General features: G+C 40.9%; 218 protein-coding genes, 10 tRNA genes and 1 other RNA gene (1 of these 229 only partly in view). 175 read left to right on the top strand and 54 right to left on the bottom strand.

Annotated features, from left to right (window positions below; all coding sequences use genetic code 11):
• Positions 1 to 302: 302 nt before the first annotated feature.
• From JOC36_RS02535 to JOC36_RS02520, 4 genes are all read right to left on the bottom strand, one after another.
• Complete coding sequence (locus JOC36_RS02535; RefSeq protein WP_205144922.1) at positions 303 to 1262, bottom strand: IpaB/EvcA family protein; 960 nt, start codon at positions 1260 to 1262, stop codon at positions 303 to 305.
• A gap of 1 nt (position 1263) precedes the next feature.
• Positions 1264 to 2529 carry a hydroxymethylglutaryl-CoA reductase, degradative gene (locus JOC36_RS02530; protein WP_205144921.1) on the bottom strand — a complete coding sequence of 422 codons (1266 nt, stop codon included), beginning with the start codon at positions 2527 to 2529 and terminating at the stop codon, positions 1264 to 1266.
• On the bottom strand, positions 2530 to 2982 hold the full coding sequence (locus tag JOC36_RS02525) for a MerR family transcriptional regulator (protein ID WP_205144920.1): 453 nt from the start codon (positions 2980 to 2982) through the stop codon (positions 2530 to 2532). It abuts the gene before it with no gap.
• Between the two features lie 121 nt (positions 2983 to 3103).
• Positions 3104 to 5275 (bottom strand): LTA synthase family protein, encoded by a 2172-nt coding sequence (locus JOC36_RS02520; RefSeq protein WP_239517499.1) that lies wholly within the window; start codon positions 5273 to 5275, stop codon positions 3104 to 3106.
• Between the two features lie 131 nt (positions 5276 to 5406).
• Here JOC36_RS02520 and JOC36_RS02515 point away from each other — a divergent pair, with 131 nt between their 5' ends.
• Positions 5407 to 5856 carry a GNAT family N-acetyltransferase gene (locus JOC36_RS02515; protein WP_205144919.1) on the top strand — a complete coding sequence of 150 codons (450 nt, stop codon included), beginning with the start codon at positions 5407 to 5409 and terminating at the stop codon, positions 5854 to 5856.
• 43 nt (positions 5857 to 5899) lie between these two features.
• Here JOC36_RS02515 and gyrA read toward each other — a convergent pair whose 3' ends face one another.
• The 6 genes from gyrA to dnaA form a co-directional block, all read right to left on the bottom strand.
• On the bottom strand, positions 5900 to 8509 hold the full coding sequence (gene gyrA, locus JOC36_RS02510) for a DNA gyrase subunit A (RefSeq protein ID WP_205144918.1): 2610 nt from the start codon (positions 8507 to 8509) through the stop codon (positions 5900 to 5902).
• Positions 8510 to 8550: 41 nt separating this feature from the next.
• The gene (gene gyrB / locus JOC36_RS02505) at positions 8551 to 10494 is read right to left on the bottom strand and encodes a DNA topoisomerase (ATP-hydrolyzing) subunit B (protein ID WP_205144917.1); all 1944 of its coding nucleotides are present in this window, start codon (positions 10492 to 10494) and stop codon (positions 8551 to 8553) included.
• Positions 10495 to 10506: 12 nt separating this feature from the next.
• Positions 10507 to 11631, bottom strand: coding sequence for a DNA replication/repair protein RecF (gene recF / locus JOC36_RS02500; RefSeq protein ID WP_205144916.1), 1125 nt, complete (start codon positions 11629 to 11631; stop codon positions 10507 to 10509).
• Positions 11631 to 11861, bottom strand: coding sequence for a S4 domain-containing protein YaaA (gene yaaA, locus JOC36_RS02495; protein ID WP_205144915.1), 231 nt, complete (start codon positions 11859 to 11861; stop codon positions 11631 to 11633). Before yaaA ends, recF begins: the two co-directional genes overlap by 1 nt.
• A 184-nt stretch (positions 11862 to 12045) precedes the next feature.
• A complete protein-coding gene (gene dnaN / locus JOC36_RS02490; RefSeq protein WP_205144914.1) occupies positions 12046 to 13176 on the bottom strand; it encodes a DNA polymerase III subunit beta in 1131 nt (376 codons plus the stop codon).
• Between the two features lie 197 nt (positions 13177 to 13373).
• On the bottom strand, positions 13374 to 14783 hold the full coding sequence (dnaA, locus tag JOC36_RS02485) for a chromosomal replication initiator protein DnaA (protein WP_205144913.1): 1410 nt from the start codon (positions 14781 to 14783) through the stop codon (positions 13374 to 13376).
• Between the two features lie 695 nt (positions 14784 to 15478).
• Here dnaA and rpmH point away from each other — a divergent pair.
• The 5 genes from rpmH (at position 15479) to JOC36_RS02460 (ending at position 19096) form a co-directional block, all read left to right on the top strand.
• The gene (gene rpmH / locus JOC36_RS02480) at positions 15479 to 15613 is read left to right on the top strand and encodes a 50S ribosomal protein L34 (RefSeq protein ID WP_057744688.1); all 135 of its coding nucleotides are present in this window, start codon (positions 15479 to 15481) and stop codon (positions 15611 to 15613) included.
• Between the two features lie 108 nt (positions 15614 to 15721).
• Positions 15722 to 16105, top strand: coding sequence for a ribonuclease P protein component (gene rnpA / locus JOC36_RS02475; RefSeq protein WP_205144912.1), 384 nt, complete (start codon positions 15722 to 15724; stop codon positions 16103 to 16105).
• A gap of 3 nt (positions 16106 to 16108) precedes the next feature.
• Positions 16109 to 16957, top strand: a complete 849-nt coding sequence (gene yidC / locus JOC36_RS02470; protein ID WP_205144911.1) for a membrane protein insertase YidC — start codon at positions 16109 to 16111, stop codon at positions 16955 to 16957.
• Between the two features lie 120 nt (positions 16958 to 17077).
• Entirely contained in the window at positions 17078 to 17698 is a 621-nt protein-coding gene (gene lepB / locus JOC36_RS02465; protein ID WP_205144910.1) for a signal peptidase I, read from the top strand.
• 267 nt (positions 17699 to 17965) lie between these two features.
• Entirely contained in the window at positions 17966 to 19096 is a 1131-nt protein-coding gene (locus JOC36_RS02460; protein ID WP_205144909.1) for a hypothetical protein, read from the top strand.
• Between the two features lie 62 nt (positions 19097 to 19158).
• Here the strand turns inward: JOC36_RS02460 and JOC36_RS02455 are convergent, their stop codons facing one another.
• The 6 genes from JOC36_RS02455 to JOC36_RS02430 form a co-directional block, all read right to left on the bottom strand.
• Entirely contained in the window at positions 19159 to 19845 is a 687-nt protein-coding gene (locus tag JOC36_RS02455) for an ABC transporter ATP-binding protein (RefSeq protein ID WP_205144908.1), read from the bottom strand.
• Positions 19838 to 20776, bottom strand: coding sequence for a FecCD family ABC transporter permease (locus JOC36_RS02450; RefSeq protein ID WP_205144907.1), 939 nt, complete (start codon positions 20774 to 20776; stop codon positions 19838 to 19840). Before JOC36_RS02450 ends, JOC36_RS02455 begins: the two co-directional genes overlap by 8 nt.
• Before the next feature lie 21 nt (positions 20777 to 20797).
• A complete protein-coding gene (locus JOC36_RS02445; protein ID WP_205144906.1) occupies positions 20798 to 21682 on the bottom strand; it encodes an ABC transporter substrate-binding protein in 885 nt (294 codons plus the stop codon).
• A gap of 6 nt (positions 21683 to 21688) precedes the next feature.
• Positions 21689 to 22459 (bottom strand): NEAT domain-containing protein, encoded by a 771-nt coding sequence (locus JOC36_RS02440; RefSeq protein WP_205144905.1) that lies wholly within the window; start codon positions 22457 to 22459, stop codon positions 21689 to 21691.
• A gap of 8 nt (positions 22460 to 22467) precedes the next feature.
• A complete protein-coding gene (locus JOC36_RS02435) occupies positions 22468 to 24390 on the bottom strand; it encodes an NEAT domain-containing protein (RefSeq protein WP_205144904.1) in 1923 nt (640 codons plus the stop codon).
• Between the two features lie 74 nt (positions 24391 to 24464).
• Positions 24465 to 25391 (bottom strand): NEAT domain-containing protein, encoded by a 927-nt coding sequence (locus JOC36_RS02430; protein ID WP_205144903.1) that lies wholly within the window; start codon positions 25389 to 25391, stop codon positions 24465 to 24467.
• Between the two features lie 254 nt (positions 25392 to 25645).
• On the opposite strand from JOC36_RS02430, the gene JOC36_RS02425 reads away from it, so the two are divergent.
• Positions 25646 to 26314: a potassium channel family protein gene (locus JOC36_RS02425; RefSeq protein WP_205144902.1), complete on the top strand. Its 669-nt coding sequence runs from the start codon at positions 25646 to 25648 to the stop codon at positions 26312 to 26314.
• Positions 26315 to 26600: 286 nt separating this feature from the next.
• Complete coding sequence (locus tag JOC36_RS02420; RefSeq protein ID WP_205144901.1) at positions 26601 to 27959, top strand: amino acid permease; 1359 nt, start codon at positions 26601 to 26603, stop codon at positions 27957 to 27959.
• 36 nt (positions 27960 to 27995) lie between these two features.
• Here JOC36_RS02420 and rlmH read toward each other — a convergent pair whose 3' ends face one another.
• Positions 27996 to 28475 (bottom strand): 23S rRNA (pseudouridine(1915)-N(3))-methyltransferase RlmH, encoded by a 480-nt coding sequence (gene rlmH, locus JOC36_RS02415; RefSeq protein WP_205144900.1) that lies wholly within the window; start codon positions 28473 to 28475, stop codon positions 27996 to 27998.
• A gap of 733 nt (positions 28476 to 29208) precedes the next feature.
• Here rlmH and JOC36_RS02410 point away from each other — a divergent pair.
• On the top strand, positions 29209 to 30552 hold the full coding sequence (locus JOC36_RS02410; RefSeq protein ID WP_205144899.1) for a TrkH family potassium uptake protein: 1344 nt from the start codon (positions 29209 to 29211) through the stop codon (positions 30550 to 30552).
• Positions 30553 to 30748: 196 nt separating this feature from the next.
• Here the strand turns inward: JOC36_RS02410 and JOC36_RS02405 are convergent, their stop codons facing one another.
• Together JOC36_RS02405 and JOC36_RS02400 are read right to left on the bottom strand one after the other, a co-directional pair.
• On the bottom strand, positions 30749 to 31435 hold the full coding sequence (locus JOC36_RS02405; RefSeq protein WP_205144898.1) for a ribonuclease H family protein: 687 nt from the start codon (positions 31433 to 31435) through the stop codon (positions 30749 to 30751).
• A gap of 65 nt (positions 31436 to 31500) precedes the next feature.
• Entirely contained in the window at positions 31501 to 32175 is a 675-nt protein-coding gene (locus JOC36_RS02400) for a DUF6198 family protein (protein ID WP_205144897.1), read from the bottom strand.
• 154 nt (positions 32176 to 32329) lie between these two features.
• Here JOC36_RS02400 and JOC36_RS02395 point away from each other — a divergent pair, with 154 nt between their 5' ends.
• From JOC36_RS02395 to JOC36_RS02385, 3 genes are all read left to right on the top strand, one after another.
• Positions 32330 to 32923 carry a TVP38/TMEM64 family protein gene (locus tag JOC36_RS02395; protein ID WP_205144896.1) on the top strand — a complete coding sequence of 198 codons (594 nt, stop codon included), beginning with the start codon at positions 32330 to 32332 and terminating at the stop codon, positions 32921 to 32923.
• Positions 32924 to 32954: 31 nt separating this feature from the next.
• Positions 32955 to 33482, top strand: a complete 528-nt coding sequence (locus JOC36_RS02390) for a GNAT family N-acetyltransferase (protein ID WP_205144895.1) — start codon at positions 32955 to 32957, stop codon at positions 33480 to 33482.
• Positions 33483 to 34302: 820 nt separating this feature from the next.
• A complete protein-coding gene (locus JOC36_RS02385; RefSeq protein ID WP_205144894.1) occupies positions 34303 to 34542 on the top strand; it encodes a hypothetical protein in 240 nt (79 codons plus the stop codon).
• 542 nt (positions 34543 to 35084) lie between these two features.
• Here JOC36_RS02385 and JOC36_RS02380 read toward each other — a convergent pair.
• Both JOC36_RS02380 and JOC36_RS02375 read right to left on the bottom strand, forming a co-directional pair.
• Positions 35085 to 36191, bottom strand: a complete 1107-nt coding sequence (locus tag JOC36_RS02380; RefSeq protein ID WP_205144893.1) for an HlyD family efflux transporter periplasmic adaptor subunit — start codon at positions 36189 to 36191, stop codon at positions 35085 to 35087.
• Positions 36192 to 36205: 14 nt separating this feature from the next.
• Positions 36206 to 38374, bottom strand: coding sequence for a peptide cleavage/export ABC transporter (locus JOC36_RS02375; protein WP_205144892.1), 2169 nt, complete (start codon positions 38372 to 38374; stop codon positions 36206 to 36208).
• A gap of 130 nt (positions 38375 to 38504) precedes the next feature.
• Here JOC36_RS02375 and JOC36_RS02370 point away from each other — a divergent pair, with 130 nt between their 5' ends.
• Together JOC36_RS02370 and JOC36_RS02365 are read left to right on the top strand one after the other, a co-directional pair.
• The gene (locus JOC36_RS02370) at positions 38505 to 38726 is read left to right on the top strand and encodes a helix-turn-helix domain-containing protein (protein WP_205144891.1); all 222 of its coding nucleotides are present in this window, start codon (positions 38505 to 38507) and stop codon (positions 38724 to 38726) included.
• Positions 38727 to 38836: 110 nt separating this feature from the next.
• Positions 38837 to 39064: a bacteriocin gene (locus JOC36_RS02365; protein ID WP_205144890.1), complete on the top strand. Its 228-nt coding sequence runs from the start codon at positions 38837 to 38839 to the stop codon at positions 39062 to 39064.
• Between the two features lie 287 nt (positions 39065 to 39351).
• On the opposite strand, the gene guaA is transcribed toward JOC36_RS02365, so the two are convergent.
• Positions 39352 to 40905, bottom strand: a complete 1554-nt coding sequence (gene guaA / locus JOC36_RS02360; protein ID WP_205144889.1) for a glutamine-hydrolyzing GMP synthase — start codon at positions 40903 to 40905, stop codon at positions 39352 to 39354.
• A 122-nt stretch (positions 40906 to 41027) separates the two neighbouring features.
• Positions 41028 to 41771, bottom strand: a complete 744-nt coding sequence (locus tag JOC36_RS02355; protein WP_205144888.1) for a transglycosylase domain-containing protein — start codon at positions 41769 to 41771, stop codon at positions 41028 to 41030.
• Between the two features lie 137 nt (positions 41772 to 41908).
• Between JOC36_RS02355 and rlmD the strand changes: the two genes are divergently transcribed.
• Complete coding sequence (gene rlmD, locus JOC36_RS02350) at positions 41909 to 43339, top strand: 23S rRNA (uracil(1939)-C(5))-methyltransferase RlmD (protein ID WP_205144887.1); 1431 nt, start codon at positions 41909 to 41911, stop codon at positions 43337 to 43339.
• 52 nt (positions 43340 to 43391) lie between these two features.
• Here rlmD and JOC36_RS02345 read toward each other — a convergent pair whose 3' ends face one another.
• Entirely contained in the window at positions 43392 to 44087 is a 696-nt protein-coding gene (locus JOC36_RS02345; protein ID WP_205144886.1) for a Sir2 family NAD-dependent protein deacetylase, read from the bottom strand.
• 346 nt (positions 44088 to 44433) lie between these two features.
• Here JOC36_RS02345 and JOC36_RS02340 point away from each other — a divergent pair, with 346 nt between their 5' ends.
• The 5 genes from JOC36_RS02340 to JOC36_RS02320 all read left to right on the top strand — a co-directional run bounded on the left by JOC36_RS02340 (position 44434) and on the right by JOC36_RS02320 (position 49570).
• Complete coding sequence (locus JOC36_RS02340; protein WP_205144885.1) at positions 44434 to 45009, top strand: TetR/AcrR family transcriptional regulator; 576 nt, start codon at positions 44434 to 44436, stop codon at positions 45007 to 45009.
• A 137-nt stretch (positions 45010 to 45146) separates the two neighbouring features.
• Positions 45147 to 45740 carry a 5' nucleotidase, NT5C type gene (locus JOC36_RS02335; RefSeq protein WP_205144884.1) on the top strand — a complete coding sequence of 198 codons (594 nt, stop codon included), beginning with the start codon at positions 45147 to 45149 and terminating at the stop codon, positions 45738 to 45740.
• Positions 45741 to 45884: 144 nt separating this feature from the next.
• Complete coding sequence (locus JOC36_RS02330; RefSeq protein WP_205144883.1) at positions 45885 to 46658, top strand: DeoR/GlpR family DNA-binding transcription regulator; 774 nt, start codon at positions 45885 to 45887, stop codon at positions 46656 to 46658.
• On the top strand, positions 46655 to 47569 hold the full coding sequence (pfkB, locus tag JOC36_RS02325; protein ID WP_205144882.1) for a 1-phosphofructokinase: 915 nt from the start codon (positions 46655 to 46657) through the stop codon (positions 47567 to 47569). The genes JOC36_RS02330 and pfkB overlap by 4 nt, the downstream gene beginning before the upstream one ends.
• A 12-nt stretch (positions 47570 to 47581) precedes the next feature.
• Positions 47582 to 49570, top strand: coding sequence for a PTS fructose transporter subunit IIABC (locus JOC36_RS02320; RefSeq protein ID WP_205144881.1), 1989 nt, complete (start codon positions 47582 to 47584; stop codon positions 49568 to 49570).
• A 61-nt stretch (positions 49571 to 49631) separates the two neighbouring features.
• Here the strand turns inward: JOC36_RS02320 and JOC36_RS02315 are convergent, their stop codons facing one another.
• Entirely contained in the window at positions 49632 to 51500 is a 1869-nt protein-coding gene (locus JOC36_RS02315) for a heavy metal translocating P-type ATPase (protein ID WP_205144880.1), read from the bottom strand.
• 153 nt (positions 51501 to 51653) lie between these two features.
• Between JOC36_RS02315 and JOC36_RS02310 the strand changes: the two genes are divergently transcribed.
• Positions 51654 to 51986: an ArsR/SmtB family transcription factor gene (locus tag JOC36_RS02310; protein ID WP_205144879.1), complete on the top strand. Its 333-nt coding sequence runs from the start codon at positions 51654 to 51656 to the stop codon at positions 51984 to 51986.
• A 69-nt stretch (positions 51987 to 52055) separates the two neighbouring features.
• Here JOC36_RS02310 and JOC36_RS02305 read toward each other — a convergent pair whose 3' ends face one another.
• Together JOC36_RS02305 and JOC36_RS02300 are read right to left on the bottom strand one after the other, a co-directional pair.
• Complete coding sequence (locus JOC36_RS02305; protein WP_205144878.1) at positions 52056 to 52877, bottom strand: amino acid ABC transporter ATP-binding protein; 822 nt, start codon at positions 52875 to 52877, stop codon at positions 52056 to 52058.
• Complete coding sequence (locus tag JOC36_RS02300) at positions 52804 to 53496, bottom strand: amino acid ABC transporter permease (protein WP_205144877.1); 693 nt, start codon at positions 53494 to 53496, stop codon at positions 52804 to 52806. Before JOC36_RS02300 ends, JOC36_RS02305 begins: the two co-directional genes overlap by 74 nt.
• 500 nt (positions 53497 to 53996) lie before the next feature.
• Here JOC36_RS02300 and JOC36_RS02295 point away from each other — a divergent pair, with 500 nt between their 5' ends.
• From JOC36_RS02295 to JOC36_RS02265, 7 genes are all read left to right on the top strand, one after another.
• The gene (locus JOC36_RS02295; RefSeq protein ID WP_205144876.1) at positions 53997 to 54821 is read left to right on the top strand and encodes a transporter substrate-binding domain-containing protein; all 825 of its coding nucleotides are present in this window, start codon (positions 53997 to 53999) and stop codon (positions 54819 to 54821) included.
• Positions 54822 to 54977: 156 nt separating this feature from the next.
• Positions 54978 to 55865 carry a UbiA family prenyltransferase gene (locus tag JOC36_RS02290; RefSeq protein WP_205144875.1) on the top strand — a complete coding sequence of 296 codons (888 nt, stop codon included), beginning with the start codon at positions 54978 to 54980 and terminating at the stop codon, positions 55863 to 55865.
• A 57-nt stretch (positions 55866 to 55922) separates the two neighbouring features.
• Positions 55923 to 57059, top strand: coding sequence for an AI-2E family transporter (locus JOC36_RS02285; protein WP_205144874.1), 1137 nt, complete (start codon positions 55923 to 55925; stop codon positions 57057 to 57059).
• A 198-nt stretch (positions 57060 to 57257) separates the two neighbouring features.
• Positions 57258 to 58610, top strand: coding sequence for an amino acid permease (locus JOC36_RS02280; RefSeq protein WP_205144873.1), 1353 nt, complete (start codon positions 57258 to 57260; stop codon positions 58608 to 58610).
• Between the two features lie 108 nt (positions 58611 to 58718).
• Positions 58719 to 59621, top strand: a complete 903-nt coding sequence (locus tag JOC36_RS02275; RefSeq protein WP_205144872.1) for an alpha/beta hydrolase — start codon at positions 58719 to 58721, stop codon at positions 59619 to 59621.
• A gap of 1 nt (position 59622) precedes the next feature.
• The gene (locus JOC36_RS02270; RefSeq protein ID WP_205144871.1) at positions 59623 to 59853 is read left to right on the top strand and encodes a hypothetical protein; all 231 of its coding nucleotides are present in this window, start codon (positions 59623 to 59625) and stop codon (positions 59851 to 59853) included.
• 29 nt (positions 59854 to 59882) lie between these two features.
• Positions 59883 to 60737, top strand: coding sequence for a YihY/virulence factor BrkB family protein (locus JOC36_RS02265; protein WP_205144870.1), 855 nt, complete (start codon positions 59883 to 59885; stop codon positions 60735 to 60737).
• A gap of 38 nt (positions 60738 to 60775) precedes the next feature.
• On the opposite strand, the gene JOC36_RS02260 is transcribed toward JOC36_RS02265, so the two are convergent.
• Complete coding sequence (locus JOC36_RS02260) at positions 60776 to 61822, bottom strand: tRNA dihydrouridine synthase (RefSeq protein WP_205144869.1); 1047 nt, start codon at positions 61820 to 61822, stop codon at positions 60776 to 60778.
• A gap of 429 nt (positions 61823 to 62251) precedes the next feature.
• Between JOC36_RS02260 and JOC36_RS02255 the strand changes: the two genes are divergently transcribed.
• On the top strand, positions 62252 to 63655 hold the full coding sequence (locus JOC36_RS02255) for an APC family permease (RefSeq protein ID WP_205144868.1): 1404 nt from the start codon (positions 62252 to 62254) through the stop codon (positions 63653 to 63655).
• Between the two features lie 226 nt (positions 63656 to 63881).
• Here JOC36_RS02255 and JOC36_RS02250 read toward each other — a convergent pair whose 3' ends face one another.
• Complete coding sequence (locus JOC36_RS02250; RefSeq protein WP_205144867.1) at positions 63882 to 64001, bottom strand: enterocin L50 family leaderless bacteriocin; 120 nt, start codon at positions 63999 to 64001, stop codon at positions 63882 to 63884.
• A 654-nt stretch (positions 64002 to 64655) separates the two neighbouring features.
• Here JOC36_RS02250 and JOC36_RS02245 point away from each other — a divergent pair.
• The 3 genes from JOC36_RS02245 to JOC36_RS02235 all read left to right on the top strand — a co-directional run bounded on the left by JOC36_RS02245 (position 64656) and on the right by JOC36_RS02235 (position 67191).
• Entirely contained in the window at positions 64656 to 65186 is a 531-nt protein-coding gene (locus JOC36_RS02245) for a PH domain-containing protein (RefSeq protein ID WP_205144866.1), read from the top strand.
• Positions 65183 to 66487, top strand: coding sequence for a PH domain-containing protein (locus JOC36_RS02240; RefSeq protein ID WP_205144865.1), 1305 nt, complete (start codon positions 65183 to 65185; stop codon positions 66485 to 66487). The genes JOC36_RS02245 and JOC36_RS02240 overlap by 4 nt, the downstream gene beginning before the upstream one ends.
• Positions 66488 to 66819: 332 nt before the next feature.
• Positions 66820 to 67191 (top strand): hypothetical protein, encoded by a 372-nt coding sequence (locus JOC36_RS02235; RefSeq protein WP_205144864.1) that lies wholly within the window; start codon positions 66820 to 66822, stop codon positions 67189 to 67191.
• A gap of 149 nt (positions 67192 to 67340) precedes the next feature.
• Here the strand turns inward: JOC36_RS02235 and JOC36_RS02230 are convergent, their stop codons facing one another.
• Complete coding sequence (locus JOC36_RS02230) at positions 67341 to 69176, bottom strand: FAD/NAD(P)-binding protein (protein WP_205144863.1); 1836 nt, start codon at positions 69174 to 69176, stop codon at positions 67341 to 67343.
• A gap of 7 nt (positions 69177 to 69183) precedes the next feature.
• Positions 69184 to 69849 (bottom strand): NAD(P)H-hydrate epimerase, encoded by a 666-nt coding sequence (locus JOC36_RS02225; protein ID WP_205144862.1) that lies wholly within the window; start codon positions 69847 to 69849, stop codon positions 69184 to 69186.
• A gap of 135 nt (positions 69850 to 69984) precedes the next feature.
• Here JOC36_RS02225 and JOC36_RS02220 point away from each other — a divergent pair, with 135 nt between their 5' ends.
• The 3 genes from JOC36_RS02220 (at position 69985) to JOC36_RS02210 (ending at position 71819) form a co-directional block, all read left to right on the top strand.
• Positions 69985 to 70320, top strand: coding sequence for a hypothetical protein (locus JOC36_RS02220; RefSeq protein ID WP_205144861.1), 336 nt, complete (start codon positions 69985 to 69987; stop codon positions 70318 to 70320).
• Between the two features lie 89 nt (positions 70321 to 70409).
• A complete protein-coding gene (locus JOC36_RS02215) occupies positions 70410 to 71108 on the top strand; it encodes an MIP/aquaporin family protein (protein WP_205144860.1) in 699 nt (232 codons plus the stop codon).
• A 42-nt stretch (positions 71109 to 71150) separates the two neighbouring features.
• Entirely contained in the window at positions 71151 to 71819 is a 669-nt protein-coding gene (locus JOC36_RS02210) for a hypothetical protein (protein ID WP_205144859.1), read from the top strand.
• Positions 71820 to 71864: 45 nt separating this feature from the next.
• Here the strand turns inward: JOC36_RS02210 and JOC36_RS02205 are convergent, their stop codons facing one another.
• Complete coding sequence (locus tag JOC36_RS02205) at positions 71865 to 72434, bottom strand: TetR/AcrR family transcriptional regulator (RefSeq protein ID WP_205144858.1); 570 nt, start codon at positions 72432 to 72434, stop codon at positions 71865 to 71867.
• A gap of 116 nt (positions 72435 to 72550) precedes the next feature.
• On the opposite strand from JOC36_RS02205, the gene JOC36_RS02200 reads away from it, so the two are divergent.
• Positions 72551 to 73471 carry an SDR family oxidoreductase gene (locus JOC36_RS02200; RefSeq protein ID WP_239517498.1) on the top strand — a complete coding sequence of 307 codons (921 nt, stop codon included), beginning with the start codon at positions 72551 to 72553 and terminating at the stop codon, positions 73469 to 73471.
• 37 nt (positions 73472 to 73508) lie between these two features.
• Here JOC36_RS02200 and JOC36_RS02195 read toward each other — a convergent pair whose 3' ends face one another.
• Together JOC36_RS02195 and JOC36_RS02190 are read right to left on the bottom strand one after the other, a co-directional pair.
• The gene (locus tag JOC36_RS02195) at positions 73509 to 73997 is read right to left on the bottom strand and encodes a phosphatidylglycerophosphatase A family protein (protein WP_205144857.1); all 489 of its coding nucleotides are present in this window, start codon (positions 73995 to 73997) and stop codon (positions 73509 to 73511) included.
• Between the two features lie 18 nt (positions 73998 to 74015).
• Positions 74016 to 74933, bottom strand: a complete 918-nt coding sequence (locus tag JOC36_RS02190; protein WP_205144856.1) for an NADP-dependent oxidoreductase — start codon at positions 74931 to 74933, stop codon at positions 74016 to 74018.
• Between the two features lie 382 nt (positions 74934 to 75315).
• Here JOC36_RS02190 and JOC36_RS02185 point away from each other — a divergent pair, with 382 nt between their 5' ends.
• The 5 genes from JOC36_RS02185 to JOC36_RS02165 all read left to right on the top strand — a co-directional run bounded on the left by JOC36_RS02185 (position 75316) and on the right by JOC36_RS02165 (position 80415).
• On the top strand, positions 75316 to 76656 hold the full coding sequence (locus JOC36_RS02185) for an APC family permease (RefSeq protein ID WP_205144855.1): 1341 nt from the start codon (positions 75316 to 75318) through the stop codon (positions 76654 to 76656).
• Positions 76649 to 78082 (top strand): APC family permease, encoded by a 1434-nt coding sequence (locus JOC36_RS02180; protein WP_205144854.1) that lies wholly within the window; start codon positions 76649 to 76651, stop codon positions 78080 to 78082. The genes JOC36_RS02185 and JOC36_RS02180 overlap by 8 nt, the downstream gene beginning before the upstream one ends.
• A gap of 101 nt (positions 78083 to 78183) precedes the next feature.
• Positions 78184 to 79173 (top strand): asparaginase, encoded by a 990-nt coding sequence (locus JOC36_RS02175; protein ID WP_205144853.1) that lies wholly within the window; start codon positions 78184 to 78186, stop codon positions 79171 to 79173.
• Positions 79174 to 79190: 17 nt separating this feature from the next.
• Complete coding sequence (locus JOC36_RS02170) at positions 79191 to 79514, top strand: YdbC family protein (RefSeq protein ID WP_205144852.1); 324 nt, start codon at positions 79191 to 79193, stop codon at positions 79512 to 79514.
• 241 nt (positions 79515 to 79755) lie between these two features.
• On the top strand, positions 79756 to 80415 hold the full coding sequence (locus JOC36_RS02165; RefSeq protein WP_205144851.1) for a hypothetical protein: 660 nt from the start codon (positions 79756 to 79758) through the stop codon (positions 80413 to 80415).
• A 42-nt stretch (positions 80416 to 80457) separates the two neighbouring features.
• On the opposite strand, the gene JOC36_RS02160 is transcribed toward JOC36_RS02165, so the two are convergent.
• Both JOC36_RS02160 and JOC36_RS02155 read right to left on the bottom strand, forming a co-directional pair.
• Positions 80458 to 81009 (bottom strand): cysteine hydrolase family protein, encoded by a 552-nt coding sequence (locus JOC36_RS02160; protein WP_205144850.1) that lies wholly within the window; start codon positions 81007 to 81009, stop codon positions 80458 to 80460.
• Between the two features lie 5 nt (positions 81010 to 81014).
• Positions 81015 to 81392 carry a PaaI family thioesterase gene (locus JOC36_RS02155; RefSeq protein ID WP_205144849.1) on the bottom strand — a complete coding sequence of 126 codons (378 nt, stop codon included), beginning with the start codon at positions 81390 to 81392 and terminating at the stop codon, positions 81015 to 81017.
• 160 nt (positions 81393 to 81552) lie between these two features.
• Between JOC36_RS02155 and menB the strand changes: the two genes are divergently transcribed.
• The 14 genes from menB to JOC36_RS02085 all read left to right on the top strand — a co-directional run bounded on the left by menB (position 81553) and on the right by JOC36_RS02085 (position 95165).
• Positions 81553 to 82374 carry a 1,4-dihydroxy-2-naphthoyl-CoA synthase gene (menB, locus tag JOC36_RS02150; protein WP_205144848.1) on the top strand — a complete coding sequence of 274 codons (822 nt, stop codon included), beginning with the start codon at positions 81553 to 81555 and terminating at the stop codon, positions 82372 to 82374.
• Positions 82375 to 82441: 67 nt separating this feature from the next.
• Complete coding sequence (locus JOC36_RS02145; protein ID WP_205144847.1) at positions 82442 to 83893, top strand: o-succinylbenzoate--CoA ligase; 1452 nt, start codon at positions 82442 to 82444, stop codon at positions 83891 to 83893.
• A 304-nt stretch (positions 83894 to 84197) separates the two neighbouring features.
• On the top strand, positions 84198 to 84893 hold the full coding sequence (locus JOC36_RS02140; RefSeq protein ID WP_205144846.1) for a response regulator transcription factor: 696 nt from the start codon (positions 84198 to 84200) through the stop codon (positions 84891 to 84893).
• Positions 84894 to 84901: 8 nt separating this feature from the next.
• A complete protein-coding gene (locus JOC36_RS02135) occupies positions 84902 to 86158 on the top strand; it encodes a sensor histidine kinase (protein ID WP_239517497.1) in 1257 nt (418 codons plus the stop codon).
• Positions 86159 to 86204: 46 nt separating this feature from the next.
• Entirely contained in the window at positions 86205 to 87308 is a 1104-nt protein-coding gene (gene mutY / locus JOC36_RS02130; protein ID WP_205144845.1) for an A/G-specific adenine glycosylase, read from the top strand.
• 107 nt (positions 87309 to 87415) lie between these two features.
• Positions 87416 to 88135: a 16S rRNA (guanine(527)-N(7))-methyltransferase RsmG gene (gene rsmG, locus JOC36_RS02125; protein WP_205144844.1), complete on the top strand. Its 720-nt coding sequence runs from the start codon at positions 87416 to 87418 to the stop codon at positions 88133 to 88135.
• Positions 88136 to 88156: 21 nt separating this feature from the next.
• Positions 88157 to 88927: a ParA family protein gene (locus JOC36_RS02120; RefSeq protein WP_205144843.1), complete on the top strand. Its 771-nt coding sequence runs from the start codon at positions 88157 to 88159 to the stop codon at positions 88925 to 88927.
• Complete coding sequence (locus JOC36_RS02115; RefSeq protein WP_205144842.1) at positions 88914 to 89804, top strand: ParB/RepB/Spo0J family partition protein; 891 nt, start codon at positions 88914 to 88916, stop codon at positions 89802 to 89804. Before JOC36_RS02120 ends, JOC36_RS02115 begins: the two co-directional genes overlap by 14 nt.
• A gap of 16 nt (positions 89805 to 89820) precedes the next feature.
• Positions 89821 to 90018 carry a DUF951 domain-containing protein gene (locus JOC36_RS02110; RefSeq protein ID WP_205144841.1) on the top strand — a complete coding sequence of 66 codons (198 nt, stop codon included), beginning with the start codon at positions 89821 to 89823 and terminating at the stop codon, positions 90016 to 90018.
• A 24-nt stretch (positions 90019 to 90042) separates the two neighbouring features.
• Positions 90043 to 91146 (top strand): redox-regulated ATPase YchF, encoded by a 1104-nt coding sequence (ychF, locus tag JOC36_RS02105; protein WP_205144840.1) that lies wholly within the window; start codon positions 90043 to 90045, stop codon positions 91144 to 91146.
• Between the two features lie 16 nt (positions 91147 to 91162).
• Positions 91163 to 91912, top strand: coding sequence for a DUF1129 family protein (locus JOC36_RS02100; RefSeq protein WP_205144839.1), 750 nt, complete (start codon positions 91163 to 91165; stop codon positions 91910 to 91912).
• Positions 91913 to 91958: 46 nt separating this feature from the next.
• Positions 91959 to 92651 (top strand): response regulator transcription factor, encoded by a 693-nt coding sequence (locus JOC36_RS02095; RefSeq protein ID WP_205144838.1) that lies wholly within the window; start codon positions 91959 to 91961, stop codon positions 92649 to 92651.
• An 18-nt stretch (positions 92652 to 92669) separates the two neighbouring features.
• Positions 92670 to 93800, top strand: coding sequence for a sensor histidine kinase (locus tag JOC36_RS02090; protein WP_205144837.1), 1131 nt, complete (start codon positions 92670 to 92672; stop codon positions 93798 to 93800).
• A gap of 111 nt (positions 93801 to 93911) precedes the next feature.
• The gene (locus tag JOC36_RS02085) at positions 93912 to 95165 is read left to right on the top strand and encodes an MDR family MFS transporter (protein ID WP_205144836.1); all 1254 of its coding nucleotides are present in this window, start codon (positions 93912 to 93914) and stop codon (positions 95163 to 95165) included.
• Positions 95166 to 95189: 24 nt separating this feature from the next.
• Here the strand turns inward: JOC36_RS02085 and JOC36_RS02080 are convergent, their stop codons facing one another.
• Positions 95190 to 96692, bottom strand: a complete 1503-nt coding sequence (locus JOC36_RS02080) for a peptide MFS transporter (RefSeq protein ID WP_205144835.1) — start codon at positions 96690 to 96692, stop codon at positions 95190 to 95192.
• Positions 96693 to 96836: 144 nt separating this feature from the next.
• On the opposite strand from JOC36_RS02080, the gene JOC36_RS02075 reads away from it, so the two are divergent.
• The 23 genes from JOC36_RS02075 to JOC36_RS01965 all read left to right on the top strand — a co-directional run bounded on the left by JOC36_RS02075 (position 96837) and on the right by JOC36_RS01965 (position 118230).
• Positions 96837 to 97655 carry a metallophosphoesterase gene (locus tag JOC36_RS02075; RefSeq protein WP_205144834.1) on the top strand — a complete coding sequence of 273 codons (819 nt, stop codon included), beginning with the start codon at positions 96837 to 96839 and terminating at the stop codon, positions 97653 to 97655.
• Between the two features lie 66 nt (positions 97656 to 97721).
• Positions 97722 to 97804, top strand: a tRNA-Tyr gene (locus JOC36_RS02070).
• A 5-nt stretch (positions 97805 to 97809) separates the two neighbouring features.
• Positions 97810 to 97881: transfer RNA gene (locus JOC36_RS02065), tRNA-Gln, on the top strand.
• Between the two features lie 97 nt (positions 97882 to 97978).
• Positions 97979 to 99532: an MFS transporter gene (locus tag JOC36_RS02060; protein WP_205144833.1), complete on the top strand. Its 1554-nt coding sequence runs from the start codon at positions 97979 to 97981 to the stop codon at positions 99530 to 99532.
• 54 nt (positions 99533 to 99586) lie between these two features.
• Positions 99587 to 99669: transfer RNA gene (locus JOC36_RS02055), tRNA-Tyr, on the top strand.
• Positions 99670 to 99674: 5 nt separating this feature from the next.
• A tRNA-Gln gene (locus JOC36_RS02050) sits at positions 99675 to 99746 on the top strand.
• Between the two features lie 72 nt (positions 99747 to 99818).
• Positions 99819 to 100565, top strand: a complete 747-nt coding sequence (locus tag JOC36_RS08820) for a DUF975 family protein (RefSeq protein WP_205144832.1) — start codon at positions 99819 to 99821, stop codon at positions 100563 to 100565.
• Positions 100566 to 100611: 46 nt separating this feature from the next.
• Positions 100612 to 101412: a hypothetical protein gene (locus tag JOC36_RS02040; RefSeq protein ID WP_205144831.1), complete on the top strand. Its 801-nt coding sequence runs from the start codon at positions 100612 to 100614 to the stop codon at positions 101410 to 101412.
• Complete coding sequence (locus JOC36_RS02035) at positions 101405 to 101842, top strand: SprT family protein (RefSeq protein WP_205144830.1); 438 nt, start codon at positions 101405 to 101407, stop codon at positions 101840 to 101842. The genes JOC36_RS02040 and JOC36_RS02035 overlap by 8 nt, the downstream gene beginning before the upstream one ends.
• Before the next feature lie 67 nt (positions 101843 to 101909).
• Positions 101910 to 102383: a MarR family winged helix-turn-helix transcriptional regulator gene (locus JOC36_RS02030; protein WP_205144829.1), complete on the top strand. Its 474-nt coding sequence runs from the start codon at positions 101910 to 101912 to the stop codon at positions 102381 to 102383.
• On the top strand, positions 102373 to 103281 hold the full coding sequence (locus JOC36_RS02025; RefSeq protein WP_205144828.1) for a metal ABC transporter solute-binding protein, Zn/Mn family: 909 nt from the start codon (positions 102373 to 102375) through the stop codon (positions 103279 to 103281). The genes JOC36_RS02030 and JOC36_RS02025 overlap by 11 nt, the downstream gene beginning before the upstream one ends.
• Entirely contained in the window at positions 103278 to 103967 is a 690-nt protein-coding gene (locus JOC36_RS02020; protein WP_205144827.1) for a metal ABC transporter ATP-binding protein, read from the top strand. The genes JOC36_RS02025 and JOC36_RS02020 overlap by 4 nt, the downstream gene beginning before the upstream one ends.
• A complete protein-coding gene (locus JOC36_RS02015; protein ID WP_205144826.1) occupies positions 103960 to 104745 on the top strand; it encodes a metal ABC transporter permease in 786 nt (261 codons plus the stop codon). Before JOC36_RS02020 ends, JOC36_RS02015 begins: the two co-directional genes overlap by 8 nt.
• A 108-nt stretch (positions 104746 to 104853) precedes the next feature.
• Positions 104854 to 106485 carry an ABC-F family ATP-binding cassette domain-containing protein gene (locus JOC36_RS02010; RefSeq protein ID WP_205144825.1) on the top strand — a complete coding sequence of 544 codons (1632 nt, stop codon included), beginning with the start codon at positions 104854 to 104856 and terminating at the stop codon, positions 106483 to 106485.
• A 100-nt stretch (positions 106486 to 106585) separates the two neighbouring features.
• Positions 106586 to 107077 (top strand): aminoacyl-tRNA deacylase, encoded by a 492-nt coding sequence (locus JOC36_RS02005; RefSeq protein WP_205144824.1) that lies wholly within the window; start codon positions 106586 to 106588, stop codon positions 107075 to 107077.
• Complete coding sequence (locus JOC36_RS02000; RefSeq protein WP_205144823.1) at positions 107077 to 107793, top strand: hypothetical protein; 717 nt, start codon at positions 107077 to 107079, stop codon at positions 107791 to 107793. Before JOC36_RS02005 ends, JOC36_RS02000 begins: the two co-directional genes overlap by 1 nt.
• 3 nt (positions 107794 to 107796) lie before the next feature.
• The gene (locus JOC36_RS01995) at positions 107797 to 108468 is read left to right on the top strand and encodes an HD domain-containing protein (RefSeq protein WP_205144822.1); all 672 of its coding nucleotides are present in this window, start codon (positions 107797 to 107799) and stop codon (positions 108466 to 108468) included.
• Between the two features lie 81 nt (positions 108469 to 108549).
• Positions 108550 to 109281, top strand: coding sequence for a GntR family transcriptional regulator (locus tag JOC36_RS01990; protein ID WP_205144821.1), 732 nt, complete (start codon positions 108550 to 108552; stop codon positions 109279 to 109281).
• A gap of 169 nt (positions 109282 to 109450) precedes the next feature.
• Positions 109451 to 111904 (top strand): phosphoketolase family protein, encoded by a 2454-nt coding sequence (locus JOC36_RS01985; RefSeq protein WP_205144820.1) that lies wholly within the window; start codon positions 109451 to 109453, stop codon positions 111902 to 111904.
• 167 nt (positions 111905 to 112071) lie between these two features.
• Entirely contained in the window at positions 112072 to 112791 is a 720-nt protein-coding gene (locus JOC36_RS01980) for a DUF4811 domain-containing protein (protein ID WP_205144819.1), read from the top strand.
• Positions 112792 to 112910: 119 nt separating this feature from the next.
• The gene (locus JOC36_RS01975) at positions 112911 to 114809 is read left to right on the top strand and encodes a M13 family metallopeptidase (RefSeq protein ID WP_205144818.1); all 1899 of its coding nucleotides are present in this window, start codon (positions 112911 to 112913) and stop codon (positions 114807 to 114809) included.
• A 227-nt stretch (positions 114810 to 115036) separates the two neighbouring features.
• On the top strand, positions 115037 to 117727 hold the full coding sequence (adhE, locus tag JOC36_RS01970; protein WP_205144817.1) for a bifunctional acetaldehyde-CoA/alcohol dehydrogenase: 2691 nt from the start codon (positions 115037 to 115039) through the stop codon (positions 117725 to 117727).
• A gap of 188 nt (positions 117728 to 117915) precedes the next feature.
• Positions 117916 to 118230 (top strand): MazG-like family protein, encoded by a 315-nt coding sequence (locus JOC36_RS01965; RefSeq protein WP_239517496.1) that lies wholly within the window; start codon positions 117916 to 117918, stop codon positions 118228 to 118230.
• A gap of 154 nt (positions 118231 to 118384) precedes the next feature.
• Here JOC36_RS01965 and JOC36_RS01960 read toward each other — a convergent pair whose 3' ends face one another.
• The 3 genes from JOC36_RS01960 to JOC36_RS01950 form a co-directional block, all read right to left on the bottom strand.
• Entirely contained in the window at positions 118385 to 119218 is an 834-nt protein-coding gene (locus JOC36_RS01960; RefSeq protein WP_205144816.1) for an exodeoxyribonuclease III, read from the bottom strand.
• Between the two features lie 75 nt (positions 119219 to 119293).
• Positions 119294 to 119365 (bottom strand) — tRNA-Glu (locus JOC36_RS01955).
• Between the two features lie 29 nt (positions 119366 to 119394).
• Positions 119395 to 119466: transfer RNA gene (locus tag JOC36_RS01950), tRNA-Glu, on the bottom strand.
• A gap of 152 nt (positions 119467 to 119618) precedes the next feature.
• Here JOC36_RS01950 and JOC36_RS01945 point away from each other — a divergent pair.
• From JOC36_RS01945 to JOC36_RS01930, 4 genes are all read left to right on the top strand, one after another.
• Entirely contained in the window at positions 119619 to 120299 is a 681-nt protein-coding gene (locus tag JOC36_RS01945) for a histidine phosphatase family protein (RefSeq protein WP_205144815.1), read from the top strand.
• Positions 120300 to 120312: 13 nt separating this feature from the next.
• Complete coding sequence (hflX, locus tag JOC36_RS01940; RefSeq protein ID WP_205144814.1) at positions 120313 to 121596, top strand: GTPase HflX; 1284 nt, start codon at positions 120313 to 120315, stop codon at positions 121594 to 121596.
• Between the two features lie 120 nt (positions 121597 to 121716).
• Positions 121717 to 123438 carry an ABC transporter ATP-binding protein gene (locus JOC36_RS01935; RefSeq protein WP_250780437.1) on the top strand — a complete coding sequence of 574 codons (1722 nt, stop codon included), beginning with the start codon at positions 121717 to 121719 and terminating at the stop codon, positions 123436 to 123438.
• The gene (locus tag JOC36_RS01930) at positions 123438 to 125219 is read left to right on the top strand and encodes an ABC transporter ATP-binding protein (protein ID WP_205144812.1); all 1782 of its coding nucleotides are present in this window, start codon (positions 123438 to 123440) and stop codon (positions 125217 to 125219) included. Before JOC36_RS01935 ends, JOC36_RS01930 begins: the two co-directional genes overlap by 1 nt.
• Positions 125220 to 125276: 57 nt before the next feature.
• On the opposite strand, the gene JOC36_RS01925 is transcribed toward JOC36_RS01930, so the two are convergent.
• The 5 genes from JOC36_RS01925 to JOC36_RS01905 form a co-directional block, all read right to left on the bottom strand.
• A complete protein-coding gene (locus JOC36_RS01925; RefSeq protein ID WP_205144811.1) occupies positions 125277 to 125462 on the bottom strand; it encodes a hypothetical protein in 186 nt (61 codons plus the stop codon).
• A 4-nt stretch (positions 125463 to 125466) separates the two neighbouring features.
• Positions 125467 to 125811, bottom strand: a complete 345-nt coding sequence (locus tag JOC36_RS01920) for a hypothetical protein (RefSeq protein WP_205144810.1) — start codon at positions 125809 to 125811, stop codon at positions 125467 to 125469.
• Between the two features lie 110 nt (positions 125812 to 125921).
• Positions 125922 to 126866: a nucleoside hydrolase gene (locus JOC36_RS01915; RefSeq protein WP_205144809.1), complete on the bottom strand. Its 945-nt coding sequence runs from the start codon at positions 126864 to 126866 to the stop codon at positions 125922 to 125924.
• A 15-nt stretch (positions 126867 to 126881) separates the two neighbouring features.
• A complete protein-coding gene (rihC, locus tag JOC36_RS01910) occupies positions 126882 to 127799 on the bottom strand; it encodes a ribonucleoside hydrolase RihC (RefSeq protein WP_205144808.1) in 918 nt (305 codons plus the stop codon).
• Between the two features lie 28 nt (positions 127800 to 127827).
• Positions 127828 to 129054, bottom strand: a complete 1227-nt coding sequence (locus JOC36_RS01905; RefSeq protein WP_205144807.1) for a NupC/NupG family nucleoside CNT transporter — start codon at positions 129052 to 129054, stop codon at positions 127828 to 127830.
• Positions 129055 to 129593: 539 nt separating this feature from the next.
• Here JOC36_RS01905 and JOC36_RS01900 point away from each other — a divergent pair.
• Genes JOC36_RS01900 through JOC36_RS01885 form a run of 4 tightly spaced genes read left to right on the top strand, consistent with a single transcriptional unit; the run spans position 129594 to position 133080 of the window.
• Positions 129594 to 130790 carry an ABC transporter ATP-binding protein gene (locus tag JOC36_RS01900; RefSeq protein WP_205144806.1) on the top strand — a complete coding sequence of 399 codons (1197 nt, stop codon included), beginning with the start codon at positions 129594 to 129596 and terminating at the stop codon, positions 130788 to 130790.
• 3 nt (positions 130791 to 130793) lie between these two features.
• Positions 130794 to 131480 (top strand): ABC transporter permease, encoded by a 687-nt coding sequence (locus JOC36_RS01895; protein ID WP_205144805.1) that lies wholly within the window; start codon positions 130794 to 130796, stop codon positions 131478 to 131480.
• Entirely contained in the window at positions 131477 to 132397 is a 921-nt protein-coding gene (locus JOC36_RS01890) for an osmoprotectant ABC transporter substrate-binding protein (protein ID WP_250780439.1), read from the top strand. Before JOC36_RS01895 ends, JOC36_RS01890 begins: the two co-directional genes overlap by 4 nt.
• 5 nt (positions 132398 to 132402) lie before the next feature.
• Positions 132403 to 133080, top strand: a complete 678-nt coding sequence (locus tag JOC36_RS01885; RefSeq protein WP_275585721.1) for an ABC transporter permease — start codon at positions 132403 to 132405, stop codon at positions 133078 to 133080.
• A gap of 48 nt (positions 133081 to 133128) precedes the next feature.
• Here JOC36_RS01885 and JOC36_RS01880 read toward each other — a convergent pair whose 3' ends face one another.
• Entirely contained in the window at positions 133129 to 133662 is a 534-nt protein-coding gene (locus JOC36_RS01880) for a GNAT family N-acetyltransferase (RefSeq protein WP_205144803.1), read from the bottom strand.
• Positions 133663 to 133811: 149 nt separating this feature from the next.
• On the opposite strand from JOC36_RS01880, the gene JOC36_RS01875 reads away from it, so the two are divergent.
• From JOC36_RS01875 to JOC36_RS01715, 33 genes are all read left to right on the top strand, one after another.
• Positions 133812 to 134528, top strand: a complete 717-nt coding sequence (locus JOC36_RS01875) for a MucBP domain-containing protein (protein WP_205144802.1) — start codon at positions 133812 to 133814, stop codon at positions 134526 to 134528.
• Between the two features lie 15 nt (positions 134529 to 134543).
• On the top strand, positions 134544 to 135509 hold the full coding sequence (gene manA / locus JOC36_RS01870; RefSeq protein WP_205144801.1) for a mannose-6-phosphate isomerase, class I: 966 nt from the start codon (positions 134544 to 134546) through the stop codon (positions 135507 to 135509).
• Positions 135510 to 135637: 128 nt separating this feature from the next.
• A complete protein-coding gene (locus JOC36_RS01865; protein ID WP_205144800.1) occupies positions 135638 to 136996 on the top strand; it encodes a Mur ligase family protein in 1359 nt (452 codons plus the stop codon).
• 2 nt (positions 136997 to 136998) lie between these two features.
• The gene (locus JOC36_RS01860; protein WP_205144799.1) at positions 136999 to 137706 is read left to right on the top strand and encodes a type 1 glutamine amidotransferase; all 708 of its coding nucleotides are present in this window, start codon (positions 136999 to 137001) and stop codon (positions 137704 to 137706) included.
• Positions 137707 to 137866: 160 nt separating this feature from the next.
• Complete coding sequence (locus JOC36_RS01855; protein WP_205144798.1) at positions 137867 to 138490, top strand: thymidine kinase; 624 nt, start codon at positions 137867 to 137869, stop codon at positions 138488 to 138490.
• A 10-nt stretch (positions 138491 to 138500) separates the two neighbouring features.
• Entirely contained in the window at positions 138501 to 139583 is a 1083-nt protein-coding gene (gene prfA / locus JOC36_RS01850) for a peptide chain release factor 1 (RefSeq protein WP_205144797.1), read from the top strand.
• Positions 139584 to 139587: 4 nt separating this feature from the next.
• Positions 139588 to 140475, top strand: coding sequence for a peptide chain release factor N(5)-glutamine methyltransferase (gene prmC / locus JOC36_RS01845; RefSeq protein ID WP_205144796.1), 888 nt, complete (start codon positions 139588 to 139590; stop codon positions 140473 to 140475).
• Positions 140450 to 141475, top strand: a complete 1026-nt coding sequence (locus JOC36_RS01840; protein ID WP_205144795.1) for an L-threonylcarbamoyladenylate synthase — start codon at positions 140450 to 140452, stop codon at positions 141473 to 141475. The genes prmC and JOC36_RS01840 overlap by 26 nt, the downstream gene beginning before the upstream one ends.
• Before the next feature lie 94 nt (positions 141476 to 141569).
• Positions 141570 to 142820, top strand: a complete 1251-nt coding sequence (glyA, locus tag JOC36_RS01835; RefSeq protein ID WP_205144794.1) for a serine hydroxymethyltransferase — start codon at positions 141570 to 141572, stop codon at positions 142818 to 142820.
• A 38-nt stretch (positions 142821 to 142858) separates the two neighbouring features.
• On the top strand, positions 142859 to 143488 hold the full coding sequence (gene upp, locus JOC36_RS01830; RefSeq protein WP_205144793.1) for a uracil phosphoribosyltransferase: 630 nt from the start codon (positions 142859 to 142861) through the stop codon (positions 143486 to 143488).
• Positions 143489 to 143604: 116 nt separating this feature from the next.
• Positions 143605 to 144018 (top strand): pyridoxamine 5'-phosphate oxidase family protein, encoded by a 414-nt coding sequence (locus tag JOC36_RS01825; protein ID WP_205144792.1) that lies wholly within the window; start codon positions 143605 to 143607, stop codon positions 144016 to 144018.
• A gap of 192 nt (positions 144019 to 144210) precedes the next feature.
• Positions 144211 to 145506, top strand: coding sequence for a solute carrier family 23 protein (locus JOC36_RS01820; protein WP_205144791.1), 1296 nt, complete (start codon positions 144211 to 144213; stop codon positions 145504 to 145506).
• A 243-nt stretch (positions 145507 to 145749) separates the two neighbouring features.
• Positions 145750 to 146457: a F0F1 ATP synthase subunit A gene (gene atpB, locus JOC36_RS01815; protein ID WP_205144790.1), complete on the top strand. Its 708-nt coding sequence runs from the start codon at positions 145750 to 145752 to the stop codon at positions 146455 to 146457.
• A gap of 36 nt (positions 146458 to 146493) precedes the next feature.
• Complete coding sequence (gene atpE, locus JOC36_RS01810; protein ID WP_239517495.1) at positions 146494 to 146718, top strand: F0F1 ATP synthase subunit C; 225 nt, start codon at positions 146494 to 146496, stop codon at positions 146716 to 146718.
• A gap of 29 nt (positions 146719 to 146747) precedes the next feature.
• Entirely contained in the window at positions 146748 to 147263 is a 516-nt protein-coding gene (atpF, locus tag JOC36_RS01805) for a F0F1 ATP synthase subunit B (RefSeq protein WP_205144789.1), read from the top strand.
• A complete protein-coding gene (atpH, locus tag JOC36_RS01800; protein ID WP_205144788.1) occupies positions 147263 to 147808 on the top strand; it encodes an ATP synthase F1 subunit delta in 546 nt (181 codons plus the stop codon). The genes atpF and atpH overlap by 1 nt, the downstream gene beginning before the upstream one ends.
• A 47-nt stretch (positions 147809 to 147855) precedes the next feature.
• On the top strand, positions 147856 to 149373 hold the full coding sequence (gene atpA, locus JOC36_RS01795) for a F0F1 ATP synthase subunit alpha (protein ID WP_205144787.1): 1518 nt from the start codon (positions 147856 to 147858) through the stop codon (positions 149371 to 149373).
• Positions 149374 to 149385: 12 nt separating this feature from the next.
• Positions 149386 to 150261, top strand: coding sequence for a F0F1 ATP synthase subunit gamma (locus tag JOC36_RS01790; protein WP_205144786.1), 876 nt, complete (start codon positions 149386 to 149388; stop codon positions 150259 to 150261).
• Positions 150262 to 150299: 38 nt separating this feature from the next.
• Positions 150300 to 151703, top strand: a complete 1404-nt coding sequence (gene atpD / locus JOC36_RS01785) for a F0F1 ATP synthase subunit beta (RefSeq protein WP_205144785.1) — start codon at positions 150300 to 150302, stop codon at positions 151701 to 151703.
• A gap of 20 nt (positions 151704 to 151723) precedes the next feature.
• Positions 151724 to 152143, top strand: a complete 420-nt coding sequence (locus JOC36_RS01780; RefSeq protein ID WP_205144784.1) for a F0F1 ATP synthase subunit epsilon — start codon at positions 151724 to 151726, stop codon at positions 152141 to 152143.
• Between the two features lie 87 nt (positions 152144 to 152230).
• Positions 152231 to 152974 (top strand): M15 family metallopeptidase, encoded by a 744-nt coding sequence (locus JOC36_RS01775; protein ID WP_205144783.1) that lies wholly within the window; start codon positions 152231 to 152233, stop codon positions 152972 to 152974.
• Between the two features lie 78 nt (positions 152975 to 153052).
• Positions 153053 to 153700, top strand: coding sequence for a deoxynucleoside kinase (locus tag JOC36_RS01770; protein ID WP_205144782.1), 648 nt, complete (start codon positions 153053 to 153055; stop codon positions 153698 to 153700).
• A gap of 21 nt (positions 153701 to 153721) precedes the next feature.
• Positions 153722 to 155011, top strand: a complete 1290-nt coding sequence (gene serS, locus JOC36_RS01765) for a serine--tRNA ligase (RefSeq protein WP_205144781.1) — start codon at positions 153722 to 153724, stop codon at positions 155009 to 155011.
• 123 nt (positions 155012 to 155134) lie between these two features.
• A tRNA-Leu gene (locus JOC36_RS01760) sits at positions 155135 to 155216 on the top strand.
• 5 nt (positions 155217 to 155221) lie between these two features.
• A tRNA-Thr gene (locus JOC36_RS01755) sits at positions 155222 to 155294 on the top strand.
• A gap of 29 nt (positions 155295 to 155323) precedes the next feature.
• Positions 155324 to 155397, top strand: a tRNA-Arg gene (locus JOC36_RS01750).
• 37 nt (positions 155398 to 155434) lie between these two features.
• Positions 155435 to 155508, top strand: a tRNA-Arg gene (locus JOC36_RS01745).
• Positions 155509 to 155644: 136 nt separating this feature from the next.
• Positions 155645 to 156127, top strand: a complete 483-nt coding sequence (locus tag JOC36_RS01740; protein ID WP_205144780.1) for a CtsR family transcriptional regulator — start codon at positions 155645 to 155647, stop codon at positions 156125 to 156127.
• A complete protein-coding gene (locus tag JOC36_RS01735) occupies positions 156127 to 158640 on the top strand; it encodes an ATP-dependent Clp protease ATP-binding subunit (RefSeq protein ID WP_205144779.1) in 2514 nt (837 codons plus the stop codon). The genes JOC36_RS01740 and JOC36_RS01735 overlap by 1 nt, the downstream gene beginning before the upstream one ends.
• A 260-nt stretch (positions 158641 to 158900) precedes the next feature.
• Complete coding sequence (rpoB, locus tag JOC36_RS01730) at positions 158901 to 162509, top strand: DNA-directed RNA polymerase subunit beta (protein ID WP_205144778.1); 3609 nt, start codon at positions 158901 to 158903, stop codon at positions 162507 to 162509.
• Positions 162510 to 162640: 131 nt separating this feature from the next.
• Positions 162641 to 166312 (top strand): DNA-directed RNA polymerase subunit beta', encoded by a 3672-nt coding sequence (gene rpoC / locus JOC36_RS01725; RefSeq protein ID WP_205144937.1) that lies wholly within the window; start codon positions 162641 to 162643, stop codon positions 166310 to 166312.
• Positions 166313 to 166435: 123 nt separating this feature from the next.
• Positions 166436 to 167623: an iron-containing alcohol dehydrogenase gene (locus JOC36_RS01720; protein ID WP_205144777.1), complete on the top strand. Its 1188-nt coding sequence runs from the start codon at positions 166436 to 166438 to the stop codon at positions 167621 to 167623.
• Positions 167624 to 167716: 93 nt separating this feature from the next.
• Positions 167717 to 168565: a methyltransferase domain-containing protein gene (locus tag JOC36_RS01715; protein ID WP_205144776.1), complete on the top strand. Its 849-nt coding sequence runs from the start codon at positions 167717 to 167719 to the stop codon at positions 168563 to 168565.
• A 79-nt stretch (positions 168566 to 168644) separates the two neighbouring features.
• On the opposite strand, the gene JOC36_RS01710 is transcribed toward JOC36_RS01715, so the two are convergent.
• Positions 168645 to 169883, bottom strand: coding sequence for an MFS transporter (locus JOC36_RS01710; protein ID WP_205144775.1), 1239 nt, complete (start codon positions 169881 to 169883; stop codon positions 168645 to 168647).
• A gap of 421 nt (positions 169884 to 170304) precedes the next feature.
• On the opposite strand from JOC36_RS01710, the gene JOC36_RS01705 reads away from it, so the two are divergent.
• The 5 genes from JOC36_RS01705 to JOC36_RS08665 all read left to right on the top strand — a co-directional run bounded on the left by JOC36_RS01705 (position 170305) and on the right by JOC36_RS08665 (position 174855).
• On the top strand, positions 170305 to 170706 hold the full coding sequence (locus tag JOC36_RS01705; protein ID WP_205144774.1) for a helix-turn-helix domain-containing protein: 402 nt from the start codon (positions 170305 to 170307) through the stop codon (positions 170704 to 170706).
• Between the two features lie 13 nt (positions 170707 to 170719).
• Positions 170720 to 171550 carry an SAM-dependent methyltransferase gene (locus tag JOC36_RS01700; RefSeq protein ID WP_205144773.1) on the top strand — a complete coding sequence of 277 codons (831 nt, stop codon included), beginning with the start codon at positions 170720 to 170722 and terminating at the stop codon, positions 171548 to 171550.
• 150 nt (positions 171551 to 171700) lie between these two features.
• Positions 171701 to 172210 carry a TetR/AcrR family transcriptional regulator gene (locus JOC36_RS01695; RefSeq protein ID WP_205144772.1) on the top strand — a complete coding sequence of 170 codons (510 nt, stop codon included), beginning with the start codon at positions 171701 to 171703 and terminating at the stop codon, positions 172208 to 172210.
• A gap of 89 nt (positions 172211 to 172299) precedes the next feature.
• Entirely contained in the window at positions 172300 to 173946 is a 1647-nt protein-coding gene (locus JOC36_RS08670) for an MMPL family transporter (protein ID WP_239517493.1), read from the top strand.
• Between the two features lie 27 nt (positions 173947 to 173973).
• Positions 173974 to 174855 carry an MMPL family transporter gene (locus JOC36_RS08665; protein WP_239517492.1) on the top strand — a complete coding sequence of 294 codons (882 nt, stop codon included), beginning with the start codon at positions 173974 to 173976 and terminating at the stop codon, positions 174853 to 174855.
• 156 nt (positions 174856 to 175011) lie between these two features.
• On the opposite strand, the gene JOC36_RS01685 is transcribed toward JOC36_RS08665, so the two are convergent.
• Positions 175012 to 176817, bottom strand: coding sequence for a M3 family oligoendopeptidase (locus JOC36_RS01685; protein WP_205144771.1), 1806 nt, complete (start codon positions 176815 to 176817; stop codon positions 175012 to 175014).
• Between the two features lie 197 nt (positions 176818 to 177014).
• On the opposite strand from JOC36_RS01685, the gene JOC36_RS01680 reads away from it, so the two are divergent.
• The 18 genes from JOC36_RS01680 to tsaD all read left to right on the top strand — a co-directional run bounded on the left by JOC36_RS01680 (position 177015) and on the right by tsaD (position 190102).
• The gene (locus JOC36_RS01680; protein WP_239517491.1) at positions 177015 to 177944 is read left to right on the top strand and encodes an alpha/beta hydrolase; all 930 of its coding nucleotides are present in this window, start codon (positions 177015 to 177017) and stop codon (positions 177942 to 177944) included.
• A 78-nt stretch (positions 177945 to 178022) separates the two neighbouring features.
• A complete protein-coding gene (locus JOC36_RS01675) occupies positions 178023 to 178631 on the top strand; it encodes a class I SAM-dependent methyltransferase (RefSeq protein WP_205144770.1) in 609 nt (202 codons plus the stop codon).
• Positions 178621 to 179142 carry a tRNA adenosine(34) deaminase TadA gene (gene tadA / locus JOC36_RS01670; protein WP_205144769.1) on the top strand — a complete coding sequence of 174 codons (522 nt, stop codon included), beginning with the start codon at positions 178621 to 178623 and terminating at the stop codon, positions 179140 to 179142. Before JOC36_RS01675 ends, tadA begins: the two co-directional genes overlap by 11 nt.
• Positions 179143 to 179159: 17 nt before the next feature.
• An RNA gene (gene ffs, locus JOC36_RS01665) (signal recognition particle sRNA small type) lies at positions 179160 to 179247 on the top strand.
• A 103-nt stretch (positions 179248 to 179350) separates the two neighbouring features.
• Entirely contained in the window at positions 179351 to 181201 is a 1851-nt protein-coding gene (gene dnaX, locus JOC36_RS01660; protein ID WP_205144768.1) for a DNA polymerase III subunit gamma/tau, read from the top strand.
• Positions 181202 to 181236: 35 nt separating this feature from the next.
• Positions 181237 to 181548 carry a YbaB/EbfC family nucleoid-associated protein gene (locus tag JOC36_RS01655; protein ID WP_205144767.1) on the top strand — a complete coding sequence of 104 codons (312 nt, stop codon included), beginning with the start codon at positions 181237 to 181239 and terminating at the stop codon, positions 181546 to 181548.
• Positions 181549 to 181575: 27 nt separating this feature from the next.
• Positions 181576 to 182175 carry a recombination mediator RecR gene (recR, locus tag JOC36_RS01650; RefSeq protein WP_205144766.1) on the top strand — a complete coding sequence of 200 codons (600 nt, stop codon included), beginning with the start codon at positions 181576 to 181578 and terminating at the stop codon, positions 182173 to 182175.
• On the top strand, positions 182175 to 182435 hold the full coding sequence (locus JOC36_RS01645) for a YaaL family protein (RefSeq protein WP_205144765.1): 261 nt from the start codon (positions 182175 to 182177) through the stop codon (positions 182433 to 182435). Before recR ends, JOC36_RS01645 begins: the two co-directional genes overlap by 1 nt.
• A 92-nt stretch (positions 182436 to 182527) precedes the next feature.
• Positions 182528 to 183175, top strand: a complete 648-nt coding sequence (gene tmk / locus JOC36_RS01640; RefSeq protein ID WP_205144764.1) for a dTMP kinase — start codon at positions 182528 to 182530, stop codon at positions 183173 to 183175.
• Between the two features lie 13 nt (positions 183176 to 183188).
• Positions 183189 to 183515: a cyclic-di-AMP receptor gene (locus JOC36_RS01635; protein ID WP_205144763.1), complete on the top strand. Its 327-nt coding sequence runs from the start codon at positions 183189 to 183191 to the stop codon at positions 183513 to 183515.
• Between the two features lie 26 nt (positions 183516 to 183541).
• A complete protein-coding gene (holB, locus tag JOC36_RS01630; RefSeq protein ID WP_205144762.1) occupies positions 183542 to 184558 on the top strand; it encodes a DNA polymerase III subunit delta' in 1017 nt (338 codons plus the stop codon).
• Positions 184559 to 184560: 2 nt separating this feature from the next.
• Positions 184561 to 185439, top strand: coding sequence for a 16S rRNA (cytidine(1402)-2'-O)-methyltransferase (gene rsmI, locus JOC36_RS01625; RefSeq protein WP_205144761.1), 879 nt, complete (start codon positions 184561 to 184563; stop codon positions 185437 to 185439).
• Positions 185439 to 186191: an acyl-[acyl-carrier-protein] thioesterase gene (locus JOC36_RS01620; protein WP_205144760.1), complete on the top strand. Its 753-nt coding sequence runs from the start codon at positions 185439 to 185441 to the stop codon at positions 186189 to 186191. The genes rsmI and JOC36_RS01620 overlap by 1 nt, the downstream gene beginning before the upstream one ends.
• Before the next feature lie 43 nt (positions 186192 to 186234).
• Positions 186235 to 187227, top strand: a complete 993-nt coding sequence (gene galE / locus JOC36_RS01615; protein ID WP_205144759.1) for a UDP-glucose 4-epimerase GalE — start codon at positions 186235 to 186237, stop codon at positions 187225 to 187227.
• A 116-nt stretch (positions 187228 to 187343) separates the two neighbouring features.
• Positions 187344 to 188072, top strand: a complete 729-nt coding sequence (gene tsaB / locus JOC36_RS01610; RefSeq protein WP_205144758.1) for a tRNA (adenosine(37)-N6)-threonylcarbamoyltransferase complex dimerization subunit type 1 TsaB — start codon at positions 187344 to 187346, stop codon at positions 188070 to 188072.
• The gene (gene rimI, locus JOC36_RS01605) at positions 188056 to 188637 is read left to right on the top strand and encodes a ribosomal protein S18-alanine N-acetyltransferase (protein ID WP_205144757.1); all 582 of its coding nucleotides are present in this window, start codon (positions 188056 to 188058) and stop codon (positions 188635 to 188637) included. Before tsaB ends, rimI (JOC36_RS01605) begins: the two co-directional genes overlap by 17 nt.
• Positions 188637 to 189062, top strand: a complete 426-nt coding sequence (gene rimI / locus JOC36_RS01600; protein WP_205144756.1) for a ribosomal protein S18-alanine N-acetyltransferase — start codon at positions 188637 to 188639, stop codon at positions 189060 to 189062. Before rimI (JOC36_RS01605) ends, rimI (JOC36_RS01600) begins: the two co-directional genes overlap by 1 nt.
• A 14-nt stretch (positions 189063 to 189076) precedes the next feature.
• Positions 189077 to 190102: a tRNA (adenosine(37)-N6)-threonylcarbamoyltransferase complex transferase subunit TsaD gene (gene tsaD / locus JOC36_RS01595; protein ID WP_205144755.1), complete on the top strand. Its 1026-nt coding sequence runs from the start codon at positions 189077 to 189079 to the stop codon at positions 190100 to 190102.
• Between the two features lie 39 nt (positions 190103 to 190141).
• On the opposite strand, the gene JOC36_RS01590 is transcribed toward tsaD, so the two are convergent.
• Complete coding sequence (locus tag JOC36_RS01590; protein ID WP_205144754.1) at positions 190142 to 191143, bottom strand: polyprenyl synthetase family protein; 1002 nt, start codon at positions 191141 to 191143, stop codon at positions 190142 to 190144.
• Between the two features lie 459 nt (positions 191144 to 191602).
• Between JOC36_RS01590 and rpsJ the strand changes: the two genes are divergently transcribed.
• From rpsJ to rplQ, 28 genes are all read left to right on the top strand, one after another.
• Positions 191603 to 191911, top strand: a complete 309-nt coding sequence (rpsJ, locus tag JOC36_RS01585) for a 30S ribosomal protein S10 (RefSeq protein WP_205144753.1) — start codon at positions 191603 to 191605, stop codon at positions 191909 to 191911.
• A gap of 80 nt (positions 191912 to 191991) precedes the next feature.
• Positions 191992 to 192618 carry a 50S ribosomal protein L3 gene (gene rplC / locus JOC36_RS01580; RefSeq protein WP_205144752.1) on the top strand — a complete coding sequence of 209 codons (627 nt, stop codon included), beginning with the start codon at positions 191992 to 191994 and terminating at the stop codon, positions 192616 to 192618.
• 24 nt (positions 192619 to 192642) lie between these two features.
• Positions 192643 to 193266: a 50S ribosomal protein L4 gene (rplD, locus tag JOC36_RS01575; RefSeq protein ID WP_205144751.1), complete on the top strand. Its 624-nt coding sequence runs from the start codon at positions 192643 to 192645 to the stop codon at positions 193264 to 193266.
• The gene (gene rplW / locus JOC36_RS01570; protein ID WP_205144750.1) at positions 193266 to 193553 is read left to right on the top strand and encodes a 50S ribosomal protein L23; all 288 of its coding nucleotides are present in this window, start codon (positions 193266 to 193268) and stop codon (positions 193551 to 193553) included. Before rplD ends, rplW begins: the two co-directional genes overlap by 1 nt.
• Positions 193554 to 193569: 16 nt before the next feature.
• Complete coding sequence (rplB, locus tag JOC36_RS01565) at positions 193570 to 194403, top strand: 50S ribosomal protein L2 (RefSeq protein WP_205144749.1); 834 nt, start codon at positions 193570 to 193572, stop codon at positions 194401 to 194403.
• A 54-nt stretch (positions 194404 to 194457) separates the two neighbouring features.
• The gene (gene rpsS, locus JOC36_RS01560; RefSeq protein ID WP_205144748.1) at positions 194458 to 194739 is read left to right on the top strand and encodes a 30S ribosomal protein S19; all 282 of its coding nucleotides are present in this window, start codon (positions 194458 to 194460) and stop codon (positions 194737 to 194739) included.
• Positions 194740 to 194755: 16 nt separating this feature from the next.
• Entirely contained in the window at positions 194756 to 195103 is a 348-nt protein-coding gene (rplV, locus tag JOC36_RS01555) for a 50S ribosomal protein L22 (protein WP_205144747.1), read from the top strand.
• Positions 195104 to 195116: 13 nt separating this feature from the next.
• Positions 195117 to 195782 carry a 30S ribosomal protein S3 gene (gene rpsC, locus JOC36_RS01550; protein ID WP_205144746.1) on the top strand — a complete coding sequence of 222 codons (666 nt, stop codon included), beginning with the start codon at positions 195117 to 195119 and terminating at the stop codon, positions 195780 to 195782.
• Between the two features lie 3 nt (positions 195783 to 195785).
• Positions 195786 to 196205 (top strand): 50S ribosomal protein L16, encoded by a 420-nt coding sequence (gene rplP / locus JOC36_RS01545; protein WP_205144745.1) that lies wholly within the window; start codon positions 195786 to 195788, stop codon positions 196203 to 196205.
• On the top strand, positions 196205 to 196411 hold the full coding sequence (rpmC, locus tag JOC36_RS01540; RefSeq protein ID WP_205144744.1) for a 50S ribosomal protein L29: 207 nt from the start codon (positions 196205 to 196207) through the stop codon (positions 196409 to 196411). The genes rplP and rpmC overlap by 1 nt, the downstream gene beginning before the upstream one ends.
• Before the next feature lie 19 nt (positions 196412 to 196430).
• Positions 196431 to 196697, top strand: a complete 267-nt coding sequence (gene rpsQ, locus JOC36_RS01535) for a 30S ribosomal protein S17 (protein ID WP_057745184.1) — start codon at positions 196431 to 196433, stop codon at positions 196695 to 196697.
• 44 nt (positions 196698 to 196741) lie between these two features.
• Positions 196742 to 197110 carry a 50S ribosomal protein L14 gene (gene rplN / locus JOC36_RS01530; protein ID WP_205144743.1) on the top strand — a complete coding sequence of 123 codons (369 nt, stop codon included), beginning with the start codon at positions 196742 to 196744 and terminating at the stop codon, positions 197108 to 197110.
• A gap of 33 nt (positions 197111 to 197143) precedes the next feature.
• On the top strand, positions 197144 to 197452 hold the full coding sequence (gene rplX / locus JOC36_RS01525; RefSeq protein ID WP_205144742.1) for a 50S ribosomal protein L24: 309 nt from the start codon (positions 197144 to 197146) through the stop codon (positions 197450 to 197452).
• Positions 197453 to 197481: 29 nt separating this feature from the next.
• The gene (rplE, locus tag JOC36_RS01520; protein WP_205144741.1) at positions 197482 to 198024 is read left to right on the top strand and encodes a 50S ribosomal protein L5; all 543 of its coding nucleotides are present in this window, start codon (positions 197482 to 197484) and stop codon (positions 198022 to 198024) included.
• 44 nt (positions 198025 to 198068) lie between these two features.
• Positions 198069 to 198467, top strand: a complete 399-nt coding sequence (gene rpsH / locus JOC36_RS01515; protein ID WP_205144740.1) for a 30S ribosomal protein S8 — start codon at positions 198069 to 198071, stop codon at positions 198465 to 198467.
• 31 nt (positions 198468 to 198498) lie between these two features.
• Entirely contained in the window at positions 198499 to 199035 is a 537-nt protein-coding gene (rplF, locus tag JOC36_RS01510; RefSeq protein WP_205144739.1) for a 50S ribosomal protein L6, read from the top strand.
• Positions 199036 to 199126: 91 nt separating this feature from the next.
• The gene (rplR, locus tag JOC36_RS01505; RefSeq protein WP_205144738.1) at positions 199127 to 199483 is read left to right on the top strand and encodes a 50S ribosomal protein L18; all 357 of its coding nucleotides are present in this window, start codon (positions 199127 to 199129) and stop codon (positions 199481 to 199483) included.
• A 16-nt stretch (positions 199484 to 199499) separates the two neighbouring features.
• On the top strand, positions 199500 to 200003 hold the full coding sequence (rpsE, locus tag JOC36_RS01500) for a 30S ribosomal protein S5 (protein ID WP_205144737.1): 504 nt from the start codon (positions 199500 to 199502) through the stop codon (positions 200001 to 200003).
• 11 nt (positions 200004 to 200014) lie between these two features.
• Positions 200015 to 200200, top strand: a complete 186-nt coding sequence (gene rpmD, locus JOC36_RS01495; RefSeq protein ID WP_022791519.1) for a 50S ribosomal protein L30 — start codon at positions 200015 to 200017, stop codon at positions 200198 to 200200.
• Between the two features lie 33 nt (positions 200201 to 200233).
• A complete protein-coding gene (gene rplO, locus JOC36_RS01490) occupies positions 200234 to 200668 on the top strand; it encodes a 50S ribosomal protein L15 (protein WP_205144736.1) in 435 nt (144 codons plus the stop codon).
• Positions 200668 to 201975 carry a preprotein translocase subunit SecY gene (gene secY / locus JOC36_RS01485; protein ID WP_205144735.1) on the top strand — a complete coding sequence of 436 codons (1308 nt, stop codon included), beginning with the start codon at positions 200668 to 200670 and terminating at the stop codon, positions 201973 to 201975. Before rplO ends, secY begins: the two co-directional genes overlap by 1 nt.
• A complete protein-coding gene (locus JOC36_RS01480; RefSeq protein ID WP_205144734.1) occupies positions 201972 to 202538 on the top strand; it encodes an adenylate kinase in 567 nt (188 codons plus the stop codon). The genes secY and JOC36_RS01480 overlap by 4 nt, the downstream gene beginning before the upstream one ends.
• Positions 202539 to 202625: 87 nt before the next feature.
• On the top strand, positions 202626 to 202844 hold the full coding sequence (gene infA / locus JOC36_RS01475; RefSeq protein WP_057745217.1) for a translation initiation factor IF-1: 219 nt from the start codon (positions 202626 to 202628) through the stop codon (positions 202842 to 202844).
• Positions 202845 to 202877: 33 nt separating this feature from the next.
• Positions 202878 to 202997, top strand: coding sequence for a 50S ribosomal protein L36 (gene rpmJ / locus JOC36_RS01470; protein ID WP_205144733.1), 120 nt, complete (start codon positions 202878 to 202880; stop codon positions 202995 to 202997).
• A 42-nt stretch (positions 202998 to 203039) separates the two neighbouring features.
• On the top strand, positions 203040 to 203405 hold the full coding sequence (rpsM, locus tag JOC36_RS01465) for a 30S ribosomal protein S13 (protein WP_205144732.1): 366 nt from the start codon (positions 203040 to 203042) through the stop codon (positions 203403 to 203405).
• Between the two features lie 31 nt (positions 203406 to 203436).
• Positions 203437 to 203823 (top strand): 30S ribosomal protein S11, encoded by a 387-nt coding sequence (gene rpsK / locus JOC36_RS01460; RefSeq protein ID WP_205144731.1) that lies wholly within the window; start codon positions 203437 to 203439, stop codon positions 203821 to 203823.
• Between the two features lie 52 nt (positions 203824 to 203875).
• A complete protein-coding gene (locus JOC36_RS01455) occupies positions 203876 to 204820 on the top strand; it encodes a DNA-directed RNA polymerase subunit alpha (protein WP_205144730.1) in 945 nt (314 codons plus the stop codon).
• A 39-nt stretch (positions 204821 to 204859) separates the two neighbouring features.
• Positions 204860 to 205246, top strand: coding sequence for a 50S ribosomal protein L17 (gene rplQ / locus JOC36_RS01450; RefSeq protein WP_205144729.1), 387 nt, complete (start codon positions 204860 to 204862; stop codon positions 205244 to 205246).
• A 460-nt stretch (positions 205247 to 205706) separates the two neighbouring features.
• On the opposite strand, the gene JOC36_RS01445 is transcribed toward rplQ, so the two are convergent.
• From JOC36_RS01445 to JOC36_RS01435, 3 genes are read right to left on the bottom strand one after another with little or no spacing between them, the layout of a single operon-like run.
• Entirely contained in the window at positions 205707 to 206402 is a 696-nt protein-coding gene (locus JOC36_RS01445; protein WP_205144728.1) for a methionine ABC transporter permease, read from the bottom strand.
• Between the two features lies 1 nt (position 206403).
• Positions 206404 to 207453: a methionine ABC transporter ATP-binding protein gene (locus JOC36_RS01440; RefSeq protein ID WP_205144727.1), complete on the bottom strand. Its 1050-nt coding sequence runs from the start codon at positions 207451 to 207453 to the stop codon at positions 206404 to 206406.
• Positions 207454 to 207512: 59 nt separating this feature from the next.
• Complete coding sequence (locus tag JOC36_RS01435) at positions 207513 to 208358, bottom strand: MetQ/NlpA family ABC transporter substrate-binding protein (RefSeq protein ID WP_205144726.1); 846 nt, start codon at positions 208356 to 208358, stop codon at positions 207513 to 207515.
• 582 nt (positions 208359 to 208940) lie between these two features.
• On the opposite strand from JOC36_RS01435, the gene JOC36_RS01430 reads away from it, so the two are divergent.
• From JOC36_RS01430 to rlmB, 5 genes are all read left to right on the top strand, one after another.
• Complete coding sequence (locus JOC36_RS01430; RefSeq protein WP_205144725.1) at positions 208941 to 210434, top strand: nicotinate phosphoribosyltransferase; 1494 nt, start codon at positions 208941 to 208943, stop codon at positions 210432 to 210434.
• Positions 210435 to 210603: 169 nt separating this feature from the next.
• Positions 210604 to 211431 carry an ammonia-dependent NAD(+) synthetase gene (gene nadE / locus JOC36_RS01425; protein WP_205144724.1) on the top strand — a complete coding sequence of 276 codons (828 nt, stop codon included), beginning with the start codon at positions 210604 to 210606 and terminating at the stop codon, positions 211429 to 211431.
• 73 nt (positions 211432 to 211504) lie between these two features.
• A complete protein-coding gene (gene cysS / locus JOC36_RS01420; protein ID WP_205144723.1) occupies positions 211505 to 212917 on the top strand; it encodes a cysteine--tRNA ligase in 1413 nt (470 codons plus the stop codon).
• A gap of 17 nt (positions 212918 to 212934) precedes the next feature.
• On the top strand, positions 212935 to 213366 hold the full coding sequence (locus JOC36_RS01415; protein ID WP_205144722.1) for a Mini-ribonuclease 3: 432 nt from the start codon (positions 212935 to 212937) through the stop codon (positions 213364 to 213366).
• Positions 213347 to 214177: a 23S rRNA (guanosine(2251)-2'-O)-methyltransferase RlmB gene (gene rlmB, locus JOC36_RS01410; protein ID WP_205144721.1), complete on the top strand. Its 831-nt coding sequence runs from the start codon at positions 213347 to 213349 to the stop codon at positions 214175 to 214177. Before JOC36_RS01415 ends, rlmB begins: the two co-directional genes overlap by 20 nt.
• 44 nt (positions 214178 to 214221) lie before the next feature.
• On the opposite strand, the gene JOC36_RS01405 is transcribed toward rlmB, so the two are convergent.
• The gene (locus JOC36_RS01405; protein ID WP_205144720.1) at positions 214222 to 214893 is read right to left on the bottom strand and encodes an ABC transporter ATP-binding protein; all 672 of its coding nucleotides are present in this window, start codon (positions 214891 to 214893) and stop codon (positions 214222 to 214224) included.
• Between the two features lie 2 nt (positions 214894 to 214895).
• Positions 214896 to 215714, bottom strand: partial view of an ABC transporter permease gene (locus JOC36_RS01400; RefSeq protein ID WP_205144719.1) — the 3' portion only. It continues 237 nt past the right edge of the window; the window shows 819 of its 1056 coding nt (coding positions 238-1056); its start codon lies off the right edge, out of view — the gene reads right to left on this strand; it ends in the stop codon at positions 214896 to 214898.

Here is a 215714-nt window from a genome sequence, read left to right as displayed (position 1 = left end):
AGCGAATTGACTTCGCAAATGTTTTGCACCAACTATGTTGGTGACCCTACACATTTGTTAATATCGAAACGATATTCAGTTTTCAATGATCTACTTGTTAGACGAGCGACATCTGCCTCTCACGACCCAACTTGATTAATTATACTCGCTTGAGTACCAAAGTCAACAACTTGTTTCATTATTTTCATAACCAAATTTGTTGTGCTTCAAGAAAGGAACTCAAACTATATTACAGACCTGGACCCTACTTGTCAATAAAAAAAGACAAACAAAATAATTTGTTTGTCTAATCACTGATTTAATTAACTACGAAGCGTAAACGGCTGTTTAATTTGTTCAAATAATTCAGAAACTGAAAGTTGATAGAGTTCTTTGAAAAACTCAACCCGCTTTTGTTCATCTTCCGGTGCTGACAGTACAAAACTATTTTGTTCATCTTGCTTACTGATTCCAATATAAGCTGGTTGCATTGTTTGCTCATCTAATAATTCAACATGTTTAATATTGAAAACTTGGTTAACCGTCAAACGCATTTGTCGCTCAGAAAGGACCGGAGTTAGCGTAGCAAATTCTTTTGCATTAAGGAGTGGCAATCCATGTTTACTCATTTCAGTATCAAAAGTTGTAAAGGCAGCCACTACTGCTCGATGTAATGTAAATGCATCTGTAATCTTATCAATATTCATGGCCTCATAAATATTGTTTGCTGAGGCATCCGCTTGAGGATAAAGTTCAGCTAATTCTGCTTGATACTTTGTATCATCAACAACTGATAAGAAAACTTTAGCGTCTAATAAGAGCATAATCCGCAAAGCCATTTGATCATTATCGTTATCACCTGTTTCCGGCGTTAATTCTTGTTGAACACCTTTTACATAAGCTGACACTACCGCATCAGTTAACAATCCATGCTTCAATTGTTCGCGATAAATAATGGCGTGAATAGCTGGACGATACAAATATGTCGCCATAACAATCATTTGTTCTGTCAATGCATCGTCATCTGGTACTTTCAATTGGAAAAACAATTGTGGATAGCCATTAAGTGCTAATAACATATGCAATAACTCATGGGTTGCCGTAAAATCTGGCGCAGTCGTATCTTCAACCTCAATTGCCATCCGACTACCTAAAACTTCTGAACTAACTTGGTCATGATTAATAACACCACTTGCGTCCCCATTTGCCCGTAACAAAACAGTCCCAGGGTAAATAGTATTAACTTGGTCTAATAAACGTAAAGTATCTTGAGAAAATTGCATCTTATTTGTCCTTTTCATTTCGAATCTGATCTAATAGAGCTTTAGCTGTTTGCTGATTCATTTGATCAGCCGTCTGTAAAGCATCAACTAATTTTGGTACTTCATCAAGTTCTGCGCCTACTTGCAACGCCAAAGACTTTGCTTGCAGACTCATATGTCCAGCTTGAATTCCCGTTGAAACAAGCGCCCGCAATGCAGCCAGATTTTGAGCCAACGCAACCCCTGCCACAATTGCACTTAACTGTTTAGCCGTTGGATTATCCATCAATGCTTGGTTAATTTTCACAGCCGGAACAATACCAATTGAACCCCCGACAACCCCAACCATAATTGGGAAACTAATCTGTCCAATTAACTGGGTATTTTCTGAATCTAATTGCCAATTTGCTAAACCACGGTATTGACCATGCGCACTAGCATACGCATGCATACTAGCATTAATCGCTCGGGTATCATTCCCGCTAGCTAAGACCACCGCTTCGACACCATTCATAATTCCTTTATTTGCAGTGACTGCACGATACGGGCTCAAATTTTCAATCTGACTAGCTTGCGCAATCGCCTTAGCAACAGACAAACCAGCTTGACCTTGCTTGGTCTTGAGCTGGTCAACTGGAATAGCCACTTTTGCAGAAATTACAGCTTCCGTAGCATAATTCGATAAAATTCCCATCAAAACATGGTAACCGCGCTGTGAAAATGATTTTGCAACCGCTTCTGCCATTGTATTCACCACGTTAGCTCCCATGGCTTCACTTGGATCAACTAACAAATCTACTGCAACAGTTGTTGCATCTAAGCTTTCAAATTCAAGCTTTTTAGCACCTGCACCACGAGCCAACATTGAAGGATAAGCGTCATTAGCAAGCTTTAAGATTGCTTGCGTTTGCTCTTTAACGTCATCAATAAAAACTGTTGGATTCTCTAAGTCGGTTACGACAATTTGTCCCCGCACCAACCGCTCAGGAAAATTTGTCTGCACACCCGTACCAGTATTCATCATACGGGCGCCATTATTGGCCGCCGCAATCACACTAGGTTCTTCTGTCGTCATTGGGACAGTGTAATGATGACCATCAATTAAAATATCCGTTAAGATACCCGTTGGCACTCCAAAATTGTACAAATAGTTTTCAACTTGTTGATCACCAATTGCATCATAATGTGCCTGCATATAGGCCACTTGTTGATCATCAAGCAAGCCTGCCACACGTAATTTTTCAATCCGTTCCGGCCAATCTAATTTATAAAAGCCCGACCAATTCATCTATCTATCCTCGCTTCTTACATGATAATGGACTTGTTCTTGATCATCAATTGAGGCCCATAAATGACTACCATCTTGTTGGTTGAATTCACCTAAATCCAACATCGTTTGTCCGTCGATTTCTGAAATACCACTAACAGCGTGACTCATAATGGCGTATGTCGTCTTCATCACCTCAAGCAAATTATTTGTCTTTTCAGTGGCGCGTTTTAAAGTATACCCCTCATCAAGGAAATATTTGATGGCTTTCACCCGATGGAAAGTCTCGTAATCATAAATACGGGCATCATGGGTTCCCTCACGTTGTAATGAATTAACGATTCCTTTTGATTCCCAATAACGCAATTGTCGCGTTGAGACGCCAGTCATTTTGGATAATTCACCAATTCTAAACTTCAGCACATCCGGCTTAAAAACATTATTCAACGTTTCTTTTCGATCTAAATATGACATTCCGGTACCTATTAAATTCTATCTACTGACATGTATGTCAACCTGTTTAACATCTATGTTCAATCTTACAAGATACTAGCAAAAAAACCAACTAATAAAAATTAGCTGGTTTTTTTAGCTGTTATGGATTTGGCTTATCATCACTTTCTGATGTATCGCCTTGGTCCGGATTAACTTGTTGAATCCGCGAAGTATTTGATCTTGGCTTATTTTGTTCCGGTGCATCTGTCTTGTACAACGACTGTGTCGATTTATCACCGTTGATAGTATACAAATCACGAGAATTCTTTCCACGATCTTTTTCAAGCTTCTTCAATTTATTCAACCCATTAGAATAGTTATAATCTTTTGCATCAACTGGCTTAAAGCCCTTTGGTGTATAGAAACGTAGTAAGTCTTTTTGCGTCACAGAATCTGAAATGCTGAGTTGCTCTTTGGCCTTATCACGCGCCTTATCCATATAGTCTTGTAATGACTGTGATGGACTCTCGACTGGCTTATCCGTTTTATTATCATAAATAACCGAATTAACGTAACTATACTTTGGTGTAATCACATCTCCATCACGGGTGGCAACAACCTGCGAACGTTTTGGATTTAACAAATCTTGTCCAAGTTGAACATATTTCTCTGTATTTTCAACACCCAATAAATGCAAAAGTGTTGGCATCACATCGATTTCGCCCCCATAGGTATGATCAATAAATCCCTTATTATAACCCGGGATATTAATCATAAATGGTACTCGCTGTAACTGCGCATTATCATTTGCATTCCAATCATCTGCATTTTTACCTAATAGCGGTGCGAGATACTTATTCTCTGAGTTGGAGATACCGTAGTGGTCACCATACAGCACGATAATGGAATTATCGTATAAGCCCGACTTCTTTAAGTAACGGAAGAATTCTTCAACTGATTGGTCCATATAGTGGTTTGTCTCAAAATAACCATCAACCACAGAAGACCCACTATTCGTCGTATGGAAATTAGGATCTTTGTCTTCTTGATCGAGACTATATGGGAAGTGATTCGTTACCGTAATATACTTGGCATAGAAAGGCTGTTGCAATCGTTCAAGGTATGGAATTGAGTCTTTAAAGAGTAATTTATCCTTCAACCCATAGCCAGTGGCCTTATCACCAGAAGTATCAAAATAACTAGCATCAAAGAAATATTGATAACCCATATTCTTGTACACATTATTTCGATTCCAGAAACTAGCATTGTTTCCATGGAAAACGGCTGATGAATATCCCAAAGTTTGCTTTAAAATACTAGGCATCGCTTGGAAAGTGTGATCGCTACCTTGGGTTGCAAAAAGTGACCCTTGTGGCAAACCAAAGGTTGAAGTTTCTAACAAATTCTCGGCATCAGAAGTTTTTCCTTGGCCGACTTGATTAAAGAAATTATCAAAAGCAATCGTATCCTTTGAGTGATAGATGCTATTCAAAAATGGCGTTACCGCTTGACCATCAATTTTATGATCAATTGAGAACTGTTGTGTCGATTCGAGATGAATAACGAAAACATTGCGTCCCTTTGCAATTCCAGCATATTTCGCATTTGCTGGTACATTATGTTTTTTAATATATTGCCGAACTTTATCAATATCCGAAGTCTTCGCACTACTCTTAAGTTCTGACACATTGCGCGCTCGAATAGCATCAAAAACCGTATAAGTATCTAACCCCAGATATTTAACTAACATCTTGCTATCAAACTGTCTCGTAATCAGCTGTGGTCGTTCCATTTCACTGACCATTAGTACCAACATGGATGCTAACATAGCAAAAGAAGTTACACTAAAGGCCTTAAAAGTTGCCACCGTCTGGGCATTAAGTCTTACTTTTTTGAAAATAACCAAAATTAATAAGACAACGATATCAAGCCAAAAGAAGATATCATGAAACGAACTCAAAGCAAGTCCTGAAGCACCAAGGCCTTGATTCACCTTATCGTAACCCAACATCACGGAGACTGACATGAAATCAGTGAATTCGCGATAATAAATAACATTGAGTTGAATTAAAACAACGTTCACAATATAGATTAACAGCGATATTGGATAGAATAATTTCGATGATTTAAAATACAGCGCAATACTCAATAACAAAAAGGCGATTGGAATTGGATTTATTAGCAATGTTAGCCATTGCACAATAGAAGCGCCTTCGTAAAGACGGAAATCCATTATGTTGGCCATTTGCGTCTTGGCCCACAACAGAGCAACCAAGATAGTAATAAAACCAATTCTTGATTTCAACCAATCTGAAATATGTCTCTGTTTCATAAAGCACTTTCCCTTTTAAATTTTTATATCATATCTATTTCATTATACGCTAAAATAGCTTCGTTGTATTTATGAATATAACCAATCTATCATAGCGAATGAATGTTAAACGACCCATAAAGGAGGCCCTTATGCCAGCAACAGATCTCGTCATTAAACACCATGTCGGCGCATCTTCCATTCAGACTGATGCGCAGTCGATCAGGCAAACCGTTTTTGTTAAAGAACAAGGTATCTCACAAGCATTAGAATTTGACCAGCTTGATGCACAGGCGATGCATTGGGTTGGATATTTAAATAACATCCCCGTTACCACCTGTCGGGTCTTACTTTTTCCAGAAAAACGCGTCGCAAAATTGCAACGCGTTGCAACTCTACCGCCCTATCGATCACAGCATTTCGGTACAACTTTACTATTGTCCATCATTGCGTTTTTCCAGCAACATCCTAAAATTAATACCTTAGTGCTAGACGCCCAACTACCGGCCCAAACTTTTTATCAACATTTAGATTTTCAGCCTCAAGGCGAACCATTTGAGGAAGCTGGCATCTCTCATGTGAAAATGGTTAGACACCTCTAACAAAAAAACTGTCGATGAATCAAATCCATCGACAGTTTATTTGTTATTCTTGATTATCAGAATCGTCTGCCACTGAATCGTCCTCTGCACGATCAAGTAAAGCTGCTACTTGTTCTGCTTTGTGTTCATCATCAGTAACTGGCGTTTCCTCATCACCTGAATCACTCGTCTCAAGACTTTCAGCTGGTTCAAGACCCTCAGCTTCTTCAACTTCTGGATCAACCGTTGTGAATGTTGCTACCTTTGATTCACCATCAAGACGAATCAAACGTACTCCTTGAGTTGAACGACCAGTTTCAGAAACATCCTCAACTCTAAAGCGAATCATCACACCCATATTTGTCGTTAGCATGACATCTTCATCGTTTCTAACAACGGCAATACCGGCAACAGGACCATTCTTTTCGGTGATTTGGGCTGTTTTAATTCCCTTACCACCACGACCCTTAATTGGGTATTCTGAAACAGGTGTCTTCTTTCCATAACCATTTTCAGTGATTACTAAGACGTATTGGTCATCACGTAATGGTTGTGCTCCAATCACATAATCATCGTCACGTAAGTTAATACCGCGCACTCCAGCAGCAGTTCGACCCATTGATCGAACTGCAGTTGAGTTGAATGACACCGCATAACCAGCGTGCGTTCCAATTAAGATATTACTCTCACCATCTGCAACCAAAACATTAATCAATTCATCATTATCATGGAGATTGATTGCTCGCAAACCATTTGTTCGAATATTACCGAACTCTGCTACTGGCGTTCGCTTTACTACTCCTTGACGAGTCGTAAAGAAGAGGTAATCTTCACTTTCTGAAGCATCCCCTTGCACACTAATAACAGTTTGAATTGATTCATCTTCAGCCAATCCCAGCAAATTAACCACTGGAATTCCCTTGGCGGTCCGGCTATATTCAGGAACTTCATAGCCCTTCAAACGGTAAACGCGTCCGGCATTTGTAAAGAAGAGCAATGTATCATGAGTTGATGATGAAACCATTTGATCAATAAAGTCATCATCATGCACACCCATTCCTTGAACACCACGGCCACCACGGTTTTGCGCACGGAATTCACTTTGTGGCATCCGCTTAATGTAACCACCACGCGTTAATGATACTAGGACGTCCTCTTCTTCAATCAAATCTTCATCTTCGATTGAAGTTACATCACCTACTTGTAGTTCCGTCCGACGTTCATCGCCAAAGCGTTCTTGAATATCCAATAACTCTTCATAAATAATGGCGTCGATTCGTTCAGGCTTAGCCAAAATATCCTTAAAGTCAGCAATCTTTGCCACTAACTCTTGGTATTCATCCTCAACCTTCTCACGTTCCAATCCAGTCAAACGCACCAAACGCATATCCAAAATAGCTTGCGCTTGCTTATCTGACAAAGCGTAATCTTTAATCAACTGCGTCTTAGCAATTTCGGCTGTCTTTGAACCACGAATAATGTTAATAATCGCATCAATATGATCCAACGCAATCCGTAATCCTTCAAGGATATGGGCTCGCGCTTCTGCCTTCTTTAAATCAAATTCAGTTCGACGACGAATGACTTCTTGTTGGTGCTCAAGGTAAGCCACCAAAATTTCTTTCAAACTAAAGAGCTTTGGAGCACCATTTTGAACTGCCAACATGTTGAAACTAAAGTTAGTTTGCAAAAGGGTATCCTTGTACAAATTATTTAGAACAACAGAAGCTGAAACATCACGACGAACATCAATAGTAATTCGATATCCTTCTTTGTCTGATTCATCATTAACAGCTGTAATACCGTCAATTCGCTTATCACGACCTAGGTCAGCAATCCGTTCAATCAAACGGGCCTTGTTGACCATATAAGGTAACTCAGTTACGACGATTCGTTCATGCCCTGACTTCTTGTCAGTTTCAATATCAACCTTCGCCCGCACCGTAATATGACCTTTTCCAGTCTCATACGCCTTTCGAATGCCGGCCTTGCCCATGACGATTCCACCAGTTGGAAAATCTGGTCCAGGGACCGCTTCCATCAATTCAGCCGTTGTCACGTCAGGATTATCCATCAACATATGGATAGCCGAAATCACTTCACCTAAATTATGTGGTGGAATATTTGTTGCCATTCCAACCGCAATACCATTTGTTCCATTAACTAATAAATTAGGGAAACGAGCTGGTAATACTTCTGGTTCATGATCAGTTCCATCATAGTTATCGATGAAATTAACGGTATCCTTATTAATATCGCGGAGCATCTCCACAGAAATTTTACTTAAACGCGCCTCGGTATAACGCATCGCCGCCGCAGAATCTCCGTCAATTGATCCGAAGTTACCGTGTCCATCAACCAACATGTAACGGTAACTAAAGTCCTGAGCCATCCGCACCATTGATTCATAAATCGCTGAGTCTCCATGGGGGTGGTACTTACCCATGACATCTCCAACAATACGGGCTGACTTTTTATGCGGCTTATCTGGCGTCACACCCAATTCATTCATACCGTAAAGAATACGACGATGAACAGGCTTTAACCCATCACGTACATCTGGCAAAGCACGTGCGACAATAACTGACATCGCATAGTCCAAAAAGGACGTTTTCATCTGCTCGCCCAGATTGGCGCTTGAGATGCGACTGTCTTGTTGCTTTTCTTCAGCCATTCTTAACCCTTTCTTTTCTTACTCAAAAAGTGTCCAATACATTAAATATCTAATTCTGCGTATTGTGCATTTTCTTCAATAAATTCACGACGTGGTTCAACATTGTCACCCATTAACATTGAGAAAATACGATCTGCTTCAACACCATCATCCAATTCAACTCGCAACAAACGTCGGTTCTCAGGATCCATTGTAGTCTCCCAAAGTTGACTGGCGTCCATTTCTCCAAGTCCCTTATAGCGTTGAATTGATGGCTTTGGCGATGCATTCAAGGTTGGTAACAAAGCATTTAGTTCTTCATCAGAATCTAAGTACTGTACATACTTACCTTGGCGCACTTGGTAAAGAGGTGGTTGTGCAATGTACACATAACCCTTTTCCAAAAGTGGCCGCATATAACGATAAATCAAAGTTAACAGTAGTGTTCGAATATGCGCACCGTCAACGTCGGCATCAGTCATGATAATCAACTTGTGGTACTTAGCCTTAGAGACATCGAATTCTTCACCAAACCCAGTTCCCATAGCCGTAAACAATGACCGAATTTCTTCATTAGCTAAAATTTTATCGATGCTAGCCTTTTCAACGTTCAAAATTTTTCCACGAATTGGCAAGATAGCTTGGGTCAACCGTTCACGACCTTGCTTGGCTGAACCGCCGGCTGAGTCACCCTCAACAATAAATAATTCTGAAATTTCAGGATCTTTTGAGGTATTGTCAGCCAATTTACCTGGAAGGTTTGAAATTTCCAAACCACTCTTCTTACGTGTTGCTTCACGGGCGCGCTTAGCTGCCTTACGGGCCTTGTTAGCGAGCAAACCTTTATCAACAATTTCTTTAGCAACGGATGGGTTTTCCATCATGAAGCGTGAGAATGTATCTGAGAACATCCGATCAACAGCCGTCCGGGCATCTGAGTTTCCAAGCTTAGTCTTAGTTTGTCCTTCAAATTGTGGATCTGGATGTTTGACTGAAACAATCGCAGTTAAACCTTCACGAACATCTTCACCAGAAAGAGCTTCATCGCCTTCCTTAATCAAACCATTCTTACGTGCGTAATCATTAATTACTCGCGTCAAAGCAGACTTAAATCCGGTCTCATGTGTTCCACCTTCGTAAGTATGAATGTTATTAGCAAATGACATCATATTTGAGTGGAAATCGTCTGTATATTGTAAGGCTACTTCGACAGAAATTCCGTTTTCAATGCCTTCAACATAGACTGGATCGTTAAATAAGACATCCTTATTCACATCTAGGTAATCTACATACTCTTTAATTCCACCCTCAAAGTGGAATGATTCCGTAACTGGTTCCTCAGGACGATTATCCGTAATTGAAATCCGCAAGCCTTTATTCAAGAAAGCCAACTCACGGACACGGTTCGTTAATGTCTTAATATCATAAGTTGTTGTTTCTTGGAAAATATCAGGATCTGGCGTGAAATGTACAATTGTTCCACGTGAAACAGCAAGCCCATTGGGATCAACTTCATGCATGGCTGTCTTAACATGACCACGCTCAAAATCCATTGCATAAGCGGCATCATCACGGACAACAACAACGTCTAATTCAGTTGATAAAGCATTAACAACTGAGGCCCCCACTCCGTGTAACCCACCAGACACTTTATATCCGCCACCGCCAAATTTTCCTCCGGCGTGCAAAACAGTGAAAACTGTTTCCAAGGCGGATTTGCCCGTCTTCTTTTGAACATCAATCGGAATACCACGTCCATTATCGGTAACAGTAATTGAGTTATCTTTTTCGACCGTCACTGTAATGTGATCCGCAAAGCCTGCCAAAGCTTCGTCAATTCCATTATCAACAATTTCCCATACGAGATGGTGCAAACCTTGACTTGAGGTTGTTCCAATATACATTCCAGGTCGCTTACGTACGGCTTCCAATCCTTCTAGAACTTGGATTTGGCTCGCATCATAGTCATCGGCTTGTGTATGCATTTGTGTATCTTCTTCAGCCATCTTTATCCCCTTCTAATCATCGTTTTTTTCTTGTAATTGTCCAGCTGACACTTTAAACACCTTTGGATCTGCGATAAGTTGCTTAGCAACATCGCTTAATGATGGTGTTGTAATAAAAGTCTGCACTTTATTTTGCATAGCTTTTAACAAATGGGTTTGGCGACTTGCATCTAATTCAGAAAGAACATCATCCAACAACAAGACTGGATATTCACCGGTTTGTTCTTTCATTAAATCAATTTCAGCCAGCTTCACAGCTAACGCCGTCGTTCTTTGTTGCCCTTGTGAACCAAAGGTTGCCACATCAACACCATTAACCAAAAAACGCAAATCATCGCGATGTGGACCAACTTTTGTCACACCTTCCATTAATTCACGCTTGTTAACTCGCTCAAACTCTTTAACCAGAGCGGCTTTGATTTGTTCTTCATCCATTTGATCAACGTCAGTAATTTGTGAAACGTATTCAATTTCTAATTGTTCTTGCCCTTGCGTGATTTCGGATTGAATTGGCTGTGCCGCTCGATTCAAATCCTTTAATAAAGCTATCCGACGAACAATCAGTTCAGCAGCGAAAATAACCAACCGTTCTGTCAGCACTTCTAAGAAAAGCTGGTCGGATTGTTTATTACTTTGCAACTGCTTGAGGTATTGATTACGTTGTTTCAAACTAGCCCGATATTGATTTGCGACATACAAATATTTTGGACTCATTTGACTAAATTCACGATCAATAAAATTCCGCCGAACTGCCGGCGAACCTTTTACTAAAGCTAAATCTTCGGGCGCAAACAAAATAACATTTAAATTACCAACATAATCTGCCAACTTAGATTGATTTAAATGATTAACTCGCGCCTGCTTACCTTTATTGGTGAAGGTCAAAGATAGTGGTACTGTTCCACTTTGCTTTTCAACAACTCCAGCCACTTTGGCACTTTGTTCCCCCATGCGTATGAGGTCTTTATCTGTATTTGTCCGATGGGAGCGCGTCAAAGCTAAAACATAAATAGCTTCTAATAAATTCGTCTTACCTTGAGCGTTAGCACCCAAAAACACATTTACCCCTGGTGAAAAAGTCACATGTGTATCTTGGTAATTACGAAAATTTTTTAACTTTAACTCCGTTAAAAACATTAATCTTCTGCGCCCATCCCATTAATGACAAAGCGTTCACCGGTTGGTACAGCCACAACATCGCCAGGATATAACTTACGGCCTCGGCGCTCATCAGGTTCTTGATTTACTAACACGGTATTCTCACGTAGATACCATTTTGCTTGACCGCCAGTTGCAATCACACTGGTCTCTTTTAATAACTGACCTAATGTGATGTATGCTGTTTGGATATTGATTTCTTCAGCCAATTGAACCCCTCCTATCGGACTAATCGTCTTTTCGTCTTGTCCCCCATTATACGCCTAAAATAGTGGTTTCACAATCTAAAAAAGCCAGTGTAAGCCACGCTGATAAATTTAAAACAAAAACGACAAAAAAGCCGAAAATAGCTGTTTCATTCTCAAAAGGCTATTTTCGGCTTATATTGCATAATTAATATGTTCGTACTGGCGTAATCAATTGAATAAAGTTTGTTTCATTATTCGTTGGCACCAATGTAAACGGATCAAGTGGCGTTTTGAATCCAATTTGGATTTCTTCATCACCAAATGACTTTAATGCTTCCCGCATGTAATCTGGGTTAAATGAAATCGTTAATTCATCTCCAGAAGTTTGTGCAGCAAAAATCTCTTCTTCAACACGTCCTACTTCGGGTGAGTTTGATGAAATTGTTGAACGCGCATCACTAACTGTAAATTGAATGACATTCGAACGACCTTCATGACTCAACAAAGCAGCACGTTCGATGGTTTGGAGTAAATCACGTGCATTGATGGTCAACGTTGTACGCTTTTCAGTTGGGATTAGGCGTGATGCATCTGGGTAATTACCTTCTAACAAACGAGAATAGAAGACAGTATTATCCCCTAGTTGGAAAATCACTTGATTTTCAGCCACTCGGACATCGACTGTTTCAACTTCATCAAGCATTGCTTGAAGTTGAGTCAATGACGTTCCAGGAATAATGATATCCGCGTTAACATCAGATTCACCAAACGTCACAGTCCGTTGTGCTAAACGGTGACGATCAGTTGCCACTGCAGTTAAGTTTCCACCAGTAATAATAAAGTGAACCCCTGTCAAAATTGGTTGACTAAGTTGCTTTGAAACTGCAATAACAGTTTGACTGATCACTTCTGTTAATGTTTCAGCGGGCAAAATTAAGTGGTTTGTCACTTCAATTTCTGGTAAATGCGGATAACTTTGTGCATCTTGACCATTAATATCAAATTCTGCACTTTCTGAAGTGATTTTTGCTTGTAAACCGTCGTTATTTAATAACGTAAAGGTTTCTCCAGGCAAACGCTTAACAATGTTAGAGAAAAATGCAGCTGGTAAAACAAGTGAGCCTGGTTGTGTATTCTCTAAATGAGCTTGATCATCTGAAAATGGAATCTTTGTTTCAATCGAAATGTCAGTATTAGATCCGGTTAAAGTTAACCCTGTCTCATCTAATTCTAATTTTACACCAGTTAAAATCGGCATTGATGTCCGAGAAGAAATTGCTCGGCTGACATGATTCATGGCTTTAATAAATTCTGAACGATTAATTGTAAATTGCATCTGCTTCTCCTCATGTCCATGCATCAGCGATGCTTATGCATGATTTATTTATAAATATAAAAAATAATAATAGTAATAAGGGGTGTGGAAACTGTGCATAACTGTTATATCCATGATTATACCAATAATTGGTACATGTGGACTAACTTGGGGAAAACTTTTTTTGAAATGATTTGTTTTCCACAGGCCCTTTTTAATTAGTCGCGTAGTTTTTGACGAATTTCTTCGACTTGGCGTTGCAAAGATTCATCTTCAGCAATCTTTTTTTCAATTTTTTCAGTTGAATGCATCACCGTTGTATGATCTTTACCGCCGAAAGTACGCCCAATTTGTGGTAATGAATCTTGCGTTAATTCGCGAGCGAGATACATGGCAATTTGGCGTGGAACTACAATTTCCTTATTTCGTTTTTTACCATTGAGGTCGCTGACAGTCACACCAAAGTAATTAGCAACCGTATCTTGAATAATTGGGACAGTGATAGTCCGTTGGCGCTTAAAACTCATGGTTTCAAGGATAGCTCGGGCAGTTTCAACGGTAATCGGTGCTTTACTAAACCGCATCTTACCAACAACTTGGTTGAAGACTCCTTCTAAATCACGCACATTGGTATCGACTGCAGCAGCAATTTCATCAATGACGTCATTTGGAATGTTCAAATTTTCTTGATCAGATTTATTGCGCAAGATGGCAACACGGGTTGGTAAGTCAGGTTTGGTAATATTGGCAGAGTAACCCTGACCAAAGCGTGTGACCAATCGCATTTCTAAACCAGGAATTTCTTTGGGCAATTTATCAGACGTTAAAACAATTTGATTATTTTCACGGGTAATAGCATTGAACGTATTAAAAAATTCTTCTTGGATTTTTTCTTTACCAGCTAGGAATTGGACATCGTCAACCATTAATAAATCAGTACTACGGTATTCGCGTTTGAAAGCTTCAGTTGCTTTTGGACCACGGCGCAAAGCTTCAGTAAAGTCATTAATGAAATCTTCGGTGGTGATGAATTTGACTTTAGCCTCTGGAGTGCGCGCTAGAACAGCATTTCCAATTGATTGCATCAAGTGGGTTTTGCCCAAACCAACGCCACCGTAAATTAACAAAGGATTCCATTGAGTCCCTGGATTATCTGCAACCGCTTGAGCCACAGAATAAGCTTCACGATTTTCATCAGATGAAACGAAAGTATCAAAACGGAATTCTGAATTTAATGTTGCGTTGGTAATAAAGTTTGATGCAGATGCATTTGAATCACTTTCTTCAACGGTAGGTTCCGCAGTTTGCGATTGAGCATCAAAAGATAGTTGAGTTGGTTGTGGTTCAACATAAGTAACAGACGGCATAACAAAACTGGGCTGACCGTTAAGCGACATGGTTGCCATCATTGCGGATTGGATGAAAGATTCACGGTATGAGCTTGTATCGCCCTGCCATTCTTTTGCAACATCTTCATGGTTACTGGTTAATTGAAGGGTAACGGTATTATTCTCGTTTTCAACCACGGCAACCGGTGTCAGACTATCGATGAAGGTTGCATATGAAAATTCGGATGTTGTCTTTCTCAAATCTTCTTTGATGGCGTTCCAAAGTTGGAATGGATCCATTTTGGACGACCTCCTAAAAAGAATTAACTGGTGAAACTTATTTTTCCACAGGCAAAGCTGTGAATAACACTTATCACAGTCAACAATTGTAACAGGGAAATTCAGAGTTTTCCACAGCCAGAACCGCATAAACTAGGGCGTCAACAACCCTACAAATAACAAATAGAGATATTAACAGCCTGTGGAAAAAGTTATCCCACTTCTCACAGGGGTGTGCTTAAAAAAAAGTGTCTATCTGTGGATGATTGTGGATAACTCGACGAATTTTAAGTTTTCCAGAGGAAATTGTGGATAACTGGAAGCTTTAAGAACAAGCTTTAAGAGAGTTTTACACATATTCACAGGTTACTCACAACGAAACTTTCCACCACTGTGGAGAATGTGGATAAAGTGTGGATATTGTGGAAAAACTACCTAACACACTGTTAGGTGCGCTTGGTTTATCCACGTAACAGAGCGTTAGATTTGGGATAACTTTCTATCTTCAAAGATTTTATTAAGGTCATCTTTTTAAGTTTTATTTTGCTTATTTCTGTTATGATTACTAAATCATCTGAAGTCGTCATGAGTTTTTTTCTATATAATGAGACTTTTACTTGAATTGTCGTATTTGCAATGTTAGTATGGAATATGAATTGTGGTTTGGCCTTGCCAACCGCAGGCCAAATCTAACTACGAATGAGAGGTGTATTCATATGAAGCGTACATATCAACCTAAGAAGCGTCATCGCTCACGTGTACATGGTTTTCGTAAGCGCATGAGCACTAGCAACGGACGTAAGGTATTAGCACGTCGCCGCCAAAAGGGCCGTAAGGCATTGTCAGCCTAAGTAGGACCTACCTTTACTAGGAAACTGATAAATGATTCGCGTGGTGCGGCCAGGAATGGTTGCACTGCGCGTTTTCTTTTTGCCCTTTTATAGGGCTAGGGAGAAAAAATGAGAAAAAGTTATCGTGTTAAATCAGAAGCTGATTTTCAAAAGGTTTTTGATCAACATCATTCGGTTGCCAATAAAATGTTTATTGTTTATACCATGCAACGCGAGCAACCTACCCATTTTCGGTTAGGTATCTCTATTTCTAAAAAAGTCGGACTACGTGGACATGAACGCGTCTGGGTTAAACGGCGCATTCGGCAAAGTGTGTTGGAATTTAAGCCACGTTTGCGGACTGATATGGATATTTTAGTAATTGCTCGCCCAAGTGCGCATGATCAAGATATGGCAACCATCAAGCAAAATTTAGAACATGTATTTAATTTGGCACATCTTTTTGTTGATTCTGATGAACAAATGCGTGCGACAACAACGGAGAATAAATAAATGATGGAGACATTCACAAAGACATTAAAGAAATTTGTGTTCATGCGGTCATTCCCCTTGGCTGTGATTGCATTAATCGTGATGATTGTTGCAGGAATTACCTATTCTGGACCAGTTGGATCTGGATCTGGGCTATGGAGCGGCGTAATCGTTTATGCCTTTTCACGTTCAATCTTAGGTGTATCAGCGTGGCTAGGGAATAATTATGGTTTAGGTATTATTGCTTATACGATTTTGATTCGTTTATTGATTTTGCCTTTGATGGCTAATCAAACTGAATCAACAATTAAAATGCAAGAGATTCAACCAGAATTACAAGCATTGCAAAAGAAGTATTCTTCACGCGATGAAGAATCAATGATGGCGATGCAAGCTGAGCAAAAAGCTTTGTATAAGGCTGCTGGGGTCAACCCATTTGCTAGCTTCATTCCATTGTTGGTGCAATTGCCAATTTTGATGGCTTTGTATTCAGCTATTCAATCAACCCAAGCTTTGCAACATGGAACTTTCTTGTGGGTGCAATTGGGTGAACGTGATCCTTACTTTATTTTGCCCCTACTAGCGGCTGTCTTTACTTTCCTTTCATCATATATTGTGATGGCTGGACAACCTGAAAAAAATGGTATGACTACGGCAATGACTTTCTTAATGCCAATTATGATTTTCATTTTTGCCATTAACGTACCATCAGTTTTGTCACTTTACTGGGTGGTTTCAAATGCGTTCCAAGTGGCTCAAACATGGACGTTGCAAAACCCAATTAAGTTGCGTGAGCAAAGAGAAGCTAAGAAACAAGCTGAACGTGATCGCCAACGGGCAATTCGGAAGGCCAAGCGTTCAAAGAAGCGTTAAAAATCAATACAAATATAAGAAAAAAGGTTAGTTTTTGCTTAAACTAGCCTTTTTTTAAGGTCAAAATTGGCTAGATGGCTTATAGTAGTAGGATAAGAGATTGTGTTAAGGAGTCGATAAATGAAAACAATAAAAAATATCTTATCATGGATCATTCCAGTTGTGATTGGGCTAGTCATTGCAGGACTAGTTACCCATTTCGTGGTTAGTTTTGTTCGGGTCGATGGGACGTCTATGGCTCCTAACCTTTCAAACAATGAACGTGTCGTCCAATTAGTTAATGGTAAGGTGCGTCGTGGTAGCGTCATTGTCTTTAATGCAGAGGGTGAAGATCCTTCAGTAAAGTCGGAGAAGAAGTACGTGAAGCGTGTCATTGCCGTACCTGGTGATACCGTTAGTGCAAATAATGGACAAATTAAGGTTAATGGTAAAGTTGTTAACCAGAATTACATTAGTGAAAGCGAACAGTATGCAACGAATTATCCTGGACCAACCGATATTGGGAACTGGACTAATTTGAAGCAATTGGGAACACGGATGGAGTGGCAAAAGACTCCTTCGGTGAAGGTCCCTAAGGGTAAGTATTTTGTTTTGGGAGACCACCGTTCGGTATCAAACGACTCACGTTACTGGGGCTTTGTTGATAAAAACAAGGTTACTGGGGTTGTCAAAGTGCCATTCTGGGATAACAGTAATAAAAAGGCTAAGATTAATGATCAATGGAAGCACTATTTTGAATAAAAATGGGTTAGCCACAATAAGTTAATATTAAATAGAAAAACTGTCAGCGATATTGTTTATTGTTGGCAGTTTTTTTGTTGATAATTGTAGATTAGATCTGTTTCTATATTCGTCCAATGATATTGATATGGCTAATAATTGGTAAAAACATATGAAAAAATGCACGTAATTATATTTTTTCACCAAATTTTAATTAAAATAATCTTATTTTTTACTATACTACTTTAGTATGATGGATTAAGGCATATATTAAATGGGAGTAGGGTAATGAAGAATATTATTGGGATTTTAGTGGCTGCCGCCGTTTTGGGCGGTGGTGGTTATGCGGCGTATAATGTTTATGAAAATAAACAGGAAGAAAAGGCTGCACAACAGCATTCAGAGCAAAGTAGTAAAAAACAGTCGGAAAAGTCAGAAGTGCATTCAAGCGCAAAGACTGAAAAAGCTGAAAGTTCTTCAGAAAAGACTGAATTTGAGTTGGATACTAAGAATAAAATTATCGCTTTGATGGTTGATTCAAATTTAGATCATCGGACACTGAGCGCGGAACAATTGCAAGCTGGCCAATATGATTATAGAGGACCTGGTAGTGAAAACATGCCTAGCAAATCAGTCTCATTGTTAACGGCTAAACAAGTAGATAATCCAAGTGAATACATTAAAGATTTGCCAGCAGGAGATTTTAAATTATTTGCGTTAGATCCATCAGTTAACAATGCGCAGTCGTTAATTTTAATTGGTGACAAGCAAGCAACTGTATATGGCGCACAAAATGTGTCTACTTATGCTAGTGTGATGAAAGATGGGTTGACATTAACCAATGACGAAATGCAAAATAATTTGCAAAAAAATTCTGATTTAGTATCAAGCATTGAGGACCTCGTAATTGTCCAAGGTGAAGATACAACGGCGACTCGCGCACATCGTGCGTCGGATTCATCAAGTAAATCGCGTTCTTCTGCGAATGCTGAGGACAGTGACTTTGATAGTTTAGATCAACAGACTCAATTAGCACTGTTGCTAGCCTCACCTAGTCGCAATAGTGACGATGCTGATTATGCGTTGACTTTATCTAAAACGCTAGAAGTTTACATGTCAAAGCCTAATGAAATTATTCTTTATACTCCATCTGGTGTGGGTGGTTTTGACAAGCATACTGAGAAATACTATGACAATCATGATGGCACTTATACAAGGTATCGCATTAGTGACACGAATGAAAATGGTGAGCATGGTGCTTCTTCTAACTATGTATGGGAAGAAGCTGGCACAACATCAAAACGTGATATGATGCGTTTGTATAATAAGAACACTGCCACGATTGATAAGATTGCTCAAAATGTTGATTTATCTGATTCAAGTGAAGAGTTCCCATATGAGGATGATGTTGAAAATTAAAAAAGCGTGCAATCTTAAAATTGCACGCTTTTTTGTATGTTTCACATGAAACATTATCGATTTTAAATCGCTGGAATAATGAGTGGATGCCCTGCTGTTTCAACAATGGTCAAAGGTAAATTAAATGTTGCTGACAGTAATTCGGCATCTAAGACTTCATGGCTTGAACCAGTTGTTAATTGGTGATTTTCATTGATCAACCAAATGTTTTGACTGTAATTGAAAGCTTGAGTTAAGTCATGCAAAATCATGAGCACCGTGAATTGACGCTTTTTTTGTAAAGTGGTTAAGGCATTCAAGAAAATTTGTTGGTACTTTAAGTCCAAGTAAGTGGTTGGTTCATCAAGTAAGAGTAATTCTGGTTGTTGATGTAACACATAGCCCAGCCAAACGAGTTGTCGTTGTCCACCCGATAAGACATCAATTGGGCGATCGAGTAAATCCGTTAATTGGAGTAATTCTAGGACTTCTTCATCCAAATCATTGCTTTGGATGGTTAATAATTCACGAACGGTCAAAGGTTCGAACAATTCATTCTTTTGCGCTAATAAAGCAATCTTATTTGGGATATCGGTAATGGTTCCACTTTGCGGTTGAATACTTTGCGTAATTAAATTGAATAAGGTTGATTTTCCAATTCCGTTGGGACCAATTAAACAAGTGATTTCATGATCATGTAAGGTCGCATTCATATCTTCAAAAATGACTTTATCCCCGACTTGGTAATTGATATGTTCAAGTTTAAGCATGACGCCGACCTCCTCGGATAAGCATGAGAATAAATAATGGACCACTGATTGCTAATAAGACGGCACTCGTTGGTAATTCAGTTGGTGCAACAATTGTCCGAGCAATTGTATCAGAATTAATTAATAGCAAGCTCCCCCATAAGCTAGTTGGTAGGAAGAGTGCTTGAGATTTTGTGTTTGGCGCCATTAAACGAGAGATTTGGGGTAATACAGCTCCAAGGAAGAAAATTACACCGAGCAAGCCTGTGACGGCACCTGACCATAGCCCAACGATGGCTAATACGAGATACAAAATTCGATTTTCTGGTACCTTTAGGAGTCGGAGTTGCTCAGATGATAGAGCAAAATATTTCAAATTCGGCCAAACGACGATTAAGAGCATTAGACCAATGATAAAAATAATTAGGAGTTGCCAAGTTTGACTCCAAGTGACCGTGCTAAGTGAAGGTAATGGAACCCCAAAGCCCTCACTGGTTAGTTGGGTTAATGATTGGAAGGTCATCGCGGTTGCGATGCCGACTAAGATTAATTGCATGGTGGTCCGCTGATTAGGCATGATCATCCGCCAAGCAATTAAGAGAATGATACCACATACACTAGCGATGAAAACATTACTCGTGGTTAAGAATGGAAATAAGACAATGACACAGAGCGTCAAGAACTGTGAGCCATTCATAATTCCGAGAATCGATGCATCAACGAGCTGATTGCGTAAGGCTAATTGTAATAGAATTCCGCTTAAGCCAATCATTGCGCCCCCGATGAGACCAACAATAATCCGTGGGAAACGGTAATTGATTGCTAATTGCCAGGCATCAGCATTACCTTGAAGTAAAGCGGTCAATGATAAATGGGTGCTTCCTAACAATAAAGCCGCCCCGATACTGACGATAAGGGCGGCAGTTAGGATGCCATTGTATGCTTTATGCATAACGTAGACTCCTTGTATTGTTTAATTACTTTCAGCCAACCATTTTTGAATCTGCTTGAAAGCCTTAGGGGCATTCATATTCGCAGTCATACTGAAGGTTGGTTCTTTAGCTTGGTACACGTGATGTTCCTTGACAGCCTTAATGTTTTTCCAATTGTTTGACTTGAATTGGGTCTTAAAGCTATCAAAGACACTTTTATCCATAGCGTGAGCCATTGTGATAATCACGTCTGGTTGCTCCTTGGCAATTTGTTCAGTGTTAGGTTGCACATAATCGCTCTTCGCAGAGCTTTTAGTAACAACGCGGCCACCAGCACGTTCAATTAAATCGCCAACGTAGCTGTATTTAGTACCAGCTAAGAATGAACCACCAGGCATCCCCATCAACAAAAGCACCTTGGGATGATGTTTGGTCTTTGAATCCTTCAAGTCTAATTCATGCCGCATTTGAGCCGCCTTAATTGGCTTGTGGTAAGTATTTCCAAGGCTGGTAATGGTGTTTTGTAAATCACTAACGGTTTGTAAATTAAGAATCTCAGTATGAACATTTTCAGCATTCAACTTGTTCTTATAGTCATCGACTAAGGCTTGATCGACATAAACAGCATCAGGCTTTAATGAGACAATTTTTTCAATGTTAGGTTTTACGTGGTTACCAACTTCTGGTAAGCCTTTGTATTGATCTGGGACACTTTGCTTTTCGCCTGGAGTCGCAACACCAACGACTTGTTTAATGCCTAGTTGGGCGAAAACTTGATTTTGGGCATTGGTTGTTGTAACCACACGCTTGAAATCTTTGTTGTTACCACCAGTGGTTTGGCTAAAGGCTAACCATAGCCAGCCGCCAGCTAGAACGAGTAACAAAATAAAACAAAGTGCTAAAAGACGAGTTTGCTTTTTTGACATGTTAGACTACTTCCTTGATTTGAACCAAATTGTTAATCCAGCGGCAATAATTCCAAGGCCTAAACCACCACCAACAATGGCTAAGGCTTTTTTCATGAAGTCAGCGTCGTCAGCACCTTGTTGGGTGACGGTAGCGCTATCGCTATCAGATGAGGCAGCTGGTTGACTGTTGTCGTCTGAGCTATTCTCATCTTGATTGGAATTATTTTTTTCATCCGATTGTTTGTTGTTCGATTGGTTATTGTTTGATTGATTATTATTGGTGTTATTCGCATCTTTGGCATTACTTTGCTTTGTTTGAGCTTGGGCCTTATTCTGCGTTGTTTGTTCATCCTTTGGCAATGAACTTGTATCCATGACCAATCCAACGTTATACACATGATGATAATTCATATTATTAATATCAACTTTAATCACAGCATTATGACGCCGTTTCAAATCATTGGTTTGGAAAGAATACGTAATGGTATCTGAACCAGCATCAGCTGATTTTGTAACATTAACGCCACTACCATCGATGTTAAGCATCTGGACCGGATAACTACCTAACTTCTTACTGGTAGTAACGGTTGAAGTGACGGTATAAACACCGTTGCCATTTGAGGTAACCGTGGCAGAATGTGCAAAGTATGATGCAGCATATGATGTTTGATTAGTTCCAGCCTTTAAAACTTGTAGAGGCACCGTATGACTATCAGCGGCAACAGGTTTTGGAAGACTAAATAAGGTTAATGCGCTCAAAAAAGCAAAGAGCCAAGTTAGTTTATTTAGTTTCATGTGTGCTCCTAGTTCTTAAAGACGTTCCAGCCTAATGTTGTACCTAGATAGCCAAGGAAAGCTGAAATAATCCCACCGATTGAAAGGAAGGTATTTCGTTCGTTACTTTGTTGCTTAGCCTTAGCTTGGGCATTTGGATCTGGATTATTGATATTATCTTGATTCTTATTGTCGCCATTCTTTTGCTTGGCAGCCTTTTTAGCTTGGGCAATTTCATCGGCATTGGCGGCATTTAGGTTTGAGGCAGCCCCCATTGGGAAGGCACCAGCAGCACCAGTTGTATCACCAGTAGCTCCGAATGCTCCACCAGCCATGGCAGCAGCGTCAGCACCACCAGTAGCTTCATCACTAGCGGAGCTATTTGAAGATGGTGTTCCATTGAAACCAGGTGTTAAGCGAAGTGAGAATGGTTGTGACTCATGAATGACACCAGGGACATCCACGTTCACGTGACCCGCAATAATGCTACTCAAAGCTGACTTAGCCAAGGTAACGGTATAACCATTACCTGAACGGCTAGCCGTTTGGCCATTAAGCGATAGGTGTGTAATCATATTCGCTGACTTGGCACTATTAGCAAAGATTGTAACCGTTGCTTGATTACCGTGAATGACCACATGCGCGGCATTCAACATATAACCAGCCATGACAGAAGTTTGACTTGTACCGGCCTTTAAGTATTGGGCTGAATAGTTGTAGTAACTATTCTTTGAGGCACGAACACCTGCGGCACTAGATCCACCGGCTGTGGCAGCCGCAGTCCCAGCTGCTGCTGATCCATTTGAACCTGACTTGGTATTGATATGACCAGTTTTATGAGCGACCTTTGGGCCATTTGTCTTAACGTAATGGGTCTTACCATTGCTCAAGTGGACTGTGTAAGGTTGCTTTTCAGTGAAGCCGATTGATGGCACACTAACTGCAACTTGACCGCTAAGCGTAAGTGACTTCTTACTTTGAAGGTTGCTATGACCTAAATTAAAGTAGAACGCATTACCATGACGAGTACCAACACTGCCATTAAGCGTAATCTTTGTAATCATATTCGCTGACTTAGCGCTATTGGCATTAATGACAACAATTTGATCCTTACCTTGCTTATACATCTTGGCAGAGTGATTCATAAATTGTTGCATGGTTGAAGTTGAACGAGTCCCCTTCTTCCAATAATCAGCACGATAAGTTACTTGGGTATGTTTGACTGATTTGCTTGAGTGCTTTTTAGCAGTGGCCTTTTTCTTGGCATCTGCTTTCTTTTTGGCGTCAGCCTTCTTTTTAGCTTCAGATTTTTTCTTAGCGTCAGCCTTCTTTTTAGACTCGGCCTTCTTCTTTGATGACTCAGCGGCCTTTTGCTTTGAAATTGAAGCAGCCTTCTTTCTTGAAGCTTCGGCTGAACTATTATTAGATGGTGTTTTTGGCTTTGAAGGCGTTGTTGGTTTTGATGGAATTGAGGTAATGTTTGGCTTGATATCAACCGTTTGCTTTTCTGAGAAACTGATTGAAGGAACGTTGACTTCAACATAACCTTTCATAAGCTTACTTAAATCATTAACGGGTAGAGTAACGGTCCAATTTAAACCATTACGGACCGCGACCTTTTTATTAACTGTAAACTTCGTTAGCATGTCAGCTTTTTGCTCGCTTGGTGAAGTAAAGATTACTTTTGCTTCACCGTTTGCGATTGTAACCTTCGCTTGAGAGTTCATAAACTTAGCCATTGTTGAAGTCTCGTTGGTACCTGTTTTAATGAACTTTACGGGAATTTGGTAAGTACCATCTTTAAGTTGACGCGTGGTTGCAGCTGTAGTTGTTGCTTGAGTAGCTGCAGTATTCGCGTGCACTTCTTGGGTGGCTTGGGGAGCTACAAAAGCGAAAGTTACACCGAGCGCAGCACTTGAAAAGAGCAAGGCTGCTTTATTTGTGAGTCGCATGATTTTCTTTTTCTCCTTTATTTTAGTTTTTACATTAGCTTGCTGGGTTAGTTAGCTCGACTCAAAAGATCGGATTAACGTTTCTTAGCAGCAGTTTTTTTGGGTGCATGGTGTTTAGCATTAGCTTTCTTCTTGGCATCAGCTTTTTTCTTAGCGGCGGCCTTCTTTTTGGCTGTTGCTTTCTTTTTAGCATCAGCTTTCTTCTTAGCCTCAGCCTTCTTTTTAGCCTCAGCTTTTTTCTTAGCATCGGCCTTCTTTTTGGCGTCAGCTTTCTGCTTTGAAATAGAAGCGGCCTTCTTCTTTGAAGCTTCAGCAGCTTTTTGTTTTGAAATAGAAGCTGCTTTTTGCTTAGAGATTGAGGCGGCCTTTTGCTTAGAAGCCTCAGCTGCTTTCTTTGATTCAGAAGCCTTCTTTGACTCTTCAATTGATTTTTGTTTAGAAGCTTCAGCTGAATTGTCAGTTGTAGAACTGCTTGAATCGGTTGGTTGACCAGGTTTTACTGGAATAGCAGAAATATTTGGTTGAATATCAACGGTTTGCTTTTCTGTGAAATCAATGGCAGGTACGCTAACTTCAACATACCCCTTCAATAGTTTGCTTAAATCTTTAGTAGGTAAAGTAACGGTCCAATTTAAACCATCACGGGTCGCCACATAGTTGTTAATGGTAAACTTAGTCAACATGTCGGCTTTTTGTTCAGTTGGCGACGTAAAGGTTAGCGTCGCTTCATCGCCCTTGATGATGACAGAGCCCTTAGAATCCATGAAATTAGCCATCGTTGATTCTTCTTTGGTACCTGTTTTTTGGAAGGCAATTGGAATCTCGTATGTGCCATCTTCCAAGGCTTTTGCTGATGTTGTTGTCGCAACACTTGTAGTTGTAGCTGTTGCAGCATGACTTGTAGCAGTATCGGCTTGACTAACTTGTGGTGCTGCAAAGGCAAATGTCGCTCCGAAAACAGCGCTTGAAAATAGCAATGCTACTTTATCTGTGAGTCGCATAATTATATTTTCTACTCCCTTTAAATCATTTTCTATATCCTAATTGCATCATAACTTTCTCTATTATAGGTCATTAAATAGGAAAACAACAGGCTTTCAGGCGAAAACTTTGAACAAATCACTAATAAATGTCATTTTTAAAATTGTAATAGAAAAGCACTTTGTGATTTAATGCGCTTTTATCGTACAGATAGTGCGCTTTTTATTGTGCAGAATGGTAGAATAGAGTGAAATAACATATAAAGGAGACGCTTATGCAACAGACATTTGCCATTATCGGGTTAGGGCGTTTTGGGAGTTCTTTATTGGAAGACTTGATTAATGCAAACCAAGAAGTGTTAGCGATTGATAAAGATCCAGAACGTGTGGAAGATTTAATGGAAGTTGCCACACATGCCGTCATTGCGGATGCTCAAGAAGAAGAAGCCCTTACAGAATTAGATTTAACTAGCTTTGATCATGTGATTGTTTGTATTGGACATAATCAACAAGCGTCAATTTTAACAACAATCTTGTTAAAAGATTTGGGCGTAAGTAATGTCATTGCGAAAGCGGAAAATAAGCTACACGCCCGGGTGCTTGATAAGGTCGGAGCCGATCAAGTTGTACGTCCGGAAACGGAAATGGCGCAACGGTTGGCTGAACAGTTAATGTCACCCAACCTATTAAGCTTCATTAACTTGGGTGATGAGGTGGCAGTTGGTGAAATTAAGATTGCTAATTTGCGTTTTTCAAATCAAACGATTACTGATTTGGATATTCGTAAAAAGTATGGATTAACGATTGTCGCAATCAAGTCACAAAATAAAGTGACGGTATCGCCGGATGCGGATACGGTTGTCCAAATTGGCGATATTATTACAGTGATCGGCACGCATCATGATGTGCAACGTTTTGAAGAAGTTTTGGATTCTGCAAAGTAGCGGATATTGACGCAAGTAATAATTACTGTTAGTATATATTTCCATATTGATAGTTTCGATGAACAAAGAAAAATAATTGTTAGCCTGTTTATAGAGAGCTCGGCCGCTGAAAAAGAGTAACAGAGACAATTGTTTGGTGCTTTGGGAGAGATACGATATTACCTGAATTAAGTTGTTTAGCAGTGATGCTAAAAAATAGGGTGGAACCGCGTTAATTAACGTCCCTATGTCAAATTTATTTGGCATAGGGACGTTTTTTGTGTTCCTATGCCCAGGGAGGTACCAGATGGAAAAACAGGAAAATGAGCGCGAGTTATCGCGTGGCTTAACCTCACGACATGTGCAGATGATTGCCATTGGAGGAGCCATTGGGACAGGGCTCTTCTTAGGATCGGGTGAAGCCATCCATAGTGCTGGGCCAGCTTTGATTTTGGCTTATGCAATTACAGGATTCTTTGCTTACTTAATGATGCGGGCGGTCGGTGAATTATTGCTCTCAAACCCCAAATTACGTTCATTCATTGATTTTGTACGAGTTTACTTGGGCGATCGCTGGGAATTCGCGATTGGCTGGGCTTATTGGTTGAGCTGGGCCAGTTTAGCGATGGCTGATTTAACAGCAACGGGGATTTATATGCGCTATTGGTTCCCACAATTGCCGCAGTGGGTGACACCCCTTATTGTGGTTGCCATTTTAGTCTTAGCGAATTTGATTAATGTCGGATTGTTTGGCGAGTTTGAATCAGGCTTTGCTAGTATCAAAATTTTTGCGATTTTGGCCTTAATTGTCGGTGGTTTATGGATGATTGCGACTGGCTTTCAAACGCATGGCACAACCGCTTCATTTGCTAACTTAGTTAGTCATGGTGGTTTCTTTGCGACCGGTGTATCTGGCTTTATTATGGCCTTCCCGATGGTGATTTTTGCCTTTACGGGAATTGAAATGGTTGGGTTAACAGCTGGTGAAACGAAGAATCCACAAGTTGATTTGCCTAAGGCCATTCATGCCGTACCAGTTCGGATTGCTTTGTTCTATGTTGGATCGATGATTATTATTATGTCAGTGTTCCCTTGGAATCAATTGAATCCGCACCAATCACCTTTTGTGCAGGTCTTTGCTGGTCTTGGATTGCCAGCTGCGGCTGATTTCGTTAATTTTGTTGTTTTGACTTCAGCCATGTCAGCGGCTAACTCAGCCATTTTCTCAACATCGCGAACATTGTATATTCTTGGAAAGAATAAACAAGCGCCAAAGGCTTTTAGTAAGTTATCAAAGCAAGATGTACCAGTTAATGGTATGTTGGCTTCAGCAGCCATTTTCTTGGCAGTGGTTGTTTTGAATTATTATTTCCCATCAAAGGTCTTTGTTTTGATTACTGGTGTGGCAACGATGAGTTTTATCTTTGTTTGGATTATTATTATGTTTGCTCATATCAAATATCGTCGTAGCGCTGAAAGTGCGCAATCGACTTATAAAATGCCTTGGTTCCCAATGGGATCATATGCAACGATTTTATTCTTCTTAGCTGTTTTGGTGGTAATGGTGTTTAATAAGGCCACCCAGCTTTCGGTGATTGCGACAGTCATTTATTTCTTGCTTATGCTGGTTGGTTATACGGTGTGGCAAAAGAAAAAAGCTAAATAAACAAGAAAAAGCTGATTCAATTTGAATCAGCTTTTTTTATTTGTGATAAGGCGAGCCTTCATTAATCATGAAAGCACGATAAATTTGTTCCGTTAATACCAGACGCATTAATTGGTGCGGTAAGGTGAATTTTCCAAAACTAATCTGAGTATCAGCTCGTTTGAGTACGGCTGGGGATAAGCCTAATGATCCACCAATGATGAAAGTTAAATCTGATTGTCCATGTAGCGCTAATTGGTTGATTTCTTGAGCCAATTCTTCACTACTACGTTCTTTACCTAGGATGGCTAGCGCAAAGACATACTCGCGATCTTTAATTTTACTCAAAATTCGTTCGCCTTCTTTAGCCATCACTTGATCCGTTTCAGATTGTGACAGTTGTTCAGGGGCCTTTTCATCTGGGACTTCCACAATTTCGAATTTTCCGAACTTTTGCAAGCGTTTAGCATACTCGGCGATGCCATCTTTCAAATATTTTTCTTTTAATTTCCCGACACACACAATTTTGATGTTCATGGTTCCCTCTTTCTTTATATAAATCTTTAAACTTTTATTTTTAATTTAACTGATGTGGATAACTTGTTAATAATTGTTAAAAATTACAGATTTCCACACGAACATATCGTTTTTTAAAAGCGCTTAAAACGTTGATAAATCAGCACATATTATGTTCGCGTATGGTCATTCAGTTAACTTTTCCACAAAAGTGAATTCACCTGTGGAAAACCAGTGAAAAAGTGATTAAATGGGTACTTATAGCTTACCATAATTTAGAACGCTAGCCGTGATTTTTTGATTTATCCCCAAAAAGTGATCATGTATTTTAGCTAGATTTAAGTTAAGACCATAAATATTGACGATTAATGTGACAAACGTTCGGCTATAGTTTGATAATCGCTAAATTGTTAATAACAAATTAGCGAATGTTTGGTTAAATGACGAACTAAGCCTGCTTTTTTAACCTTGGCACTGAGTTTTCCACCGTTTTAAGTTAGCTTAAAGCTAATTTTGAAAAATAAAGCGGTTAAGACGGGCATTTTGTAAATCACAAGGATTGAAATGATGGTTATCCACAGGAATGTTATCCCCATCTTGGCGTTTTCTTGGGTAAAAATAGCGTATTTATACACAAGTTATCCACAGACGTGGATAAATATCCTCAGTTATCCACAAGAATTATGGAAAAGATGTGTAAATCTTTGTGGAAACTTCTGTATAATGAAGTAGCAAAGTTGGGAGTTAATTAACTATGAAGAAATTTATTGATCGACTAACACCACCACAAATTTTAACCTTCGGATTTTTGATGGTTATTATCTGTGGGGCGACTATTTTACAATTACCAATTGCGCATCAAGCTGGTGTGCATGTTTCCTTTATTGATGCACTATTTACGGCGGTTTCAGCAACAGCGATTACAGGATTAACAACGCTGAATACGGCAACGACCTGGTCTTGGTTTGGCCAAGTTGTGATTTTAATTATGATTGAAATCGGAGCGCTTGGTTTTATGACCTTTACGGTCCTATTATTGACCATTACACGACAAAAAATTGATTTGAAAGCGCGCTTATTGATGCAAGATGCCTTGAATTTACGGAATTTAGCCGATGTTAAGGTCATGTTGTCCTATGTTTTCTCACTATCTGTCATTATTCAAGTCATTGGTGCTATCTTGCTGTCATTTGATTTTGTTCCTCGTTTTGGATGGGCCCATGGTTTGTACTATAGTGTTGCCCACTCTATTTCGGCCTTTGGAAATGCAGGGTTTATTTTCTTCCCTCAGTCAGTAGATAGTTTTCAAAACAGTCCGTATGTCTTAGTGGTTTGGATGTTCTTGATTTTAGCGGGTTCTTTAGGTTTCCTTGTTTGGCGAGACTTGATGTCGCTCTTTAACCATAAGCACCATCGTTTGAGTTTACATACACGGATTGCCTTATCAACCTCAAGTTGGTTGATTTTGTTAGGATTTGTTGGCTTCTTAATTACTGAAAAAGGTTTGCCACATACTGGTGGCAATTTGTTTAATCGTTTGATTGATACATTGTTCTTAGCCATTTCACCACGTACAGCTGGTTTTGCGATTGTACCAATGACGAGTTTGTCAGCTGGAGGACTCATTATTGTTATGTTCCTCATGTTCGTTGGTGGCACGCCAGGATCAACCTCTGGAGGTATTAAAACGACCACTCTCGGGATTTTGTGGCGTCAATCAATTGCTGCGCTACGTGGCCAAGAACGTGTGAATTATGGTGATCGTCAAATTAGTCAAGCAAACATTATTAAAGCGTTGATGTTAACAGTGTTGTCATTAGCCTTTGTTTTGGGAGCATCTTTGATTTTGGCTGTCACAGAAACAATTCCGCATGGATTTGGTGTTGAATATATCACGTTTGAAGTCATTGCTGCTTTTTCAACGGCAGGCTTCTCGTTGGGCTTGACGCCTCATTTGACGCTGATTGGTAAAATTGTGATTATGCTGGTTATGTTTATTGGACGTGTCGGTCTTTATACGGTAATGTTCTCAGTCCTTAACATTCATCAACAAAGTTCACATCATCGTTATCCAACAGAAGAAATTATGATTGGATAGACGCATAAAGATTAGGCTTGCGGGTCTAGTCTTTTTTATTACCCTATATTGTGAATTCCTTAACTTGAAAGGTTACAAATGTTTAAACCACCTTATTTTTTTGTTCGCGTTGTTTGTTTGGAATTTGTTTGGTGATTGAATAACTTGTGAAAAAAGGCGCAAAAAGACACCCCACTTTTGTAGGGTGCTTTCGGTTTTACGAGAGTTGATCCATCGCTTGATTTAATAGCTCATCAACAAGTACATTGCCTTGGCTGGTTGCGTGACCTTTGACCCAGATGAAGTGGAGACGGTCCGCGAGCGTTTGAACCAAATCATAGATTTGTTGCCAGGCCGTTAAGTTGGCAATTTCGCCGGAGCTTTTTTGCCAACCATTGGCTTGCCAGTTGTACATCCAATTGGTAACGCCGTCTAAAACGTACTTTGAGTCGCTAACAATGGTTACAGGTGCATCTGTACGTTGAGCTTGGAGGAGGGCATTAATTAAGCCTAGTAGTTCCATCTCATTGTTGGTACGACCAAAGTAAGCTTTGCTGTCGGTATAAATGGCTTGATTTAGATCAGTTCCAGCATAGATGGCTAACGCCCAAGCAGCTTTGTCGTGGGTGTTAACGTGGCCACCGGCATGATTACCAGTGTTGCGGCTACCACCGTCAGTAAACATATAAAAATGGCTTGGATTAGCTTTAAAATCACCGTTATAAGCTGTTTGGTATTGGCGGGCGGAGCTGTTTTGCGCATTGAACCAAGCTTGCGCCTCTGCTTTGGAATTAAAGCCTTTATATTTAGGGGCTGGTTTAGTTTGTGTAAGAGGTTGGACTTGTGACCATGGGGCCGTGTAGATCCCCTCGTGTTCATTTCCGACAATGGCATATGTTTTCATTTGAATGGCCTCCTAATGACATAAAAAAATCCGAATGTGAGATCGGATTTCCTTGAATTGTTTATTTATAGTGATGAGCGGTGTTTTAGGTGTGGAATTAAGAAATGATCCGCTCGACTGATTACCATGCCTTGGCAGAAGAATGAGAAAAAGGTACCAATGTTAATGGCAACTAACTTGCCGGTTACTAACCAAACTACCAATGAAATCGTCATTGGAATGGCAAAATTCAATGTTTGCGCAACCACGACATTTCCATGGAAGTATTTGAAGCGAGTCACATTTGTTAAATCATCCAAGGGATGGATAAATTTAGCTAAACGTTGTGTGACTGAGATTCCCATCCCGATCATGGTAATTCCGAATATATCTAAGAGCAGACGTAACCAATAGTTTAATTCACCGACGCCGATGGTTTTAAACCCACGGGCCGTGGCACCAATGACGACACTAAAGATGAACACAAATGCCAAGTTTCTAAAGAAACGGCCTGCATCAAAATGGCGTAAGATGATGACAACAGCTAGGGCAGCAAAAAGACCGAAACTGAACAAAAATACATCGATGGGTAAGGTCGTAACGTTTGACAGGTTAGCGGCAGCGGCAGTCCAAGGGGCTGACCCCATGTTAGTCGCAACGGTTAAACCATTACCAATTGCATTGAGCAGCAAGCCAATCATTAAAAAACCAATGACTTCGGCTATTGTGAGCTCACGTTTTTCTCCATCTTTTTCATACATAAGTGTTGTCTCCTGCTAATCAATCTTTAGTAACTATTTTTAATCCTCAAGACCCTAACTATAGCACGAATTGAACTTTTCTAAAAGTTTTACCATACTTTAAGGATGGTACTTTAATATTATAAGTATGTCTGTAGTTAGAAAGGTAACCCTGATGAAACTGGAAACAAAGCGACGAATCGTAAATTATATTTCTTATTTTGGCATCGCAGTGATGATTATTTTAGCCATATGGTTATACCGGATTGGCGCCTTTACAAATACACATGTTTTAGAGCAATTCGTTGAACGAGCTGGTATTTGGGGACCCCTTGTTTTTATTTTAATTCAAATTATTCAAGTGGTGATTCCGATTATTCCTGGCGGTATCTCTTTAGCGGCTGGCGTCGTTATTTTTGGTGCGTGGTGGGGCTTTGTTTATAACTATATTGGAATTATTTTAGGCTCGTTGATTTTGTTTGGCTTGGGCCGCCGTTATGGACATAAGATTATTGATATCTTTGTTTCAGAAAAAACGCTCGATAAATATATGGATAAACTTGATTCAAAAGGTTGGCGTTTTACTTTTGCACTGTTGATATTTTTGCCAGTTGCTCCGGATGACGCGTTAGTCTTATTGACAGCGTTAACCAAAATGAGTTGGAAAGAATTCACCTTGATTATCTTACTCGGGAAGCCGGCTAGCATTGCTGCTTATAGTTTCGCCTTAGTTTATGGTGCTGACTGGTTGGTGAAATTTTTACAATAGAATCGGATAATAAAGCTAAGGAATGAATGGGATGACAGAATATGCAAAGGCCAAATTGGTGCCAGTAACACAACAGGATGTAGTGGCGCTGCAAACCATTAGTGCTCAAACATTTAAAGAAACTTTTTTACCTTTTAATGACACTGAAGACGTTGAACAATACGTGCAACGAGCTTATGCATTAGATCAATTAAGGGACGAATTAAGGGACGAGAATAGTCAGTGGTTTTTTCTCATGGTTGCAGGGGAGCCGGTGGCGTATTTAAAGGTTAATGTCGGGGATGCGCAAACTGAAGAACGCGGGGATGACAGTCTAGAAGTACAACGCATTTATGTATTAGCTGGGGCGCAAAGGCACGGCTATGGTAAGCTTTTGATGGAAGAGGCACTTAAATTAGCGCAAGCGGCCCACAAAAGTAAAGTTTGGCTTGGGGTATGGGAACAAAACACAAAAGCCATCGCATTTTACCAACAATTTGGTTTTGAGCCAGTGGACGATCATGTTTTTATGATGGGAAAGAAGCCGCAACGGGATTTGATTTTAGAGAAGCGATTATAGGTAAAGGCGATAACCATTTTTAATAGCTAATGCCTCATTATTTCTGATTTTTTTGAAATTTATGTTTACTTTGTGCTTGCATTAAACTTACTTTAGGGTGGAACATTGATAATACATGTCATAGAGTTAAAGACGTTTAACTCTAGTAAACGAGAACATATCGCCTATCACAGAAACGAGGTAATTGTATATGTATTCAAATAATCAAAAGCAAAACGTCATAGATTGGAACACAGCTGTATGGACACCATGGGATCCATGGACGCCTTGGCAACCATAGCAAGTTGTGAATCCTGACCTCAAAACTAATTTATAAAAAGCGCACGCTAGTTGGGAAAATCCAGCTAGCGTGTTTTTATCTTTTAAGATAAATGTATTTATAATGCATTGATAGTTTTTGTGGATATTTATGTTTACTTTGTGCTTAGATTAACCTTGGTTTAGGGTGTAACATTGATAATACATGTCATAGAGTTAAAGACGTTTAGCTCTAATAAATAAGAATATATCACCTATCACAGAAACGAGGTAATTGTATATGTATTCAAATAATCAAAAGCAAAACGTCATAGATTGGAACGCAGCCGTATGGACACCATGGGATCCATGGACGCCTTGGCAACCATAGCAAGTTGTGAATTCTGACCTCAAAACTAATTTATAAAAAGCGCACGCTAGTTGGAAAAATCCAGCTAGCGTGTTTTTTGATGTTGTAGATATTTGAAGCGTCTATACCTGGTATAGAGACTAAATGTGTTGGTATAATTAAAAATAAAATAACAAATAGGGTGTTCTAAATAAATGGTTTTAGGAGAAGTCAATGGAATTCATTATTTTTTTGATTGTGGCGACCTTAATATGTGTCATTCAATATGTACTTGGTAAGCATCGCAAAGGTATTCTTGGATCAATTTTGCCAGTGTTTGTCATTATATTTTGGTTTATATTATTGTTTACAGGAAATATTTCATTTAAATCGATTCAAGATGTCTTAATGCCAATGTTATTGTTGTTGTCTCTAATTTCGGTATATTATGAGGGTGAAAAATCAGCAAAATAAGGGTATGCATCATCTTTTGAATAGGATGAAGTGAGTACGAGTAATTAAATTATAAGGCTAAAAAAGCTTGAATAGTTAACTATTCAAGCTTTTTTTAAATCATATCTATTTAGAGTGTTCTTTATAAAGATTAAAAATTATTCGACATGAAAGTATAATCACTAGAATAAGGAAAATGACATTAATTACATGGAGTAACTCAGTTTGATGGGTTATTGATCCGATTAACAAACATGGAATGTATATTCCGCATAATACTAATATGTCTCTTTGCTCTGATTTCATATTTACTAGACCTCTGTAAGTTGATGTACCCCAATTAAGAAACAGCGAATAATAGTAGCTCTTTTCAGCAAACAATCATTTTTCACGATAGCTATATTTAAATATAGTAGTTCTTCATGCTTTTTTGTACATTTACAAAATGTATATACAGCACTTTATTGGAAGAAGAAGTGCTGTATTAAGCCGTCTAATTTTATTATTTAGCCTATTAAGTACTACGAAAGAGGTGAGTACAGAAAACAATTTCGTTTTATTATTTATGCTGATTGGAATATTAGGTCTTTTACATAGTTAAACCATGTTTTTTTACCAGTAATTACTGAGAGATTACCGCTTAGACCATAGTGAATTTGTTTATAATCGGTCTTTTTAGGGTTTAGGGTTGCTGTAACTTGATAGGCGGATCCATCTTTGGTATTTGTTTCCGCACTATCTATTTTTATAATTTTACCTGTTATTAGGAGAGGTTTTGGACCATCTTGATTAGCTTTAAATCTGATTTTTTGTCCGGTTTTAATACCGTTCATTTTATTAGTCGGAATATAAAATGTTGCTGTTAGTTTTGTATGAGAATTAAGATTTGGGTAGATTTCAGCAATTTCAGAACCACTTTGTAAATACTTTGTTTCAGTTTTATTATTTGGCACATGTAGAGTACCAGTGGTTGGAGACAAAAGTTCTTGGTTTAACATGTCTGTATCAATGTTTTTTGATTGTCCAGTTAATTCAACTTTATTATCTTGTAAATTGCTGATTTCATTATTAATATCTGCAAGTGTTTTTGCTTTAAGAGAATTTTCTTTATTGTTAAGAGATTGATTGGCACGGTATAGATTATTATTTTTTGTACGTGTGTTATTATCGCTAGATGAAATATCGGCATTATTTTGAGCTGATGAGTTCTGTAAATCAGCCAATTGAGCTTGATAATCATGAAACTGATCAGCGTAGCCATAATCATCATTACCGTTAAACAAATCTTGATTTGTTTGGACACTTTGTTTGAACGTATTGAGACTAGCTAATTTAGCGTCAGTTTTATTGATTTTAGCATTGTTTACTGTTTCGTCATTCTTAGTATCACGATTATCGAATTCAACAAGGACGTCCCCTTTTTGAACTTGTTTACCCTCTTTGAGATTATTCTTAGTAATGGGGTTGTTACTAGGTGATTGAATTACGGCTAGTGTTTTAGCTGGCTCAATTGAGCCCACGGATTTGACTACAATCTCTTTTTTAGTAAAGCACATAAAAAGTACCAAGAGAATCAGTCCAACAACAATGGGCCAGATTAATTTAGTCGTAAAGGTTCCGTAGCGACGATTATAAAATTCAGAACTTTCAAATTGATTATTATCTAACATAAATTACCTCAATCCTATTTCTGAACTAGGTTAGTGTAGGCAGCGTTGTTTCCAAGTAATTGGTCATGAGCGCCATCAGCAACGATTTTACCATTTTCAAGCATGACTAGACGTGGAACACGTTCAGCAATTGTTAAACGGTGGGCGACAAAGACAATAGTTTTGTCAGAGAGTTCCATTAGATTATCTACGACATTTTTTTCTGTGAGTAGATCCAAGTTACTGGTAGATTCATCTAAAATTAAAATTGGAGAATCTGTTAATAGTGCTCGAGCTAACGAAATACGTTGGCGTTGACCACCAGATAGGCTGCCCGATTCGGAAATTTCTGTCTCAAATCCTTGAGAGAGTTTTTCAATGTCTGTTCTAATTTCAGCAATTTCAGTTGCCTTTAGGACGTCATCAAAGGTAGTTCCAGACTTAGCGCCTAGCAATAGGTTATCAATGACTTTTCCAGTAAAAATATGGGGCTCTTGGGGTACATAGGTAATAATTTCTCGTAGCTTTTGTTTATCAATATTTTGGATATTGGTATTATTTAAAGTTATTTTACCGTTATCATTAGCTAAGTCATAAAAACGTACTAATAGTTTAGCCAGGGTGGATTTACCAGAACCACTAACACCAACTAATGCTAACTTTTCATGATTAGTAATAGTTAAAGAGAGACCATCTAAAACAGGTTTGTTGTATTGATATTCAAAGGAAACGTCAGTAAAAGCTATAGTAATATCAGTATCAACTTTAATAGGTAGTGTTGTTTGTCCATCGTTTTTAAACTCAGATGGTACTTCAAATACTTCATTTAAACGATGCGCGGCAACAATTGCTGATTGGATCTTGCTTTGTAAATCAATAATTGATTGTAGTGGATCTGTAAAATAGCCGAGTAAAGCATTAAAAGCCATGAGCTGACCAACACTTAATTTGTTTTGCATGACTAAATTAGCACCGTACCAAAGGACAAGAACTTCAAAGATTAACTTGAGGCCATCTTTAATTGCCTCTTGAATAGAAGTTAGTCGAGCTGTCTTAAATGATCGCTTTAAGAAGTGTACATAATCTTTATCAACCTTATCATAACTATTCTCTTCAGCACCTAAAGCTTTAATAGTTTCCATGCCATTAAGACTTTCTATAATTGAAGATTCTAGGCTAGCACCTGACTTCATCTCATCCATATTATATTGATGGAATGGCTTAGCAAATAGATACATCACAATAGCATAGATTGGGATCGCAAGGACCGAGATAAGGAACATATCAGCATTATAGGCGAAGAGAACTACTGCCATAATTAGCACGATACCAACATCGAGAAGCATAGACAGAATAGAACTGGCTACAGCCTCAATAATCGTATTAGCGTCATTGAACCGAGAAGTAATTTCTCCAACACGCCGTGTATAGAAGAAATTCATAGGTAATTCAAATAGATGCTTAACATAAGACAAAATCAAATCGATGGATAAACGTTGGCCTAATACAATCAACAAGTATTGTTGTACATAACTCATGATTTGTTGAAATACATAAGCAGTAATCAGTCCCACTGCCATGATACTTAATGTAGTGAACATACCATTTGGAATGTAATCATCAATCAAAATTTGTAAGAAGTACGATCCGGCAATGCTAATTAAAGTTACGATTAATGAAGCTACAACAATATTAGTGACTAAGCCTTTTTGTTTAAAAATGATGGGAAAGAATGATTTAAAACCAGCTTGTTTATCAGTATTTGGTTTAAATTCTGGACTTGGGGCGAAGAATAGAGCAACACCTGTCCACTCTTTAGAAAATTGTTTGTAAGACATTTTTCTCTTTTTGACATCTGGATCAGGATCAGCAATATAAATATAAAGTTTGGTTGCTTTATAAACTACATAGTAGTGTTCAATTAATTCACCATCATCCATTTTTTCAACATGAGCAATAAAGGGATAAGGGATCTCTTTGTAGTCATCAAATAAAGACATATCCGCCTTGATGGCTTTTGTTTCAAATCCAAGTGATTCAGCTGCCTTTTTAATTCCTAGGGCCGTGGAGCCATTTAGATCAGTTTTTTCTAAATCTCTAATTGTTGATATGGAGACATTATGATTGTACGATTTAGTTATCATTGCGAGGCAAGCAGCGCCACAATCTCTTTCATCGACTTGACTAATATATTTAAACTGCATATAATCACCTAAAATTTAGATTGTAATTTACGAATGTGTTTATAAGTTCTACGTATACTATAGGTTATATTTATAGTTATTGAAAGAAAGATATATGTTATTTTTAACTTTTAAATATAGGAGAGAGATTATGTATAAAAATAGTCATTGTCCAAAATTAGGGGAGAAAATAAAGAGAGTGAGATTGTTGAGAGACTTAACAGAAAAGGAGTTGGCAAATGAAATAAACGTTTCAGTAAATACCCTATCTCATTATGAAAATGGGACCAGGAAACCTGATATTGAAATTTTAATTGATATAGAAGTCGCTTTAGGTGTAGATTTACATTTCTTACTAGATGATGAATTGTAAAGTAAATTGTACATTGCGTATACCCAATATGTTTGAATTTGGGACAGACCATTATTTATAATTAAGAGTGTATTCAGAAATATATTAGTTGTCTTGAAAGGTGGTAGACTATGTTTAAACAATTAGATGGTTTTTCTACAATGAACGTTAATGAGTTAGCATCTGTTAAGGGAGGAAAAAAGAAGCGTGCAAAGACACATTACTATGGTAATGGGGTATATACTCGTGGTAAAAAAACATGGATTAATTGGGCACAAGCTTGGCATGGAGTAGGGCATGTTTCAGCTCATGCATGGGGAGAGAGTGCTGGACACGGATTTGGATTTGCTCGTCATTAAAATATAAAAGTGATACGTTGGTTACAATGAGTCATTTTTAATAGTTATGATTCTTTTTTATAAAAAGTAGTGAATTTAGTTTTATTTGATGGATTTAAGTCGTACATTTGAGTAATGAAAAGTTTGAATACAAAAACTAACTCAGGAACCTGATATTTAATTAATGTAAAGGTATAAATAGGTTACGCAAATAATTATTTAGTTCATTTTAATTTTTGAAATTTAATAAATAACGTTTCACGTGAAACAAAAAAACAGCTAACCATTTCTGGTTAGCTGTTTTATTTTTATTCCCACTCAACAGTTGCTGGTGGCTTAGCTGTAATATCGTAGACTACGCGGTTAACGTGGTCGACTTCATTGACGATACGACGTGAAATTTCGTTTAGGACATCCCAAGGGATGCGAGCAAATTCAGCTGTCATACCATCAACAGAAGTGATGGCACGGATCGCAATGGTGTAATCGTAGGTACGAATATCACCCATCACACCAACTGAACGAACGCCAGTTAGCACCGTGAAGTATTGCCAAATTTCATCATCAAGACCATGCTTAGCGATTTCTTCACGTAAGATGACATCTGAATCGCGGACAATCTTGAGCTTGTCTTCAGTAACGTCACCAAGGACACGAATTCCTAGTCCAGGACCAGGGAATGGTTGACGCCAAACTAAGTCATGCGGAATACCAAGCTTTTCACCTAACTCACGAACTTCATCTTTGAAAAGTGTGTTCAAAGGTTCGATAAGTTGGAATTGCATGTCTTCTGGCAAACCACCGACGTTGTGGTGTGACTTAATGGTCTGCGCGGTATCAGTTCCTGATTCGATAACGTCGGTATAAAGGGTACCTTGAGCTAAGAAATCAATGCCATGCAATTTGGTAGCTTCTTCATCGAAGACTTGAATAAATTCATTTCCAATGATTTTACGCTTTTCTTCTGGATCGGTAACACCGGCTAATTTATTAAGGAAGCGATCTTGGGCATCCACTTTGATAATATTAAGACCGAATTTACCACCCAAAGCATCCATGACTTCGTTTGCTTCATTCTTACGTAGCAAACCGTGGTCAACGAAAATTGAGACAAGTTGATCACCAATGGCGCGGTGTAAAAGCACGCCAACAACAGATGAATCAACACCACCAGAAAGGCCTAGCAAAACTTTCTTATCGCCAACCTTTTCACGAATTGCTTCGACTTGTTCGGTAATAAAGTCATCCATTGACCAGTCGCGGTTGGCGTGGACGGCCTTATCGATAAAGTTTTCAAGAATGTGCATACCTTCTTGTGTTTGACGGACTTCCGGGTGGAATTGAACGCCAAAGAAGTTATGTTCACGGTCTTCCATCGCTGCAAATGGTGTTTGATCAGATGTTGCAACGACCTCAAAGCCATCAGGAATTGCTTCGATTTTGTCACCGTGTGACATCAAAACGGTCTGTTCTGCTGGCGTATCCGCAAATAGCAACGTATCTGGGTCAGTAATTTTAATGGTTGTTTCACCATATTCGGCTGTGTTGTCAGCAGCAACAACTTTACCGCCTGGCAACATGTGAGCCATTAATTGCATCCCGTAACAAACGCCAAGAATTGGAAGCCCTAGGTTGAAAATTTCAGGGTCAATCGTGAAGGCATCTTCAGCATAAACTGAATTAGGTCCACCAGAAAAAATAATTCCTTGCGGATTAATCTCTTTGATTTGCTCTGCTGTGAGGGTATGGGGCTTTAGTTCAGAATAAACGCCTAATTCACGAATACGTCGTGCAATCAGTTGGTTGTATTGTGAACCAAAATCCAATACCAAAATGGTGTCGTGTTGTCGCTCGTTCGCCATGGTGGCCTCCTTTTTAATAATTGTTTCCATTATACGGGAATCACGCCAATAAGCAAACGTGATTTTATGATTGTTCGGTCTCTTTACCAAAAAAAGACCGCAGGAATCCTTTGGCCTTTTAATTATTGATTTTTAGCTAAGCCATGGGTGATGGGCGTGTTAACCGCTTGGTTGTATTGCTTTTTTGAAATTTTATTATTGTTGGCCATCGCCGCTAATACAATATTCCGACGCTTTTTAACAGTATCTTGATTGGTGTACAAGTTAAAAGTTGTTGGACTTTGGCCGAGACCCGCTATTGTGGCTTGTTGATCAAGGCTAAGTTGATTTAATGACTTATGATAATAGAATTTGGCAATCGTTTCGGCCCCATAACGGTTGTAACCTTCGAAAATTTTATTAACATAAAATTCAAAAATTTGGTCCTTTGAATAGGCGCGATTGATTTTAAGGGCTAAATAGAGTTCTTGAATTTTACGCTTAGGGGTTGGCTCGGCGTTATTTTGAAAGGCCGTTAATTTTACTAATTGTTGGGTGATTGATGAACCACCACGGCCAACACCATTACCAAATAGTGCTTTAATATTACTTTCAATTAGGGCGCGTAAGCCATCGGTATTGATACCATTATTGGTCTCAAAGGTTGCATCTTCAGTAGATACCACGGCATCACGGTAGCGCTGTGGTATGGCCTTTGCTTTAATATAGGTACGCTGACCTTCAGGATTGGGCTTAGCTTTTAATTGTGCTGTTGTCACTGTTGGTGCATCGTCGATCACGGTCCAAACATAGATACCGGCTCCAACGATTGCAACGATGAATAATAGTAGTAGGCATTTAAATAAATTTTTAAAGAATTTTGACATTGCTTCCCCTTGTTATGGCTAATCGCACGTAAGGATTAATTTACCATCTCATCATAACTTTTTTTAGTCCGGTTTTAAAGTATTAGCTATGTTAAAATGGGGCTATTAATAGATAGAAAGAGACTTTTGTAGAACGAATGGCATACGATAAACAAAAAAATGGTTCCAATAAGCGACCAACACGACCAGTTAAGGACAAGCAAGCAAATGATGTGCAAGTAAACGTTGGTGATAAATTATTAATCACAATCAAGCGTTTAGGGATTAATGGGGAAGGGATTGGCTATTATAAACGCAAGATTACGTTTATTCCCAATGCTTTGCCAGGTGAAGTCGTTGAGGCTGTTGTGACGGCGGTGAATCCAAAATTTATTGAGGCGCAAATTCATAAAATTAAACAAAAATCACCTAATCGAGTTGAACCTCAAGATGATCAAACGGTTGGTGGAGCTGAGTTAGGGCATTTACGTTATGATCAACAATTGGTGTTTAAACAAGATGTGATTCGCCAAGCATTGGAAAAGTATCAGCCACGGGGTTATCGAAATTATGATTTGAAACCAACGATTGGCATGGATGAACCAAGTGGCTACCGTAATAAAGCGCAGTTTCCAATTCGGCAACAAGGTGATCAATTAGCGGTGGGTATGTATAAGCGTCAATCACATGAGCTGGTTGATTTGCCTAAAATTTCAACGCAAAATCCTGAAACCTTGAAAGTTGTGCGAACGGTGCGTGATATTTTGCAAGCGTTGCAAGTTCCCATTTATGACGAAAAAACAAATTCAGGAATCGTGAAAACGTTAATCGCACGTGTTTCTGAGTCGACGGGTGAGGTTCAATTAACGCTTGTGACCAATTCACCCAAATTACCAAAAGCGCATCAATTCATTGAGGCAGTTCAGGAACAATTACCAGAAGTTGTTTCAATTGATCAAAATATTAATAAAGGTAAGACTTCATTGGTCTGGGGAGATGAAACTAAACATCTCTGGGGTCAAGAATATATTACAGAAACAATTAATGGTAAGCATTTCAAATTATCACCACGGGCGTTTTTGCAATTAAATCCTAAGCAAACAGCACGGCTGTATCAAGAAGCAATTGCAGCCTTAGACTTGACCCATGCTGACAAACTGATTGACGCTTACTCAGGTGTTGGTACAATTGGTCTTTCGTTAGCTGATCAAGTTGAAGAAGTACGTGGGATGGACACTGTTCCAGAAGCGATTGCGGACGCCAATATGAATGCACGTGATAATGGGATAACTAATGCGCATTATTATGTTGGTGAAGCTGAGACATTAATTCCGCGTTGGGCAGACGAAGGCTGGATTGCGGATGCGTTGGTTGTTGATCCGCCACGAACTGGCCTTGAAGCACCCTTACGTAAAACAATTTTGGAAACCAAACCAGAAAAGTTTGTCTATATTTCATGTAATGCGTCTACTTTAGCGCGTGATTTGGTGGACCTTACCAAGGTGTACCAAGTTGAGTATATTCAATCAATCGATATGTTCCCACAAACTGCACGCTGGGAAGGTGTCGTAAAATTCAGTTTACGCTAAGCGTTTCACGTGAAACAAAAAAGATGTCAGGAAATCTTTCCCGACACCTTTTTTAGTTAGCAGGCGCTAACCAGTCATTAATCTTGGTTGTAATTTGTTCAACAGGGACTGCTTGAGTTAATAGTGGCATGACCGGTTCATCATTGATGACAATAATTTGTTTAAGTTGGTTTGCAAATGTAGCTAATTGGTTAACTGGTGCGACATTTAAGCGTGAACCAATAACCACTAAATATTTTGCTTGGGCCATTAAAGCCAGTGCGCGATCCATTTCTTTAACGTTTTCGCCATAAAAGACAATGTCGGGGCGGACAAAATTATGATGATTTTGGTGATCTAACCGAACATAATCTGCAGGTGTCATATCCACGGGAGTGCCATTTCGGTCAATAAAGCGATTGAGGGAACCATGAATTTTTAGCAAGTGGTCTAAATTAACGTGGGCTGCTTCTAATAAATCATCGATGTTTTGACTAATGAGTTGGATATTTGGTTGCTGGCTAAGCTTGGCTAACCACTGATGGCCTAGGTTAGGTTTAGCATCTTGTTGCATTAAATAAGTCGCCATAAAATCATGTTGGTCCCAATAATGTTGATAATATCCTTCAGTGCTTAACAGTGTGGTTGTATCAAATTCTTGTTGTAAGCTGGCAAAATCGCGGATACCAGAAGCGGTTGATAAACCAGCGCCCACAATAAAAACAGTGGGTTCATTTTGGATTAAGTTGGTTAATTCAGTTGGTGTCATAGGTTAATCCTCCAATGCTAATTAGGTTAAGCTGTCTTTTTAAATTATAGACACATGATTGGTATATTGAAAAGATGTGATTTAACAGGGGATTGAGCCTTACAAATAAAAATTAAACATGATAGAGTAATAAAGGAACATTGAAATTTATTTCACAATTTTAAAAAAGGAAACTAAATAAACGAATCCAAGGGGTTTTTAGCCGGAAATTAAGTGGAAAATGAATTTTTCTATATTTTTTGTATTTTAATCTTAATGGGTTTACCCTTTTTTAATCTGGTAAAATTGTGCTATATTGTTTTTAGGATTGGAAGTTGCAATTTAATTTAGGTGGGAATTTAATTACATGGTTAAAGTGAATGAAGCGCAAATCTTTGCGGCAGCACGTGAAGTATTAAATGAAGAAGGGTACGATAAGGCCCGATTAGCTGATGTTGCGCGTAAATTGGACATTACCTCTGCAGCTTTATATAAGCATTTCAAAAATAAGGAAGACTTATTTGATGAAACGTTACAAGACTGGATTGATAAAGTTGATCAACCAATTTTTGATGCAAATGAGCGCGCTAAGCCAGATGAGCGTGAAGACCGTTTGCACGATTGGTTGTGGTTATTGGCCTCACAGCGGCAACAACATTTTATTGATGAACCAGAACTAACAAAGCTATTCGCAGAACGCTTACGAGCTAATCATGAGCTGTTAAATCAACGGTTAGTTAGCTTTTCTGAGATTGTTGAAAATATTATGGCTTGGGACACATTCCGGCACCAGCGTGGAGTAACGGTCATGCAAACCTTTGTGATGTTTTACCATCCTTATTTCGTTAACGCGTGGCAGGATCCATTGTTAAAAACACTCTTTGAATCAACCTGGTTGGAAATCAAACCAATTGTGAGTCAAAGTGACGCAAAAAATGACTAAAATTAATTAAAACAGCCACACTTCTGGCTGTTTTTTTGTGAAGATTATTTTTTGGTGGCTTCACCTTATGCCTGAATACCGTTATAATGATTGTGATTTGTCAGTTTGAAATTAAATACGATATGAGGTAGCAGAATATGGCCAAGCCAAAACTGTTTTTAGATATGGATAATACAATTGTTGATACCTTGCCGGTTTTGAATGCGCAAGATATGAGCAAGCAGAGTGTGGCGAAACCAGATCAAATTCCTGGAATCTTTCGTGATTTAAAGCCAATTGCTGGTGCGTTGGAAGCCATTCGAGTTTTGGCGGAAGATTTTGATTTGTATATCCTATCAACAGCGCCTTGGAATAATCCAAGTGCCTGGCAAGATAAAATTTATTGGTTAAAAGCTTATTTTGGTGAGGATGCGTCGAATCCTTTTTATAAGCGTGTCGTGATGGCCCATGATAAGGGCTTGGTGCACCAAGGTGGCGGAATTTTGCTGGACGATCGGCCCTATCATGGCGCTAGTGCCTGGGATGATGAACAGGCTGATAGTTACTGGTTGCAATATGGGATGGATCCTAAATTGGTTTGGACAGAAGATTTAGTGCCATTTTTACAAACGGTTGCCAAGTATTATCGGGAACAACCGGAATTGCGGGCTGCGATTGCAAAGGCAAATGCGGACCAAACCTATCAGTTACATGGGGATAAAGCATCTTTTGAAAAGGCGCATTGGGAATAATAATTAATTGTGGTGGACGATGTTTTGAACATGGTCCACCTTTTTTGCGCACTTTTGGTGCAAATTGCTTGCTAAAACAATCATAAGTGAGTATAGTATAGTTATTCAATAAAGAAAGCGCTTACAAATTAAAGGGGCCAGACGATGATTGCGGAACGTTACGATAAAATTCTAAAGCTGTTAAAGAAGCGTCAGCGCCTTTCGGTCAATGAATTAGCTGACTTATTATTAGTTTCAAAATCGACGTTACGGCGTGATTTAGCACATTTAGAAGCTAATCAACAGGTTCGGCGGATTCATGGTGGGGTTGAATTAGTTAATGATCAACCAGCAGTGGCTGAGCCAACGTTATTAGAAAAGCAAGGGAATAATCGTGTAGCTAAGCAAGCCATTGCACAACAAGCTGTGAAGCTTTTGCAAGGTGGCGAAAATATCTATTTAGATGCTGGTACGACAACAGACGCAATGATTCCATTATTAGCAGATATTAGACCAAGCGTGACGGTTGTGACGAATTCTGTTAATCATGCTGCTAAATTAGCTGATTTGGGGATTGCTGTCTTGATGATTGGTGGACGCTTGAAGTTAACAACGAATGCAATTATTGGGACGGATGCTTTATCCCAAATTCAACAGTTGACCTTTGATGTGAGCTTTTTAGGAATTAATGGCGTGTCTTTACAGCAAGGGTATACCACACCTGATTTAGAAGAAGCTGCGATGAAACGACACGTGATGCAGCGAAGTCGCCAGGCGATTGTGTTAGCGGATACAAGTAAGTTTAAGCGAGATGACTTTAGTAAAGTTGCAGATTTATCGGCGGCAATGTTAATCACTAATCAGGCGACGAAGGGAATGCTTGATATTGATGAAATGGCTCGACAAACTGATTTAATAATTACGGAGGATGAACAATGATTTATACAGTAACTCTAAATCCGTCGATTGATTATATTGTCCAAGTGGACGATTTACAATTAGGCGAAACAAATCGTGCCAAAAGTACGACTTTCTTTCCTGGAGGGAAAGGCATTAATGTTAGTCGCTTGTTGAATCAACAAGGGATTCCTTCAACTATGTGGGGCTTCTTAGGTAATTTTACCGGCGATTTTATTCTAAAAAATTTAGAAAATGAAGCCATGCAAGCTGATTTCACGCCGGTCAGTGCACCGAGTCGCATTAATATCAAAATAAAAGCCGACCAAGAAACCGAAATCAACGGTGGTGGGCCAGAGATTACGGCCGCAGAATTAGCAGATTTTAAAGCCAAGTTTGAGCAATTAACTGATGCCGATGTGGTCATTCTTTCTGGTAGTATTCCCACTGGAGTTGCTCCAGAAATTTATCATGAGCTAATCGATCAAATTCAGGCCCACGGAGCTAATTTTGTCATTGATACGACAGGTGCAGCCTTAGCACAGGCACTACCTAAGCATCCATTATTGGTAAAACCAAATCGGGATGAAATTGCTGAATTGTACCAGACGCCAGTCGATTCATTAGCAACTTTAAAGGCGGCTGGACATCGCTTGCTCGCTGATGGAGCGCAAAATGCAATTATTTCGATGGCTGGGGATGGAGCTTTACTATTTACGCCTGCCGGAGATTATTTTGCACCAGCGATTAAAGGTCAAGTCGTTAATTCTGTCGGAGCTGGTGATTCGATGATTGCCGGATTCGTGGGAGAGTGGTTAAAGCAACGTGATGCGGTGGAAAGTTTTAAGCACGCTGTGGCTAGTGGTAGTGGAACGGCGTTTAGTGCCGACATCGCCAAAAAGGAAATGATTGAGAAAATGTTGACGCAAGTAGAAATCCAAGCCTTGGATTAGAGGAGTTCAATTATGCGAATTAATGATTTGTTATTAGCAGAAACAATGGTGATGGATTTAAAGGCGACGGATAAAACGGGTGCCTTTAAAGAAACGATCGATAAGTTGTATGATGCAGGTCGCATCACTGATCGAGATGAATTTTTAAAAGGTATTTTAGCTCGTGAAGAACAAACGACGACTGGCCTTGGTGACGGGATTGCGATTCCACACGCTAAGAACGCAGCGGTAAAGCGACCAACGATTGTCTTTGCCCGTTCAAAGCCAGGGGTTGATTACCAAGCTATGGATGGCAAACCAGTTCATTTGTTGTTCATGATTGCGGTTCCCGATACGGCGAGTGATACGCATTTGCAAGCGTTGGCGAGTCTATCACGTTATCTATTAAAGGATGGCTTTAGTGATGCCTTAATGGAAGCTCAAACGCCTGAAGACGTTCGCCAGTTATTTGCAGATGAAGGGGAAGCATTATCTGATGAAGATGCCACACAACAAACGGAGCTAGAATCTCCAGATGTACCACTGGTTGTTGCAGTAACCGCATGTACCACTGGGATTGCCCATACTTATATGGCTGAAGAGTCACTTAAGAAACAAGCAACTGAAATGGGTGTGCGGATTCGTGTTGAAACAAATGGGGCTAGTGGCGTTGGCAATCAATTAACCGATGCTGAAATTGCTGAAGCCAAAGGAGTCATTGTGGCCGCTGATAAGAAGGTGGCGATGGATCGTTTTGATGGCAAACACTTGGTTAACCAACCGGTTGCGGAAGGTATCCGTCATCCGGAAGAGTTGATTGATGAAGCTCTTGATGGATCTGCACCGGTTTACCATGCTAAAGATGGTAACGGTGGTGCAACGACCACAAGTTCAAGTCAAGAACATAGTGGTTCAATGACGGGAGCTTCAATTGGGAAAGCCTTTTACCGTCATCTGATGAGTGGTGTATCGAACATGCTACCATTCGTGATTGGTGGTGGAATTGCCATTGCGTTGGCCTTCTTAATTGACCAAACGATGGGGGTTCCCCACAGTCAATTAGCTAACTTAGGAACATATCATCCTGCTGCAGCTTTCTTTAAGCAAATTGGAGCGACTGCCTTTAACTTTATGTTGCCAGTTTTGGCTGGATATATTGCTTATTCAATTGCTGAAAAACCTGGATTAGTAGTTGGTTTCTTAGCAGGTGCTCTAGCTGCAAATGGCTTTAACATTAACAATGTTGGTTTGGATCCAAATAATATGCCGGTGCCATCAGGATTCTTGGGCGCATTAGTTGGTGGATTCGTTGCTGGTGGTGTCGTTTTGCTACTTAAGAAAGCTTTGGCTAAGCTTCCTAAGTCACTTGATGGGATTAAGTCAATTTTGTTCTACCCAGTCTTTGGAGTCTTGATTACTGGATTCTTGATGCTTTTGATTAACATCCCAATGTCAGCTATTAACACTGGTTTGAATAACTTCCTAGATAGCATGAATGGAACGAATGCAATCCTATTAGGGGCATTACTAGGTGGTATGATGGCAATCGATATGGGTGGCCCAATTAACAAGGCGGCTTATGTCTTTGCAACTGGTACATTAGCACAAACCGTTTCAACTGGTGGCTCAAGTGTGATGGCTTCAGTTATGGCTGGTGGAATGGTGCCACCTTTGGCAATCTTTGTGGCGACGATGCTCTTTAAGAATAAGTTTGGTAAGAAGAATCGTGAAGCTGGTATGACTAATATCGTCATGGGCTTGAGCTTTATTACTGAAGGAGCCATCCCATTTGCTGCTGCTGATCCAATTCGTTCAATTCCAAGTTTTGCGATTGGTGCTGCAGTGACTGGTGGTTTGGTTGGTATGTCAGGTATCAAATTACTTGCTCCGCATGGTGGTATCTTCGTGGTTGCTTTAACTAATTCACCATGGATGTACTTGTTGTACATCGCAATTGGTGCTTTGGCTTCCGGAATTATTTACGGGATTGTGAAGGTACCTGATGAAGATGCCGCAGCTTAATTAAACTAAAATAAAAACGACGTTCATTTGAACGTCGCTTTTTTGTTTCATGTGAAACTTTTTAAACTTTATGATGGAGAATCCGCATTGAGTTGAGAACAGCTAAGACTGTAACCCCAACATCAGAGAAGACGGCTTCCCACATGTTGGCCAAACCAAAGGCACCTAGTAATAGGAAAATGGTTTTAACTGCGAGGGCAAATACAATATTTTCAATCACAATGGTACGGGTATACTTTGCAATATTTTGAGTCGTTGGAATCCGACTAGGTTGATCATCCATAATCACCATGTCTGCTGCTTCAACGGCTGCATCTGAACCAAGACTACCCATGGCCATTCCAACATCAGCTTGAATTAAGACGGGGGCATCGTTAATCCCATCTCCAACGAAAGCAACTTTATTCGGTGCGGTACTTTGTTGTAATTTCTTAATTTCGGTCACTTTGTCAGCTGGTAATAGATTCGTGACGACTTGGTCTAGGCCTAGTTCTTTGGCCACACTTTGACCGACGCTTTGATTATCACCAGTTAACATGACAGTTTGAATCCCTTGTGCTTTAAGCGCTTGAATCGTCTTTTTGGCGTCTTGCTTAGGTTCATCGGCAACGACGATACTACCCCAGAAAGTTTGGTCGACGGCAACGAGAACTGTCGTACCAGTGGCATCAAGTTCAATTGCAGCTTGAGGGATGTCGACCATGGCTTTTTCATTACCAACGATAACTTGATGGCCATTAACAGTGGCACTAATACCATGACCAGATGTTTCATGACTATCAGTGACGGTAAACTGACTTAAATCATCAGGACAACTTTGGACAATTGAGCGGGCAATCGGATGGGTTGAATTTTGTTCAACGGCTGCTGCATAATCAAGCAAATCCTTTTGATTGACGCCAGCAACTGGTAGGAGCTTAGTAACAGTAAAACTACCCTGGGTTAAAGTACCCGTTTTGTCAAAGACAACCGTTTTAACGTCATTCAGTTCTTCAAGATAATTGCTTCCCTTAATCAAGACGCCGTTTTTAGACGTTGCACCTAATCCAGCAAAGAATGCGAGGGGAACCGAGAGGACAAGGGCACAGGGACATGAAATGACTAGGAAGACGAGGGCGCGTTGAATCCACATTGACCAGTCACCACCAAAGAAGATGGGTGGAATGATTCCCAATAAGGCAGCGATGCCGACCACGACAGGCGTGTAAATATGAGCAAATTTGGTAATGAACTTTTCAGTTTTAGCCTTATTTGAATCAGAATTTTCAACAAGATCAAGAATTTTTGCAACGGTAGAATCTGCGTAAGCATGTGTGACTTCAATTTGCAGTGTGCCATCTAGATTAATTGAGCCGCTGAGGACGTCTTCACCCGGCTGGGTATTGCGTGGTAGCGATTCACCCGTCAAAGCAGCTGTATTCAAAGTGGAAGTTCCTTGAATAACCACACCATCGACTGGAACTTTTTCGCCGGGCTTAATCATGAGTACATCGCCGACTTGTACTTTTTCAGGGGCAACTTGTTCATAATGATCATCTACTTTAAGATTTGCATATTCGGGTTTGATTGCAATCAAATCTTTGATTGAACGCTTTGAGCGGTCAACGGCTGTTTCTTCAATTAATTCGCCGATTTCAAAGAATAACATGACGGCAATCGCTTCAGGATATTGGCCTAAGATGAGTGCACCGATGGTGGCAATACTCATCAAGGTGTTTTCATCAAAGAAATCACCATGGGCGATATGCTTAATGGCATTTAAGAGGACAGGCCCTCCAGCTAGGAGATAGGCGATTAAATAAAATGTAATCTGCCATGCGTTATGTGGCAATAAATAAGCGACAATCCCAAAAACGACACTTGCAATCAGCACTAGGATTTGTTGCTTTTGCGTTGCACTTAGTCTTAGTGATGTTCCTTTCTTAGTCATAGTTCACCTCGTTTGATTTATATATTATCTTTTGTTCATATGTAAATATTATCATGTGTTTTAGTGCTTTACAAGGGATAAAAGCCTGATATTATGCTAATTATTAGTTAGTGTGTTAAGATATAGAGGATAAAAACACGAGGGGAATGTGTAATGGCAGATGAGGTTCAATTAATTAATCCAGAAGAGTTAGAGGCTGCGCATGATATTTTTAAATTGCTCAGTAATCCAACCCGTTTGCAAATTTTATATATCCTAGAGCAAAAAGCTTTAAATGTCAGTGAAATTGTTGAGTTATTGGATGGGGAACAGTCAGCAATTTCTCATCAGTTAGCGCTATTACGAGAAGGTCATCTGATTAAGATGGAACGTGTGGGTAAGTCAATTTATTATGCCTTGGATGATCCACACGTCTTGGATATCATCAATGAGACCCTTGAACATGCGAGTCACATTAATAAAGGACAGCCTTGGCAACAAAAATAGGATAAAAAAAGGGACTTCGCTTAGCGAAGTCCCTTTTATATTTCTATCTAATCTATTATAGAAGCTTTTTTAAATTTTATAAGCGTTCAAGAAGCGATTAATACGATCGGTTGGATGATTGAAAAATTCATCAGGAGTACCATCAAAGCCAATCGCGCCATCTTCTAAGAAGAGCATTCGATCAGCAGCATTTTTCGCAAATTCCATATTATGAGTCACAATAATGAGTGATTCATGTTCATTTGCTAGCTGCTTAAGAATACGTAAGATTTGTGCTTCAATTTCTGGGTCAAGAGCTGAAGTTGGTTCATCCAACAACAAATAATCCGGATGCATAGCTAAAGCGCGCGCAATCGCAATTCTTTGCGTTTGACCACCAGACAATTGATAGGGGTAACGTTTAGCCGTATCAGCCAAACCAACTTCTTCAAGCAGTTTTGTGGCTTCTTTGCGTGCATCAGCCTTTGATTGTTTCAAAACATGCACTGGGGCTTCAATAATATTGCCAAGAACAGTTAAATGGTCAAACATCCGTGGTTGTTGAAAGACCATGCCAGTTTTACGTCGAACCCATAGCAAGGTTGACTTATCGATGGGTTCATTAAAGTTAATGGTTTGATCATCAATAGTGTAAGTACCGGTTTCAGGCTCTTCTAATAAGTTTAATGATCGCAATAAGGTTGATTTACCAGAGCCAGAGGGCCCAACAATGACGGTCGTTTCGTTGGGGTTAAAGGTCACATTGATGTCTTTAAGGGCTTGATGTTCGGTATAGGTCTTATTAACATTTTCTAGTTTTAACATAATGCGTCCTTTCTTATTTAACAAAGCGATCAGCCCAACGTTGGATGTAACGTTGTGGGATTGAAAGAATTGTGACGAAAATGGCATAAAGCGCAGCTACCAATAGGTACATCTGTAATGGCTCGAACGTTGCAGCAGCCAATTGCTGTGAAAGATAGAACATTTCAACAATCGTCACAGTTGAAGCTAATGAAGTATCCTTGATGAGGGAAATAAATGAATTAGCCAAGGTTGGAATTGAAATTCGAGCTGCTTGTGGCAAAATAATGCGCACAAAGGTTTGGCGATCGGTCATACCAAGTGCAGCAGCAGCTTCTCGTTGCGTATCTGGGATCGACGATATTGCGGCTCGAATAGCTTCACTGGCATAAGCACCAGTGTTAAGTGAAAGAACAGCGACCGCAGCTAGCCAAGCGGAAGGTTGGAGCCAAGCGATGCCTAATTTAGGAAGACCATAGAAGACCACAAAGAGCTGTACTAGCATTGGTGTTGAACGAAACGCCCAAACGTAAACACCTAGCACAGCATCTAAAAGACGCCAAGGCAGGCGCTTAAGGCCGGTTGTTTGAGGATGATAGGAACGTAAGACACCCACTAATCCTGCCAGTACTAAAGCGATGGCAAAGGAAATGAGGGCGAGGGGGATGGTATATTTTAAACCGGCCACAATTAATTGGGGGGCATATGTTTTAATAAAATCTAACATGATGTTGTCCTTTCAAAATTCACTAAGCAAAAGAAAAAGCGCCTAAGATCCTAAATTGGTCCTAGCGCGCTTAATACGTTCTATCGAATGGTTCACCAAAACGACCTAACGCATAACGCGCGTTAGGCAGATGCAGTTTAATGTTTGTGTGTAAGTATGTTGCATCTGTTCGGTCCTCCAACTGCTTTGTATATGTCTTTAATTATATTTAACTTACTAACAAAAAGCAAGAAACCGCCCGGATTTGGTCTAAATAAAATTATTAACTTTTTATTAGTACTCAAAAAACTTGATACGGCAGGCTATCTCCCATCAAGGGATGGACGATAGCTTAAAAAAGCGTTTGACAGTTTAAAAAAACATCGTTATGCTGTGGGCATAATCAAAAGGGAAAAGAGAAATCATCATGATCATGTTAAGCAAACGATGTTGGCTTTCTGAATAAATTTATTGAATTTGTATAGTTGTAATCAAAAATTAATAAAGGATCGGAATTAATCATGAATAAACTAATTAAAACAACTGTTGCTGTTGCTGCTACTGGTGTCTTGGGCTTAGGTTTGTATACTAATACGGCCTCAGCGGATTCTTATAAGTCACAATTAAAGCATAAGGGTGAACTAACGATTGGGTTGGAAGGAACTTACGCTCCATTCTCATATAAGGATAAGTCTGGTAAGTTAGTTGGTTATGATGTTGAAGTAGCCAAAGCAGTTGCCAAGGAAATGGGCCTTAAGCCAGTTTTCGTGCAAACAAAATTTGATTCATTGGTTTCAGGATTGGATTCAAACAAGTATGACGTTGTCTACAATGATATGGGTAAAACCAAGCAACGTGAGAAGCACTACGCCTTTGGTGGTGACTATTTGAAGTCTCAAGCAGTGATTATCGTTAAAAAGGATTCAGATATTCATAAGGTTAGCCAATTAAAGGGTAAGAAGGCGGCTCAAACAACTTCATCAAACTATGGACAAGCAGCCTTAAAGGCGAAGGCAAATATCGTAAGTGCGCCTGGATTTGCTGAATCGCTTGATTTGGTGAACTCTGGTAAGGCTGATGCAACCTTGAACGCTGAAGATGCCTGGGGTGTGTATAAGAAGCAACATCCAAAGACCGATTTGAAGGCAATCCCAACGAAGGATTTGGATAGTTCAAATGCGGCCCCAATGCTAAACAAGGATGACAAGCAATTGGCAAAGCGCATCACGAAGGCACAAGACAAGCTTAAGAAGGATGGTACTTTGACGAAGCTTTCTAAGAAGTACTTTGACAAGGACTTAAGTGGTAGTAAGTCAGTGAAGAAAGATCACGATGACAAGAAATAATCAATACTAAAATATTTAAAGGTCATTTGTTCAACAAATGACCTTTTTATTTTGAAGCGGGGCAAGCATGTCGGCTTCCCTAACTGGGGCTTGTCTGTAAACGCTATCAAGGTGCATAATTTGAGAGATATAAGTTTTTGAAATGAGGAAAATACGGTGAAACAATTTTTGAAATTGGTTGAAATCCAATCATTAGTCGCCAGTGCCCTACCATTATTGTTGGGTTATTTATGGACATTAAATGAATATCATCAATTTAATGGGATGAATGCGGTCATGTTTGCCTTAGTTGCTTTTGCACTACAGATGGGCGTTAATGTTTGGAATAATTTGCAGGACTATCGTTCAGCTAAGAGTGAAGAATGGAAACAAGGTGTTAATAACATTGTTGGTGCTGCTGGCTATACGCAAAAGCAAGTTTGGGTGGTTTTGCTAAGCTTAGTCGCTTTTGCGGGAGTCATCGGTTTATGGCTGGTAACTAGAACGGGTTGGCCCCTCTTAGTGATGGGCTTGATTGGTTTCTTAGTGGCATATTGGTATGCTGGAACGCCGTTGCCCTTATCACGGACGCCATTTGGTGAATTGGCCTCAGGCTTAACGATGGGATATTTGATTTTCCTAGCTGCTGTTTATGTGAATGTAGCGCCATTACTTAATTGGACGTTGGTCTGGCATGCTATGTTAGCTTCGGCGATTGCATGGTTTGCGATTGCGGATATTATGTTGGCTAACAATATTGGTGACTATGAGGAAGATTTGGCTGAAGGTCGGCACACACTTGTGGCTCATTTAGGAAAGCCACGGGCTTTAAAGCTGTTTGGTTACGTCTACGCTGCTGGTTATCTCGTATTGTTAGTGGCGGTGGTACTAAATATTTTGCCTTGGCCTGCTTTATTAGCTCTGATTTCGATTCCAGTGGTTTACAAAAATGTGCAGCGTTTCCAAGCTGATCCACAAAAGAAAAACTTCCCCTTGGCTATCAAAAATGTGGTGGCAATTTCCGTTACTTTGGGAATTGGTTTGATTATTGCATTATTTGTATAGTAGAATTGATTTTTTCGTATTCAAAAATATTATTAACATCAGAAGAGGAGACGATTTATGGAACGTCTGAAACAATCAAAATTGTTATTCTGGACGCTTGAAGTATTGGCAATTGTCGTATTGATTTGGGTTTTGTCGCAGTTACAGTTTTTATTACAACCCATTGGACAGTTTATTGGGGCCGTTTTTGTCCCATTGTTGCTATCAGGATTCTTGTATTATTTGATGAATCCATTGGTCAAATTACTTAACAAGGTAAAGCTTGGTAAATTTCAACTCAGCCGTGGCTTGAGTGTGGCGATTGTGATGATTTTATTCTTAGCAATTATTGCATTAGCGGCTTTGATGTTTATTCCTAGTTTGGTGCAACAACTCACTAAGATTGTGGCTAGCTTGCCAAGTACGATTACTGCGTTACAACATTGGTTAAATAGCCTTAATGATCATGAGATGATTCAACGCTTGAGCCAGGAAATTGATTTTGGAAAAATTCAACGCCAAGTTCAAAAGCATGCTGGTAAGTTTGTCATGGGCACTGCTAACAGTGTTGGTTCATTAGTAGGTACGTTAACCACAGTGGTTGTTACTGCCATTACGGTACCCGTGATGACGATTTATATGCTGTTGGATGGTAATAAGCTTTCTCCATTCTTGCAAAAGTTCTTTGCTCCTAAGAATAAAGAAAAAGTGGCAGATATTTTGCAACGTCTAGATAAAACCATCTCAAACTATATCAGTGGGCAAGCCATCGAAATGTTGTTTGTGGGAGTTTTTACCACTATTGGTTATTTCTTAATTGGTCAAGAGTATGCCCTTTTGTTGGGAGTAGTCGCTGGGTTAACTAATATGATTCCATACGTTGGGCCATATATTGGTTATATACCTGCTGCGATTGTTGCCTTGATGCAAGGTGGCTTAAAGCAATTTATCTTTGTCACAATTATTGTGTTGGTTGTTCAACAAATCGATAGTAATGTCATTTATCCAAAAATTATTGGAAATACATTGCAAATTCATCCACTAACAATTTTGGTCTTGTTGTTAGCAGCTGGAAATATTGCTGGTATTCCAGGGATGATTCTAGCTGTGCCAGCATACGCGATTGTACGGACTTTGGTTGTGTATGCTTGGCAACTCTGGAAGGTGCATAAATCTGATTCAGCGAATGAAACAGCAAAAACGGTTAATGAATAAATTCATGGTAAAAAGAGACGGATTCCGTCTTTTTTTATTGAAAAAAATTGTAAGTAAAGTTGTTTGTTAAAAATTTATCAAAGATACAAATGCTGTTTGGTTAATGTATTGCAAAATAATGTGAGTAATTTATAATGAATAACTAACTAGTACGCCATAAGCGTAAAAAAATGGAATAGAGAAAGTGAGGCTTAAGTTATGTCTACTCAAAATGACGGTCCGTCGCAAGGATTTGAACGCGGACTATCTGGACGACATGTTGAGATGATCGCCTTAGGTGGAACAATCGGAACTGGATTGTTCTTAGGAGCTGGAAAGTCAATCAGTGCGGCTGGACCTTCAATCCTATTAATTTATATCATTACAGGCTTGTTTATGTTCTGGATGATGCGAGCCTTAGGTGAATTATTACTAACGGATACAGACCAACCAACTTTTGTTGGTTTTATTGAGAAATATTTAGGATTACGAACTGGTTTTGTGATTGGCTGGACCTATTGGTTGGGCTGGGTCACGATTGCCATGGCTGAACTAACCGCGATTGGAACTTATATGAAATTCTGGTTCCCAACCATTCCGGTTTGGATCTGGGCATTAGGTTTCTTAGTGGTCTTGTACTTAATTAATATTATTGCGGTGGGTGCCTTTGGTGAAACCGAATATTGGTTCTCAATGATTAAAATTATTGCCATTCTAGCCATGATTCTAACTGGATTTATTATGGTGGTAATGCACACCAAGACGTCTGCTGGTGTGGCAAGCCTTTCAAATCTTTGGAAATATGGATTTGTTGCCCATCATGGACATCAAATTTTGTCAGCGTTCCAAATGGTCTTCTTTGCTTTCCTAGGAATTGAATTCGTTGGAATTACAGCGGCTGAAGCCAAGGATCCTAACAAGGTCATTCCGAAAGCGATTAATTCTATTATCGTGCGGATCTTGATTTTCTATATCGGTGCTTTGATTGCCATTATGAGTATCCAACCTTGGACGAATTACTCAGCAGCACAATCACCATTCGTGCAAGTCTTCTCAGGAATTGGAATCACAGCAGCAGCTGGAATTATTAATTTCGTTGTGTTGACAGCAGCTGCTTCATCTTTGAACAGTGCCTTGTTTACTACCGGTCGGATGTTGTATTCACTAACACCAGAGACATCACGTTTCCATAAGTTGAATAAGAGTAAGTTACCATTTAATGGTATTACGATTTCAACGTTATTGATTGGATTTGCAGCGTTGATTAATTATGTTTCACCAGATGGCGCATTTGAAATTATTACATCAGTTGCCTCTGCAGCGTTCGTTGTTATTTATGCTGTGTTGGTCGTATCGCACTTAGTTTTCCGTAAGAGTGACGATTACGCTAATGGTGAGAAGAAGTTTAAGATGCCTGGGGCACCTTACACTGATTACTTGACGATTGCGTTCTTAATTGGAATTTACATTATCTTGTTGATTACGAAGGAAACACAATTGACGGCGGTATTGGCATTAGTCTGGTTTGCAATTATGACTGTCATTAGTCTACGCTTACCTAAAAAATTATAAGTAAAGTAAATCAGTCGGAATCGACTGATTTTTTTTATGCCAATGTATAAACGGAGTCTGGTTTAGTGGTAGAATGGCTAGTAAACAATTTTTGTGGGGGAAAGCAGGATGGCCGAAAGATTTATTGATCGTAACTACCAACGTTCATATGCAAAAGTCGATGATATTCAGACAAAGTGGTTGGATATTCCATATATGGCGGGAAACCGACATCAATTAGATATTTATTTACCAAACCAAACGGCTACAACTTATCCAGTCATTATTGATATTTTTGGTGGCGGTCTTTATTTTGGTGATAAAAGCTCACATAAGTTAGAACCAGCTTTACGCTTATTACGTCAAGATGGGTTTGCAGTTGTCAGTATGGATTATTCATTATTGCATGATGCGCCTTTCCCAACGCAGATTTATGAAGTTAAAGCGGTGATCCGTTACATCCGGGCGAATGCTGAAAAATATCATTTGAACCCTAATCAGATTGCTTTGATGGGTGAGTCTTCAGGGGCTCAATTAGCCGTGACAACTGCAGCAACGCATGGTGTAAACGCAATGGAAAAGCTCGACTTTGGTCAATATCCAGATGTCTCTGAAGATGTGCAAGCCGTGATTGCGATGTATGGCCCATATGAATTTGATAAATTCAAGGAACAGTTTGCCGAATCAGGCGTGCAATCAAAGTATCCAGAAACGGGGACAGCAATTTCTTTCCAAGGGCAATTATTTGGACAACGAGCCCCTAAAGATGTACCAGAACTAGTTGAGGCGGTAAATCCGGTCACTTATTTTTCACCTGATTTACCACCAATGCTTGCGATGGTGGGCCGAGCAGATCCTGTAGTACCATATCAACAAACGGTAAATATGATGGCAGCTGCGCGTGACCAAATTGGGGCCGATAAAACACCATATTATATTATTGAAGATGGCGTGCATGGTCCTGATGATTATATGGGTGAACACTTAACTCAAGTAAAAGCAGATTTCTTAAAGAAATGGTTAGAGGTATAACATGTTTAATTCAGCACGAGGAACCTTTTTAAGGGCTTCTCCACGACAGCTTTTATATTCATTATTGATTGATATCTTAATGTATATGTTGTTTAGTACCATGTTTAAACCCATGGATGCAACAACAAAATGGATGTATATTATTTTCTTCCCAGGTTTGGACTTCTTTTCATTGGTGGTGAGCTTTTATCACTATGTTAAGGATTATCTAGATGGCCAAAACAATGGGTAAATGTTTCATGTGAAACAAAGGAGTTAGGAATGAAGGAGTGGGTTAACAAACTCAAAAACTTTGCTAACAAGTGGAATCTCCCTCAGTTAGCGATTTATTGGCAGCGTGGTAATGCGACAATGGTTGGTCCAACAATTGCTTATTATACGATTGTGTCATTGGTACCCTTGATTATGACGATTGGGTCAGTGGTTAGTCTGCTTGGCGTTGACAAAGGTCAAATTCATGAAACGATGAAATTGCAAATGCCAACTGGCGTCGCAAATATTGTGATTCCAATTGTTGATTCAGTTTTAAGTGGAGGTGTTGGTACCCTTTCACTTTCAGTAATTGTAGCGATTTGGAGTGCAAGTAGTATTTTGTCGACAATTCGTAAAGCGTTCAATGCGATTTATGGTTCTAATGCAGAAGAGAATGGCATATTAACACGGATTATGAGCTTTCTATGGATGCTGGTTTTGCTATTAGCCTCAATTGCTGTGATTGCGATGAATTCGATTTTACCAACGGTGGTTAAAATGCTACCATCAATTTCAGGATTGGACATTTTGAAGAAGATTGCGTCACAAAGTGGCATCTATACTTTTATTGCGTTGGTTATTTTATTGTCATTGTTTAATTACGTGATTCCAGCAGAAAAAATGCATTGGAAACCAGTGGTTTTAGGATCGTTAATTGAAATTGCGCTAATTTTCATATTAAATTCACTATTTGGTATTTATACATCACATGCGTTAAAGAATGTTAGTTTTTATCAATCTTTGAGTTCATTGTTAGTCTTGTTGATATATCTTAATGTGATTGCGGTGATTATGGTGATTGCTCAGATTATGATTGCATGGATTACATCCTTGCTTGAAGATCGTGACTTTATTAATAAATAAAAAAACGTCTTTGGTTTTACAACCAAAGGCGCTTTTTGTTATTCATTTTTGTTCTGCTTTTTTTCTTGCCATTGCTGATCGAAATCATTTAAGATTTGACGAACTTCATCAGTAGACTTTGTTTCCATAAGTGCAATTCGTAAGTCAGAGGCATATGAAAAGCCACGGACATAAATCTTGAAGAAACGCTTGAGTTTTTGGAAATTAGTAGGTCCGAATTGAGCATCAAACTCATCATGTAAATCTAATTGCATCCGCAAAAGATTTAATGAATCATCTAGTGTATGTTCAACAGGGGTGTCTTCAAAAGCAAAGGGGCTTTCAAAAATTCCACGACCAATCATAATCCCATCAATGCCAGGGTGTGCTTTGGCTAATTCTAATCCTTGTTGACGATCTTTAATATCACCATTGATTTGGATTAAGGTATCAGGAGCAATTTCGTCACGCATTTTTAGAATTTCATCGATAAATTCAAAGTGCGCTGGTACTTTTGACATTTCCTTTCGTGTGCGGAGATGAATTGTGAGCACTTGGATATCTTGCTTAAGTAAGAATGGAATCCATTCACGGAAAGTATCAAGTTTATTGAAACCAAGGCGGGTTTTAACTGAAATAGGTAGGCCAGCTGTCTTGGCCGCTGCAATTAATTCAGCAGCCCGGTCAGGGTCTTTAATTAAGCCAGAGCCCCCACCGTTTTTAATGACAGTAGAATCAGGGCACCCCATGTTGATATCAACGGCTTCAAAACCGCGCGCTTTACAATCAGCAACGCCGAGTTCGAAGTCAATTGGGCGATCACCCCAGAGTTGGGCAATGGGTGTCTGTTCTTCAGGAACAAAAAATAGGCGGCCTTGAACAGTGAATTTAGCTTTAGGATGTGAAATACTACGAGCGTTGGTGAATTCAGTATAGAATGCATCGGGCGCCGCGGCTTTTGCGACAACGCGCCGGAAAACGGTATCAGTGACCGCTTCCATGGGGGCGAGAGTAAAGAAAGGAAGCTTATCTAATCCTTCTACGGCCGGATGCTGTTGTGCAGCATCGACAATATTCTGCCAAAATGCAGATTTTGCTTGTACCATGAGAGAATCCTTTCAAATATTTTATTTAAATTACTAAAAGTAATTGGTTCTATAACAACAAGTACTAATATAACTTACTGAAAAGGGATGTCAATAGACGGACAATTTTATAAAAAATGGTGAAAAAGTTAAATGAGATTATGATTAGAATATTGACACCAATAATTAATTTGTTTAGAATAAGCATTAAATAAGAGGGGGAAAGTTCAATGCAAAAGACAATGATGACACTTGAATCATTTAAAAACTTTACTTTTTTTGGTAAGTATTCCGAAAACTAGGTAAAGTTTCTTTATGTAGGGTTTCGGTGATCAATCCCGAAACTTTACAGCATTGGATTACTCGTGGGGTATGATAGCGTCGGTTAAAGTGTGATGGGTTTGGTCATTAATCCATCGCACTTTTTTTATGATTTTTGAGGAGAAAGATATGCAGTTATTGAAACGGATATTTAAAAAAGAGACGCTGTCAAATTATATGCAGAGTGACCAACATTTTGCGAAAACGTTGGGTGCAAAAGATTTATTGGGCTTAGGAATTGGTGCTGTGATTGGAACTGGTATCTTTATTTTACCTGGGACAGTTGCTGCAACGACTGCTGGGCCAGGGGTCGTCATTAGTTTTATTTTGGCAGCTTTGATTTCAGGGTTAGTTGCCATGGCTTATTCGGAAATGGCTTCGGCTTTACCGGTTGCCGGATCAGCGTATTCCTATGGAAATATTATTTTTGGTGAAATTATTGGTTGGATTTTAGGCTGGGCCCTAATTTTGGAATATTTTTTGGCGGTCGCTGCCGTTGCAACGGGTTGGTCTGCTTATTTTGCTAATTTAGTGCGCCCAATCTTCAAGATGCCCCAAGCGTTAGCTGGTTCATTTAATCCTGGTCAAGGAACGTATGTTGATTTAGTAGCAGTATTAATTGTACTATGTTTGGCCGTTCTATTATCTGGTGGGATGAAGGAATCAAAGCGTTTCCAAAATGTCATGGTGTTAGTAAAAATTGGTATTATAATCCTATTCGTTGTCGTTGGTTTCTTTTATATTAAAGCTAATAATTATCAACCCTTTATTCCAGCCCGTGCACATGGTGCGTACGGTATAAAAGGTATTTTAACAGGGACGGCGATGGTATTCTTCGCTTTCTTAGGCTTTGACGCTTTATCATCTTCAGCGGCCGAGGTAAAAAATCCTAAAAAGAATATGCCAATTGGCATTTTTGGAACGTTAGCGATTGCAGCCTTATTGTATGCTGCTGTGGCTTTTGTGTTAACGGGGATGATGAATTATCGTGATCTTAACGTTGCGGATCCAGTTGCATTAGCCTTGCAAAAGGTTGGCCAAAACGGGGTGGCCCTAATTATTACAATAGGGGCACTAATCGGTATGTTTACGATGATGTATACCATGCTCTATGCTTCATCGCGCTTAGTCTATGCGATTGGTCGTGATGGCCTATTACCTGGTAAATTAGGTCAATTGAACCAAAAAGAAGAACCACGACGTGCGTTGGTGGTCGCAACAGTGATTGTGGCCTTGTTTGCTGGATTTGTACCATTGGATCGCTTGGTTGATTTGGTTAATATGGGGACATTGTTAGCCTTTATGGTTGTGTCGCTTGGGATTATCCCATTACGGAAACGTAAGGATTTGAATCATGATGGTTATAAGATGCCATGGTATCCCATTTTGCCATTGGTGGCAGCTGGCTTTTCTTTCTTTTTGATGACCCAATTACGATTAGATACATTGGTAGCGGCAGCAATTTGGTTTGTCATTGGATTAATCATCTACTTTACTTATGGGATGCGTCATTCGAAACTAAATTCAAATTAATATGATGGCTATAAAAACGCTTTGTTTTAAGGCCTGAGTTAGTCGAAAAATCTTCGGTATGTTGCCACAGATTTTTCGGCTTTTTAGCTAATGAAATTGTAGCTTGTATTTGAATTGTTGATTGTTCAATTAGGCGAAGAATATGTTGATAGTATTTACTAGTTTAATTTAGCGCTACTTTTAGTAGCTAACCGTATAGGCAACAATATTTTGATGCCATCATGATTTAGTGACGGCGTAACCATTTTTCAATTTGATTAATCGTCCATCCTGCCCCTAGTAACTGCATAATTTTCCTATAATACCGTCTGCCATATTTGGCAGACAATCGTAAAGCAATTCCCATTGGTACAATCTCCTCTTATTTCATACTGTCGATACTAATGGCGTCCGCGAAGTTTCTTTTCGATCCAATTTACAGAGTAGCCTTGACCAATCCAACGCATAATGCGCCTGTAGTTTCTCATTCCATATTTAGCAGCTAAACGTAAAGCGATACTCATAAATAAAAATCTCCTTTAATTTACAAACAAGTTTTGAATGAATAACTAGCGGCCAACTAGTGTATAGAGATTACAATCATGTCCGGCATTCTTGTAAAAGAAGTGTGAAGAATTCGTATTAAAAGTGGATATCCCTCTTAATAATGCAATTATATAAGCTTGATTTATTTCGAGAACTATTGACTTTTAAAAATCAAAATAAACCCTGTTGTTATCAGAAAAATTAATTTTTAAGAAATAAAAATATTATAGTAAACAGCAATTTAAATTTGAAAAAAGACTTAAAATAAAAAATTCGGCAGGAATTTATAAAAACAGGAATTAACTTGATTAAAGTACGGATATTGGTATACTACAAGAGTATTTTTGTTGCTTTGTTCGTTTACATAAATGGAGGAGATAGAAAGGTGAGAAACTTTAAATACTAGCTGTTTTGCAAATTGTAAGCATCCGATATTGATGGATCTATTGTATTTGCTATATGCATTCATGTTTTTATGTCGAAGAATGTCTTTTTAGTAGATGAGATTAAAGAAAAGCAGGAAAAATTAATCATGGCGAATTTTGATACCAATAATCAAAAATGGAAACCAAGTTACCGAGTAGTTTATTATTTAAATTTAATCACTTTACTGATTGATGGCAGTATATTAGGTGTTTTGATTGCGATTTTAAATGTATTTAATATAAATGGGTGGTTCCAAATGATGGTTCTGATATTTTTTGTGGCAGGCTACATTTTTGAAGCATTTTTAAATCAGAATTATTATCAAACCGCTCAAATTAAGGAATTAGCAAAGAAGCAGTCTTTTGAGTTAACGCGAGGAAGATTCATTAGCAAGAAAACTTATATCCCTTTTGACAAAATCTATGGTGTCTCTGAAAAAACAAATATTATTCAAAATTTGTTTCATATCTATGATTTAGAAATTCAAACAGCAGCAAAACAGTATGTGTTTCATGGATTAATACGGGAAGATTTGGAAAGAATCATTAATAATTATTATTTGTTGGAAGAAAATGTATGAAAAAAAGACAGTCAGCATTATATTTTGTTATAAAACTAAAGGAGTTAATACAGGATGCAATTATATTAATTCCCATAGTACATTTGTTAAATGCTTGGTTGCATAAGGGTATCATTGTATTCAGCGTGGTTATTGCTTTTTTCAGTTTTAAAATTTTATCGGCTTTGCTAGAATACTGGAATACAACTTACGCTACTCACGATGGGAACTTAACCATAAGTTATGGTAAGTTAGAAAAGCATATTCTAGAAATTAGTCAACAAAAAGGAATTTTAAATTATAGAAAAGAGCAGGATTGGCTGCAAAGGGTTTTAAAGGTAACGGGTATTACAATCTTTTTTAAAAATGGTGAAGAACAAAAAGAAATTAGTTTTTTAGCTTGCTATGATAGTAATCTCCAAGAAATAGAGCAGGGGTTACCAAAAAACACACAAAATTTGGATAGTAGTGGTGATCGTTCTATTCCTGAGGTTAAAATCACACCTAAGAAGATGATTCTAACTGGCCTTTTTTCCGCAAACTATATTTTATTAGTACCTTTTTTATTAGATTTAAATGAATTTAGAGAGGCCCTTAGCAAGTATCTAAGTATTAGTTTGCATATCGACAACATTTTAATTATTTTAATAGTGTTGATGGTACCGGTGTTTACCATCGTTGTTCAGTATTTGAAGTTCTCTCAATTTAATATAATGGATTATTCAAATGAGTTTGTGGTACGCAATGGCTTTATAAATACTGATGAAAATATAATTTTAAAACATGATATTGCTGGCATCCAAATTGATCGAAATATTGGATTGCGTATTTTAGGTTTATGTACGGTATCCGCCATTTTGAATGATGAATCCGAGGGTGAAAATAGTACTAAAAACTATATTTTTCCACTGGTTTCTAATAAGGGAAAAATGAAACTGATTGAAAAATATTTACCAGAATACAAATTTGTTGATGTAGATGTCACACAACAATGGTCGACAACAAAACTTGTCTTGATGATCATTTATTTGATGTTGTGCATTTTTCTCTTGTGTATAGTATATAGTTTGTTTGGATTCATTCCAGTAATTATCCTGATGACATTGATACCTGTCTTTGCTAAACCGATGTTAACAACGATTCGTTTTAATCAAAAACAAAATTTCTTTGAGATAGTAGAAGGCATTGTTAATAAAAAAACATATTATATTCCTCAAGATTTTGTGGGAGTACAAAGTAAGACATCAATGATGAATGTAATGAAATTACGCAGCTTATCGACGGATCGTAATCCGACGAATAAGTTTACGGAAATAGAATGATGGTTATGTTGGTCCGGTTGGGAGCTAATTTTATGATGTTAAGTAAAAGCCTTCATAAATTTTAGACTTGTGAAGGGCACCGGGACAATATATTTTTAATGGTGTTGCTTAGAAAGTTGAGATAATTTTCAGTTGGATTCTTTAGAAAATATAGAAGCCCATCAGTTAGTTTGTTCTAGCTGATGGATTTTTAGTTAAGACATTTATAGTTGATTAGACATAAAGACAACAATTGGTGTAACAAAAGAGCATATGTCGGCCAGAGTTACTGACGGTATGTTATGATAATAATTAATTTATATATACACGTTTACTGAAAGGGAACTTCAACTATGCGACAAACTTTAGTTAAGATTGTATTCTTTATTGATATTTTGAATACAATTTTATTTATGGGTGGCTTTATGGCAAATACGTTTTACAATACTGTACGTGAAATTTCGTGGTTAGATATTTATACATTAGACAGTTTTATGGGCGTAATGTACTGGGCAATCATAGCTATGCTAGTCATCACGGGTGCAGTGTTATCAGTTTTCATCTTGGTAACCAATAAAATGACGAATCAAGAACGAACTGGTTTAGTGGTTAGTTTAGTAGGGTATGGTGCGCTTGTTTTGTTTGTATTTTTCTTGATTGTTCCTGCAACCTTAATGCTCCTTGCAGCAATTTTTATTCGAGTGACTTTATTAGATAAAGGCTAAAAGGCTTACTTGTATGGTAAGTGATAAGCTCCCCTAATTTGGACAGAGACGTGCAATTTAGGGGAGCTTTTTTGAGTATCGATGCGGGGGTTTCATAAAAAAAGGCAACTACAGTCCTGTTGCATCCAGGGCGATAGTTGCCGATAAAGTTAGTTAAAAATTTGTTGTGCCATAATTTCTGCGTCACGCAGATTCTTATCATTAACGTTGGGCCGTGGCGCAAAGGAAGTAAACCAATTCCAATTTTCCGTGGGCGTACCATGGATGAAGAGGTTTTTAACTAATTGACCATTAGCATCAATCGCTTGTAAGGTTTTACGATCATTGTAAGCAGCATCAATCGTGAACGTGGTACCGTCTGCTTTATTAAGCTGTACATCAGTTAATAAGCCGTTATCCTTTAAGTCGTGCATGACCGAGTCGGCTGTATGGGCGACAGTAATCGCTGGAAGACGGGCGTCAACTAATTGTCGGCTTTCAAAACGATGCTTTTGACTATCTGTAGCCACAAAGCCTTCGGTTGTTGTTTGTACCTTGATTCCAGGGGCAGCGATGGTCACAATTCCCGCCTTAATTAAAGCTTGCAATTGTTCAATTCGCAAAACTGGTGGACCGATATTTAAGAGCCGATTAATTGGATTAAATTGTTTGAGGAACTTTTCATATTCGTCAGGCGTTAAGTAATCCTGATTGAGATATTCACGTAAGCGTCCTCGTAAATCTTTTAATAGCTCAAAGGCGCCGGCAAAAGGAGCCAAGTCGTTACCCTTGCGTGCGTCAGTAATATCTACTTGTAGCATGTCCGTGATAAACTTTTGATAGTCAGGGTGTTCACCAGCAACTGGATTTAAAATCGCGTCCCAGTTGATGATTTGTTCTTCAGGAATGCCAAACGCACGCGCAGTGGCATTCAAATCTTGGCTATTTTGTAGACTCGTTAAGAAATCTGCACGGTCAAAGGGCCAAGTGATGGCTGTATCACTCATCAAATTAAAGTAATACTTGTAAGTCATTTCTTTTTGGAACAAATCATAAAAATCGTCATAACTAATATGACCATCAATCATACGGGCTTGAATCTTTTCAGGTGTGAAAAAGAGTGCTTGATATGATTCGGCTTGGGCCTTTTGATTATAGGCTTTTGAACGTGGTAGAGTACCGCTACGAGAGCCAGCGATGAGATGAGGCTCTTGTCCAGAAGGTTGGTAAGTCAGTGTATCATCAGCGGACCGAACAAACTGCCCACCCCGACCGATGGTTAACTCAGCTAAGTAATCAAAAAAGCTTAAGCCTAAACCACGGATAATCACATTTTGGTTGCCTTTGATTTCGGCAAGAGGTGCATCACTCGGGTGCATTGGTGGTAGGTAGACTAACTGATGGGTCTTAGCATGTTGTTTAAACTGTTTTTCTTCATCAGTCGGATCAACGTTGGTATAACCAGGGGTGTAAACGACGACGTCAGCGGTTTGTGTTGAACCATCCGCAAAAGTGATGCTAAAAGTTTCATCAGCTTGTGGGTGCACGTGCGTGACGTATTGTTGCTTAAACTGCAGTTGCGTATTATCTGGTAAATGCTTTTGAAGCGTTTCAAAATAATAATTAGCGTATAAACCAAATAATGCTCTTGAAGCGAAGTGGTTTGGGTTTAAAATCGCTATTTCAGCACGAAAGGCCTGTTCATTTTTAAAATGATGCGTTGTTAGATAATCGCTTGCATCAGTGTGGGCCCATTCGTAAAAATTAGGACCAGTTAAACCAGAAACTTGTTTTTTGACGGAATCGTCTGTAAATAATGTTAATTGTTGACTAATCGTGTTTGCCATGAAACGGGGATTTTGATCCGGGTTCCAAACAGCACCACCAATTGGATATGCATCGGCAATGGTAATGTCATGTAATCCTGCGGTAGCCTTTGCATATGCGATTAGACGTTCAACTAGCACTAAATTGCGCGGACCAGCGCCGATTAATACAATCTTCATTACATTACTAACCTTCCTGTTGTGATTTTAGGAATTCATCGAGATTTTCAGGACGATAGATACCAATATCCTTGACGTAAATATCACCAGAACGTTTGAGGCCTTCATTTTGAAGCAAGCCTGTTTTGGGATAGCCAAAGGTGACGGTTGCATCAGCACGAATTGCTGAGCCCAAAATTTCACCAGTTGTGGCATTTAAACCAGAAGGGACGTCGACAGAAATGACGGGAATGTTTGCGGCGTTAACCCGCTTAATAATTTCACCTAGTTTAACAGGCACGGGCTTAGACAAACCAATCCCGAAGAGGGCATCAATAATGACGCTATAATGTTTGAAATCATGGACGCGATGTTTGGGTTCAATTCCGTAATTGCGTGCAATTTTTAATTGAGTGGCAGTATTAGGAGTAGCGCGCTTTTCATCTCCTAAAATGAGCAAATCGACATTAACTGCTTTTTGACTGAGTAAACGGGAAATGACAATGCCGTCACCACCGTTATTACTAAGTCCTGCAATGACGAGAACTTTTGACAGATCATATTTACCTGAGGCCAGCACTTCAATTACTGATTGGGCTGTGCGCTCCATCAATACCAAGGCAGGCATCCCAATTGTATCGACCGTATAACGATCTAATAGTTGCATTTCTTGTGCGGTTACAGCTTCAACCATGAAATGTAACCTCCTTTATTTTTAATTCAATCAAACCTATTATAAACGGAATGGGGGTTCCTAACAAATCAATTATCTGATTGGTGCTGTGCGTGTTACAATGTGTATTGGCAAAAAAATGATGGAGGTGCTAACATGGCTGAAAAAATTCCGCAGGATATGCAAGAAGTGAATGACCAAGTAACCTTAATGCAAGCACGTGGGTTTGATGTAACACCGGAAGACGTGATTCAAGAAGCATTGAAATTAGGTTTTCAATCAATTGTCGATGACCGTTTAGACGGAAATTACGACACAGTGCGTTGGGATGCTGATTTAAATGCTTTGCAATTGGTTGGGTTTGATGATGAGCTAGAAGGTGAAACCAAACCTGCAGAGGGAGAACCTAGTTTCGTAGAACAGTTTAAAGAGAATCCTAGTCGCTTGTGGTTCAAGCTTGATAACGAAGCTGGACGAATTATTGGTCGATAAGTTGGCCCACGTTGCGGTTAGATTTTAAGGTTCATTAACTTTATACATGATATAAACTAAATATTGTTTTTTATTATTGGAGGTATTTTATGGAAAAGGCTCGGATTTACTTAGCCGAATTTATTGGAACGTTGATGCTGGTTGCAATTGGAACTGGTGTTGTTGTATTTGTTGGCACGCAAGCTGGCCCACTACCAGTTGCTTTGGCCTTTGGTCTTGGTGCTATGGCAGCCATTTACGCTATCGGTGGTGTGTCTGGTGGTCATTTGAATCCAGCGGTATCATTGGCCATGGCGATTAATAATCGCTTAGGTTGGCTTGATTTCTTAGGCTATGTTGTTGCCCAAGTGCTTGGAGCAGTAGCTGGTTCAGCTGTTGTGGCTGGTTTCTTTGCTGCTTTTGGTGCCAAGAAAGAAGCGATTCAACAAATTGGTTTTGGTCAAACAACTTTCCAACAACCAGTTAGCTTCTTAGGGGCAACATTGATTGAATTCTTGTTGACCTTTATGTTGGTCTTGGTTGTTATGATGGTAACTTCAAAGAAGTATGCTGCTGGCAATCTAACGCCAATTGTCGTTGGATTCACTTTGGTTGCTTTGATTTTACTTGGTATTTCAGCAACCGGTGCTTCACTTAATCCTGCTCGTTCATTTGGACCCGCTTTGATGATGCTTATCTACGGTTCATCAACTGCCATGTCACAAATCGGGGTTTACCTACTTGGACCACTTGCTGGGGCTGCATTGGCGGCCTTAGTGGCTAAGTTCCTAGGTTCGGAAGAGGCGTAATGCTTTTAATAGTTCAAACGGTTTGCCGTTTGGACTTTTTTTGTGGAAATCAGTTATAATGATGAAAATAGTTTAGCAATTATGTACAAGGGGGATGGTATGTCTAAATTTGTTAAATGGTTGATTGGTATTATTGTTGCAGCAATCATCGTTGTCGGTGGTGTCGCTTGGTATGGTAATTCTGATCAACATAAAGATTCAAAAACAGAGTCAAGTCATCAAGTGAAGCATAGTAAGCATCATGAAAAGTCATCACAATCAAAATCAAGTGAGACAACTAGTGAGGCGTCAACGGATGATGAGTCATCAAATATTCAAAAGTCTGCTTCAAGTGACAATGCATCAGCTACGGGGGATAGTCAGAGCAGTGATGCTACGAATGCTAGTCAAGGACAAGCAACCCAAACAGAACAACAAAGTAATGGTTCACAAAATCAAGCAGCTACATCAAACAATCGTGGTAACCGTAATCCACAAGGTGCGGTAACGTCTGATCCAAATACGTATGTAACGTCAGAAGGACAAGCGACGTCAGCGGTTGCGGGCTATATTCGGACCAATCAAGGTTTTGATCCAAATCGTTTCAATTTGAGTGCCCATCCAGCTGATAATGGACAGGGTTACACGGTTAATGTTTCATCAAGCCAAGTTAATGGTGTATTGGGCGTTTATCATGTTGATCCATATGGTAACGTTTCACGAGTACAGTAAAAAAACGGGATGATAGATAATCATCCCGTTTTTTATTGTCATTTTTTATACGACTTTAATCGCATCTAAAATCATATTTTCAATTTTTTCCAGGGGATAAGTGTCGCGCGTGTATTGATGATTTTGAATATTGAGACCGTGTTGATGGGCAATGTGAAACACAGTTGCTAACATTAAATTAATTGGGACGGGTTTTAAATAACCTTGTTCAATCCCTTCGTTTAGGAGTGACGTGATTTTTGTTTGACGCTCGGCTACTGATGGTTCAATGGTATCAATTGATTTAATTGCTTCGATGAGGGTTAAACTATCTGGATTAGTGACGGCATAGTGGCAAACAGCATGTACATATGCTTCGATTCGCGTGTTTAAAGCATGTTCAGAAGTGAGTACACTTGCAAAATCATCAAATTGGTCAATCCGGTTTAATTCTCGTTCATATAGGTTAGTTAATAATGTTTGCTTATTTTCAAAGTAGGCATAGACGTTGGATTGGGCGATGCCCACGTTTTTGGCAATTTTAATGGTTGATAAATTAGTGACACCTTGCGTTAAGATAATTTGTGCTGCGGCATCTAAAATTTTTTGTGCTTTTGAGTCATCTTTCTTTTTCATGCCTTTAGTATAAGTGAACCCCGGAGTCATTGCAATTGTTGACAAAGATAGGACTATCTCTTATAATTTAGCTTGTTTAAAGATAATCCTATCTTTTATAAGGAAGCAGGCGTAATATGATGAAAATAACTTTATTAGGTTCAACAGGAAATATTAATCAATATGTTATTCCACAGTTAGTTAATGATGGACATCTAGTGACGGTAGTATCGTCTAATCCTAATCGGGTAGCCCAAATTGAAGCTTTGGGAGCAAAAGCGGCGATTGGTTCAATGCGCGACCGTGACTTTCTAGCACAGGCGTTTAAACAACAAGATGCTGTTTATCTAATGATTTCAGGTAGTCAAGGTACTGATTTGGCTACAGATATGCAAGAACAAGCTACGATTTTTAAGGATGCAATAACGCAGGCTCAAGTTAAGAATGTGGTGCAATTAAGCAGTGTTGGTGCACAAGCAGGACCTGAAGCGGGCGCATTGCATGCTTATGCCGTTTTAGAGCAAATTTTGTCTGAGTTAACGGATGTTAACATTGCTTTTGTTCGGCCGGCTGGTTTTTATAATAATTTATATAATCAAATTGATAGTGTTCAAAAAAAGCATGTGGTAACGGGAAACTTGCCCGAAGATACGATGCAAAAGTTTGCCGACCCCAGTGATATCGCCCAGGTTGTCATTGGTCTGCTTGAAAATACGCCAATTGGCATTACGGGAAGGTATGTTGTGAGTGATACCTTTACAATGCGTGATTTTGTACCAGCTTTGGCAGAAGCCGCTCAGATTCCAGATTTAAAATTTGAGCAATTATCAGATGAGCAAAATCGAGCAGGGATGGCAGCTAACCATGTACCAGAAGCCATTGCAAATGGTTTAATCCAGATGGCTCATTTTCAAATGGATCCGGAGCATGCTTATGCGCCATTAAAGGCTGATAACACAGTTGATGGTCAAGTGAAGATGGCTGATTTTATTCAACGGTTTGTTAAAGCTTTACATGGGGAGCTTGCAACACATGTTTCAATGCTTGAAAAACAATAAAAAAACACGGTTGGTTTTATAAACCAACCGTGTTTTTTTACGTTAATTCGTGGGCGAGTCGCGCTTCTGCAGCTGCAACAATGGCTGCGACAAGGTCGTCAATAAAAGTATTCACACGACCACCATTTTTTTGTGCGTTATTTAATTCACCGATAATCCCTGGTTTAGTTCGATCCAGGAAGCCAAAATTGGTCCATGAAATCGTACCATAGAGTCCAAGAATGGACATGACCAATTGTTCATCGACACCATATGTTCCTGAATCCTCAGCAATGCGAGTTTGCAAGGGTTCAGGAAGCGCTTTTGCTTGGGCTAAATCATCGAGGGCCAGGCCAGTTAAAATGGCATCTTGTGATTCGGTTTTGTGTAAGACGTGCTCTAACGAGTCAATCGCTTCATCGTGAGTGACAGCAAAATGATCACTTTGACCTTCAATCACCATGGGAGCGAGGGTTTCTAAAGTGACACCACGGGCCTTAAGGGCAGCCAGAACATCATCATAATAATCAGGGGTTGGATTAGCCATTGTGAAACTCCTTTTGTTTTAAAATGTCAGAATAATTTTGCCAAGTGGAGACGCATGTCTGAGTTTTTCGTGCGCATTCCGTAAGTTCTCTAGGGTAAAGGCTTGTTTTTTTGCGATTGGTAGGGTGATTTTACCATTAACGACTTGTTGAAGTAGATCAGCTAGTAAAGGTCCCTTGCCAGCTAGATACATGCTTTGTGCATCAATTTGATATTGCTTTGAAAGTTGTTCTAAATTAGGATCGTCACTCAAATTACGTAAACGGGCACCGACTTTTAGAATTTGGGCTGATTTTAAAGCGCTTTGCCCACCAAAGGGGTCTAGGACGGCATCAAAGTCATGCAAATTAAGCTCGTAAGCATCATGGTAATCAATAGGATGGACATCACCAAATTGTTTGAGAAATGCAAAATGGGCCGAACTCGCAGAAGCATAAACTTTGGCGCCACGATTGAGCGCAGCTTGTACGGCCGTTAAACCAACGCTACCTGTGCCACCTTGGATGAAGACCTTTTCACCTGCTTGGACATTTAAATCTTGTGTGACGGCTTGATAACCAGTGGTTGCTCCCAATACAGCGGCGACAGCCGTTGCATCATCAAGTGTATCAGGAACGCGGGCTAGGGCCGATTGTCCAACAGGGACAAACTCAGCATAGGTTTGGTGGTGGCGATTAGCAGCAACCCGATCGCCAGGCTTAAAATCAGTGACTTTATTACCAACAGCAACCACGGTGCCGACCACACTTGAACCTGGGATAAGTGGTAATTTATCAGCTTTGCCCATCTGACCAGCTACAAACTTCACGTCATAAGGATCAAGGGCGACTGCATGGTTTTGAACTAAAACTTGTTTTGGTTTGAGTTCAGGTGTCGGTACCTCGCTTTGCTCTAGCTGGTCGACTGAGCCAAATTGTTTCAGCATAATTGCTTGCATTTGGGCACCTCCTTTTTTACTTTATAGTCCTATTGTAAGGATTTTGGACGTTAAATGCGATTAATTTATCTGTGAAAAATAAAAAAGTTCGGTAAAAAGGGGAATTTTAATCTGAATTGACTTGTTTATATTAAAGTTAAATGATAGAATTTGAATCATTCTTAAATTTGTCGAGTAAATGAGGTGTTACCAATGAATAAGCAGCTATCGCAAGCTTTTGTAAATACATTCACCTTTACCTCAAGTGTCATTACGATGCGTTGAGGATATTTGACTTGATAAAAATTGATAGTATACCTCAACCAATTGATTAGGATTACGGCGCATTTTCCCGTTTTAAATCAGTTGGTTTTTTTATTTTTCTAAAGGAGCGCAAAGCCGCATGCACAAAGACGAAACTTTACAGCGCTCAATGGGCGTTACGGCCGGAATTTCACTTGTCGTTGGAACGGTAATCGGATCCGGTATCTTTTTTAAACAAGCCCAAGTCTTGACCACAGCAGGGGGGACAACCGCAGCTTTAATGGCTTGGATAGTCGGTGGGGTGATTACCTTAGCGGGTGGTCTAACAATTTCAGAAATTGGTGCCAAGATTCCATTAACAGGTGGTTTATATGTTTATATTGAACAAATATATGGAAAAGTTTGGGGATTTTTGACCGGTTGGACCCAGACGGTGCTATATGGGCCAGCAATTGTTGCGTCATTATCAGCTTATTTTGCTATTTTATTTAATAATTTTTTTGGTTTAACCGCAACCTGGAATATCCCAGTGGCAATCGGGGTCATTTTGATGATTACGGCGATTAACTTGCTTGATAATCGGGTTCCGGCCGGCTTTGCTGTTTTGACGACTTCCGTGAAGTTGCTACCAATTTTGGTCGTCATCATCTATGGTTTGTTTTTTGGTCATGTTTCGGCCTTGCATCAGACGGTGGCAACGGCGTCAAACCAGGCTTCTGGTGGTTTTGGGATGGCTGTTTTGGCTACTTTATTCGCTTATGATGGTTGGGCAACTCTGACTAATATGGGTGGTGAATTAAAGAATCCACAAAAGAATTTACCTCGTGCGATTGTGGGGGGAATTCTGATTGTTGTTTTGGCATATGTCGGGATTTCATATGGCATGATGCGGGCGCTTCCAGCAAATGAAATTGTGCGTTTAGGCGACAATGCTACTTTTGGTGTGATTACAAAGGCCTTTGGTAATATTGGCGGGCGCTTGTTAACATTAGCGATTCTGATTTCAATTCTGGGAACGTTGAATGGGAAGTTAATGGCCTTGCCACGGATGACGTTTGCGATGGCTGAACATGGTGTCTTACCAAAATGGTTAGCTAAAATGAATCGTTTCAATGAGCCAATCGGATCAATTTTATTTTTAACTGTCACTGGTATTTTATTACAATTTACGGCTTCAGCTGATTGGCTTTCAAATATTGCTGTGTTCGTCATTTGGATTTTTTATACCGCTGTCTTTGTTGGATTGTTTATTTTACGTTATCGCGAGCAGCATAACAAAAAGAGCACAAATGAGCAGCAGCATAATTTTGTGGTGCCTGGGTATCCAATTGTGCCATTTATTGCAATTGCGGGGGCATTATTTGTGCTAATGAGTTCCTTAATGGATGATTTTGTGTCATCATTGTTATCAATTCTGTTTGTATTATTAGGTTTACCTGTTTATTGGTATTATCAAAAAAAGGGGGATGTAAATGAGTGAAATGAACGTTTTACAGAAAATGGGACGTAAAGAAAATCCCAGTGATTATGCTGACAAGGATGGCGGCTTAAAACCAGTGCTTGGCTTTAAAGATATGATGGCCATGGGGATTGGAACTGTTGTCGGGGCCGGAATTTTTACCATTCCCGGAATTGTTGCAGCTGATTATGCTGGTCCAGCGGTTGTGATTTCATTTATTTTAGCCGCATTAGTGGCTGGTTTATCAGCTTTATCATATTCTGAATTAGCTTCAGCAATGCCATTTGCTGGCTCAATCTATTCATGGGCTAACGTGATTTTTGGGGAATTCATGGGCTGGATTGCTGGTTGGGCAGTGCTTTCTGAATATTTGATTGCCTTAGCTTTTGTGTCATCAGCATGGTCATCGTATTTTCAGGGCTTTGTGAAAAGCTTAGGCGTGCAAATTCCTAGCGTGATTGCCGGATCTTTTAATCCAGCGAAAGGGCAAGTCATTGACTTGTTCGGTGCCTTGGCCTTGTTAGGTGTTGGTCTATTAGTGATTAAAGGCATGAAGGCGGCAGCCATTGTTGAAAATTGGTTGGTTGTTTTGAAAGTTGCTGTGATTGTGATTTTCTTAGTCGTTGGTTTAACAGCGGTTCAAGTGAATAATTGGGTACCATTTATTCCAGCGCATCAAGCAGGAACGGATTTTGGTGGTGGCATTGGAATTTTACATGGTGCGTCACAGGTATTTTTCGCTTATATAGGTTTTGACACGATTGCAGCGAATTCTGCCGAAGTTAAAAACCCACAGAAAACGATGCCACGGGCGATTATGGGGACTTTGTTAGTTGCTACAATTTTGTTTGTGGCCGTGGCAGCGGTTTTGACGGGAATGTTCCCATATCAAAAGTATGCCGGAAATGCAGAACCAGCAGCTTGGGCTTTGCGCCAAGCGGGACATTTCTTTACGGCTAATTTGCTTTCAGTTGTCGCCCTTGTTGGGATGTTTACTGGTTTAATTGCTTTGATGGTTGGTGGTTCACGGTTACTATATGCTTTTGGACGAGATGGTTTAATCCCACGTCAATTTGGAAAATTGGATAAGAATGAATTACCACGGAACGCCACAATTTTGATGTTAGTAGCAGGAATCTTGTTGGGTTCTATTTTCCCAATTGATATCTTATCTAATTTGGTTTCAGCGGGGACGCTTGTGGCCTTTATGATGGCTTCATTGAGTGTACTAGTATTGCGGAAGCGCAAGGATATTCCCAATACGGGTTATAAGGTGCCTGGTTATCCAGTGATACCAGCCCTAGCGGCTTTGTCAGCGGTTGGCTTATTCTTCACTTTGAATAAGGACGCACTGTTCTTAATGGCTGGTTGGTTATTGATTGGGATGATTGTATACTTTATTTACGGGATGCAACATAGTTCCAAAACAAAAACAAAGTCAGAATAATTGAATTAATTTAATTAAAGAAGTTAGGAGGATGACATACCTAACTTCTTTTTTATGTGCGATAATAGTGCTTAGCGAAAAAAGATGTGGAGAGAATGGTCATGCAAAAAATATTAGTTTTAACCACAGGTGGAACAATTGCGTCACATAAAACTGAGAACGGGTTAGCACCTGGAATGGCTGATGATGTGTTATTGAGTTATTTTGATGTGCCAGCCGAGGTACAATTATCAGCTGAAAGCGTCATGAATAAAGACTCAACTAATATGCAGCCAGAAGATTGGGTAACGTTAGCTGACCGGATTCGAAATGATCAAGATGATTATGATGCCTTTATTATTACGCATGGAACAGACACAATGGGTTATACAGCAGCAGGGCTATCGTATCTGTTGAATGGGATTGATTGTCCAGTGGTTTTGACTGGTTCGCAAGTGCCATTGGGGATGGATGAAACTGACGCAGTACGCAATTTAAATGATGCTTTAACTTTTGCAATTAAAACGCCGTTGAATGGCGTCTATGTTGTGTTTAATGGGGTGGTGATTGCCGGGACCCGGGCCATTAAAACTAAAACTAAAAGTTATGATGCTTTTGAAAGTGTGAATTTTCCATACATCGCCCAAGTCCAAGATGGTGAATTGTTTAATCTTTTTGAACCGGATCCTAATGATAAAGTGATGCCAAGTGAGTTAAAGTTAGATACCAATGTCTTTGTATTAAAGGCTTTTCCAGGTTTACAACCAGAAATCATTGATTACTTAGGTGAACACATTGATGGATTGATTATTGAAAGTTTTGGGAATGGTGGGCTGCCTTTTGAAAATCGTAATCTAGTACCTGGGATTGCGCGTTTAACTGATGCTGGGATTCCAGTCATTATCACAACTCAAATTCTTCAAGAAGGGCAAGATATTTATCTTTATGAAGTTGGGCAACAAGTTGCCCAAGCTGGTGGTATTTCAGTGGGTGATATGAATACCGAAGCGGTGGTTGCCAAATTAATGTGGGTATTGGCGCAAACTAAGAATATGGATACGATTAAGGTAATGATGCAAAAGCCAATCGCACATGATTTAGACTTTGTTTAATGAAAGAGGGGCAACATATGGCAGATTTGAAATTTGAGATCATGCAACAATTTGGGACACTTTCAACTAGTAAAAGTGGTTGGAATTTGGAATTGAATTTCGTGCAGTGGGGCGATAATCAACCAAAGTTTGATTTGCGGACGTGGTCCCCTGACCATAAAAAAATGGGTAAGGGTATTACACTGACCCATGCCGAGTTAGTCAAATTAGATCAAGCGTTAGAGACAGTGTTAGCCCCTGAAACGGCACCAGTTGCTCCAACTGAATTGGATGACAGTGAAGATGAGCCACAAGCAGCGACATCAGAAAAACCAGCTTGGGGTAAATTAAATGATTTTTAAAAAGAGCGCAGACAAAGTCTGCGTTCTTTTTATATGCCGGAATTGTTAACCCTGTTAATTATTTAGGGGGGTATGCAATTGAATAAAAGGCTGATACTCAAAAATAATATTTGTTAACCCTATTAACAAATAGCAACTAGGAAGCAAAATTTAGATCAAAAAAGCGTCAACTTTATTGTGCATGCGGACTTAACTGCGTAATATACGTGTTCCAGAAGTAGTAGGAAATGGGGTTGAAGCGATGCGCATGGTGATAGTTGATAAAGGGAATAGTCGAAGTGAACAGCAATATCAACAACTTGCTCAACAAGTTCAGCAAAAGCAAATTGACTTGGTGTTATTTGTTGGTGTTGAGCAACATCAGCAGAGCTTTCGAGCAGGGGTAGCACTTGATCATTATTTATTAGCTGACGGAATTACGCGTCTATACCAAGACAATGGGGCCTATCAATGCCAACGCTTTTTTGAAAAAGCATGGTCAGGAGTATTTTGGACCACGTGTCTTTATGCGCAGTACCATGTTGGACAAGCTTTATTGTGCCGACCAGCAATTGTTCGAATTTGGTATCGTGCTCTTGGACCTCAAGTCAAACTAGTGGTAATTGAGCTGGTCCACCAAGTTTTTGCGATCATTGCCACAGCTAAGCCAGAACAAATGCACCAAAAATATTTAAGAGGAGCCTTAGATTTATTACGAGCACAGGTTAAGCCAGTGATTTTGGTTTATCCAAATCAATTGAGGTTATGTATACCAAATGGTTATTGGCAAATGCTTCGCTTAACTAGTCAGCCGGGGTGGGAACGTGAATTAGCTGTGTTGGTGGATTTTACTAGCAAGGAGCTACGATGGAAGCGTTGGCATGATAGTTGGCCGATAATTTTAATTGAAATTGAGCATTAAAAAACCAACCTAGAGATAGGCTGGTTCATTTGTTTAGATTTTTTAACGATCGACAACATTAGCACCAAGTGAGTTTTGGAAGTGATCCAAAGCCCACTCATGACCTGGGGCAGAGAAACTAGCAACAGCATCGGCATGGACCGTAAGTTGGTAATCTAAATTATAAGCGTCGACAGCTGTATGTAAGACACAGATATCTGTGCAAACACCGGTAAGATGTAATGATTGGATGTGACGTGAGCGTAAGTAGTTATCGAGATTGCTATTGGCAAAACTACTGTAGCGATTCTTGGGATAGATATACACATGCTCGTCATCTTGATGTTTAGCGACCCAATCGGCTAATGGTCCATAAAACTCTCGGCCGGGTGTGTTTGCTAAATTGTGGGGTGGAAAGAGTTTGCTTTCAGGATGATATGGATCGTTTAATTCGTGCAAGTCTGTTGGTAAAATGACGGCATCACCGCGTTGTAAAAATTCGTCAGCCAAGGTAACAATGCGGTCGGCAATTGCTTGGCCAGGCTTGCCACATGTTAAGGCACCATCATCGGCAACAAAGTCGTTGGTATAGTCAATAATTAAAAGGGCTTCCATAATCATTACTCCTTCTTTTGGTGATTCGTAAGGGTGACAGTTGCTGAGGCAATTTGATTGTGTTGCTGTGTTTCATAAATATCAACTTGCCAGGTTTGAATGCGACGACCTGTATGTAAGGGGATGGCGACTGCTTCAAGGGTGCCTTGACTGACACTATTGAGATGATGAATATTTAAATCAACACCGACAGCAAATTGATTGGTGTCGTTTAGCACAGTGTTAGCGCCCATGCTAGCGGCAGTTTCTGCTAGCATGGCACTAATCCCGCCGTGTAACATACCGAAAGGTTGTAAAGTTTGCTCGCTCACGGGCATGCTAAGGACCACTTTACGATAGTCATTGACGATTGTTTGTATATCAAATAATTCGACTGCATTCATGCCGTGCGCCTCCACTTGCTTTAGGTCGGAATTTGTTTAACCATATTGTACGATAAATATTTTTGAAAATACAGCTTAGTGTATAACGTGGTAAAATGTTAGATATTCACTTACACATGTTTACTAAGATTAAATGTGTTAGAAAGACGGGGTGCAAGAAATGAGTGAAACGGCATGGACGCCAGTGAAAGAATATTCAGAAATTTTGTTTGAGCGGTCAGGTAAAGTCGCTAAGTTGACGATCAATCGTCCAGAAAAGCGTAATGCCTTTACGCCAGTAACAATTGAGGAATTAATCGACGCCTTTAATAATTGTCGTGATGATCCGACGATTGGTGTGATTATTTTGACTGGTGCAGGTGATGAAGCCTTTTCATCTGGTGGTGATCAATCAGTTCGTGGAAATGGTGGTTATGTTGGACCTGATCAAGTAGCTCGTCTAAACGTATTGGATCTACAACGTTTGATTCGGATTATTCCAAAGCCGGTGATCGCGATGGTTAAGGGCTGGTCAGTTGGTGGCGGTAATATTTTGCAATTAGTTTGTGATTTAACGGTGGCTGCAGATAATGCTAAATTTGGTCAAACTGGACCAAAGGTTGGCTCATTTGATGCTGGCTATGGTTCAGGTTACCTAGCTCGCGTGATTGGTCATAAACGAGCTAAGGAAGTCTGGTTCTTAAACAAATTCTATACGGCTGAAGAGGCGATGGATATGGGCTGGATTAACCGGGTTGTGCCATTGGCGGAAGTTGAAGATGCCACAATGGAATGGGCAAACGAAATTTTAAAGAAGTCACCAACAGCACTGCGCTTTATTAAGGCAGCGATGAACGCTGATACAGATGGTTTGGCTGGTTTGCAACAATTTGCTGGTGATGCGACAATGCTTTACTATACAACCGATGAAGGAAAAGAAGGGCGTGATGCCTTTTTGGAAAAGCGCGATCCTGATTTTGATCAATTTCCAAAGTTCCCATAAACGGGGTTAGCTCCAATCAGTGATGATTTGGAGCTTTTTATGTTCAAAAAGAGGAGGTTAAGCGGCGATGCAAAATTGGTTGACCAAACGGGTTGATTTAAGTCCACAACAAACGGCACTTGTAGTTGATGACCAGCGTTTAACTTTTGAGGAATTACAAACAGAAGTGCTAAGTCTAGCAGAGCAATTAGCGATGGTCTTAGATGATAATCCACGGGTTGGCTTGTTAACCAATAATAGTAAGGTAGGCTATGAATTGATTTTGGCTTTACAACAATTAGGGCGCCAAGTGGTTTTGTTAAATAACCGTTTATCGTCAGTTGAACTGGCCTATCAGTTACAAGATGCCCGGGTTTCGCAAGTGCTTATGGATGATAATGCATCACAAGTATTGTCAGATGTAACCACGATTACTTTTTCTGAAATTTTATCAGCGGGACATCAAGCGGTTGTACCAATTGATAATTTTGATTTAGATGCTGTGACAACGATTATGTACACGTCAGGAACCACTGGAAAACCTAAGGGTGTTCAGCAAACCTTTGGTAATCACTTTTATTCGGCGATTGGTTCAATGTTGAATTTAGGGTTGAGTGCGGATGATAGTTGGTTGGCAACCGTACCGATTTTTCATATCAGTGGCTTATCGATTATGATGCGTTCGTTGATTTATGGTATTCCAGTTTATTTATTTGAGCGTTTTGATGCTCCTAAAATTCACGCCTGTCTAATGCAAGGAATGGTGACAACGATTTCAGTTGTCCCAACGATGTTAAAGGAATTATTAGCCCAATTATCCACAGGCGAACGGTATCCAGTTCATTTTAAAACGATGCTATTGGGAGGCGGGCCGACCGATTTAAAAACCTTGAAGCAAGCCCAGGCAGCTGGTGTAAATATTGTTCAATCATATGGAATGACTGAGACGGCCTCACAAATTATTGCTTTGGATCCCAAAGATGCAAAACGTAAAGTCGGGTCAGTTGGTAAACCATTGTTTCCGGTTGAACTAAAAATTAAAAATCCAGATGAACATGGGATTGGCCGGGTTCAGGTTAAATCACCAACTTTAACGGTTGGCTATTTAAATCAAGCACAAAAATATGAAGATAGTTTTGATGATGGTTGGTTTGATACTGGCGATATGGGCTATCTTGATGATGAGCAGTTTTTGTTTTTAGCTGGTCGAGAAGGTGACATGATTTCATCCGGTGGGGAGAACATTTTTCCCGATGAAGTTGAAGCTGTTTATCGAGAGTTGCCTGCAGTGAAGGAAATTGCGGTTGTAGGAGTACCGGATGAACGCTGGGGACAGCAACCAGTGGCAATCGTAGAGTTGGCTGATTATCAGCATATTTCTGCTGCAGAGCTGCAAGCGTACGGACGGTCACAGATTGCGCATTACAAGGTGCCACGACATTTTTACCAGTTAGTTGATGATTGGCCTAAAACCGCTAGTGGTAAGATTCAGCGTTTCCAGTTAAGGCAGCAGTTATCACAACTATCCGAATTAGATTAATTTTTGCGATTCATTTAGATGATGTTATAATGTAAGTATTCTAGGAAAGGGGGTGATACGATTTGAATAATGTAGAAATACAACAAATCGTGTCGCCCTTGTAAAGGAAACAAGGGCGACACGGTCTGTTAAATACAGCAGTGTCTGTAATAGGTAACTATTACAGTCCGGATGCGTTGATTATTTTCATAATCAACGCATTTTTTTTAAAGCCTGGATAAAGCTAGTGGCGGTAGGCTAAAGTAACCATATTCAAATTTAAATTAAAATAATGAAATAAACGAAGTAGGAAACGAGGCTAGTGATGGCAGGAAATACAATTAAGTTATTAGTTGTCGAAGATGATTATGCATTAAATGATACTGTGCGTGACACGATTAGTGAACTTGGTGAAGTTACGCAAGTTCATGATGGAGATGAAGGACTTTTTGAAATTCAATCAGGGGTTTATGATGCGGTCATTTTGGACGTCATGTTACCGGGTGAAGATGGCTTTTCAATCTTGAAGAAGGCCAAGGAAGAATTTCCTAATTTGCCAATCTTGATGTTAACGGCCAAAGGTGAGTTAGCCGATAAGATGCAAGGCTTTGACCTGGGGGCTGATGAATACATTACAAAACCATTTTATAAGGAAGAGCTACTAGCTCGTTTAAAGACTTTGTTGCGCCATACTGGTGTTTTGGGGCAAGATGGTGCTTTAGAGGTTGGTAATATTCAAGTGTATGTTGACCAACATAAAGTGTTGATTGATGGCAAAGAAGTTAATTTGCAAGGGCGTGAATTTGGTCTGTTGGTTTATTTGATGCAACATGTCGGCCAAATCGTTACTAAAGATCAAATCTTTGATCGCCTCTGGGGCTTTGATTCAGATACATCATTAACCGTTGTGGAAGTTTATATGAGTAACTTACGTAAAAATCTACGACAAGCGAATGCATCCGTGACAATCAAGACGCTCCGGAATGTCGGATACACGTTATCTCCTGTTGATGAGGACTAGAATATAGCATGGGTAAAAAGAATCAGGCGCATGAAACGGCCTATGCACCGTATCAAGCGCCTAACTATGAAAAATTAAAATTACCAAAGCCACTCCAGCGGATTCGTGAATCGTTAACCCAACAAGAAAAAATGACAATCCTAATGGTCTTGGGGTTTACGATCGTGTTTGCACTGATTAGTATTTTTGCTGTGAGTCAGTTTCGGCAAATTATGTATGATCCGGCTGAGCAACGTGTGGCACAAAGTTTTACGCCACCAGCTGATCCGCGCGATCGTGTTGAGCCAGCACCAATTTTGGATTATACGCCAACGCTAGCAAAGGTGTTGGAGCTTAAGTCGCAAAGCAAAGTCGTGTTGAAACAGTTTAATGGGAAGTGGTTCTTTTTTGAACGCCAAGGGGATAAGTTAGCTTACTTGGACGTTACCAATGAACATGAAATTCTTGAACGCGTCTCTAGACACTTATTGTGGATTTTTGGTTTATCTGAAATTGCGTTGTTACTAATGGCGATGGCATTGACGCGTTCAAATATGCGTCCAATTATGCGCTCATGGAAACAGCAACGGCGCTTCGTAGCCGACGCTGCGCATGAATTTAAGACACCAATGACGGTGATTCAAAGCGATTTGGAACGGATGCTTGAACATCCGCAAGATACAGTCATGGATCAAGTAGAAAATGTGGCAGGGGCTTTAACTGAAGTTCGTCATTTGAATGCATTGGTTGGTGATATGCTGACGCTGGCACAATCGGATGCTGATGTACCAATGTTCAAATTTGACGATTTTGATTTAGCAGATTTGGCCCGTGAAGTTGGCGATATCTATAAATTTAGTGCTGATGAGAAGCAACAACAATTAGTGATTGATGTACCTGAACACCTACCAATGTATGGGGATGCCCAACGGATGCGCCAATTATTAGTTATCTTAGTCGACAATGCTCAAAAATATGCTGGACCAGATAGTGTCGTGACAGTCAAAGCAGAGCCCAAAAACAATTCCATTCGCCTTTCGGTTTCTGATACTGGAGGAGGCGTTACTGATGAACAAAAGAAGCATTTGTTTGATCGTTTTTATCGTGTTGATAAAGCACGTTCTCGTTCGACGGGGGGCCATGGCTTAGGCTTATCGATTGCTAAGTGGATTGTGCAAGGTCATCACGGAACAATCCAGGTGACTGATACTGTTCCACATGGAACAACGTTTAATATAGTGTTACCTAAAATTGCTAAAACAAGAAATGGTACTAAAGAAAAGTAGCGCGAAAAACGCTACTTTTTTATTGATTAAAAAAGGGAGCTTTTCAATGATTGAAATGTGGGATGATGAAAAAATTCATGATTTTCGCCAAACGCTTTTAAGCTGGTATGACGAAGCTGGACGTAATGACTTACCTTGGCGTCAAGATCATAATCCGTACCGTGTTTGGGTATCTGAAATTATGTTACAACAAACACAAGTGAATACAGTGATACCATATTTTGAACGTTTTATGGATATGTTTCCAACCGTGGCAGATCTAGCTGCCGCTCCAGAAGCAGACATTCTAAAAGCGTGGGAAGGTCTTGGCTATTATTCACGGGTGCGCAATATGCAAAAGGCGGCGCAACAAATTGTGAATGATTATGCTGGACAATGGCCAACGACGATGCGAACTCTGCAGAAACTAAAGGGGGTTGGACCGTATACGGCGGCCGCCATTGCCAGCATTGCTTTCAATGAACCAGTGGCGGCGATTGATGGGAATGCCTTTCGTGTTTTTGCGCGCCTATTTGAAATTGATTCCGATATTGCTGCGCCAGCAACACGTAAAGAATTCTTTGACTTGGGAAATCAATTAATTGATCCGGAACGACCAGGTGATTTTAATCAAGCGATTATGGATTTGGGTTCATCATATATGCGTGCTAAAAATAGTGATCCAGCGCATTCACCTGTGAAAGCATTTGATGCAGCTTATCAAGATGGGGTAACAGATCTATATCCGGTAAAATCTAAAGCTAAACCAGCTCAAAAAATGGCGTATGCGGCAATTTATTTGAAATCTGGGCAACAAGTTGTTTGGGAACAGCGGCCTCAAGATGGACTGTTGGCTAATTTCTGGACTTTCCCCTTATTTAAGATAGATGATTTTATGAATGACCCAGATATTGAATGGACAGATGCTGAACTAGAGCGAGCCCTAGAGAAAAGATTGTTTCAAGATTATGGCGTGAAAGCGCATTTAGAAAAGATGCCATTGAAGCCAATTACGCATGTTTATACACATCAAAAATGGGCAGTGACAGTTTTTGCAGGGGAAATGGATGCACCACAGCCTTTACGAAAAGGGATATGGCGCACGATGCAGGATACGGTTAAAGATCCACAGCCTAAAATACAAGAAAAAATATGGCGCGCTTTAGACTAAGCAGAGTGTTTCACATGAAACAATTTTGTTTTACGTGATTGTAAGTGTTGATAACAAAGGCATTTTGCGCTATTCTTTTAATATTGGAATCACTATGGAGAAATTAGATGAACTCAGAAGAATTTGCGGCGGCTTTACGTGAAAATGGGGTGGCCTTAGATGACCACCAACTAGAACAATTTAATACATATTATGAGCGTTTAGTGGCCGTCAATGAGTACATGAATTTAACGGCGATTACGGATCATGATGAAGTTTTTTTGAAGCACTTTTATGATTCATTGACGTTAGCGTTTGCTTATCCTAAGTTGCAAACAGAACCTTTATCAATGATTGATGTGGGAGCTGGGGCTGGCTTTCCATCGTTACCTTTAAAAATTGTCTTTCCACAATTGAAAGTGACGATTATTGATTCATTGAATAAGCGGATTAATTTTTTACAGGAATTGGTCGCTGAATTACAGTTGGATGGTGTTCGGGTGGTCCATGCGCGTGCTGAAGAATTCGGGGGTAAAAAGAGCCCCGAACGTGAGCAATATGATGTAGCAACTGCTCGGGCGCTTGCACGTTTAAATGTGTTAGGTGAATTAACGTTGCCTTTTGTTAAAGAGCAAGGCGTGCTCTTAGCAATGAAAGGTAGTCAAGCTGAAGATGAATTAGCGCAAGCAAAACCTGCTTTGCAAACTTTGGGTGGTGAAGTGAAACAAGAAGTCGATGTGACCTTACCTAATGGTGATCCACGAACGATTATTGTGGTTCAAAAGGTTAAGCCAACACCAAAGAAGTATCCACGTAAACCAGGCGACCCAGTTCGCAAGCCGTTATAATTAAGGAGAAAGGATGATCTGATGGGACATGTTATTGCACTAGCAAATCAAAAAGGTGGTGTTGGTAAAACAACTACCACAGTAAATCTCGGGGCGTCATTGGCGACTCTGGGCAAGAAAGTTTTGCTGATTGATACAGACGCACAAGGAAATGCGACGTCAGGGTCAGGGATCCATAAATCAACAATTGAACGAGATGTTTATGACGTATTAGTGAGTGAAATGCCAATTGAAGAGGCAATTTTACCTACGGCACATCCCGACATGGATATTGTACCGGCGACAATTCGATTAGCTGGGGCTGAACTTGAATTAGCTCCAGTCATGGCTCGTGAATTACGATTGAAGCAAGCTGTAGACCAAGTGCGTGATCAATATGACTATATTTTAATAGATAATCCACCTTCGTTAGGATTGGTAACCATTAACACCTTCTCAGCTGCGGATTCGATTTTAATTCCTGTCCAAGCTGAATATTATGCCTTGGAAGGATTGGGCCAATTGATGAATAATATGCAATTGGTTAAGCAACATTTTAATCCTGATTTGGAAATCGAAGGCGTTTTATTGACGATGGTTGATACACGAACGAATCTAGCCAATGAAGTCGTTGAAAGTGTTCGCGATTATTTTGGTAGCGAAGTTTACCAAACAACCATTCCAAGAAATATTCGCTTATCAGAAGCACCATCACATGGTTTGCCAATTATTGATTATGATGCTAAATCACGTGGAGCTGAGGTCTATTTAGATTTGGCAAAGGAGGTTTTAGCTGCGCATGGTGAAAAGTAAGAAAAAGTCTGTTTTAGGCGATGGCGGCGGATTAGGAGCTTTGTTTGCTGATCAAGGCGTCGATACAAGTGTGGCCAAAGACGATACGGTTCGCGACATTGAAGTCACAGCGATTGTAGCAAACCCCTATCAACCACGGCGAATTTTTGATGAAGCAGCTTTAAATGATTTAGCTGCCTCAATCAAAGAAAACGGGGTTTTGCAACCAATTATCGTGCGGCATGCCCCTAAAGATGGGCAACAATATGAAATTCTGGCTGGTGAGCGGCGTTGGCGTGCGAGTCAATTAGCCGGATTGACTGAAGTGCCAGCGATTGTTCGTAAATTAGATGATGACCAGATGCTACAAGCTTCGATTCTTGAAAATTTGCAACGTGAGGATTTGACTCCGTTAGAAGAAGCTGAAGCTTATAAGCAAATGATGACGGCGATGAACTTGACGCAAGATCAAGTTGCTAAGCGCCTAGGAAAGGCGCGTTCAGCGGTTGCCAATTTGTTGCGACTATTGAATTTGCCAGATGAAGTTAAAACAATGGTCAATGACGGTTCGCTTTCAATGGGACAAGCACGTACTTTGTTAGGTTTGCATAATAAGCGCCGGATTGTTCCAGTAGCGAAGAGAGTTGTGCGCGAAGGTATGACGGTGCGACAAGTTGAACAGTTAGTGAACCAACTTAATGAACAAGCGCAAACAGTTGAAACACCAAAGCCACAATCTGCTTATTTGGAAGAAGCCCAGCATGTCTTGGAAGACAAGTTTGGGACGAAGGTTAATATGACACGGAACCGGAATGGGGCTGGAAAAATTGAAATTTCTTATTTGTCTGATGACGATTTAAATCGAATTCTTGAAGTGCTTGATATTTCAATGGATTAATTGAAGGAGCAGGATAATGTACGATTTACATGATATTGTTCAGATGCGTAAAGGGCATCCATGTGGTGCCAATGAATGGGAGATTGTTCGAATTGGTGCTGATATGAAACTGGTTTGCCAGGGTTGTCAGCATCAAGTGACCATGCCCCGACATGATTTTGATAAGCGTTTTAAAAAAGTTTTGAAACACGCTGATACAGACGAAGAAAATTAATGGAAATGAGAGAGGATAACTAACATGGCTTTAACAGCAGGGATTGTTGGACTACCTAACGTTGGTAAGTCAACTTTATTTAACGCAATCACAAAGGCTGGCGCTGAAATGGCGAACTACCCCTTTGCCACAATCGAACCAAACGTTGGCATGGTCGAAGTGCCAGATGCTCGTTTAGATCGAATTCAAGAATTGGTACCGGCGGACAAAGTCGTACCAACGACATTTGAATTTACTGACATTGCGGGAATTGTTAAGGGCGCTTCACAAGGTGAAGGGCTTGGAAACAAGTTCTTGGAAAATATTCGTCAAGTAAATGCCATTGTGCATGTTGTGCGGGCTTTCGATGATGATGATATTACCCACGTTACTGGAGTGGTTGACCCGATTGCCGATATTGAAACGATTAATACTGAATTGATTTTGGCTGATTTAGAAGCGGTTGATAAGCGTTTTGCTAAGGTTGAAAAGATGGCTAAAACATCTAAGGATAAGCAAGCCATTGCGGAATATGATGTGCTTGAAAAGCTTAAGCCAGCATTGGAAGCTGGTAAGCCCGCACGTTCAATTGATTGGAACGAAGAAGAAGAAGAAATTGTTAAAGGTTTGTTCCTATTAACGGCTAAGCCAGTGCTTTATGTGGCGAATGTGGCGGAAGATGATATGGCTGACCCAACGGCTAGTGAATATTATCAACAAGTCGCTGATTATGCTGAAAAGGATCATGCTCAAGTTATCGGAATTTCAGCGCGAGCAGAAGAAGAAATTGCTGAAATGGATGATGAAGATAAGCAAGAATTCATGGAATTGCAAGGTATCACGGAACCAGGTTTGAATCGTTTGATTCGGACGGCTTATCATTTGTTGGACTTGCGGACGTTCTTTACTGCTGGTGGTAAGGAAACCCGGGCTTGGACTTTTAAGGCTGGTATGAAAGCGCCACAAGCAGCTGGTGTCATTCATTCCGACTTCGAACGTGGCTTTATCCGTGCTGAAACGGTTGCCTATGATGATTTGGACCAATATGGTTCAATGAAGGCGGTCAAGGAAGCTGGTAAGCGCCGTTCTGAAGGTAAAGAATATGTCGTTCAAGATGGCGACATTATGGAATTCCTATTTAACGTATAGTGGAGAGATTGAAATAATGACTGAAGAAAAGAATGAAACCCAAGCAGCCCAAACAGCGCCTAAGTTAAAGACGCACGAAGAATTGGCGCAAAGTGGGCTATCAAAGCGTAACCAAGACTTTATGTGGCAAGTGCAGAGTTTGGCGACTGAAGAACAAATTGCGGCGGGTCTAGTAGCTGAAATTGAAACTGAATTGTTGCATGCTCAAAAGTCTGGCCAAACAGCTAAACAACTCTATGGCACGCCTAACCAAGCCTTAGGGCATGAAGTCCACCATAATGTGGAAACTGGTAAAGAAACTGTGAATTATGCGGCCAATGGTTTTTGGAATATTGCCATTGATAATACTTTCGTCTTCTTTATGATGTTTAGCTTGATGTTTGGAATCATGTTAATGTTTAGTTCAAAATCACTTAGTGGTAGTGGTGAATTAGGATCATTAGGTCTGACTGCCTTAGTTTTGACGTCACTTAGTGGTGGGGTATTGTTCGCTGCTTGGACTATGTTGATGGCACCTAATGCAGCTGGCCAACGAATGAGCTTAGTGATGCGAATTATTGGATCACTATTAATCTTTGGAACATGGTTCTTGCTTTATATGTTATTTGGCTTGATTCCATTGAAGTTTAATCCAATCCTACCAGGCTGGGTTTACTTAGTATTAGCTGGACTAGCCTTTCTTGGCTTCCAATGGTGGCGTCGTCGTACTGGCATGCAAGGTGGCTTCATGGGTGGTACCAGCAACAATGCTGCAAAACGCAAGTAAGCAACTAACCTAATGCAGGTGCACAAGGATAAAGAGGAGGCACACGATGAAAATTTTGATTGTTGATGATGATCATGAAATTTCAGAATTGCTTGAAATATACGTGAAGAACGAAGGCTATGAGCCCATTTCAGCTGATAATGGTAAAGATGCCTTGAAAAAGTTGCGCACAAATCCGGATGTTGGGTTAGTGATTTTAGATATCATGATGCCTGAGATGGATGGGACAGAAGTTGTCAAAGAAATTCGTAAGGATAATTCAATTCCAATTTTGATGTTGTCAGCCAAGTCAGGTGCAATGGATAAAATTCAAGGTTTGATTCAAGGGGCTGATGATTATGTCACCAAGCCATTCAATCCTTTGGAAGTCATGGCTCGTGTTCGTGCGCTTTTGCGTCGCTCACAAAATAATGGCTTGCAACAAGAAGCGCCAGAAATTTTGGACATTGGTGCTTTGACAATTAATAAGGATAGCCATGAAGTTAAGACCGCCGATGGGGTTGAAGTGAATTTAACCGCCTTGGAATTTGGTATTTTGTATCTATTAGCATCACATCCAAATCGGGTCTTCAGCGCGGATGATATTTTCGAACGTGTCTGGCAACAAGAGTCAGTTGTTTCAGCTAAAACCGTGATGGTTCACGTTTCGCACTTGCGGGATAAGCTGGAAGAAGCAACTGGTGGTAACCAAGTGGTCCAAACTGTTTGGGGCGTTGGTTACAAGATTGAAGTCTTATAATAATTAAAGGAATTAGGGATGAAACAAAATACTTTAGAATGGCTAGTGTTAGCAATCAAAAGTGTCGTTTCGGCCCTATTTTTTGTGCTTGCTTATCTAGGTAGTGCCGCGGTATTGCAATTAATCCGCCATCAGGTGGTTGATCAACAGCTTTGGTCTGCTTTTTTCCGTGAACAGCCAGTTTGGGCGTTTGGCTTATTAATTCTGTTTGGCTTGTTTTGGTTAGTATCGGTACGTTATTTTTACACTCAAATGCAATTAACCAACTTGACCCAATCAGTGAATGCACTTGAGGCTCGTTTAAAAGATAAGCACGCTAAAAAAGAGGACGAAACACAAGCATTAGTGACCAAACATATGGGTTATCGTTTGAAGCCGTTGGCTCAAAGTGTCGACGATCTGTATGAGGCGGCACAAAATGCGATGGAAGAAGAACGTGATATTGAGCGTTCTAAGGATGAGATGATAACGAACGTGTCCCATGATTTAAGGACGCCGTTGACGTCGATTCTGGGTTATTTAGGGTTGATTGTAAACGAACAACCTCAAGAATTGACGCCCGAAGAAACCAAACATTATGCTTCGACTGCGTTTAGTAAAGCGCAACAAATGAAGTCATTGGTTGAAGATTTATTTGACTACACACAAGTCAAACAAGTTGACTTCAAGTTACATTGGGCACCGCTCGATTTAGCAGCGCTTTTGCAACAATTATCAGCTTCATACGAATTAGAAGCTAAACAAAAAGAGGTCGTGATTTCTGCGGTTACTAAGCCTGACAGTATTGAAATGATGGGAGATCCTGATCAATTAGCGCGGGTCTTCATGAATTTAATTAGTAATGCGTTGAAGTATGGTAAAGGTGCAACCTTCATTCGTTTGTCAGCTAAGATGATGCCGGAACGTAATTTAGTTGAGGTGCGCGTAACCAATAATGGGGAACCTATTCCAGCTAAATCAATCGATCGTTTGTTTGATCGCTTTTATCGGGTCGAAGGCTCACGTAATACGGGTACTGGTGGTACAGGCTTGGGCTTGGCCATTGTTAGCAGCGTTGTAGAAGCACATGGTGGTGAAGTTAAGGTTGTGTCGGATGATGAATTAACTAGCTTTATCATCACCTTACCATTGCAACCAAATGAATATTAAAAAGCATGAATCGTTGGATTCATGCTTTTTTAGCGGATACCTAGTAATTTTATTTTATTCGGTTATACTGTGAATAACGTCTTTAACATTAAGTAAGTAAAGGAGGGGGAAATGCGAGAATTTATGGACCTGGATCGTAACTTGAAATTACGAGCTTTAACGGTTTTCTTAACTGTTTTAGTTGGTAGTTCAGTTGGCCCCAATATGACAATTTACTATGTTCAGCATTTTGGATCATTTTGGACCGGGATTCTGCTCATGGTTGTATCAATTGCCGGATTGATATTTGGCCTATATGGTGGACACATTTCCGATGTGATTGGTCGAAAACGCACGATTGAATATGGGCAAATTGCGATGTTTATCGGGTATGGCTTAGCGATGGCTAATAATTTGCCACACTATGTCAATCCATATTTAACGTTTGTCGGCTTTCTATTAGCAATGGTTGGGTCTTCTTTAGCCGATCCAGCTGAACAAGCGATGATGATTGATTCATCGACACCGAAGAATCGACGCTTTGTTTTTGCGTTGATTTATTGGATTTTAAACATCGGAGTCATGTTGGGGGCGGCCATTGGGGGATGGTTCTTCCGTGACTATTTGTTTGAATTATTGATATTTATGACGATTGTTCCAATTATTAACTATGCGATTGTGCGTTTTGGAATGTCAGAGACACTGGATCGCGCAGCCCATATGGAACAAACGACCTCAATTGTGAGTGCGTTGAAAGGGTATTGGGAGGTCTTAAAGGATCATCGTTATTTAACCTTTGCCTTGGCATCGGTATTGGCATCGATTGTTTATTTACAACCAGACTATTACCTAGCGGCGCATTTGTCGCAAAGTTTCCATAGTTATACCTTGTTTGGGGCTGATATCTATGGACAACGGATGCTATCAATCATGTTGATTCTGAATACGATTATGATTGTGCTCGTGATGGGCTGGGTAACGCGGCGGACAGAAAAGTGGCGCTTAGTGCCTGCTTTTGCCATTGGGGTCTTACTACAAGGTGGTGGTTTCGCGGCTTCTTTCTTGTTGCAGGATTTCTGGCCCTTGATTGTTATGACTATTATTTTTACCACTGGCGAAATGATTGGGGTACCAGCCAGCCAAACCTTACGTGCGGATATGATGGATCCAGACCGGATTGGCGCGTACTCGGGTGTGTTCTCCGTAACAAAACCAATTGGGGCGGTTTTTGCGAGCGGATTTGTATCATTGTCAGCGATTGTGAACAATATTGGAATTGCCATGCTATTAATGGTAATTGTCTTTGCTTCAATTATTTTGGTCGCACGAGCTGCAGCTATGCCGGCACCATTTGATAACGAAAAAACAGCTAACCACGAATCGTGATTAGCTGTTTTTTTATGTCTTAAGTTAACGAACTCCGGACATTAATTTGTTAATTTTTGGTACTAATAAGACTAATACCACACCAAGTAGTACTGAACAGATTCCAAAGATGGCGAAGTAAGCTACTTCGTTAGCTGGATTGTATAGACGTACTAATTGGGCATTCAAGGCTGAACCAGCAGAAGAAGATAGGAACCACATTGACATCATTTGTGACATGAAGGCATGTGGCGCTAACTTTGTCGTAACTGATAGGCCAACTGGTGAGATGAGCATTTCACCAATAATGACAAGGGCCCATGAGCCAATTAACCAAAGTGGTGAAACCTTAACGGCAGTTCCCCATAAGTGACCGGGGATGGCCATCAATAGGAATGAAACACCGGCAAACATCAAACCAACTGAGAACTTCATTGGTGCAGATGGTTGCTTCTTACCCCATGCTGTCCATAGCCAAGCGAAGAATGGTGTGTACAACATGATGAAGAATGGGTTCATTGATTGGAACATGGCTGGCTTAAACCATGATAACCAATTTGGTAAGTCCGCATAGTTAACACGATCAGCCGCGAATGTAGCCAAAACAATTGATCCTTGTTCTTCAATCGCCCAGAACAAAACGGCGGCTAAGAACAATGGAATATAAGCAAATACTCGTGAACGTTCCAAAGATGTCACTTTAGGACTGGTCGTCATAATGAAGAAATAAGAAATTGGAAGCAAGACAGCGACTACCGTCAACAAGTTGATGTAATCATTGATGCTATTCCAGCCCATTAAGTTCATTAATACAATGACAAGTGCTAATGCAACAATTCCAAAAATGGTCTTGAAGACCAAAGGACGGATTTCTTCACGTTGTAGTGGATCTGGAGCATACAAAGTTTCTTCAGATAAGTCTTTTTGACCAAAATGGAATTGGATTAGTCCAAATAACATTCCGATGGCCGCAAGTGAAAATCCAGCGTGGAACCCAAAACTTTTCTGCGTCCAACCAACTAAGATTGGCGCTAAGAATGAACCAAGATTAATTCCAAAAACAAAAATAGAAAATCCTGAGTCACGGCGTGGATCATCAGCCCCATAAAGGGAACCAACCATTGAAGAAACGTTTGGCTTTAGCAAACCAGTTCCTAGGACCAATAGGGCCATCGCTCCAAACAAGGCTGCTGTAGCACCTGGAAGAGCAAGGACGATATGTCCTAACATGATAAGCACACCACCCCAAAAGACAGTGCGACGCTCACCAAGAACACGGTCGGCCATGAAGCCACCTAGCGCTCCAGCTAGGTAAACCATTGATACGTAAATCGCCATAATTGAGGCAGCCGTAGGTCGGCTAACATTTAGCTGTCCCCCGGCGATTAGGTACCACATATAGAACAATAGGATCGCCTTCATACCGTAGAAGCTAAAACGCTCCCACATTTCGGTCATGAATAGCGTCCGCAGACCACGTGGCTGACCGAAGAACGCAGTATTGCGTTTTTCGTCAGCGGCACTGGCCGTTTTATCAGCAGAATCCATGAATAGAGACCTCTCCAAACTATTAAAATTTATAAAATATGTACTTTTCGCTTAGAATTATACATTCCACAATTTTATAGCAAAAAAGTAGAAAGCTCAAGTAAAAAGTGTTACGTTAAAGTATTAATATTTACAGGGGGCCGAATGGTGATGGTGCGGGTAGCGATAAGTAGTGATAATCATTTAGATATAAATCGCCAAGATATTGCAGATGTTCTGGCGCATCAGGCCCAATTTTTAAGTCAAGCCGACGTTGACGTGTATTTAATCGTTGGCGATTTGTTTAATGATTTTACTAAGACGGTGCAATTTGTTGAGGATTTGCAGGCCCAATTGTCTAAAGTTAGAGTCTATTTTGTGGCCGGGAATCATGATATGGGCCGGCATGTGACCGAAAATGAACTTGAAAATTTTCAACATCCCAATTATCTGCACAATCGCTATGTTGATTTACCCGAAACTAATTGGCGTATTATTGGTTTAAATGGTTGGTATGATTATGGTTTTGCGCCAGCATTGCCAGCAGAAACGGCTGCAGAATTTCATCGGGGTCGTTTCTATGATCGGGTTATTGATCAACATGACTCGGATCAGATTCGTTACGAACGTTCTTATCAACAGTTACAGCAATTGTTACAAGCCGGGACGCAAGCTCAAAAGCAAATGTTGGTGATGACGCATTTTGTGCCAGTTGGTGATGATTTATTGCCCAATGTGAATCAACCACGCCAATTAGTAAATGCAATGATGGGGTCACCTAAAACTGGTCAATTGTTAGCGAGCTATCCAGCGGTGAAGGCAGTGGTTTTTGGTCATGCGCACATGCATGCACCCGTTCGGCACTATGGGCAGGCTGATTTTATGAATGTGAGTGTTGGGATTGGGCGCCGGAATGACTGGTTAACCCCAGATTTTTTAAGCACTTGGGAACTTCGTTTGAAAATTTTGGATTTAAATGGTTGACGTTTAAGCAAATATCCTGTATATTATTAATCTGTTGAGGCGCAATAGTTATTGTAAATCGATTATGGGGGTTTAGCGAAGTCTGGTTAAACGCGGTGGACTGTAAATCCATTCCTTCGGGTTCATAGGTTCGAATCCTATAGCCCCCATTGATTGGGATATGGCCAAGTGGTAAGGCATCGGTTTTTGGTACCGTGTATCGCTGGTTCGAATCCAGCTATCCCAGTTTTCAAAAGGTAAGTACCCATGGTACTTACCTTTTTTTGTGATTAAAAAAGTACCTTGCCCACAACTGAATTTTAAAGAAATGGAGAAATAAGAATATGCAAACGCTAAAAGATGGTAATAATCATAAATGGATTGCGTTAGCAGCCATGTCGATGGGGGTATTTATGGCCCTATTAGACGTGACCGTGGTTAATGTCGCATTGCCAACAATGGCGAAGGACTTTAATACGACATTTAGTAACTTACAATGGGTATTAAATGCTTATACGATTGTATTTGCTTCTATTTTGTTGATTGTCTCTAAATTAGGAGACATGTACGGCCGTAAGAAAATTTTCCTAATCAGTATGGTGATATTTGTTGTGGCCTCAGCGGTTAATGGAATGGCAACGAGCTTGCCAGTCTTAGTGATTGGACGTGCCTTTCAAGCGATTGGTGGGGCTGGCTTAAATTCACTATCAATGGCTTTAGTAGCATCTAATTTTGATGGCCCTTCTCGCGGAACTGGGATGGGGATTTTAGGATCGGTGATTGGATTATCAACGGCTTCAGGCCCCCTCGTTGGTGGCTTTTTGGTTGAAACATTTGGCTGGCCATCGATTTTTTACGTCAACGTACCAGTTGGCTTGATTGCTTTCTATTTATCATGGAAGTATGTTAAAGAAACGCCTAGCTATGGTAAGGGCCAACGTTTGGATCTCTTAGGAATGGCATTATCCGGTGCAGCCTTGTTTACCTTAGTTTATGGTTTGATTGAAAAGGAGCATCATTATGCATGGGCATGGTCAGATGCACGAGTATGGACTTGGTTAGTAGCTGGAGTCGTATTGTTGCTTGCTTTCATTTTGGTCGAATTAAAACAAAGCCATCCGATGATGAATTTGAAATTATTTAAACATGCTAACCTGGTAGGTGCCATTTTCGTTGCTTTTGCTCTTGGAGCTGGAATTTATGCGATTAATGCCTATTTGACGACCATGATGCAAAATTACATGGGTTATTCAGCCTTTAGTACCGGTGTTCATCAATTAGTCATGTCAATTTGGGCCTTGATCCTTGGACCGATTACGGGTCGTCTCGGAAATCGTTACTCAAAACGCTGGATGATTGCTGGATTTTTGGGCTTAGGGGTTGTCGGTTATCTCCTATTAGCCTTATTTATTAGCCCAGACTTAAGTTTCGGTCAATTAGTACCAGGTTTGTTATTAGTTGGAATTTCAAATGCGATGGTTAACCCATTGATTAATAGTGCAGGTTTAGAGGGAATTGAACCTTCTGAAACTGGAATGGCTTCCGGCATTATGAATGTCTTCCGTCAATTCGGTGTGACCGTTGGTATCGTTATGCTTGGCTTAACGCAAGCTAACCACTATGAAGATTATGTTAATTCACATTGGGCTGGTTTGCATTTGCCTAATGGTTTGTCAGCAAGCTTACAACATGCTTTCAACCAGGCCGGGGCCTTTGCGGGGCATAATATTGCCTTTAGTGATCGCTTAGCTAGTTTGCCACAGGTTGGGGCGTTGCAAAATATGATTATGCATGCCTTTAGTCATAGTATGGTGGCAACTTTCTGCGTAGCAGCTTTGATTGGTGCGATTGGTGCGATTGTGGCCGGAACATTGATGCGCGATTCTAACAAAAATTAAAAAAATACTATTGCAAAAATTGAGCCAACTTGTTATTATATAAAAGTTGGTTATGGGGGTTTAGCGAAGTCTGGTTAAACGCGGTGGACTGTAAATCCATTCCTTCGGGTTCATAGGTTCGAATCCTATAGCCCCCATTGATTGGGATATGGCCAAGTGGTAAGGCATCGGTTTTTGGTACCGTGTATCGCTGGTTCGAATCCAGCTATCCCAGTAAAAAGGTCGGTGAGCGATTACGCTTGCCGGCCTTTTATTTTAAGCGCTTATTGCACAGAGGAGGATCGCCGTGAAGAATAATCATGATATTAAAAAAGCCGCGCGACAGCACGTAATCGGGGATGTGGCTTCATTTCAAACCGCGTTGTCATTGAGTATTGGCTTGATTGCTTGGCAACTAATTTTCAGTTTAATTAATTCAATTAGTCCCCAATATAATGATTTGATGCGGTCATCATTTGAAGTGTTAAATGGTAACTCGGCTGCTTCAGCTGTGTTTATGAATAAATTGCAAAATTATGCGCTTGGGCTGGTTGGCAGTAATTTAGTTGATGGCATTATCAGCGGTATTTTGGCCATTGGCGCTAGTTGGACTTTTGTGCTTTGGCGCCAACTTAATACCCGGCCACCAAAGCCAGTTCGTCAAAGCTTACGTTTCTTTAAATGGCGTAATCTAAAAGATGTTGTTGTATTAATGGCAGTCCGATATCTAATCATGCTGGTTGGCTTCTTCTTTTTCATCATTCCAGGAATTTATTTTGCTTTGAGTTTTGCATTGGCTCCTTTCCTTTATGCTTCAGATGTGCAAAATCAGCGTGAAATTAAATCAGTTACAGCTTATCTACGCGCCTCGGCAAATCTCATGCGGGGCTATCGGATGCAGCTTTTATGGTTGAATATTAGCTTTATTGGTTGGTGGTTCTTAGTTAGTGTAACGGAAGGCTTAGCTAGCTTGTATGTTGTGCCATATTATCAATCGACGATGGCTGAATTCTTCATTGCCCGAAGTGATGAATTTGAAAAGAGTTTATCTTAGTATTTAAACCGGTGGGAACATCGGTTTTTTATTTGAGGAAAAAAAGATGCAAAAGAAGCGATACGAAACAACGCCCCGTTTACGAGTTGGCCGGGATGGAGATGCTGGCAGGGCGGCCGAAACAGATTTGCTAGATTTAACGGCGCCAATTGCTCAAAAAATCGAATTAAAAGATCCTGATCAACAAATTAGAATTCCATTTGCGCAACATCAAGAATACGTGCAACGCCAAGTTTGGGTGCACTTTATTGAACAAAATATTGAAAAAATTACTCAGGCAGATATGGCGGTTCGTAGTACAGTGTTAGATGCTAATAATCGGTTGGTATTGGCCTTTGTACATCCAAAGCGACCAATGTTTAATACATTAGTGGTGACGCCACATGCTAGTGATGCCAATACGCTTTGGACCGGATATTTTTCAGGTGGTAAAGCGTTGGTTCATTTTATCCGACGGTATCTTAGTAACCAACGTTATCAAGTTTTTACGCTAGCAATGTATGGTTATTTGCGCATGATTGCAGACCAACAGGCACAATTTAAAGTGGTTCAGCAAAATGGGCTTTATTGGTTAAAAGGGGCCAATCAACCAATTGCGACCGATGAAACAGTCGCGCTTAAGCAACTTGCCCAGCATCAGCTTATTCAAGTCCGACAACATAAAGTCGTGGTGACAGCTTTGGGCATGAGCTTGTTAAATTATTTTGCGCGTTTCTTTGAGCAGCATTTTCTGACTTTATTGGAAACCGGACGTTGGATTGATATGGATGCTGATTTTACAAACGGGATGCCTCAGCAACACCGCAAAAAGATTGATTTACCTGATAAGGTGGTAACAGATGACTGATCAAGAACTCCAGACATTAGTTGAAAAAATTTCAAATGAAGCCTTTCAACGTCCTTTTAAACACCAGGCGTATTTTAATCATCGGTTGCGGACAACTGGGGGACGCTATTTACTTTCAAATCATGCAATAGAAATTAATCCGCGTATGTTGACGGATTTTGGCTTTGATACGCTTGTAGGTGTCATTAAACATGAACTGATTCACTATCACTTACATCTCCAGGGGTTGCCGTATCAGCATCGGGATGCTGAATTTAAACAAGCATTAGCCAAAACAGGTGCTTTACGTTATGCGCCAAGTCAAGATAAGGCGGCTCGCTGGCATTATCAATGTGAGAATGGGCATGATTTATACCGACAGCGCAAAATAAATGTGCAGCGTTATGTATGTGGGAAATGCCAAGGACGTTTGCATTTAGTTACAGATTAATGTTGACTAACTAAATGTTAGCATGATATCCTTTACTGGTTAATTAACCGGTAAAGGAGTTTTTGGCATGACATCAGCAGATCAAGCACAGCAAATTGATGACTTCGTAAATCAATTGTTATTAATGAGTGAAAATCAACGGGAGTTGCTCTTAGGGGGACAACCCAATCCATCAATCACCCTAACCCAAGGCCATCTTTTGATGTTGTTATTACAATGTGGTGATCAAACGAATGGAGAATTAGCACATGCGCTAAATGTTTCGCCAGCAGCAGTGACTAAGGCGATGAAAGGTTTGCAAAAAGAAGCTGAACCTTTTGTGACGGTACGGGCCGATGCTGATGATGGACGTGTTAATCGTTGGGCTTTAACGCCAGCGGGGAAAGCTGTCGCACAAGAGCATGAAAGTGAACATGTGGCGACGCAAGCAGAGTATCGGGCGGTGATGGATCAATTTAGCCCACAAGAACAGCTGGTTATCCAGCATTTCTTGAGTGTGCTCTCACAAACGCTAGCAGGAGGCGGAAAATATGCAGAATAAATGGCGGACGGTTTTATTAACCATTTCAGGAGGCATTGTTCTATTCTTGATTGGTTTAGTGATTTTTACTGGTGTGAAACAAAATCGTAACTTGAGTTTTAATCATCAACCGATACGCGTTGTTAGCTCACTAGATAGTTATGGTGAAATGGCTCAGGCTGTTTTAGGTAAGCAAGGAGAAGTTAAAAGTGTGATGACGGATCCAAATGTTGATCCGCATGATTTTGAGCCAACAGCTAATACCGCTAAGCTATATCAAAATGCCACGGTCACGATTTCAAACGGTGGTGGTTATGACACTTGGAGTGAACGGTTTACCAAAGCGAACCACCAAGCCCATGCGATTAATTTAGCAGACTTATATGACTATCACGATGGTGATAATGAACATTACTGGTATGAGCCAGATGTCGTGACGCGGTTAACGAATCAATTGGTGCAAACATACAGCCGAATTGAACCAAGTCAGCGCCAATATTTTGAAAAAAATGCGCGGGCATACCAGCGAAAGGCTCAAAAAATTGAAACATTACGGGCTGAATTGAAAGCTGAGTTAGCCGGTAAAGGGGTTTTAACAACGGAACCGGTATTTGACCATCAGTTGTCTGGACTAGGCGTTAAAATGCTTGATCCGGCTTTTGCGCAAGCCATTGATGATGGTAATGATCCGACACCAACGGCGATGTCAGATTGGCAAAAAGCAGTTAAGCAACATCAAGCGGTGGTGGTGATTAATAATAAACAAACAAGTAGTCGCCTCGTTAAGCAAGCTTTAAATGAAGCGAAGCAGGCCGGGGTGCCAATCGTGAATGTAACTGAAACGATGCCTAAGGATACGACTTATATTGATTGGCAATATGACCAATTAAAGCAATTGCAAAAGGCGGTGCAATCATGACAGTGTTAACTGGAGAAAATATTGGAATTAAATTTGGTGAACGTTGGCTTTACCAACATGTAAATTTTGAATTGCGTGACCAAAGGGTGCTAGCTGTAATTGGGGATAATGGAGTTGGTAAGACTACTTTAATTCGTAGTATTTTAGGTCAACAAAAGTTGACGACGGGTCAATTAACGTGGACACAGCCGAAGCCAACCGTCCGCTATGTACCACAAGAACGTCCAGATGCCCAAGATTTTCCATTGCGAATTGCTGAGTTTGTGGGGTTAAGTTTTGACCAAGGGATGCGTCCTTGGCGCACACAAAAAGAAAATACGCAGTTACAGCATATTTTGAACGATACTAATTTAGCGCAAATGGCTAACCGACGGATTGACCGCGCCTCTGGTGGTGAACGTCAGCGTGCTTATTTAGCGCAGGCGTTACTGGTTAATCCAGGGGTCTTAATTTTGGATGAGGCAACGGCTAATTTGGATAATATAGCTAAATACGAATTAATGGACGTGGTTCGACATTACCGAGATCATCATCAATTAAGCATCATCATGATTAGTCATGATTTGGAAATTATTCAAGAATATGCTGATGATTATTTGTTGCTCAAGCCACAGGGTAGCGAATTTGGGTTAGTTAAAGACTTAGATATCACACAATTGGAGGCTGGAAATCAAGATCATGCTTAATTATTCATTTATGCAAAATGCATTTGTGGTCGGAACTCTAATTGCCATTGTCAGTGGCTTTATTGGTGTCTTTGTCGTTGCGCGGCATATGTCATTTTTGGCCCATACTTTGAGTGAAATCGGTTTTGCGGGTGCTTCATTTGGACTTTTCATGGGCTGGTCACCATTGATTGGGATGCTAATGTTTACCATTTTAGCTTCAACAACGATTGGTGAACTCGGCATGCGTGAAGGGCGTTCTGAATCTTTGATTTCAGCGGTTAGTGCGGTGGCCATTGGTCTGGGAATTGCATTTTTGGCCTTATCACAGAAAAATGCGAGTGCGGCGACGGGAATTTTATTTGGATCAATTTTCAGTATTAGCCAACAAAATGTGCTCCAGGTAGTGATTTTGGCCGTTATTGTTCTTGCGGTTGGCTTGTTCTTTTATCGTCAATTACGCCACTTTGCCTTTGACTACAATACGGCTATTTATAGTTTGCCCCATGTTCTTTTGATTGAAGTTTTGTTCTTAGTATTGATGGCAATGACGGTGGCCATTTCCTCACAAGTCGTTGGTTCTTTGTTGATTTTCATTTTAATTACGTTGCCTGCTAGTGCTGCCATGCGCTGGGGGCGGACCGTATGGCAAATGATTGGTTTAGCCATTGCCTTTGGAATTTTTGGTGTCTGGTCAGCGTTAGCTTTGTCGTATTGGACGAATGTACCAGTGTCATTTTATATTGCTATTATTGAAGCTGGGATTTACTTTATTTCGTTAATAAATCGGGATGAATAAGTGACAATGACAGAGTTGAAATGATACACTGGGGCGGACACAGTTATCGGAGACAAATATGCTTTTGTCAGACCGGACGTACTAGATATAAAGGATGTAAAAATACAAATGTTAACAGTTTCAGATGTTTCGATTGCTTTTAACGGTAAAAAGCTTTACCAAGACGTTAATTTAAAATTTACGCCAGGGAACACTTACGGCATCATTGGTGCGAATGGAGCGGGTAAGTCAACTTTCTTGAAGATTTTGGAAGGAAAGTTACAACCAACCACGGGAAGTGTAACGATGGATCCGAATGAGCGGATGTCTTCATTGGTACAAGATCACTTTGCTTTTGATGATTACACGGTTATGGATACCGTTTTGCAAGGCTATAAGGAATTATCAGATGTTAAAGCAGAGATGGATGCAATCTATGCCAAGCCTGACTTTTCTGATGAAGATGGTATTCGGGCTGGTGAACTTTCAGCGCAATTCGATGAAATGAATGGTTGGACGGCTGAGTCTGATGCTTCACAATTGCTTCAAAGTGTTGGAATCCCAGAGTCAATGCACCAAACAATGATGAGTGAATTGTCAGAAACTGAAAAGGTGAAGGTGCTTTTGGCCCAAGCTCTCTTTGGTAATCCTGATATTTTGATTTTGGACGAGCCAACCAATGGTTTGGACACTAAGACGATTGCATGGTTGGAAGACTTTTTGGCCGATTATCCTAACATCGTGATTGTGGTTTCCCACGACCGTCACTTCTTGAATGCTGTTTCAACGATGACGTTGGATGTTGATTTTGGAAAGATTACCGAATTCGTTGGAAATTATGATTTCTGGAAGGAATCTTCAGAACTAGCTGCTCGTTTGCAAGCAAATGAAAACGCCAAGAAAGAAGAAAAAATCAAAGAATTGCAAGATTTCGTGGCGCGCTTCTCAGCTAATGCTTCAAAGTCAAAGCAAGCAACGGCGCGTAAGAAGCAATTGGATAAAATTACTTTGGATGATATTCAACCATCAAGCCGTAAGTATCCCTACATTCATTTTGACATTACACGTGAGATTGGAAATGACATGGTACGGGTTGAAAATGTTTCAAAGACCGTTGATGGCGTTAAGCTTTTAGATAATGTTTCATTCACTTTGCGACCAAATGAAAAGACTTTGATTATGGCCGATAATGACGTGGCTGCGACAGCGATGTTGGATATTCTAAATGGTAATCTAGAACCTGACACAGGTTCTGTTACTTGGGGTGTTACGACTTCACGTGATTATTTGTCAAAGGATATGAATGACAATTTCCCTAAGCCAGACATGCCAATTCTCGATTTCTTACGTGATTTCGCTGGCAAGGATGAAGATGATAATACATTCTTGCGAGGCTTGCTCGGTCGGATGCTCTTTAAGGGTGAAGATGTTGAAAAGACATTGGATGTCCTTTCTGGGGGTGAAAAGGTCCGCGTTATGTTGGCAAAGTTGATGTTAACGAAGCCCAATGTTTTGATTATGGATGATCCAACCAATCATTTGGATTTGGAATCAATTACATCTTTGAATGATGGTTTAATCGATTATAAGGGTGGCTTGATTTTCACATCACATGACCATACATTTGCACAAACAATTGCCGACCACATTATCGTGCTTGGTAAAGAAGGCGTGATTGAACGTGCTGATACTGATTTTGATGAATTTATGGCCAATCCAGATGTTCAACAAGCGCTAGAAGCACAAAATATTCAACTATAAATATGAAAAAGGATGGCCTTTGGGGACATCCTTTTTTACTTGTCTTTTTGAACATTTCATTTAAGAATAGGGAAAGAGAATTTTTTACAAGGAGCCAAGTATGTCAAAGAAAAATAAAATTAAAAAAATTTTAGTTGAGCAAATCTTGGATAAGGCCGGCATTCCATATGAAAGCATTGTTTTTCAAGATGGTTTGCATCGACAAGCTACTGAGATGGAACAGTATCAGCTGACTGAGCATGATATCTATAAAACTTTGGCGTTGACGGGCAATGTCAGTGGCCCAGTGATTGGCATTGTGCCAATTGATCAACATCTAGATGAAAAGAAGCTCGCGGTCGCATCAGGTAATAAGAAAGTATCGATGTTGCCGACTAAAGAATTGCAAAAGACAACGGGGTATGTGCATGGCGCGAATAACCCTGTTGGGATTTGGCAAAACAAAAAGTTCCCAATCTACATTGATGAAGCGGCCCAACACGCGGATCAAATTACGGTATCAGCGGGTGAATTGGGACGTTCAATTCGCTTGAATCCTGAAGAATTGTGTCAGTTTGTGCATGGCACATTTGCGGATATTGTCCAAGCATGATGGCATTTGTAGAAGTTTGGATAATGGTTTTGGTCTGTGCGATGGGGTTGCCATTGTTGGGAAGTGCCTTGATTTCTGCTGTGGCCGGCGCAACTGATCAACGGATCGTTAATCGTTTTGGAAATCGGGCGCAATACTATTTTAGTTTTTTGGGTATTATTGTGCATGAATTATCACATGCTTTGATGGCTTTGATTTTTCGGCATAAAATTGATCAAATTCATTTGGTGCAACAAGTTGACGCTGATAATCGATTAGGCTATGTATCGCATGCTTGGAATCCTAAAAGTTGGTATCAACAATTAGGCAATTTTTTTATTGGCATGGGGCCGATGCTTGGAATCGGTCTGACAGTAGTTGGAGTGACTTATTTGGTTTGGCCGCAACTATTTTGGGCCTTGCAAATGGATGATTTTCGCGGAATCTGGCAGGGCGTTGTCTGGTGGCAATATGGTTTGGGCCTATTAGTTGTGATTCAACTTTGTTTAGCGCTCAACTTGAGTCGTGCTGATTGGCAAAACATTCGTAGCGGTATGTTGAGTTACGCAACTTTTTTGAGTGTGCTCGCGATACCATTATATTTTTGGCTAGGGACGGCTAACCCGATTTGGTTGCACTTTGGTCATTACATTATGGTTTATTTTGGCCTTATGTTAGGATTGAGTATCGTTTTAAATGTCATTGGACATTTGGTATTGCGCTTAAAGGAGGGCTAAGTAATGCAGGCAATCGAGCAAGAACAGTTAACAGCGTTAGATGCTTTTATGCGGAAAATTTTGGCAAATGATGAAAGCGGCCATGATACTGGGCATATTGACCGAGTCGTTAAATTAGCGCAGCATATTTTAGAAACGGAACCAACCGCGGATGAGTTTATCACTTTGGCAGCAGCCACTTTGCACGACACATATGACGATAAGTTATTTGATGATGTGGCTGCGGCAAAACAACGCGTGCTTGATGAAATGACACGGCTGGGGGTCTCAGATGAAAAACAGCAAGCCATTATCAAAATCATTGATAATATGTCATGGAGTAAGCAACGTTTCGGCAATCCAGAGCCATTGGGTATTTCCGGGCAAATTGTTCAAGACGCTGATCGGCTTGAAGCGATGGGGATGATTGCGGTGGCGCGTGTGATTCAATATGGCGTCCAAGCCCACCATGTTTTATATGATCCTAATATTCCTCCGCGTGATTTAAAAACAAAGGCTGATTATCGGAATCCAGCTGGTGAAACGATGATTAATCACTTTGATGAAAAGCTGTTTTTGTTGAAAGATTATCTGAATACGACTGAGGGCAAGCGGATTGGTGCAATTCGGGACCAAGCCATGCATACCTTTGTTGACCAGTTCAAAGCTGAGTGGGCTGGCTTAGATTATCAATAAAATTAAAGTGGTCCAACCAATCCTTTTGGTTGGACCACTTTTGTGTTATGATGAACGCAGCTTGTCAGATGGAGAAGAAGCATGGAAAAAGAAGCAATTTACTTGCGTGTCTTAAATGACTTAAAAAAACGTATCAATCAACAAGAATTTCCTAATTTAAAGTTACCCGATGAACGGTCTTTAGCGACAGCTTATGATGTATCGCGTAGTTCAATCAAAAGAGCTTTAAATGTATTAGTGCAACAAGGGATTATCTTTAAAAAACGTGGATCAGGCACATTTGTCAATCCGCTCTATCTAAAAAACCAAACCATGTTCCAATCGATGGGACATAACTTGGGGGTTTCTGATTCTTTTCGAATTGATGGAGAAGTTCCAGCCGTCGAGTTAATTAGTTTTGAGAAGCAAGCCGCTGATGAAGATACTCAATTAGCGTTGTTTTTGGAAGATGGCGAACAGGTTTATCATATTAAGCGTTTGCGTCAGTTGAAAGGTCAGACCTTTATGCGTGAAGATGCGTTGGTGCCGGTTAAACTTTTGCCCGAATTAACGGCTGCTGATCTGCAAGGCTCGTTATTTCAGTATGCTGAGGCAACGACGAAAAAGGCCGTGACCCGCTCATTTTTGACGATTTCAGCTGAACCATCAACTGAATCTGATCAAGAAGTATTAGCTTTAAAGCAGAATGAGCCAGTGGGTGTGATGGCCGGAATTTACTTTTTAGATGATGGCACACCTTTTGAAGTTGGAACAATGCGCATTCATTACAAATACATGAAATATAATAGTTTTGATAGCTTGGATGGCGAATAAAATAAAACAACAATTGAGAGAAGGTCTTTTTAAAAATTGGACCGTCCCAATTGTTGTTTTTTTCTTGTGTGCCGTTTTTAAATCTGTTATGATTAGTGTGTTGACTTAGGAGAATTGTCTCTTATAGTCGTAACTCTATTTTCAGACAACTTATGAAGGAGATATCAAAATGGCAGTAGATTTTGATTCTAAGGAATATCTTAGTAAGGTTGACGCTTGGTGGCGTGCAACCAACTACCTTTCAGCTGGTATGATCTTTTTGAAGAGCAACCCATTGTTCTCAGTTACAGATACACCAATTACTGAAGAAGACGTTAAGGTTAAGCCTATCGGTCACTGGGGAACTATCTCAGGACAAACTTTCCTTTACGCTCACGCAAACCGTTTGATCAACAAGTATGATTTGAACATGTTCTACATCGGTGGCCCAGGTCACGGTGGACAAGTTATGGTTACGAACGCATATCTTGATGGAACTTATACAGAAGACTATCCAGAAATTACCCAAGACATCGACGGTATGACACGTTTGTTCAAGCGTTTCTCATTCCCAGGTGGAATTGGTTCTCACATGACTGCACAAACTCCAGGTTCATTGCATGAAGGTGGAGAATTGGGTTACTCATTGTCACACGCCGTTGGTGCTGTGCTTGATAACCCTGACCAAATCGGATTTACTGTCGTTGGTGACGGTGAAGCCGAAACTGGTCCATCAATGACTGCTTGGAATGGTATCAAGTTCTTGAACCCTAAGACAGACGGTGCGGTTTTGCCTATTTTGGATCTTAACGGATTCAAGATTTCAAATCCAACTTTGTTCTCACGTATGGATGACAAGCACTTGACTGAATTCTTTGAAGGTTTGGGATGGTCACCACGTTTCCTAGAAAACGATGACATTCATGATTACATGGCATACCATGAAAAGGCTGCTAAGATCTTTGATGAAGCTATCGAAGATATCCAAGCCATCCAAAAGGATGCTCGTGAAAACGGTCGTTACCAAGACGGTGAAATTGCAGCATGGCCTGTAATCATCGCTCGCTTGCCAAAGGGTTGGGGTGGTCCTCAATTCGACGCAAAGGGTAACCCAATTGAAAATTCATTCCGTGCGCACCAAGTGCCACTTTCATTGTCAGCCAAGGACATGTCAACTTTGCCTGAATTTGAAGAATGGATGAACTCATACAAGCCTGAAGAATTGTTCAACGCTGATGGAACTTTGAAGGATGAAGTTGCTGAAATCGCCCCTAAGGGTGACAAGCGTATGGCTGCTAACCCAATTGCTAACGGTGGTGCACCTAAGGGTGAATCATCAAAGGATTTGGATTTGCCAAACTGGCGTGATTACACAAATGACATTACTGCTGAAAACCGTGGAACGGAGCTACCAGATAGCAACCGCAACATGGACATGAACGTTTTGTCAGGTTACTTTGCTGAAGTAGCTCGTATGAACCCAACATCATTCCGTGTCTTCGGTCCTGACGAAACAATGTCAAACCGTCTATGGGATATGTTCCAAATGACTAACCGTCAATGGATGTCACCAGTTAAGGAACCAAATGACCAATACGTAGGACCAGAAGGTCGTATTATTGATTCACAACTTTCAGAACACCAAGCTGAAGGTTGGTTGGAAGCTTATACATTGACTGGTCGTGTTGGTGTCTTTGCATCATACGAATCATTCTTGCGTGTTGTAGATTCAATGATTACACAACACTTCAAGTGGTTGCGTCACGCCTCAGAACAACCATGGCGTAACGATTACCCATCATTGAACTTGATTTCAACTTCAACTGTATTCCAACAAGACCACAACGGTTACACACACCAAGACCCAGGTATGTTGACACACTTGGCCGAAAAGAAGTCAAACTTCATTCGCCAATACTTGCCAGCTGATGCTAACACTTTGTTGGCTGTCTTTGACCGTGCCTTCTCAGAACGTCACTTGGTTAACCACATCGTCGCTTCAAAGCAACCACGTCAACAATGGTTCTCAGCTGATGAAGCCGATGTATTGGCTAACGAAGGTTTGGCTGTAATCGACTGGGCTTCTACTGCACCACAAGGTGATGCTGACATTGTCTTTGCATCAGCCGGTGTTGAACCAACTATCGAAACTTTGGCTGCATTGAACCTTGTTAACAAGGCCTTCCCTGAAGTTAAGTTCCGTTACGTTAACGTTGTAGAATTGATGCGTTTGCAATCAAAGAACGGTCCTATGAACGATGATCGTACTTTGTCAGACGAAGAATTCTCAAAGTACTTCGGAGAATCAGGAACACCAGTTATCTTTGGTTTCCACGGTTACGAAGACTTGATTGAATCATTCTTCTACGAGCGTCAACACTTGGGATTGCACCCACATGGTTACCGTGAAGATGGTGACATTACAACAACTTACGACATGCGTGTATACTCACAATTGGACCGTTTCAACCAAGCTAAGGATGCTGTTTCTACTTTGGCTGACAAGGGTGTTATTGATGGTGAAAAGGCCGGTGCCTTCTTGAAGGAGATGGATGACATCTTGGCTAAGCACTTCGACGTAACTCGTAACGAAGGTCGTGACATCGAAGAATTCACTGACTGGACTTGGACTCCATTGGTTTAATTAACATTTTGTTGATTAAAACATTGCGTCAATAAAAAATAAAAGCTAGTAAAACACATATCGTGTTTTGCTAGCTTTTTTTATTGCCTAGTTTAGTGGAGGAAGCACCCCAAATAACGCTAAATCTGATACACTAGTATTTGACTAATGAATTGAGGAGTTTTGCTATGATTGTACTATTAGTACTTGGAATTATATTCTTATTATTCACACTTTTAAAATATGAACAAGATCACCGCGTCCGTTGGATTACTTTGGTAATTGGGGCCGCGTTAGTGATTTTGAATTTGTGGGGGCTCATGTCATCACAGAGTAATCATTTGTTTATGAAGCAGCGCACCCAAGCAACGACTGAAAAAATTAAGCCGGTTGCTGAAATTGGTGATTATAATTTTGTGACGACTGAAGCAGTTGGTAAGCATTTACGCTATACTTACCGCAGTGGTGATAAAACGTATCAAACGCTGGCTGAAAATACCCATATGACGGTTAAAAATGGTAATCCGGCCACTTTGAAAACGCAAGTAACGGATTATGAGCCAGGCAATTTGTTTGATCGCTTTATGTTAATCGGACAAAAGACTAAGGTTGCATCAAATACAGATTATACAATGACAATGCCAAAATCATGGCATGTTGTGTCAAAGGATCAATATCAAAAGTTAGTTAAGCTTGCGGATAAACAAAATGATAAATTAAAAGACCGCGTTTCACGTCAAACCAAAGCGGCCTATCGTCAAAAAGCTGAAGCTGATCCAGATTTTATGAAGGACAAAAAAGCTCAAAAACAGCTCCAAAATAAAATTGTGAACCAAGCAATTAACCAAAATCAAAAGCAGTTAAATCAAGCTATTAAGCAACAATTGAAAGCTTGGCATGTTAAATAAATTAGAAAAGACTAAAGATGGTGCGTTTAATGACGGTCTTTGGTCTTTTTAATTTGGTTTAGCAGGGTGGGTGACTGTGTTAGACTAGAGGCAAAGGTTTTTGAAAAGAGGGCAGTTAGATGCAAAAAGCAAATAAGCAAGATGATTTTTATGCGGCAATTAACGCGGATTGGCAAGCTCAGGCGACTATCCCAGAAGACAAGCCAACGACCGGTGGCTTTAATGATTTAAATGAAGCCATTGAGAAATTGATGCTGGAAACAACCGACCAATGGTTGGCAGGTGAAAATGTTCCAGATGATGCGATTTTACAAAATTTCGTTAAATATCATCGTTTAGCAAGTGATTGGGACACGCGTAACGCGCAAGGTGTACAGCCAGTGCAAGACTTAATTGAGCAGTATCGTCAACTGGATTCTTTTGAAGCGTATAACCAACATTTGGCAGACTTAGAGCTAGCAGCATTGCCAAATGCTTTACCTTTTGGGATTGCACCAGACTTTAAAGATGCGCAAACGAATGTTTTGTGGGCTGATAGTTTAGGCACGATCTTACCAGATACGACGTACTATGCGGATGTTCATCCACAAAAGCAGGAATTATTAGCCAAGTGGCGCGAAGTGCAAACTAAGTTGTTCAAACAATTTGGTTTTTCTGATGAAGAAACGGCTGATATCTTGGATAAAGCATTAGCATTTGATGAACGTGTGGCTAAGCATGTCTTAAGTAATGAGGAAGCTTCTGAAATTACAAACTTATATCATCCATATGCTTGGGATGACTTTGTGAAAATGGCGGCTCCGCTTGACGTAACAAGTCTCGTTAAAGCATGCATTGGCCAAGTGCCTGATCAAATTTTGGTTTCTGAGGAAGCGTTTTGGCAAAATGCCAATGATTATTATTCTGACGAAGCATGGCCTCTGTTGAAGGCGCATTTGCTAGTCAGCATCGTCAATAGCTACACCGGTTACCTATCAGATGATATTCGGGTCTTAGGGGGCGAGTATGGTCGCTTTGTTTCAGGAATTCCTGTGGCTAAGAATCAGCGTAAAGCGGCCTATTCACTAGCTCAAAGTGCTTTTGATCAACCACTTGGTTTGTGGTATGCCCATACTAAGTTCTCACCTGAGGCGAAGGCAGATGTCGAACGAATGGTGCAGACGATGATTGATGTTTATAAGCAACGCTTAACTCAAATTGCTTGGTTAGCAGATGCTACGAAACAAAAAGCCATTGTTAAGCTTAATGCCATCAAGCCCCATATTGGGTACCCTGAACAATTGCCAGAACGTTATGCTAAGCGGGTTGTGAATGATGATGACACATTAGTAACGGCAGCACGTAAGTTCCAAAAACAAGCCGTTAAGGAAGCTTGGAGTCGCTGGAATCAACCGGTTGATCAATCAGAATGGCAAATGCCAGCCAATATGGTCAATGCATACTATGATCCACAACAAAACCAAATCGTGTTCCCAGCTGCAATTTTACAGGCGCCATTTTATGATTTGAAGCAAAGCGCTTCAGAAAACTATGGTGGGATTGGGGCGGTAATTGCTCATGAAATTTCACACGCCTTTGATACGAATGGTTCTTCTTTTGATGAATATGGTAATTTAAATAATTGGTGGACTGATGCGGACTTTGCGGCCTTTAAGGAGCGTACGCAAAAAGTGATTGATCAATTTGATGGTTTGCCAATTGCTGGAACCAAGGTCAATGGGAAGTTGACGGTTTCAGAAAATGTGGCTGATTTGGGTGGCTTGGCTGATGCGCTTCAAGCAGCACAACGCGATGATGATTTTAGTGCGGATGCCTTCTTTACGAACTGGGCCCGGATTTGGCGTGAAAGTTCACGACCTGAGTATGAGAAGATGCTCGCGGCCGTTGATGTTCATGCACCAAATCGTTATCGAACGAACGTACCAGTTTCAAATTTTGATGAGTTTTATGAAACCTATCATGTTGAACCTGGTGATGGGATGTATCGTGCCCCTGAAGAGCGCGTCATGATTTGGTAGCAGACGATAAAGCCAAATCAAATAGGGAAATGATTTCTTAATATTGGCACTATGTGATTATAATCACATTAATTATTATCTTATATAAACGAGCCTGAACGCTATGTTCAGGCTTTTTTGTATTCTTCATGTAAAAACTTTAACAAAGTCGTTGACTTTACCTTGTGAAATGTTACACTAAGTATTGTTAAGAGAAAGCAAGCAATAAATTTAGAGGAGATCTCACAATGGCAGATACATCTAAGAAAAAAGAAATGACCCCTGAAGAAAAAGCACAACGTAAAGCACAAGCTGAGCAAGAAGTACAAACATTGGTTGATAATGCGCAAGCTGCTTTTGAAGAATTTAAAACATATACGCAAGAACAAGTAGATGAGATTGTGGCAGCCATGGCCTTGGCTGGATCAAAGAACTCACTTCGGTTAGCTCATGAAGCTTATGAAGAAACTGGCCGGGGTGTGATTGAAGATAAGGACACTAAAAATAAATTCGCGTCTGAATCTGTTTACAATGCCATTCGAAATGATAAGACAGTTGGTGTGATTGGTGAAGATAAGGTGACGGGACAAGTGAAGGTTGCCGCACCGCTAGGTATTTTGGCCGGAATTGTGCCTACAACCAATCCAACTTCAACGACCATCTTTAAGTCGATGATGGCAGCTAAAACACGTAACGTCATTATTTTTGCTTTTCATCCGCAAGCACAAAAGGCTTCCGTTCATGCAGCCCAAATTGTTTATGAAGCAGCGCTTAAAGCTGGGGCACCTAAGCACTTCATTCAATGGATTGAAAATCCATCAATTGATGCAACGAATGCTTTAATCACGAACCCTAAGATTGCTTCAATCTTGGCCACTGGTGGTCCGGGAATGGTTAACGCGGCCTTGAAATCAGGAAATCCTTCAATGGGTGTGGGAGCTGGGAATGGTGCCGTTTATGTTGATAAGACAGCTGATATTAATCGTGCCGTTGAAGACTTATTGATTTCAAAACGTTTCGATAACAGTATGATTTGTGCGGCTGAAAATTCAGTTGTGGTTGATGCTTCAATCTACGATGAATATATGCAGCAATTACAAGCGCAAGGTGGTTATTTGGTACCAAAGCGTGATTACCAAAAGATTGCGGATTACGCTTTTAAGCCAGGTGCTGATGGTTATGGCGTGGCTGGACCAGTTGCCGGACGTTCAGCGCACTGGATTGCTGATCAAGCTGGTGTAAAGCTTCCAGATGACAAGGACTTGATGTTGTTTGAACTTGATAAGCAGAACATTGGTGAACCACTATCTTCAGAAAAGTTGAGCCCAATGTTGTCAGTTTATAAGGCGGACTCACGTGAAGAAGCGATTGAAATTGTTCGCGCTTTGTTGAACTACCAAGGTGCGGGACACAATGTGGCCATTCAAATCGGTGCCCAAAACGATCCATTTGTTAAGGAATATGCCGATGCCATTGATGCTTCACGGATTTTGGTTAACCAACCTGATACACTTGGCGGAATTGGTGATGTTTATTCAGATGCAATGCGTCCATCATTGACGCTTGGAACAGGTTCATGGGGGAAGAATTCATTGTCACATAATCTATCTACAGACGATTTGTTGAATGTTAAGACGGTTGCTCGTCGCCGTAACCGTCCACAATGGGTCCGCTTGCCAGAGAATATTTACTACGAATCAAATGCTATTTCATATTTGCAAGATGTTGAAAATGTAGAGCGGGCCTTCATCGTGGCGGACCCAGGGATGGTGCAATTTGGCTTTGTTGACCAAGTTTTGGATCAATTGGCTTTGCGTGAGAATCCAGTTAAGACGTCAGTTTACGGTACCGTTAAGCCTGACCCAACGCTCGGTCAAACAATTGACATTGCGCGTCAAATGGCTGAATTTAAGCCTGATAGCATTATCTTGCTTGGTGGTGGTTCTGCTTTGGATGCTGGTAAGGTTGCCCGTTATATTTATGAATACTCACAAAAGCATGTTGGTATTTTGGATGACATGGCTGCCTTGCAAGAATTATTTGGACAATTGCAACAAAAGTTCATGGATATCCGTAAGCGTATCATCAAGTTCGAAGCACAACCATTAACGCAAATGATTGCCATTCCAACCACTTCTGGAACTGGTTCAGAAGTGACACCGTTTGCCGTAATTACTGATGATGAAACGCACGTGAAGTATCCTTTGGCTGATTATGCTTTGACGCCACAAGTTGCCATTGTTGATCCTGAATTTGTGATGACGGTCCCAAAGCGGACAGTGGCTTACTCAGGTATGGATTCACTATCACATGCGCTTGAATCATATGTTTCAGTAATGGCATCTGACTTTACGCGTCCTTGGGCTTTGCAAGCGATTAAGTTGATTTTCGAAAACTTGGAAGCTTCATATCAATATGATCCGCAACATCCAACTAAGGAAGGACAAACAGCCCGTGCCAACATGCATTACGCAGCTACTCTTGCGGGTATGTCATTTGCGAATGCCTTCTTAGGTTTGAATCATGCGATTGCTCACAAGACTGGTGGAGAATTTGATTTGCCACACGGTTTGGCAATTACGATTGCGATGCCACATGTGATTAAGTACAATGCAGTAACCAATAATGTTAAGCGCACGCCATATCCACGTTACGAGACTTATCGTGCTCAAAAGGATTATGCTGATATTGCGCGTTACATTGGTTTGACTGGTAAGGATGATGCAGCCTTAGTAGATGCCTTGCTTGCTAAGATTAAGGAGTTGACGGATGCCTTGGACATTAACCCAACCTTGTCAGGTAATGGGGTGTCAAAGGAAGCCGTTGAAAAGAGCGTTGATGTTCTGGCGGACTTGGTTTACGATGATCAAACGGTTGGGACAAACCCACGTCAACCTTATTTGGCTGACATTCGCCAATTGTTGCTGGATGAAATTTAATTGTTAAAGATAAAAAGCCTGGTAATTTGAAATTATCAAAAATTAAACCCCCATTAGTTGGAGTAATCCACTAGTGGGGGTTTAATATTGTTTGTTAAAGATTTTTGGACTTTCAAGCAATTTTTAATATAGGATTACGATGTGATAACATCAATTTTGATCAGGTAATATGAAAAGGAGGATTAATCATGATTAATGAACATCAGCAGTGGTTATCAAATTTCTATAAATCAAGAGGATGGTTGCAACTAAGTTCCTCAAGAAGGTTGAATTTTTTGACAGAAGAAGTCGGTGAGCTTTCACAAGCGATTCGAAAATATGAATTTGGTCGTGATCATCCAGGTGAAGGGCCGGTTAGCAAGCAGGATGAACGAGATAATTTGGTTGAAGAGCTAGCTGACGTATTAGATGAAGTGTTAATCTTTTGTGAAAAATATGATATCACTGTCGAGGAATTGGTAAATTATAGTGAGAATAAAATCAAAAATAGATTTGACTTGTAATTGAACAACTCAATATTAAAGTGATGAAGCGTTTAGTGTGCAATCGCGCACGGCTTAAAACAAAATTGGTCGGAAAGGCTATCAAAGCATTCCCGACCAATTAATGAATTATAATAAACGTCAATTTTTTGAGTTGTATTTCATATTTTCTGATTTAGTTGAGTTCAAAATTATCTAATGTTAGTTGAATGGGGGCATGATCTTGGCGAGCACCAGTATCAATGACTTCAAAATCAGTTAGATAATCCTGTAGATTTTGTGAGATTAAATAGTAGTCAATTCGCCAACCGGCGTTATTTTTTTTTGATTGTTTGGCAATTTGTGACCACCAAGTGTACACACCGGCTGTATCCGGGTTTAAAGTACGGAATGTATCGATATACCCAGCGTTAAGGAGATTGGTGAAATCAGCACGTTCTTCATCTGTGAAACCGGCACTATGGTGATTCGTCTTAGGATTTTTCAAGTCAATCTCTTGATGAGCAACATTGAAATCGCCTGAGAAAATGACAGGTTTTTGGACCGTCAAGCTTTCAATGTATTGCTGATAAGCTGCATCCCAAGCTTGGCGGTCACTCAAACGGGCGAGTTCGCGACCAGAATTAGGGGTATACACTGTGGAAACGAAAGCATGCTCAAATTCTAAAGTGATAATGCGACCCTCTTGGTCCATCTCACCTGGTGCACCAATTGTCGGATATGTAACAGCAAGCGGTTCAATCCGACTAAGCATCATCGTCCCAGAATAGCCAGCTCGTGCTGTACTATAGTTCAAATAGCGATGATAATCAGGAAATAAATCATCCAAAGCTTGGGCTTGCTTTTTGGTCAAACCAGTTGGGCGTAATTTGGTTTCTTGAATAGCTAAAACATCGGGTGCTAATTCAGCCAGGTGTTCTAGGGTTGCCCAGGTCATTTCACCACGCGCTGACTTGTGTTCAACGGCAGCGTTGATACTATCGATATTCCAAGAGATAAACTTTGGCATAATGTTCCGTCCTTTTTTTCTTAATACTGTCATTGTAAAAGAAAAAGCACACGTTTGCACGTGTGCTTTTTAAGATAGCCCAACAGGGAGTCGAACCCTGGATTCCGCGCTGAGAACGCGACGTCTTGACCACTTGACCATTGGGCCATGATGATAAATTGACTAAGCTAATAAAATAGCCCAACAGGGAGTCGAACCCTGGATTCCGCGCTGAGAACGCGACGTCTTGACCACTTGACCATTGGGCCAAAGTATCATCACAACAATAATTAACTATACCAGAGTCAAAACGCGACTGTCAATCATTTTTTACTGGATTCCTAATTAGAATCTGGGGTTGGAATAATGCTATAATAAGGGGTAGTTTACGCATACAGATTGCAAAGTGAGGACGCATAAAATGGCTTTTACATTATATTTGGTACGACATGGACAAACATATTTGAATAAGTATGGACGCATGCAAGGATGGAGTGATGCCCCTTTAACTGAAAGTGGTATTTCTGATGCACAGGCTGCTGGTCAACGCTTAGCAAATGTGGATTTCCAAGGTGCTTATTCATCTGATCTCAGTCGTGCACGGATGACTGCCGAATTCATTTTGCAACAAAATAAACAAGAGCAGCACCTGGTAAAGCCAGTTGAATTACCAGGCTTCCGGGAAGTTTTCTTTGGAAGCTATGAAGGTTTGCGTGGGGCGGATATCGCACCAGAAATTGCGCATGCTAAGCGGATGCCCCAGGCTGATGAAATTACTGGGTATGGCGAATTGACGCAACATCTAACCATGGATGGCACGATGGATGCTATGCATGAGCTTGATGAATTTGGGGATGCTGAAGATGCAGCCATGTTCTGGAAGCGCTTTGATGCAGCGATGGATGCAGTGCGCCAAAAGCATCAAGATGGCGATAAGGTATTAGTCGTGGCGCATGGAAGTTTGATTCGGAATGTCGTGGCGCGCTATCATGACGAGCAAACAACGCACATTGCGCCAAAAAATGGCATGATTTCGGTTTGGCAAGTCACAGATGATGACATGCAATTGCAGGCCTATAATGATACAACAACAGTTTGGTAAGTTAGGATAATACATGATAGAGAATGAAACAGATCAACGACGTCCAGTTATTTTAGCGGGATTGAACCGTGGTACAGACGACTTTGATTATCAAATGGAAGAATTAGCCAATTTGGTTGAAGCCAATCAACTTGAGCCAGTGGCAACCGTGACCCAAAAACTAGAGCGTCCCAACCCTGGAACTTATTTTGGAAAGGGAAAGGTTGAAGCTTTGAAAGAGGCTGTCGATTATTATGGGGCTGATATGGTGGTAACCAATGATGAGTTATCGCCTTCACAGATTCGTAATTTAGAGGCGGATACTGGTGTTGGGGTTATCGATCGAACGGCCTTAATTTTGGATATTTTTGCTTCACGAGCTAAAACGCGGATTGCAAAACTACAGGTTGAAATTGCCCAATTGCAATACCAATTACCACGTTTGCGCACATCAATGAATGTACGTTTAGATCAACAAACTGGTGGTAATGGTGGTAGCTTTACATCGCGTGGTGCCGGTGAAACAAAACTTGAAATGAATCGACGCCATATTGAGCATCAAATTTCTGATTTACGGAAAGAACTGGCTGAAATTGAAGCTGATGATGTCACCCGTCGTGCGCGCCGTGAAAAAGAAAATATTAAAAATGTTGCTTTAATTGGTTATACGAATGCGGGTAAATCAACCATTATGAACGGTTTAGTACGCCGTTACGGGGAGAATCAAGATAAGACTGTTTTTCAAGCAGATATGCTTTTTGCTACCTTGGAGACTTCGGTACGTAAATTAAATTTGCCTGATAATCAGAGCTTTTTACTTTCTGATACGGTTGGCTTTGTATCTAATTTACCACACGGACTAGTAGCAGCCTTTCGGGCAACTTTAGCTGAAGCGGCCCAGGCTGATTTATTAGTTCAAGTCGTTGATTATTCTGATCCAAATTATCGGGAAATGATGCAAACGACTGAAAAGACGCTTAAGGAAATTGGGGTTGGTGATATTCCAATGGTGGTCGTTTACAATAAGGCTGATCGATGCGAAGATGTGCCATATCCAGAACGGGACGGGGACAACTTAGTGCTATCGGCTAAAGACGATCAATCGTTAGATTTGTTGGTTGAAACGATTCGTCAACATATTTTTGCGGACTTGCAAGAAAAACAAGTTTTAGTACCTTATGATCAAGGCCAAGTTGTGGCGGAATTAAATGAACAGGCAACGGTTGTTGCAACTGAATATGTTGAAACAGGCACATTGTTGACAGTTGTTTTGACGCCAGCGCAAGTTGGTCGCTATGCTCAATACTTTGTTGAATAATAGATAAAAGCGGGTCATTTTGTGATGGCCTGTTTTTTTATTTAGTTGTCATTGTTTGGTTTTAAGAGTGTGGTAGAATAAGCACACTGACTAAAAAATAGTAAAAGGAGGAGCGCAATGATTAAATTCTTACTCTCCTATGTGAAACGCTACAAACGCGATGCCATTTGGGCAACCGTGACCATTGCAATTGCTGCTATCACTAGTTTGTGGCAACCTAAATTGTTACAACAAGTGGTACAAGCGATTGCGGATGATAATTTATCTAAAATGTACCCATTAGGGATTCAATTAATTGTCGTGGCGTTGATTGGTTTGATAGCGGGGGCATTAAATACAATTTTTGCCACCAAGGTTGGTATGGGCACGGCCGCTGACTTAAGAGCGGATGAGTATCAACACGTGCAGCAGTTTTCATTTGCCAATATTGAACGTTTTTCAAGCGGTAGTTTAGTGGTACGGATGACCAATGACATTCAACAAGTTCAAACGATTGTCATGGTGTTCTTCCAATCATTGTTGCGGGTACCGATTTTATTTATTGGTGCTTTGGGCTTGGCCTTAATGACCTTACCTCGCTTATGGTGGGTGATTTTGGTGATGATTGTCCTAGTCGTTGGCATAACGATGATGGTCATGCAACCGATGGGCAAATTGTTTGGAAAGTTCCAAGGTTTGTTAGATAAGACCAACGGCATGGCTAAAGAGAACCTACAAGGGGTTCGCGTGGTTAAGTCATTCAATCAAGAGGGCAATGAAGAAAAGCGATTCAATGCAGCATCAGGTGAGCTAACGGACATTAATATCAAAATTGGATACTTATTTAGTATTTTAATGCCAGCCTTCATGTTGGTTGGAGAAATGGCGATTGCAGTTTCGATTTTATTTGTTGGTCAACATATTATGGCTGATCCACAAATGCTGGGGGCCTTAACTTCTTTCGTGAATTATTTGATGCAAATTATGAATGCAATCGTGATGGCTGGATTTATGTCAATGTTTGCTGCGCGTGGATTTGAGTCAACGCGTCGAATTAAAGAAGTCTTGGATACTGATCCAGAATTGACTTTCAATCCTGAAGCCCCAGCCCAAAACTTATCAGGAGATGTGACATTTGATCATGTATCGTTTACTTATCCTGGGGATGAAGTGCCAGTCTTAAAGGATATTTCTTTTGACGTTAAACAAGGCGAAATGATTGGCATTGTTGGAGCAACCGGGTCGGGTAAATCAACCCTAGCTGAATTGATTCCAAGACTGTATGACCCAACAGAGGGTAAAGTTGCAGTTGGTCACGTCGATTTAAAGCAAGTTAATGAAGGGTCATTGCGACGTGCGGTAGCTTTTGTACAACAAAAAGCGATTTTATTCTCGGGTAAGATTTCAGATAACTTACGCCAAGGTAAGGCAGATGCAACGTATTCTGATATGCAGTCAGCTGCGCAGACAGCACAAGCCGCAGAATTCATTGAACGTTATCCTGATACGTATGATCATGTGGTTGAAGAACGTTCTGCTAACTTTTCGGGCGGTCAAAAGCAACGTTTATCAATTACGCGGGGCGTGATTGGCGATCCGAAAGTGTTGATTTTGGATGATTCAACCTCGGCTTTGGATGCGCGTTCTGAAAAGCTTGTGCAACAGGCTCTGAGTGAACAGTTCGTTGATACGACCAAGTTTGTAATCTCAGAGAAGATTTCATCAGTTATTAACGCCGATCGGATTTTTGTCATGGCCGATGGGCAATTAATTGCGACTGGAACTCATGCTGAATTATTAGCCAGTTCACCAGTATATCGTGAAATTTATGACACCCAAAAAGCACAGGAGGTGATTGACTAATGGCTAGTTTATGGCATGCAATGAAATTTTTTGCGCGATATTTTAAACACTATAAATTAGGTTTGGCAATCATCGTCATCTTTACATTGTTGGCAACGTATTTTCAGGTCAAAGCACCGGTTTACATGGGAAATGCGGTGCAAGAAATTGCAAATTATATGATGTTAAAAGCCAACGCAAAAACGGCCGCTCAAGCCTCGATGACACAGGTGTATCATGCAATCTGGATGTTTGTTTTGTTTATTTTGTTGATGGGGGTTGGGTTATTAATTAATTCAGTGATGCAAGCTTTAATTTCATCTAAGGCAGTTGATGATATGCGAACTGGTTTATTTGGTAAATTACAACGCATGACCGTCAAGTATTTTGATTCGCATCGCGATGGTGAAATTTTATCGCGTTTTACATCTGATTTGGATAATATTTTTAATGCGATGAATGAGGCCATCTTCCAATTGTTTTCACAGATTGCAATTTTAGTTGGCATCTTAGTGATGATGTTTACACAAAATGTTGCCTTGGCTTGGGTGACCATTGCAGCGACACCGATTACGGTATTGATCGCAGTTTTGGTGATTCGACAAGCGCAGCATTATGTTAATTTACAACAAGAAGAAGTTGGGCATTTAAATGGCTATATTAATGAACAGATTAATGGTGAAAAAGTGATTATCACCAATGGTTTGCAAGCAGATTCAGTGGCAGGTTTTACTGAGCATAATGAAAAAGTACGTCAGGCGACTTATCATGGGCAAGTCTGGTCAGGAATTTTAAATCCTTTAATGATGGGGATGAGCTTAGTTAATACGGCCATTGTGATTTTCTTTGGTGGATACTTGGCTTTGAATGGTAGCTTAGATCGGGCAACTGCCTTGGGCTTAATTGTGACCTTTGTTAATTTTTCTCAGCAATACTACCAACCAATTAGTCAAATCACGTCAACGTATAATATGCTGCAACTGGCTGTGACTGGTGCACGTCGTTTGGATGAAGTATTTGATCAACCAGACGAGGTGAATCCCAAAAATGGGGTGAAATTTGATGGACTTCAACAACAAGTCTTGTTAGATGATGTGCATTTTAGTTATAATCCGGGAAATGAAATTCTGCATGGCATTACGATTGAGGCTAATAAGGGTCAAATGGTTGCGTTAGTTGGACCAACCGGATCAGGAAAAACGACGGTGATGAATTTATTGAATCGCTTTTATGATGTTGATAGTGGCGCTGTAAAGTTTGACGGCATTGATGTACGTGACATGGATTTGCAGAGCTTGCGTGATCATGTGGGAATTGTCTTACAAGATTCAGTTATTTTTACTGGGACGATTCGTTACAATATTACGTTTGGCCGTCCGGATGCCACGGATGATGAAATTATAGCAGCAGCTAAGCAAGCTAACATTCATGACTTTATTATGTCGTTACCGCAGCAGTATGATACTGAAGTCACTGATGAGAATTCGGTTTTCTCAACTGGACAGAAACAGTTACTTTCAATTGCCCGTACCATTATTACTAATCCTGATTTGTTAATTTTAGATGAAGCGACTTCAAATGTTGATACAGTTACGGAAGCTAAAATTCAACGTGCAATGGACAATGTGATTGCGGGACGGACGAGCTTTGTGATTGCACATCGACTTAAGACAATTCTCAATGCTGATAAAATTGTTGTGCTAAAAAATGGTCAAATCATTGAAGTGGGCACACATCAAGAGCTATTGGCAGCTGATGGATTTTACGCTGAGTTGTATCGCAATCAAATGGTATTTGATTAATTTTATTCGTGATATAAAAAAGGAGCGCCAGCAATTAATTTGCTGGCGCTCCTTTTTTTAGTATTTATCCATATCATCGTTAGGGTCACGGAGGACACGTTCAAGTAAGTAGAAAACCGCCGCTTCGACTAATGCTAAAATGACGAAGGTCCAACGGGCCCAAGTTTGGGGGAAGATAAAGGCACAACCAAGGGTTGCAAGGGGGAGCAGAATGGTGATGAAACGCCAAGCGATTTTAGCCATAATTTTAAGCGTCCTTTCGTAATTGCGTAAGTAAGGTATCGATTTGTTTTAAAGTGGTATATTTGAGCTGAATTGGGTGCCTTAGGCTCAATAAGGTTTGTGGCTTCAGTCCAAGCTGAGTGCTAATTGGCTGGATAAGCTCAGGTGAAACCTGAAACGTGTGACTGATGCGTTGCTGCAAGTGATCACGACGCTGTTCAAAGGCGGCAAAGAAGAGTAGGCATACCCAAATGGTCACTAGCATCAAGTAAAAACGTGGTTCTAATAAATGTTTCGTATTTTGGAGGATTAAAATCAGGCTAATGATACCAGCATAACAGCTGAACCGGACGTAGTTTTGAGAAAACATGGGTTATACAAATCCTTTATATAGTCTAAGTTGATTGTAGCATAGACTATCTAGAATTGTTTAGTATTAAAAAAGCCAGCAGGTTTATGCCTGCTGGCTTTTTTTTACGCTTACTTTAGAATGTTGTTTGTGTAATTCATGAAGCGTTCAAGATAAGCGGCTGTATCAACTTGAACAGCGGCAAAATCTGTTTTAATTGGATCAAGAGCCCGTTCGGGGTCACCGATTGTACGACCATCATCATGGGTAACCATCATGTTAATTGGTAACAAAGTAACCAACTTAGGGTCAACGGCCACACCAACAGCAAGTGGGTCATGCAAAGCAGCACCATGCTTGTTAATGTCTAGGCGATCATAAGCATCGATATAATAATCGAAGATGTCAGCGAAGACACGGCCTTTTTCAGTGCCTAAATCACGCCATTCCTTGGTCTCACGCTTAGTAAGCAATGTTTGCAAGGTAACATCAAGGCCAACCATAACCAAGTGCTTAGCATGACGATAAACATAATCAGCTGCTTCAGGGTCTTGGTTGATGTTAGCCTCAGTATAAGGTGTCACATTACCAGGAACTGTCAAAGCACCACCCATTAGTGTGATATTACCAATTAAATCAGCAATTGCTGGATCTTTTTGCATGGCCGCAGCCAAGTTGGTAAGGGGACCAGTTGGGACAATGATTAAGTCATCTTGGTATTCATGAGCAGCTTGAATGATGAAATCTTCAGCTGAAGTTGATTCAACCGAACGCGTTGGATCAGGTAACTCAACATTACCAATTCCGTTGTTACCGTGGATGTCCATTGAAATTTGCATTGTTTCAAAATCATCAGTGGTTGATGAATGGCTAAAACCACGATAAACCGGAACATCGGTTGCGCCAAGCAACTCTAATAATTTCAAGCTGTTGGCAGCAGCTGTATCAACTAATGTATTTCCATATGATGCAGCAATCCCAATTAAATCGGCATCTGGAGTGGCTAGGGCATAGGCAATCGCCAATGCGTCATCAACACCAGTGTCCAAATCTAAAATCATTTTCTTTGTAGCCATGATTTGCTCCGTTCTCTATTTATTCATTAAATCAACTTGATCGAGGAACCATTGATTGAAAGCAGCTGCGTCAATGTCAACACCGACATTAGCATTGGTATAACCATCTTCATGCCAACGATGTTGCGTATCAGCAACTGTTGCACCTAAGGCTGGACCTTCAGTAACCACATCAATCGCATATGGTTCAGTTTTAATAACCTCTGGCTTAACTGCGTACAAGATGGTATTTACATCATGCATTGGCTTACCACCATCATGAACATCTTCATACGCAGTGATGATACCGTGTAACATTTCACCAGCCCGGCCTTTATGCGCCAATTCATTAATTGTCTCTGGTGTCAACAAAGCTTTAAGGGTGACATCCAAGCCAATCATGGTAATGGGTAGACCACTGTTAAAGACGATTGCAGCAGCATCAGGATCCGTAAAGACATTAAATTCGGCGACTGAACTTACGTTACCCCCTGAGATTGAACCACCCATTAAAATGAACTCTTTAATGAATTGGGTATCTTCAGGATGAGCCTGTAAAAGCATGGCAATGTTTGTATAGGCCCCTGTTGCGATAATTGTAATTGGTTCAGCACTTGCTTGTAATGTCTCGTGGATGGCACTAACAGCATCCGCGTCAAGCGGTTTTGATGTGACAGTTGGGAAATCATAACCCGACATACCTGATTCGCCATGAATGTATGAAGCGTCTTGGAATTCACGCTTTAGCGGAGCCTTTGCTCCACTAGCGACAGGAATGTCTTTGTCGAAAAATTCGAGCAGCTTTAAGACATTGAGTGTTGTCTTGTCAACACTCACATTTCCGGCGACTGCGGTGATTAATTTAACATCAAGATCGGGACGATTGACGGCAACCGCGATGGCTGCTGCATCATCAATCCCAGGATCCATATCTAAAATAACCGGCTTTGCCATAGGTGATTACCTCCGTGTTGTGGAAAGCTTACCAAACGAATAGTCCAGCTGCGGCAGCTGATAGCATTGAAACTAAGATACCTGAAAGAAGCATCTGTGGAACGTGAGCAGCGATGTAATCGCTCTTTTCCTTTGAAACAAGTCCCTTGAAGGCACCAAGAATCATACCAACAGTACTAAAGTTAGCAAAGCTTGTAAGGAAGACAGTCAAGACAGCCTTGGCGTGTTCGTTAGCAAACAAACCGGTTCCAGCCATAATGTCCTTAGTAACCTTACCCATAACAACGAATTCGTTAGTTACCAACTTTGTACCCATGTATTGGGCGATTTGGAAAGCTTGGTCGGGGTTGAAACCAAGAAGCCAAGCAAATGGGAACAAGATGACACCAAAGATGTTTTCCAATGAAAGCCAGTGCCAACCAGTAAGTGCAAAAATCTTGTCAATCAAACCAGCCAAAGCAACGAAGGCAATAACTGTGGCAGTAATAATCAAAATCAAACGACCAGCGTTCAAGATTGAATCACCCAAGAATGAGAAGAATGGTTCGCGCTTTTCGCCTTCTTTGTGAATTGAAACAATTACATCATCTTCTGGGGCAACTTCAGTAGGGTTAAGCAATGATGAAATGATGATGGCACCCAAAATGTTCAAAGGAACAGCGGCCATAACGTATTGACCAGGCACCATAGCAGTATAGGCACCAAGAATGGCAGCAGTAACACAGCTCATTGACATCAAAGCCAAAGTATAGTTACGACGAGCGCTCATAGCGTTCAATTGTGCTCCTGAAACGGCAAGCACTTCAGTGTTACCTAAGAACATCATTTCAACTGAGAAGAAAGCTTCGAACTTTGGTTGGCCAGTAATAAATGAAAGGGCCCGACCAATCCACTTAACCAACCATGGCAATACACCGATGTAAGTTAAGATGTCAAACAAAGGCACAACAAGCAACATTGGTAGCAAAGCGCTTGTTACGAAGTTTGGTTGACCAGTTGTTGGCTTCAACCAATCAGGAAGGGCAAAGGCAATACCTGTGTTGGCAGCTTGCACGATCCAATTAAAGCCATCAGCAGCACCCTTAACAATTTCTTGTCCAATGCTAAAGCTCATAAAGAACCAAGCTAGAACAAGTTGTAGGGCAACAACGATGAAAATACGTGACCATTTAACAGCTTTATGGTCATTTGAGAATAAGTATGCAATCCCTAAAAAGACAAAGATACTTAGAAAGTTAACAATAATGTAAAACATTAGAAGAAGACCTCTCTATACTCCTGAAATAAAGTGAAATAAAACTACGATGTAAATTATAGCAGACAAGTTTTACATGTAAGCGATTTCTTTACAAAATAAATTATACTGCAAAGGATTCTTAAAAGGAACATAATATTAAAACGATTAACCTTTTTTTATCCACAAGTTATCCACAGCAATGTTCGGCATGAATCAATAATTTTCGTGTTTTGAACGGTTGATTGATGTTTTTCATGGCAAAATCCGCTTATTTTTTGTAAATCGGAACGTTTGATGTAATGAAAAATTTTACATTCAGATTCTCTGGATTATCGTTCGGCTTTCCTTTGCATATTACATATAAATTTATGGCGATAAAACGTTAAACAGGGCTCATTTTCTCATTTTTGTATTATTTTTGTATATAAATGTTGATATAGTAGGTAAATGCTATTAAAAAGTAATTTATTTGTAATTTTGACAACATTGTGCAAAGATGGATAATGTAATAGGAGCTCTAATTCAAAAAATTGAATTTGAAACGAGGTAAAAGTTTTATGAGTGGTTTTATTGAATTCCAAGATGTCTCAAAAATCTACAATGGGAATAAAGTTGCCGTTGAAGATGTTAATTTGAGCTTTGGAAAAGGTGAATTTATTTGTTTTATCGGAACCAGTGGTAGTGGAAAGACGACATTGATGCGAATGATCAATCGGATGAACACGCCTACCGAAGGTAAGGTTTTGATTGATGGGCAAGATGTAGCCAAGCTACAACCAGTTGAATTACGTCGTAAAATTGGGTACGTGATTCAAAGCATCGGTTTGATGCCACATATGACAATCCGTGAAAATATTACTTTGGTGCAACGTTTGATGAAGGTTAGCCAAGTTGAGCGGGATAAGACGGCTAACAAAATGATCGATTTGGTTGAATTGCCACGTGAGATGTTGGATCGTTACCCATTTGAATTGTCAGGTGGACAGCAACAACGAATCGGGGTTGTGCGTGCCTTGGCCGCTGATCAGGATATTATCTTAATGGACGAACCATTTGGAGCGTTGGATCCGATTACCCGTGAATCATTGCAAGACTTAGTTAAGGACTTGCAAGAAAAGTTGGGTAAGACGGTCATTTTCGTGACTCATGATATGGATGAAGCACTTAAATTAGCTAGCCGTTTGGTTGTTATGAGCCATGGTAAGGTTGTGCAATTTGATACACCAGATAATGTTTTGCGTCATCCAGCCAATGAATTCGTTGAAGAATTACTTGGTGAAGAGCGCCTTTTGCAATCAAAGCCAAAGGATACCATGGTCAAAGAAATCATGAGCCCTGGGGCCGTGACGATTCATACGGATCGTTCATTAAACGATGCGATTACTATTATGAAAGAAAAGCGTGTTGATACATTGATTGTTACAGATAATGCTGGAGTCCTTAAAGGGGTTGTCGACGTGCAAAACCTAAATAAGATGCACAGTCGTGCTTCAAGTGTAGGCGACATTATGGTCGATGTACCATTTGTTTATGAAACAGACTATCTAAAGGATACTTTGCAACGTATCTTGAATTTGGGACTTAAGACGGTTCCAGTGGTTGACCAACAAAAGCGAGTTGTTGGTATTTTGACACGTGGATCATTAGTTGACTTGGTTTATGACACAATCTGGGGAGATGCAACTAGCTCAGAAGACAACACAACACAGGACGATTCTGATGTTTCTGCAGAAACCGCCAATCAGGAGGTCTAGCATATGCAAGCCTTTATGTCTGAATATGGTTCGGAAATTCTCAGCAAGAGTGGGCAACATCTTTATATCTCAGCCATTGCTTTGATTTTAGGGATTATCGTTGCCGTACCAGCGGGAATTGCCCTTACACGTGCTGATAAATTGGCAAACCCAATTATCAATATCGTGAGTGCGTTACAAACGATTCCGGCTTTGGCCTTGTTGACTTTAATGTTGCCAATTTTTGGAATTGGTCGTACGCCGGCAATCATTGCCTTGTTTATTTATTCATTGCTACCAATTTTACGTAACACATATCTTGGTATGAGTAACGTAGATGCTGGTTACCGGGATGTAGCCAAGGGAATGGGAATGAGTAATTTACAGTCAATTATGCAGGTTGAATTGCCAATTGCGTTGCCAACAATTATGGCTGGAATTCATTTGTCAGCAATTTATGTTATTTCTTGGGCAACTCTAGCTTCATATATTGGAGCTGGTGGCTTAGGAGACTTGATTTTTAGTGGTCTTTATAACTATCAACCAAGTTTAATTTTTGCCGGTACAATTCCAGTGACGGTGCTGGCCTTACTTGTTGATTTCTTATTGACTAAGTTAGAAAAAGTCTTTACTCCAAAGGCCTTTATTTTAGAAGAACAACAAGAACAAGCACGTCTTGAACAAGAAGAAGCACAACGGAGGGAGAAATAATGTCTAAGAAGATTCGTTATATTGTTCTTGGGATTATTGCCGTAGTTGCGCTAGCAGCCGGTTTGTTCTGGTTAGTACCACCGCAAACCTCAAATAAGCCCATTACCGTAACGGGTGGAATCACTTCGGAAGCACAAACTTTGGGAAGTATTGATGCTGAAATGATTAAACACTATACCGGTCGCCCAACACGGGTTATTAATAATTTGGCGACGGTAACAATTAATCAAAAGGCCATGACAAATGGGGATGCCCAGGTTTCAGCGGCCCGTTATACGGGAACTGACTTGACCACTACCCTTGGTTTTAAGGCTGAAAAAGATCCTAAGAAGACTTTTGATATTGTTCATGATCAATTTGAAAAGAAATTTAATCAAACTTGGTTCCCAAGTTATGGTTTTGAAAACACCTACGTGGTCTTAGTGCGTCAAGATACCGCTAAAAAGTACCATTTGAAAACGGTCAGTGATTTAGAAAAAGTTGCTGATAAGTTGAGCTTAGGTGTCGACACGGCTTGGATGACACGTAAGGGTGACGGTTACGATGGCTTTAAGAAGACGTACTTCCCCTTTAAGTCAATTCACCCTATGCAAATTGGTTTAGTTTACACAGCCGTAGCAAGTAAGAAGATGGACGCCGTGATGGGTTATACCACTGACGGTCGAATTGGTAGTTATAACTTAGTGATGCTAAAGGATGACCGCCGCTTCTTCCCACCTTACGATGCTTGTCCAGTTGTGGACAACAAGACGTTAAATTCAACGCCTGGGTTGCGTGAAGCCATGATGAAGTTGCGTGGTAAGATTACCACTAAACAAATGCAAGAGTTGAATTATCAAGTTGATAACAACTTGAAGGAACCATCAGTGGTTGCACACGAATTCTTAGAGAAACATAATTATTTTGAGGGGGAGTAAGCATTATGCAAAATATGAATATATTTGAACAATTTATTGCATACTTTGCCCAAAATGGCGGTTATGTCTTTGAGCAATTTTTGCGGCATTTCTTAATGGCTGCATATGGTGTGTTGTTTGCTGCAGCGATTGCAATTCCGCTTGGTATTTACATTGCGGAACGGCATAAATTAGCTAAATGGGTGATTCGTTTGGCAAGCATTATTCAAACGGTCCCAACTTTGGCCATGGTGTCAATTTTGATGCTAGCAATGGGCTTGGGGGTTAAGGTTGTCTTGATGTCAACGTTCTTGTATGCCTTACTTCCTATTTTGAGTAATACCTATACTGGATTGAATCAAGTTGATCGAAATGTACTTGATGCTGGTGAAGGAATGGGAATGACTCGCTGGCAACAGTTATATATGGTGAAGTTACCACTATCGGTCTCGGTGATTATGGCTGGTTTGCGAAATGCCCTTGTCTTAGCAATCGGGGTGGTCGCAATCGGAGCCTTCGTTGGTGCTGGTGGTTTAGGAGATATCATTATTCGTGGTACAAATGCTACCAATGGTGGTGCAATTATCTTAGCTGGTGCCTTGCCAACGGCCTTCATGTCAATGATTGCCGATTGGGGGATGGGTAAGATTGAAGTGATGCTTGATCCTGGAACACAAATCCGGCGCAAGCGGGCGCGTGGATAAAAATAAAAAGCTTGGTAATCTGGCTTCATGCCAATTACCAAGCTTTTTTTATGGGTGCATATTTAAGTGTTTTGTGTAGGCTAAACGTTGATCGGTAGTGTCGCCATCGATGGCAATTGTACAAGCATAGGTAAAGCCAACCTTTAAAATAAGCTGTTGCATCGCTTGGTTTTTAGCGTGTGTGTCAATGCGTGCATATTGAAAGCCAAGTTGCTTGATGCGAGTAAATAGCTGATTGAAAAGTTTGATACTTTGATGTTGTCCTTGAAAAGCTTGGCCAATGACAAAACGATGAATGGATACATAAGGTTCACTATCAACTGGCCATGTGCCGGTTAACGGTGTTTTATAGTTTGGCTCAGGTGACTGACGCACAGCAGCATAGCCGATGAATTGTTCTTGTTCATCGACCAAGGCATAGGCCATGTGTTCATTAATATCATTGATTAAAGTCGCCTGGTCGGGATAGCCATCCTGCCATTGTGGAATTCCGTTTGCTTTTAAGGTGGCTTGGCCTTCGTGGATGAGTTGTTGTACCTGGGGCAAGTCGGCCAATGTAACTAAACGTAAGCTTGTTTGCATTTAGCAGACCCTCCTTTATGATTTTATAAGGTTCATTGAATATGATTATACAAAGAATTCGCTTTGCCGTATAATAAACAAGAAAGAAAATGCATTATCATGATGTTTTTTGCATTTTAATGACAAGTAATGAATAACGGGGGTGTGTCATGGCAGAAATTCAATTACAAGGGATGCCGGTTTGGGTATATGCCAAAAATATTGATGATAACCGGCCGGTTGCACCGAGCCGCTTAATTAATGGTGGGGTTGGTGAAAGTTACGCAGTTGAACCAGCTGACTTACCAGGCTATCAGTATGTGAAATCAGAAGGGGCAACGAGTGGTGTCCTCGATGCACAGACACACGTTGTGACATTTTATTATCGCCCTGATAGTTATTTAGAGGCTCAGAACCTTGAAGATAAATATTTACATATTAAAACGGCGGTACCAGTTTATGATGATTTTTCGACTGAACCAACGACAGTGAAATTGTGGCCAGGAATGGTAGTTAAAGTTGTTAAACGTGTGGCAACTAAGGATGGTACTTTTTGGTATCAAATGGCTGACTCGCGCTGGGTGCGTTTTGATATGCATGAGATGGCTTTGACCAATGATGATGGTCAAGCAAAGGATCCTAATGGTGGTTGGCAAATGCAACGTGTTTGGGAGCCAGTTAGTTGGCAAGCCCAAGGGACCATTGACTTTGTACCTGGTCGGACTCTGAACGTTTACGATCAACCATATGGTCAAGTGATTGGGACGATTGAAAATCAGGTACCAGTTCAAATTACTGAGCAAGTCACGGATGATGCTGATAATATCTGGTATCATTTGGATCAAATGGGTTGGGTTGCAAGCATTTATGTTCACATCGGTCAATAATAACGGGAGGCAGTTATGGCAGAACCATTGATTTTAACAGCAGATTTGCATGAAAAAATTTGGGGTGGAACCGCCTTGCGGGATTTGTTTGGTTTTGACATTCCAAGTGATCACACTGGAGAAGCTTGGGTGGTTTCTGGCCATCCGAATGGTCCGACCGTGGTCCAAAATGGCCGTTTTGCTGGGCAAAACCTGGTCGATGTATGGCAAAATCATCCAGAGTTGTTCGGTAATCATCCGGATAATCAACCGTTTCCGCTTTTAGTAAAGATTTTAGATGCCCATACTGATTTATCTGTGCAGGTGCATCCAGCTGATGATTATGCTGCTGCCCATGCTGGTGAGCTAGGTAAGACTGAATCATGGTATATTTTGGCTGCCACGCCAGATGCTGAAATTTATTATGGCCATACAGCACAAACCAAAGCAGAATTTGATCAAGAAGTGGATGCAGCAGATTGGGATCAATTGTTGCAAAAAGTGCCAGTTAAAGCAGGCGACTTTTTCTATGTTCCAGCGGGTACATTGCATGCGCTTGGGGCTGGAGTGGTTGCCCTAGAAATTCAACAATCATCTGATACAACTTATCGTGTCTATGATTTTGATCGTGTTGACCAAGCAACCGGCATTAAGCGACGTCTTGATTTGGAAGATGCTAAAGCGGTCACTCAAGTGCCTTTTGTACCAGAACGACCAACAACGCATGTTAGTCAGTATGATGATGTGAAACAAACGTCATTGGTACAAGCCGATTATTTTAATGTTGATGATTATCAATTAGATGGCAGTGCCACGCTGCATCAGAAAACACCTTATAGTTTAGTAACGATGCTTGAAGGTGCAATGAAAGTAACGATTGACGGTCAGGCGTATGAAATGAAGCCTGGAATGAGTTTTGTTGTGTTAGCTGATGCCCCTGATTGGCAAGTTAATGGAACTGGTCGCTTTGTTGTTGGCACGCCAGGGCCAAAATCGTTGTAGTCAGATTTAAAACTAGCCTAGGCTGACCAAGTGGTGACTTAGTCTAGTTTTTTATTGGGCTAAGCCGGTGAAAATGGTACACTAAAAATATTTGTAAAATACATGCATAATTAAAAGAGGAGTTAAACATGAGTTTAAGAAGTTCATTAGCGACATTTGTCGGCAATAGCTCATATTTCTTGCTGCACAATGTGCTACATCGTGGTGGAACATCACTACCTGGAAAGTTGGCGATGACGGTTGATCCTGATGTCATGACAACTTTAGCTGAAAAGTATGACGTTATTTTGATTACGGGGACCAACGGTAAGACGCTCACGACGGCTTTAACTGCCCGCGTGCTTCGTGAAAAATATGATAATGTGATTACCAACCCTTCTGGATCGAATATGATGCAAGGGATTACTGGTACAATGTTGGCCGCTAAGCCAGCTAAAAATGGTGGCAAGCCAGTTGCTGTTTTGGAAGTTGACGAAGCCAATGTTGAAGAAGTTGCCCGTCAATTGAAGCCAAAGGCCTTTGTTTTGACAAATATTTTCCGTGATCAATTGGATCGTTACGGCGAAATTTATACAACTTATGAAAAAATCCTCAAAGGAATTCGCCTTTTCCCAGAAGCAACGGTGATTGCCAATGCTGATTCACCAATTTTTATGCGGGGTAACTTGCCTAATCCAAAGGTTTACTATGGTTTTAACCATGAACCTGAAACAGGCGATATCCGGGCACCATACAATACTGATGGGGTATTGTCACCAACGGATGATTCAATTTTGCATTATCACTTCTTAACGTTTGGTAATCAAGGCTCTTACTTCAGTACAACTGATGATTTTAAGCGTCCTGAGCTAGATTATGCGGTAACAAAGATCAATGAAATGACGCCACGCTATTCAAACTTTGATATTGATGGCATGACCATGCAAATCGAAATTGGTGGAGAATATAATATCTATAATGCGCTAGCTGCTTATGCAGTGGGTCGCTTTATGGGTGTGACACCTGCACAAATTAAGCATGCCTTCGAATCTAATGCACAAATTTTTGGCCGACAAGAAGCGGTTCAAGTTGAAGATAAAGATGTCACAATCGTTTTGATTAAGAATCCAGTTGGTGCAAACCAAGTGATTCAAATGATGTCAACCGATGATCAACCATTCTCATTAATTGCGCTATTAAATGCTAATTATGCTGATGGTATTGATACTAGCTGGATTTGGGATGCGGATTTTGAAAAATTGGCTGATACAAAGATGCAAGCAATTTCAACTGGTGGACAACGCTATAAGGACTTGTATGTTCGAATTAAAATGGCCGGCTTTGGTGACCAACCTGTCTATCAAGATTTGACTAAGATTGTGGATGCAATTAAAGCGCAACCAACTAATCACGTTTATATTGCCGCCACTTATACGGCGATGTTGCAATTACGTGAACAGTTGAAACAAGCAGGCTATATCAAGAATAAGACGGAAGGGGCAAACTAAGAATGGCTGAATACACTTTGCATACAGCACACCTGTATGGTGATTTGATGAATACCTATGGTGATTATGGGAACATCGTGGCACTGAAGTTCTATGCCAAGCAATTAGGCGTTGCCGTTGACTCAAAAGTGATTTCACTTGATGATGACTTTGATGCTGATAAATACGATTTCGTCCTTTTTGGTGGTGGTCAAGACTATGAACAAATGGTTGTGACCAAGGACTTGCCAAGTAAAGCCCCCGCTATTAAGCAATACATTGAAAATGATGGTGTATTCCTTGGCGTCTGTGGTGGTTTCCAATTGCTTGGTGATTATTTTGTCTTAGCTGATGGGACTCGGGTGGAAGGCATCAAAGCGATGATGCACTATACTTTGAACCAACCACATGGCCGTTTTATTGGTGATGTGACGATCGAAGATCCTACAAATGGCGACGTTTATCATGGATTTGAAAACCATCAAGGACGGACGTTCCTGGATGAAAATGAGCGGCCACTTGGGATGGTTAAGCAAGGTAATGGAAACAATGGTGAAGATGGCGGGGAAGGTCTGGTCTATAAGAATACTTACGGTACCTATTTCCATGGACCAATTTTGACGCGGAATGGAAATCTGACATTGCGGATGTTACAAACGATGCTAGAACGACGCTATCCTGATGTTGATTGGGCGACACAAATTGCCCAAATTACGCCAGAGTCATTCTAGGTGAATTGAAGAATTAAAAAACGGTAACTCATTTGTTGAGGGACCGTTTTTCTTTTGGCTTCGTGAACGATTTATCACTTTTGTTCTATGCATAATTTCGTTATACTGTTTAATGAGTGTTAATCGGCAAAAATAAGCCATAACATCGAAAGGAGTTAGCATGGCACAATTGTTTTTTCGCTATGGTGCAATGGCCAGCGGCAAAAGTATTGAAATTTTAAAGGTGGCTCATAATTATGAAGTCCAACAACGTAAGGTATTGTTGTTGACCAGCGCGCTTGACAATCGCACTGAAGTTGGCGAAATTGCTTCAAGAATTGGACTTACACGTCCAGCACAAGCAATTTCTGATCAAGATGACTTGTATGAGCTGATTGCTGGCGAAAATGATATCGCAGCTGTGTTAATTGATGAAGCGCAATTTATGACCAAGGAACAAGTGATTCAGTTAACGAAAGTCGTCGATGAATTACAGATTCCGGTGTTAACGTTTGGCTTAAAAAACGATGCATTTAATCAGTTATTCCCAGGCTCAGAGGCCTTGCTAATTTATGCCGATAAAATTGAAGAAATGAAGACCCTTTGTTCATTTTGTGGCCATAAAGCAACGATGAATTTGCGTCTGCAAGATGGCCTGCCTGTATATGAAGGTGAACAGGTGCAAATTGGTGGGGATGATACTTATTTGCCTGTTTGTCGGCAACACTATAACCATCCTGATTTAGCTGCGATTGCACGTCGCAGGACCGGAGATGGCTTTCAAGACAATTTAGAATTTAAATAGGAGTCGAACGATGGATGAAATTTTTGAACGGCTACAATCAGTTGTAGACCGCTACGATGAATTAAACGAACTGCTATCTGATCCAGAGACGATTGCAGACACAAACCGTTTTATGGCACTTTCTAAAGAAGAAGGCCAATTACGAGAAACAGTTGAAACTTTCAAGCATTATCAAGATGTCACGAAAGAAATCGCTGACGATCAAGAGCTATTAAGCGAAAAGCTTGATGCTGATATGGAAGAGTTGACTAAGGGTGAATTGAAAGAGTTGGAAAGCGAAAAAGAAACGCTGGAAGACCGCTTGAAGATTCTTTTGCTTCCTAAGGATCCAAACGATGATAAGAATATTATTATGGAAATTCATGGGGCTGCTGGTGGAGACGAAGGGGCTTTGTTTGCAGCTGATTTGTATGATATGTATAGCCGTTATGCTGAACGTCAAGGTTGGCAGGTTGAAGTCATTGATGAAAACAAGACTGAAATTGGTGGCTATAAAGAAATCGTTTTGATGATTACTGGTGAGAACGTCTACTCAAAGCTAAAGTATGAAAACGGGGCTCACCGTGTGCAACGTGTGCCAGAAACTGAATCAGCTGGACGTGTGCATACATCAACGGCGACAGTTGGTGTGATGCCTGAATATGAAGACGTTGACATTGATATTGAAGACAAAGATTTGCGTGTCGATGTATATCGTTCATCAGGTGCCGGTGGTCAGCATATTAACAAGACGTCATCTGCCGTACGAATGACCCACTTGCCAACTGGAATCGTGGTTGCCATGCAAGACCAACGTTCACAACAACAAAATCGGGCGAAAGCGATGGAGATTTTGAAGACGCGTGTTTATGACTATTATGCTTCACAAAACGAAGCTGAATATGCTGAACAACGTAAAACAGCGGTTGGTACTGGTGACCGTTCTGAACGGATTCGAACTTATAATTATCCACAAAACCGGGTTACTGATCACCGCATCGGGTTAACGTTGAACAAATTAGATCGGATTATGAATGGTGAATTAGACGATATTATCGATGCATTAGTTATTGCCGACCAAACGGCTAAACTTGAAGACTTAAAGCAAGGGTAAGCCCATGTTTGATGAACAATGGACGATTCAAGCGGTGCGTGATTGGGGTGATTGGCAATTAGAGCCATACATTCAAGATGACGTTGAGCGGGCAGCCCAGTTAGACTATTTATTAACGGGTTTGATGGACTGGAACTATAACCAGTTAGCTAATAATTTAAATACAATCCTAGAAGATGAAGTTAAAGATCAATTTATTCAAGCGGTTAAAGCAATCAAGCAAGGACAACCGGTTCAATATGCTTTAGGGCATGCGGCCTTTTTTGGACGTGAGTTTAAAGTAGATGGACGTGTTTTAATTCCACGTCAAGAGACTGAAGAATTGGTGGACTGGATTTTGCGTGACCAAGCTAAGCGAAGTGGCTTAAAAGTCTTGGATTTGGGAACTGGTTCTGGGGCAATCGGAGTGACGTTAGGAGCGGAACGCCCTGATTTTGACGTGACGTTAAGTGATATTTCTGCTGAGGCCTTGGAAGTTGCGCAAGAAAATGCGCAAACTTTTGGTGTGCCTGTAAAAACTATTCAAAGCGATTTGTTTGCTAAAATCCCAGGCCAGTATGATGTGATTGTTAGTAATCCGCCATATATTAGTGAAGCTGAACGGCCACAAATGGATGCAAGTGTGCTAGCTTTTGAGCCAGCTCAAGCGCTGTTTGCTGCTGATGAGGGGTTGGCTTTATATAAGGCGATTGCGAATGAATTATTAGTACATTTGACAGTGCACGGTGTTGCTTATTTTGAGCTTGGCTACCAACAGGGTGCTGCTTTGGAAACGCTGTTTAAGGCATTGCCAGATGTCGAGGTGACATTGCGCCAAGACATGAGTGGTCATGATCGGATGCTGCGAGTGGTAAAAGGGGGAGAAGATGGAAACAAAAATATGGAAAGCTGATGAGTTGCCGGCAGCTGTGCGAGCAATTAAGCGAGGTGGTCTCGTCGCCTTTCCTACGGAAACCGTGTATGGATTAGGTGCGGATGCTTTTAATGAGCAAGCGGTTGGCAAAGTGTATGCCGCTAAAGGCCGTCCGTCAGACAACCCGTTGATTGTGCATGTGGCTGATCCTGAACAAGTTGAGCGTTTTGCTAAGAAGAACACATGGTCAGATAAGTTGATGCAGGCTTTTTGGCCCGGACCCTTGACCATGATTTTGCCGGTTCAACCTGGTGCATTATCAGCCACGGTAACGGGTGGTTTGGATACGGTAGCGGTACGCATGCCGGATAATGATTTAACGCGGGCGCTAATTCGTGATGCTGATACGCCATTGGTTGGTCCATCAGCTAATACGTCAGGTCGGCCTTCACCGACAATTGCCCAACACGTTTATCATGATTTACATGGTAAAATTTCTGGTATTTTAGATGGGGGTAGTACCAGAATCGGTGTTGAATCAACGGTGATTGATTTATCAACGGACGTACCGACAGTGCTTCGGCCTGGTAAAATTACGCCAGAAGCGATTGCAGATGTATTAGGTGTGCCAGTTGAAGCTGGACAACATGCCGTTAAGGCCGATGAAGTGCCAAAAGCGCCTGGTATGAAATACCGTCATTATGCGCCTGATAAGGATGTATACATGGTTGAACGTGATGAGTGGACTCAAGCGATTATCTGGGCTCAATCACAATTAGCACCAGTTGGGTTGATGTTGACGAATGATTTGATTTTAGAGCATCAATTGGCGGGCATGGATTTTGTATGGTCACTTGGACCAGATGCGCAAAGTGCAGCTGCTAAGCTTTTTGCTGGTTTACGTTTCTTTGACGAGAAACCAGATGTACAAACTATATTGGTAGCAAAGATGCCTGAAACGTCAGAAAACGCGGCGTATAATAATCGTTTGAATAAAGCTGCGGGTGGACAAGATGTTTCATCTTTAATCGCAGATTAAGCTAAAAATAGTGTATAATGTACGTATATTGATGTCCTTTGATGATTTTATTGCAAAAATGTACGTATATACCGAACTTGGAGGGTTAGGCATAATGACAAATTACCGTAGTTATGATCCAGAATTGTGGGACGCAGTCGACCGTGAAGCGGAGCGTCAAGAGAACAACATTGAATTGATTGCATCAGAAAATATTGCTTCAGCCGGCGTGCGGGCTGCGCAAGGCAGTATTTTGACCAACAAGTATGCCGAAGGGTATCCAGGTAAGCGTTACTATGGTGGAACCGAATATGTTGACCAAGTTGAACAGTTAGCAATTGATCGTGCTAAGGAGCTGTTTGGAGCTGAATATGCCAATGTGCAACCACATTCTGGTTCACAGGCTAATGCAGCCGTTTATGCTGCATTGTTGGAAACTGGTGACGATGTATTAGGGATGAGCTTAGATGCTGGTGGGCATTTGACTCATGGTGCCGCAGTTAACTTCTCTGGTAAGACCTATCATTTCCATGAATATGGTTTAGATGATAACGAATTGTTGGATTATGACCAAGTGCAAGCTTTGGCCGATGAATTCCATCCAAAATTGATTGTTGCAGGAGCATCTGCTTATTCACGGGTCATTGATTTTAATCGTTTCCGTGAAATTGCCGATTCAGTTGGTGCTTACTTGATGGTTGATATGGCACATATTGCAGGCTTAGTGGCTGCTGGTGTCCACCCATCTCCAGTCGGAATTGCTGATGTTGTGACAACCACGACGCATAAGACCTTGCGTGGCCCACGGGGTGGTTTGATTTTAGCCAATGAAAGTTTGGCTAAAAAATTAAACTCGGCTATTTTCCCAGGGACCCAAGGTGGTCCACTTGAACATGTCATTGCCGGTAAAGCAGTGGCCTTTAAGGAAGCTCAGGCGGATAGCTTTAAAGATTATGGAAAGCAGATTATCGCTAATGCACAAGCAATGGCGGATGTGTTTGATGCTTCAGAAAAAATTCGGGTGGTTTCAGGCGGTACTGATAATCATTTGTTTAACTTAGATTTGACGGATACAGGTATTTCAGGAAAGAAAGCCCAAAATCTGTTGGATTCAGTGCACATTACAACTAATAAGGAAGCGATTCCAAATGATCCACGTAGTCCCTTTGTGACCTCTGGTATTCGAATCGGAACACCAGCGATTACGACACGTGGATTTAAAGAAGCCGAGGCGAGCAAGGTTGCTGAACTTGTCGTGCAAGTATTAGAGCATCCTGAAGATGAAGCTGGCTTGGCACAAGTGGCGGATGAAGTATTAACTTTGACGAATCGTTTTCCTTTAAGTAAAATTGAACATGCAGAGTAATTGGCGTGTAGACCTATGAAATTTGGAGAATGAAGATAATGAGTAAATTAACTGTATTTGAACATCCGTTGATTCAACATAAGCTAACCATCATCCGAAACAAAGATGTTGGAACGAAAGAATTCCGTGAGATTGTTGACGAAATTGCATCATTAATGGCTTATGAAGTCACGCGTGATTTGCCAATGACTGAAGTTGAGGTGGAAACACCTGTCGCGACAACGACGCAAAAGACTCTTGCTGGTAAGAAGCTAGCGATTGTGCCAATCTTGCGGGCAGGCTTGGGAATGGTTGATGGAATTATGAAGTTAATTCCAGCGGCTCGAATTGGTCACATTGGAATGTACCGTGATGAAGAAACGCTTGAACCAGTTGAGTATTTCGTCAAGTTGCCTGAAGACATTGATCAACGAGAAGTTTTGTTGGTTGACCCAATGTTGGCAACTGGTGGATCAGCTGATATGGCGATTGATGCGCTTAAGAAGCGTGGGGCCAACAAGATTAAGTTGATTACCCTTGTATCAGCTCCAGAAGGGGTTGAGGCTGTGCAAAAGGCTCATCCTGATGTTGACATTTTTACTGCCAGTGTTGATGATTCTCTTAATGAGGATGGTTACATTGTGCCAGGTCTTGGTGATGCCGGAGACCGTTTGTTTGGTACGCATTAATATTGATAAAAAGCTTAGGGAGACCTAGGCTTTTTTATTTAAGTAAAATGGATACAAACTCATTTTGAACTGTTAAAATAGCATTATATTGATAATAGAAAGTGAGTGTTAAACAGATGGCAGATTTTAAAGAATATGTGGCACAAGCCAAGCAATTGTTAGTCTTAGCAACATCCGTTGATAATCAACCTTCAGCACGTATCGTTGGTTTTGGACAAGATTTAGAACAGCCAAGCCGTTTTTATATTGTATCTAAGCCGGATGCAGCCAAGATTGATCAAATCAAGGCCAATCCAAAGGTTGCCTTCACGACTCTCCCTGGTGAGGGGGGCAAGCGAATGTCTTCAAATCGTGCTACGGCTCGTATTTCTGAACGTACTTGGCCTGAAATTGAAGCGCTTTTTGCTGATAATCCGGGTTGGCATTCAGGACACCCACACCCAGAAACGGAAACAATTATTGAACTCACTTTTGATTCAGTCTTGCTAGATTCATTTGTTGAAGCGCCTGAATCAGTGACCTTTGATTAATTTACCCTTGTATAAGTTAAGATAAACAGCTATACTCAAGTAAGAATAAAAGGTCTTTAATTCAGTCCAGCGAGACTGAAAAGTTCAGTTTTTCGGTGAGTGGCTTTTTGTGTGCAGATCCGAATTGAATTTTTTTAGCTGGTGCTTTTTTAAAGCACCAGCTTTTTTTAGGCCTAAAAAGGAGATTGAGGAATGGCAGAAAATCAAAAAGATGTTGTTTTGGATGTGGATGATAAACCACGTTTTTGGCAGTGGATCGGGTTATCGTTACAACATATGTTCTCAATGTTTGGTTCGACGGTGTTGGTACCATTATTGGTGGGCTTAAACCCAGGGATTGCGTTATTTAGTTCGGGGGTTGGAACGCTACTACACATTTTGATCACAAAACGGCAAATTCCAGCTTACATGGGTTCTAGTTTTGCGTTTATTGTCCCAATGGTTTCGTTAATGAAAACTACTGGTTATCCAGGGGTTGCGGCTGGTGTCATTTCAGTCGGAATTATTTATTTGATTATTGCTGGAATCGTTGCTTTGATTGGTACTAATTGGATTGATCGTTTGTTACCACCAATTGTGGTGGGGCCAATTGTTATGGTGATTGGTTTATCATTAGCGCCTTCAGCCGCACAATCAGCAACTTTGTTGAATGGGAAGTATGACATTCGGGTGTTCATTGTTGCAATGTTGACCTTAGGAATTACGATTTTTTTCAATATGATGTTGCGTGGTTTCTTAGGATTGATTCCAATTTTATTGGGAATCGTAGCAGGTTACTTGATGGCAGTTGTCGCAGGATTGGTTGATTTCACGCCCGTTATGCACGCAAAATGGTTTGCTTTGCCCGCCTTTGATATTCCATTTGTTAACTATCAACCTCATTTTTATTGGAATGCCATTTTGATTATGGCACCATTGGCTTTGGTAACGATTACTGAACACATGGGACATTTGATGGTGCTCGATGATTTGACTGGGCGAGATTACATGCGTGAACCAGGTTTGCAACGGACATTGGCTGGTGATGGAGCGGCCTCAATCTTTGCTGGTCTAGTTGGTGGTCCATCAGTGACATCCTACGGGGAAAATATTGGAGTGATGGCCATTACTAAGGTTCATTCCGTGTACGTCTTGATTGGAGCAGCCTTGTTTGCAATCTTGTTCTCGTTTGTTGGTAAGTTGTCAGCATTGATTCAATCAATTCCCGGAGCAGTAACTGGTGGTATTTCATTCTTACTATTTGGTGTGATTGCTGCATCAGGATTAAGAATTTTGGTTGATAACCACGTTGATTTTAATTTGAAACGTAATTTGATGATCTCATCTGCTGTGTTAGTTATCGGAATTGGTAACGCATATTTGCAAATTGGTAGTGGAAATGAAATTATTCAATTTTCTGGAGTAGCAATTGCAACTTTGTTAGGTATTGTACTAAATTTGGTCTTGCCACAAGAGGCAGCATCTGAAAAAAAATACGCGAAAGACTAGCGTTATCGTGTTTTGAAAGGGCTTTCATAAAAGAAAGTCTTTTTTTTTGTGAAAAAAGTTTGTGAAAAAAATCTCTAAATCGATTGATTTTAACCGATTTGAGATGTTGCACTCTTTTTTTGCATTTTTGGTCATTGAATTACTTGTGAAAACGGACTAATATAATGGTGTATTGCAGATGTGCGGGGCTTTTTAATCCTTATGACATCGGTGATGAGCTTGGAGAAAAGGGGGTAGCGTTCAGTGAACGAAAAAACCGCATCATTTGTTATTGCGGGGCTTAAATTTGATTGGCCAACGGTCATTTCAATTACCGTGGCGATGGCGATTGTCTTTATTGTCTTTACATGGATGGCAAGACGATTAACCATGAAGCCAACTGGTAAGCAGAATGTGTTGGAAATGATCATTGAATTCACCAATGGTATCGTGGATGATAACTTATCAAATCGAACGGGTGATAACCTAAAGTTCTTTGCTTTTGTGTTATTCTCATTCATTTTTGTTACCAACCAGCTGGGCCTAATCGTACACGTTAATTATGACGGGGTTACGTATTTGCGAAGTGCCACAGCCGATCCATTGGTACCGTTAATTTTGGCCTTGGTGTCAATCGGGTTGTCTCATTACCTGAGTGTTGAGAAACTAGGCTTCAAGAAATACGTCAAGAACGTGTACTTCAGTCCTTATGCCTTCTTGTTGCCCATCAATATCATCGACCAATTTACCAGTTACATGACCCTAGGGTTGCGTTTGTTTGGTAACATCTTTGCCGGTGAAATTGTGCTCGGTTTGATTTGGGATTTGGCAAAATCGATTGGCATTTTGACGATGGTACCCGGATTGCTCTTGGCGGTCTTATGGATTGCCTTTTCAATCTTTATTGGGGCCATTCAAGCATATGTTTTCGTTGTTTTGACGATGGTTTATACCGGTGAGAAACTCGAATAGTTAAGTTGTTTATATATTAATCAGGAGGATGTTTTCATGTCAGGAAGTATTGCAATGATCGGTGTCGGCTTAGCCGCAGCCGGAGCTGCCATTGGTGGTGGTATTGGTAATGGTCTTATCATCTCAAAGATGCTAGAAGGAATGGCTCGCCAACCTGAATTGGAAGGTAAGTTGCGTTCAAACATGTTCGTTGGGGTTGCCTTGGTTGAAGCGGTGCCAATTATTACAATTGCCATTGCATTCATGTTGTTTAGTAAGTAGTCAAAATGGAGCATGGAGGCCAACTAATTATGTTAAATCAAGTCTTTTTCGCTGGTGCGAGCGAAGGGTTGGCTTTGGGAAATATGCTATTTTTGCTAATTGCCTTTGCAATTCTCATGCTATTGCTAAAAAAGTTTGCATGGGGTCCGGTAGTTAAGATGATGGAAGACCGTGCGAAGAAGGTTGCTGATGACTTAGATTCAGCACAAGAAGCACGGCAATCAGCGGAAGCTTTAGCTAAAGAACGACAAGAACATTTGACGAACGCACGTGCTGACGCCAATGCAATTGTCAAGGACGCTAAGCAAGCAGCTAATAAAGAAGGGCAACAAATTGTGTCTGAAGCACAAGCTAATGCACAAGCCTTACAAGAACGAGCTGCGACGCAAATCGAACAAGACCGCAATGAGGCCATGGCATCTGTAAAGGATGACGTTGCTGATTTGTCAGTTACTATCGCGCAAAAGATTATGCAAAAAGAGTTGAACTTAGATGATCAAAAGGCATTGATTGATGCCTACATTGATGGATTAGGAGAAAAATAATGGCCAAATTAACCAGCACGGCTGTTGGTAAGCGTTATGCGAGGGCATTATTTGAACTAACTCATCCTGATCATACTGATGATAGCGTCTTGGCCGATTTACAAGCGATTCAAACGGTATTATCAGATAATCCAGACCTTTTAGAAGCGCTAACGTCAGTTAACATTGCTAAGTCAGATAAAAAGCAAATGTTAAAGACCTTAACGCAAGATGCCGCACCATTGGTGCAACATCTCGTGGATATGGTATTTGAAAATGGGCGTATCACTGATTTGCCAATGATTATCAAGCAATATCAACATTTAGTTGATGAAGCAGAAAAGCGTGTGACAGTGCATGTCACAACGGCGATTGCTTTAGATGATCAGCAACGTGAACGCTTACGTCAAAAGTTGATGCATATCTTAGATGCAAATACAATTGTGCTCGATGAGCAGATTGATCCTAGCATCATTGGTGGTGTCAAAATTGAAACACATAATCGTGTCTTGGATGGTTCACTTGCAACAAAGTTAGCACAAATTCGCCAAAGCATTATGAGCTAAACACGGTCAGTGTAGCGATGAATTAAGTAGAAAGAGGAACTGTTGAAATGAGCATTAAAGCCGAAGAAATCAGTTCTCTCATCAAAGAGCAATTAGCCAATTACGAAGATAAATTAGAGGTCAAAGAAACGGGAACTGTTACCTACGTTGGTGACGGGGTTGCCCGGGTTGATGGTCTTGAAAACGCCATTGCTGGCGAATTGATTACCTTCGAAAATGGTACGTACGGAATGGCCCAAAACTTGGAATCAGATGATGTTGGTATCATCATTCTAGGTCGCTATGATGATATTCATGAAGGCGATACGGTTACACGTACAGGCCAGGTTATGGAAGTGCCCGTTGGTGAAGAACTAATTGGAAGAGTTGTGAATACATTGGGACAACCTGTCGACGGGATGGGCCCAATTAATACCACAAAGACCCGACCAGTTGAGGTGAAAGCACCTGGGGTTATGGAACGTCAAGCTGTTTCTGAACCTTTGCAAACTGGAATTAAGTCAATTGATGCGCTAGTCCCAATTGGTCGTGGACAACGTGAGTTGATTATCGGAGATCGTAAGACTGGTAAGACATCAATCGCGATTGATACAATTTTGAATCAAAAGGACCAAGATGTCATTGCGATTTATGTTGCGATTGGTCAAAAGGATTCAACGGTCCGGACCCAAGTTGAAACATTGCGCCGCATGGGTGCGCTAGATTATACAATTGTGGTCACTGCAGGTCCTTCAGAACCAGCGCCACTTTTGTATCTTGCCCCATATGCCGGAGCTGCAATGGGTGAAGAGTTCATGTATAACGGTAAGCATGTCTTGATTGTTTATGATGACCTATCAAAGCAAGCTTCCGCTTATCGTGAGCTGTCATTGATTCTACGTCGTCCACCTGGCCGTGAAGCCTACCCAGGTGACGTGTTCTATCTACATTCACGTTTACTTGAGCGGGCGGCTAAACTTTCAGATGAATTAGGTGGTGGTTCAATGACTGCACTACCAATTATCGAAACTCAAGCTGGTGATGTTTCAGCCTATATCCCAACGAACGTTATCTCAATTACGGACGGTCAAATTTTCTTGGATGCGGATGCTTTCTATGCCGGAAATCGACCTGCTGTTGATGCGGGAACTTCTGTTTCACGTGTTGGTGGAGATGCGCAGATTAAGGCTATGAAGAAGGTTGCCGGAACATTGCGTTTGGACTTAGCGTCATATCACGAATTGGAATCATTTGCGCAATTTGGTTCTGACTTGGATGAAGCAACACAAGCAAAGTTGGCTCGTGGACGTCGCACAGTGGAATTGCTAAAGCAACCATTGCATGCGCCAATGCCAGTGGCTGACCAAGTGATTGTGTTATATGCCCTCACTCATGGTTATCTTGACGACGTATCAATTGAAGATATTCCACGTTTCGAAAATGAGTTGCTAAGTGCGGTTAATGCATCACACCACGACTTAATCGATACGATTAATGAGACATCACAGTTACCTGATACGGATGCCTTAGACGCAGTGATTGAGCAATTCAAGTCAACCTTTACTGCAACAGACTCAGAATCGTAAAGGAGGGCAAGCATGGGTGCTTCTTTGCAAGAGATTCAACATCGAATTGATTCAACAAAAAGTACACGGCAAATCACGAGTGCGATGCAGATGGTGTCAACTTCTAAGCTTTCTAAGATTCAAAAGTCTGGGGATGGTTATCAGTTGTACAACAAACATCTAAAAAATGTGGTGCGCCATTTAGCAACGGCCAAATTAGGTAATGTTAAAGGAACTTTGTTGGAACAACGCCCAATCAAAAAGGTCGGATTGTTGGTGATTACATCTGATCGTGGTTTGGTTGGCGGTTATAATTCAACGTTAATTAAGGGTGTTATGTCGTTTTTGACGGAACATCAATTAACGCAAGATGATGTGGTGATCTTAGCTGTGGGCGGTAATGGCGCTGATTTCTTCAAAAAGCGAGGTTATAATGTCGCTTATGAATATCGCGGTGTTTCAGACGTCCCTGACTATGATGAAGTGCGTGAAATTGTTAAGACTTTGACAACGATGTATGATAACGAGATTTATGATGAACTTGTTATGGCTTATCAACATTACGTGACGCGCATTAGTAATGAAGTACGTCTTGAGAAGATTTTGCCCGTAGATGAGCAAGACTTTGATGAGACGGAACATGAAGTACATGCTCAATATGATATGAATCCTTCGCCTGAAAAGGTTTTGGAAACGGTTTTGCCACAATATGTGCAAAGCTTAGTCTATGGAGCAATCCTAGATGCCAAGACGGCGGAGCATTCAGCATCAGTTAACTCGATGTCTTCAGCTTCAGATAATGCCAAGGAAGTAATTGATGGTTTGCAGTTGCAATATAATCGGGCACGGCAAGCCGTAATTACGACTGAAATTACGGAAATCACTGGTGGTATGGCGGCTCTTGAGTAACGTCTGCCAGCAGGATGCATGAGAGAAAGGAAACAACGATGAGTACCGGACAAATTGTTCAAATCATTGGGCCTGTGGTCGACGTTGCTTTCCCATCAGATGAAAAACTACCCGCTATCGACAACGCTTTAGTTGTTGAGCGTGGTGAAGGGGTACCCGACTTAACAGTTGAGGTGTCATTGGAATTAGGTGATGGTGTTGTTAGAACTATCGCGATGGATTCAACTGATGGTTTGCAACGCGGCATGCAAGTTAAAGATACCGGTGGACCAATTGAAGTCCCCGTAGGAGATGACACATTAGGACGTGTTTTCAATGTGTTGGGTGAACCAATTGATGATGGTCCAAAATTTGGACCTGACGCCAAGCGTGAACCAATTCATCGCAGTGCTCCAGCATATGATCAGCTTTCAACTTCAACTGAAGTCTTAGAAACTGGAATTAAGGTTATTGATTTACTAGCGCCTTATATTCGTGGTGGAAAGATTGGGTTGTTTGGTGGAGCTGGTGTTGGAAAGACTGTCTTGATTCAAGAATTGATTCATAATATTGCCCAAGGGCATAACGGTATTTCAGTCTTTACGGGGGTTGGTGAACGAACTCGTGAAGGAAATGATATGTACCATGAAATGTCTGATTCGGGTGTTTTGAAGCAAACAGCCATGGTTTATGGACAAATGAATGAACCACCAGGTGCCCGGATGCGGGTAGCCTTGACTGGTTTGACAATGGCGGAATACTTCCGTGATGAAAAGCATCAGGATGTGTTGTTGTTCATTGATAACATTTTCCGTTTCACCCAAGCTGGTTCAGAAGTTTCAGCCTTGTTGGGACGGATTCCATCAGCCGTTGGTTACCAACCAACTTTGGCAACTGAAATGGGTCAATTGCAAGAACGGATTACGTCTACCAAGGATGGATCAGTTACATCAATTCAAGCGGTTTATGTGCCAGCCGATGATTATACTGACCCAGCGCCAGCGACAACTTTCGCGCACTTGGATGCGACAACTAACCTTGAGCGTTCATTGACGCAACAAGGTATTTATCCAGCCGTGGATCCACTTGCATCAACTTCAACTGCGTTGACGCCTGAAATCGTTGGACAAGAACACTATGAAGTTGCAACTGAAGTTCAACACACTTTGCAACGTTATCGTGAACTACAAGACATCATTTCAATTTTGGGAATGGATGAATTGTCAGATGAAGAGAAGACGATTGTGGGTCGAGCCCGCCGGATTCAATTCTTCTTGTCACAACCATTTACAGTTGCTGAAACTTTCACTGGTATCAAGGGAGAGTATGTTCCTGTTGAGGATACGGTGCGTAGCTTTAAGGAAATCCTTGAAGGTAAGTATGACCAATATCCTGAAGAGGCCTTCCGTAATGTTGGTGCCATTGAACAAGTAGCTGAAAAGGCTGAAAAGATGGCTAAGTAGCCAGATAGGTGAGGTTGACCATGGCAGATACACACAGCTTTAAAGTAGCCGTCGTGACGCCAAGTGGCGAAGTATTCACGTATCCGAATGCAACGCTTGTGGTCTTGCATACAACTGATGGTGAACTTGGTTTAATGGCAAATCACAATCCGGTCATTTCGGCGCTAACGACAAGTGAAATGAAAATTGAAAATCAAGCGGAAGACTATGTTGAACGTTTGGCCATTAATGGTGGTTTTACTGAATTTTCAGATAATACTTTGACGGTTGTTGCAGATGCAGCTGAAAAGGCGGAAGAAATTGACGTCAATCGTGCTGAGCGTGCTCGTGATCGGGCAAAGCGCCGGCTTCAAGAAGCCCAAGACCAACGAGAGCAACAGCTCGCTGAGGCTGCTTTGTCACGTGCGATTACGCGGATTCATGCAGCAAGTAATAAATAAAGCTAAAAAAGGTTCCCTTGCGGGGGAATCTTTTTTCTTTTTAAGGAAGTAGCGTATACTGATAGCTAAGTGTGAAGGGAGAATGTTATGAAACGACGTAATATCTGGACGGTCATCGTTGTGGTGTTGGTTTTGTTAGGACTTATCCTAGCGGGTTGGTTTGGTTACCGAAGTACCACCTCTCAGCGATCACAGACAGAACCAAAAGTGACATTACCCAAGTCAGCTAAATTGAGTAATTCAAATCTAATTTTGGTTAATAAACAACATCCATTAAAAAAGGATTTGTCATTCAAAAAAGCTGAAACGGATGGCATCAGTTATAATCAGAAAATTGATCAACCCTTAACGCGCTTTTTAAAAGCGGCTCAAGCTGCTGGTTATCCAGCTACGGTTGTTTCTGGTTATCGTTCAAAGGCTTATCAAAAGAAGGTCTTTGAGCAGAATTATCAAGAAAATTTGAATCAAGGGATGACACCCAAAAAAGCTAAAGCCGAGACGAAGAGTGTTATTCAAACACCAGGTTCAAGTGAACATGCCACGGGTTTGGCGGTCGATGTCATGACTAATGAATACTGGAATAAGCATCACAGCCTGGAAGCAAATTCAGACCAAACTAAGGGACAACAGTGGTTAATTCAACATGCCCCTGATTATGGTTTTGTTTTGCGTTATCCTAAAGCTAAGTCAGCTCAAAAACAAACTGGGATTGCCTATGAAAGTTGGCATTTCCGTTATGTTGGGGTTGCCAATGCTAAATATATGACGAAACATCATTTGACCTTAGAAGAATATCACCAAATGATGGCGCGTCAGGATTCGGCTAAATAAATGTTTAAAAAGATTACCGGTGCCGTTAATCTTTGGTAGAATAATAAATAGACAAATTTAGAAGGTAGGACAAAGTCGATGATTGTATTATCGGGAACAATTGGCGCTGGCAAGACCAGCTTGACCACGATGCTAGCGGAGCATCTAAATAGTGATGCTTATTATGAATCAGTGGATGATAACCCAATTCTGCCATTGTTTTACGAAGATCCTAAGCGGTACGGTTTCTTATTGCAGAATTATTTTTTGAATAAGCGCTTGGAATCAATTAAAGAAGCTCAAGATAATCCCTTGAATGTCATTGATCGTTCTATTTATGAAGATCGGTTACTTTTCCAACTAAATGCTGATTTAAATCGTGCCACACAAATTGAGGCTGAAACATATAGTGATTTATTAAGTAATATGATGGAGCAGGTTGATTTTTCAGAAGGGGCAGTTGTTAAAAATCCTGATCTGTTAATTTATGTAGCGGTTAGCTTTGAAACCATGTTGGAACGGATTAAGAAACGTGGTCGTGATTTTGAACAAATTGAACATGATCCTTCATTATATGAGTACTATAAGGAATTGAATGAGCGTTATACCAATTGGTTTGAAGAGTATGACCAATCACCAAAATTGAAAATTGATGGTGATAAGTTTGATTTTGTGGAAGACCCAGCTGCAGCCAAAGCTGTATTGGAGCAAGTTGATGCAAAATTAGCTGAATTAAATTTAAAGTAAGTCATGGGAGGACAGGACTAAATGCTTGATTTGAAAATGATTCGTCAGAATCCAGAAATGATTAAAGAACTCTTGGCCACACGTGGGGTAGCGGCTGAACAAATTGATGATCTATTAGCCGCTGATGCAAAGCGTCGTCAATTGTTGGTACAAACGGAAGAACTTAAAGCCCGTCGTAATAAGGTATCTGACCAAATTGGTTTGAAAAAGCGTAATAAGGAAGATGCAAGTGACGTTATTGCTGAAATGCAGACAGTTTCTGCTGAAATTAAGCAATTAGATGAGCAGGTTGAGCAAATTGACGATCAAATCGAACAAATTGCTTTGCACTTGCCAAACTTACCAAATGAGACGATTCCAGTCGGAGCAGATGAGGATGCGAACCGAGAAGAGTACAAGCGTGGTACTATTCGTGAGTTTGACTTTAAACCTAAGGCCCACTATGAAATTGGTGAAGATTTGGGGATTTTAGACTTTGAACGTGCTGGAAAAGTCGCTGGTTCTCGTTTTGTTTATTATGTTGGACAAGGCGCTCGTTTAGAACGTGCGGTTTACAACTTCATGTTGGATGAACATGAAAAAGAAGGATACACCGAAATGATTCCACCATACTTGGTCAAAGATGTTGCCATGTATGGAACTGGTCAATATCCAAAATTTATGGATGACGCTTACCGAGTTGGTACAAATGAAGAAATGACTTTGATTCCAACGGCCGAAGTACCATTGACGAATTATTATCGCGATGAAGTTATTGATGCGGACAAGTTACCAATTTCTGTGACGGCCTTGACTCCTGCTTTCCGTGAAGAGGCAGGTTCAGCGGGGCGCGATACACGTGGATTAATTCGGATGCATCAATTTAATAAGGTTGAGATGGTTAAGTTTGCCAAGCCTGATCAATCATATGCTGAATTGGATAAGATGGTAGCTAACGCTGAGAATATTTTACAAAAGTTGGAGCTACCATACCACGTGATTACACTTTCAACAGGAGATATGGGCTTCTCAGCTGCTAAGACGAATGACTTAGAAGTTTGGATGCCAGCACAAGATCAATATCGTGAAATCTCTTCTGTGTCAAATACAGAAAGTTTCCAAGCTCGACGTGCACATATTCAATATCGTGATGAAGATGGTAAGCTACAATACGTTCATACCCTAAACGGATCTGGTTTGGCGGTTGGACGTGCAGTTGCTGCTATTTTGGAAAATTACCAAAATGAAGACGGCACGGTTGACGTGCCAACTGTTTTGGTTCCATACTTTGGGGCTGAAAAGATTGTTCCTGAAGCTGATTTGCATGCTTAATTAAACAGGTGCCGAGTTTTCGGCACTTTTTTATTTGGAAAAAAGGTTAAAAAACGTTGACTTTGTTTTGTGGACTTGTTATGATTATTAAGTTGTTTCGGGGTAACCGATAAACAAAGCCATGCGGATGTGGCGGAACTGGCAGACGCGCTGGATTTAGGTTCCAGTGCCTTCGGGCGTGCAGGTTCGATTCCTGTCATCCGCATTGATGCCGACTTAGCTCAGCTGGCAGAGCACTTCACTAGTAATGAAGGGGTCGCTGGTTCGAATCCAGTAGTCGGCATTTTCATATTGTAAGGTATGAATGGTATTGCACCTATAGCGCAACTGGATAGAGTGTCTGACTACGAATCAGAAGGTTGCAGGTTCGACTCCTGCTAGGTGCATCACAACAATGTTGATTGTTGGAAAATTAAATATTTTGCACCTATAGCGCAACTGGATAGAGTGTCTGACTACGAATCAGAAGGTTGCAGGTTCGACTCCTGCTAGGTGCATATCATTTATGAAGAAAGTCATTAAGTTACTTAATGGCTTTTTTTGTTGTGATAAGGTGACTTCGATTTGACTAATGTTGACATTCGATTTAAGGATGCTTATAATAAGGTCAATATTAGTCAAGGAGGCATCAAAATGACCGAGCAAAATATGTCGGACTGCATTGAAGAATACTTAAAATCAATTATGCAGGATGAAAATCAAATTGAAATTAAGCGTTCGGATATTGCGGCGCATTTTGATGTGGTACCATCACAGATTAACTATGTGATTAAGACGCGGTTTAGTTTGCAAAATGGGTATTTAGTTGAATCTAAGCGCGGTGGCAGTGGCTATATTCGCATTGCTAAAGTTGCGGTTGGACCTGATGCACAGTATTGTGAAACACTTTTGCAAGATTTACCAGACGCTATGACGGTTAATCAGACTAATGATGTATTGGATTCACTTAATCAAGCGGGGGTATTAACACAGCATGAATGTTGTTTGCTACAAACGTTATTAAGTAAAGAAACGTTGGCGGTTCTGCCTACTAAAAATGGGCAAGAACAGTTACGAGCACGTTTATTGAAGCAATTACTAAATCGATTACGATTTGAAAGTGAGCGTGAATCATAATGGAAAAAGAATTTACTGAAAGTGCCAAGACCGTTTTGGTAATGGCACAAGAACAAGCTAAATATTTTAAGCATCAAGCCGTTGGGACCGAGCACATTTTGTTGGCCTTAACGATGGAAAAGCAAGGTGTTGCAGCGAAAGTTTTGCAGCAAGTTGATGTGACTGAAGAAGCAGTTCGCGATGAGATTGAACTCTTTACGGGTTATGGTAATTTGGATCGTGATTATGCAACAAGTTATTTACCTTATTCACCAAAAGCTTCTGAAATTTTAAAGGCTGCGCAAAAGCAAGCTGACGAACTTAATCAAGAGCACGTTGGCACTGAGCATATTTTGTTGGCGTTGATTAGTGATGAATCAATTCTGGCAACTCGCATTTTGAATGAACTTGGGGTAAATATCAGTGAACTACGTCGGATGATTTTGGCAAAGTTGGGCGTTAACCCAGCTAAGGCCCAACGTAAAAATGCCCGTGGTGGGCGTAATCCACGTGGTAATGGGCAAGATGAAGCCGTTGAAGGGACGCCTTTGTTGGATTCATTGGCTCGTGATATGACCCAACAGGCTCGTGAAAATAAGATGGATCCTGTAATTGGTCGAGATGATGAAATTAAGCGAGTTATTCAGATTTTGTCACGTCGTACCAAGAACAATCCAGTGTTGATTGGTGAACCTGGGGTTGGTAAGACGGCGATTGCTGAAGGATTAGCACAACGAATGGTTGCTAAGGAAGTGCCAAGTGACTTAGCTAATAAGCGCTTGATGATGCTAGATATGGGATCATTGGTTGCGGGAACTAAATTCCGTGGTGAGTTTGAAGATCGTGTAAAGAAAATTATCGAAGAAGTTCATCAAGATGGCAATGTCGTGTTGTTCATTGATGAGTTGCATACTTTGATTGGTGCCGGTGGTGCTGATGGTGCGATTGACGCTTCGGATATCTTAAAGCCAGCCTTGGCTCGGGGCGAATTGCAAACCATTGGAGCAACGACGTTGGATGAGTACCAAAAGTACATTGAGTCTGACTCGGCCCTTGAGCGTCGTTTTGCTAAGGTACAAGTTGAGGAACCTTCTGCTGCGCAATCAATTGAAATTTTGCAAGGGCTCCGGCCACGCTATGAAGAATTTCATCAAGTAGCGATTACTGACCAAGCGGTTGAAAATGCGGTAAATCTTTCTGATCGTTATATTAGTGATCGTTTCTTACCTGATAAGGCCATCGATATGATGGATGAAGCGGCTGCTAAGGTGCGGATTGAAGAGTCAGGACATAAGACACCTTTGGCTCAATTACAGGATGAGTTGAATGAGATTCAAAAGACCAAAGAACAAGCTATTGGTGATTTGGACTTTGAAGAGGCAGCTCGTTTGCGTCAACGTGAGCTTGACCAGCGTAAAGCTATTGAAGATTATCAGGCCAAGCACCAAACGCCCGTTGATCAACCAGTGAAATATGATTTGAAGGTTACTGATCACGATGTGAATGAAGTGGTGGCTGAGCAAACCGGAATTCCGTTGACTCAAATGGAAGAATCAGAACAAACCCGTTTGCTTAACTTGGAAGATGTTTTGCATGAACATGTGGTTGGTCAAGATGAAGCGATTTCGGCTGTTGCTCGGGCAATCCGTCGAGCACGTTCTGGTTTGAAGGATCCAAACCGTCCGATTGGAACCTTTATGTTCCTTGGACCAACTGGAACTGGAAAAACAGAATTAGCTAAAACTTTGGCAGAAGCGATGTTTGGTTCGCGTGACAATATGATTCGTGTCGATATGTCAGAGTACCGTGAGGCATACTCATCAAGCCGTTTGGTTGGTTCTGCGCCAGGGTACGTTGGTTATGATGAAGGTGGTCAATTAACTGAACAAGTTCGGCGCCATCCATATTCAGTCGTGCTATTAGACGAAGCCGAGAAGGCCCACCCAGATATTTATAACTTAATGTTGCAAGTCTTCGATGAAGGATTCTTGACCGATTCGAAGGGACGTAAGGTCGACTTTAGAAACACAATCATTATTATGACTTCTAATTTGGGAGCAACCCGAATTCGTGATGAAAAGAAGGTTGGCTTTGGTGCAACCTCAGCTAGTGATGATTATGATGCGATGAAGTCAATGATTGATGAAGCGGTTAAGGAAACTTTCCGACCAGAATTTATCAATCGAATTGATGAAATGGTCGTCTTCCATAGCTTGACGAAGCCACAAATTCGTGATGTTGTGAAGTTGATGGCTGATGATTTGTTGGATCGCGTTCGGCAACAAGGCATTGATGTTAAGCTAACACCAGCCGCCATCGATCTTATTGCTGATGAAGGTTATGATGCTGAGTATGGTGCACGACCAATTCGCCGGGCCTTACAAACTAAGGTGGAAGATAAACTTTCTGAAGCACTCTTATCAGGTAAGGTAACGACCGAAAACCAAGTTGTCATCGGTGCTAAACAAGGTGAAATTACGTTGACGGTTAAAGAAAAAGCGCAAAAAGCAACGCAAGAGCCAGTTGAAGCCTAGACGGTTTAAGGGTAAATCTTGCATTTGCCTATATTTTAATATATAATAACAACTAGTTTTAATTGTGTATAAAAATCTGGATGGCTTGGAAATATTGTCCCAAGCGTCTGACTGAATAGAAAGACGGGAGCACTTTTTTAAAAATTAAGAAGATGCTTTGGTCTTTTTTGCGCTTAAAAATAGGTTTTTATGGAGCAAATCTGCGATTTGTAACACAATTGTAAGGTATGCTTGAGCACAATTAGCCAAATTAAAGTGAGGTGGAGAACTTGGTAGGAACGCTTGTTAAATACGGTAAGCACCGTGTTCGTCGTAGTTATGCGCGAATTAAGGATGTCCTTGATTTGCCTAACTTGATTGAAATTCAAACGGATTCATACAACTGGTTCTTGGATGAAGGATTGCGTGAAATGTTTACGGACATTTTGCCAATCGAAGATTTCCAAGGTAAGTTGTCTTTGGAATTTGTGGACTATAAGCTCATGGAGCCAAAGTACACAGTTGAAGAAGCGCGCAATCATGATGCGAATTATTCAGCACCATTGCATGTAACATTACGCTTAACTAATAAAGAAAGTGGCGAGATTAAGTCACAAGATGTCTTTTTTGGTGATTTCCCATTAATGACTCCGCAAGGAACTTTCATTATTAATGGTGCCGAGCGTGTTATTGTTTCTCAATTGGTTCGTTCATCTGGGGTTTACTATAACGAAGAACCAGATAAGAATGGTCGCCCAATTTATGGTGCGACTTATATCCCAAGCCGTGGTGCTTGGTTGGAATACGAAACTGACGCGAAGGGACTTGATTACGTCCGGATTGACCGGACTCGTAAGTTGCCAATGACTGAATTGGTACGAGCTCTTGGTTTTGGTTCAGATTCTGAAATTTTGCAACTTTTGGGTGACCAATACGACTCAATCAACTTAACTTTGGACAAGGATGTCCATAAGGATGTTAACGATTCACGTGTTGAAGAGGCCCTAAAGGACATCTACGAGCGGCTACGTCCTGGTGAACCAAAGACTGCAGATTCTTCACGTTCACTTTTGACAGCTCGTTTCTTCGACCCACGTCGCTATGATTTGGCGCCAGTTGGTCGTTATAAGATGAACAAAAAGTTGTCATTGAAGTCACGTTTGATTGGTCAAACCCTTGGTGAAACCTTAGCTGATCCAGATACTGGTGAGGTTTTGTTTGAAAAGGGTACTAAGATCGACAAGAAGGTTATGGGCGTTTTGGCACCATACCTTGATCGTGATGACTTTAAGATGGAAGAACACATTCCATCAGATGATGCCGTTGTGACTGAACCTATGTTGATCCAACGCATCATGGTTGAAGATCCAAATGATCCTGAAAAGGTCCTACCAATGATTGGTAACGGACACTTTGACGAATCAGTGCGTGATTTGCAACCTGCTGATATCATTGCTGGTATGAATTACTTCTTGAACTTGCAAATGGGTATTGGTCAAACCGACGATATTGATCACTTGGGTAACCGTCGTGTTCGTCGTGTTGGTGAATTGCTACAAAACACATTCCGAATTGGTTTGAGCCGGATGGAACGTGTTGTCCGTGAACGGATGTCAATTCAAGATCCTGACACAGTGACACCACAACAATTGATTAACATTCGTCCTGTTGTGGCTGCAACCAAGGAATTCTTTGGTTCATCACAATTGTCACAATTCATGGACCAAACTAATCCATTGGGTGAATTGACTAACAAGCGTCGTTTGTCAGCCCTTGGACCTGGTGGTTTGACTCGTGATCGTGCCGGATATGAAGTGCGAGACGTGCACTATACGCATTATGGTCGTATGGACCCAATTGAAACACCTGAAGGTCCTAACATCGGATTGATCAATTCATTGGCCACATACGCTCGAGTTAACCGTTATGGATTCATCGAAACACCATACCGTCGTGTTTCATGGGATACGCATAAGGTTACTGATAAGATTGATTACTTGATGGCTGACGAAGAAGATAACTTCGTGGTTGCTCAAGGTAACTCTGTCTTGAACGATGACGGTTCATTTGCGACTGATACTGTTTTGGCTCGTCACGCGGACGAAAACATGGAAGTTTCAATTGAAGACGTTGACTACATGGACGTTTCACCTAAGCAAATGGTTGCCGTTGCCACGGCTGCCATTCCTTTCTTGGAAAACGATGACTCTAACCGTGCCTTGATGGGAGCCAACATGCAACGTCAAGCTGTGCCATTGATCAATCCACATGCACCATTAATTGGTACTGGAATTGAATACAAGGCTGCGCATGACGCTGGAGTTGCGGTTGTTGCTGAATATCCTGGAACCGTTGAATATGTTGATGGTCGTGAAATCCGTGTTCGTCGTGAAGATGGTTCACTAGATAAGTACAAGTTGATGAAGTTCCGCCGTTCAAATGCCGGTAAGAACTATAACCAACGTCCAATTGTTTCAGTTGGGGACAAGGTTGATGCTGATGAAGTAATTGCCGATGGTCCATCAATGGAACAAGGTGAATTAGCTTTGGGTCAAAACCCATTGGTTGCCTTCATGACTTGGCAAGGATATAACTTCGAAGATGCCATCATTATTAATGAACGTTTGATTCGTGATGATGTTTATACATCAATTCACATTGAAGAATATGAGTCAGAGGCGCGTGATACAAAGCTTGGACCTGAAGAATTTACTCGTGAAATTCCAAATACTGGTGAAGATCAACTTCGCAATTTGGATGAACGTGGAATTATTCGTGTCGGAGCTGAAGTTGAAGACGGCGATATTTTGGTTGGTAAAGTAACACCAAAGGGTGTCACTGAGCTATCAGCCGAAGAACGTTTGTTGCATGCTATCTTTGGTGAAAAGGCGCGTGAAGTACGTGATACCTCATTGCGTGTGCCTCATGGTGGTGGCGGAGTTGTTCAAGATGTCCGCATCTTCACTCGTGAGAATGGTGATGAATTGTCACCAGGTGTTAACATGATGGTTCGTGTTTACATCGCCCAACGTCGTAAGATTCAAGTTGGTGACAAGATGGCCGGTCGTCACGGAAATAAGGGTACTGTTTCAATGGTAGTACCTTCTGAAGACATGCCTTACTTGCCAGATGGAACGCAAGTCGACATTATGTTGTCACCAATGGGTGTGCCATCTCGTATGAATATTGGACAAGTTCTTGAATTGCACTTGGGAATGGCTGCACGTGAATTAGGTATTCACGTTGCGTCACCGGTCTTTGACGGGGCCCGCGATACTGATATCTGGGCTGCGGTTGAAGAAGCTGGATTGCCAGGTGATGGAAAGACAGTTTTGTATGATGGACGGACAGGTGAACCATTTGATAAGCGGATTGCCGTCGGTGTTATGCACTACATGAAGCTTGCGCACATGGTTGACGATAAGATTCACGCCCGTTCAATCGGACCTTACTCACTAGTTACGCAACAACCACTTGGTGGTAAAGCACAATTTGGTGGACAGCGTTTCGGTGAAATGGAAGTTTGGGCCCTTGAAGCTTATGGTGCCGCACATACCTTGCAAGAAATCTTGACTTATAAGTCAGATGATGTGGTTGGTCGTGTGAAGACATACGAAGCGATTGTTAAGGGTGAACAAATTCCAAAGCCAGGTGTGCCTGAATCATTCCGTGTGTTGGTTAAGGAATTACAAGCCCTTGGTCTTGATATGAAGGTGCTTGATGCAAATCAAGACGAAATTGATTTACGTGATTTGGATGAAGAAGAAGGCGACGATGCTGTCGTTGATGTCAACAAGCCAAAGCCAGCTGATGCTGACGCAGCTAACACTGCCGATGAAACAGCTGATCACGCCCAAGGCGTTACAAACGCAGGGGATCAAGAAGACTAATCTACACCTGTGCTGAATAAAAATTAATGTTTCTAGGCTTAGGAGACTAAGCCTGTGGACATGAAGGTATCACTTGAGATGCTCTCATGTCTGCAGGTTTAGTCTCACTAGGCCGGATTGCTATCGAACCTATGAAAGGGGTCAAATCATTGATTGATGTCAATAAGTTTGAAAGCATGCAAATTGGGTTGGCAAGTCCCAACAAAATTCGCAGCTGGTCTTATGGTGAAGTAAAAAAGCCCGAGACAATCAATTATCGTACCTTAAAGCCTGAAAAAGATGGGCTTTTTGATGAACGTATTTTCGGACCTACCAAAGATTACGAATGTGCTTGTGGTAAATATAAGCGAATTCGTTATAAGGGAATTGTCTGTGATCGTTGTGGTGTTGAAGTAACCACTTCTAAGGTCCGTCGTGAACGGATGGGTCACATTGAATTGGCTGCCCCAGTATCACATATTTGGTACTTCAAGGGTATCCCATCACGGATGGGCTTGGTCTTGGATATGTCACCACGTTCACTTGAAGAAATTATTTACTTTGCATCATACGTTGTCACTGATCCAGGTGATACACCATTGACTGAAAAGCAAATCATTTCAGAACGTGAATATCGTGAATTGAAGCAACAATACGGCGACGAATTCCAAGCTGGTATGGGTGCTGAAGCGATTAAAACTTTGCTTTCACACGTTGATGTTGAAGCTGAAGTTAAAGAGCTTAAAGCTGAGTTACGTGAAGTAACTGGCCAAAAGCGTGTCCGTGCCGTGCGTCGTTTGGACATTTTGGAAGCCTTTTTGACTTCTGGAAACAAGCCTGAATGGATGATTATGGATGTTATTCCAATTATCCCACCTGATTTGCGTCCAATGGTGCAACTTGAAGGTGGTCGTTTCGCGACATCTGACTTGAATGACTTGTACCGTCGTGTGATTAACCGTAACAACCGTTTGAAGCGTTTGCTTGAATTGAATGCTCCTGGTATCATCGTGCAAAACGAAAAGCGGATGTTGCAAGAAGCTGCTGACGCCCTTGTCGACAATGGTCGTCGTGGCCGTCCAGTTACTGGTCCTGGTAACCGTCCATTGAAGTCACTTTCACACATGTTGAAGGGTAAGCAAGGACGTTTTCGTCAAAACTTGCTTGGTAAGCGTGTTGATTATTCTGGACGTTCAGTTATTGACGTTGGTCCATTCTTGAAGATGAACCAAATGGGATTGCCAGTACCAATGGCAATTGAATTATTCCGTCCATTCATCATGCATGAATTGGTTGAACGTGGTTTGGCTGGTAACATTAAGGCCGCTAAGCGTAAGATTGATCGTCGCGATGATGACGTAATGGATGTGGTTGAGGTTGTTATCAAGGAGCACCCAGTGCTATTGAACCGTGCCCCAACGTTGCACCGTCTTGGAATCCAAGCCTTTGAACCAGTCTTGGTTTCAGGTAAGGCGATGCGTCTACACCCATTGGTCTGTGAAGCTTATAACGCCGACTTTGACGGGGACCAAATGGCCATCCACGTGCCTTTGTCAGATGAAGCGCAAGCTGAAGCACGTTTGCTTATGCTTGCCGCTGGTCACATCTTGGCACCTAAGGATGGAAAGCCAATCGTTACACCTTCTCAGGACATGGTTATTGGTAACTACTATCTAACCACCGAAGAAGCTGGACGTGAAGGTGAAGGTATGATCTTTAGTAGTGTTGATGAAGCACGGACTGCTTTCCAAAACGGTTATGTGCACTACCACACACGTGTTGGTATTCAAACATCATCATTCCCTAAGGAAAAGCCATTTACTGATGATCAACGTTCAAAGATTATGGTTACTTCAGTTGGTAAGTTGTTCTTCAACGAAATCTTGCCAAAGGACTTCCCATATTTGAACGAAGCTGATTCAAGTAATTTTGATGCGATTGATGATCGTTTCTTCTTGGACGAAGGTCAAGACATTAAGGAATACTTTAATAATACTGAAATTTTGGCGCCATTTAAGAAGGGCTTCCTTTCTGATATTATCGCCCAAATTTATAAGGTTTATAAGGTAACTGAAACATCATTGCTATTGGACCGGATGAAGGACCTTGGTTATGATATTTCAACTAAGTCAGGTTTGACAGTTGGAATGGCCGACGTTACTGAATTGGAAGAAAAGCCAGCCATTGTTGAAGCTGCTCATAAGCAAGTTGCAACAGTTACTAAGCAATTCCGTCGTGGTTTGATTACTGATGATGAGCGTTATGAACGTGTTATTGCAATTTGGAATAAGGCTAAGGATGATATTACTGAGCAATTGATTGAGCACTTTGAACCTGATAACAACATCTTCATGATGTCTGACTCAGGAGCTCGTGGTAACATCTCTAACTTCTCTCAACTTGCTGGTATGCGTGGTTTGATGGCCGCTCCTAACGGACGTATCATGGAATTGCCAATCATTTCTAACTTCCGTGAAGGACTTTCTGTGTTGGAGATGTTCTTCTCAACTCACGGTGCTCGTAAGGGAATGACCGACACGGCTTTGAAGACGGCCGATTCAGGTTATATGACTCGTCGTTTGGTTGACGTGGCCCAAGACGTTATCATCCGTGAAGAAGACTGTGGAAGTGATCGTGGACTTGATGTTTCAGCCATTATGAATGGAAACGAAGTTGTTGAGCCATTGTACGATCGTATTCTAGGTCGTTTCGCGCAAAAGTCAGTGATTAATCCAGAAACTGGTGAGACCATTGTTGCGCACAACGAAATGATTGATGAAGATAAGGCCCAACAAATTCTTGATGCTGGTATCACAACGGTTAACATTCGTTCAGCCTTTACTTGTAATACTGAACACGGTGTCTGTGTGAAGGACTACGGTCGTAACATGGCTACCGGTGATGTTGTTGAAGTTGGTGAAGCCGCAGGTACTGTTGCCGCTCAATCAATCGGTGAGCCAGGTACGCAATTAACAATGCGTACATTCCACACCGGTGGTGTTGCCGGAAACGATATCACGCAAGGACTTCCTCGTGTGCAAGAAATCTTTGAAGCACGTAACCCTAAGGGTCGTGCGATTATCAGTGAAGTTACTGGTGAAGTGAAGTCAATTGAAGAGAACCCTGCTGACCGGACGAAGGAAGTTACGGTTGAAGGCGAAACTGATACGCGGACTTACACATTGCCAATGACGGCGCGGATGAAGGTTGCTGAAGGAGATCATATCCATCGTGGTGAGACTTTGAACGAAGGTTCAGCCGACCCTAAGGAAATGATTGAAGTTCGTGATACACTTGCAACAGAAAACTACCTTGTGGACGAAGTTCAAAAGGTTTACCGTATGCAAGGTGTTGAAATCGGCGATAAGCACGTGGAAGTTATGGCCCGTCAAATGTTACGTAAGGTCCGTGTTATGGATCCAGGTGACACTGACTTGTTGCCAGGTACTTTGATGGATATTGCTGAATTCCGTGAAGCCAATGAAAAGCCATTAATTGATGGTAAGTTGCCAGCGACTGGTCGTCCAGTTTTGCTTGGAATTACCAAGGCCTCATTGGAGACAAATTCATTCTTGTCTGCTGCATCGTTCCAAGAGACTACTCGTGTCTTGACGGATGCTGCTATTCGTGGAAAGAACGATCCTTTGATTGGTTTGAAGGAAAACGTTATTATTGGTAAGTTGATTCCTGCTGGAACTGGTATGAAGGAATACCAAGAAATCCAACCAGAAGTCGTTGCTGACCCAGTTGTAACAGATGATGCCGCTTCAGGTATTCCATCTACTTCAGATATTGCTAATTCAATGGAAAATCCAGTTGAATAACTAATAAGAAAAGCCACTGATTTTTAAAATCAGTGGCTTTTTTGCTTTAAAAACGTAAGCAAGTGTGCCATAATTATACTTACAAATTGTTAATGAATAGCAACGGATTTTTGGAGGTATAACATGCAAGATTTTACTTTTGTAAATAAGACGGAAGTGCATTTCGGCCAAAACCGGATTGATCATGAATTAGCCGACGTCATGGCCCGTTATGGTAAGCGTGTCCTATTGACTTATGGTGGTGGCTCAATTAAGAAGAGTGGCCTTTATGATCGCGTAATGAAACAATTAGCTGATTTTGATGTGATTGAACTTGATGGGATTGCACCCAATCCCAAGATTGATTCTGTTCGGGCTGGTCAAAAGTTAGCGGTAGACAACGATGTTGATGTGATTCTTGCTGTCGGTGGTGGTTCAGTAATCGATGCAAGTAAGATGATTGCTTCAGCAAAGTTCTATGCTGGCGATCCTTGGGATTTGGTTCTAAAGCCAAGTCTTCGGATGGACATTGATCAATTGCCAATTGTGGATATTGTGACATTGTCAGCCACAGGAACAGAAATGAACTATGGTTCAGTAATTTCAAATCCAGAAACAAATCAAAAGCTTGGATCAAAGGGACCAAATTCACCAGCCGTTTCATTCTTGGATCCAACACTCGCTTACTCAGTGTCAAAGTGGCAAACAGCAGCTGGTTCAATTGATATTATGTCGCACTTGTTTGAACAATACTTTGATAATGCGGCTAATAAGGATGTCCAAGACGGGGTCAAAGAAGGTATTATGCGTGCGGTCATTAAGTGGGCCCCAATTGCCTTGGCTGAACCTGATAACTATGATGCCCGTGCTAACTTGATGTGGGGTGCTACCATGGCTTTGAATGGTATTACCGGGGTTGGTAATGAAAATGTTTGGACCGTTCACCCAATTGAACATGAGTTGTCAGCATACTATGACATTACCCACGGCGTTGGACTTGGTATTTTAACGCCACGTTGGATGAATTATGTGCTTAGCGCTGAAACGGCACCTAAGTTTGCGCAATATGGACGTAATGTTTGGCATTTGACTGGTGATGATGATATGGAAGTTGCTAAGACTGCTATCCAAAAGACATACGATTGGATTAAGGACTTAGGTGTTCCAACAACCTTGCCAGGTGTTGGGATTGAAAATGATGAACATTTCGATGCAATGGCTCAGGCTGCAGTTGATGTGAATAAGTTGGATCAAAAGGCTTATGTTAAGTTGCAACCAGCTGATGTGGTTAAGATTTATGAAGCATCAATGACAACAGACGGCTTTGAATAATGCTAAAAAGCATCCTCATATGCGAGGATGCTTTTTTGTTGCCTGAAATTGCGGTATACTAGTAGGCATGATTAGAATGAAAAGAGAATACAGATGAAAAAAATAGATCGTGGGACGGCGTTTGTGCAGCAACACTTGTCATTATTTCAATGCCCAACATGTCGTGCGGCGTATACTGAGGTCGACGGACATAGTTTGGTGTGCCCGAATCACCATACGTTAGATGTCAATAAAAAGGGAAGTCTCAACTTTCTTAACCGGAATGTCGATACGGAATATGATGATGCGATGTTGGCTTCACGTCGGAAAGTACTCTCAGCTGGTTTGTTTGATGGAATCGTGACGGCAGTTGGGACAGCCTTAGATGCTCAAGCTCAGACAATTTTAGATGTTGGGACTGGTGAAGGCACCCCCTTAGCTAAGTTATTGGCTGAGCGTAATAATCAAGATGTCGGCTTAGGCTTTGATATTTCAAAAGCAGGCATAAATTTAGCAACGCAGTTAGATACGGATGCGTTCTATTTAGTTGCTGATTTAGCGCATTTACCATTTATGGACCATCAAATTGATACGATTGTTGAATTCTTCTCGCCGAGTGCCTATGAAGAATTTAATCGGGTACTGAAGCCAGGTGGTCGCTTAGTTAAGGTGATTCCAAATGCGGGATACTTGCATGAGTTACGTGAGATGCTTTATCCGGTTGATTCAAAAAATCACACTTACAGTAATGACAAGGTATTAAATCACTTTATGGCAACCTATCCGCAGGCGACTCAACAACGTGTTCAGTATACCTGGACGATTCCAGCGGATATTTATGTTGATTTGTTACATATGACACCGTTGCATTGGGGTGCCCGCCCAGAAGCTCAAGCTTTAGCCGAACAAACACCGCTGGATCAAGTGACTGTGGATGTGACGGTTCTAGTGGTTGATGTGTGAATTTTAAATGATTGATAGAAAAAAGACGTGTCAAACTATTTTTGGTGGTTTGACACGTCTTTTCATTTTCCCAATTCTTTTAAGAAGGCTTACTTTGGGAATGATGCTGTAGTGATAATCCAATTTTTGTGATGATGGTGATACCGATTAACGATATGCCAATTAAAAGAATTGTTGTTATGAGCATATTTGAAGCGGACAATACGATAAGCAAAGTTGAACCAATAAGTTGGCTGATATAATTACCAAGCGAATTGAATGAAATATATTTTGAACGATGAGCTGCTGGAACTAGTTCAACTTGCATGGCCTGAACAAAAGATGAATAGCTTAGTTCAGCGATACCTCCGACAAAGGTGAGCATAAGGATGAGTGGGATGCTTGTTGAATTATAAATGATATTGTAACTCATGACATAAAATAGGAGCATCCCAATCATCGTCCTGACCTTTAGGCGGTTGATAATCGCAGAAAGAAAAAATGTACTAAGGACAACCGTGATCACATTTTCAATCTGAAGTAAGCCGAAAAGCTGCGGACCTTTGTGTAGATGAACAATAGCCAAGTCGGCAGGTGTAAAAGCATCGCTAAAATGTACTTGTCCGAGTGTTTCGATGGCAAGGGGAGAGGCCATGATAAAAGCACTGCCTAAGACGTAAGCAACAAAGCGCTTGTCCTTGAGTGGAATTTTGTAGCTCCGGATTAAATCAATGATTTCATGCTTCAACGATGAAAAATGATTTGTAGTTGTTGGATTGATATTTTGATAATTAAACATATTATTTAGGATGAACGCAACAATAATAATCAATAACGCTGAAAGTATAAAGACTAGATATTGGTATTTACCAAAGAGCATTGAGCCAATGGAAATACCTAGGGCAAGCGAAATATTTACTGAAACATAGTCATACATGTAAGCTTTCTTTTTATTTTCTTCATTAACTGATGCAATTAATAGGGATGAGAATGTAGATTTATAAAGATTGGCTACGATTAAATTTATGAAGTATAAACAGATGGTTAGCCACTGATTTGAAATTAAAAAAACGGCCCCGCCGATAAGCAATTGCGTGATGGCCTGGACAATTTGACTAGAGAAAATCAGGCGACGGTCATCATAGGTATCGCCAAGATAACCGCCAATTAGATTGGAAGTATAGCTGATTACAACTTGTAGTATGCCGATTAAACCCGCTAGTTTTAGGCCAAATGTTTGGACGAAAAAGAGCATCATAAATGGAACAATTGCAAAAGAAGCAATACGATTCAAAAATGAGGCCACTAAACGGACTTTTAAGTTTTTAGATAAGGGCATCTTAATCTTCCTTCCTAGCTTCCTAAATTGATTCGTATGCATTAAAAGTTTTCTGGCGTTTATGTATGTTGAAAGCCAAAATAATTTTGGAACTAAACGTTATAAGAACCACTTTAACACTATATTATGATAACCCCAATCATATGATGAGAATTATTTAATGTTGAAGGTGCGAATACTGATTAAATAAAGATGTTTATATACTGTTGGGTGCTGGTTAAGGATAGTTCGAATTATTGACACAGTTAAATTGATTTTTGAGCAATGTGACAGCTGTCATTTAGAGGGGTCAATCTAAATCTTAAAAGTGAAGACAACGAATTGATACAAATTTCTCAGTGGAAACTGTGGAAAAATAACGGAGAGTTCGGTAAAATGGTTCTAGTTATTAAATTTTAGTAAAGGAAAATGGTGTTGCAGCATGTTTCCAGATCGCTTGCGTGAATTACGAAAAGGTCGTGGTATCACATTGGAAAATTTGGCTGATGCGATGAATCAAAATCTAGATCCAGGTCAAAAACCAAATACAGCGGCTCAAATTGGTAATTGGGAACGTGGGGATCGTTCACCATCTTATATTGAAGTTTGCAAGTTAGCTGATTACTTTGATGTGTCACTCGACTTTTTAGTTGGGCGGACCATGGCTGAAAAGACTGATTTATCACTGTTGTTCTTATCAGGTAAAGAAATTGACTTTAATGGTAAGCCTTTAACTGATCAACAACGCTTTGATATTTTCCAATATGTTAATGCTTATTTGAATCCAGCTACCCCGATGAATGATGGCGATGTTGCCATTAACCATCAAGAAAATCTATTTTAAAAAAGGAGCTTATATGTCAGCAGAAACGCTATCATTTGGGCCCGGTCGTCAGCTAATGTACATCGATTATTTAGATGCGTTAGCTGATTTTTTAATGCTTTATCAGTCAATACCAGGGATTAAGCATAAGTTAGAACGTGCTTATCAGGCCGTTGCGTTGATTAATCAAGGTCAATTTCCGCCAACCTTGTTTGATATGGCGTTGACTGAAGCCGATATTACAGAGGTTGAGACATATGTTTTAAACAAATATCCAACCCAAGCTGATCAGGGTAATGCTTTGTGGACTAAATTGCGGGAACCGCTAGAACAGGTTGATTATTGTTTACGGAATATTCGTGATGAATTCATTGAAGATTTTAATATGTACGCCTATTTAACGCCGAAATTTTTAAAGGCAGTCTCGGCGTATTTGGCTGGCCGGCCCACCTTAGAATTAATGGCTGGACAAGGTTATTTATCCGCCGGTCTCAAAGCTTTAAATCCTGATCAGACCATTATTACCACCGACAACCAGGATTGGCTTAACCAACCAGTAACCGCAGTTGAACCAGTTATACCCGTCGAAAATTTAGATGCAATGACGGCCCTTGAGCGTTATGGACGCCAAGTAGAGGTAGTATTACTGAGCTGGGCCCCAGACACCAGTGATATTGACGTGAAAATTTTAGCAGCGATGCGGGGAAACTATCCAGAAGTGGAATTCTTAGTTATCGGCGAGCAGGATGGGGCAACTAATTCATCGCAGTTTTGGCAGGTCGCTAAATTAACAGAATTAACGACCCTTAATCAAACAAGACCCCAATTTGATTTAATTGATGAAAAAATCTACCAAGTTAAATAGATTTTGGAAGTTTTATCTAGATGAAAAACCTGAGAGACAATGTTCTTTCAGGCTTTTTATATTTGTGGTGCGGGTAAGAATAAAGTATGCTAACTGTAAAATAACAATTATCCAAGAATGATCTAGAATGTAGAAACGAGGTAGTTGAAAATGAAAGCTAGAGAAAAAATTATCAAAAGTACCTTGGATCTTTTATCGGGAAATCAAAAGAATGATTTCTCGGTTAGCGAGGTGGTGGAAAAGGCAGGTGTTCACCGCAGCACATTTTATCGTAATTTTGAAACGAAAGATGATTTAATTCTTGCAACAATTGAATATGAAATCGGAGGATTAGCTGACCAAAAGCTATCACTACGTGATTATTTTATTGAACTTTATAAAATTGTTGATGATAATCGCTCTGTATTAGTTGCGTTGAAAGATAATGAAAGATTCGAGGAGCTTGTAAATCAAGAATTGATGAAACAATTTAAAAACTTAGTTGAGACAATTCCGGGTGAAGATGTGACGATGGAAGCGGTACGCGAATCAAAACATCAACATCGGGCCAACTTAATTATGATGGATGCAATGGTTGGATTAATTCAAATGTCAGTAAAGTATAATCGTGAGTATAAAATTGAAGATATTTTAGAAGTCTTTGATAAATTGATGGTGTAAATGCGACACTTTGGGAATATTTGTATCTTACGAGTCACTCTCCAATCCTGTAAAATGCTTTTATCATAGCATATGAGGAGAGATGATTTATGGAGAAGATTTACGCGACAATTGGTCGAAAAATCCATGATCATAGTAAAATTTTCATTGGATTAATTTTAGCCATAACTGTGTTATTAGGACTTGGATTGCCTAAGATAACAATGGATATGGGAAATACAGTGTTTGTTAATGATAAACAACCTGTGTTAAAGAATACAGAGACCTATCAGAAACACTTTGGTGGTGATTCAGCCTTTGTTTTGATTGAGGGAAAGCAAAAAGATAACTTAACTCATGAGAATATGGCTAAAGTCGCCAAGTTGGAGCAAAAGTTTAAATCAATTGATAACATCACTGGAACTACATCAGTTGTGTCATTACTCAATGATCAATTAAGCAATGAAAATAGTAATGCACAAGGTTCAAAGATGTCACCACAGAAGCAAGCAAAGCTTCAAAAAGATATTCAGGCAAACTTATCTGCGAAAGAAAAAAAGCAGTTAAGTAAAGACATTCAGAACATCTTGACACCTGAACAAAAGCAATCACAGCAAGCTTATGTCATGTCATTGTTGTCATCACAACAACAGATGAGTTTAGCTCAAGGGAAGTCAATTGAACAAGTTTTGACGTCAAAGCAGCAAGCTCAAGTTCAAGCATATATGCAAAAGCAGTTAAATAAAGAGCAACAGGGACAATTACAACAAAAGATGTTTAAAATGTTGCCTAAAGTTCAGGATATGAGTACGCCACTATTGCGTGATCTTATCTTGGATGATAATGGTAATGTGCAATCTGCTTTCAAAGATTTGTTGCCTAATAATGGTAAAAGTGTTCTTGTAAAGGTAAATACTGGTAATAAGTCTGATATGACGACTTACGTTGGTATGACAAAGAGCATGAAGCAAGATCTTAAGACTGTTGATTTTAAGCATGCAAAAATTAGACTTGCTGGTAATCCAGCTGTTATGTCAAATATTCAAGTTCAAGTTGGTCATACAATGACGATTATGATGGCTATGGCCTTGGTAATGATGGTGGTTGTCCTATCGCTATTATTTAAGGTTCGTCGTCGTATTTTGGCTTTGCTATTCGTGGTTGTTAGTTTGATTTGGACATTTGGTATCATGGGGTGGGTAGGTATTCCAATCACCTTAGCTACCATGGCCATTTTGCCAATTGTTATTGGATTGGGAACTGATTTTGGTGTGCAATTCCATAATCGGTATGAAGAAGAGTATCGTAAAACTGGAAATAGTGAAAAATCAGTCGAAAGTTCCTCAGCTAATATGGGACCAGCGGTTGGTGTTGCATTGATTGTGATGTCATTAAGCTTTTTGACAATGTTGTTGTCAAAGGCACCAATGATGCAAATGTTTGGTGTGACATTGGCAATCGGGGTTGTGACGAGTTATATCGTTGAGTTCGTTTTGATGTTCTCAATCCAATCAATCTTAGATCGCAAGAATCCAAAGTTATCTGATAAACATAGTTCTGATAATTGGTTGAGTAAAGGGCTAGGGCACTATGCACAATTTGTGATGAAACACTCAGGAGTTTTGGTAATTATTGGAATTATCCTTGCTGGTGCTGGTTTTGCAGTTGAAAGTAAAATTCCGGTTGAAACGGATATGTTTAAAATGGTGCCACAAGATATGCAAGCGCTTAAGGATACCAAACGCTTACAAAAATAGGTGGGGTCAACAACGTATCTTACTTATATGGTAAAGTCGGATGATGTTCGAGATAAAAAGCAGTTGACTAAGGTCGACAATTTCGCACAAAAAATTGATCATAAATATTCTGGTATTGAAGATGCAACGACTTTAAAGTCAACGTATGAAGCTTTAAATCCTAATATGAGTGATCAAAGTCAAAGAACGATTAATAGTAATATTAATAATTTGCCAACGGCACTGAAGCAGATTACTTTGAGTAAAGATAATCATTATACAGTAGTTTCTTTCAAGGTTAAAACGAGTTTGAGTACAGAAGATCAACGTAAGTTGATGAGCAAGATTGATAAACAAGCTAAAGATGTTAAGGGAATTAACATTGCGGCCGCTGGACCACAAATGCTTATGTTAACAGGTGTCGGTAATATGACGGCTCGGCATGCTTTGATGATTATTGCAGGGCTAAGTGTGATTGTAGTTGTATTGTTACTCGTATATCGGAGTTTCAAATTCGCGCTATTACCAGTTATTCCAATCGTGGTTGTGCTTGGATTATCACCACTTACCTTGTACTTACTTGGTGATGCATATAATCCACTAACGGTAGCTTTGAGTTCACTTGTGTTGGGAATTGGAACAGAGTTTACAATTTTGATTCTTGAACGTTATCGAGAAGAAAAGATGGCTGGACTATCAACACAAGCAGCGGTTACAAAATCACTTAGTTCAGTTGGTAGCGCAATTACAGTTTCTGGTCTAACTGTTGTTGGTGGATTCGCGGCGATTATGTTTGCTAATTTCCCAGCATTGAGTGCTTTCGGATTGATCACGGTGTTAGATACTGCCTACTCACTTATTTCGGCTTTGACAATTTTGCCAGCGATGATTATTTTATTTGATAAGTTGAGCAAAAAAAAGCAAGGTTAGTTGTTTAATTTAAAATTGTTAGAATTAAGTAGTAAAATTTCGGATGAAATAATTGAACTTAATGCGTGTTATCGTTTTTAAATTCAACTATTTTAGAAGATGCTAAATAAAAAAGTACCTCCACGAATTTGTGGAGGTACTTTTTTAATAGTTTGATTAAACAAATTGATCAGAAAGGGCAATAAATTCATCAATGTCCTTTTTAACGAGATCGGCACCAGCTTGCCAAAAGTCTGGCTTGGTTAGATCAACGCCTAAGTGCTTTTGGGCCAGCTCCTCAGTCGACATATTGGCTGTATCACGTAGCAAACTGATATAAGCATCTTCGAAGTTATCTTGTTTTTGGGCCCAAGCATAAATACCAGAACTAAATAGATAACCGAAGGTGTATGGGAAATTATAGAACGGCACATCATCCATGAAGAAGTGTAACTTAGATGACCAGAAGTGAGGGTGACGCTTATTTAGAATGTCATCGAACGCTTCTTTTTGAGCTGCATCCATAATTTCATTGAGCTTTTCAGCTGGGACATAACCCTTTTGGCGTTCTTCATAAAAACGCTTTTCAAATAAGAATCGGGCCCGGATGTTCAAGAACATTGAAACGGGGTTACTCATTTTAGCATCAAGTAGCACGACTTTTTCTGCATCAGATTGTGCCTGTTGTACATTTGCATCAGCAATGAGCAATTCGGCAAAAGTTGAAGCTGTCTCGGCAACATTCATTGCGTAATCATCGCGCCAAATTGGCAAATCGGTTAGCAAACTTGAATGGAAGGCATGCCCTAGTTCATGTGCAATCGTGGCTGCATCATTAACTGAACCTGTAAACGTCAAGAAAATTCGTGACTCATGAATATCAGGTAAGGTGTCCATCCAGCCGCCTGGTTGCTTACCAGGGCGATCTTCCGCTTCAATCCATTGATTCTCGAAAGCTTGTTTAGCAAAAGCGGCCATCTTTGGTGAATACTTACCGAAGTTTTCGATGATAAACTGCGCTGCTTCATCAAAGGTCTGTGTCTTAGGTTGATAGTCACCGACATGCGTAAGGGGAGCCACTTGGTCTTGCCAACCAATGCCATCAGTGCCTAGTAGTTGTGCCTTACGTTCAAAGTAAGGTTTAAACATATGCTTATTGTCATCGACAACTTGCCACATCGTATCAAGAGTTGCCCGTGAGAGACGATTGAGTTCAAGTGGTTCTTCAAGAAAGTCCTTATAACCATGCGCTTTTTGTTCGGTCAAGCGCGCTCCGGCCAAGTGGTTAAGGGTATCGGCGGTCAAGTCTTGCGCATCCCCCCACATCTTTTCATAACCATCCATTAAGTTGGCCCGGGCTGTATTATCCGGATAACCATCAAGCATATTAAGGGCTTGTCCGGCTGAAATGGTCCGAGTTTGCCCATTTTCATCGGTAAACGGCATATTTAAATTAGCAGCAATGACATCATAATGACTGGCCCAGGCATTTAAGCCATCCAGTTTTAGTTGATCTAAGAGTGCTTCTTGTTCCGGAGACTGAAGACGTTGGGCACTGTGACGCAATTCTTTCAAAGTAAAGGCGACCGGTTCTAAAGCAGGGTGCTTTAATAATTGCTCAAAAGTTGCATCATCAAAGTCAGCTAAGAGTCGTTGATAAGCATTTAAGGGTTGGTTATAGGCTGCAGCCAATCCTTGAATTTGATTCGCAAAAGGGCGATAAAGCGGGTTCGTATAATCGGCTGAAATCATACCGTTAATATATGTCCCTACGGTTTGCAAACCACTTTCAATGGCTTGTACCAATTCGGTTAGCCGGACCAGTTCACTAAAATCAGGATCATTTTTTGCTTGGTAGTTGTTAACTTCATCGGTCAATGTTTGAATTTGCTGTTCTATCGTTGCTAACTTCTTTTTGAACGCATCTCCTTGAACACCACCAGGGTACAGGTCAGCTAGTTGCCAATTTTGTGAATAAACCATAACACAACCTCTTTCTCATTATTTTTTAATAGTGTAGCACAATTTTCAAGTAACAGCTTAGTTTTCTTGGGGTGTGCTGGAATAAAAAGCAGTTGTGAACGTGAATTTTTGATATAATTACAGCTATCTGTTATGAAAGTTGAAAGGAGCATGTTTGGTTAAGCAACAAGCCAAGCATGAATAATTAAATGCGTAAGATGATGAAAATAGTCATTTCTGTGGTAATTGCGATTGCCGTTGCGATGTTAATCGCGGCTGGTGTTTTCTTTTATATTGTGGAAGTGCGTGCCGATAAGAGTTTCGTGACAGGAGGGTCACAGACACAAAAAGCGGATCCGCTCGACAAACAAAAGAAGGCTTGGTCGGCTGTGCCAAACAAGCAAGCCGTCAATTTAACTGCTAAAGACGGGGTGAAGTTAAAGGGACAGTATGTTCCGGCCGCACAACCATCGAACAAAACGGCGATTGTGATTCATGGTTTTGCGGTTGACCATCGTGAAGTCATTCCTTATGCTAATATGATGCATCAACAAGGCTACAATGTCTTGCTGGCCGATAACCGAGCTGCAGGTAAGTCTGGTGGTAAGTTTATTGGTTATGGTTATTTAGAAGCTAAAGATTATTTAGAATGGATTCAACGGTTGATCAAGCAAAATCCAAAGAGTGAAATTGTGGTTTATGGTACATCGCTTGGTGGGGCAACCACGATGGATTTGGCGGGGATGAATCCACCCAAGCAAGTGAAAGCATATATTGAAGACTGTGGTTACAACAGTATGCGTGAAGAATTATTGTATGAGGCTAACCAGCTTTATCATATTCCACGTTGGTTGGCGAACCCACTCATTAGTATTATGTCAGTTTATTCGAAGGTATTAGCTGGTTATTCATATGATCAAGCCGACAGCGTGGCAGCTTTGAAGCGTAACACGCGACCAATGCTATTTATTCATGGTAAGCAAGATGGCTTTGTGCCAAGTTATATGTTGAATGATGTCTACGAGGCAACGCGCGGACCAAAGGCCAAGTTTGAAGTTGATAATGCTGACCATATGGAAGCTTATGAAAAAGACCAAACGGCTTATGAAAAGCAAGTTAAGAGTTTTTTGAATCAATATGTACATTAGCGCGTAAGGATTGTTGGGAACAGCAATCCTTTTTACGTGGGCATGTTACAATAAAAGTGAATAAACGAGGTAGAATTTATGACAGATCATTATTATACAGCTGAACCAACATTGGCCCATGACGAACATACATTTACATTTAATTTGTTAGGCAACGACTTAAAATTTACCAGTGATGCCGGTGTTTTTTCAAAACAAACGATTGATTTTGGAACGCGGACCATGCTTGAAGCGTTTGATGCTGACAAAATTCCGGATGGTCGCATTTTGGATTTAGGGGCTGGCTATGGCCCAGTAGCAATTAGCCTTGCTAAGGTGATGCCAGAGCGTCAATTTGTGGCAGCTGAGGTGAATCATCGTGCGGTTGATTTAATTAAGCGTAATGCCGAAGCCAACCGGGTCTTAGATCAAATTGAAATTGTCCAATCTGATATTTATCAAGCAGTTCAAGATCGATTTGCGGCGATTATGGTTAATCCACCAGTACGAGCTGGGAAAGCCGTTGTACAGACAATGTTACGGGAAGCCCATGAACATTTATTGCCTGGTGGTACTTTGACGGTTGTCCTTCAGAAAAAGCAGGGCGCACCTTCAGCTAAAGCTTTGATGGATGAAACGTTTGGTAATGTTCAAACAATTGATAAAGCAAAAGGGTACTATGTGATGGAGAGTGTGTATGACGACTAGTTTGACCTCAGAACAAATCGATTACTTTATGGGGCAAGCTCTATATGAAGCCCATAAAGCGCAAGCGGTTGGTGAAGTGCCGATTGGGGCGGTTGTTGTTCAAGATGGTAAAATTATTGGTCGTGGCTTTAATTTACGGGAACGCATGCAGGATGCTAGTCAACATGCAGAGTTATTGGCGTTGACTGAAGCAAATCGGCTTGAAAAATCGTGGCGTTTGCCAGAAGCACAATTATTTGTCACCTTAGAGCCGTGCTTAATGTGTGCAGGCCTAATTCAACAAACACGCATAACGGATGTTTACTATGGTGCTGATGACCCGAAAGCAGGTGCAGTGCGCTCGTTGTATCATGTTTTGGAAGATGAACGTTTAAATCATCAAGTTACGGTGCATCCTGGCGTCCGTCAAACCGAGGCAAGTCAGCTTTTAAAAGCCTTCTTTAAAGCGGTACGTAAGCGTCGTAAATTAGAACGAAAAGCAATGCAAGAAAGCGCTAGTCAAAATAACTGAACCGTGATACAATATCTTTTGGTAAAGCAAGTTTGCACTTCGAATTGTGTCAGGGTCGGAAGGCAGCAGCACTAAGGAGACCGTAGATTGTGCTTTGCCTTTTTTATACCAATGAAGTCGTCAGTTGATTTTTAATCAACTGGCGTTTTTTTAAGCAAATTTCTGTTAAAATAATGAGTATGAGTTTTAAAGAAGGAGGACGTTGAAAATGGCATATCAAGCTTTATATCGGACCTGGCGTCCACAAAAGTTTAGTGACATGATTGGTCAAGAAGTTGTGACCCAGACTTTGAAGAACACAATTATCAGTGACCAAATCACACACGCGTATCTTTTCAGCGGTCCTCGTGGAACAGGTAAAACCTCGGCGGCTAAAATTTTCGCCAAGGCAGTGAATTGTCTACACCCTGAAAATGGTGAACCAGATGATTCCTGTGAAATTTGTTTAGCAATTAATGATGGTTCATTTGGAGATGTTATTGAACTTGACGCGGCCTCGAATAACGGGGTTGATGAAATTCGACAAATTCGTGAAGATGTTAATTACGCGCCAACACGTGGTAAATATAAAGTTTATATTATTGATGAGGTGCATATGCTTTCAACCGGGGCATTCAATGCCTTATTGAAAACTTTAGAAGAGCCACCAGCCAACGTGATTTTTATCTTGGCGACAACGGAGCCACAAAAAATTCCGGCTACCATCATTTCTAGAACCCAGCGTTTTGATTTTAAGCGAATTAGTAGTCAGGATGCTTATGAGCGAATGGCTTATATTTTGGATGAAGTTGGTGATTCGTATGATGAGGATGCTTTGCGTGTAATCGCGAATGCTGCTGATGGTGGCATGCGTGACGCGCTAAGTATCTTAGACCAGGTCCTATCTTTTGGTGATGATGAGGTTACTTTGGAAAATGCGCTCCTTGTGACAGGGTCGGTTACCCAGTCATTACTTGGTGACTATGTTCAAGCTTTACGACAAGGTGATACCAAAGCTGCTTTAGCGAAAGTGGAAGAAATCCTAGATGCTGGGAAAGATGTGAATCGTTTCGTTGAAGATTTAATTAGTTATGCACGTGATTTATTGCTATATACTGAAGCACCTGATTTGATCACCTTAGTACCAGATGATAATTTTAAAAATTTAGCCCAAGCAACACCAGCAGGTGTGTGGTATCAAATGATTGATATCTTAAGTGACACACAACAACAATTACGTTATACGAACCGGCCCAGTGTGTATCTTGAGGTGCTTACTGTTAAGTTGAGTGGTTTAACCGAAAATGGTATGAATGGGACATCAGTATCACAGGCAGCCCCTGCGCAGGTGGGACAAGCTTCAACAACAGTTGCAGCCAGTCAAGCACTACAAACAGAGGTAACGTCTGAAACGGCGACACAGCCAGCACCATCACGAAGTAATGTTACGACTACTGCAAAACCGGCAGATAAGACAACTGGCAGTGCTAATGCTACGCCTGCCGCACAAGCACAGGCCCAAGTTCAAGGGGAACAAGTAACCGTTTTGGATGATCAGGCGGCCGTCTTTAATGTCTTGCGTCAAGCAACTCGTGGAGATTTAACACGGGTACAAAGCGTTTGGCGTGACTTGATTAATAGTTTAGCAGTGCCACAACAGGCGATGCTAAATGTTGCGCAACCAATTGCAGCGGCACCGGCAGGACTCGTGGTTGCTTTCGATTATGATGTGATTCGAACGCAAGCAATGCACAATCAAGATTTACTCCAAAAGATGACTGTGCAGTTACGTATCTTGACACAAGCTCAACAAGATCGGCAATTAGTCTTTATTACGACTGATGCGTGGCCTAAATTACGGTCTGATTTTGTTACAGCCACCCGTGGCGAACAAACTGAGACACCACAGAGTAATTCGCAGTCTAATAGTCCGGTTGAACAACCAATGGCAACCGCAGATGATGAAGGTTTGCAACATTTAATGGACGAAACTAATGCTGCCAATGATCAGACGGATGATCCGGTCGTGGCTGAGGCAAAAGCATTATTCGGTGATACAGTTGTTACACAAGAAGATTAAACAATTTAATTTAAATAGAAAAGAGGAATGAAAATATGTTTGGCGGACAAAATATGCAACAAATGATGAAGCAAATGAAGAAGATGCAAGCGCAAGTACAATCAGAACAAGCTGATATTGCGAACACAGAATACGAAGGTAAGGCACCTGATGATATGGTGGTCGTTAAGTTTAACGGTGACCGTAAGATGCTTGATATGCAAATTAAGCCTGAATTAATCGATCCAGAAGATCCCGATGGTTTGGCTGATATGATTTTGGTAGCGACTAATGATGCGCTTAAAAAAATTGATGCGGATACTGAAAAGCGGATGGGTCAATTTGCCCCAAAGGGGATGGGCTTCTAAACTGATTGTTAGAAAGAAGGTAGGATTGTGCAATATCCAGAACCAGTTGCCAAATTAATTGATAGTTTTACTAAACTACCTGGAATTGGGGTTAAAACGGCAACCCGTTTAGCCTTTTATGTCATCGACATGCCAGAAGCCGATGTGACAAGCTTTGCACAAGCGCTGATTTCTGCTAAACGTGATTTAACCTTTTGTAGTATTTGTGGTAATTTAACGGAAGATGATCCATGTGCTATTTGTTCGGATCCTAGTCGTGATCAATCAACAGTGTTAGTGGTTGAAGAAGTTAAAGATTTGATGGCGATTGAAAATGCCGGCGAATATCATGGACTTTATCATGTATTACATGGCGTGCTTTCGCCAATGGCCGGAAAAGGGCCTGATGATATTAATATTGATTCATTGGTAACGCGCCTACAAAAGAATGATGAAATTAAAGAAGTGATTGTAGCCACGAACGCAAATGCGGAAGGTGAAGCGACAGCGATGTATCTATCACGTTTGTTAAAGCCAGCTGGGATTAAGGTTTCACGTTTGGCAACAGGATTGTCAGTAGGCAGTGACATTGATTATGCTGATGAAATCACTTTAATTAAAGCAGTTGAAGGGAGAACGGAACTTTAATGTTTGGTCTAAAGAAAAAACAAAAGTTAAATCCGCGTGAATATGATAAATATTTAACAGATGGTATCGCGGATGCGAAGTATGACTATGAAAAAGCCAAGTTATCTGAAGAGGCTTTATTTGAAAGTGATTTAGATCCGCGTTACATTGTGGCGCAAACGGCACTACAAAAGCAAAAGTATTTCTTCTTATTGCGAGCTGCTCGTCAGCGTAAAGTGGTTGCAAGTTGGCATCAAGCATTTGTGCACCCAGAGAATTAGTGATGACAATGGATTTATCTGCCAGAAAGCGGGTAAGTCCTTTTTTATTGCTATGGTATAATAGGAAACATTAAAGGATAAAGGTAGACATCATGACGGGAAAGTTTATTTCAATTGAAGGACCGGATGGCGCCGGCAAAACATCAGTTTTAAAAGCGATTTTAGCTGAGTTGCGACCACTTTTAGGTGAACGGTTATTAGTGACCCGTGAACCTGGTGGGACAGGTAGTGTGGTTGCCGAAGCAATTCGCGACTTGGTATTAGATCCTAATTTACCAACGATGGATGCTTGGACTGAAGCACTCTTGTATGCGGCTTCACGACGCCAACATATTGTGGAAACCATTGAACCAGCATTAGCAGATGACAAAGTAGTCCTTTCGGATCGCTATGTTGATAGTTCAATTGCTTATCAAGGGGGCGGTCGTGAGTTAGGTGTTGAGCAAATTGCTAAATTAAATACATTTGCAACACATGGTTTAGCACCACAAGCAACCATTTATTTGGACCTTGATCCAAAAATCGGATTGGAGCGGATTCAAACGCAACGTAGTGATGAAGTGAACCGGTTGGACGTAGAAGCTTTGGCCTTTCATCAACGAGTGACGCAAGCCTATCATGAATTAATTGAACGTAATCCAGAACGGTTTTGGGTGATTGATGCCAATCAGCCTTTAGATCAAGTTATTGAACAAACCAGTGCATCAATGCACCAAATTTTGCATGACGAGTTAGGTTAAGGAGAATAGCACAATGAAAATGGTTACAGCAGTTGTCCAAGATAAAGATGCAGCACGTTTAGGAAAAGCATTAGTTAAGGCTGGTTTCGGTGCAACACGCCTGGCTTCAACGGGAGGCTTTCTAAAAGCAGGTAGTACGACCTTCATGATTGGGGTTTCCGATGAAAAATTGGATGATGTGTTAGAAATCATCAAACATTCTGCTAAGAAACGTAATCGGATGATGACGCCTTCCTTTGGGATGGATACAGTTGAATCAACTGTGACGGCACCAATGGAAGTCGAAATTGGTGGCGCAACAGTTTTCGTTCAAGATGTTGAACAATTTCACCAATTTTAAAGTTTAGAAAGTGAGAATGCACCCACATGGCAGTTGAAAACACACCTGAAACGTTGATTGCGCAAGCCAATGCTAAACAGCCGGTCATCATTCATCAATTTGAGAGTGCCATCAAAAAACAACAATTGAGTCATGCTTTTTTGTTTGTGGGTCCCAATGGTCGTGGACAAGTCGAGGTGGCAGATTGGTTAGCAATGCGTCTATTGTGTTTGCACCCTCAGGCTGATGGTAATCCAGATGGTACATGTAACCAATGTCGTCGGATTGCGCGACATGAACATCCAGATGTTGTAGAAGTGGAACCAGATGGTCAGCGGTTAAAAGTTGATCAAATTCGTTTTTTACAAAATGAATTAACGAAGACAGCGGTTGAAGGCGAACAAAAGGTGATCATTGTACACGCGGCCGAAACAATGACCGATAGTGCGGCTAATGGACTTTTGAAGTCGATTGAAGAGCCACAAGGGCATCAGACTATTATTTTGATTGCAACGAGTCGACAGCAAGTTTTGCCAACGATTGTTTCACGGACACAAGTTGTTGAATTCCAGGCTTTGGCTGGGGAAGCACGGAACCAACAGTTGCTTGATTTAGGATATCCGCAGCATGTGGTTCCGTTGGTAAGTGCGCTGACCGATGATTTGGATGTGGCGCAAAATTGGCTCGTTGATGACTGGTTCCAACGTGTTTTAAAACAAGTTGAACGGTTGATGACCGCTTTATTAGAACAGGATTATCAAGCGTTTGTCATGATTCAAACCGACGTGATGCCGTTAATTAAAGAGCAGGATGCTAAAGCGGTCCTTGCAATGATTATCCAAGCTTGTCGGGATTTATTGATGGCGTTGCAAGGTGGGTTAATTCAGAGCGGTTTTACTACGCTCCCACAATGGGAACAGTTAGCAAAACGATATACTCAAGCGCAAATTTTGGCCTTAACCGATTTAGCGTTAGCGATGCCCCAAGCAATTGAAATGAATTTGAATACACAAACGGTTATCGAAAGTTTTGTGATTAAAAGTCAGAAAGTATTAGCAGGTTAAGCATGCAACAACAACGTAGTTATACAACACAAACCATGGGGACTTTGTATTTAGTGCCGACCCCAATTGGTAATTTAGATGACATGACTTTTCGGGCGATTAAGACCTTAAGGGATGTCGATTTAATTGCTGCTGAAGATACACGGCATACACAGCAGTTATTAAATCAGTTTGAAATTGAAACGAAGCAAATTTCGTTTCACGAACATAATAAAGAAGCTCGGATTCCAGAGTTAGTTGAAAAGCTAGTGACCGGAATGAATATTGCACAAGTTTCTGATGCGGGGATGCCATCGATTTCTGATCCAGGTCATGAATTAGTTCAAGCAGCCCTTGCAGCTGATATTACAGTTGTGCCATTGCCTGGAGCGAGCGCTGGGATTACAGCTTTGATTGCTTCAGGTCTTTCACCTCAGCCATTTACTTTTTATGGTTTCTTACCGCGGAAACAGACAGAACAGATTGCTGCTTTGGAACAGATTGCCCCCCAACCAGAAACAATGCTATTTTATGAAGCTCCGCATCGTCTGGCTAAGACCCTTGCCAATATCCAACAAGTGGTTGGTGATGAACGTCCGGTTTGTTTGGCCCGAGAATTGACGAAAAAGTATGAAGAGTTCATTCGAGGAACGGCTAAGGAAGTTGCTGAATGGGCGCAGCAGAATGAAGTCAGGGGTGAATTTGTGATTATGCTTGGCGGCGGTACTGGGCGACAAGCAGCTCAAGAAAAAACAGACCCTTTGGCCGAATTAACCCCAATTGAAGCAGTCAAGGCTTTGGTTGCTTCAGGGTTGAAAACGACAGCAGCGGTTAAGCAGATTGCCAAAGCGCGTCAATTAGATCGACAAACATTGTACCAAGCATATGAGGAGGAAAAGTAATGGCATCTACTTTTGAAATGCCACACATTGTCGAATATGATGAGTGTGACATGACACAACAAATTAGTATTCCAATGATTTTTAGTGTCATGATGATTGTGTCAAATGCCCAATCAGAAGCATTGAACGTAGGAGATGCCTATGTCCATAGTTTGGGATTAGGTTGGATTATTTTGGAATATCAAGTCGATATTATTCGGCGACCACGTGAGAATGAAGAAATCACCTTGAGTACGACTGCGCGTGAGTTTAATAATTACTTTGCTAAGCGTGATTTCAATATGATTGATGCAGATGGAAATGCTATTGTGCAAGCGCATGCTTTATTTGCATTAATGGACATGAACAAGCGTAAAATCACCAAGATTCCGCAAGACATGGTGGCATGTTATGAGCCAACGTTGGTAAAGCGCATTAAGCGTGGTGTTGATGCTATCCCTGAGCTGACAGCAGATCAAATTACGCATGCGGCTGATTTTACGGTGCGTTATACGGATATTGATTTTAATCAGCATGTTAATAATTCACGCTACTTTGACTGGATGATTAATGCGCTTGATTTTGATTTTTTAAATCAGCATGAAGTGAAGCATATTGCAATTCGTTTTGATAAAGAAGTTGGTCAAAAGGATACCATTACTTCTCAAGCGGCGGTTGATCCAGTGGCGCAACAGACGGTTCACGAAATTCGTTTTGCCGATGGGCACTTATCTGCACAGGCCGTGCTAGATTGGACAACTAACGCAAATTGAGTGATAATTAATTCAGAATATACGGCGTCATAGGAGGAAAAATATGGCAACTTTAGTCTTAGGGGGAGCAGGATATATCGGATCACATATGGTGGACCGTTTATTAGCTGCTAACCGTGATGTGGTGGTCGTTGATAATCTATTAACTGGCCATAGAAAAGCTGTGCCAGCTAACGTACCATTTTATGAAGTGGACATTCGGGATAAGGCGGCCTTGAACGAAGTGTTTGATCAAGAGCCAATTGATCAAGTTGTACATTTTGCGGCCTCATCAATTGTGCCTGAATCAATGGCGGATCCCTTGAAGTATTTTGATAATAATACGGGTGGTATGATTAATTTGCTCGAAGTGATGTTAAAACATGATGTCAAGAACATCGTCTTTTCATCAACAGCGGCAACTTATGGTATTCCAGAAGATAACCCAATTGTCGAAACAACACCACAGAATCCGATTAACCCTTATGGTGAATCAAAGCTACAAATGGAACATATTATGCGTTGGGCTGATGAAGCTTATGGGTTGAAGTGGGTCGCCTTACGTTACTTTAATGTTGCTGGTGCAAAAGCGGATGGTTCAATTGGGGAAGATCACCCAACGGAAACGCATTTGGTGCCAATTATTTTACAAGTTGCCTTAGGCGAACGCGATAAGATTATGATGTATGGTGATGACTACAATACACCGGATGGCTTTAATGTTCGTGACTATGTGCATGTAATGGACTTAGCCGATGCCCATATTGAAGCTTTAGATTATTTGGCTGATGGTAATCCGTCAAATCAATTTAATCTTGGATCAGCCAATGGGTATTCTGTTAAGGAAATGGTAGAAGCAGCCCGCAAAGCAACTGGAAAAGAAATTCCAGCGGAAGTGGGTCCACGGCGTGTGGGCGATCCAGATTCATTAGTGGCTTCGTCAGATAAAGCGCGTGAAATTTTGGGTTGGCAACCACAGTACGAGAACGTTGAAGATATTATCAAGACGGCTTGGACTTGGCATCAAAAGCACCCACATGGTTATGAAGACCGTTAAAACGGTGCGATGACTGACTTGTTTGTTGAGAAGTATCAGACAAGTTGGTTTTTTTAATGTCTGAGGTCTAAATGATTAAAAATAGGTTAATGAAGTAACGATTTAAGGGGGCAAGCATGGTTGAAAGAACAATTGCGTTTGATACGAGTAATCAGGCGCTTAGTGTTGCCATTTTTGAGGATGAACAATTATTGGCACAACGTGAAGCAAATGTGGCACGCAATCATTCAACGCAATTGATGCCATTTATTGATGAATTGGTGCAAGGTGTCGGTTGGCGGCCTCAAGATTTAACGCGAGTAGTCGTCAGTCAAGGACCAGGATCATATACAGGCTTGCGGATTGGGGTAACAACAGCAAAGACGTTAGCTTTTACGTTAAAGATTGCTTTGGCGGGTGTTTCAAGTTTAGCTTTGTTGGCTAGTAATGCCGATCAAACGGAAGCGTTAATTGTGCCAATGATGGATGCGCGTAATCATAATATTTATGCGGGTGCTTACCAATGGCGCCAGGGACATTTAGAAAATGTATTAGCTGATGCGCATACGAATGTGGCGGCTTTATTGGAACAATTAGGACAAGTTCAAAATGCGATTGTTTTTGCGGGTGAATATGCACCTTTCAAAACGGACATTTTGGATGCGTTCCCTGATGCACGGTTTGTGACGGACACCTTACCACATGCGGCACATTTGCCAAACTTAGTTGACCCAAAGCAAGTGTTAACGAATATGGACGATATTCATCGTTTTGTGCCAAATTATCATCGCTTATCGCAGGCTGAAGCTGATTGGGCTAAAGCTAATCCTGATGCAGGTACAACAGATTATGTGGAAAAGATTTAATGAATTGGTTTATTGGCATACGCATCCGATTCCTAAAGAATTAAAAGAGTTTCGGCAATCGGTGCAAATTAATGGTTTTGAATTTGTGATGATGCGGGCAACTATGGCTGATATCGATGATATGCAAGCGATTGAACGTGAAGCTTATGCCGGCGACGATCCATGGCCGCGTCGTATTTTTGAACATGAATTAAATCGAACGCGCGAACGTTTATACGTTGTTTTGCGCCAGCCGGAAACGAATTCTTTAGTGGGCTTTATGGGGGCAGCGTTTCGCCCAGGAATTCGGGAGGTTCATTTGGCTAATTTAACGGTCTCCCCACATTGGCAAGGACGTGAAATTGGTACGTTTTTCTTATCATATTTAATAACGTTAACGAAACAAAATCATTTTCAACGTTTGTCCTTAGAAGTTGAAACAACAAATGAACGGGCCATTAAGTTGTATGAAAAATTTGATTTCCAAATTATACGCGAACGGCGAAACTATTATGGGCCACAACGCAATGCTTACGATATGGCGCAAGTCTTTTCAAAGAAACAGCTTGGTCGAGGAATGAATTAATGGAATTTCGTGAACCAAAAGATGCAACTGAATTATTTGAAATTGCCAAGGATGCATACCAAGAAAAGCCTTGGCCCTTGGAAAGTTTTGAACGTGATTTAGCAAGCCGGCATACGCATTATCTAGTTTTAGAAGAACACGGTGAGCCAGTCGCTTTTGTGGGCGGAACATTGATTATTGATGAATTATCTATTAGTAATGTTGCTGTCAAAAGTGCTTTTCAAGGTCGCGGGTTAGGACAACTCTTATTAATGGAATGGTTTAATCAGTTTCCGCCGGGAACGCGAATCTTATTAGAAGTGCGTGTTTCAAATGAAGTCGCACAACACGTTTATCAAAAATTGGGATTTAATGTTTACCATCGCCGTAAAGATTATTATCATAACCCAGTTGAAGATGCGTTGTTAATGGATTATTTCCTATAAAGAAAGGTGAAAAAATGGCAGAAGATCGTTTAGTGATGGCATTTGAATCAAGTGCAGATGAAACGAGTGTCGCAATTGTAAAAAATGGTCATGAGATTGTCAGCTTAGAAACGGCAACGCAAATTAAATCGCATCAACGTTTTGGTGGCATTGTGCCGGAAGTCGCTAGCCGACATCACATTGAACAAGTGACGGTGCTAGCCGATGCAGCATTGACCGATGCAGGGATGACATATGATGATTTGACTGCGATTGCTGTGACACAAGGACCTGGATTAGTGGGAGCTTTGTTAATTGGTGTTACGGCGGCTAAGACGATTGCATGGGCCCATCAATTACCATTGGTACCCGTAATTCATTTAGCTGGACACATTAGTGCAGCTAATTTTGTTGAACCAATTCAATATCCTGCCCTGGCCTTAATGGTTTCAGGGGGGCATACTGAGTTAGTTTTGATGCGTTCCGAGTATGAATATCTCGTAATAGGTGATACGCGAGATGATGCTGCTGGAGAATGTTATGATAAGGTTGGCCGGACAATGGGCTTGCAATATCCATCCGGAAAGACACTTGATGAAATGGCACACCGTGGTACACCAACATATGATTTGCCACGGGCCATGTTACATGAAGATAATTTCGATTTTTCTTTCTCAGGTTTGAAAAGTGCGGTCATTAATTTAATGCATAATGCGGAGCAACGGGGTGAGCAAGTTAATCTGGATAATCTTGCCGCTAGTTTTCAAGATGCTGTTGTTGAAGTGTTGGTTACTAAAACACAACGGGCCTTAACGGAATACCCGGTTAAGTCATTTATTGTGGCTGGTGGGGTTGCTGCTAATCAAGGCCTACGTGATGGATTAACTGAAATGATGCAACATTTTCCAAAAACACGCTTTATTCCAGTTCCGATTGCCTTGGCTGGTGATAATGGAGCCATGATTGGCGCTGCTGGTGATATTGCTTATCGTCACGGTAAGCGGGCTGATTTAACGTTAAATGCTAATCCAGCCCTTGAATTTGATTATTTAGATGATTAAAAAAAGCCTTAATGCAAAACTGCATTAAGGCTTTTTAATTTATACATTACGATGTAGCAGACGCTCGCTAATATCAGTTAAGATATCTTTAGATTGTCCTTCTGGGAACTGATCAAGTAAATCTAATGCTTTATCAGTGTAATCAACGGCTAACTCAGTTGCTTCATCAAAAGCGCCTGATGTATGCACAAGATCCGCTACTTTTTGACTTTCGGCATCTGTGATTTTTTCACGGTGATTTAGAATGTCTTTTACTTGAGGACTGCGTTGAATGGCGAAAATTAATGGCGCTGAATAAATACCCTCACGCATGTCATTCAAAGTTGGCTTACCTAATGTTTCGCTATCATCACGATAATCTAGTAAATCATCTAAGATTTGGAAAGCCATACCTAGATTGTAAGCAAAGGCAATGGCTTTTGGTTCGAGTGCTTTATCTGCTTCGGTCTTGTCTTGATTGGTTGATAGACCTAATTGTGCAGCTAATTCAAACAAGGCCGCAGTCTTACCAGAAATTTGTTCAAGATAGGTCTCGATGGGTAAGTCTAATTGATAATAATGGGAGCGTTGCATCAATTCCCCATTTAGAATTTGTTCTAAATAGGTGGTTGCTTTTCGTCCGGTCTCTAAATCGTGCGTATGATTTGCTAACGTGCTAAACGTTGCTGAAAAAAGATAGTCTCCCGCGTAGACAGCAACATCCTGACCAAAGCGTGCTTGGATTGAAGGATGGTGTCGGCGAGTGGATGAACTATCAATAATGTCATCATGTACTAACGTGGCAGTATGTAGCATTTCCACGGTCGCAGCTAAGTGGACAAGGTCATCATGGTTATTGGTTGTGAGTTGCCCGATTAATAGCGTTAATGCAGGTCTTAATAATTTACCGCCGGTGGTCATCATCTCAATCAAGGCGTCTTGCACTTCTGCATTTTTAGCATTGATATGAGTTTGGATGACATCTAGTACTTCCCGTAGGTCTGATTGTACAGATGGGAAATCATTCCAAATGGCGTTTAGTTGAATAGAATTATCTTGCATTGATAATCGAACTCCTTTGGTTCTAAGTGATATTGTTATGCTTACTCGCCATAAATACTAGTTTAATCCATTACAAATAAAAAGTCAGGTGAAATTTCGAAATGTTTCACATTAAATCACTTTTCTTCCTATATAAAGGAATATAATTTATTTGGTAAGGAAACGCTATCATCATAAATTTGAAAAAACCGGATAACAACTTTAGTTAAACGATTTGAATTTATCTGATAAAAAGCTTGTTATTTAGGCTGATATTGTGTATTATATTCAAGTACGCTAATTGACTGGGCACTTACCCAGTACAATAGTGTCTAAAAAACACACAGCGATGATGTGGGAGGTTGCGACACACCCGGCAGCATTGCCACGAGATCCAGGCCATGGAATCTTGATGGGGTGTCGGTAGTTTCCACGGAGTTAGTTTCATATTCCAATATGGACGAAGGGAGAATTTTTATCATGGCAAATAAGAAGATTCGTATCCGTTTGAAGGCATACGAGCACGAAATCTTGGACGCATCTGCAGAAAAGATTGTTGAGACGGCAAACCGGACTGGTGCTGAAATTTCAGGTCCAATTCCATTGCCTACAGAACGTACACTTTACACGGTGTTACGTTCACCACATAAGAATAAGGATTCACGTGAACAATTCGAAATGCGCACACACAAGCGTTTGATCGATATCATGAATCCAACTTCAAAGACAGTTGATGCTTTGTCAAAGCTTGAATTGCCAAGTGGTGTTGATATTGAAATCAAGTTGTAATTAACATTACAAACTCATTTTGCCTGGTTAAGCATTTAACTGACCAAAAATAATAGATTACATTTATAAAGGAGATAGTCATGACTACTAAGGGTATCTTAGGCCGCAAAGTCGGCATGACTCAGGTATTCACTGAGAATGGTGAGCTTATTCCAGTTACTGTGGTTGAAGCAACGCCAAACGTCGTACTCCAAGTTAAGACTTTGGAAAACGATGGTTACAGCGCAATTCAACTTGGTTTGGAAGACAAGCGTGCCGTTTTGAGCAACAAACCTGAGCAAGGTCACGCCGCTAAGGCAAACACGACCCCTAAGCGCTACATTCGTGAAATCCGCGACGCTGAGGGAGAATACAATGTTGGGGATGAAGTTAAGGTTGATATTTTTGCCGAAGGTGAAGCTGTTGACGTAACTGGAATCACAAAGGGTCATGGTTACCAAGGTAACATTAAGAAGGATGGACAAGGACGTGGACCTATGGCTCACGGTTCTCGTTACCACCGTCGCCCAGGTTCAATGGGTGCCATTATCAATCGTGTGTTCAAGGGTAAGAAGTTGCCTGGACGCATGGGTAACCACAAGCGTACTGTTCAAAACCTACAAATCGTTCGCGTTGATACTGAAAACAACGTGATCTTGATCAAGGGTAATGTACCTGGTGCCAACAAGTCACTTGTTACTGTTAAGAACTCAATCAAAGCTAAGTAATAAGGACGAAAGGAGGAATATAACATGACTAAGATTGCTTTAATGAAGCAAGACGGTTCAAACGCCGGTGAAGTTGAATTAAACGACGCCGTATTCGCCGTTGAGCCTAATAACAGCGTTATTACTGATGCTGTTTTGATGCAACGTGCATCAATGCGTCAAGGAACTCATGCTGTTAAGAATCGTTCAGCTGTTTCTGGTGGTGGTAAGAAGCCATGGCGCCAAAAGGGAACTGGACGTGCCCGTCAAGGATCAATCCGTTCACCACAATGGCGTGGTGGTGGAATTGTCTTCGGACCTACTCCACGTTCATATGCCTACAAGATGCCTAAGAAGGCATACCGTTTGGCGTTGAAGTCAGTGTTATCACAAAAGGTTCAAGATTCAGATTTGGTTGTTGTCGATGCATTGTCATTTGACGCGCCAAAGACTAAGGAATTCAAGAACGTTTTGAATAACTTAAACGTAGATGGTAAGACGTTGGTCGTTTTGGACGATAACAACACAAACGCAGCTTTGGCAGCACGTAACTTAGAAAACGTGACTGTTATGACTGCTAAGGGTGTTAACGTTCTTGACGTCATCAACAATGATAAGTTGGTTGTTGTACAATCAGCTTTGGCACAAGTTGAGGAGGTTTTGGCATAATGGACGCACGCGATATCATTTTGCGCCCGGTCATCACTGAACAAACGATGAACGTTTTGGATGAAAAGCGTTACACGTTTGAAGTTGATGTTCGCGCCACAAAGCCACAAATCAAGCGCGCTATTGAAGAAATTTTCGACGTAAAGGTTGAAAAGATCAATACAGCAAACGTACGTGGTAAGCTTAAGCGTCAAGGACGCTATACTGGTTACACTAAGAAGCGCAAGAAGGCAACTGTTAAGTTGACTGCAGCTTCTAAGGACATTCAATTGTTCAACGAAAACTAATTAGGAGGAACTTAGCGTGGCTATCAAGAAGTATAAGCCAACCTCTAATGGTCGTCGTAACATGACGAGTTCTGATTTTTCAGAAATTACAAAGACGACGCCAGAAAAGAGCTTGTTGGAATCAAAGTCAAACACAGGTGCTCGTAATTCTTACGGACACATGACTGTTCGCCATCGCGGTGGTGGACATAAGCGCCAATACCGTGTTGTGGACTTCAAGCGTACCAAAGATGATGTTCCAGCTAAGGTTGTTGCGATCGAATACGATCCAAACCGTTCAGCTAACATTGCTTTGTTGCAATACACAGACGGTGTGAAGTCATATATCTTGGCACCAAAGGGATTAGAAGTGGGTATGACTGTTCAATCTGGTCCTGATGCTGACTTTAAGGTCGGAAATGCATTGCCATTATCACTTATTCCTGACGGAACTCAAATTCACAATATTGAATTGAAGCCTGGTAAGGGTGGACAACTTGTTCGTTCAGCCGGTGCATCAGCTCAAGTTTTGGGTCGTGAAGGAAAGTACGTATTGGTTCGCCTGCAATCTGGTGAAGTACGTATGATCTTGGCACAAAACCGTGCCACAATTGGAGTTGTTGGTAACGAACAACACTCATTGATCAATTGGGGTAAGGCTGGACGTCGTCGTTGGAAGGGTCAACGTCCACACGTTCGTGGATCTGTAATGAACCCTAACGATCACCCACATGGTGGTGGTGAAGGTAAGGCTCCTGTTGGTATGCCATCTCCATTGTCTCCATGGGGTAAGAAGACTGCTGGTAAGAAGACTCGTAACAAGAACGCACAATCATCTAAGTTCATTGTTCGTGGTCGTAAGAGCAAGTAGTCTTAATATCTTGAATATTAAGCAACTTATAAGCAAACGAGAGGAGGACTCAAAATGGGTCGTAGCCTGAAAAAAGGACCATTTGCTGATGCCAGTTTGATGAAGAAGGTTGAACAAGCCAACGAATCAGATAAGCAAACTGTAATCAAGACGTGGTCACGTCGTTCAACAATTTTCCCTAGCTTTATCGGATTAACTTTCGCCGTTTATGACGGACGAAAGCACGTACCAGTTTTGGTTCAAGAAGATATGGTTGGTCACAAGTTAGGTGAATTCGTCCCAACGCGTACATTCCGTGGACACGCTGCAGACGATAAAAAGACGCAACGTAAGTAATTAGGAGGACAGTACAATGGCTGAACAAGTTACGTCAGCACGCGCCACAGCGAATATCGTTCGTGTCGCTCCACGTAAGGTCCGCTTAGTGCTTGACCAAGTGCGTGGAAAGTCAGTTGCAGAAGCATTTGCGATTTTGGAATTTATGCCAAATCACTCTTCTGCAGACGTATATAAGGTATTAAACTCAGCAGTTGCAAACGCTGAGAACAATTTTTCACTAGATCGCGAAGATTTGGTAGTTGCAGAAGCTTACGCAAACGAAGGACCAACGCTAAAGCGTTTCCGTCCACGTGCTAAGGGTTCTGCCTCACCAATCAACAAGCGTACAAGCCACATCACGATTGTGGTAAAAGAAAAGTAAGGAGGATTGAGTCATGGGTCAAAAGATTAACCCAACCGGTTTCCGTGTCGGAGTCATTCGCGACTGGGATGCTAAATGGTACGCAGACAAGAAGAATTATGCAGATAACTTGCATGAAGACCTTGCATTGCGTAAGTATATCGAGACTAAGTTGGCGGATGCATCAGTTTCACGTATCGAAATTGAACGTACTGCTAACCGTGTTAACATCTCAATCCACACTGCTAAGCCAGGTATGGTTATTGGTAAAGGTGGATCAGAAGTTGATGCATTGCGTAGCGAATTGTCAAAGATGGTGGCAAAGGGTGAACGCGTACACATCAACATCATTGAGATTAAAAAGCCTGATTTGGACGCCCACTTGGTAGGTTCACAAATCGCTGGCGACTTGGAACGCCGTGTGGCATTCCGTCGTACTATGCGTGGAGCTATCCAACGTGCAATGCGTGCCGGTGCCAAGGGTATCAAGGTACAAGTTTCTGGACGTTTGAACGGTGCAGATATTGCTCGTGTTGAACAATATACTGAGGGTACAGTGCCTTTGCACACATTGCGTGCAGACATTGATTACTCATGGGATGAAGCAGCAACAACATACGGTCAACTAGGTATTAAAACTTGGATTTACCGTGGTGATGTTTTGCCAGAGAAGAAGTCAAAGAAGCAAGGAGGCGAGTAACAAATGCTAGTTCCAAAGCGTGTTAAGTATCGTCGTCCACATCGTGGCCACATGCGTGGTGAAGCTAAGGGTGGTAAGACAGTAACATTTGGTGAGTTTGGACTACAAGCCCTTGACTCACATTGGATTACAAATCGTCAAATCGAGGCGGCTCGTATTGCCATGACACGTTACATGAAGCGTGGTGGTAAGGTTTGGATTAAGATTTATCCACACTTGTCATACACTTCTAAGGGTGTCGGTGTTCGTATGGGTAACGGAAAGGGTACTCCCGAAGGTTGGGTTGCCCCAGTCAAGCGCGGTACAGTAATGTTCGAAGTTGGTGGCGTTGCTGAAGATGTTGCCCGCGAAGCCTTGCGTCTCGCATCTAACAAGTTGCCTGTCAGAACTAAGATTTTGACTCGCCAAACGGAGGGTGAATAATGAAGACTAAGGACTTACAAGAAGAAATCAAGGGTCTCAGCCAAGCTGAGTTGGTTGCCAAGGAAAAGAGCTACAAGGAAGAGTTGTTTAACTTGCGTTTCCAATTAGCTACTGGTCAACTTGAGAACACGGCTCGATTGTCTGAAGTGCGCAAGCAAATTGCTCGTATCAAGACTGCGATTCGTCAAGAAGAATTAAACAAGTAGACTAAGAGAGGAGACCGGTATGACTGAAGATCGTAACGCACGTAAAGTTTATCAAGGACGCGTGGTTTCAGATAAGATGGATAAGACAATTACTGTTGCCATTGAAACTTACAAGAACCACCCAGTTTATGGTAAGCGTGTTAAGTACACGAAGAAGTTTAAGGCTCACGATGAGAACAACGAAGCTAAAGAAGGTGACATCGTACGCATCATGGAGACGCGTCCAACGTCAGCTACAAAGCGCTTCCGTTTGGTAGAAATCGTCGAGAAGGCCGTTATTATCTAATCGTTAATCTCGAATCTAACCAATAACGGAAGGAGGATAAAATCGTGATTCAACAAGAGAGTCGTTTAAAGGTTGCTGACAATTCTGGTGCCCGCGAAATTTTGACTATCAAGGTTTTGGGTGGTTCAGGCCGCAAGTTTGCTGGTGTCGGCGACATGATCGTTGCAACTGTAAAGCAAGCAATTCCTGGTGGAACTGTAAAGAAGGGTGACGTCGTTAAGGCCGTTATCGTTCGTACTGTATCATCAATTCATCGTGCTGATGGTTCATACATCAACTTTGATGAAAATGCCGCTGTTATCGTTAAAGATGACAAGAGTCCTGTAGGTACTCGTATCTTCGGACCTGTTGCGCGTGAATTGCGTGACAATGATTACATGCGTATTGTGTCATTGGCACCTGAAGTATTGTAATTACCATCATTAAATCTAAGGAGGAAGCCTCGCATGTTTGTGAAGACTGGTGACAAGGTTAAGGTTATCGCCGGAAAGAACAAGGGCATGGAAGGATCAATTGTTAAGACATTGGCCGACCAAGACCGCGTTGTTGTTGAAGGTGTCAACATGGTTAAGAAGCATCAAAAGCCAAATAACCAATATCCACAAGGTGGAATTATCGAGCAAGAAGCTCCTATCCACGTTTCAAACGTACAATTGCTTGACCCTTCTACTAACGAACCAACAAAGATTGGTTACAAGGTTGAAGATGGTAAGAAGGTACGTTTCGCTAAGAAGTCTGGAAAGACTTTAGCTTAATATTTAGGTGAAAGGAGGAAATCATTATCATGGCAAGTCGTTTAAAGGAAAAGTACACTAACGAAGTAACACCTTCATTAGTGGAAAAGTTTGATTACTCATCAATCATGCAAGCTCCAAAAATCGAAAAGATCGTTTTGAACATGGGTGTTGGTGACGCTGTCTCAAACTCAAAGAACTTGGATGAAGCTGTTGCCGAACTAGAATTGATTGCTGGTCAAAAGCCAGTTATCACTCGCGCCAAGAAGTCAATCGCTGGCTTCCGTTTGCGTGAGGGTATGGCAATCGGTACTAAGGTTACTTTGCGTGGTGAGCGTATGTATGACTTTTTGGATAAGTTAATCAACGTTTCATTGCCACGTGTTCGTGACTTCCGTGGAGTTTCACCAAAGGCCTTTGATGGTCGTGGAAACTACACGTTGGGAATTCGTGAACAACTTATTTTCCCAGAAATTGATTACGATGCTGTTAATCGCGTTCGTGGATTGGACATTGTTGTTGTTACAACTGCCAACACTGACGAAGAAGCACGTGAATTGCTTACTCAAATGGGTATGCCTTTCTCAAAGTAATCTTTAACTGATTTACAGTAATTAATAATAGGAGGCAAACATCAATGTCAATGACTGACCCAATTGCAGACTTTTTGACTCGCATTCGTAATGCGAACATGGTTCGTCACGATTCAGTAGAAGTACCTGCATCAAAGATCAAGATGGACATCGCCGAGATTTTGAAGAACGAAGGCTTTGTTCGCGACGTTGAATACATCGAAGATGACAAGCAAGGTGTCATCCGTGTCTTCCTTAAGTACGGTTCTGATAAGACTCGCGTAATTTCTGGTTTGAAGCGTATTTCAAAGCCAGGTCTACGTTCATACGTCAAGGCAGACGAAGTACCTAAGGTGTTAAACGGATTAGGTATCGCAATCATCTCAACTTCTGAAGGTGTTATCACCGATAAAGAAGCGCGCACCAAGGGTATTGGTGGCGAAGTATTAGCTTACGTCTGGTAATAAATAAAATCTAACAAGGAGGTGTCTACTCATGAGTCGTATTGGTAATAAAACAGTTGTGTTGCCTGAAGGTGTAGAAATTACACGTGACGGAAACACTGTTACTGTTAAGGGACCAAAGGGTGAGCTTTCACGCGAAATCGCTCCCGAAATCCAATTCACAGTAGAAGGTAACGAAGTTACTTTCACACGTCCTTCTGATGAAGGTCGTATCAAGGCACTTCACGGAACCACTCGTGCCAATGTTGCAAACATGGTTGAGGGTGTTACAAATGGCTTCAAAAAGACTTTGAAGCTAGTTGGTGTTGGATACCGTGCAGCCAAGCAAGGAGACAAGCTTGTGTTGAACGTTGGTTATTCACATCCCGTTGAATTTGAAAACCGTGAAGGCTTAGAAGTTGAAGTACCTGATACTTTGACAATCATCGTTAGTGGAATCAACAAGCAAAACGTTGGTGATTTCGCTGCTGAAATCCGTTCAGTACGTGCCCCAGAACCTTATAAGGGTAAGGGTATCCGTTACGAAAACGAATACGTTGCACAAAAGGAAGGTAAGACTGGTAAGTAATCTAAACAACATGTTTAGCTGGAATGACAACGTTTCCAGATTTACTTATTTGGTATATCTTTCAAATATTTGAAAAAAGAGGTTACGAACAATGATTACGAAGTCAGACAAGAACAAAGTGCGTCAACACCGACACACACGTGTTCGTGGAAAGATTTCTGGTACTGCTGAGCGCCCACGCTTGAACGTTTACCGTTCTAACAAGAACATCTACGCGCAATTAATTGATGACGTAGCGGGTGTGACGCTTGCTAGTGCCTCAACTTTGGACAACTCAATTGAGAAGGCGCCAAAGACTGAACAAGCTGCTAAAGTTGGTGCTTTGATTGCTGAACGCGCCAAGGCTGCTAACATTGAAGATGCTGTATTTGATCGTGGTGGTTACTTGTACCATGGTCGTGTGCAAGCATTGGCTGAAGCAGCTCGTGAAGCTGGCTTGAAGTTCTAGGGAAGGAGGAAACAAAATGGCTTATATCGATCCAAAAACGCTCGGAGAGCTTGAAGAAAATGTTGTAGCCATCAACCGTGTTACTAAGGTTGTTAAGGGTGGACGTCGTCTACGTTTCGCAGCTCTTGTAGTTGTTGGTGACCACAACGGACACGTTGGTTTCGGAACTGGTAAGGCACAAGAAGTGCCAGAAGCTATCCGTAAGGCTGTTGACGACGCAAAGCGCAACTTGGTTGCTGTCCCAATGGTTGGTACGACCCTTCCTCATGATGCTCTAGGTGTTTACAGTGGTGGACGTGTTTTGCTTAAGCCCGCTGCTGAAGGTTCTGGAGTAGCTGCCGGTGGTGCTTCACGTGCCATCATGGATTTGGCTGGAGTTGCCGATGTGACTGCTAAGTCACTTGGTTCAGCTACCCCAATTAACGTTGTTCGCGCAACTTTTGAAGCAATTAAGTCTTTGAAGAACGCTGAAGAAGTTGCTGAAATGCGTCAGGTCTCACTTGAGCACTTGGCAGATTAAGGAGGCAGAAAATGACCGATCAAGTAAAGGTTACACTTGTTAAGAGTGCTGCTCACCGTAAGCCAAATCAGCGCGCGATTGTTAAGTCACTTGGTTTGAACAAGGTGAACTCATCAGTCGTATTGCCTGACAACGCAGCAACGCGTGGTGCACTATTTAAGATTGCTCACCTAATTACTGTTGAAGTAGTTAAGTAGCTAATAGATTGCTTTGAAGGAGGTACAACCCTAATGAAGCTTAATGAACTCCAAGTATCTGAAGGTTCACGTCACGTTCGCAACCGTGTTGGACGTGGTTTGTCTTCAGGAAATGGTAAGACCGCAGGTCGTGGTCAAAAAGGTCAAAAGGCTCGTGGTAAGGTACGTATGGGCTTTGAAGGTGGACAAATGCCTTTGTTCCGTCTTAAGCCAAAGCGTGGATTTACTAACATCAACCGCAAGGATTACGCTGTCGTAAACCTTGACGCGTTGAACAAGTTCGATAACGGAACTGAAGTTACACCAGCATTGTTGGTTGAATCAGGAATCGTTAAGAACGAATTGAACGGCATTAAGATCTTAGCTAATGGTCAACTAGACAAGTCTTTGACTGTTAAGGCTAATAAGTTCTCAGCTGCAGCAGTTTCAGCAATTGAAGCTGCCGGTGGTAAAACTGAGGTGATTTAATGCTAAAAACCGTGTTCCAATCACTTAAGGAAAAGGACATCCGTAGTAAGTTGTTCTTTACTTTAGCGATATTGATTGTATACAGAATAGGTGCACAGATTACGATTCCTGGAATCAATCCGTTAGCCCTACAAGACGTTGCATCTTCTGGACTCGGCAGCATTTTGAATATGTTTAGCGGTGGTGGTCTTACAAATTATTCATTGTTCGCAATGGGAGTCTCACCATACGTTACTGCACAAATCGTGGTACAGCTCCTTCAGATGGATATTGTGCCACGTTTTGTTGAATGGTCAAAACAAGGTGAAGTTGGTCGGCGAAAGCTGAACCAGGTGACCCGCTATTTGACGATTGTCCTAGCATTCATCCAATCAATTGGAATTACTGCTGGGTTTAATCAACTAAGTCAAGTGAATCTTGTTAGCACCCCCAACACGCAAACATACCTCCTAATCGGGTTTATTCTAACCGGTGGGACGATGTTTGCTGTTTGGCTTGGGGACATGATTACAAATCACGGACTTGGGCAGGGTGTCTCAATGTTGATTTTCGCTGGTATTATCGCAAGAGTGCCAGCTTCTGTATATAAGTTGTTCAGAGAACATGTCATTGTGAGTGCCGACCAAGCGCGAGGTTGGGCATTTATGATTGGGGTCCTCATCCTATTTTTGGTTGTGGTTGCGTTTATTACTTGGTTTAACCAAGCGATTCGTAAGATCCCAATGCAATATACGCGACAAGCGAAGGGTTCTGGTAATACGTCTTATCTACCTTTGAAGGTCAATGTTGCTGGTGTGATTCCTGTGATTTTTGCATCGTCATTATTGGTGACCCCGCAAACAATTTTGCAATTGTTTGCCACTAAGTTTGGCGATTCAGCTTGGTATACAACGGTGATGCAATTCCTTGATATGAATACTGTACAAGGTGGATTGCTATATACCGCATTAATTGTTTTGTTTACGTTCTTCTACGCTTTTGTTCAGGTTAACCCTGAAAAGGTGGCGGAAAACTTGCAAAAGCAAGGCAGTTATATCGTGGGTGTTCGGCCTGGTAAGGCAACCGAAAGCTGGTTATCTGGACTTTTGATGCGTTTGTCAGTTGTTGGAGCACTATTCTTAGGATTTGTGGCTTTGGCCCCTATCCTAGCGACCTATGCCTTTGGCTTAGATAGTCAACTTGCTATGTCTGGTACATCAATCTTGATCGTTATCGGTGTTGCAATTGATTTGATTCGTCAGTTGGAAGGTCTATTAATGAAGCGTCAGTATGTTGGTTTTATTCAAGAAGGAGTCAAAGCAAAATGAGCAAGAATATCGTATTGCTAGGTTTACCTGGCGTAGGTAAGGGTACTCAAGCTGCAAAGATTGTTGAAACTTACAACTTGCCACATATTAGTACTGGGGATATGTTCCGTGAAGCTATGGCAAACGAAACAGAACTTGGTATGAAAGCAAAGTCTTATATGGATGCTGGTAATCTTGTTCCTGATGAGGTTACAAACGGTATCGTAAAAGAACGGTTAGCTCAAGATGATACAAAGAATGGATTCATCCTTGATGGTTATCCACGTAACATTGAACAAGCTGAAGCTTTAGAACAAATGTTAGCGGAGCAAGGTCGCAAAATTGATGCGGTCTTGTACTTCACTGCTGATAACGATGTTCTAGTTCAACGAATGATGGCTCGTGGTCGGGCTGATGATACTCCAGAGGTCATCCAAAATCGTTTGAACGTCAATGGTGAGTTGACAGAACCTATTGCTGATTTTTATGCGGAAAAGGGTGTCTTACACAAAGTCGAAGGTGATCAACCATTAGATGATGTGTTCACCGATGTTGAAGCAGTATTGGATAACTTGGAAGCGTAATTCGAAATTATCATATTGAATTCATTGGATTCACTGTGATATAATAACGTGTTACGTTCTCCAATGTCACACTAAGGAGGCAGCAACGTGGCCAAAGATGTTATTGAAATTTCAGGCATTGTAAAAGAGACTATGCCTAATGCCATGTTTACCGTTGAATTGGAAAACGGGGCGACAATCTTAGCTCACGTGTCAGGTAAGATTCGAAAGAACTTTATTCGTATCTTGCCAGGTGATCGTGTGACGGTAGAAATGTCGCCATATGATTTGACTAAGGGTCGTATTACGTATCGTTATATTAAATAATTGACGATCAAAAATCCAAGGGAGGTAAATATTATGAAGGTTCGTCCATCTGTAAAGCCTATGTGCGATCACTGTAAAGTGATTAAGCGTAACGGTCGTGTTACGGTGATTTGCTCTGCAAACCCAAAGCACAAGCAACGTCAAGGTGCTTAATTGCATTCTTGAAACAAATAAACTATATAGGAGGTAATCGTAATGGCTCGTATTGCTGGTGTTGATTTGCCTCGCGATAAGCGTATCGTGATTGCATTAACATATGTATACGGAATCGGTAATACTACTGCAGAAAAAATTCTTTCTGAAGCTGGTGTTTCTGAAGACGTTCGTGTTCGTGACTTGACTCCCGACCAAGAAGACGCCATCCGTGCCGTCGTAGACGGTATCAAGGTGGAAGGTGACTTGCGTCGTGAAGTCTCAATGAACATTAAGAACCTAAAGGAAATTGGATCATACCGTGGTCTACGTCATCGTCGTAACTTGCCTGTTCGCGGACAACATACGAAGAACAATGCACGTACTCGTAAAGGCCCAGCTGTTTCAATTGCAGGTAAGAAGAAGTAATTAAATTTGTCAGAAAGGAGATCACTTGATTATGGCAGGTCGTACAAATCGTAAGCGTCGTGTAAAGAAGAATATTGAAAGTGGTGTAGCTCACATTCACGCAACATTCAACAACACGATTGTCATGATTACTGACGTTCAAGGTAATGCAGTATCATGGTCATCAGCTGGTGCTCTTGGATTCAAGGGTAGCCGTAAGTCAACGCCATTTGCTGCGCAAATGGCAGCTGAAGCCGCTGCAAAGGCAGCTATGGAAAGTGGCATGAAGACTGTTGAAGTAACTGTCAAGGGTCCTGGTTCAGGACGTGAGTCAGCTATTCGTGCGTTGGCCGCTGCTGGTTTGGAAGTAACAGCAATTAAAGATGTTACTCCAGTGCCACACAACGGTTCACGCCCACCAAAGCGTCGTCGTGTCTAATTGTTAGTGCAACTAGTTAGCGCACAATGCTTTGAAAGGGGTAACAAACAGTATGCTTGAATTCGAAAACCCAAAGATTACACTGGTTGAAGAGGATAGTAATTACGGTAAGTTTGTGGTTGAGCCGCTTGAACGTGGTTACGGAACTACTTTGGGTAACTCCCTACGCCGTGTATTGTTGTCTTCATTGCCCGGTGCGGCAATCAACTCAGTACAAATTGATGGCGTTTTGCATGAGTTTTCAACAGTCGAAGGGGTTGTTGAAGACGTAACGCAAATCATCTTGAACCTTAAAAAGGTTTCAATGCGTATCGATAGTGATGATGAGAAGACGCTCGAAGTAAATGTTAATGGACCTGCAACAGTCACAGCCGGCGATTTAGTTGGTGATGCTGATGTTGAGGTTCTAAATAAGGATCAATACATTGCAACTGTTGCTGCTGGTGCTACTTTGCATATGACTGTGACTGCTGTTCGTGGTCGTGGTTATGTTTCTGGTGACCAGAATAAGGAATTGCATGAGGATACGCCAATTGGTGTTCTAGCAATTGATTCAATCTTTACCCCAATCGAACGCGTAAATTATCAAGTTGAGGAAACTCGTGTGGGTCAACGTAATGACTTTGATAAGTTGACAATGGACATCTGGACTGATGGTTCACTTACAGCAACAGAAGCTATTTCTCTTGCTGCACGTGTTCTTTCTGATCACTTGGCACCATTCGTTGAACTTTCAGAACGTGCTGTTGAAACACAAGTTATGGTAGATAAGGAAGAAGCGACAACCAGCAAGCATGCTGAAGTGCCAATTGAAGAATTGGACTTGTCGGTTCGTTCATATAACTGCCTAAAGCGTGCCGGAATCAACACTATTCAAGAGTTAACTGATCGTACAGAAGCTCAAATGATGACTGTTCGCAATTTGGGACGTAAATCACTTGACGAAATCCAAGACAAGCTCGAAGCGCTTGGTTTGGGATTCCGCAAGGAAGATTAAATTAAATAAATAGAATTCCAAGAAAAGGAGGATACACTCATGGGATACCGTAAGTTGGGACGTACTAGCTCACAACGTAAAGCTATGTTGCGTGACTTAACAACTTCATTGTTGATTAATGGTCGTATTGAAACGACTGAAGCTCGCGCGAAGGAAGTTCGTCGTACAGCAGATAAGATGATTACACTTGGTAAGCGTGGTGACTTGAACTCTCGTCGTAAGGCCGCTGCTTACTTGCGTAACGTCGTTGCTGACGTACAAACGACCGAAGATGACAAGGTTAAGATTCAAGACGCAGTGCAATACTTGTTTGACAATGTTGCACCACGCTTTGAAGGCCGTGCGGGTGGTTACACTCGTATCTTAAAGTTGGACCAACGTCGTGGAGACGCTGCACCAATGGTCATCTTGGAATTGGTTGACTAATATTTGTTTATTAGTTAATTAGTTATAATTAACAATGGAATCTCTCATATCTTTGAGTATAAACCGTTACGATGATGGTATTTTTACCAAGTCTAGGTTGAATGGTGTTTAACATCGCGCTCTCTGATGTGTGAGGTTTTTTTGTATACATAGGTATTTTGAAGCCTTAGATGTGTCATGCTATTAGCATGTGGCGGTTGTGATCATGACAGTGGACTAGGTAGGAGACTAATGCGCTAGTTGGGTTTGATGCATGGAATCTGATTAATTTCGTATCATTATGCTTTGGTGCGGTGTGATAAGGATTGACTGAAACATGAAGTAGTTTAGTGACTGATCAGGTTATTTGATTCAATTTGGTCTCTGATGTAGAAAGGGTATCAGCTAAGGCCGATAGATAAAGTTATCAGCATAAAAAAGGAGCTATCCATAGTAGATAGCTCCTTTTTTATTTAGCTTATTAATGATGGCTGTAGTGACGTGCAAGCATATCTCCAATAAATTGAATCAACACAATGAAGAGCAAAATTAAGATGGTTGCTACCCACATCACATCGTTTTGGAAGCGTTGGTAACCAGTCACAATGGCAGTAGTTCCAAGACCGCCAGCACCAATCGCACCGGCCATGGCAGTTAGTCCCACCAAACTAATCATAGTAACCGTTGAAACACGAATCAACTCTGAACGGCCTTCACGAAGATAAACGTCAAAGATAATGTCTGAATCACTAGCACCAAAGGCTCGAGCTGCTTCAACCTTACCTTCTGAAACGCTTGATAAGGCGACTTGAACTTGACGAGCGTAAAAGGGGAAGACACCTAATGACAATGGCACCAAAGCTGCGGTGGCCCCAATGGTCGAGCCAACAATGAATTGCGTTAGAGGTGAGAAAATAACGACCATGATGATGAATGGAATCGCACGGCCAACAGAAACAACTTTGTCGAGAATTTGGAAAAGGATGCGATTAGGTGTAATTCCTTTTTCATCAGTCATGACCAATCCAATCCCGAAAGCCAATCCAATTATGCCACCAAAGAAAGCGGCACCAAGAGTCATATAAAGGGTTTGGCCAATAGCGGTACCCCAGCCAGAATCGCCGCCCCAACCAAGTGAATAAACGCCAGGGAGATTTGTTTCAATCCAATTTAACATATTAATTTACCTCCTTTGGGTCGAGTTCAGTTACTTGTACACCATGATCAATCAAACTGGTAATTGCTGTATTGATACCTTGGTCTTCACCCTTGAAGACCGCAATGGCTAAGCCAACCGGTGTTTGCGTTAAAATTTCCATATTAGAATATAGAATGTTGGTTGTTACGCCGTAATCAGCATAGATTGTTGATAGTAGTGGTTGGGCTGTATCATTTCCCACGTAGTTAATTTGGACGAGACGCTCATCAGCACTAAGTGGTTGCGTTGCAAGTAATTCACGCACCTTAACAAGGGCTTCATCACGATTTGTGGCCGTATTAATGAAGTCTTTAGTCAATTGTTGTTGTGGATTGGTGAAGATTTCAAGTAGGGTACCACGCTCGATAATCCGGCCATCTTCCATAACCGCCACTTTATTCGCAATTTCTTTGATGGCTTGCATCTCGTGAGTAATCAAAACAATTGTTAAACCTAATTCTTCATTCAAATGCTTCAAAATTTCAAGAATTTGGACCGTGGTCTTAGGGTCTAAAGCAGAAGTTGCTTCATCGGAAATCAAAATTTCAGGGTCGTTTGCCAAAGCTCGGGCAATTGCGACTCGTTGCTTTTGACCACCAGAAAGTTGTGAGGGGTAGTTAGAACTGCGATCAGCCAAGCCTACCAAGTCCAACAAATGGTTGATCTTAGCATGCTTGTCTTTCTTTGATAACTTACTGTGCTTCAATGGTTGGGCAATGTTATCAAATACTGTTAACTCATCCATTAAGTTGAAATGTTGGAAAATCATGCCGATTTTCTTACGACTATCACGTAATTCATCTTCTGAAAGGCTTTCCATATCAACGCCATTGACCTTAACTGATCCTTGTGTTGGCTTTTGTAGTAAATTAATTGTTCGAACTAACGTTGATTTACCGGCACCAGAGTAACCGACGATTCCATAAATATCGCCTTTCTCAACCGTTAAACTTTCATTTTGTACCGCAACGATAGTTTTGTCTTTTTGTTTGAAAGACACATTGATATCTTTTAATTCAATAACTGCCATAGTAGTCTCCTTTATGTTTTAGTTATGTATTAACCCAGGCCGAAAGCCTGGAGTTAAAGTTACTGAAATTTGCGATCCCAAGCTGGGATAACTGTGTCTCCGAATTCATGCTTAATTTCTTGCTTAGTGGCCTTTGATTGGTAAGCCTTAACAACCTTCTTGTAAGCGTCGTCGTTGGCCTTGCTCTTCTTAGCCGCGATGACGTTAACCCACTTCTTTGAATCCTTGTTTAATGGTTCAACATAAATGGCTGACTTCAAATTAATCTTGGCTTCTTGAGCGTAGTTTGTGTTAATGACAGCGCCTTGTACGTTCTTTGAACGGTAGGCATTGGCCACTTGATCCGCTGATAGTTCCTTAAACTTCAAATCAAGTTTGTTTTGCTTAATATCTTTCGTTGTTGGTAACTTATCATTTTTCAACTTTAGCACACCAGCGGATTGAAGAATTTGAAGGGCCCGACCTTCATTAGTTGGGTCATTTGGTAGGGCAATGGTGTCGCCCTTCTTAAAGTCGGTAACTTTCTTAGCTGAGTTAGCATACACCCGCATTGGTGAAATGCTGGTATCACCGATGGCCTTAACCTTATTACCATTGTGCTTGTTCCAATCACTTAAGAAGTACTTGTGTTGGAAGGCGTTCAAATCAATTGAACCATCAGCAACAGCTTTATTTGGTTGATTATAATCTGTGAAAGTCTTGGTTTTCACGTTGATGTTGTATTTATCTTTGGCGGTCTTAGCAACTTCCTTCCAAAGCTTTAAATCATCTGAACCAACTAAACCAACCGTAACTGTTTTTTCTTTACTATCAGCGTGGATAGGTGTTGCAGCGATAGGACTCAAGGTTGAGACAGCGATAATAGAAGTTGCGGCTAATGTACTAAACTTAATGAAATTTGACATATAAAATCTCCTTTGTGATTCTAATTCCGACAGCGACTGACAAACCATTGAGGCTAAAGTAGGACAATAAAAAAATCCGTTTCTATAGATACCTGTTATACAGATACTTATAGAAACGGATCTCCGTGTTACCATTCTACTTTATCTAAAAGATTGCTCTTTTAGACCTCGGCAACGAGCGGGCAGGGAGCGAAATGATGCTATGCCGATTCGTGTGTCTTGTAACGTAGACCATCACGTCATTAACTTACAGTCTTGCTGCTCATTAATGCCAATCACAGGCCATTTTCAACGTGAACAATGTGTAACAACTCCCACCAATGTTGTTTTCTCTGAGCCACATGTTTCAGGTTTACTTTCCTGCTCAACTTGTTTGCTTATTTCCTTGTCCAGTATATTAGCCGATATTATTTAGGGTGTCAACAAATTTATTCAAAAAAATTTACAAATTGATTTTTAATCTTTTTGTGCAAGCGCTTTATTAATTCAGATAGTTCGTGCTTTGCTTTTGGGGATATGTGGTACAATATTGATTAATTAGATGTTTAGACTATAATAATGCAATTTTAATGGAGAATTCTAATGACTCAAAAGTATTCAGATGACAGTTTGGCTTTACATACAGATGCCTATCAGCTTTCAATGATGCAAACATATTTTCTAAAAGGGATTCATGAACGAAAAGCTGTATTTGAAATGTATTTTCGTAAAATGCCCTTCGAAAATGGGTATGCTATTTTTGCTGGCTTAGAGCATATGTTGGAATTCTTACAGGATTTGCATTTTTCAGAAACTGACATTGCTTATTTACATGAGAGTGGCGAATTTGATGAACGTTTTATTGATTATCTAGAAAATTGGCGCTTTAAAGGTACTGTTCGGGCGCCTTATGAAGGTGAAGTTGTTTTCAATAATGAACCAATTGTTCAAGTTGAGGGAACGGTTTTCGATGCTCAATTAATTGAAACACCTTTGTTGAATATGGTTAATTACCAAACTCTAATCGCTACAAAGGCTGCCCGGATTCGGACGGTCGTGGGAGATCAAGGTTTGCTTGAATTTGGTACGCGCCGGGCTCAAGAAATTGATGCAGCTTTGTGGGGAACTCGGGCCGCTTACATCGGTGGATTTAATGCGACTTCAAATGTGCGGGCTGGAAAGTTATTTAATATTCCAATTTCAGGGACCCATGCACATAGCCTCGTTCAAACTTATCGTAGCGATTATGATGCCTTTAAGGCCTATGCTGAAACACATCATGATGTGGTCTTCTTAGTAGATACGTACGATACTTTACGTTCCGGTGTGCCTGCAGCTATTCGAGTAGCGGATGAATTTGGAGATAAGATTAACTTCCAAGGTGTTCGAATTGATAGTGGTGACATGGCCTATCTATCAAAGGGGGTGCGCCAACTATTGGATCGGGCCGGTTATCCTGATGCTAAAATTTATGCATCGAACGACTTGGATGAAGAAACGATTACCAGCTTGAAGCGTCAAGATGCAAAAATTGATGTCTGGGGAATTGGTACGAAGTTAATTACTGCTTATGATCAGGCTGCTTTGGGTGGTGTTTATAAGATGGTCTCAATCGAAAACGAGCGTGGTAACATGGTTGATACGATTAAGATTTCTGGTTCAGCTGAAAAAATTTCAACACCAGGTAAGAAGCAAGTTTGGCGAATTACCTCAAACAAGGATGGTAAGTCACAAGGTGATTATGTTGCGCTTGCTGACGAAGATCCCCAAAACTTACCAGAAGGTTTGTATATGTTCCACCCCAACTATACGTATTTGAATAAGACCGTGAAGGATTATACTGCACGACCAATTTTGCAGGATATGGTTGTCGATGGTGAAGTCATTTATCAATCACCTGAGGTAAAGGATATTCGTCAATACTCAATGGATAGTTTGAAGAGCTTATGGTCAGAATACCGTCGCGATTTGAACCCACAAGAGTATCCGGTGGATTTGTCAAAGAAGGCTTGGCAACATAAGATGGACTTAATTGATGAGATTCAAGGTTACGTCAAAGATGTGACAGCTAACAATGAGGAAATGAATCGCTTCTAATTAGAAACGCATAAGGTGTTATTTGAATGTTTTGGGTGTAAATCCACTTCGAATGACACCTTTTTGTATGGTGTGTCATTCTGACGTAAAATAAAGGCAAACCGATTTATAGCGGTGTGATTATAATGATAATGAAAGTTAGCAATTGCTAAAATAAGGAGATAATAACATGCGTGAAAAGCAAGCAGAAATCATTAAAGCGTTAGGGGTTAAGCCACAAATTGATCCCGCTGAAGAATTTCGGCGTTCAGTCGATTTGCTAAAAGGTTATATTCAATCGACACCAATGAAAACATATGTGTTAGGAATCTCTGGTGGCCAAGATTCAACTTTGGCTGGAAAAATGGCTGAGACGGCAATGACCGAGTTACGTGCTGAAACCGGTGATGAAGCTTACCAATTCATTGCAATGCGCCTACCTTATAACGAACAGGCGGATGAACAAGATGCGCTTGATGCCATTGCCTGGCAAAAACCTGATCAAACGATTCGCGTTAATATTCAAGATGTAACGGAAGACACAGTGCGCCAGATTGAAGCAGCCGATGTACCTGTTTCAGATTTTAATAAGGGAAATATTAAGGCCCGGCAGCGGATGATTATGCAATATGCAGTCGCTGGAGGTACTAATGGATTAGTGATTGGGACTGACCATGCTGCTGAAGCGGTAACAGGTTTTTATACCAAATTTGGAGATGGGGCGGCTGATATCACACCATTGCACCGTTTAGATAAGCGCCAAGGACGTGAAATTTTAGCTTATTTAGGTGCTCCAAAGCATTTGTACGAGAAGACACCGACGGCTGATTTGGAAGAAAATCGACCAGCTTTGCCGGATGAAGTTGCTTTAGGGGTGACCTATTCTGATATTGATAATTACCTAGAAGGACAATCTGTTGCGGATGATGTAGCTGAAAAGATTGAAAACTGGTATGCCCGCACTGAGCATAAGCGTCAAAGTCCGGTAACGGTTTTTGATGAGTGGTGGCAAGCTTAAAATGCTGAAATCCAGCGGGTTATAGCTAAATATGGTAGACTAGAAAGATAAATTTAAAAAGGTGGGATGGACAATGAAGATCTTTAATACAATGACCTTAACGAAGGAAGATTTCGTACCGATGCATGCTAATGAAATTAACATGTATGTGTGTGGTCCTACAGTATATAACTACATTCATATTGGAAATGCCCGTTCCGCCATCGCTTTTGACACCATTCGGCGCTATTTTGAGTACAAGGGTTATCAGGTTAATTATGTGTCTAATTTCACGGATGTGGATGACAAGATGATTAAGACCGCTCGTGAAGAGGGAATTACAGTTAAGGAACTAGCTGATAAATATATTGCCGCATATTTTGAAGATACCAAGCCCCTTAATGTAAAACCAGCAACGGTTCAGCCACGAGCAACTGAAAACATTCCAGAGATTATTGATTTCATTCAAACCTTAATCGATAAGGGGTATGCTTATCCAATCGATGGGGATGTCTATTATCGGGCACGCAAGTTCGAACATTATGGTGCGCTAGCGCACCAAGATATGGATGAAATGGAACATAACGCTGCGGGACGCTTGGCTGATGACGAGCAAGAACGCAAAGAAGATCCGATGGACTTTGCAGTTTGGAAGGCCCAAAAGGACGCAGATGAAATTGCTTGGGATTCTCCATGGGGGCTTGGCCGTCCAGGCTGGCACATTGAGTGCTCAGTGATGTCGACTAAATATTTGGGAAACCATTTTGATATTCATGGGGGTGGGATTGATTTAGCATTCCCACACCATACGAATGAAATTGCCCAGTCTGAAGCTAAAACTGGTGAAACATTTGTCAATAAATGGATGCATAATGGTTTTGTTACGGTTGGTGACGATGAAGAAAAGATGTCTAAGTCATTAGGTAACTTCACAACTGTCCATGATTTATTGCAAGAAATTGATGACCCAATGGTGTTACGTTTCTTCATGGCGACAACACAATATCGACGGCCAATTGCGTTTTCTGAACAGAATATGGCGCAAGCCGCCCGTAATTTGGAACGGATTCGGACGGGTTATCGTAATCTAGCTTTCCGGCAACAAGATGCCCAAGCTGGGCATGATCAAGTCGTTGAAGCCCAGGTTGCTGATTTAGTTACGCGCTATGAGGCTGCAATGGATGACGACTTTAATGTCCAAAATGCCTTGGCAGTTGTGTTTGAATTGGTTGATTTAGCAAATCACTACACTGAACAGCCAGCAGTACAAGCTGGTACGGTTACCGAAATTTTAAATCAATTGGCTACTTTGATGAGTGTCTTTGGTGTTGATGGATTAGCAGAGGCACCAGTTGCTGACGACAAGATTCAAGCGTTGATTGATGAACGTGACCAAGCTCGGACCGAAAAGAATTTTGCTCGATCAGATGAGATTCGGGACAATTTAGCGAAAGAAGGCATTATCTTGGAAGATACGCCTCAAGGAACCCGTTGGCATAAAGCATAAAGAGAAAGACGATATAAATGAATTCAGATGAACTTGATTATCAACAAATGAATGGGCTCGATTTAGCTTATTTAGGGGATGCGGTCTATGAGTTATACGTACGACAACATCTATTGGCGCAAGGGATTACCCGGCCACAACAACTGCAACGCCAATCAAAAAAATATGTGTCTGCGAAGGCGCATGCAGCATTATTCGCTTTAATGGAAGCAGAAGATTTTTTGCAAGATGATGAATTTGCTTATTTCAAACGTGGTCGCAATGCGAACTCACATACTAAAGCAAAGAATACTGATGTGGTAACATATCGTATTTCAACAGGATTTGAAGCTTTAATCGGTTATTTGTATGCTAGTAAGCAAACGCAACGTTTAGAAGAAGTAATTGCTTGGGTCTTCAAGCAAGTTGAAGAAGGAAAGACGAGAGCAAATGGGACAAACAAAAAATAATCAACAGAATCGTAATCAAAAGCAAAAAAACAAGCGTCCCCAAGCTTCAGCTAAAGAGACGTCAACGACGCCTGAAAGTGCAGACTTTGTGTTTGGGTTGCATGCGGCGACTGAAGCCTTAAAGGGTGATACACAAATCAACAAAGTCTGGCTTCAAAGTGGTTTGCAGGATAAAACGCGGAATGAATTAACGACGTTAGCTAAAAAGCGCGGATTAATCGTTCAAGAAGCCCCAAAGGCTAAGTTAGATGAATTGACGGGTGGCTTGAATCATCAAGGTGTGGCACTCTCAATTGCTGCGTATCGTTATGCCAGCATCGATGATATGTTTGCGCTAGCGGCTGAGCGGGATGAGGCACCTTTTATCCTAATTTTAGATTCAATTGAAGATCCTCATAATTTAGGATCAATTTTGCGAACAGCTGATGCGGCTGGCGTGCACGGGATCATTATTCCTAAGCGTCGGGCTGTGCAATTAACGGCCACAGTCGCAAAGACATCAACTGGCGCGATTGAGCACGTTCCCGTGGCGCGGGTAACGAACTTAGTCCAAACGGTTGAAAAGTTAAAGGAAGCTGGTTTGTGGGTCTTTGGAACCGATATGGCTGGAACTGATTATCGGCGTTGGGATGCGCAAGGGCCAACGGCTTTGATTATTGGTAATGAAGGTAAGGGTATTTCACCATTATTGAAAAAGATTGTTGATGAGACGCTTTCAATTCCAATGGTGGGGCATGTCCAAAGTTTAAATGCTTCGGTTGCGGCCAGCCTATTAATTTATCAAGGCTTTAACTCACGCCACCCATTATAAAAATAAAAGCATTCTAGACGATTGTCTGGAATGCTTTTTTATTTTTAATAGACTGGTGTGAGGTGACCATCAATGAGTTCATAAATATGGTCAGCAAATTGCTTTAACCGTTCATCATGGGTGACAGCGACAATTGCTTTATTTTCAGAGTGGGCTAAGTCTTGTAAGAGTTGACCAACCACGAGGACCCGTTGGCTATCTAAGGCGGCAGTGGACTCATCCGCTAAAATAATCGCTGGATCAGGGTAAAGGGCTCGAGCTAAGGCGACTCGTTGGGTTTGGCCTCCTGATAATTCGTTTGGAAATTGGTTCAATAAGTCTGAGATGCCTAATTTATTTGTAATTTGTTGGAAGGCGGCTGGTGCCAAATGATGTTGGGTTAATTGGTCTACCAAGGCGAATTGATCGCGAACGCGTAAGTAGGGGACTAGATTATAAGCTTGTAAAACAAAGCCAATTTGCTCTAACCGTAATTTTTCGCGTTGTTTGTTTGTGAGTTCAGTTAATGACTGGCCTTGAAGGAAGACTTGGCCCTGTGTTGGTGTTTGTAGGCCACCTAAGATGGTTAAAAGGGTACTCTTACCTGAACCAGAAGGGCCAATAATTAGTGTGAGTTCACCAGCTTTCGCTTTAAAATTAATGTGATTTAAGGCGGTTACAGTAGCTGAACCTTGGCCAAATGTTTTATTAATATCTTTTAAAAGTAATGAATTCATTTTTAACCTCCAATGGCTGAGACTGGGTCAACTTTGGTAATCATCCGCATTGGAATAAGTGATCCTAATAAACCAGTGCTCAAAATACCAAGACCAACGGCAAGGCCAAGTTGCCAATCAAAATATAATGGAATTTGTTTGGGCATTAACATGGCGCTCACAACTGCTAACAGACTAGCAAGACCGACGGACAGTAAGAGCATAATGAAGGTTTCGCCCAGTGTATTTTGTAATAGATAACGATTAGGAACACCTTGTGCACGCAGGACGGCAAAGTTATTTAATTTTTCCTTAGTTAGAATATATAAGAAGATGGTAATCACAATCAGTGAAATAAAAACTAAAAAGACTATCATCAAAATAAAAGTTTTATTTTGTGCGGCATAGCCTGGCATTTTATTTAGAAAGGCTTGGCGGGAGAGTACTTTTTCATCAGCATGTTTAGGTTTTAGGCCAGAGCTGTCTTTAACAATGATGCCGCTTCCGCCATAATTTGGTGTGACGCCTTTAATCGGCGCCCAATTACTGAGATTTCCATATACTACGGGGGCCATATTATATTGGGCATGGCGGGCTTTTCCGACGATGGTGTATGTTTGCGAACTAACACCGAGTTTAACTTTGCTACCAAGCTGGTATTGCGTTAACTTGTCAGAGACCACAATTTCATTACGATGCTTGGGCTTGTGTCCAGAAGATAGTTTAAGGTCTTGATAGATATATTCATTTGATTTGAGGCCAATGTATTGAACAGAAATATTTTTCGACTGACCTTTTAACGTCGTTGGCGTGATACCCACTTGGGCCTGTTGATTTTGATG

This window comes from Weissella uvarum, assembly GCF_016908785.1.
Lineage (GTDB): Bacteria > Bacillota > Bacilli > Lactobacillales > Lactobacillaceae > Weissella > Weissella uvarum.
The sequence above is the reverse complement of the archived record's forward strand: the minus strand, read 5'-3'. Positions and strand labels throughout refer to the sequence as shown.

Bases quoted from the DNA above. Each gene is read 5' to 3' on its own strand.
- JOC36_RS02340 (WP_205144885.1), top strand. From the start codon at position 44,434: ATGGTTAAAGTGAATGAAGCGCAAATCTTTGCGGCAGCACGTGAAGTA.
- rsmG (WP_205144844.1), top strand. From the start codon at position 87,416: ATGAACTCAGAAGAATTTGCGGCGGCTTTACGTGAAAATGGGGTGGCC.
- JOC36_RS02005 (WP_205144824.1), top strand. From the start codon at position 106,586: ATGTCAAAGAAAAATAAAATTAAAAAAATTTTAGTTGAGCAAATCTTG.
- JOC36_RS01840 (WP_205144795.1), top strand. From the start codon at position 140,450: ATGGAAACAAAAATATGGAAAGCTGATGAGTTGCCGGCAGCTGTGCGA.
- JOC36_RS02060 (WP_205144833.1), top strand. From the start codon at position 97,979: ATGCAAACGCTAAAAGATGGTAATAATCATAAATGGATTGCGTTAGCA.
- JOC36_RS01985 (WP_205144820.1), top strand. From the start codon at position 109,451: ATGGCAGTAGATTTTGATTCTAAGGAATATCTTAGTAAGGTTGACGCT.
- JOC36_RS01445 (WP_205144728.1), bottom strand. From the start codon at position 206,402: ATGTTAAATTGGATTGAAACAAATCTCCCTGGCGTTTATTCACTTGGT.
- JOC36_RS02460 (WP_205144909.1), top strand. From the start codon at position 17,966: ATGAAGAATATTATTGGGATTTTAGTGGCTGCCGCCGTTTTGGGCGGT.
- atpD (WP_205144785.1), top strand. From the start codon at position 150,300: ATGAGTACCGGACAAATTGTTCAAATCATTGGGCCTGTGGTCGACGTT.
- JOC36_RS01655 (WP_205144767.1), top strand. From the start codon at position 181,237: ATGTTTGGCGGACAAAATATGCAACAAATGATGAAGCAAATGAAGAAG.
- JOC36_RS02155 (WP_205144849.1), bottom strand. From the start codon at position 81,392: ATGAATGCAGTCGAATTATTTGATATACAAACAATCGTCAATGACTAT.
- JOC36_RS01875 (WP_205144802.1), top strand. From the start codon at position 133,812: ATGGCAGAAATTCAATTACAAGGGATGCCGGTTTGGGTATATGCCAAA.
- JOC36_RS02435 (WP_205144904.1), bottom strand. From the start codon at position 24,390: ATGCGACTCACAAATAAAGCAGCCTTGCTCTTTTCAAGTGCTGCGCTC.
- JOC36_RS02235 (WP_205144864.1), top strand. From the start codon at position 66,820: ATGCGACAAACTTTAGTTAAGATTGTATTCTTTATTGATATTTTGAAT.
- rplV (WP_205144747.1), top strand. From the start codon at position 194,756: ATGGCTGAACAAGTTACGTCAGCACGCGCCACAGCGAATATCGTTCGT.
- JOC36_RS02030 (WP_205144829.1), top strand. From the start codon at position 101,910: ATGACATCAGCAGATCAAGCACAGCAAATTGATGACTTCGTAAATCAA.
- JOC36_RS02315 (WP_205144880.1), bottom strand. From the start codon at position 51,500: ATGACTAAGAAAGGAACATCACTAAGACTAAGTGCAACGCAAAAGCAA.
- JOC36_RS01435 (WP_205144726.1), bottom strand. From the start codon at position 208,358: ATGTCAAATTTCATTAAGTTTAGTACATTAGCCGCAACTTCTATTATC.
- tadA (WP_205144769.1), top strand. From the start codon at position 178,621: ATGACGACTAGTTTGACCTCAGAACAAATCGATTACTTTATGGGGCAA.
- JOC36_RS02405 (WP_205144898.1), bottom strand. From the start codon at position 31,435: ATGAAAACATATGCCATTGTCGGAAATGAACACGAGGGGATCTACACG.
- JOC36_RS02425 (WP_205144902.1), top strand. From the start codon at position 25,646: ATGCAACAGACATTTGCCATTATCGGGTTAGGGCGTTTTGGGAGTTCT.
- JOC36_RS02275 (WP_205144872.1), top strand. From the start codon at position 58,719: ATGGCCGAAAGATTTATTGATCGTAACTACCAACGTTCATATGCAAAA.
- JOC36_RS02120 (WP_205144843.1), top strand. From the start codon at position 88,157: ATGGGACATGTTATTGCACTAGCAAATCAAAAAGGTGGTGTTGGTAAA.
- JOC36_RS01680 (WP_239517491.1), top strand. From the start codon at position 177,015: ATGATGAAAATAGTCATTTCTGTGGTAATTGCGATTGCCGTTGCGATG.
- JOC36_RS02230 (WP_205144863.1), bottom strand. From the start codon at position 69,176: ATGAAGATTGTATTAATCGGCGCTGGTCCGCGCAATTTAGTGCTAGTT.
- dnaX (WP_205144768.1), top strand. From the start codon at position 179,351: ATGGCATATCAAGCTTTATATCGGACCTGGCGTCCACAAAAGTTTAGT.
- atpH (WP_205144788.1), top strand. From the start codon at position 147,263: ATGGCCAAATTAACCAGCACGGCTGTTGGTAAGCGTTATGCGAGGGCA.
- prfA (WP_205144797.1), top strand. From the start codon at position 138,501: ATGGATGAAATTTTTGAACGGCTACAATCAGTTGTAGACCGCTACGAT.
- JOC36_RS01920 (WP_205144810.1), bottom strand. From the start codon at position 125,811: ATGTTTTCTCAAAACTACGTCCGGTTCAGCTGTTATGCTGGTATCATT.
- JOC36_RS02440 (WP_205144905.1), bottom strand. From the start codon at position 22,459: ATGAAACTAAATAAACTAACTTGGCTCTTTGCTTTTTTGAGCGCATTA.
- JOC36_RS02115 (WP_205144842.1), top strand. From the start codon at position 88,914: ATGGTGAAAAGTAAGAAAAAGTCTGTTTTAGGCGATGGCGGCGGATTA.
- JOC36_RS02095 (WP_205144838.1), top strand. From the start codon at position 91,959: ATGAAAATTTTGATTGTTGATGATGATCATGAAATTTCAGAATTGCTT.
- JOC36_RS02430 (WP_205144903.1), bottom strand. From the start codon at position 25,391: ATGCGACTCACAGATAAAGTAGCATTGCTATTTTCAAGCGCTGTTTTC.
- JOC36_RS01735 (WP_205144779.1), top strand. From the start codon at position 156,127: ATGGAAAAAGAATTTACTGAAAGTGCCAAGACCGTTTTGGTAATGGCA.
- lepB (WP_205144910.1), top strand. From the start codon at position 17,078: ATGAAAACAATAAAAAATATCTTATCATGGATCATTCCAGTTGTGATT.
- JOC36_RS02525 (WP_205144920.1), bottom strand. From the start codon at position 2,982: ATGTCATATTTAGATCGAAAAGAAACGTTGAATAATGTTTTTAAGCCG.
- adhE (WP_205144817.1), top strand. From the start codon at position 115,037: ATGGCAGATACATCTAAGAAAAAAGAAATGACCCCTGAAGAAAAAGCA.
- JOC36_RS02280 (WP_205144873.1), top strand. From the start codon at position 57,258: ATGTCTACTCAAAATGACGGTCCGTCGCAAGGATTTGAACGCGGACTA.
- JOC36_RS01930 (WP_205144812.1), top strand. From the start codon at position 123,438: ATGGCTAGTTTATGGCATGCAATGAAATTTTTTGCGCGATATTTTAAA.
- JOC36_RS02090 (WP_205144837.1), top strand. From the start codon at position 92,670: ATGAAACAAAATACTTTAGAATGGCTAGTGTTAGCAATCAAAAGTGTC.
- rpsS (WP_205144748.1), top strand. From the start codon at position 194,458: ATGGGTCGTAGCCTGAAAAAAGGACCATTTGCTGATGCCAGTTTGATG.
- yidC (WP_205144911.1), top strand. From the start codon at position 16,109: ATGGAGACATTCACAAAGACATTAAAGAAATTTGTGTTCATGCGGTCA.
- atpA (WP_205144787.1), top strand. From the start codon at position 147,856: ATGAGCATTAAAGCCGAAGAAATCAGTTCTCTCATCAAAGAGCAATTA.
- rlmB (WP_205144721.1), top strand. From the start codon at position 213,347: ATGGGACAAACAAAAAATAATCAACAGAATCGTAATCAAAAGCAAAAA.
- atpF (WP_205144789.1), top strand. From the start codon at position 146,748: ATGTTAAATCAAGTCTTTTTCGCTGGTGCGAGCGAAGGGTTGGCTTTG.
- JOC36_RS02255 (WP_205144868.1), top strand. From the start codon at position 62,252: ATGCAGTTATTGAAACGGATATTTAAAAAAGAGACGCTGTCAAATTAT.
- nadE (WP_205144724.1), top strand. From the start codon at position 210,604: ATGCGTGAAAAGCAAGCAGAAATCATTAAAGCGTTAGGGGTTAAGCCA.
- rpsC (WP_205144746.1), top strand. From the start codon at position 195,117: ATGGGTCAAAAGATTAACCCAACCGGTTTCCGTGTCGGAGTCATTCGC.
- rpmD (WP_022791519.1), top strand. From the start codon at position 200,015: ATGACCGATCAAGTAAAGGTTACACTTGTTAAGAGTGCTGCTCACCGT.
- JOC36_RS02165 (WP_205144851.1), top strand. From the start codon at position 79,756: ATGCGCATGGTGATAGTTGATAAAGGGAATAGTCGAAGTGAACAGCAA.
- JOC36_RS01880 (WP_205144803.1), bottom strand. From the start codon at position 133,662: ATGCAAACAAGCTTACGTTTAGTTACATTGGCCGACTTGCCCCAGGTA.
- JOC36_RS02320 (WP_205144881.1), top strand. From the start codon at position 47,582: ATGCGAATTAATGATTTGTTATTAGCAGAAACAATGGTGATGGATTTA.
- JOC36_RS02400 (WP_205144897.1), bottom strand. From the start codon at position 32,175: ATGTATGAAAAAGATGGAGAAAAACGTGAGCTCACAATAGCCGAAGTC.
- JOC36_RS01590 (WP_205144754.1), bottom strand. From the start codon at position 191,143: ATGCAAGATAATTCTATTCAACTAAACGCCATTTGGAATGATTTCCCA.
- JOC36_RS02455 (WP_205144908.1), bottom strand. From the start codon at position 19,845: ATGCTTAAACTTGAACATATCAATTACCAAGTCGGGGATAAAGTCATT.
- JOC36_RS01915 (WP_205144809.1), bottom strand. From the start codon at position 126,866: ATGGCTACAAAGAAAATGATTTTAGATTTGGACACTGGTGTTGATGAC.
- JOC36_RS02245 (WP_205144866.1), top strand. From the start codon at position 64,656: ATGTCGAAGAATGTCTTTTTAGTAGATGAGATTAAAGAAAAGCAGGAA.
- JOC36_RS01685 (WP_205144771.1), bottom strand. From the start codon at position 176,817: ATGGTTTATTCACAAAATTGGCAACTAGCTGACCTGTACCCTGGTGGT.
- cysS (WP_205144723.1), top strand. From the start codon at position 211,505: ATGAAGATCTTTAATACAATGACCTTAACGAAGGAAGATTTCGTACCG.
- JOC36_RS02310 (WP_205144879.1), top strand. From the start codon at position 51,654: ATGGCAGATGAGGTTCAATTAATTAATCCAGAAGAGTTAGAGGCTGCG.
- rplE (WP_205144741.1), top strand. From the start codon at position 197,482: ATGGCAAGTCGTTTAAAGGAAAAGTACACTAACGAAGTAACACCTTCA.
- JOC36_RS02265 (WP_205144870.1), top strand. From the start codon at position 59,883: ATGAAGGAGTGGGTTAACAAACTCAAAAACTTTGCTAACAAGTGGAAT.
- prmC (WP_205144796.1), top strand. From the start codon at position 139,588: ATGTTTGATGAACAATGGACGATTCAAGCGGTGCGTGATTGGGGTGAT.
- JOC36_RS02250 (WP_205144867.1), bottom strand. From the start codon at position 64,001: ATGGGAATTGCTTTACGATTGTCTGCCAAATATGGCAGACGGTATTAT.
- JOC36_RS02205 (WP_205144858.1), bottom strand. From the start codon at position 72,434: ATGAAAAAGAAAGATGACTCAAAAGCACAAAAAATTTTAGATGCCGCA.
- JOC36_RS02240 (WP_205144865.1), top strand. From the start codon at position 65,183: ATGAAAAAAAGACAGTCAGCATTATATTTTGTTATAAAACTAAAGGAG.
- JOC36_RS02380 (WP_205144893.1), bottom strand. From the start codon at position 36,191: ATGTTAGATAATAATCAATTTGAAAGTTCTGAATTTTATAATCGTCGC.
- JOC36_RS01430 (WP_205144725.1), top strand. From the start codon at position 208,941: ATGACTCAAAAGTATTCAGATGACAGTTTGGCTTTACATACAGATGCC.
- JOC36_RS02305 (WP_205144878.1), bottom strand. From the start codon at position 52,877: ATGCCATTTTCGTCACAATTCTTTCAATCCCACAACGTTACATCCAAC.
- tmk (WP_205144764.1), top strand. From the start codon at position 182,528: ATGACGGGAAAGTTTATTTCAATTGAAGGACCGGATGGCGCCGGCAAA.
- JOC36_RS02270 (WP_205144871.1), top strand. From the start codon at position 59,623: ATGTTTAATTCAGCACGAGGAACCTTTTTAAGGGCTTCTCCACGACAG.
- JOC36_RS02535 (WP_205144922.1), bottom strand. From the start codon at position 1,262: ATGCAATTTTCTCAAGATACTTTACGTTTATTAGACCAAGTTAATACT.
- JOC36_RS02330 (WP_205144883.1), top strand. From the start codon at position 45,885: ATGATTGCGGAACGTTACGATAAAATTCTAAAGCTGTTAAAGAAGCGT.
- JOC36_RS02195 (WP_205144857.1), bottom strand. From the start codon at position 73,997: ATGGCTAATCCAACCCCTGATTATTATGATGATGTTCTGGCTGCCCTT.
- JOC36_RS02300 (WP_205144877.1), bottom strand. From the start codon at position 53,496: ATGTTAGATTTTATTAAAACATATGCCCCCCAATTAATTGTGGCCGGT.
- JOC36_RS01415 (WP_205144722.1), top strand. From the start codon at position 212,935: ATGAATTCAGATGAACTTGATTATCAACAAATGAATGGGCTCGATTTA.
- rplW (WP_205144750.1), top strand. From the start codon at position 193,266: ATGGACGCACGCGATATCATTTTGCGCCCGGTCATCACTGAACAAACG.
- JOC36_RS02260 (WP_205144869.1), bottom strand. From the start codon at position 61,822: ATGGTACAAGCAAAATCTGCATTTTGGCAGAATATTGTCGATGCTGCA.
- JOC36_RS02420 (WP_205144901.1), top strand. From the start codon at position 26,601: ATGGAAAAACAGGAAAATGAGCGCGAGTTATCGCGTGGCTTAACCTCA.
- glyA (WP_205144794.1), top strand. From the start codon at position 141,570: ATGACAAATTACCGTAGTTATGATCCAGAATTGTGGGACGCAGTCGAC.
- rplQ (WP_205144729.1), top strand. From the start codon at position 204,860: ATGGGATACCGTAAGTTGGGACGTACTAGCTCACAACGTAAAGCTATG.
- JOC36_RS01440 (WP_205144727.1), bottom strand. From the start codon at position 207,453: ATGGCAGTTATTGAATTAAAAGATATCAATGTGTCTTTCAAACAAAAA.
- JOC36_RS01705 (WP_205144774.1), top strand. From the start codon at position 170,305: ATGTTTCCAGATCGCTTGCGTGAATTACGAAAAGGTCGTGGTATCACA.
- rpsE (WP_205144737.1), top strand. From the start codon at position 199,500: ATGGCTTATATCGATCCAAAAACGCTCGGAGAGCTTGAAGAAAATGTT.
- galE (WP_205144759.1), top strand. From the start codon at position 186,235: ATGGCAACTTTAGTCTTAGGGGGAGCAGGATATATCGGATCACATATG.
- JOC36_RS02450 (WP_205144907.1), bottom strand. From the start codon at position 20,776: ATGCATAAAGCATACAATGGCATCCTAACTGCCGCCCTTATCGTCAGT.
- JOC36_RS02395 (WP_205144896.1), top strand. From the start codon at position 32,330: ATGAAACTGGAAACAAAGCGACGAATCGTAAATTATATTTCTTATTTT.
- JOC36_RS01455 (WP_205144730.1), top strand. From the start codon at position 203,876: ATGCTTGAATTCGAAAACCCAAAGATTACACTGGTTGAAGAGGATAGT.
- rsmI (WP_205144761.1), top strand. From the start codon at position 184,561: ATGCAACAACAACGTAGTTATACAACACAAACCATGGGGACTTTGTAT.
- JOC36_RS02035 (WP_205144830.1), top strand. From the start codon at position 101,405: ATGACTGATCAAGAACTCCAGACATTAGTTGAAAAAATTTCAAATGAA.
- JOC36_RS02015 (WP_205144826.1), top strand. From the start codon at position 103,960: ATGCTTAATTATTCATTTATGCAAAATGCATTTGTGGTCGGAACTCTA.
- JOC36_RS02020 (WP_205144827.1), top strand. From the start codon at position 103,278: ATGACAGTGTTAACTGGAGAAAATATTGGAATTAAATTTGGTGAACGT.
- rpsJ (WP_205144753.1), top strand. From the start codon at position 191,603: ATGGCAAATAAGAAGATTCGTATCCGTTTGAAGGCATACGAGCACGAA.
- JOC36_RS01825 (WP_205144792.1), top strand. From the start codon at position 143,605: ATGGCAGATTTTAAAGAATATGTGGCACAAGCCAAGCAATTGTTAGTC.
- JOC36_RS02080 (WP_205144835.1), bottom strand. From the start codon at position 96,692: ATGGATTCTGCTGATAAAACGGCCAGTGCCGCTGACGAAAAACGCAAT.
- JOC36_RS01995 (WP_205144822.1), top strand. From the start codon at position 107,797: ATGCAGGCAATCGAGCAAGAACAGTTAACAGCGTTAGATGCTTTTATG.
- JOC36_RS01635 (WP_205144763.1), top strand. From the start codon at position 183,189: ATGAAAATGGTTACAGCAGTTGTCCAAGATAAAGATGCAGCACGTTTA.
- JOC36_RS02385 (WP_205144894.1), top strand. From the start codon at position 34,303: ATGGAATTCATTATTTTTTTGATTGTGGCGACCTTAATATGTGTCATT.
- JOC36_RS01980 (WP_205144819.1), top strand. From the start codon at position 112,072: ATGATTGTACTATTAGTACTTGGAATTATATTCTTATTATTCACACTT.
- JOC36_RS01700 (WP_205144773.1), top strand. From the start codon at position 170,720: ATGTCAGCAGAAACGCTATCATTTGGGCCCGGTCGTCAGCTAATGTAC.
- dnaA (WP_205144913.1), bottom strand. From the start codon at position 14,783: ATGGATCCATTCCAACTTTGGAACGCCATCAAAGAAGATTTGAGAAAG.
- JOC36_RS01740 (WP_205144780.1), top strand. From the start codon at position 155,645: ATGACCGAGCAAAATATGTCGGACTGCATTGAAGAATACTTAAAATCA.
- JOC36_RS02520 (WP_239517499.1), bottom strand. From the start codon at position 5,275: ATGAAACAGAGACATATTTCAGATTGGTTGAAATCAAGAATTGGTTTT.
- JOC36_RS01990 (WP_205144821.1), top strand. From the start codon at position 108,550: ATGGAAAAAGAAGCAATTTACTTGCGTGTCTTAAATGACTTAAAAAAA.
- JOC36_RS01790 (WP_205144786.1), top strand. From the start codon at position 149,386: ATGGGTGCTTCTTTGCAAGAGATTCAACATCGAATTGATTCAACAAAA.
- rplC (WP_205144752.1), top strand. From the start codon at position 191,992: ATGACTACTAAGGGTATCTTAGGCCGCAAAGTCGGCATGACTCAGGTA.
- JOC36_RS01775 (WP_205144783.1), top strand. From the start codon at position 152,231: ATGAAACGACGTAATATCTGGACGGTCATCGTTGTGGTGTTGGTTTTG.
- rpoC (WP_205144937.1), top strand. From the start codon at position 162,641: ATGAAAGGGGTCAAATCATTGATTGATGTCAATAAGTTTGAAAGCATG.
- JOC36_RS01480 (WP_205144734.1), top strand. From the start codon at position 201,972: ATGAGCAAGAATATCGTATTGCTAGGTTTACCTGGCGTAGGTAAGGGT.
- JOC36_RS02160 (WP_205144850.1), bottom strand. From the start codon at position 81,009: ATGGAAGCCCTTTTAATTATTGACTATACCAACGACTTTGTTGCCGAT.
- JOC36_RS01865 (WP_205144800.1), top strand. From the start codon at position 135,638: ATGAGTTTAAGAAGTTCATTAGCGACATTTGTCGGCAATAGCTCATAT.
- JOC36_RS02170 (WP_205144852.1), top strand. From the start codon at position 79,191: ATGGCAGATTTGAAATTTGAGATCATGCAACAATTTGGGACACTTTCA.
- JOC36_RS02100 (WP_205144839.1), top strand. From the start codon at position 91,163: ATGACTGAAGAAAAGAATGAAACCCAAGCAGCCCAAACAGCGCCTAAG.
- JOC36_RS02185 (WP_205144855.1), top strand. From the start codon at position 75,316: ATGCACAAAGACGAAACTTTACAGCGCTCAATGGGCGTTACGGCCGGA.
- JOC36_RS02085 (WP_205144836.1), top strand. From the start codon at position 93,912: ATGCGAGAATTTATGGACCTGGATCGTAACTTGAAATTACGAGCTTTA.
- secY (WP_205144735.1), top strand. From the start codon at position 200,668: ATGCTAAAAACCGTGTTCCAATCACTTAAGGAAAAGGACATCCGTAGT.
- rpmC (WP_205144744.1), top strand. From the start codon at position 196,205: ATGAAGACTAAGGACTTACAAGAAGAAATCAAGGGTCTCAGCCAAGCT.
- gyrA (WP_205144918.1), bottom strand. From the start codon at position 8,509: ATGGCTGAAGAAAAGCAACAAGACAGTCGCATCTCAAGCGCCAATCTG.
- JOC36_RS01645 (WP_205144765.1), top strand. From the start codon at position 182,175: ATGTTTGGTCTAAAGAAAAAACAAAAGTTAAATCCGCGTGAATATGAT.
- rlmD (WP_205144887.1), top strand. From the start codon at position 41,909: ATGGCATACGATAAACAAAAAAATGGTTCCAATAAGCGACCAACACGA.
- JOC36_RS01820 (WP_205144791.1), top strand. From the start codon at position 144,211: ATGGCAGAAAATCAAAAAGATGTTGTTTTGGATGTGGATGATAAACCA.
- JOC36_RS02000 (WP_205144823.1), top strand. From the start codon at position 107,077: ATGGCATTTGTAGAAGTTTGGATAATGGTTTTGGTCTGTGCGATGGGG.
- JOC36_RS02365 (WP_205144890.1), top strand. From the start codon at position 38,837: ATGTTTAAACAATTAGATGGTTTTTCTACAATGAACGTTAATGAGTTA.
- hflX (WP_205144814.1), top strand. From the start codon at position 120,313: ATGATAGAGAATGAAACAGATCAACGACGTCCAGTTATTTTAGCGGGA.
- JOC36_RS01720 (WP_205144777.1), top strand. From the start codon at position 166,436: ATGCAAGATTTTACTTTTGTAAATAAGACGGAAGTGCATTTCGGCCAA.
- guaA (WP_205144889.1), bottom strand. From the start codon at position 40,905: ATGGCGAACGAGCGACAACACGACACCATTTTGGTATTGGATTTTGGT.
- JOC36_RS02010 (WP_205144825.1), top strand. From the start codon at position 104,854: ATGTTAACAGTTTCAGATGTTTCGATTGCTTTTAACGGTAAAAAGCTT.
- tsaB (WP_205144758.1), top strand. From the start codon at position 187,344: ATGGTTGAAAGAACAATTGCGTTTGATACGAGTAATCAGGCGCTTAGT.
- tsaD (WP_205144755.1), top strand. From the start codon at position 189,077: ATGGCAGAAGATCGTTTAGTGATGGCATTTGAATCAAGTGCAGATGAA.
- JOC36_RS02375 (WP_205144892.1), bottom strand. From the start codon at position 38,374: ATGCAGTTTAAATATATTAGTCAAGTCGATGAAAGAGATTGTGGCGCT.
- JOC36_RS08665 (WP_239517492.1), top strand. From the start codon at position 173,974: ATGGTAAAGTCGGATGATGTTCGAGATAAAAAGCAGTTGACTAAGGTC.
- JOC36_RS02225 (WP_205144862.1), bottom strand. From the start codon at position 69,849: ATGGTTGAAGCTGTAACCGCACAAGAAATGCAACTATTAGATCGTTAT.
- JOC36_RS02515 (WP_205144919.1), top strand. From the start codon at position 5,407: ATGCCAGCAACAGATCTCGTCATTAAACACCATGTCGGCGCATCTTCC.
- rpsH (WP_205144740.1), top strand. From the start codon at position 198,069: ATGTCAATGACTGACCCAATTGCAGACTTTTTGACTCGCATTCGTAAT.
- JOC36_RS02040 (WP_205144831.1), top strand. From the start codon at position 100,612: ATGCAAAAGAAGCGATACGAAACAACGCCCCGTTTACGAGTTGGCCGG.
- JOC36_RS02135 (WP_239517497.1), top strand. From the start codon at position 84,902: ATGGGTAAAAAGAATCAGGCGCATGAAACGGCCTATGCACCGTATCAA.
- manA (WP_205144801.1), top strand. From the start codon at position 134,544: ATGGCAGAACCATTGATTTTAACAGCAGATTTGCATGAAAAAATTTGG.
- rimI (WP_205144756.1), top strand. From the start codon at position 188,637: ATGGAATTTCGTGAACCAAAAGATGCAACTGAATTATTTGAAATTGCC.
- JOC36_RS01895 (WP_205144805.1), top strand. From the start codon at position 130,794: ATGCAAGCCTTTATGTCTGAATATGGTTCGGAAATTCTCAGCAAGAGT.
- rplD (WP_205144751.1), top strand. From the start codon at position 192,643: ATGACTAAGATTGCTTTAATGAAGCAAGACGGTTCAAACGCCGGTGAA.
- rihC (WP_205144808.1), bottom strand. From the start codon at position 127,799: ATGGCAAAGCCGGTTATTTTAGATATGGATCCTGGGATTGATGATGCA.
- JOC36_RS02200 (WP_239517498.1), top strand. From the start codon at position 72,551: ATGATGAAAATAACTTTATTAGGTTCAACAGGAAATATTAATCAATAT.
- rplR (WP_205144738.1), top strand. From the start codon at position 199,127: ATGATTACGAAGTCAGACAAGAACAAAGTGCGTCAACACCGACACACA.
- JOC36_RS02355 (WP_205144888.1), bottom strand. From the start codon at position 41,771: ATGTCAAAATTCTTTAAAAATTTATTTAAATGCCTACTACTATTATTC.
- JOC36_RS01715 (WP_205144776.1), top strand. From the start codon at position 167,717: ATGAAAAAAATAGATCGTGGGACGGCGTTTGTGCAGCAACACTTGTCA.
- JOC36_RS01945 (WP_205144815.1), top strand. From the start codon at position 119,619: ATGGCTTTTACATTATATTTGGTACGACATGGACAAACATATTTGAAT.
- rplO (WP_205144736.1), top strand. From the start codon at position 200,234: ATGAAGCTTAATGAACTCCAAGTATCTGAAGGTTCACGTCACGTTCGC.
- JOC36_RS01905 (WP_205144807.1), bottom strand. From the start codon at position 129,054: ATGTTTTACATTATTGTTAACTTTCTAAGTATCTTTGTCTTTTTAGGG.
- JOC36_RS01900 (WP_205144806.1), top strand. From the start codon at position 129,594: ATGAGTGGTTTTATTGAATTCCAAGATGTCTCAAAAATCTACAATGGG.
- upp (WP_205144793.1), top strand. From the start codon at position 142,859: ATGAGTAAATTAACTGTATTTGAACATCCGTTGATTCAACATAAGCTA.
- rpsK (WP_205144731.1), top strand. From the start codon at position 203,437: ATGGCAGGTCGTACAAATCGTAAGCGTCGTGTAAAGAAGAATATTGAA.
- rplP (WP_205144745.1), top strand. From the start codon at position 195,786: ATGCTAGTTCCAAAGCGTGTTAAGTATCGTCGTCCACATCGTGGCCAC.
- rlmH (WP_205144900.1), bottom strand. From the start codon at position 28,475: ATGAACATCAAAATTGTGTGTGTCGGGAAATTAAAAGAAAAATATTTG.
- recF (WP_205144916.1), bottom strand. From the start codon at position 11,631: ATGTTTTTAACGGAGTTAAAGTTAAAAAATTTTCGTAATTACCAAGAT.
- JOC36_RS01770 (WP_205144782.1), top strand. From the start codon at position 153,053: ATGATTGTATTATCGGGAACAATTGGCGCTGGCAAGACCAGCTTGACC.
- rpmH (WP_057744688.1), top strand. From the start codon at position 15,479: ATGAAGCGTACATATCAACCTAAGAAGCGTCATCGCTCACGTGTACAT.
- JOC36_RS02220 (WP_205144861.1), top strand. From the start codon at position 69,985: ATGGCTGAAAAAATTCCGCAGGATATGCAAGAAGTGAATGACCAAGTA.
- JOC36_RS02075 (WP_205144834.1), top strand. From the start codon at position 96,837: ATGGTGATGGTGCGGGTAGCGATAAGTAGTGATAATCATTTAGATATA.
- JOC36_RS08670 (WP_239517493.1), top strand. From the start codon at position 172,300: ATGGAGAAGATTTACGCGACAATTGGTCGAAAAATCCATGATCATAGT.
- JOC36_RS02025 (WP_205144828.1), top strand. From the start codon at position 102,373: ATGCAGAATAAATGGCGGACGGTTTTATTAACCATTTCAGGAGGCATT.
- JOC36_RS01860 (WP_205144799.1), top strand. From the start codon at position 136,999: ATGGCTGAATACACTTTGCATACAGCACACCTGTATGGTGATTTGATG.
- JOC36_RS02335 (WP_205144884.1), top strand. From the start codon at position 45,147: ATGGCCAAGCCAAAACTGTTTTTAGATATGGATAATACAATTGTTGAT.
- rpsM (WP_205144732.1), top strand. From the start codon at position 203,040: ATGGCTCGTATTGCTGGTGTTGATTTGCCTCGCGATAAGCGTATCGTG.
- JOC36_RS02110 (WP_205144841.1), top strand. From the start codon at position 89,821: ATGTACGATTTACATGATATTGTTCAGATGCGTAAAGGGCATCCATGT.
- JOC36_RS01620 (WP_205144760.1), top strand. From the start codon at position 185,439: ATGGCATCTACTTTTGAAATGCCACACATTGTCGAATATGATGAGTGT.
- pfkB (WP_205144882.1), top strand. From the start codon at position 46,655: ATGATTTATACAGTAACTCTAAATCCGTCGATTGATTATATTGTCCAA.
- ychF (WP_205144840.1), top strand. From the start codon at position 90,043: ATGGCTTTAACAGCAGGGATTGTTGGACTACCTAACGTTGGTAAGTCA.
- JOC36_RS02345 (WP_205144886.1), bottom strand. From the start codon at position 44,087: ATGACACCAACTGAATTAACCAACTTAATCCAAAATGAACCCACTGTT.
- rpmJ (WP_205144733.1), top strand. From the start codon at position 202,878: ATGAAGGTTCGTCCATCTGTAAAGCCTATGTGCGATCACTGTAAAGTG.
- JOC36_RS02140 (WP_205144846.1), top strand. From the start codon at position 84,198: ATGGCAGGAAATACAATTAAGTTATTAGTTGTCGAAGATGATTATGCA.
- JOC36_RS02530 (WP_205144921.1), bottom strand. From the start codon at position 2,529: ATGAATTGGTCGGGCTTTTATAAATTAGATTGGCCGGAACGGATTGAA.
- JOC36_RS02445 (WP_205144906.1), bottom strand. From the start codon at position 21,682: ATGTCAAAAAAGCAAACTCGTCTTTTAGCACTTTGTTTTATTTTGTTA.
- JOC36_RS01925 (WP_205144811.1), bottom strand. From the start codon at position 125,462: ATGGCTAAAATCGCTTGGCGTTTCATCACCATTCTGCTCCCCCTTGCA.
- holB (WP_205144762.1), top strand. From the start codon at position 183,542: ATGGCAGTTGAAAACACACCTGAAACGTTGATTGCGCAAGCCAATGCT.
- JOC36_RS01975 (WP_205144818.1), top strand. From the start codon at position 112,911: ATGCAAAAAGCAAATAAGCAAGATGATTTTTATGCGGCAATTAACGCG.
- menB (WP_205144848.1), top strand. From the start codon at position 81,553: ATGAGTGAAACGGCATGGACGCCAGTGAAAGAATATTCAGAAATTTTG.
- JOC36_RS02390 (WP_205144895.1), top strand. From the start codon at position 32,955: ATGACAGAATATGCAAAGGCCAAATTGGTGCCAGTAACACAACAGGAT.
- rnpA (WP_205144912.1), top strand. From the start codon at position 15,722: ATGAGAAAAAGTTATCGTGTTAAATCAGAAGCTGATTTTCAAAAGGTT.
- JOC36_RS01965 (WP_239517496.1), top strand. From the start codon at position 117,916: ATGATTAATGAACATCAGCAGTGGTTATCAAATTTCTATAAATCAAGA.
- mutY (WP_205144845.1), top strand. From the start codon at position 86,205: ATGATTGAAATGTGGGATGATGAAAAAATTCATGATTTTCGCCAAACG.
- JOC36_RS02410 (WP_205144899.1), top strand. From the start codon at position 29,209: ATGAAGAAATTTATTGATCGACTAACACCACCACAAATTTTAACCTTC.
- JOC36_RS01780 (WP_205144784.1), top strand. From the start codon at position 151,724: ATGGCAGATACACACAGCTTTAAAGTAGCCGTCGTGACGCCAAGTGGC.
- JOC36_RS01885 (WP_275585721.1), top strand. From the start codon at position 132,403: ATGCAAAATATGAATATATTTGAACAATTTATTGCATACTTTGCCCAA.
- rplX (WP_205144742.1), top strand. From the start codon at position 197,144: ATGTTTGTGAAGACTGGTGACAAGGTTAAGGTTATCGCCGGAAAGAAC.
- atpE (WP_239517495.1), top strand. From the start codon at position 146,494: ATGTCAGGAAGTATTGCAATGATCGGTGTCGGCTTAGCCGCAGCCGGA.
- JOC36_RS01855 (WP_205144798.1), top strand. From the start codon at position 137,867: ATGGCACAATTGTTTTTTCGCTATGGTGCAATGGCCAGCGGCAAAAGT.
- JOC36_RS01960 (WP_205144816.1), bottom strand. From the start codon at position 119,218: ATGCCAAAGTTTATCTCTTGGAATATCGATAGTATCAACGCTGCCGTT.
- rimI (WP_205144757.1), top strand. From the start codon at position 188,056: ATGTGGAAAAGATTTAATGAATTGGTTTATTGGCATACGCATCCGATT.
- JOC36_RS02215 (WP_205144860.1), top strand. From the start codon at position 70,410: ATGGAAAAGGCTCGGATTTACTTAGCCGAATTTATTGGAACGTTGATG.
- JOC36_RS02285 (WP_205144874.1), top strand. From the start codon at position 55,923: ATGGAACGTCTGAAACAATCAAAATTGTTATTCTGGACGCTTGAAGTA.
- JOC36_RS01405 (WP_205144720.1), bottom strand. From the start codon at position 214,893: ATGAATTCATTACTTTTAAAAGATATTAATAAAACATTTGGCCAAGGT.
- serS (WP_205144781.1), top strand. From the start codon at position 153,722: ATGCTTGATTTGAAAATGATTCGTCAGAATCCAGAAATGATTAAAGAA.
- JOC36_RS02190 (WP_205144856.1), bottom strand. From the start codon at position 74,933: ATGCAAGCAATTATGCTGAAACAATTTGGCTCAGTCGACCAGCTAGAG.
- JOC36_RS02370 (WP_205144891.1), top strand. From the start codon at position 38,505: ATGTATAAAAATAGTCATTGTCCAAAATTAGGGGAGAAAATAAAGAGA.
- rplF (WP_205144739.1), top strand. From the start codon at position 198,499: ATGAGTCGTATTGGTAATAAAACAGTTGTGTTGCCTGAAGGTGTAGAA.
- rpsQ (WP_057745184.1), top strand. From the start codon at position 196,431: ATGACTGAAGATCGTAACGCACGTAAAGTTTATCAAGGACGCGTGGTT.
- JOC36_RS01710 (WP_205144775.1), bottom strand. From the start codon at position 169,883: ATGCCCTTATCTAAAAACTTAAAAGTCCGTTTAGTGGCCTCATTTTTG.
- JOC36_RS01675 (WP_205144770.1), top strand. From the start codon at position 178,023: ATGACAGATCATTATTATACAGCTGAACCAACATTGGCCCATGACGAA.
- JOC36_RS02145 (WP_205144847.1), top strand. From the start codon at position 82,442: ATGCAAAATTGGTTGACCAAACGGGTTGATTTAAGTCCACAACAAACG.
- JOC36_RS02175 (WP_205144853.1), top strand. From the start codon at position 78,184: ATGCAAAAAATATTAGTTTTAACCACAGGTGGAACAATTGCGTCACAT.
- JOC36_RS02295 (WP_205144876.1), top strand. From the start codon at position 53,997: ATGAATAAACTAATTAAAACAACTGTTGCTGTTGCTGCTACTGGTGTC.
- dnaN (WP_205144914.1), bottom strand. From the start codon at position 13,176: ATGCAATTTACAATTAATCGTTCAGAATTTATTAAAGCCATGAATCAT.
- JOC36_RS01695 (WP_205144772.1), top strand. From the start codon at position 171,701: ATGAAAGCTAGAGAAAAAATTATCAAAAGTACCTTGGATCTTTTATCG.
- gyrB (WP_205144917.1), bottom strand. From the start codon at position 10,494: ATGGCTGAAGAAGATACACAAATGCATACACAAGCCGATGACTATGAT.
- JOC36_RS02180 (WP_205144854.1), top strand. From the start codon at position 76,649: ATGAGTGAAATGAACGTTTTACAGAAAATGGGACGTAAAGAAAATCCC.